Consider the following 189417-nt stretch of genomic DNA (forward strand, 5'->3'; position numbering starts at 1 on the left):
GTTTGCCATTTTGCAACTGAATCCCAACTGCTCCCTGTCGTTGGGAAAAGGTACAGGAACCAGAAGACTTGACCCGATCTTGCCCTTTGGGATAAACATCACAGCGGGCATTTACGGTGTCTGCTTTGGCGATAGCAGTAATACTAAGAGAAGCGATCGCCAAGCCTACAGATAGGAATGAATAGGTATACTTCATAAGGAAGAAATTTCTCAGCTAAAAAAAATACGCTATCGCATTTTAATGCGATAGCGTATTTTTTTGAAAAACTTTTTTCTTTTTCTTCTGAGGCAATAGCGGCTCAAGAATTTTCCATTCTGCCTGCGTCGGTGGACTGCTATATGCCATAGTGACCAGATTCAGAGGGTTATAGGTACCTTATTAAAGATATCAAAGGGGTTCTATAAACCTGATCGCAGCAGTAGTTACGGTCGATATTCTCCTAACAATAGCCCAAACCATTGATTGGTATCTATCCATACTTGCACTGAATCAATGCCCTTAGATTCAAGCTGCGATCGCAGGGTTGGCAGATCAAACTTGCGCGAAATTTCACTGCGGATGGTTTCTCCGGCTGCCATTTCAACCGTCAGATTTAAGGCTCTCAGATCAATCGTTTGGGCTTTGAGGCTGCGGAGATGCATTTCGATTTGGTGTAACTCGGTGTTGTAAAAAGCGAAATGTTCAAACTGAGTTACGTCAAAATTGCCGTTGAAGCGCTGGTTGAGATGATGCAACAGGTTGAGGTTAAAAGCCGCCGTAACGCCCTGACTATCGTTGTATGCCGCTTCTAGTTGGGCTGTAGATTTGTGGAGATCAACGCCGAGCAGAAAATAACCGCCCGATCGCAGCGCCAATCTCACCTGATCAAAAAAACGATCGCACTCTTCTGGGCTGAGGTTGCCCAAACTGCTGCCCAAAAAGCAAATCATTCGTTGGGGCAAATAGGCATCGGATAGGGTTTGAAGCGCCTGCTCATAGGTGCCCACTAAGGCATGAATTTTGAGTTGATCATAGGTTTGCAGTAAGCTCTGGGCGCTGCTTTCCAAAATTCCCGCGCTCACATCAATCGGGCGATAGCATAGGGGATGATCTTGCGCTTGATACGCCTCCAGTAATATCCGGGTTTTCGTGGAACTGCCGCTGCCCAATTCCACCAGTTCACAGGCTCCGGTGTGCTGCGCGATCGCCCCGGCATACTGCTGCAAAATCGCCGTTTCAGTACGGGTAAGATAATACTCTGGCAGATCACAAATTTGCTCAAATAGTTGAGAGCCGCGATCGTCATAAAAATATTTTGGCGGGAGTGTTTTGGGCGATCGGCTTAACCCCTGTACCACATCCGCGCCACCGTCTTCTACAGTAGGACTGTTTGACTCTGCCAAATAGTCAATCTTTAACCGAGTTGCCCACTCAGGAGGAATCTTTTCAGCAACAGATTGAAACGACATATCACCACCAGTTTGAAAAATTGACATGTAACCTCCACAACCGCCAATAGAAAAAACGGCGATGCCACTGTTCGCCATTTTGCCATTAACGGCTACCACCGTATGAAAGGCAACTGAGCAAAGGATGAGAAAAGAGAAAGTACGGGGTACGAAGTATAGGAAAAGAGGGGTAGTTTTGAGTTTTGCAATCGCCCTTCATCATTTCATGCATTTTGCACTCTCAACTCCGTACTCCCAACTCCGCACTCTCAACTCCGTACTCCCAACTCCGTACTCCGCACTCTCAACTCCGCACTCCTAACTCCTCCTTTGGTGCTTCCCAGTAGCTCAATATCACCGCGTTGGAGACGTTGCCAATCACATTAATCACGGTTTTGAAGCCATCGGTGAGGCGATCGACTCCAGCGACGATCGCGACTCCTTCTAGCGGTAAGCCTGCGGCGGCTAGTACCGTAGTCATGGTGATGATGGCGGCACCGGGCACACCGGGAGTGCTGAAGGAAACTAGAAACGAACTGAGGGCGATCGCCAACAGCATCTCTGCGGTGATGGGAATGTGATAAATCTGGGCGATGAATAATGCGTTGAAACTCTGCAAAATGGCGGCACCATCTCGTTTTAAAGCCGTACCAAGGGGAATGGCAAAACTAGCAATATCAGGGCGTAATCCGTAAGTCTCCTGGACATTTTGGAGGGCGATCGGCAGGGCGGCATTGGAACTGGCAGTGCCAAAGGCAAGGGAGAGTGCGGGAAACAGACTTTGCAACAGATGCAGGGGTTTTGCCTTGAGGATTGTCAATGCCAGCACATAAACTCCAGCCATGAGAAAAGTGGTGAGCAACAAACCCAACACGTAAACCAGCAGTTTGGCAATCACTGCCAATCCCTGAGTGGCAATGATGGAACTGATCAACGCAAACACGCCGATGGGTGCGGTGTAAAGAATGATCGATAGAATCTTTTCACTGATAGCGTAAACGCTTTCTACTACCGCTAAAAAACTGGCTGCTTTTTCTCCCGCCTGCTGAATCCCTACACCAATCAGGGCTGCCGAAAAAATGGTTTGCAGTAAATTTCCAGTGCTGAGCGCTTCCACTGGATTGACAGGCACCAGGCTAATCAACCAATCCAGCAGCGATGGACTTTCCACTTGAATTGTTGCCGCTGGTAAGGCTAATCCTGTGATTCCAAAGCCAGGTTGCAAGAGGCTGCATGTGACCATACCCAAAGCAACTGAGATCGCGCTAGTGATGGCATAGCTGGTCATTAGTTTGAGCGTATATCGCCCCACTTGGCTGGCATCTTGAATCCGGGTTAACCCCAAAATCAGGGAGGAAAAAACAATGGGGATGACCACAAACTGAATTAAGCGCAGAAATATTCGCCCAATCGGGTCTAAGACATAGCGGTCAATCCCTGGCACACTGGCTGGGACAAACTGATTTAGCCCAATTCCAAACAAAATTCCCACGCCCAAGGCGATTAAAATCAGCGTGGATAAGCTAATGGAGCGATTTTTGGGCGATCGCGGATCGAGAGTGGTTTCCATACGCCTCGCAAATAGTCATGTGCGAGGGTATTATCTCAGACTTGATCCAATCTATTTGCCACTTATGCCACCAAGCCCGATCGCAGTGCCCGAACAGCGGCTTGGGTGCGATCCTCTGCACAGAGCTTGCTCAAAATATTGCGGACATGGGTTTTGACGGTGCCCACGGTAATGTAAAGCTTGTCGGCGATCGCGGCATTGCTGCACCCCGACACAATCAATTGCAAAATTTCCAACTCGCGCTCGGTCAGGGGATAGCTTTCTAACACCTGTTCCATTTCTGAATCGACCGCACCGATCGCAACGGTTTTCGTTTGACCATTGCCATGACCATTAGATGGCGTTTGGCGAACTTGATGTAGCACCACATTGGCGATCGCGGGGTCAATCCACGAACAGCCAGAATGGGTTGCCCGTAGCGCTTCCACCAGCTTATCAATGCTGACATCCTTCATGCAATAGGAATCTGCACCCGCCGCAAATGCAGCCAACACCGCATCTTCGCTGTCATGCATCGTCAAAATCAAAATTTTCGTTTTGTCGTTGTGATTTGCAGCTTGAAATTGCCGGAACTTTTGAGTTAACTCAATTCCATCCATATCAGGCAAGCCAATATCGACGATCGCCACATCAGGCTCAGTACTTTCCAACACTCTCAGCCCTTGAGAAGCATTAGCAGCTTCGCCCACAATCCGAATGCCTTCCTGCTGCTTTAATGCTGTCCGCAATCCAATCCGGGTCAGATCATGGTCTTCGATTAGTACAACATTAAGTTCGCTCATTGCTCATTACCTTCCCGAGTGATAAAAGGTTTAAACCTTGATCATGTTTGTCCCTACTATCTAAATAGAGTTTTTAACTTCAAATCACATCCACCAATAGACATAGAGCCTCTCTCTAAAGGTAAATACCCGTGCGATCGCGGTTTGCAATGTTGACTTCACAACTGCCCACTCAACACCTGTGCTGCGGTTAACTGAAGAGCGGGAAAGGTGAGAGAATGCAAGCGGTCGCCATCCGTAAATATTACTTCTTCATACAACCCTTCTACCAACGTCAACACTGTCACCCGGTTCTGTTCTGGGTCTACAATCCAATACTCTGGAATCTTCCGAGCCGCATACTCAGAGCGCTTATGGCGATAATCCCGGTTTTCATTGCTTGATCCGGGAGAAACCACTTCAACGACTAATTGAGGAGACGGCATATCGAATAGAATGATGCTGCGGGAGGCACCTGCCAGAGCCGCCGCCGCTTCCTCGGTTAAGACCATGACATCCGGGACTCGTGTAGTGGCGCGGGAACCACTGACCACAATTTCTGTGCCACGCCGTAATAAAGAGGCAGGAACCACTTGCAAAAAAGCAGCGATTAGGATGATTGCAATAGCATTGTTTATGTCGCTTTCAGAGGGCATTTCAACCAGTTCTCCGTTAACCAATTCATAGCGCGTATCGGTGCCATCGTCATAGGTGAGATACTCCGCTAGGGTCATGCGTTGTTGAGTGTTGGAAACCATTGGGTCAGCAAACTCCACCGTGGAACATCGCTCTAGCCTAACATCGCTGTTGCATCGGCTGGAACTGAAGCAGCGATCGCGGATTGCCTGCCTCACAAGCCATAAATAATTCAGTCTCGCTACCTCATACCAATTCTCTATAGGGCTACATGGAATAAAGCTTCTAAAATGAAGTCATAGCTGGTCAATGACGCAACCCGCTCAGCGGTGAGTATTTTGAATTCGTAATCCAGGCGATCGCGCAATTGAGCGAGAGTAGCAAAATTTTCGCCCTTTACCTGCTGCTTGAGGAATTGCCAGAGACGCTCAATTGGGTTCAGTTCTGGACTAGATGGCGCAGTCGCTTGCCGCTTGCAAGCAGGTTCTGCAACGCTAGTAAGGCGAGTAAGATGTTTTTTTAGACAAATCCACCAACGCTTGATCCTGCTTCAGACTTTGAGGGTGAGGCACTTTTAATTTAGTGTTCAGCCGATACCGAACGGTTTTATAGACAGTCTTGTACTTCACGCGCTTCCCACGCGTCCTCATTTCCTCCACGCCCCTCCACTACGGTACTTTTGGCGGCTTATTTATCTGGAAAATTTAGCAAACGTCAGCTACGAAAAAGTTGACCGGATCTATCAACCCGGCTTAACCTTTCGAGTCGGCGTGTCAGCAAATTTTTGAGCCGAGTTTTTGAGCCTAAACGCCAATACTTCTGCCATCGGTTTTGAGTAGCTCTGCGATCGCTTGTCTTTCCATCGGTGGCTGAGAGGGTAATTCTTGACGGCGATCAGTAATGAGCCAGTCTAAGGATGCTGCTTGCACGTCAATCGTGGCTCCCGTTTTATCCACACAATAGCGCCCATACACCAACTTATCTACCAGCCGCACCCCTGCACCCAGACGAGAATAATCAAAAATTACGCTATTTTCTACGATCGCACCACTACAAATCCAGCAGTTTGAACCAATCATGGTTGGACCAATAATTGTCGCGCCGTCTTCAATCTGGGTCATGCCACCGATATAAACCGGGCCTTGAATATTAACCTTGTCTAAATTGACCGCAACGTTCAGTCCTGCATACACTCCAGGCGCAATTTCACGTCCAGGAATTTGCACATTTTTCACCTGCCCCGACAACACCGCCCGAATGGCTTGCCAGTAGTCAGGCACCTTACCAATATCGACCCATTCAAAATCCATGGGAATCGCGTAGAACGGCGCATCTACCTCTACCAATTTTGGAAACAACTGACCGCCAATATCAAACTCTACGTCAGAGGGAATGTAATCTAACACTTCGGGTTCAAAAATATAAATCCCTGTGTTGATATTGGTGCTGAGCGCGTCTTCAACATTTGGCTTTTCCTGAAACGCTTTGATTTTGCCATTCTCATCGGTCACCACTACGCCATAGCTAGACACCTCTTCGAGGGGGACGGTTTTGGTAATAATAGTGGCGATCGAGCCTTTTTCTTTATGCCATTTCACAGCGGCAGTCAGGTCTAGGTCAATCAGGGCATCGCCGCACAGCACTACAAATGTGTCGTCAAAGAAAGGAGAAAAATCCTGAATGCGGCGCATCCCTCCAGCGGAGCCAATTGCTTTTCCCTGCAACTCGCCATTTTGATCAATATAGCCTTCAAATGAGTAAGCAATTTGTACGCCAAACCGCTGCCCATCCCGAAAGTATCCTTCAATTTCATGGGCTAAATGACTAACATTCACCATGATCTGGTCAAACCCATGCTGCCGTAGTAGCTCTAACAAAAACTCCATCACTGGTTTTTGCAAGATCGGAATCATAGGCTTGGGAATCGTGTAAGTGATCGGACGAACCCGTGTGCCCTTGCCCGCCGCCAAAATCATGGCTTTCATAGTACTCCTCTCAATCCTCAGCCCTTAAATTTTAACCGTCTAGCTCCCTAAACGCTTCATGAAGAAGCATGTCAGAACGTGAGATGCCCTAGTTTCCACCTAAGCTAACCCATCTATAGGCAGGATGTCAGCATTAAAGCTCAGTGGACGGACTTTTAGGTCTTGATAAAACTCTTCCTGGGAAAGTTCTACTTTGGATTGGGCAGACAGCAACAGCAATGCCCAAAAAATACCCACGCGATCGCGCCTGGGTGGATGCTGAGTATCAGACCGATGGTTATCAGCGGGTTGCGCCTGTGCCCAGAGGTCTAACAGTAGTTCAAAATCGAGCCAGTCTTGGGAGGCGAGAGTCGTCGCGTGTTCCTCAAAAAATTGCTCTAGCGTTGCCGCCATTTCAGACAGGTTTTCTTGGTGAGCAAGCTGGGCGATCGCCCGCACTGCTTGAGATCGAGACTGAACGGCTGGGCGTTGAAATCGCTTGCGAGGCGATGGATCGTCTAAGGCTTGGGCGATCGTGCGTAACTGCTCAATTAAATCATTTAGGGTGACCCGACGGCGCTGGGGTGGTTGGGCAACGGCACGGCGGCGGATCTGGCGTTCCAAATGAGGCGGTAATCCACTGCTAGCATCTTCCAGCATCACAGCATCGTCGGGGCAATGCTCTTCCGCGATCGCAGGCTCGGCTTGAATCAGATTATCGGCTTTGAGCAACACGAGCATAGACGCATACAAAAAAGCCTGCCCAGACGACGACAGACTTTTTTCGTAAGGTTCTTGCCCACTCACAACCGCAGGCAGTTGGTTGAGAAAGCGATCGATCACCTCAATCACGTTCACATCCCAAGGGTCAATTTCCCCTTGTTCTGCCATATCGATCAACAGGGCGATCGCGTCTTCTGCTAAAGAAACGGTCATGAATTCTAACGACCTATCGAAGAGAGATTCGCACAAACCAAAGGGCAGCTAACAAAATGAAGCCAAGTAGCACTAAAGGCACCCACAAGCTCCATAAATTTAACGGAGTAATCAAATCAACAGCCGACATGGTTGAATCCTAGCCTATGAAAGCGCGATCGCACGGGTTGTACCTAACTGACTAACTCAGCTTCAGTGGTTCGATCAGGCTGAGCCGCTGGCAATAGGCGCTGCTGCTCGATTTCGGCTTTGTAATGCTCCACATCTTTTTCTAAGGCTTGAATCCGGTCTTCCCGAACGCGGATATCTTTACCCACTTCAACCATGCGTTGTAGCCGAGTCCACACACTAAACACCCATGCCAGCACTGCCCCAATCCCCATTGCCAAAATCAACTCAATCGACAAAGGTGCCTGAAACTGAATATCTTTAACGATGTGAATCGGCACAAGCTCAGTATTTTCGATGCCAAATAGAACCAATGCCAGACAAATCACAAAAATGATGACAAAGTTAACCTGTTTCATATCCCTTCAATGTTCAAATTCATTCAATCCTGCTGATAAAAGTTTTACCAGACACAGGCAACAAATGGTTGAGAGTAATCAATTCTTTAAAGGCGAATGGCGAATCCAACCTCCTTTCTAAAACCTGACCCCTGAAACCCGCCCCCTGAAACCTATTCCCTACCACCTTCCTTCTCTTGCCACGACAGTGACGACTGTTCATGAATGGCATCTAGAGTTCCTTTGATGGTGCCCGCGATCGGGACAGCCACGACAATTCCTAGAAACCCTGCAATTTGCAGCCCGATCAGCAGGGCGATAAAAATCCATATAGGATTGAGTCCCGTAAAGTCGCCCATGAGTTTTGGGGCGAGAATATTATCTCGAACCTGTTGAAAGATGGTTGCAGCGATCGCCACCTGCACCATTAGCCAAGGGTTTTGCAGCAACAGCAACACTAACACCAGCCCAATTCCCAATGCCGGACCGACCAGAGGAATAATTTCAGAAATCCCAATTAACACCACGAACAACAACGCAAACGGCACTTGCAAAGCAAGAAAAATGGGCAGCAGCGCCACCATCATGAACACCGCTAGCAAAATTTGACTAATAAAAAAGTTATGAAAGTTATTCTGTAGCGAGTTGCCGATCGCCACTCCATATTGTTGAGGTAACCGATTAATTGCGCCTCGCCAAAGACGATTGCCATCCAACAGCATATAGAACGCTAAAACCAGTAGAAAAGTGCTGCTAAGCGCCCAGTTTAAGGTTCCTAATGCCAACCCAACTGCCTGCTGCGCTAAGGGATTCAACTGGCTTTGAATTTGGTCATTAATTCGTTGGCTAAATCCTTGTAAATCTAACGGTAGACTGCGTTCTTTTGCCATCATATCCAGCGCCTGCAAGTTTTTGGCACTCGCTTCTAGCCAATCTGGAATCCGATTGAAAAGCTGGGTTGTTTGGTCTACGATCACAGGTAACAGAGTCACGCCGGCAATGACTAAAATCGTGACTGTTAGAAATAAAACAATCGTGACTGCTTGGCTGCGTGACAGATGAAGTTTTTGAAACAATCGCACGGGATAATTGAGCAAAAATGCCAGGATGGCTGAAGCAACCAAGAGCGTAATTAGCCCTTCAAAGTAGCGAAATACTTGGCTAATTAGCCAAATATTTAAGGCTGCAATAGGACCGCTCAAACCCAAAATGAGAAGGCGTTGCAGGTCAGGAAAACGTCGCATTAGAGCGCTGAGTGAAAGGGCAGAATCAGTCTAAGGAGAGGGCTGCTGAGCAGACGGATGAAGGATTTCGGATGTTTGGGGATATTTGAGAAATCTACCAAGCAGCACGAAAAGTAGGATAGCAATACTGCCTAAGCCAATCGAGTTAGGCATCCAAAAGAGGGTGTCTATCACATTTTCTTCGCCGGGAATCAATGTCCAAGTGAGTTTTTTTCCACCCTTGAGCGATCGCGGGTTCAGAGTGCCGGGATTGGCATGGCTGCGAGATCCCCAGGGTGTATCGAGCTTGAACTCAAGATTAATCAAAGATGCGGGGCTAACCAGTACGTCACCCGTTGTCGAACGAACACCCAGCGATCGCAAATCAATCTCATACCGCAGTCGATTACGCTCTACTAACAGAAAATTACTGTGTTGAATGGCTAAATGCCCTGTTACAAGGGGAATGCTGCTATCGGCTGTGACCCGCGTAGATTGCCCCAAACTGCTATAAAACTGATTAAATTTTTTCTCTAGATCAACGCTACTGATAAAGGGAATTGCCACTGAAAGCCCATCAGTATTACGTTGTAGTTCGCCGCCTAGCTTACGCGTCGTTTGCTCAATGGCTTCAAGCCATCGCTGCTGCTCTTGACTGTTGAGGCTTTGCAGCCGTTCGCTGAGTTGGATATGCTGCACAAACTCCCCTTGGTTGGGGCTGCGATAGTGAATGGTGGTGTCGTAGTCGATACAGCCAGACAGAGAAATAGACAGGAGCAATAAGCAGCAGCTAGTCCGAATAAAGTTTAACCATTTTTTTATTTGCACGGGTCTATCTCCTGTTGCTGATTGATGCAGTGCGATCTCCCAGTTTGGCGGATCTTAATCCTGAACCTACAAAGTTGAATGCTTAGGCAATCCATCCCATCCATACAACACTGCCTAGTATGATTAAAACGGCGATCAGCGCCACCCAAACAAATTGGTTATCTTTTGTATTGACCTGTTCGCTATCTATCGGCTCAACAATAAATGTAGGTTTAGGTTTAGATGCTAGCGGTTTCGCTGAAGTTTTTACTGTACCTTTAGTTCTAGAATCGCGGGTTTCGCGTTCCGACAATCCCGTTAAATCTGGAATTTGAGTCAGCCATTCCGGGCGGGATTTTAGCTTGGGCGCTTCCAAAATGTAAAGAACTCGTTTGGCTTCCTTGCGGGTTTTGAGATCGGCATGATGGGTTATTTTTCTGCAAAGGGCGATCGCGTCACTCATTTGCCCTTTCGCTTGATAGGCAGTCACTAGCCACATCTGTACCTCACCGCCCAAAATGGAATTGGGATTTACCAAAGCTAACATTCGCTCAAAACCTGCTGCTGCCTCCCGATAATTTCCTCGGTCAAAGGCGCTCTGGGCGGCTTGAAAAATCTGCCCAGCATCAGGGGTGTCTGAATCTGCTGTCATAGCAATTTACAAGTAGATTTTTTAGGAAGAGTCCCTTCATTTTACTGAGACGGTTTACTTGCGAACAGTAGATTTTTAGGGGGTGACGCTTGCCATTAACGTGACTTCCCACACCAGCCTCGGTTGGACATTTCGCCGCAAATAAGTTCGAGCTTTTTCTAAGTGTTGCAGGGGTAATAAAGTCGTTGCTTGCATTCCGTTGGTGATTGGTTGCCACCAAATCTGTTGTAAGTAATCAATGAGCCACAGTTGCGCTTCCGGTTCTAGGGTTTGGGCAATCTGACGGGCAAGGCTGAGGGCTTCGCGATGGGAGCGAATCGGTTGATGAAAGCTCCTCAACAAATCGTCGGGAAGTTCTTGCAGCTTTTGCCAATGGGCGATCGCGGCTCCTGGGCTACCTTGTGCCAACTGCAAAATTTCAGGCTGCTGCAAAATTTCCGCTTGATTGGTTCGTTGCAGCACTTGCAGCATATCGTCCGATGCGAGGCGAAAAAACGGAATCTTTTGACAGCGAGAGATTAAGGTGGGCAACAAAGATTCTGTTCCCGGCGCAATCAGAATCAAAGTGGCTTGTCCTGGCTCTTCCAGGGTTTTTAATAAGGCATTGGCAGGGGCTTCTGACATAGTTTCTGCCTGCTCAATTACGACGATTGATCGCTCAGATTCCAGGGGCGATCGCGCTAAAAAGCGGGCGATTCCTCGGATTTGCTCTAGTCGAATCAGCGGCGCTGTTTTGCGCTTCAATCCGGCGGCTTCTGCTTCCGCTGGTGAAAACAGCTTTCCCTGATGCGTATAAGTTGGCTCTACCCACAGCAAATCGGGATGATTGCGCTGCTGAATCCGACTATGGAGAATCGCTTTCTGCTCCGAAGATTTGGCTTGACTAAACACCAACTCAATAAAACACTCCGCCGCCAACCCCCGTCCCACTCCAGCCGAACCAGCAAACAGGTAGGCTGGGGCAATTCGTTGCCGTGCCACTGCCTGAGTCAGGAGTTGTATCGCTTGAGGTTGTCCAATCAGGGGAGAAAAGAAAGACATAGGGAATGTGAGGTTTCGGGTTTCTCAGGTTTCGGGTTTCAGGCTTCAGGCTTCAGGTTTCGGGTTTCAAGTTTCGGGTTTCAAGTTTCGGGTGAAAGGCGAGAAGTCCGGAGTTTTGAGTCCAGAGTAGGGATGAGACTGACCCCTGACCCCTGTTCCCTATTCCCTTTCTCCATACCATTCAGTTAAGCGATCGCTTAAGATCGCTTGAATTTCTTGAGAAACGGCGGCTTCGGGTTGGGTGGCGTTAATTCTAACGACCCGGTGGGGATGGGCTTGGGCGAGAGCCGTGAAGCCTTGCTGGACGCGCTGGTGAAAGTTAAGATCCGCTTGTTCAATGCGATCAGCTTTGCCCCGTTCGCGGGTTCGGGCGAGTCCGGTTTTTACGTCAAGATCAAGCCAGAGGGTGAGGTCGCTTTGTAGCCCGTTGGTGGCAATGTGATTTAGCTGCTCGATCAGGGTTGGGTCTAAACCGCGTCCATAGCCTTGATAAGCAATGGTGGAGTCTGTATAGCGATCGCACAAAATCAAGCTTTTTTGGGCAAGGTGTGGGCGCAAAAATCCTTCCACATGCTGGGCGCGATCGGCAGCATAGAGCAATAGCTCTGCTCGATCCTGGATCGGTTCCTGGGTTGACTCTAGCAGGAGTTGCCGCAATCCTTTGCCTAAATCGGTGCCGCCCGGTTCACGGGTGATGACTAACTGCTGCACCCATCCGTTTGATTGGAGAAAGGTAAGCCAACCGCTTTCGATCAACCACTGGTGCGATCGCTGCAACTGGGTCGTTTTACCACCGCCCTCCACTCCCTCAAATACAATGAATCGACCCAGCATAGCTTTTCTAATAGATTTAATTCAATTGAAGAAAGTTCGCTTAAACAAACTCAGCCTATCTACCATTTCGTTAGCGCTGAATGAACGCTATTATGTCAGGGTCTAATTGTTGAAAGTCCAGAAATACATGGCTCGCTATACTGGAATATTCAAAATCTTGACTCCGGTCAGTGTCTTTCAACCATTAATGAAAGATACGCTAGAATCTTGTCGCTTTAACGTTATCTATCAGACTGGCGATTATCTCATGGCGCGCGAGATTCCAGGTAATGTTACATTTCATCAGCTAGTCACCATAGAAGTGCTGGTTGACAAAACGGTGATCACCGATCGCGAAATTCACATGAATATTGTGGTGAAAAATGAAGAGCTACCTCTTCAACTCGATAATCATTGCCAGCAAGTCTTTAGCCGAATTACTCAAGCAATCTCAGACGCAAACCACTGGCAGATCATTGAAGCCGTTGCAGGCTAATAATGAAGTGTCCTACCGCTAGTCATCTTCTGGATCACCTACCATGTTTGGGCTGATTAAAGTAATATCCCATTCATCCGGCGGCACAGTGACCACAACATCACGTTGCAGCGAATAGTAAATAGCCCGAACCTGGGGACCAAATACCACTTCATCTTCGTTCTTCAAGTCTTGAGCCTGTAATTTACGCCCATTAATCAGCAACCCATTTGCACTCACTTTGCCCTTGGCGTTGCCATCCACAATCCGGTAATAGAAACTGTCGTCTTCGCTGGGTAGCTGCACTAACGTTGCATGACGACGAGAAACAAACTGAGAAACCAGTCGAATATCACACTTAGGATCTCGACCAATGGAATAAAGTGGCGCAGTCAAGATAAACTCGCGCCGACCTTTGTCATCTTCAATAATCAAGAGATGATTTTGATTGGGTTCAGAAGGCATTGATGCTCGGAGCGCCACAACATTCTCTTCAAGAAACAGCAAAATTAATAAAATGAACTGTTGAAAATTTTAGCTCGAAACAGCATGAAAGCTAACAACTACACTGCTCTGGCTTAGGTAAATGAAACATTCCAGATACTTGACTACAGATGGTTAACCTAGCCTACAGTCTGCCACACTTGAAACGTTTTTATAGTGGATTAAAGTAGCAATGCTGGCATGCTTGATCCCTTCAATGGGGTGCTGGCTGGCTTCTTTGACATGGGGAACGGTGAGGATGCAGACTAAGTCGGAGGCGATCGCGTCCCTTTTCCCTCTTTCCTGGGTGTTGCCTATGGCACTCTTCAGATATCGCGCTATGAGGTAGTATTCTCTAAGCTGAAAACCGCTATTGTCAGCGCCTCGTCTCAAGGCAGACGATCGCATAACCACTCGGATTGTAAGGAGGATTTCCTATGTACATTGAGGACATTATTGCCAGTGAAGTTTTGGACTCGCGAGGTAATCCTACGGTTGAAGCGCGGGTGATATTAGAAGATGGCACGGAAGGATCGGCGATCGTTCCTTCGGGTGCTTCGACGGGGGAAAAGGAAGCGGTAGAACTGCGGGATGGCGATCCGAAGCGTTACGGCGGCAAGGGTGTATTGCAGGCAGTGGACAATATCAACGAAAAAATCACGCCGGAGTTGGTGGGCATGGAAGCCACTGCTCAACGCGAAATTGACATGCTGATGATTGAAATTGACGGCACCCCCAATAAGGCGGATCTCGGCGCAAACGCAATTTTGGCGGTTTCGATGGCGGTGGCAAAGGCGGCGGCAACCTATATGGGAATGCCGCTCTATCGCTATTTGGGTGGGGTAAATGCGTCGCTGCTGCCAGTGCCTTGCATGAACGTGATTAACGGCGGTGCCCATGCAGACAACACGGTTGATTTTCAAGAGTTTATGATTGCACCGCACAACGCACCCAGTTTTGCGGAGTCGATTCGGATGGGCATCGAAACCTTCCACGCCCTGCGGTCGATTTTGAAGGCGAAGGGTTACAGTACTGCGGTCGGCGATGAAGGTGGGTTTGCACCAGATTTGAAGTCAAATGAAGAAGCCATGGAGGTGATTGTGGAGGCGATCGCCAAAGCAGGCTACACACCGGGCGAAGATATTTCGATTTGCCTTGATCCGGCAACCAGCGAAATGTGGAAAGAGGGCAAATATCAATTCTTTAAATCCACCCAAGAGGCGAAAACTTCAGAAGAAATGGTGGCGCTGTGGGCATCTTGGGCAAAACAGTACCCGATCGTGTCCTTAGAAGACGGCATGGGCGAAAACGACTGGGATGGCTGGAGCCTATTGACCAAAGAAATTGGCAGCACCGTGCAACTGGTGGGCGATGACCTGTTCTGCACCAACGCTAAGATTCTGGCGGAGGGCATTCAGGCAGGAATTGCCAACTCGGTGTTGATTAAGGTGAACCAGATTGGCACCTTAACCGAAACGCTAGACACGATTGAGTTAGCTCAAAAGAATAACTATAGCTACATGGTTTCCCATCGATCGGGCGAGTCGGAAGACACGACGATCGCAGATATTGCAGTTGCCACAGGAGCCGGACAAATTAAAACCGGGTCGGGCTGTCGCGGTGAGCGGGTTTCCAAATTTAACCAACTGCTGAGAATTGAACGGCAGCTTGGAAAAGCGGCGCGGTTTGCGGGCAAGTCGGCTTTTGCTTAAATTTGTGAGACTCTGCAAAAAGACTGGGTAACCTGAAGGAATGCGATCGCCCCAACAGTCCCGTAGATTGTCTGCGATCGCGTTCCCATTATTTGGCAAGAATATCTTGAAACAAATCATTAGTGCTGTTGTAGTGAGTATGGGTTTAACAGCAGTTGGCTTTTGGGGAGCAACCAATGTAGGCAACCAATCTTTGCTGCAATTTGCGAGAGCAACGCCCACAGCGCCTACCTTATTGAGTCAGCTAAACAGCAAGCTAGATTTATCTCTATTGGCAAAGGCAACTGCCGCATTTGTTCAGGGCGATCGCTATCGGACAGAATCAGAAATTCGAGTCAAAGCAACATCCGGCGGCACCGATATCACCAGCCTTGCCAAAGTGACAACCCTGGTACAAGCACCCAACCAGTTTCGCGCTGAAATCACCTTCCCATCAGACCCCGGAACAGAGGTGAAAAGCATCGTTATCTCCGATGGCAAGCAGGTGTGGATGTATCGCTCCGATTTAAAGCAATATGCCGTCATCCCTTATGAAAAATTTGATGACTTAGACGGCTATTACTGGATTGGCATGTCTTCCTATTGGTTTCTCTCAGTGCCAGCTGAGGTTCGCCAACCAATCGCTGAAGGTGCTTTAGCCGATCCGCAAGTGTTAAAAGAATTAGGCATTAACGATACATTGCCCCTAAAAGGAAACCGCCAAACCCTAGATGGGCGATCGCTTTACAGCTATGAATATACCGATGAAGGAGGGTTCACCATGGCAGCCCTCATCGAACCCTCCACCGCAGAACTGAAGCAAATCCGCCTCACTGGAAAGTCGGAAGGCTTTAACATAGACATCGCCGAACGCATTCTCACGCGCACTGCCAACCCCGCGATCTCGGATTCCACCTTCAAATTTATGCCCCCCCTTGGAGCTAAACTCGTAAAATCAGTCGAGATCGGACCCCTATAAGGCTTCAAAAGATAACTCCGCTCCTATCTCCTAAGCTGATAGGTGTCTAAATTGTATAAATAAGGGGCTTAAGCCCTCTGTCTACAGAGCTTCTCAGCTTTTGGAGGTCGCACTTAAATGACAATTGCTTATGCCCGCCTGAGAAACTGCCACAATAAAAGAAATCGACTAAAGAAATCCACTGAGGAACATCATGCGACTACTTCACACCATGCTGCGGGTTGGCGATTTAGAGAAATCTCTCAACTTTTATTGCACCTTTTTAGGCATGAAACTATTGCGCCAAAAAGATTATCCCGGCGGCGAGTTTACATTGGCATTTGTCGGCTACGGTGATGAAGCCGACCACACTGTTTTAGAACTGACCTACAACTGGGGCAAAGCTCAGTACACCTTGGGCGATGCCTATGGACACATTGCGATCGGGGTGGATGATATTTACGCAACCTGTGACCAAATTCGCACTCAAGGCGGCAACATTACTCGCGAACCCGGACCGATGAAACATGGTTCAACGGTGATTGCGTTTGTGGAAGATCCGGACGGATATAAGGTGGAGTTAATTCAACTGAAAACAGCGGATGCAGCCACAGCCGACAAAAAAACTGAAATCGCCTCTGTTTAAAAGATTTGAGAGTTTTAAGATACGTATTGCTTCATCAGGACTTACGCAAGGAGAAGATAAGGCAAAATCTAAAATCATCAATTAAGTCGTTGAGATGTCATAAAATTGCAAGATTTTCAAAACATTCAAATTCCAAAAGCAGTTCAGAATATTCTGACAAAAACCAAAGAAATAAACTTTCAAATGGTTTCTGAACTGCGAGTGGGTTCGTTGCTAAAAACTTTAGCCACCAGTAAACCTGCTGGGAGTTTTCTAGAGTTAGGCACTGGAACTGGAGTTTCAACTGCTTGGTTGTTAAGCGGGATGAATTCAGACGCTACCCTTGTTTCAGTTGAAAATGATTGTGCGTTGATGGCGATCGCCCAGGAATATCTGAGTCAAGATCCACGAGTAAGTTTTTGCCTAGAGGACGCAGCCAGTTTCCTAAAAAATCTCATCACAACAGATCAACAATTTGATCTAATTTTTGCCGACACTTGGGCTGGCAAATATACTCATTTAGAGGAAACCTTACACGTCCTAAAATCCGGCGGTCTTTACATCATTGACGATATGCTTCCTCAGCCAAACTGGCCAGACAGACACGAATTGAAAGTCGCGGCTTTGATTGCAGATCTAGAAAGCCGCAGCGATTTAAATATGACCAAGCTGAGTTGGGGTAGTGGTGTTGTTATTGCCACAAAATTGTAAAAGCAGCCCGTCATAGCAAGTGCATTGTAACGGGCTGCCAATAGATTTATTGTGAACGCTAGAAGAGTTTAACCCCCTGCGATCGCGGGAATAATACTGACTTCATCGCCGTCGCTGAGCGCCGTGTTAATGCCATCCAAAAAGCGAATATCTTCGCTGTTGACATAGAAATTGACAAAGCGGCGTAGTTCACCTTGCTCGTCACATATCCGCCCTTTGATTCCAGGACAGGTTGTTTCTAAAGATTCGAGCAGTTCGGCAATAGTTGCCCCGCTACAGTCAACGGTGGGTTTGTCGTGAGTCAGTTTTTGCAGCGGAGTGGGAATGAGAACTTTAATAGACATGAGAACTTAATCAAGTAATGGATGTGGAAATAGAAAACTAAACCGAAACCTGCTGCCACTCTAGACGACCGAGGGTTTGGGCACGTTCAAGCGCTCGTTCAAAGCTGTCGAGCTTTGGTTCAATCGTCAGCGGTTCACCAATGTAACCCTGGATGGCTTCTTGGGTTTTTAGCCCGTTTCCGGTGATGTAGACCACGGTGGTTTCATCGGGGTCAATTTTGCCTGCTGCTACTAGCTTTTGCAAAACGGCGATCGTCGTGCCGCCTGCGGTTTCGGTAAAAATACCTTCAGTTTCTGCTAATAGCTTGATGCCATCAATAATTTCAGCATCAGTGACTGATTCGATGTTGCCGTTCGTTTTTCGGGCAAGGTCGATCGCATACACCCCATCCGCCGGATTGCCAATCGCCAAAGATTTTGCGATTGTGCTGGGCTTGACTGGGGTGATAAAGTCGCGCTCTTCCCGGAATGCTTGGGCAATGGGAGAACAGCCTTCCGCTTGGGCACCACTAAAGCGGACGGGCTTGTCTTCTACTAAACCCACTTCAACAAATTCGCGGAAACCCTTATAAATCTTGGTAAACAGCGAACCGGATGCTAGCGGCGCGACGATGTGATCGGGTAACTGCCAGCCTAGTTGTTCTGCCACTTCATAACCCAAAGTTTTGGAACCTTCGGAATAGTAAGGACGCAGGTTAATGTTGACAAAACCCCAGCCGTGAGTGTTTGCTACTTCAGAACAGAGGCGGTTCACTTGGTCATAGTTGCCCTTAACTGCCATCACTGTGGGGTTATAGATCAGGGTGCCCATCACTTTACCCGCTTCCAAGTCAGCCGGAATGAACACACAGCAATCTAACCCAGCATGAGCCGCGATCGCGGCAGTGGAGTTCGCCAAATTGCCCGTACTGGCGCAAGAAACCGTCGTAAATCCCAATTCTTGAGCGCGAGTCAACGCCACAGAAACCACCCGATCCTTAAAGCTCAAGGTGGGCATATTGACCGCATCATTTTTGATATACAGATTTTTCAGTCCTAGGCGGCGTGCTAACCGTTTCGCCTGCACCAAAGGAGTCATGCCCGTGCCCACATCAATCGGGGTATCGGTTTCTACAGGCAAAAAAGGACGGTAGCGCCAGATGGAATTGGGACCAGCGGCGATCGTTTCACGAGTGACGGTGCGGCGAAGCTGGTCATAATCGTAGGCAACTTCCAACGGACCAAAGCAATATTCACAGACATGCATTGCCTTCAGTTCATACTCAGCATCGCATTCCTTACATTTCAAAGCGCGAAAGGTAGCGGAAGATTGGGGTTGGACTGAGTTTGGAACGGGGTTTGGACGAGTAGCTGCCTGAGTCATGGGTGGAATGCCTGCTGTGTAAGTGGTGTGTGGGATATTAAACGATTTTTGCAAAATTATTTCTTAATTGATTTGGATATTAACACTCACGATAAAACAGGTCAAACATACCCGACTAAATTTATCGGGATTGGTAAAAATGGTTCTGTTCCCTTACTGTCGCGCTAAGCTCTAAACAAGTAGACAAAGGACTCATCGATATGCGATCGCCAGAACAGCCACTCCAGCAGCGACGAAAACTTGGGAAGGTAGTAACAGTGGGATTTTCACTGTTCTTGGTGCCGCTGGTTTTATTGCTGTTAACCACGATGCTGCCAGCCCAAGCCGCTACACCAAAACACTACACTGAGCTAACCTTTCCGCCGCTACCAGCCTTGAAGGTGCCTCCCTATGAGCGGTTTCAGCTTGCGAACGGCATGGTGGTCTACTTGATGGAGGATCATGAGCTACCCCTGGTGGGTGGCACGGCGATTATTCGCACGGGCGATCGCTTGGAGCCTGCCGATAAGGTGGGCTTGGCGGGTCTAATGGCAACCGTGATGCGAACCGGGGGCACGGCGACTCAATCAGGCGACGACCTCAACCGCTTTTTGGAACGTCGGGCTGCTTCCGTGGAGACGGGCATGGGCGATTCGTCGGGCAGCGCCGGGTTTAGCGGCTTGACCGAAGATTTAGAAACCGTGTTTGGACTGTTTGCGGAGGTGGTTCGCAATCCTACTTTTTCCGAAAGCAAGCTAAACCTGGCGAAAACTCAACAGCGGGGCGCGATCGCTCGACGAAATGATGATCCTGGCAGCATTACAGGACGAGAGTTTGACAAGTTGCTTTATGGCAGCACCAGTCCCTATGCTCGCACCGTGGAATACGCCACATTAGATGGCATCACTCGTGAGGATTTAGTCCGCTTCCATCAACAATATTTTTCGCCCAAAAACACAATGCTAGGAATTGTGGGCGACTTCAACCCCGCCAAAATGCGATCGCTGATCGAAGCAAAATTTGGTGACTGGAAACCAATTGCGGTAGAAAAATCCACGATTCCCTCAGCATCTCAGGCAAACCAGGGCGGCATATTTTTGGTAGATCAACCCCAACTGACTCAAAGCAGTGTGCAAATTGGACATTTAGGCGGACAGTTAAACAGCCCCGATTATGCGGCGCTCTCGGTGATGAATGGCGTGATGAATGGCTTTGGCGGACGGTTGTTTAACCAAGTGCGATCGCGTCAGGGTTTGGCATACACCGTCTATGCATCGTGGCGACCCAACTACGATTATCCTGGAACCTTTGTAGCCGGAGGACAAACCCGCTCCGATGCTACAGTGCCATTCATTCAGAGCATCCTTGCAGAGATCGACAAAATTCGTACCCAACCGATTACAACCACCGAACTTGCCTACGCTAAAGATACCGTCCTTAACTCATTTATCTTTAACTTCCAAGATCCTGGGCAAACCCTGTCTCGCCTGCTGCGGTATGAATATTTTGGCTACCCCAAAGATTTTATTTTTCAATATCGTCAAGGGGTTGAAGCCACCACTATCGCAGACGTGCAGCGAGTCGCCCAGACTTATCTCAAACCCGAAAAGCTAGTCACTTTAGTCGTCGGAAATTCTGCCCAAATTCAGCCGCCCCTGTCGAGTTTGAGCGCCGATACCAAAGTCAATGCGATCGACGTTACAATTCCGCCACCCAAAAAAGGATAGGTGTAGGGTGCATTTCGACTTCGCTCAATGCGCGGTGAGTGCAACCGAAACGCATCAATCAATAGAACTCCCAAAGCCAGGATTATTCAATGGTTCAATCAAACTCGTCTGCCCACACCGCTCCAATCGACCATGACCATCTTATTGATCCAGTTTTATGGAATGACTGGCATGCGGTAGCAAAAGCAGACCAGTTGGCACCTGAAACCTGTTGCAGTATCCGATTGCTAAACACAGATTTAGTTCTGTGGCGCGGGCAGGATCAACAAATCTTTGCCTGGAGCGATCGCTGCCCCCATCGCAGCGTCAAACTTTCTAACGGTTCAGTCGTCGGCAATACGCTCGTGTGTCCCTACCATGGGATGGTGTATGACAAAACGGGACGCTGTATAAAGGTGCCTGCCCATCCGAATTATGTGCCGCCGAAACAAGCGTATATTCCCACGTTTCACGTTCAAGAGCGCTATGGATTGATATTTGCTTGTTTGGGAGACCCTGCCCACGACATCCCGCTGTTTCCAGAATGGCAGGCTCCCGGCTATCTCAACTTTTTGTCAGGACCTCATTTTTGTCAAACGGGTGGATATCGGGCGATCGAAAACTTCTTGGATGTGGCGCACTTTCCCTTTATCCATTCCAGCATTTTAGGCGATCCAGCCCTCACTGTTCTGGATGATTATCAAGTCTCAACGGATGATCGCGGCGTGCATTTACACAACGTCCGAGTTTGGCAACCCGATCCCCTCGGCACCGGACAAGGAGCCTATGTCCTTTACAACTACTCTGTTTTACGTCCCTTAACCGCCTATTTTCGCAAAGATACCCCCACTGGCGAATTCCTGACGATTTTCTACTGCGTTACTCCTGTCAGCGAGGAAGAGTGCATTGGTTGGATGTGGGTCGGCGCAAATTTTATTGATGCCAGTCAAGAAGCGTCCGCGATCGCCTTTCAAGATAGAGTGTTTGCCCAAGACCTTGGCAATCTAGAATCACATAACCCCAAACGCTTGCCGCTGAACTCCCAAACCGAGTTTCATGTCCCCTGCGATCGCGGCTCCCTTGCCTACCGCAAGTGGCTCAAACAACTCGGCATCACCTACGGCGTAATTCTCTAATCAGCTATGGCGCTTAACCCAGCGATTCAACTTTTGGCTATTTCATCTAGCGCAATCTGATGATTTTATGGTCACTTTCTGCGATCTCTGCAAGTATACAACGCCCTCAATCGACTTATTAGGACGAATAGCTGTTTAGGATGCGATGTCATTGATGAGTTGCTCAAACAATAGAGTGGTTGGGAAACAGATTATAGTTCAGTTGAAATTCTGACTTCCTTGGTTTCTAAAGTAGTTTTCATGCTGCCATCAAGTAGAAATTCCATAATCCAGCCGCTCACCATTAAACGCCCTATTTTGCCTGATTCCCCAACAAGTCTAGTGATGCTTTCGCTGATTCTGCCTTACTTGCCTAGTAGTTTAACAATGCCAATGCCACCAAAATAAAGCGCCGTAATTGCCCCACCTAATAAGCTTTGCGTTAAGGGGTCAGTGGAAGGAGTTAGCACGGCACCCACCACCGCTGCGCCAACTAGCACAAACCGCCACCCTGACAGCATTTGTTGGGAAGAGACAATGCCCAGCAAGCCCAACAAGGCTTGAATGATCGGCACCTGAAACGCCAATCCCGTACTAAACAGCAGCAGCAGCACAAATTCAAAATATTTTTCGATCGACCAGCTTTGTTCCACCACATCTGCGCCGTAGGTGATGAAAAAGTTGAGTGCAGCGGGAATTAGGGCAACATAGGCAAACGCCAATCCTGCGACAAACAAAATGCTGGAGCCAAACACGATTGGAGCCAACAGCCTGCGCTCTTTGCGAGTTAGACCAGGCACAACAAACGCCACAATTTGATATAAAATCACCGGACTTGCCACCAGAATGCCGCAGTAGCCCGCCACTTTGATTGAAACGAAGAAATATTCCCCTGGAGCAAGCTGAAGAAATTTCACGCCCTGTGCTGGAATTTCGAGCAGTTGCACAATCGGTTTAACCCCAGCAAAGCAGGCGATCGCGCCAACTCCCACTGCAATCAACGCATAAAAGATCCGCTGCCGCAGTTCTTCTAAATGATCAAACAAAGACATCTCTTTTTCGTCGGGCAGGTCTTCTTCTAAATCTTCTTGTAGATCTGCCGAGTCATAAGCAAGGTTAGCCGAATGAGTGATTTCAGAAATTGCATCATCCTGGGCTAAATCCTGATCAATAGTTTCTAGGTCTGAAGGCGCTGTCATGGGCTGAAAACACTTATGCAAAAAGCTGTTCATTTATTGTATCCATCAGAGCCATCAATCTCGACCGAGAGACGGTAGGTTTAAAGATGCTATTGTGTGTAAAAATTTTGGGAGAGAAAACAAAATGGATCGGCTTAAAAGTCAAGCGAACAAACTGTGGCAGCTTATTTTTAATCCATCGACCGCAGCAACCTATCAGCAAACCCTGGGCATTACCTGGGCAATTCTTAGAGAAACAGGATTGTTGCTTTGGTTGTTTGTGTGCCTAGTTTTTGTGTTGGGAGATTGGTTCTGGCAAACCTCTTATACAATCGGTCAAAAAACTCGCACTTGGGTAGATGATATGCAAACGATCGCCCAAGAACCCACGTCAGAAACGAGCGGCAGTGATGTGTTGGGTAAAACAGGACAGTCTTTGTTATCGGCAGGGCGATCGAGTTTATCCGCCGCTTTATCCGCCGCTAAAGGGCAACTAGGGATTGAATCCACTGAAACTTCAGCCTCTACCCCCACAGGGTTACTGTCGCCATCCTCTGAAGAAATCGCCTCCAAAACCACCGCCTCAACTTCGCTGACAATGCCTGAAACACCTTCTACTGATACTCTGAAGGTTTAAGCAGCTATGAAATAACTGGGCATATTTATTGGTAACGCTTGAGATAATGGGCAACTTTTCAGGAAACTGTCACAGCTTGGCAACCCAGTCACCATGAAAGAACCGCAGCCTCTGTCCATTGCAAATATTGCTCCAGACGATTGGAACTCCACGCCAAAGCCGGTAAAACAGTTGGTGGAAGCATTGCTGGCACAGGTGAAACTGGGTGAAGTTTTGTTAGCGGATCAAAGCCGTCTTACACAATTTCTAGATGCAACCCCGATTGGCATTGCGGTGCATGATTCCACGGGTCAGTTAGCCTATGTGAATCATGTGGGGCAAGAGTTGTTAGGCATCGATCGCCGTTCTGAACCGCAAACAAATCTACTGCCGGAAATTTTTCAGGTGTATCGGACTTCCAGCCAAGAGCTTTATCCCATTGAAGAACTGCCCAGCAATCTAGCACTCACTGGAAAAACAGTGCAAGTGGACGATATGGAAATTCATCGGGCGGAGCAAGTGGTGCCCATGGAGGTATGGGCAACGCCGATTTTTGACGATCGCGGACAGGTTGAATACGCGATCGCCGCCTTTCAAGATATTACAGAGCGGGTTCGCAGCGAAGCGGAACGACACCGAATCGATCAGGCGTTAGCCGCCAGTGAACACTGCTATCGCCAAGTGGTGCAAACCCAAAGCGACTTTATTTTGCGATCGCTGCCCGACACCACCATCACCTTTGCCAACGATGCCATGTGTCGCGCCTTGGGGCAATCCTTGGAACAGGTCATCGGGCAAAAATGGTCTGATTTTGCCTTCGGTGAAGATTTGCCGATTATCCTTCAGCAGATTGCTGCCCTCACGCCTAATCATTCCAGTTTTTTTGCAGAAAATCGCGATCGCCGTGCTGATGATCAGGTGGGCTGGACGCAATGGCTCAACCAGGGAATTTTTAATCAGCACGGGCACCTCGTTGAGTTGCAGTCGGTAGGGCGAGATATTACTGCACTCAAGCACACCGAAGCCGCCTTACGAGAAAGCGAAGCAGAACTGAAACTGATTACAGAAGCAATCCCGGCGGCGATTATTCGGGTGGATAAAGATCGGCGATATCGGTTCGTCAACAGCACTTATGAAGCGTGGCTGAACCTGAAACGAGAGGATATCTTGGGCAGGCATGTTCAGGAAGTGATTGGGGAACGCGCCTATGAAGCTATTTGTTCCGATTTAGATCGTGTGTTAAGGGGGAAAATCGTCAAGGGGGAAGCTAAAGTTCAGCAATGGAGTGGAGTGATAAGGGAAATTACTTACACGCTAGTTCCCGATCGCGATCAATTAGCTCAGGTACAAGGATACTATGCCTTGATCACAGACATTACCGATCGCAGACGAACCGAAGTAGCCCTCCGAGAAAGCGAGGAGCGCTTCCGCATATTTATGGATCACAGTCCAGTCGCCGCCTGGATCACTGATCCGAACGGCAGGATGGAATACACTAGCCAAACCTATAGCCGCATGTTTCAGGTTCCTAGCGATTTGATCGGCAAGACTGTGTTTGACTTATACCCATCAGCGATCGCCCAAATCTATTTAGACAACATTCAAACGGTTGCTCACAGTGGGCAGGTGATTGAAGCGATAGAGCCTGGGATTCGAGCGGATGGCAGTCCGGGTGAATTTTTAATTTATAAGTTTCGCTTACCCCAGGCAGAGGGTCGCAGGCTTGTGGGGGGAGTTGCCCTCGATGTGACCGAGCGCAAACAGGCACAAATTGCCTTAGAGAAAAGCGAACAGCGATTTCGCAACTTGTTCGAGTCCATCCCTAAAATTGCGATTCAGGGGTACAACCGCCAGCGCCAAGTCATTTACTGGAATGATGCCAGCGAACAACTCTATGGCTATAGCAAAACAGAAGCCCTCGGTCGGCAGCTAGAGGATCTAATTATTCCCCCAGAAATGCGCTCAGTAGTAATTACGGCGGTTCAAAATTGGCTGACGAAAAACCAGCCCATCCCAGCAAGTGAATTGAGTTTAAGGCATCAAGATGGCTCTAGAGTTGAGGTCTATTCCAGTCACACGATGCTGACGAATCCTGACGGCGAGCCAGAAATGTATTGTGTCGATATCGACTTGAGCGATCGCAATCAAGCCGAGGCAGCGCTGCGAGAGAGCGAAACCACCAACCGCGCCATCATCAGCGCCTTTCCTGACCTGCTGCTCCGGGTTAATCGCGACGGCACCTGTCACGAATTTATTCCACCGACCGATGTCCCATCCCGCACCTTTTTGCCCATCCAGCATCATCTCGTCGAAGTCTTGCCCCCAGACATTCTCCAGCACTTCATACAGCGGATGGCGGATGCCCTAGCCACCGGGGGGTTACAGGTTTGGGAACATCAAATTCTCAAATACGATCGCCTCTGTGACGAAGAGGTTCGTCTTGTACCCTGTGGCATTGATGAATGCTTGGTGGTGGTGCGAGACATTACCGATCGCAAACGGGCAGAAGCATTGCTATACCAAAGCGAACAAGCGCTGCGGCAACGGGTGGATCAAGAGCAGACACTCCGGCGCGTCTTGCAGGCAATTCGTAAATCTCTCAAGCTGGACTTGATCTTTAGGACGGCAACGGCAGAAGTTGCCGAACTGGTGCAAGCGGATCGCACCGCAGTCGTGCAATATTTGCCAGAGCATCAGTGCTGGAAGCATGTTTCTGAATATCGGAAAAGTTTAGATATCCCCAATACTTTGGGGACAGAAATTCCGGATCAAGACAACCCACTCGCCGAGCAACTGAAACAATTCAAAGTGGTTCGGATTGACAATTCAGAGGTGATTGAGGATGAGATTAATCAAGAATTTGCCCAGATCTTACCCGGCTCTTGGCTCCTAGTGCCCTTGATTGTAGATCAAAAACTGTGGGGCAGTTTTAGTATGATTCGATTTCAATCCACGACTCCTTGGACGGAGGAAGAAGCAAATCTGGTGCAAACCATTGCCGACCAATTGGCGATCGCCATCCAGCAAGCCCAGGCATTTGAGCGCGCTCAAACCGAAATCGCCGAACGACAGCAAGCGGAGGCAGACCTTAGATCCGCCCTCTCCGAAAAAGAAGTGCTGCTGAAAGAAATTCACCATCGGGTCAAAAACAACCTCCAGATTGTGTCTGGATTGCTGCAACTGCAAGCCCAAAGCCTGCAAGACTCTCCGGCTATTCACGCCCTGAGAGAAAGCCAAAATCGGGTTGAGTCCATGTCGTTGATCCACAAAAAGCTATATATTGCATCAGATCTTGAACAAATTGATGCGGCTGACTATATTCAAAGCTTAGCCACAAGCTTGCTGACCACTTACAAGGTTTCGCCGGGGGCGATCGCGCTGCAAGTGGATGTGGAACCCGTAATTTTAAGCCTTGATCAAGGGATTCCCTGTGGATTGATTATTAACGAGCTAGTCTCCAATGCCCTCAAATATGCGTTCCCAACCAACCAACCCGGAGAAATTCGGATTCAGCTACGGCAGATTGACCATGAGCTTGAGTTAACCATTCAAGATAATGGAGTCGGATTGCCAGATCATTTAGATCTAAACCATATCCCATCCCTAGGGCTTTCTCTGGTCTATGCCTTGTCAACGGAGCAATTAGAAGGCACCCTTACCGTTGACCGCAGCCGAAGGACAACGTTCACGATAAAATTCCCGTCTGCATCCTGAAAAGTCTGCACCACGAAAGTAGAGGTTCAATGGCTAATACGGCTAATACGAAGATTTTGGTGGTTGAAGACGAGGTAATCGTTGCAAAAACGATCATCAGTCAACTAAACCAGTTGGGATACATCGTCACCGATACGGCTTCATCGGGTGCCATGGCGATCGCCAAAGTTGCGGAAACTCAGCCCGATTTGATCCTGATGGATATTGTCTTAAAAGGCTCTATGGACGGGATTTCAACCGCCACTCATATCCGAGAACAACTGGATATTCCCATCATTTACTTGACTGCTTATGCCGACGACAGCACTCTACACCGGGCAAAGGCAACCCATCCCTTTGGCTATATCGTGAAACCCTTTACTGCCGATGATTTGCGCGTTGCCGTTGAGATTGGTCTGTTCAAACATCAAGTTGCCCGCGAACTTCAGGAAAATCGCGATCAACTAGCAACGCTGCTCCGCTCCATGAGTGATGGCGTAATTGCCACTGATGCCGAGGGCATGATCACATTTATGAACCCTGCGGCGGAGGCATTAACAGGCTGGCACCAAACCGAAGCTTTGGGGCAAGCCGTGACGACTGTATTTCAGCTAATGGATGAAGTAACTGAAACGCCGATCGAGAACCCGATCGCCAAAGTACTGAAATCACAGCAAGTGGAATATCTAAACAACTTCACCGCATTAGTGACCAAAACTGGAACCCAGATTCCCATTGGCGATAGCGCCTCGCCGCTCAAGCGACTCTCTGGCGAAATCCTGGGAGCCGTGGTGGTGTTTTGGAATATGAGCGATCGCCGCCAAACGGAATTGCTATCCCAAGCCTTGGCAAAAGAGAAAGAACTCAATCAGCTAAAATCTCAGTTTGTCTCTACTGTTTCCCATGAATTTCGCAACCCCCTCGCCATTATTCGCACTGCCACGGAACTATTGGAAAAAAGGCAGAATCTCACAGAAACGCAAAAAAAAGCGTATCTGCAACGAATAAAAACTGCGGTTCGCTCCATGAACCAATTGATGGAAGACGTTTTGTTCATGGGGCAAGCCGAAGCGGATCGGCTAGTATACCAACCTGTGTTGCTTCGCCTAGAGCAGTTCTGCCAAGATCTAGCAGACGAATTTTCGATGTTTGAGGGGCGATCTCATTCTATTGAGTTCATCTGTCAAGGAGACAGTCAAAATACTTGGATGGATGAGAAACTCCTACGCTACATTTTGACGAACCTGTTATCCAATGCGATTAAATATTCTCCGCCGAATACCACCGTACAACTGGCGCTCACGATTGATTCTGGCGAGCGGCAGGCGACGTTTTTGGTGCAAGACTACGGCATTGGAATTCCAGACGCTGATCAAGCCCGACTGTTTGAGTCCTTTTTTCGGGCTGAAAATGTTAGGTCGCTTCAAGGAACGGGGTTGGGGTTGGCGATCGTCAAACGCTGTGTAGATGCCCATTCAGGGCACATTAGTTTGATTAGCAAAGTGGGAATAGGTACCACCGTCCGCGTTACCTTACCCCTCGACTTGACTGCCGAAGCCTAGTATCAACCCTTCTAGCAAAGAACGCACTTTATGACCGCCGCTCCTGATCTGATTAGCCAGACTCGCTGCTTCAATGGCACTTTAGGATTTTACAAACACTTTTCCTCTAGCTGCCGCAGTGAAATGAAGTTTTCGGTATATCAACCGCCCCAAGCGATCGCGCATCCAGTGCCCGTGTTGTATTACCTATCCGGCTTAACCTGCACGGAAGAAAACGTTATGGCAAAGTCGGGAGTACAGCAATATGCAGCAGAGCATGGACTATTGCTCGTGGCTCCTGATACAAGTCCCCGCAATACAGGCATTCCGGGCGAAACCGATGACTGGGATTTTGGCGCGGGTGCCGGATTTTATGTCGATGCGACGGCTGCACCTTGGAGCCAGTACTACCAAATGTATTCTTATGTGGTGAATGAGCTACCTGCGCTGATTGCTGACCACTTTCCAGTCCAGCGCGATCGCCAAGGAATTTTTGGGCATTCCATGGGAGGGCATGGGGCGTTAGTCTGCGCCTTGAGGAATCGCGATCGCTACCGTTCCGTCTCTGCCTTTGCCCCGATCTGCGCGCCGATGCGGTGCCCTTGGGGACAAAAAGCCTTCACGAACTACTTGGGCACTGATGAAGCCCAATGGCGTGCCTACGACGCAAGCGAACTGGTGTTAACAGCTAGCTTTCCCGGTTCTATTTTGATTGACCAGGGCGACGCAGATAAATTTCTCGATCATCAACTGATGCCCAATGTATTTGAGCAAGCCTGCAAAACGGCTGGGCAATCTCTCATCTTGCGCCATCAACCCGGCTACGATCATAGCTATTACTTCATTGCGACTTTCATTGCCGACCACGTTCGCCATCATGCGATCGCACTATATGCCTAGTCGCCCTCCACGATTCACCGTTGACATCCTCACTGTCCTCAAGGTGCGGCGATTCCAAGAATCATTCAATTTAGGCGAAGAAGAGCCACCTTCAAAAACCCTCTCCAAAGTTGGGAGAGGGTTTTAGGGTGAGGGCGAATGATTTATGCAGGAGGTCTGTTATTTGACGCACTATCGACTGATTCCGCAGCGCCAACAGTAGCTAAGCTGTTTTCTAAGTTAAGTATGAAATTCAAGCGTCTTGCTTAGGAACAAACTGCAAAGATACTCCATTCATGCAATACCGTAAGCCAGTGGGAGCGGGACCATCGTTAAAAACATGCCCTAAATGCCCACCACATCGACTGCAATGAACTTCTGTCCGAGTCATAAACAACGCGCGATCAACGGTGGTCGCGATCGCGTCATCCAAGGGCGCAAAGAAACTAGGCCAGCCCGTGCCGCTGTTGAATTTTGTATCTCCTGTAAACAGGGGAAGACCGCACGCGGCACAGGCATATGTACCCGGTTCATAGACTTTGTCGAGTGGGCTGGTGCCCGCCCTTTCTGTGCCATGCTTCCGCAATACCTGAAATTGTTCTGGGGTCAGCGCACTGCGCCATTCATCTTCGGTTTTTGTTACTTCAAAGTCTAATTTTTGTGACATTGCTGTTAAGAGTAGATAAATTGGGCAAAAACAGGATCAACAGAAGCTTTGCTTGAAATGCCCTAACTGGAAATTTATTGCAGGCAAAAATCGATCTGTTGTACTTTAATTGTAAAGAATGTAATCGGCTGTATTCAATCTTGCAGACTTTTTTGCAGTTCGGGTTGCCAATACTCATACAATGACTGCCAGCACGTCCAGGAATTTCAAGCAGTATGGCTCATCCTAATCCAGATTCTCATCTCAAAACAATCAGGGTTTTCATTTGTGGATCGGCTCTCCGAGGGCAGCCCGACCATGCAGGAATGCAGTCTTCTACATTTATTTGTGAGACTAAAACTCAACCGATCTATCGAATGCATTCAGCAGAAAATGGATGGCATCCCGCGATTTATTTAGCGGCAGAAAATGGGGTGGCAATTCTGGGTGAGGTCTACGAAATGACGCTAGTTGATTTTGAGCATCTATGCGCTAATGAACCGCCCCATATGACTCCCGCAGAGGTGCTATTGGAGCAAGGAAAAACTGCGATCGCGTTCTTTTATCCTCAAGAACTGGTTGAAAAATATCACTGGCTGGATATCTCTGATTATGGCGATTGGGCAACTTATAAAGCCGCCGTTAATCCACTCGTTAATCCACTGTAAGTAGGGCTTAAACCCAAGGTTATTTTGGGCAGTTTGGCGGTAATAAACCTCACATTGTGTACTCCATTGACCAGACTTATTCCCAAAATAATTTTAGATACTGATCCCGGCGGTGATGATATTTTTGCGTTGCTGTGGCTGCTGAGTTTGGTAAAGCAGGAACTCGCTGAATTGGTTGCTGTGACCACGGCGGCAGGCAATGTTTCCGCTGAGTATACGTTTGCGGCTGCCAGTAAGATTTTGAAGTTGGGCGGATTGGATCAGATTAAAGTGGGTCGGGCGATCGCGGTGCCTTATGCCACGCCGGATGCAGCCCATATTCACGGCAAAGATGGCATGGGCAATCTGTCTCATACGTTGCCAGAAAGTGATCGCCCGTTTGAGGCGGCACCTTACTCGGATCAAGTATTGATCGATGCTTTAACGGCTAATCCAGGAGAAATTAGCATTTTAGCGATCGCGCCCTTCACGAACCTAGCAGCGGCAGAAGCCCGACATCCCGGCATTCTGCGACAGGCAAAAGAAATTGTGTTAATGGGAGGAGCATTTGGCTGTGCGGGTAACATTACCGCTCAAGCAGAATTTAATGTTGCCTATCATCCAGAAGCCGCTCAAGGGGTGCTAAGTAGCCGCAATGATATCGTGATGGTGCCCTTGGATGTCACGCGATCGCTGATCTTTACCGAAGCCATGGCGCACGCCATTAAGCAGGCAAATCCAAACAGCGCGATCGCCCAATTCATCAACGTTTTGTGTGATTTCATGATTTCCACCGCCCTTGCCTATCGAGAAACCCAAGGGGTTCGCGGGTTTCTCATTCACGATGCTGCAACAGTGGGCTATCTCTTCTACCCTGAAACCTTCCGCTGGCAACGGGCAACCGTGCAGATTGAAACCCAGGGTTTGTGGACTCGTGGACAGACCGTGATCGACCAGCGGCATGGGGCAAAAGCCGCCGCAAATGCCTGGATTGCAACTCAAGTAGAGGCTCCCAACTTTTTCGCTAGTCTAATTGAGGATTTAAAGCGCCTATAGCAATGATGACATTGCTGAGCGTAAGTATGATTTGCCCTCATCCCCAACCTTTCTCCCCAAGGAGAAAGGAGCTAGAATTATTGTCCCCCCTCCCAAGCAGGGCTAGTTCATCAGTGGTAGAAAAATGATAATGGGTGATGCTCTTTCACCCCTAGCTAGCCATGAGCCTGATTGATGCTCTCAAACAAGTACGAGACTATCGAACCCAACCCCAGTATCCATTGTGGGTGATTTTGTTGCTGGTACTGATGGCAACGATGAGCGGGTGTGTGGGGTATCGAGCGATCGCGTGCTTTGTGGAGCGCCATCAAACCCAATTGTTAGGGGTACTCGAAGTGCCCTATGAGCGGTTACCCTGCTACTCGACGATTCGCCGCGCTTTGGTGCGAGTGGACTTTGAGGCGTTAACCGAGGTTTTCAATCAATGGGCACAGGAAACGGTTGAGCTGGAAGAGCAAGCCGCTTGTGCCGTTGACGGCAAGAGCATCCGAGTCAGTCTGAGAGATTACGACCAGGCGTATCAAGATTTTGTCAGTGTGGTGTCGGTGGTCAGCACTCGACTGGGACTGGTCGTTGGGGTGCAATCCATGCACAACAAAACGAGTAGTGAAATTGTAACGGTACAAACCTTGTTGGAGCACCTTCAGTTGCAAGGGGTGTGTTTTAGTTTTGATGCCCTGCACGCCAAAAAAAAAACAGTTCAGCAAATTATAGCCAGTCAGAACCACTACTTAATTGCCATCAAAGGGAATCAACCCAAATTATTAGCCCAAATCCAGCAGCAGTTTGAACACTCGTCTCCCCTCAGTTGTCACGTGGACTCAGAGCGGACGCGCAATCGCTCAACCCAACGCCGTGTGTGTGTATTGGAGCCAAGTGCCACCATTGACCCAAGTTGGGTCGCTCTTAAACGAGTGATTCGGGTCGAACGCACCGGACTAAGAGCAGGCATACCCGTTTCACAGACGGTGTTTTATATCAGTTCGCTGGCAACCGATGCCGCCGAGTTTGCCCGTCGTATCCGGCAGCATTGGCACATTGAGAATCGCCTCCACTGGTGTAAAGATGTGGTCTTTCAAGAAGATACGACTCCACTGTGTGAGGGTCACGCTTTGATTAATATGGCAATTGTGCGAACCTTTGCCCTTAATCTCTTCCGGCAGCATGGGTTTGACTCTTTGACTCAGGCGATTCGACAGGTTGCTCATGATATCCCTCGCCTATTTTCCTTCTGCCAATGAATCAGCCCTGCCCCTCCCAAGGCAGGGCTAGTTCATCAGTGGTAGAAAAATGATAATGGGTGATGCTCTTTCACCCCTAGCTAGCCATGAGCCTGATTGATGCTCTCAAACAAGTACGAGACTATCGAACCCAACCCCAGTATCCATTGTGGGTGATTTTGTTGCTGGTACTGATGGCAACGATGAGCGGGTGTGTGGGGTATCGAGCGATCGCGTGCTTTGTGGAGCGCCATCAAACCCAATTGTTAGGGGTACTCGAAGTGCCCTATGAGCGGTTACCCTGCTACTCGACGATTCGCCGCGCTTTGGTGCGAGTGGACTTTGAGGCGTTAACCGAGGTTTTCAATCAATGGGCACAGGAAACGGTTGAGCTGGAAGAGCAAGCCGCTTGTGCCGTTGACGGCAAGAGCATCCGAGTCAGTCTGAGAGATTACGACCAGGCGTATCAAGATTTTGTCAGTGTGGTGTCGGTGGTCAGCACTCGACTGGGACTGGTCGTTGGGGTGCAATCCATGCACAACAAAACGAGTAGTGAAATTGTAACGGTACAAACCTTGTTGGAGCACCTTCAGTTGCAAGGGGTGTGTTTTAGTTTTGATGCCCTGCACGCCAAAAAAAAAACAGTTCAGCAAATTATAGCCAGTCAGAACCACTACTTAATTGCCATCAAAGGGAATCAACCCAAATTATTAGCCCAAATCCAGCAGCAGTTTGAACACTCGTCTCCCCTCAGTTGTCACGTGGACTCAGAGCGGACGCGCAATCGCTCAACCCAACGCCGTGTGTGTGTATTGGAGCCAAGTGCCACCATTGACCCAAGTTGGGTCGCTCTTAAACGAGTGATTCGGGTCGAACGCACCGGACTAAGAGCAGGCATACCCGTTTCACAGACGGTGTTTTATATCAGTTCGCTGGCAACCGATGCCGCCGAGTTTGCCCGTCGTATCCGGCAGCATTGGCACATTGAGAATCGCCTCCACTGGTGTAAAGATGTGGTCTTTCAAGAAGATACGACTCCACTGTGTGAGGGTCACGCTTTGATTAATATGGCAATTGTGCGAACCTTTGCCCTTAATCTCTTCCGGCAGCATGGGTTTGACTCTTTGACTCAGGCGATTCGACAGGTTGCTCATGATATCCCTCGCCTATTTTCCTTCTGCCAATGAATCAGCCCTGCCCCTCCCAAGGGACTGGGGCTAGGGCTAGGAGGGGGCTTGCTTCCCACAGGGTGGGCTGATTTGAATTGCACATGTAGGTTAAATCAATGCAGGAAGCGCGATTAATCAATGTCCTCTTGGTGGAGGATGACGAAGTAGACATAATGAACGTTAAACGGGCATTTAAGAAAAACAACATCTCAAACCCGCTCTACATTGCGACCAATGGCATTGAAGCACTTGCCATGTTGCGCGGCAGCAGCCCAAATCAACTGGACGCGTTTCCAGAACACCGTCGCTTAATATTGCTAGACCTCAATATGCCAAAGATGGGCGGCATTGAGTTTTTACACGCGCTCCGCACTGATCCTATCTTGCAAAAAACACCTGTCGTTGTGCTGACCACTTCTAACCGCGACCAAGATCGGATTGAAGCCTACACCTTTAATATTGCTGGATATCTGCTCAAACCAGTCACATTCAGCGCGTTTGCCGACCTGATGACAGCCCTAAACAACTATTGGATGCTCTGTGAAATGCCGTAAAAGCTCCTCTTCTTTATCTTTTAAGAGACTAACTGAGGTTTAGATGCTTGTTCTCTTAAGAGTTCTGGTGTCACTGAAACCAGTTTTCCCTGTTGCAAAGTCCAACAATGATCGGCAATTTCAAGCAGATCTCCTACATCATGAGATACTACCAGCAAACCCCAGTGGTTTTTCAGTTTTGCTAACAGGCTTACCAGTTGTCGCCGCATAGACCAATCGAGTCCGGCTGTAGGTTCGTCTAATAGCAGCAGATTAGGCTGGCGAATCAGTTGCACTGCCAAGGCTAGCCGCCGCTGCTGTCCGCCGCTGAGGGCATGGGGTTTTTCGCTGAGCGACAACTGTTCTAATCCCACTTCGGCTAACGCCTGTTGAATGCGATCGCTGGTTATTTCGGGATGCCCCAACCGCAGTTCTTCTAAAATGGTGCCCCCACAAAAATGACGCTCTGGAAACTGGAACACCAGACCGCTCAATTGTTGTAAATGCAACGAGGTAAGCTCTTGATCGCGCCAATGAATACTGCCCTGGGTTTTTTCTGCCAATCCTGACAAAATCTCCAATAGCGTACTTTTGCCAGAGCCGCTTGGACCGACAATCAGCGTAAGCTGCTGCGACGGAACCTGCAAATTAATTTGATTTAAAATTGGTACAGCGGTCGCGGGGGGATGATAGGAAAGATTTCTAAGGTTCAACATTCACGACAATCCATCAGGGTAAGAAAATTAATCAAAAGACTTAACCAGGAACCTAGCTTTAATGAAACCGTCTAGCAAAGCTAGCATAACGAATGCATTCTCATTATGCCCAACTCTGTTGCGCTACCAGAGAGTGGCACTAAAGCTAGGATAGAACCCGATCACTGAGAACTAAATTATGACTGACCGCTTGACTGCTCCCCAATACTCCGCAAAATTGTCTCTCAAAACCATTGCTCAGGTTGCGAGTACTACAATGCTCGCGATCGGGTTGTTGACAAGTTCCGCCATTGCTAAAGATCCCTTCCGCAGTACTAATCTCAGACCCATCAGCGATAAAACCGAAGCGGCGTTTGAGGCATTTTTTAAACAGGGCGATTACAAAACTGCCGCCACTTATCTAAGCCAAACCGAATCTACGGAGCCGCTGGCACTGTCGATGAAAGCGACCTTAGCCTATAACGATATTTTGGTAGGTCGAGATAACAAAGAGAAGCAAGCTGCCCTGTTGGAGCAGTTTCGCAGCTATGGCACCCAAACGCGCACGGCTGCCGAAAAGTTATTGGTCACTGATCCGCTGCGCGGCAATATGTATCTGGCAGTGAGCCACTTTTTTGATGGCGTATACGCTTTCACAAAAGACGGCACGATTAAAGGCACGCCTCAAGTTTTAAAGGAATTGCAGCAGGTGATCAAGTATTTGGATGCAGCAGAGAAGATCGCCCCCAATGACCCAGAACTGAATATGCTGCGGGGCTATATGGATATTTATACCGGTATTTATTTGCCGTTTGGTAGCTCTGAGAAAGGGGTAGAGCGGTTGCAAAAATATGCGAATCCTCGCTACTTGGCAGAACGCGGTTTGGCAATGGGCTATCTAGAAATGAAGCAATACGATAAAGCGCTGGCTGCCGTCGATCGCGCGATCGCCCTCACGCCCACTAATCCAGAGATTCAATATCTCAAAGCCAGAATTTTGGTGAAACAAGGAAAGGATCAAGAAAGCCTCGCTTATTTTGATAAAGCGTTAAGCAAAAAAGATCAGTTACTTGTGGGCTTAGTTCGTGAGATGGAGCGGGCACAGCGTAAGACCAAGGAGCGATTGGCTGGAGGAAAGTAAGGGAAGGTTTCGGGTTTCAGGTTTCGGGTTTCAGGAAATAGGAAGTTTTGATTTTCTTTTCTGACCTCCGACCCCTGACCCCTAACCCCCACTTCCTCTATGCTGAAGGAGGAACGTTTGGGAGCGATCGCTATGCGGATACAGTTTCGTGAATTTAATCCATTCAGCGTATGGGTTTGGCTAGAGTTCAGCACGGTTCCATCGGAGATGGAGAAGCAATATGTTGAGGAAGTTTTGAATTCCTGGTTTTTTATTGGCAAACTGGGCGGCTTTAATGCTGAAAATATGCAAGTGCAAGAAGTTGGGCTAGAAATTGGCTACATGGATTACGACGAAGACATCGCAGAAACGAGTCTGTCGGCGTTGATGCACAATATGGGCGATGTGGAATATGAAGGCGGTTGGGCGCGCTGCTGGTTTGATCTGGGCACCAGTGACGCGATCGCTTTGGATATTTTGATCAACTCACTCCGCCAATTCAGCAAGGATTTTGTCACGATTGAGCAGGTGATTATTGGGGGCGAAAACGAGGATTGGCAAACGGGGGACAGCCACCGATCGGATCTGATGTTTGAAAGTCAATATAACTAGGTAAGCGGCGAGAGGTGAGAGGCTAGAGGCAATGGGGAATTCGGCGATTCGGGCGGTGGCGTTGGGGTTGATTTTTCAGGGCGATCGCGTATTTGTGTATGAAGGGTATGACCCGTTCAAGCAAAGCACGTTTCATCGAGCCTTGGGCGGGGGGATTGAGTTTGGCGAAACTAGTCTAGAAGCGCTTCAGCGGGAGTTTCAAGAGGAAATTCAGGCAGAGTTAACCAATATTCAATACCTCGGTTGCACCGAAAATATTTTTGCGTATGGTGGCACTCCCTGTCATGAAATCGTTCAGCTTTATCGTGCCGATTTTGTGGCTCCAAGATTTTACCAACTGGAAGAACTGGTGTTTGCGGATGGTTCAGCAGAGAACATTACCGCCCGATGGATTGAGCGCGATCGCTTTCTATCGGGCGAACTTCGGCTTGTGCCTGAAGACTGCTTGAACTATCTGTAGCCTTACAAAAGGGTTATTGCACCGCCCATAGTTCCGTTCCATTAGTCGCATCGCTAGCGGCAAAGAACAGTTTGTCGTTCACCACTGTTAATCCCGTTGGAGTAGAGGAGAAACTGCCGCTCACTGCGATGGTTCCCGCAGAGGTGCCATCGGTGCGGAAGACCTTGGTGCCGGTGCCATCATTTGCCGTAAAGTACAGCGATCCGTTGAAGTTGGTCAACGATGCCACCGTATCATTGCCAGCAGCATTAATGTTTCTCACCACCGTTGCTGTTGAAACCCCATCGCTTGACCATAGTTGCACATCGGGGCTTCCCGCCGACCCCGCATCCACGGTAAAGAACAACTTAGAGCCGATCGCCACCAGATTGTTAGGCGTTTGGCTCGCGGAAGGGAGCGTGGATACCAATGTTACTGTACCACCAGCATTACTTTGCCACAGTTTGAATGCCGCTACCTCTTGCGTAAAGAAGTAGAGCGTTCCATTCACATTCACCAGATTATAGGGAGCGGAACTAGTGCTACCAGGACTGAGGTCTGCAATTCGGGCAGTATTTGTGCTTGTACCATCGCTCCGCCATAGCTCTCTGCCACTGCTGTCAATGGCGGTAAAGAACACCGTATTCCCGACTGCGGTCAAGCGTTGAATTTGGGCACCAGAGCCAAGATCCCTCACCAGCACTGTGTTACCGTTGGTTCCATCTGTCTTCCAAAGTTGGGTTGCACTATTAGTTGTGAAGTACAGCGTATTCCCCACAACCGTTAAGTTTCCTGGAACGGTGTAGCTAGGTGACGCGACCAACTTCACTGGGTTACCGCTGCCATCAATCTGGAAGATGGCGATCCCAGAACTATCAGTCGCTTGGAAGAAGAGAGTACCGTTAAAATTCACTAGCCCCGTGGGATTAGAGCTTGATACCCCTGACCGTAGATCGCTGACTAAGGTGGCAGAGGTGCCTGCTAGGTCTGTCTTCCACAATTCCCGACCCGTGGTGCTGTTGGTTGCTGTGAAGTAGACTGTGTTGCCGACCACCGTCAAGTCATTAGGAGCGGAGGCAGCACCGGCAGGGTTAATATTAGCCACCAGTAGGGTTGCCGATGAACTGCCATCACTCTTCCACAGTTCGGTGCCTGTGTTGCCATCATCGGCAGTGAAGTACAGCAGATCGCCAACGGCTGTCAATCTGGCAGGGTCAGAACTCGCTGCAAGCGGGTTAATGTTTGCCACCAGTGCCGCGCCGGATGACACGTTGATTGAAATAGTGCCGCTGCCTGTTTGTGCGCCACCTGTGCCTGTAAATCCACCATCATTGACTACTAAACCGATTTGAGCCGCCCCGGTAAAGTTGTTTGTGGGGGTGAATTTGAGATTGGTAAGCGCGGTGTTGATTGCCGCGATCGCCCCCGTAAACGTCATTGTGGTATCGGCTGTGCCGTCGCCCGTGGTAAAGGTCAACCCAGAAAGCCCTCCTAGTGTCAGGGTGCCGTTAGTGGCAGTTAAGGTCGCGGTCACTAGGTTAGAACCTGCGTCCACATCGCTAATGCTTAGCCCCGATGGAATCAAAAGGTCAGTATTGCGGAACGCCAGTTGGCTACCCGGTAGAGTGATGATGGGAGCAGCATTCGCCCCGCCGACCGTGATCACTACTGTTGCTGGAGCAGAAAGGTTAATTCCATCCGTCGCCCGATAGGTAAAGGTATCTGAGCCAACTAAGCCAGCGATCGGAATATATCTAAAAGAGCCATCGGCATTTAAGATGACGCTCCCGTTAGTGGGGGCAGTGGCTAGCGTCGCCCGAATCACATCTCCATCGGCATCAGAATCATTTGCCAATACTCCCGTCGCCGCCGTTACGTTTAAGGTGCCATTGGTGGAGACGACATAGCCAGAATCATTTTGGACTATGGGCGGCGTGCTGGTGGCATTGATGTTGATTGTGACGATCGCGGTTGAACTGTTGCCGCCGCTGGTGGCGCGATAGGTAAAGGTGTCGGTTCCCGTTGCGCCAGCGTTGGGTGTGTAGGCAAAGGAGCCATCGGGATTGAGACTGAGGACACCTTGAGTGGGGTTACTGACTACAGCCACGGTGGAATTGGGGGCGAGATCATTTGCCAGCACTCCTAAGGTTGTCGGAACATTGATCACGTTATTGCGGTTAACGCTGTATGTATCATTAACGGCGGTTAATGGAGAAACGTTAATCGTGACGGTAACGGGAGCCGAGTTAAAGACTCCATCTGTGGCTTGATAGGTAAAGAAATCGGTTCCGCTGGTGAAGCCTGCATCTGGAACATAGACAAAAGAACCATCCGCATTGAACCTGTCTAAGGTTCCTCGAGTCGGTTGGGCAAGGGGTTGGGCTGAAATTGGATCTTCAGAATCCGTGTCGTTGACCAGCAGTCCGGGAGCGGTGACGGTTAGGGTTTGTCCTGCGATCGCGGTGTAGGTATCGGGTAACGCGGTCGGCGGTGTATTGAGTCTCACGGAAATCGACACGGTTGCCGTTGAACTAGCAATTCCGTCGAATGCCCGATAGGTAAAGACATCGGCTCCCTGATAGCCCGTGTTTGAGGTGTAGATAAAAGTGCCATTGGGATTGAGAGTGAGCACCCCATTTCCAGGAGCAGAAACCACGCTGGCAGTCAGCAGATCGTCTTCCCCATCGCTGTCATTCGCTAAAACACTTTGAAGGATCAAGGATTGATTGAGTGCAACCCCGCTCACAGCCTGATAGTTATCATTTTGAACCACTGGTGGTGTATTAGGTGAAACCGATAGAGAAACCGTCGCTAAGCCCGATGTTGCCAAGCCGTCGCTGGCACGATAAGTAAAGCGATCAAGTCCTTGATAGTTAGGATTTGGACGGTAGACAAATGATCCGTCAGAGTTCAGCGTGACCGTTCCATTTTGCGGTCCTGTTGCTACTGTTGCCGTCAATGCGGATGGGGAAGTTTCTGCATCGGTATCGTTGCTCAACACGCCTGTAAACGCATCCACTGAGAGCGTTCCGTTAGTAGAGGCTCGATATAAGTCGTTCGTTGCGATCGGCGGTGTGTTGGTTTGTAAGCTGAGGGTGACTGTGGTTGGAGTCGATGTTGCGAAGCCATCAGTTGCTTGATAGACAAAGGTATCAACGCCCGAACTGCCCACAGTAGAAGCGTAAATAAAGGAGCCATCAGCATTGAGGCTCAGCGTTCCTTTGCTGGGATTGACTACCACACTCGCAGTCAGTGGGGAACCATCCGCATCGGTGTCATTTTGCAATACTCCATCAATGGGCGCGACTGTTAAGGAACCCCCAATGACGGCGGTATAAGTATCTGAAGCAGCGATAGGGATGGCATTAACCTGAATGCTCACGGTGGCGGTGTTGGAGTTTAGCTGTCCATCCGTGGCTAGGTAAGTAAAGCGATCGCTGCCAAAAAAGCCTGGGTTCGGCGTGTAATTAAATGATCCATTCGGGTTAAGCGTCAGAGAGCCGCTGAGCGGGTTGCCGACAATGCTGGCGGTGAGAGTATTTCCTTCTAGATCGGTGTCATTGCTCAGGATGCCTCCTACCGGGGTAATGGTGAGTGGGCTACCTGCATTGACGGTGTATGTGTCGTTCAGGGCAACCGGAGCGCTATTCCCAGCCGTGACGCTGAAGCTGGCGATCGCTACGCTGGAGACTGCCCCTAAACTATCGATCGCGGCATAGGTAAAGGTATCTAAGCCGCTGAAGTTGAGCGTGGGCTGATAGCTAAACGTGCCATCGGGGCGCAGGGTAAAGGACAGGGCATTCGTCGGCGTTGTCACCACGCTGGCGGTCAGCGGAGTGTTACCATCGGTGTCCGTATCATTGGCTAATACACTGCCTGTGGTTAGTAAAGTATTGGCTGCACCGATGAATAAATCTGGAGCGGCGACGGGGGGCGCATTCGACGAGACAGAAATGGTTGCGATCGCGGTATTCGACACCGAGACTCCATCGCTAGCCACATAGGTAAAGCTGACATTCCCAGAGAATCCCGTTTGGGGAACGTAGGTGAAAGAGCCATTGGGATTGAGGTTGAAAGTGCCGCTGCTGGGAGCCGTAACCAAACTTGCGGTTAAGGGGCTGCCTTCTATATCTGTATCGTTAGATAGAACGCCGAGTGCTGTAATGTTTAAGCTTCCACCCGGAGCAATGTTATAGGCATCATTATTTGCGAGGGGCGCATCGTTGACAGGAGTAATGCTGATGGTGGCGATCGCGACGCTAGACACTGCTCCTAAACTATCGATCGCCGCGTAGGTAAAGGTGTCTAGCCCAGTGATGTTGAGCTTGGGCTGATAGCTAAACGTGCCATCGGGGCGCAGAGTAAAGGAAAGGGCATTGGTCGGAGCCGCAATCACGCTAGCAGTCAGTGGAATATTGCCGTCGGTGTCGGTGTCATTGGTCAAGACATTGCCCGTGGTCAGCAGGGTATCTTCTGCCATGGTGAAAGTGTCGGGATTGGCGATCGGTACTGCATTCACACCTGCGGTAACAAATAGGTTGACGGTGGCGGTGGAACTCAAGCTGCCATCATTTGCGACGTAGGTAAAGCGATCGCTACCCGAAAATCCAGTATTAGGTTGATAGGTAAAGGAGCCATTGGCGCTGAGGCTGAGCGTACCATTTTGGACTCCCGATACCAGCACCGCCGTCAAGTTAGCGCTATCGATATCGCTATCATTGGCTAACACGCCCGGTGCCGTTTGGCTAAGCGATGCTGTGGTGTTAACGCTGTAGACATCATTCACCGCGACTGGGGCATCATTCACGGGGGTGACGCTGAAACTGGCGATCGCCACGCTGGATACCGCGCCTAACCGATCGATCGCTGCGTAGGTAAAGGTATCCAAGCCACTGAAGTTGGGAGTCGGCTGATAGCTAAACGTGCCATCGGGTCGGAGGGTAAAGGACAGGGCATTGGTCGGAGCCACAATCACGCTGGCAGTCAGCGGAATGTTGCCATCAATGTCAGAGTCATTGGTTAAGACGCTGCCTGTGGTCAGCAGGGTATCTTCTGGGGTGGTGAACAGATCGGCTTGGGCGATCGGGGCGTTATTGTTCCCGACCGACAAGGTGACCGTTGCTAAGTTAGACGCTAAACTGCCGTCGCTGGCGCGATAAGTGAAGACATCGGTTCCGGCAAAGTTACCTGTGGGTTGGTAAATGAAGGAGCCGTCGCCACTCAAGCTAACGGTGCCATTGGTGGGCGCAGTCACTAGGGTTGCGGTAAGGGGGCTACCTTCCACATCGCTATCATTTCGCAGAACGCCGTTGGTTGAGGAAACGGTCAGCGTGCCGCCTGCACTAGTGGTGTACACTCCATCATTTGCCGCAATGGGCGCATCATTGACGGGGGTAATCGTTAGGGCAACGATCGCCGTATTAGAAACCCCACTCAGCGGGTCGATCGCCACATAGGTAAAGCTGTCGGCACCATTGAAATTCGGCTTGGGTGTATAGCTGAAACTGCCATCTGGATTGAAGCTAAAGCTTCCGGCATTGGTAGGGGCATTAATCAACTGCGCTGTTAGGGAAGCAGTCGGATTATCTATATCGGTATCGTTCGCTAGCACATTTCCGCTAGTAGGCTGATCTTCAGGTGTCGTAAAGCTGTCGTTGACCGCCACCGGCAAGTCATTCACCGACGTGACATTGATGACCACGATCGCGGTGTTAGACGTGCCGCCCAACACATCTCTTGCCACATAGCTAAAGGTGTCGGAGCCGTTAAAGTTAGCAGCGGGGGTGTAGGTAAAGGTGCCGTTGGGATTGAAGCTAAACGAGCCAGCATTCGAGGGTGGACTGACCAATTGAGCCGTTAAGGGCAGGGTGAAATCTGGGTCGCTGTCATTGGCAAGGACGCTGGTGCCCAGCAAGGTTCCCCGTTCCGCAACCGTGAAACTATCGGCACGGGCGATCGGCAGTAGATTCACCGCATTGCCCACATTCACCAGCAGCGTTTTAGTATCTGATAACGGAATGCCAACGCCCGTATTGCCGTTGTCGTTGACGCTGAGCGTGATGCTATCGAAGCCATTGGTAAACCCTACATAGCTGCGATAGGTTACCTGGCTCAAGGCATCGTTGATCGCGGCGATGGAGCCGGTGAAGGTAATTCGGTTATTTTGGCTACCTGTCCCCTGGGTAAACTGCAAGCCAGACAGCGATCGCAGCGATAACACGCCATTTCCTGCAAATAGTGTCACGGAGAGATTGCCACCGCCGGCATCAGGGTCGTTAACGCTAAAGCCAGAGAGGGTTAAGTTGATGCCAGAGTCAACGGCTGGATTACCTGTAGGCAAAGTAATCACAGGCGCATTATTGATTCCCAGCACGTTCACTGCAATGGATTTGGAGTCGCTCAGGGGAATTCCTGCTCCGGTGTTGCCCCCATCACTCACACTGACGGCGATCGTGTCAGCCCCGCCAAAGTTTGCGTTCGGGCGATAGGTCAAGCTGCCCAATGCCGCATTCACCGCTGCCTGGGTGCCTTGGAAGATCAGCGTATTATCCTGGGTGCCGTCGCCCGTAGTAAAAGTTAGCCCAGTCAAAGATTCCAGCGACAACAGCCCACTCACCGCAGACACCGCCACGGTCAGATTCCCATTACTCACATCAACGTCATTAATGCTGATGCCCGAAATCCGCAGATCCGTTCCTTCATTAACGCTCTGGCTAGATGGCACCGTAATCACCGGGGCATCATTGGTTGGATTGATAGTGAGATTGATTAGTTTTGAGGCAGACAAGGGAATTCCGTTGCCAGTGAAGCCATTGTCGCTAACATTCATCGTCAGCAGATCGGAGCCGTTGTAGTTGCGATCGCTCAAGTAAGTTAGCCCAGCCAGAGCGGTATTGATCGCGCCCTGAGAGCCGCTAAACACCAGATTTTTGTTGAGCGTTCCCGTTCCGGTTGTAATGGTCAGTCCAGCGGTAGAACCCAGCGTTAGGGCACCATACACCACCGATAAGCTCACCGTTAGCGGATTCACTCCCGCATCGCTATCGACAACGCTAATGCCGTTAATCGGTGAAGTGACATCTTCGCTTAAGGTTTGCAATGCAGGAGCCGTAATCACCGGAGCATCATTCACCCCTGCCACCGTTAGCGTAACGTTCCTGGAGTCAGTTTTCACGCCGCCTAAGCCGAAGTTGCCGCCGTCGTTAACTGTAATATTGACGACATCCGTTCCTTCAAATGCGCTCGTGCTGCGATAAATTAAGGATTCCAACACGAAATTTGCCACATCCTGCCGTCCTCGGAAGGAAAGAGTCGCATCTTGAGTGCCGTCGCCCGTGAGAAAGGTTACGCCCGTGGTGCGCCCCAAACTCAACACGCCATTGCCAGCAGAGAGAGAAACCGTAACATCGTTATCACCTAAATCTGCATCCGTTAGGCGAACCCCTGTAATGAGGGTATTCATGTTTTGATCTACCACGAGAGTACTGGGTGCAGTTAGCACAGGCGCATCGTTCACGGCTAGTACAGAAATGCTGAAAGTAGTCGCCGCCGAGGTCGCGCCTAGTCCATCCGTAACCGTAAATTGGAAGCGATCGCTCGTGGTTTCGCCGCCATTGTGAGTGTAGGTTAACTGACCATTGGTGATATCAAGCTGGCTGAAGGTTTGCCCGGTCTGAAGAGTGGCAGTACCTAACTTCAAAATTCCGTTAGTAGGAGTGCTGCCGAGGGTATACGCTACTGGAACCGGACCATCTGGATCGGTGACTAATAGGAGAGTGGGCGTGATTGCCGCACTGGTGCCTTCGCTCAATGTTAGGGCGATGTTGGTGGAAACCGCTGGGGCATCATTGACGGGCAACACAGAAATACTGAAGGTATTGGCACCCGGGAGGAGAATTGCGCCATCGGTGACCGTAAAAGTGAAGCGATCGAAGGGCGATTCGCTGCCGTTATGCTGATAGCGAACCAGTCCATTAAAAACATCACTTTGGGTAAAGGTGCTGGTTGCCGTTTCCGCTAGCAGCAGCGTGCCATTTGTTGGCAAATTTGTAATGGAATACTGCAAGCTGGTTGGTGGACTATCCACATCTGAAATCAACAACAGACTAGGACTGAGTACCGTACTATCCCCTTCAGACAGGGTTAAGCCTCTATTTGAGACGAGAATTGGCGCATCATTGACCGGATTTACTTGAATGCTAAAGGTTTGGGTGCTAATGCTGCCGCCTGTGCCATCGGAAACCGTGAAGCTAAAGCGATCGCTCGTGGTTTCACTGCCATTGTGGACATATCGCACTTGGCTAGGGTCATCCAAATTAACCTGCGTAAACGTCGTTCCAGCGGTGGCGGTTACGCCATTAATCAATAGGTTGCCATTTATAGTGGCATTGCCCACCGTGTAAACCAGTTGGCTATTTGGAGTATCGCTATCTGTCACCCGCAGCAACGAACTTAGGATAATCGCAGAGCTTTCTTCATTGAGCGTTAAAGGATTATTGCTAACTAAAACCGGAGCGCTCGAAATATTCACTGACAGGGTATAGCTGCTGTCTGCTTGCCCCAATGCCGGGAAGACGCGAGCATAGTAGGTGCCTGCGGACAATGAACTAATAATCGACTCTGGGCTAAGCCCGCTTTGAGCAGAGCTACCTAAAATCGTGCCGCTGCTGTCGAACAGTTGCAGATCGACATTACCAGTGAGATTGGTCAATGCTAGATTGACCTGAGTCATACTGGTGATATCAAAGCGGTAGTAGTCATCGGAGTCTAGCCCACCGACGCGATCGCGATAGATTGCCGATTGCCCCAAACCTGTTCCCAAATTGAACGCAGTTGCCGGGGTATTTCCAGCAACATCAATCGGCGTTGGCTCCCTATAGGTACTGTATGGAAGCGGCACCCAGTTGACATCATTCACCGGAAGCACTCCTGCCGACGAAGCAAAGGTAGTGCCGTTCATAAACCAAATTTGGTTATTGCCCCCCGCCCCGTAGAAACGCCAAAGAATATCTGCGTTACCATCATTGTTAAAGTCTGATACCCCTGCAATCCGCCACGGATTGGCTAAACTCGCACTCAGCGGGGCTTCTGATAAAAACGCGGTTTGGTTAAAAAACCAAACCTCTGCGGCGGTAGTTGAGTTATTCTGCCAGAGAATATCTACTGAGCCATCCCGATTAAAATCGCCCACTCCACGCGGTGTCCAGCCCAACTGTTGCTGTTGCGGAATCGCAAGAGTGCCAACTGAACTGACCCCTTGCATGAGCCACACATCAAGTTTGGCAGTGGTAGGATTCCACCATAGAATGTCGGTCTGGCTGTCATTATTAAAATCACCTGTGCCCACCAATTGCCATTCCGATGATTTGGAAGGCAGCAAAAAATTATCGCTACCACTACTGAGCGTATTGTTTTTTAATAACCACAGTCGAGTTAGCCCTCCTGTGCGCCAGAGCAAATCTGCTTGTCCATCTCCGTTGAAATCACCTGTTGCGCGAATCGTCCAAGGTAGCGTATTGATTGACAGACTTCCAGAAGCGGGTCGATTACTCAGCAAGGCTCCATTGCTATCTATATCCCAAAGACGAATGGCACCCGTTTGACGATTCGACCAGATTAGATCAATCTCGGCGGGGGCGGTTTTGGTGGCAACATTAAGGGTGTAGTTAGCAGTAGGAGTATTAATTCCAGGAGCAACTTGAATATAGTAAACGCCAGGATTTAGGGTGGTATTGATTGACTCAGAAAACCTGCCTTGATTGTTTGATAGTTGCCCCACGCCATTGATGCTGACCAGATTGCCTGTACGATCTAGTAATGCAACGTTTGCATCAGCATCTAGTCCAGTGAGGGAAAGATTGAAGCTGCTCCGATTCGCTAAGGTAAAACGGTAGAAATCGTTGGCGGCAGGTGTGACGAGATCTGAGAAACTTTGGGCATTGGAAAGGAGCTTCAGCGATGTGGCTGTGGCTAAAGAGTTTCCTGCGGTATCTGGCATGGCGAATAACCCCGTACTGGCATAGCTATTCTGCCCTAACTGTGTTTTTTTGATAACAAAGTTGCAGCAGATTTACATAAATCATCGGTAGAAACTTTGTAAAGTTTCTACCGATTCAGTTAAAGTTTGCATCAAGAAAACCCTCAAATTCTTTATTGAAGGAGCTTGAGAAGGTTCAGCGATCGCGATTTGTACAGAATTTCACACCCGTTCTAAATATTGGCTATCTAATAAAAAGGCTCCATTTGTGAAGCGCACGCTCCAGTAGTTACCAGGGCGGCGATCCAGAATAGTTCCTTCTTCACCAATCCCAATCAGGTCGGAGGAGCGCAGGGTTGGCATTGGATCAGCCGTTTTCACATAAGGTGGAGCGCTGATAAGACGCACGCGATCGCCCACTGAAAAGCCGCCCACTGAGAATTTAGACATTATCACTGAACCTCTTATATAAATAAGCTGAATTGCGTCAGCAAGTTTGACCAGCAGAGTTGCCAGTATGGACTGAAGATTTCGCTGTAGCGCCAAAAATTGGCGTAGGGTCTAAACCAGTAATTTGATAGAACTGGGCTGAAGTCACACACGCGATCGCTTTCACTTCACCCGTTTCGTTAAGGACAATGCAATGCTCCCATTCTTTTAACAAACTACTTACCGCTGTCAAAAACTCTTGCCCACGTAATAAAGGCACCTTTAGCCAATAGGTCACCAACGTTTCGACTAGCGCTAATTCTACCAAAGGCGTTGGATAAGTCGCGAGGAGAGTTTCTAACCCGGCTTGAAAAGACTCAGCATCTCCATCTAAGTGATAGCTAGTCACAATGTGCTGAACTCGTTGCCGCTTAATTTTTTCTTGAAGTTCCATTAAAACCTCGTTGATTACGCGATTCGTGAAACGTTAGCGAAGCTCTCCACGGGACTCCCTACAGAAATCACGACGGTTCATTTCAAAGTCAATCAACCAGAACTCACATGGCCGAGTGATGGATTGTCCTTCAAGTACGACATCTCTCTATTCGCGCTTGCCTGCTTTGCCTCTGTTTTCTGAGCAACTCCACAACTTGCCACAACAGACAGGCTTGTTCAGTCAACACTACCCCAAAATGAGAAATAATCTACCCAATTTTGTCTTCTATTTGCGTCGATAGTGTGTTCCTACTCGTGCTATATTTATAAAGCTGTCGGGGCGTAGCGCAGCTTGGTAGCGCACTACTTTGGGGTAGTAGGGGTCGTGAGTTCGAATCTCGCCGCTCCGATAGGTCAAAAAATAAGGTTGAAGCCGCTTGTAATGGGCGGCTTTGCCTCTTTAAAAGGCACATAGAAAAATTAAGTTATTCTCAATAGCAATCCGCTCAAAGGGACATAAACACGATTGGATGAGTGCAGATTGTGAGCCGCTGCGACCGATTTGGAATCAATATGAGCCCAAAAATTTAAAAAGAACTGTATGCGATGTGCGACTAAGTTCTTGCAAGAAAATCTCACCGTTCACTGGGTCGCCGATGGCATCCCCATTCTTCTATGCTGCTGGGATTTAGCTCACTTGAAATAAAAACCTACAAGACCGTTAACCCGTTGGAGCGAATCGCTTGCGAAGCGACTCTGCTCGTCGCTTTGCGGTGGAATTGTCAGGTTCCAAAACAAGAACCTGTTCATAGGCTTCAAGGGCTTGAGCCATCAACTGTTTACGCTCATAGGCATGACCCAGGTTATTTAGGGCAGTGACGTAATCAGGATTTGCTTTAAGCGAGTCTTTGTACTGTCGAATTGCTAAATCGTATTGCTCTTGAGAAAAGTAGGCAAACCCAAGGGCGTTATAAATCAGGGCCGTCTCTTCAATAGAAATATCGTCTTCTTTTAACGCTTTTTTAAACTGGACGATCGCCTGAGCATAAATTCGCTTTGTCAAATAAATACTACCCAGTTCAAAATACTCTTGGGCTGTTCCTTTCTCTTTCGTCAGTTTGCTTTGCAACCGTTCTAAGGAGCTTTCAACCTTACGAGTCTGCAAAATTTGGCGAAGGACTGCCCATCCTGCGGCTACCAAAATTACTAGCAGCAGTCCAATATAGAGAATAGGAAGATCGGTATTCATATTAAATTCTTAGGTTCATCAAGCAAGAAGCTAGGAGTCTTATCCACTATTCAAAAATATCTTAAAATTAGAGAGCAGGATAAGGAAAAATTGTTATCAGATCGGTAAGCCCCAATACTTCGCCCGTTCTTCAAGCCAGCCGCTGTTTCGCAGACGAGTTAAGATTTGATCGATTTGTTCCTTTAGCTCTGTGTATTGCTGCCCTTTAGGCAAAACGATCGCAAGCAATTCCGGGGATAGAGCAGGTAGAATCACTCGATATTCAGGAAACTCCTGTGACCAACCGCTGAGAACGCTAACATCGGCTGCAAACGCGATCGCATCATTCCGATCTAGCATTACTTTGGCAGCCTTATAAGACTCGACTCCTATTAAATTTATCCCAGGGAACCGACTCCGAAGCGCTGAAATCGCGCTAGAACCATTTATGACCGCAACCGTTTTTTCGATCAAATCACTGGTTTTTTGAACTGTGGGTGACTTGGTAATAATTGCCGTGCCATCGGTGTAGTAAGGCAAGCTAAAGCTAAGAATGCGTAAGCGAGATGGGGTTAGGGTGGCGTGAGCGATCGCAATATCAACCTCTCCATTCATCACCAAGGAAAATCTCTCTTGATTGGTGACAGGTTTTAGTGCTACAGCATTGGATCTCCCCAGCAATTCTTCGGCTAAACGCTGAGCTAAATCAATCTCGAATCCTTGGAGTTGCCCATTGACATTGCGAAAACCCAAAGGTCGCACCGTTTCTTTAACTCCAACGACCAAACGCCCCCGCTTTTTGATTGCTGACAACTCAGCAGCGATCGCGGGCAGGGGCGAAAAGGCTGGAAAGCTAATGGCATATAGACTTAGAACAAGGCTCACCAAAATTGGCAGGTTGATGAAGCGACCAGCAAAACACAACCTGTTAAGCTGCCTTCTTTGCAGCAAATTGACTAGCAATTTCCATTACCTTGGTAAAACCAGCCGGATCAAGAATTGCCATCTGTGACAGCATCTTGCGATTGATCTGCACATCTGCCTTTTTCAAGTTGCCAATAAACTGGCTGTAGCTCATGCCGTGGAGACGAGCCGCTGCATTAATACGGGTAATCCACAAACGACGAAAATCACGCTTGCGCTTGCGGCGATCTCGATAGGCATTCCGTAGTGCCTTCATTACCTGCTGATTGGCAATCCGAAACAGCTTGGAATGAGATCCCCGGAACCCCTTCGCCATCTTCAAAATCTTTTTGCGGCGCTTTCGTGCTACATTACCGCGCTTTACCCGTGCCATAGTGATCTATCCTTATAAACCGTCTTCTGATTTAGTTGATTTCTTTACAAAAACTTGAGTTGAGAGATCGAGTAACTGCCTATTTGGGCAATCCTGCCTGAAACTCACATTCAACTCAGGCTATGAGCTTCTTAGCTTTACAGATAGGGAAGCATCAAATGCACATTGTCTGTATCCCGTTCATTAACAACAGCCATTCCCGCAAGGCGGCGGCGGCGCGAAGGACTTTTATGCTCTAACAAATGCTTCCTAGAGGATCGACGATGGACAATCTTGCCAGATCCAGTGACTTTAAATCGCTTCGCAGCAGCTTTGCGGGTCTTTAGCTTAGGCATGGGGTCTACTTTGGAAAAAAATCAACACAGCTTACTATACTACTACTTGTTTTTCATAAAGAGCAAGCCTAAAGCGTAGAGTTCTTTTAACAAATCATGCACACCTTCAGAACATTAGGCTACACTAAGGGGTGCAACTGCGAGTCCTTCGCAGAACTTCTAGATTCTAGAAAGTGGTGCATCTTGGAGGTGGGTTTAAGCCCACTTTTTTTGTTTTTATTACTTTTTTGCTTTTATTTCAGTGTTCATGACTCATCCACTAATCCCACACATTCTTGAACTCGCTACTCCTGTGGCAAAGGCGCTTAACTTAGAAATCGTTGGAGCTATTTTTCGGACGAATCAAAGCCCTCCAGTTCTACGAGTTGATATTCGCAACCCAACAGATGACACAGGGTTAGATGACTGTGAACGTATGAGTCGAGCATTAGAAGAAGTATTGGATGAATCTGACATTGTTCCTGATGCCTATGCGCTAGAAGTATCCAGCCCTGGGATTTCTCGGTTGCTCAGTACCGATCGCGAATTTATTTCGTTTAAAGGTTTTACGGTCACCGTTAGTGTGTCTGAGCCTTATGCTGGGCACAAAGAATGGGTGGGAAAGTTGGTTCGGCGAGATCAAGAAGCGGTTCACCTGAGCCAAAAAGGACGAGCGATCGCAATTCCCTGCCATCTCATTACAAAAGTCCAGCTTGTTGAACCTGCCTAATTTTTTATTTTCATTTATTTTCCTTTTGTTTCCTCACTTCACTGCCATCACCACGGAGATTTTGTTATGTCAATGGTCGCCTTACCCGGACTACGAGAAATGATTGAAGGCATCAGCCGAGAACGGAATTTGCCAAAAGTTGCCGTTCAAGCTGCTTTGCGAGAAGCGTTGCTCAAAGGGTATGAGCGCTACCGTCGAACTCAGCGGTTAGATGGCAGCAATTTTGATGAAGAGTATTTTGTCAACTTCGAGGTGGAGTTAGACATTGAAGAAGAAGGGTTTCGGGTTTTAGCTGCAAAAACAATTGTGGAAGAAGTAGAAAATCCCGATCACCAAATTGCTTTACAAGAAGTGCTTGAAGTAGCGGCTGAAGCTCAACCTGGCGATACGGTGGTGTTAGATGTGACACCAGAACAGAGCGACTTTGGACGAATGGCGGCGATTCAAACCAAGCAAGTTCTTGCCCAAAAACTGCGGGATCAACAGCGAAAGCTAGTGCAAGAAGAGTTTCAAGACTTAGAAGATACCGTCTTGCAGGCGCGAGTCCTACGGTTTGAACGGCAGTCTGTGATTATGGCAGTGTTGAGTGGCTTTGGGCAAGTTGAAGTGGAAGCTGAGTTGCCGAAGCGTGAACAGTTGCCAAATGATAATTATCGCGCAAATGCCACGTTTAAGGTCTATCTGAAGCGAGTGTCGGAGGGTTCTCATCGGGGGCCACAGTTAATGGTTTCGCGATCAGATGCTGGGCTGGTTGTCTATCTCTTTGCCAATGAAGTGCCGGAAATTGAGGACGAAATTGTCCGCATTGTTGCCGTGGCGCGCGAGGCAAATCCTCCTTCCCGCTCTGTGGGTCCTCGTACTAAGATTGCGGTTGATACCCTAGAACGAGACGTAGATCCGGTAGGGGCTTGCATCGGTGCTAGAGGATCTCGCATTCAGGTTGTGGTAAATGAACTGCGAGGCGAAAAAATTGATGTGATTCGCTGGTCGCCTGATCCGTCTACTTATATTGCCAATGCCCTGAGTCCAGCAAGAGTGGATGAGGTTCGGCTGATGGATCCAGAGGGACGGCAAACTCATGTTTTAGTTGCAGAGGATCAGCTTAGTTTGGCGATCGGGAAAGAAGGTCAGAATGTCCGCCTGGCAGCCCGCTTAACAGGATGGAAAATTGATATTAAAGATTCTGCTAAATACGATTATGAAACAGAAGACCAGAAAATATCTGAGGTGCTGAATAGTCGCGCCCCTGTCCAATATGAAGAAGAGTATGAAGATCAAGACGACGAGGAACTCTATGAAAAAGATGAGGAGACTGATGCTCACTCTAGCGACGTTGTAGAACAAAATGATCAACCAGAGGCAGAAGCAACTATGACTCTGACAGAGGAGACTTTAAATCAGTCAGTCTAAGCAGCTTTAGCGGATATGAGGAGATGAAGCCCAACTATCGTCGATGTATCGCCTGTCGAAAAGTCGCTCTTAAAGCAGATTTTTGGCGAGTGGTTAGAGTGTATCCTTCACAGGTAGTGCAGTTAGATGAAGGAATGGGTCGCTCTGCTTATTTATGTCCGCAAATCGAATGCCTCAAAACAGCACGCAAAAAAAATCGATTAGGAAGAGCGCTGAAAGTAGCAGTATCTGATTCTTTATATCAAGAGTTGGACGAGCGGCTTGTTGAACATAAAACAAAGATTTAATGAGGCGATCGCCATCGAGAAATTGGCACAGGTCATACGGCAAAGGGAAAGCTTGCCAGATTAGCAGGTTGCGTACAATGGTAATCTCGTCTAGATTATGGGCTTCTCAAGTAGTAAAAACCGCTGATGTAGGCTAGCGTGGCGGCATTAAAATTTTTGTTCGCTTTCAAGCAAGGAGGAATTTATCAAGGCTTTGGTAAGCTAGCGAGATGGAAAATTATGAGAGAGTTAGGATACATTACAGCGATCGCATGAGGCTAGGGAAGAGAGAGTTGAGAATATGACAAAATCTTGCCCAACCTGAAGTTATCCCCGCTTCTCAAGATTTGTGCAAAATTAGAGTAGGGATGATGACAAAGTTGAAAACAACTTTAGAATTGCCAAGCAGGGTTATTTTTGAGCAATCTTGTTTTCTCTAGTTGAACTAGGGACGTTAGAAGACTTAGAATTAAAGAGGGTTACGGTTTGGATTGAATGTCGTTTTAGTTGGAACGGTGACAACTATGTGAGAACTGGATAGGTACGAAGAGGAGATTGGATGAATAGCGGAAAAGTCAGAATTTACGAGATTTCACGGGAATTAAATTTGGATAACAAAGATATATTGGCGATCTGTGAGCAATTAAGCATTTCGGTTAAAAGTCATAGCAGCACAATTACAGATTCGGAAGCTGAAAGAATTCGTGCGTCGGCTGAGAAATACACTGCTACTCATTCATCCTCTGTTAAACCAGTGACACGACCATCAAATAACTCATCGGCAGCAGAACCTAAACAACGAGTCTCTGTGCCCGTCCAAAAGAAACAGCAGATTGTGGCAATTAAGTCTGTCACGCGATCGCCCAATGTTGAACCTCTAACTCCCCCTGTATATACTCCTCCGTCGCAAGAAGTAGGATCATCAGCACCGACTCAAGTATCGCCAAGACCGATTGCACCTCGGCTAGAGAGATCAAGTAATTCCAGTGAAACCTTGATCAAGCCAGTGCCTGAAACATTGACTAAACCATCGGCAAAGGTTGAGACATCAGCAAAAGTCGAGGCTTCTAATATCTTGAATGCTGAAGTTAAGACCTCAGCCCCTCAATCGATCGCTTTATCTCCTACGCCTCCGACTGCTACACCGGAAGGGGATGCTACTACATTGGTGTCGCCTCCACCGCGCCCTGAACCCGTCACGCCTCCGGCTTCTAGAAGCAGCCTAGTTCCAAATACATCCAGCCGCCCAATTCTGAAGCGAGTCCGTACTGAAGAGCCGGCAGCAGGAAGCACAGCAGCGGATAAATCGACCCGACCACCCAGTGGCGTAACCCGGTCAGTTGCTCCTCCTGCAAAGCCTGCCGCACCCAATGCCAAGCCAACGATGCCCGCTCGGCAACCTGCCGGAAGAGCGGTAGAGGGCAAACCTGTTCCGCGTCCTCAGCAACAAACGATTGTGGAACTGCGGCGACCTAAACCCGTTCGTCCTGATGTAGATTCCACTGCCACAGAAGGCAGAATGCCGGGAGCGATGGATGATTTAGTCCGCCCTGAACTACGGGTGAATCGTCCCACTAGATCTCCTGCAATGGGTGATGCACCAGGAGGCGTTGATGCCTTGTTGCAGCCGAAGCCAGCATTGCCACGAACTGTCAAAAGAGGGAAGGATTGGCAGGATGGTGAGGATGAAGAATCACAGCTAAAATCCCCTAAAGTTGGCACCAAAGCGAAACGGAGAGTTCAGCCTGACCTAGATGCAGAAGAGGAAGATCTTGATGCGCTTCTCGAAGGAGAAGACGGTGAAGATGGAGAGGGTAGCAACGTGAGTTTGTCTCTAGTTCGTCCTGCTAAACCGAAGGGTATGCGTCAGACTCCAACTAGACCTCCCATTGCAATCACTCAAAAACCTAAAAAAGGTGGCTCTGGCTCTCGCGATCGCCGCGATCGTCGTGAAGAAGTGAAGGTCGAAAAGCCAACCAGCATCACGCTATTGGGTAGCTTGACGGTTCAGGAACTCGCCGCCAAAATGGAAACTCCTGAAACCGATATTATCAGAGCCTTGTTTATGAAAGGCATCATGGCAACCGTAACCCAGACGCTAGATGTGGAAACTGCCACTATGGTTGCGCTGGAGCTAGGTGTGGAAGCGGAAGTAGGGGTGCGCCAAGCTGCTGCTACTAAAGTGATCGAAATGTTAGATGCTGGTGACTTAGAAAGCCTTCAGCGTCGTCCCCCTGTGGTCACAATCATGGGTCATGTGGATCATGGAAAAACATCTTTGCTAGACTCGATTCGCAAAACGAAAGTGGCTCAAGGCGAAGCAGGGGGTATCACTCAACACATCGGTGCTTATCACGTTGATGTTGAACACAATGGCGAAATGCAAAAAGTTGTTTTTCTCGACACACCGGGTCACGAAGCTTTTACTGCAATGCGCGCGCGGGGAGCAAGAGTTACAGATGTCGCAATTCTAGTCGTTGCGGCAGATGATGGAGTCCAACCCCAAACAATTGAGGCAATTAGCCACGCGAAAGCTGCTGAAGTGCCCATTGTGGTTGCCATCAATAAGATTGATAAGGAAGGCGCTCAACCCGATCGCGTTAAACAAGAACTGACAGAATATGGGTTGGTTCCAGAAGAATGGGGTGGCGAAACCATCATGGTGCCAGTGAGTGCCCTGAATGGTGACAACCTAGATACCTTACTGGAAATGATCCTGCTAGTTACTGAAATCGAGGAACTGTCTGCCAATCCTGATCGCGTTGCCAAAGGAACCGTGATCGAAGCGCATCTGGACAAAGCAAAAGGTCCGGTTGCCACGCTCTTGGTGCAAAACGGCACCCTGCGAGTGGGCGATGTGCTGGTTGCTGGATCTGCTTTTGGGAAAGTGCGGGCAATGGTAGACGATCGCGGCCAGCGTGTGAAAGTTGCGGGTCCTTCATTTGCCGTAGAAGTGCTAGGGTTGGCAGATGTGCCTGCGGCGGGAGATGAGTTTGATGTATTTGCTGACGAGAAAGAAGCTCGTGCAGTCTCTTCCGACCGAAGCGACGAGCAGCGCCAGTCTCGTTTATTAGCAGCGATGTCTTCTCGTCGAGTCAGCTTAAATACACTTTCGGCTCGTGCCCAAGAGGGAGAGCTAAAAGAACTCAATTTGGTGCTGAAAGCAGACGTACAGGGATCGGTGGAAGCCATTCTTAGTTCGCTCAAGCAGTTGCCTCAAAATGAGGTGCAAGTTCGAGTTCTATATGCTGCGCCCGGTGAAATCTCTGAGACCGATATTGACCTAGCGGCAGCTAGTTCTGCGGTGATCATCGGCTTCAACACAACGCTGGCAACAGGGGCACGACAAGCCGCCGATCGCCTTGGGGTGGATGTCCGGGATTACAACATCATCTATAACCTGTTGGATGATATCCAAGGGGCAATGGAAGGGTTGCTTGATCCCGAACTTGTGGAAGAACCTTTAGGTCAAGTGGAAGTCCGGGCAGTCTTCCCCGTTGGACGAGGACAGGTGGCAGGCTGCTATGTTCAATCTGGCAAGATCGTGCGGAACTGCAAAGTTCGGATTCGCCGTAACAACAACGTTGTCTTTGAGGGCAACCTCGATTCGCTGAAGCGGATGAAAGAAGACGTGAAGGAAGTGAACACTGCATTTGAATGCGGGATTGGAATTGATAACTTCAATTCTTGGGAAGTAGGCGACATCATTGAAGCCTACCGTATGATCTCAAAACGCCGCACACTCGCTAAGTAAGCTCCTTTCTGATAGTTCGCAAAGAAGCCAGGAATTTCAAGCTTTTAAACTTTGATTCCTGGCTTTTTTGGTTTTTCTTATTCTCTACCCTGGCGATTTCCCTTGACAGCACCTCTTTCAGTTCCAAACAAACCGATTTTAGTTTTAGTAGATGGACACTCCCTTGCTTTTCGCTCCTATTACGCTCACGCCAAGGGACGAGAGGGAGGGCTGCGAACCAAAAGTGGCATTCCAACTAGCGTATCCTATGGCTTTTTGAAAGCGCTATTGGAGGTGATGGAAACGGAAAAGCCGCAATATGTGGCGATCGCTTTTGATGTGGCAGACAAAACCTTTCGTCATGATCAAGACGAAACCTACAAAGCTGGTAGACCCGATGCACCTGAAGACTTTTTACCCGATCTAAAAAACCTACAAGAATTGCTGGCTGCTCTCAAACTGCCGGTGCTAACGGCTCCTGGATATGAAGCTGATGACATCATCGGCACCCTGACCCGGCGGGCAACGGCGGCAGGAATGCGGGTAAAAATTTTGAGCGGCGATCGCGATCTGTTTCAATTGGTTAACCCTGAAGACAGCACCACCGTACTTTATATGAGTACCAGCTACGGCAAAGGCATTCCCTCGCTCAAAGAATTTGGCTCTGAAGAGGTGAAATCAAAGCTGGGGATCGCACCAGAACAGGTGGTGGATTTCAAAGCCCTCTGTGGCGATTCTTCCGATAACATTCCTGGTGTGCGCGGCATTGGTGAAAAAACGGCAGCCAAACTTCTAAAAGAATATAATTCGCTTCACGGTGTTTATGCCGCGATCGAGCAGATCCAAGGAGCCACTCGCAAAAAGCTAGAAGAGGGACGCAATGATGCTTTGCATTCTCAATACTTGGCTCAGATTCATCTAGATGTACCCATTGATATTGAGCTAGAGGCGTGTCAACTGCAAGCATTCGATGACAATGCCGTTTTACCCCTGCTAGAAAAGTTAGAGTTTCGGACTTTTCTGAGCAAACTTCAAAAGCTACATCGCCAGTTTGGTGGCGAAACTGAGGAAGTGTCGAAAACAGAGTCAGACGTAAATGCAGGTGAGATCGCACCTGAACCACCCCCGCCTTCAGATACGAGTGGCGATCTCTGGTTTTTTAGTGCTGAAGAAACTGATGCAGCCCTGCCCATCGCCTCCATCACCCTGCAACCCAGAATTATTGACACATCCGAAAAGCTGTCTGAACTGCTGGAAATCTTGGCAGTTCGCAATCAGCCCGATTTGCTGACCAGTTGGGATACTGAAACCACTGCCCTGGAACCCCGCGATTCTGACCTCGTAGGAATTGGCATAGGTTGGGGCGAAGAAATTACGGATGTGGCATACATTCCCCTGAACCACGCGATCGGCACGAATTTAGATAAGACATTGGTGTTAGAAGCGCTGCGTCCGATTTTGGAAAGCCCCGATTATCCCAAAGCCCTGCAAAACGCCAAATTCGATCGCCTCGCTTTCCGACAACAGGGCATTCATCTCGCAGGTGTGACGTTTGACACCATGCTGGCAAGTTACGTGATCAATCCAGAGCAAAAGCATAACCTGGCTGATTTAACCCTGACCCATCTAGGGCTGACGACCACTAGCTACACCACCCTGGTTCCCAAAGGCAAAACCATTGCCGAGATCAGCATCCCAGTGGTTGCCCAATATTGTGGCATGGATGCCCACACGGTTTTTCGACTGGTGCCCATTTTGCGATCGCTCTTGGCGAAAAGCCCCGCACTCCATCAGCTATTCGCAGAAGTAGAGGTGCCTGTGGAACCTGTGCTAGCCGAAATGGAATGGCTGGGAGTTCGTATCAATCAAGAATATCTGCATGAATTTTCTAAACAGTTAGAGCAAGATCTGGCAAGAATCGAGCTTCGGGCTTATGAAGCCGCAGGCAGCCAGTTTAATTTGGGGTCGCCCAAGCAACTGAGTGAACTACTATTCGACACGCTCCAACTCGATCGCCGCAAATCGCGCAAAACCAAAACCGGGTATTCCACCGATGCCGCCACCCTCGAAAAGTTGTTGGATGACCATCCGGTGATCGAAGCGATCGTCGAACATCGCACTTTGTCCAAGCTGAAATCGACTTATGTGGATGCCTTACCTGCGATCGCTCGCAAGGATACTCAGCGAGTTCACACTAATTTTAACCAGGCAATTACCGCCACTGGTCGTCTGTCTTCCTCAGAACCTAATCTACAAAACATCCCAATTCGCACTGCTTTTAGCCGCCTGATTCGCCAAGCGTTTATCCCGGAACCGGGCTGGCTAATGGTGGCTGCTGACTATTCCCAAATTGAACTCCGGATCTTGGCACACCTCAGCCAAGAACCCGTGCTGCTGGAAACCTATCAAAACAAACAAGATGTCCATACCTTGACCGCTCAGCTTTTATTTGAAAAAGCAGACATCACTTCAGAAGAACGGCGACTAGGCAAAATCATCAACTTTGGCGTGATTTATGGCATGGGTGCCCAGCGGTTTGCACGAGAAGCAAAAGTCGATCGCAGAACTGCCCAAGAGTTTATTGATCGCTTTAACTCGCGCTACTCGAATGTGTTCAAGTATCTCCAGCGAATGCAGCAAGAAGCGATCGCCAATGGCTATGTGGAAACCATTCTCGGTCGTCGCCGCTACTTCAACTTCAGCAGCGAGAGTTTGCGGAGTTTGCGGGGCAGTGATCCCAACGCGATCGACCTCAGCACACTCAAACTGCGTGATCAGTACGACGCTCAAATGCTCCGCGCCGCCGCCAACGCGCCCATCCAAGGTTCCAGCGCTGACATCATCAAAATCGCCATGATCCGGCTACATGAACTATTGAAAGACCACGACGCAAACCTGCTGCTGCAAGTCCACGACGAACTCATTTTTGAGATGCGCCCGGAAGAGTGGGAATCGCTCCAGCCGAAAATCCAATCGATGATGGAATCTGCTGTCACCCTCTCCGTTCCTCTCGCCGTCGAAATCCACGCAGGCGATAACTGGATGGATGCGAAGTAAATGGGAGACTTTCCCCTTCAAGTTTATTACTTTGTTTGAACGCAATATTTAATTTTCAGCATAGAGATAAGAGGAGATCATGGCTGAACACAACTTGAATATAAACTCCAATCAGTCCGATTCTACTTCCACAGCGCCATCTCTATTGGTTGAGCTTGTGCGTGAAATTGAGCAAACTCCAGAAGAACATTGGTCGAGCCTGCTGCACACTATGAGGCTTTTTCGGCAACGCATCCAGTTGTCCAATACATCACCTGAAACCGCTTGGACGAATGCTTTAAATTCAGCCAAAACTCCTGATCTGAAGCGGCAGCAGGCACTCAGCGAATTGCTCAATTCTTGGATGGAGGAGCAAACTGGTCAAGAGCAACAGGAAGCCTGGGAGTTTCTTCAACAGTCGCTTGATGAAGATCGCTTATCTAATCGCCCATTCTTTCCATGAGCCGCCTCGTTTTTCTAGATTCTGCTCCGTTGGGTATGGTGTCTAATCCCAAAAATACGCCTGTATGTGAGGAGTGCAAAGCTTGGTTAGAATCCTTAGAACCGAGAGGTTACATTGCCATCATTCCTGAGATTGCCGACTATGAAGTGCGGCGTGAATTGCTTCGTGCTGGCATGGCAAATAGCATCCGACGATTAGATCAACTAAAGTCGATCCTTCCATATTTGCCTATCACAACGTCGGTGATGTTGAAGGCGGCTGAGTTATGGGCTGAAGCTCGGCGAAATGGCTATCCCACTGCTGATCCTAAAGCTTTAGATGGAGATGTGATTCTAGCGGCTCAAGCGATTCTTGCTGTCGAAGGTACAAATGGCACGAATGAAGTACTGATCGCCACAACTAACGTTACTCATTTAGCTCGGTTTACAGATGCTCGTGACTGGCGATCTATCTAATCCCAAAACGTGTGAAACTTCATAACCCAATAATCTAATTTATTGTTCAATAAGCTGACTATCTGATGATCTAAGGTGTAATTTTAGTGATTAAATTAGCGTTGGAGAAGCATCAGCCCTTTGTTTGAGGGCATCAAATAGCTGAGCTACTTGGTTTAAGTTTTTGTTGCCAGGGCTAACTTCAACACCGCTAGAGAGATCAATTCCATGAGGATGCAAGCAGGCTAGTGCTTCTAGAATATTGTCTGGAGTTAAACCGCCTGCCAAAAACCAGGGAATAGTCGGACAAAATTGTTGTAATGCTGACCAATCCAACGTTTTACCAGTGCCTCCGGCAAGAGTTGGATGGTAAGCATCTAAAAGTAGGGCATCTACAGAATTTTGATAAAGGTGTATGGTTTCTAGGGCGATCGCAGATTGAATGCGGAGGGCTTTAATCAATTCAATGCCTGGAAGCTGCTGGCGAAGGCGATCGCATAGTTCTGGAGTTTCGTCTCCATGAAGCTGCACTCCATTTAAGTGCCCAAGCGCAACGGTTTGACAAATCAGATCTAGATCAGCATTGACGAATACTCCAATGCGATCGCAGCAGGGTTTGCCAGTTTCCAAATTAATCGGCAGGTTTGCCACAATGGCTGCGATCTGGGCAATGGTCACATAGCGGGGAGACGTTGGAGCGCAAATGAAGCCTAAAGCCGTAGCACCCAATTGGGCGATCGCGCGTCCCTGTTCTGTTTGTGTAATACCGCAAATTTTGACTCGTAAATTCATGAATACATCTCAGTACGCGCAATTCAAAAACAGATCTAAGTTTTCAACACTTTTTTCGCATCAAAATATAAATTGATTCATTAATTGATTTAAACAAACAAACCTACTTCGTAGTTTGCGATCCCATAGATTCCTATAATTTTTCTAATTTCAAGGTTGTACTTCGCTAATTATTTTTGGAGGTAAAAGATGTTTTATATGCCACTATTAGCAGTTGCTCACGCACGGGCAACCGATTGGTCAATCGGGGTTGGCATTACAATGATACTGTGCAATTTGTTTGCGATCGCGATCGGACGATATGCCATCAGTCGCAGAGGCGTAGGTCCTAAACTGCCCATCCAATTTCCCGATCCATTTGGGGGTGAATTTGGACTGCCTGAACTTTTGGCAACAACTAGCTTTGGTCACGTTTTGGGGGCAGGTGCGATTTTAGGCTTAACGAACGCCGGAGTGTTGTAGCGCTCAAATTTAGATTCACTATTTGTACTAAAAAGCCCCATCTTACGAGATGAGGCTTTTTTAAGCTTTAAAGGTTTTTGATTTGATCAATGTTGTGGCTCAATTTTTTGCAAGATCTTGAGTGCTAGGGGCGCAGTCTGCTGAGCTAGGGCTATAAATTGGATCAGCGGCTCTGCCGCCAGTTGGGTTGGCAGCTTCACACAAAACGGTTTCTATCGTTGGGTTGCCGTTGCTTTGAACTAGAGCCGTCATGCCAACATAGGCGTGCAGTTTACCAGTTGTTGAGTCTGCGTAATGAATCGCATAAAGACTACTGTCGCTGCCCACTTTAATTTCATATTTATAGTTGCGGCTATCCCGTATCCCAATGCCTAGAGCGATCGGGTTTGTGGCAAATTGAGAATATTCGAGCGCATAAGCTTGTTGGGCACGGTTGAGCGTTCCAATATACGTTTTAGCTTCTGCCTGTTTCGCGCTATTTGCCCGACTTAAGAAAGTCGGAAGGGCGATCGCTGCGAGAACACCCGTGATTGTAATAACAACCAGTAACTCGATCAATGTAAACCCAACGCTGTTTTGACTGATGCACCGTAACAGCTTGCTGGTTTTTCTGGTCAACACAACCGATTCTCCTGTAAATCCACGGTACTGAAGTGAAATCAGATTTCAGTTGAAAAACTGATACTTCTTTTTACGGGAAGTTTTAGGGAAAACAGGACGTTTAACGTGAAATCACCGTAAGATTACAAGCTAGAACCGTGATGGAATCATGAACTTTCTATATAGATACTTGCCAAGGCGGGTATGTGTAAGCTCTTTAAAGGAGTTAAGTTCTAGCTATCCTGACGATTAATACATCCAGACTTTTGAGTATGTTTGCAAACCTTTTGCCAGAGTGTTTCACGAGTGCCCGGTGCGCCAACCGAAAATAATACGCGATCGCCGCCGACCAGCTTGATAATCTTGACTCCACACACCGTACATACCTGCATATTCGCTTCAGCCATCGACTTAAATGAATAAAGAGTGAGAGTATTTTCTCATCTGTTTTTCTAAAGATCTACTTTTTGCCATTCATCTTGAGCAACCCTATGACCTCTACTACACTGGCTGCGAATCGCACTTATGACATTATTTGCTTTGGCGATGAAGTGCCTGGAGTGTTGGCATTAGTGGCAGCATCCAGAGAATATCAGCGGCGTATAGGCAAGAAGCCCCGCACCTTACTAATGTTTAAGGGCAATTCTCAAGAGGGCATTGGCGGACATTTAGTCCGGGGGCGGCTTGCCTATCTCGATCGCAGCCGGGTGCCGTTAGATGTACGCCAATCGCTGAAGCTCGACACCTTTGGCGATCCGTCGGCGTTGTATAAAGAGTTTTTGCAGCGATCGGGAGTAACGCAAATTGCGCTTGATCCGGCTAAAGCGGATGCGGCGCTGCGTGCCATGCTGCGAGAAGCGGATGTGGATGTGATTAGTCGCTTGGAAATTAAAGCAGTCCTCAGAAATGGCACCCGAATTGCCGGTATCCAGCTAACCAAGGGCGAAACTTACCTAGCACGGCAGTTTATTGATGCAACGGTGAATGCAGAACTCGCTCAATTTGCTGGTGTGAAAAAGCTGCGTGGATTTGAAACATTTGGATTGCCCGAATCGGAGTTACCCGTAACGCTGGTCTTTGAAACAGAGGGACTGACGATCTCCCGCCTGAAAGAAGTGGAATCGATGCTGATCAAGCGGTTTTATAACCTAAACGATCGCACAGGACAGCAGCAACTGGCGATCGCGGCAGGAGGCAACGCCAAACTAGCAGAGCAGTTTCGCAAAAATCTGGTAGATGCATCGGGCAACTTTAAATCCATGTATGTGGGGCAAGATCACATCGATATGCGTTGCTCGGCTCTGTCTCTGGCATATCACGCCTTTCGAGGCAAACCTTTGTCCCTTAAAGGCAGCGGTTTTACGCTTGATCCGGGGAACATTGCTATTTTGCCTGGAGGTAGGTTGTCGTGGAATGCGCTCATGTTCTTCACCACAGGTTCCCAAGCAGAAGCATTGGCACGAGCAGGAGCCAAACCCACCGCGCTGATGGTCGAAGAAATGCGCCAGTTGGCAGGCTGGTTTAGAAGTTGGGGAACTCCAATCGTGCGATCGGCGACAGAACTCTATATTCGTCATGCCGGAAATATTGCCGATAGTGTTGATCGGCTGAGTGGAGCCGATATGTTGTTGGGTGGTGTGCCTGCGAGTACAGCATTAGCAACCTTTGGCTATCATTTGGATGTGCGCGGCGGCATCGATGGGCTAGGAGCCAAGGCGATCGCACAAGGCATTAGCAACATTAGCTTTCACACGTCGCCATTGTTTAATGTCGGGATTCATCATGCGCTAGTGCAAACAGTGCCAAATCTAGCCGTTGTTAGTCCGGCTTCGGGATTTGATGGCTATGCTTGTTCTGCGGGGCGGATTATTGAGTTTAATGTGGCGGTGGCTCAAGGTGTGGGCATTGCAGCCGCGATCGCCGTACTCAATAACCGAACTCTCGCCAGCATCACGAATGCAGAGGTGCGCCAGGTGCTGGAGCAGACTAAGCAGTTGCCTCGCATTTATGGCAGAGCCGAGCCAGATGAAGCCATCCGCCTATCTGAGTTTGAGGTAGCGCTGGGTAATACTGGAGCGATCGCGTCATTGACTTAACTCAATCTCAATCAGCACCGCTTTCATATTTTTTCAATTCTTCTGGAATCGGCTGAAATGCTTTTGATTGAATAGATGTCAATTAGCCAACGGGTAATGAATGCCCAGGCGATCGCCAACATCCAGCCTGCCACAATATCACTAGGATAGTGAACGCCCAGATACAATCGTGACCAACTTACCCCCAAGACAAACCCACTGCCGATCGTCAAAATCCACCAACGCCAGCGAGTTTTCCAGCTTAAAATCACCAGAATCATCACCAATGTTGCGCTCGACATGGCATGACCACTAGGAAACGCAAATCCAGCCGTCACCGAATAGTCCGTTTCCCACAGGTGTGGACGCGATCGATGCAGCCCCAATTTGAAGATGCGGTTGAGCAAAATACTGCCAGAAGCGGTGATCAATAAATAGGTGAAAGCCTGCCATTGCTGAGTCATCAATAACGCCACTGCAACGACGATCGCGGCGGGAAACACGCCCCAATATACCCCTAGCTCAGTTAACACGGTTGCAGGTGCATCAAGTCGAGGTTGCACAGTGCTGTGAATTGCCAGCAAAATTGGCTCATCCCAGGCAATGCCGCCCGGTGCAGGGCTAACTGCGATCGCGATCAGGGTGAAAACGAGTAAAGGAACCGCCATTCCAAAAATAGCAGTTAGCCACGGTCTATCTAAGCGGAGTAGGAGAGTTTTCAACTGACTGAAATTAGGATCACTTAAATATAAACCGTAAAATCTTTCACGGGATAACTTAGCACAGCCGCCCACCCAACAGCACCCCCAGCACGAACTTAACCCAGATGGGAATTACTAAACTCCATCAAGGGTTCCCAGACGTAGAGGTTCTAAAGCCGTGAAGCTCAACAAATCGCTGTCTGAACCAGATCGGTGCCTACCAGTTCACGGGCATCCAGTTGGAAAACAGCCACTAGCAACAAGGCTAAACATCCATCTAGAAGCACACTGGTCATAATTTATGTCTATCCTCTATCTGCTTTAGACAAAATCACCAAGGCTTTGTCGATATCCCGAACTTTGATGCCACGCAGAGCAATCAGGAGCGCTCGCAGCAAAGCGACCTCATCATCGGAGAGTATAATCACAATTTGAATTCCATAAAGAGCAAACCCAGACTTTATTAGGAGTTCTGGGCGTTTTCAATTTGAATTAATCACACACTAAATGCACTTTTGCGTAAATGTGCATATAAGCGTACTTCGAGAACAGCGCTAAGCCCTATGCGATGATTGAGCCTTTGGTTAGGTGTCTAGAGGCTTGAGCGTGGCTAAGAAAAAGGAATTTCGAGGTTACATTACCCAAGATTTAGATAGGCTGGTGCGCGCTTTAGCTGCTATCAAAAATGGCGATCGGGATTGGTCAATTTCCGATGTCCTGCAAGATGCATTGGTCTTTTAACGCATGGAGAGAAAGAAAAATGCTTCCTGAAATTATAGCGAACTATGCCATCACTGATGACCTGCTCAAGGCGATTGGGCATCTAAGAGGATAGGCGAGTGCAACTGAGCGATGCGGAAGTGATTACGACCGCACTAGTGGCAGCCCGGTTCTTCGGGGGGAATCATCAGAATGCTCAGAACTATCTCAAAGAACATGAGTTGATGCTCAAGATGTTGAGTAAGTCGCGGTTCAATCGCCGCTTGCATCGGTTATTTTTGCCCTTGCTAGACCTATTCGACTGTCTGGGCATGGTGCTCAAACCGGTCAATGCCCATTACGAACAGCTTTCGCGAGTTCGACTCATTCACCGGGGTGCGCTTCACGCTGATCTCCCAACTTCACATAACTGGCAACGTAGGTTACTAGAGGATTTTTGTCTGCCTTAGATGACGATTTGCGATCGCGCCTCGGAGCAAAGTTTGATATAGTGCATACCAAGGTTCTTCAAGAGATTGATCCAGCGGGTTTAACTGACTTCCTGATAGCCATTTTGCACCGTTAATTAAACTGCTCTATTGAGAACGCTTATTTAAAGCTATGTTGCGGCTGAGAAAACCCTATCTTCATTGGCTAGAATCCTTTCTATGTAAAGGTTTGATGAATGCCTTGCAGTGTTTGAGCGACGAAAATACTCCTGTGAGATCAGCAAAATTGTTGCACTTTCAAAACCCTAAAGTATAATCACAGCAGTAGTTCTAAGGATTTTGAGATATGAATAAAGGTGAACTCGTTGACAAAATTGCTGAAAAAGCAAGTGTCACCAAAAAAGATGCTGATATCGTGCTTTCGGCAATGTTGGATGTCATTCTAGATACCGTTGCTAGCGGCGATAAGGTCACGTTAGTTGGTTTTGGCACCTTTGAAGCCCGCGATCGCCAAGCACGGGAAGGGCGCAACCCTTCTACAGGCGAACCGATCAAAATTCCGGCAACCAAAGTTCCAGCATTTAGCGCTGGAAAATCATTCAAAGATAAAGTCGTCGGCAAAGCAGAGTAACCGACTTAGGCGAAAACAGGGCATTTTTGAGTAAGCTGCTTGAGTCACTGTCTGACCTTGACATCTTGGAATCAAAACACCAACTCAATCTATGAAAGACCTGGTTTTGATTGGTGGGGGACATGCTCACGCGATCGCCCTACGGTTACTTGGCATTACCCCTCTGTCAGGAGTCAGGCTCACCCTAATTTCCGAGAACTTGGAAACGGCTTATTCTGGAATGCTACCGGGACATGTGGCAGGATTTTACAGCCGTGAGGATTGCCATATTGATCTGGGCAAACTGGCTGAGTTTGCTAAAGCACAGTTTTTTGTAGATCAGGCGATCGCGTTGGATTTACAGTCCAATCAGGTTTTGTGTCACGATCGCCTGCCGATCAACTTTGATGTGCTGTCGATCGATATTGGCAGCACGCCTCATCTTCCCGTTGGGCTGGTTGGGATGGATCGAGTGATTCCTGCTAAACCAGTCCAGCATTTTTTGGGGCAATGGCGATCGCTGCTCCATGCCGTTTCTCAGCAGCGCGATCGCCCGTTGCATCTAGGCATTGTGGGCGGCGGTGCCGGTGGAGTGGAACTAGCGCTGAATATGCAGCGGCGCTTGCAAGATTTACTGAGATTATCGGATCAACCGTCAAGCAACATTCTTCTACATCTGCTGCACCGGGGTTCTCAGTTGTTGCCAGAATATCCCCAATGGGTCGGCGATCGCATTCGTCAAATTTTTGATCAACGCGGCATCCAGCTTCATTTAAATGAAACGGCTCAAAGTGTTCAGTTGCCCCGTGTTCGCTGTAGTTCAGGCTTAGAGCTTGAGTGCGATTATCTTTTTTGGGTGACTCAGGCTACTGCCCCAAAGTGGCTGGGTGCATCGGGTCTGGCGGTTGATGATGCAGGCTTTCTACAGGTTGACGACACTCTGCGATCGCTATCTCACTCTCATATTTTTGCAGTCGGCGACATTGCCACAATGGTCAACCATCCTCGACCCAAAGCTGGAGTTTTTGCGGTACGTCAAGGAAAGCCGCTAGTTGACAATCTGCACCGTTTGTTTCTAGGGGAAGCCCTGAAACCGTTTTATCCCCAAAAACGCTACCTCAGTTTGATTGGTACTGCGGATGGTCGGGCGATCGCGTCGTGGGGCAAACTAGCAGGACAATCGAGACTATTTTGGCAGTGGAAAGACCACCTCGATCGCCAATTTATGCAGCGTTTCAAAGACCTGCGATCGTGAAAATTTTGGCTCTAGAGCATAAAAAAGTCTGGCGGATAGATCAACCAGACTTCTATTGACTGTATGACTTTTGAGTAGATCGAATAATCTGACTTTAGTTGACAAAGCCACGGAAAATTGAATCAACAACAGAAAAGTTTTGTAGCAAGAAATAGGCTAAAAAGGCTGCTGCCATTGCACCAATGAAGAATCCACCTGTCAGTTGGCTCCAGCCATCAGCCGATTGCAGCTTATCGGATGAAGTGTCATCGTCGGCATCGAACGTTACCAATCCATAGACTGCTAAGCAAGCGGTGGCGATCAGAATCAGAGCGCCTCCCGAAATCAGACCCCCCAAAGCTGCAACGTCAGAGTCGCGCAACGGTCCAAATACAACCCAAGGTCCAATAATAAAATAGCCATGTGCTAAACCGATTTCAAGACCCCGCAGCAGTGGAGATAACCCTTTGCGATAGGCTGGCAGGTTACCAATAAAGGCTCTGGTAAAATCGGAATCACTGATCGGAGTAGACAAATGTCCGACAAAGGGATCGCCTTTGTAAGGTTTGATCAGGTTTTCCATTCTGAATTTCCTTAATTATAAAAAGCAAGTGCAAAAGAATTGAGTTCATTCTACGCTCGTAAGGGGACGCGCTGAAACAACCACGGGGTAACCGTTAGAAAAGTTAATGAAGCTTCTGGGAAGCATCGATTTGCTGGCGCAACTCTTCCGTGAGAGTGGAAATTTGAGACTGAGCGATCGCGCTTTGGTTTCCAGTAGCCAGCCACTTCAACTGCACCGTTTGATTGGCAGCTTCTTCATCGCCCACAATCAAACACGCGGCAGCACCACTGCGATCTGCGCGCTTAAACTGTTTGCCGAAGGCGCTTCCACTCAAATCTAGTTCTACCGTAAAGCCATCCTGTCGGAGCTTTTGCGCCAAAACCACCGCTTGCGCTTCGGCTTGAGTTCCTCTAGAAACTAGATAAAAATCAACGTTGGCAGCAGGCAAACTGTGAAGCTGTTGCAACAAGATAACCAGCCGTTCCATGCCGATCGCCCAGCCGACCGCCGGAGTATCGGCTCCCCCTAGCTCAGTCACTAAGCCATCGTAGCGTCCGCCGCCGCCCACCGTCGCCTGAGCGCCCAAATCAGCCGATTGAATTTCAAACACGGTATGGGTGTAATAGTCTAAACCGCGTACCAAGCGAGTGTTGATCTGAAACGGGATGCCTAAATCGGTGAGTAAGGTCTGAATTTGCTCAAAGCGCTGACTTGAATCAGGATTGAGGTGGTCTAAAACGCTGGGAGCCTCGATCAAAATAGCTTGGGTACGCTCATCTTTACTATCCAAAATCCGCAGGGGATTGCGAGTTAAGCGATCTTGCGAGTCGGCATCCAGGTCGTCTTTGTAAGGGGTGAGGTAAGCGACCAAGGCTTCCCGATATTGGAGGCGATCGCGGGCATTTCCAATCGAGTTGAGGTTTAGCACCAGGTTTTTCAACCCCAATGCCTGCAAAATATCGGCAAAAATAGCAATCACTTCCACATCTGCGCGCGGAGAAGGACTGCCCAACACTTCCACTCCAATTTGGTGAAACTGCCGCTGTCGTCCAGCTTGAGGGCGTTCGTAGCGGAACATGGAGCCACAGTACCAAAGCCGCTGCACTCCGCCCTGAGCGCTGAGGCTATGTTCAATGAACGATCGCACGACTCCCGCAGTGCCTTCTGGGCGCAGGGTGATTGAGCGATCGCCCCGATCTTTGAAGGTATACATTTCCTTCCCCACTACGTCGGTTGCTTCCCCAATACCGCGCTCAAACAGGTTAGTTTGCTCAAAAATTGGGGTGCGAATTTCTTGGTAAGCGGCTCTGCCCAAGATCTCCCGTGCGGCGGCTTCGATCTGCTGCCAATAGCGGACTTCTTCGGGCAAAATGTCGCGTGTGCCGCGTGTGGCTTGAATGGAACCCATAATTGATTATTGGTAGTCTAGTAATATTTAAAGTCCCTCTCCCAGAACGGGAGAGGGATTTAGGGTGAGAGCAGTGTTAAGTTGAAGAAGACTCAGGAGTTGAATCAACCATTGCAACGGTTTCCCAAGCACCATAGCGATCGCTGTAGTATGCCAAAATTTGACTAACTCGTTGTGCTGCCGCTGCATCATCAGGCTGGTCAATCGATAAACTATCAATTTGGCTCAAGCTGTAGTCAAACTGCTGAGAGGTCTGCAAAACTAACTGAGTTTGCACGCCTGCCACCTGCTCTAGATGAGCCGCAACTTCTCGATATACAGCCAGGGGCATTTGAGCTAATCGGATACGGTGTTTCAAAACCATTGGTCTTCAGGCTAAAAGCGAAAAATAAGGGGTGTAAGGGCAATGAAAGCAACCCTTATGAAAAAAACGGGCTGGGCGATCGCTCAAACGATTAGTTCATTATGGCTCCCAGCACCATTTCCATTCTCTAAATTTGAATTGTTTAAAGTTGGCAACGTGCAGCAGTTAACATTATCCAGGCATACCTTGCCCCATTGCAACGCCCAACGAACTAAAGCCACTCGGTTATCCGTTTTAGTTTTGGTCAGAATATTACTGATGTGGTTATCTACGGTGCGCTTACTAATTTCCAGTTTTTCGGCAATCTCCTGGTTTGTTAAGCCAGCGGCTACCCATTCAATCACTTGCAGTTCCCGTTCCGACAAAGAACTCTGCACCTGAGATTCGCCACTCGCCATGTCTATAGGTGCCTGTGTATATGTACTTATGACTTTTATTGTAGGGTCTTCTTTGCCAAAAACAACTGCTTAAATGGCTTTATTTTGGGGCAAAAGAGAACCCCTTGCGAGTGGGTCTAGCATCTGCCGCCTGCACTTCAAATCGCACCTGATCGGTCTGCTGACCTTGTTTTACCTGGAGCGTCCAAGTTCCCGCTTGGGGCTTCCAAAAGAACGAGCTAGAGGAAGACGCAGCCAACGACTGTCCATTGAGTCGCCAGTCCATCGCTGTCCTAGAAGCACCTGCCAGCTTAAACTCCAAGCGTTGGGCACTATCATTTTTGCCAATTGCAAAGACATCGCCACTGCGAGGAGAGACAATTCGTAATCCCATAGCAGTTGAACTAGACGCATTTTTGGGTTGCCGTGCTAGCCATTCGTTATATTCCGCTGGCAGCTTGAACTGCGGTTTGCCCTGAACCATGGGAAAAAAGCGATCGCCCTCCTGTTCATACGCCGCCACATCTTCAGCAAATAAATATTCTTGCACCACCGCTGGACAAGCGGGAGTGGGACGCGCCCCCGACACTGCACAAATCGGGCGTTGTACCAATCCAGTCGGTGCTTGGAATGGTTTGGGTTCTTGCTGTTCGTGTAGGTGCAGCATAATCCGGTTCCACAAGGGAGCCGCTCCCATCACGCCTGACACCTTTTGCATCGGCGCACTGTCAAAATTCCCCACCCAGACTGCGACGGTGTATTTTGTGGTGAAGCCGACCGTCCAGGTATCCCGATAATCAGACGAGGTGCCCGTTTTCACTGCTGCCGGAAAAGGCAACGCCAGCAAGGAATCTACGCCAAATGCACGGGCGCGCGCTTGGCGATCGCTCAGCATATCCGTAACCAATAGCCAAGTGGAAGGGGAGGGGAGTAAGTTTGGGGTCGATGGATAGAACTCCATACTTCGTACTCTCAACTCCATACCCTTCCCCTGCCTTGCCAGGGTTAAATACGCCTGCGCCAACTCCCATAAGCTAACTTCCCCACCGCCGAGGGTGAGTCCTAAGCCATAGTGTTCGGGAGTTTGGGTGAGATGATTAAAGCCAAGCTGGTGTAGGCGATCGAGAAAAGCACCCACACCCACTTTTTCCAGCGTTTTGACGGCTGGCACGTTGAGAGAATTTGCCAACGCCAGCCGCACTCGCACCGGACCTTGGAAGGTTTCGCTATAGTCAGTCGGGCTATACAACCTAGCTCCAGGAATGGCATAGCGCGTGGGCACATCTGCCAGGATTGTGTTGGGCTGCATCGTGCGATTTTCCAGGGCAAGCTGATAGAGAAATGGTTTGAGGGTAGAACCGGGCTGGCGTAATGCCTGTACGCCATCGTTTTGCCCCAGTTGCGATCGCGCAAAATAATCCGGCGACCCCACATATGCCAACACGTCACCCGTCTGGTTATCGAGTACCAACACGGCGGCATGGTGAACGTTGTGCGGCGTAAGGCTGCGAATCACTTGAAGCGTTTGAGCTTCGACAAACTGCTGTAAGGGGCGATCAAGGGTCGTGCGAACTTGGGCGGGATGATTGGCGGGAAGCTGATCGGCTAACCAAAACAAAAAGTGAGGGGCTGCCACAATCCCCTGCTGTCGAGACTGGAGGGCAGTGGCTTCGGTATAGACGCGATCGCTTTGGGCACGGGTAATATAGCCATCTTGCACCATACGATTTAGCACATAAGATTGGCGCTTTTTTAAGGACAGCAAGTGATCATAGGGATTGAGCCGATTGGGATCGTTGGGAATCGCGGCGAGCAGACTCGCCTGAGCCAAGGTCAAATCACTAGCTGGAACGCCAAAATAGATGCGAGATGCCGCTTCCACGCCGTAAATATTGCTACCCATAGGCAGACGGTTGAGATATGCCTGCAAAATCTCAGCTTTGCTCATGCCTGCGGTCAGTCGCCAGGATGTCCAGATTTCTTGCAGCTTTGCTTGGGCGGTGCGGGGGGAACCATCCAGCATTCGCGCCAGTTGCATTGTAATCGTAGAAGCACCGCTGACGATCTGCTTTGCCTGAAGCGCTTCTAGTAGCGATCGCGCGATCGCCCGTTGATCCAGTGCGCCATGTTGATAAAACCGCTGATCTTCGGCAGCCACGATAGCCTGAAGAAATTGCGGCGACACCTGAGCGAGAGACACCGACACCGTATGTTCTTGATCACGAGTCAATATTGTTCCGAGCGGTAGCCCATTGCGATCGGTGAATTCTGCTGCCTGCTGGGTTTGCACCAAGTCACTAGCTCGAATGGGCGCGAAATAGGGCAGCGATCGCACCGTTAACACCGCAATGCCAATTCCCAGCACCACTTTCAAAGGTTTAGCAAAGCGCTCTGCAATGCTCCATTGCTGCGGGTTCAAATTCGCTGTGAATTGATGCCAATTGTGCGACATAGTTTTCTGCTGCTCTACCTTTCAACAGACTACATCGGTCATCACAGAAACTCCGGGGCAAATGGAATCAAGAGTGGCTGCACGAATATACGGAGGCTCATATTGATTGCTGCTCCAATGAGTGCATCCCACTTTTATAGCCCTCACCCTCAATCCCTCTTCTAGAGCAGGTCTATTAAATGATGGCTCTGCGATCGTCCCAAATTCCGCCCAACTCCAAACCCAATTCGTAGGGTAGAACGTTCACTAGCACTCGATTTTTATAAGGATCAGAAAGTTACCTTGAATCATCAAAAAGCGACAGATGATTATCACCTGTCGCTTGAAATGAGTTGATCTAGGCTACGCTGCGCCTTATGCCATGGAGTAAGTGTGAGTCGCTTCCTCTTTAAGTAAAGCTGCCTTATCGGTTTGCTCCCAGGGAAGATCCAGATCCGTCCGTCCCAAATGACCGTATGCTGCGATGTCTTGGTAAAAGCGACCGCCGCGCTCAGCAGGCAACTTACATAGGTTGAAGGTTTGAATGATGCCAGCAGGACGAAGCTCAAAGTGTTTTTGTACCAGTTCTAGCAGGCGATCGTCGTCAATTTTGCCTGTGCCAAAGGTGTCGATCATGATACTGACCGGACGCGCAACTCCGATCGCATAGCTCAGTTGAACTTCGCACTTATCCGCTAAACCAGCCGCCACGATATTCTTTGCCACATGTCGGCATGCATAAGCTGCACTGCGATCAACCTTTGTGGGATCTTTGCCAGAGAATGCACCCCCACCATGGCGAGAATAGCCCCCGTAAGTATCGACAATAATTTTGCGCCCAGTCAAACCTGCATCTCCTTGAGGTCCCCCGATCACAAATTTGCCCGTGGGATTCACCAAAAAGCGAGTCTTGTCATCTGGCTTAACCGCAATATCTGCGAATACAGGTTGAACAACGGACTCCCACAAATCGGCTTTGATTTTTGTCTGAATTTTTTCATTATCGGTAATGCTGCCAATTTCTGAGGCATGTTGAGTCGAAACCAAAATGGTGTCAATCCCAACAGGGCGATTATCCTCATAAGCAACAGTCACCTGAGTTTTACCATCAGGACGCAGGTAGGGAAGCTGTCCTGTTTTACGAACGGCTGCCAATTTTCGAGAAATACGATGTGCCAAGGAAATCGGCATAGGCATTAATTCAGGCGTTTCGTTGCAAGCAAACCCAAACATAATGCCCTGATCGCCAGCGCCAATGCTATCCAGTTCATCATTGGATAACTCGCGGGCTTCCTGAGCCGTATTGACCCCTTGAGCAATATCAGCCGATTGGTCGTCTAACGCGACTAAAACCGAACAGCTACTGGCGCAGAAGCCATTATCAACACCGTTATAGCCAATTTCAGCAATTTTCTGGCGCGTGATATCAATGTAATTAACCTTTGCCTTGGAGGTGATTTCACCTGTAATCAAGACTAAGCCAGTATTAACCACAACTTCCGCAGCAACTCTGCTCGTTGGGTCTTGGGCTAACAAGGCATCTAGAATAGTGTCTGAAATTTGGTCGCAAATCTTGTCAGGATGACCTTCAGTAACAGATTCCGACGTAAAAAGGTAACGACGAGCCAAGGACAACTCCTCTCTTCACACTAGAGTTAATAAACAAAGCTTAGTCTTAAAAAAGTTGACAAACAATTTACTTAGTCAATCAGGCTTTATACCTAATTCATCTGCAAAAATACACAATGATAAGACTTCAGCGGATCATAGCATTTGTGGGTACTCAGATGAAGTGAAGGTTAAAAGTCGGGGGAAAACTAAACGATTTGAGACTGAGTCCCTTGCTCAAAGATGGCTAGGTGTAACAATTTGAATGGTTGCGAAGGATTCCACTAGAGTAGTTGCCTGTTTAAGAGAGGCTGGATTAATGGGTTCCCACACCACGCCAATACAACCAGCCGCGTTTGCGGCACATGCCATTTCCATGTCAGCCGCAGAATCTCCAATGACGATCGCGCGTTCAGGCAATACACCCAAGGCTGCACAAGCTCGTCGAAGTAATTCTGGATTCGGTTTGCTTAATCCAGTATCGGTTCCCATAGCAAGCTGAACAAGAGTATTTAGCTCGTATTTATCCACAAAATCTTGCACGTTCGCAGTGGTATCTGAAGATAAGATACCAATTTTAAGATTTGCCTGGGCGATCGCCCCCATCAATTCCTTCACTCCTGGATAAAGCGGAGTGCTGTCTGCTTTCCGGTCAAAAACTCGGTCTGCTTCTGTGAAAGCAGAGCGAACCGTACTGAGCGCTTCCATCCAATCTCGCCCTGTTTCAGCCACATAGGCAGCAGCAGCAATTTCATTTTCTAAACGAGTTCCTACCGCCATTAAGCCAGCAGGATTCAGGCGATCGCTCTCTACACCAAACGCCATCAGCAGCGGCTCTTGAACTCCAGGAATCTGGGCATCAATCAGTCGAGCGCGCTTTTGAGCCAGATTTCGTAAAAAAACCTGAGAATTCGCCAACGTGCCATCTTTATCAAAAATAATGGCTTCAATATTCTCAAAGCACACTGTTCCGCATTGAATTAGGGTCATAAAGTTCTCGTTAGGCAACACTGCAAAAAAAAAGAAGAGGAAGTTCCCTCTTCTTAAAAAAACGAATTAGATCTAGTCGTTAAACGCCTTTGAGACTACTCTTCAACGGCAGCAGATGCTTCCTCAAGCTCGACCGCCACGACAGGAGCGGCTTCCTCAATGGCTGGGGGAATCTCCGCTTCTTCCATCGCAGTAGGAATGTCTTCCTCAATGGCTGGAGGAATCTCCGCTTCTTCCATCGCAATAGGAATGTCTTCCTCCGCATCTTGAGGAACCTCTTCAGTCAAAGTTCCCTGTTGTTTTGCCAGAATCTGCTCACGATATTTCACCGCCATTTCCTCGGCTTTGTCATAAACCACCTGAGGATTTTTGACCATATCGCCGGGTTCTGGCTCAAGCTGTTTAGTAGAGAGAGAAATCCGACCGCGATCAGCATCCAGATCAATAATCATGACCTTTAGCTCATCATTTACGTTGAAAACGCTGTGAGGCGTATCAATGTGGTCGTGGGAGATCTCTGAAATATGCAGCAACCCACTAACTCCACCAATATCAATAAACGCACCATAAGGCTTGATGCCGCGCACAGTTCCAATCACCACTTCGCCCACTTCGAGCTTGTTCATCTTACGCTCAACCAGCGCACGACGATGGCTCAACACTAAGCGATTACGCTCCTCATCTACTTCCAAAAACTTCAGAGGCAACTCTTCACCAACGAGTTCCTCCTTCGGTTTGCGAGTACTAATATGAGAGCCAGGAATAAAGCCCCGCAATCCTTCAATTCTGACTAAGGCACCCCCTCTATTGGTTGCAAAAACCAGAGAGCGAACCGTAGCATCTTCTGTCTGAAGTTGACGAACTCGTTCCCACGCCCGCATATATTCGATGCGACGGATAGAAAGCGTTAACTGCCCATCTTCGTTTTCGTCGGCAAGAATGTAAAACTCGCGAGTTTCATTGGATTGCAGCACCTCTTCAGGAGTATCAATTCGATTAATTGACATCTCTTGAATGGGGATGTAAGCAGCTGTCTTCGCACCAATGTCAATCAGAGCGCCTCGTGGCTCTAGACTAAACACTGTCCCTGCGACTACATCGCCTGGGTTGAAGTGATAATCATAATCGTCGAGTTTTGAAGCGAAATCTTCGTAAGTAAAGCCAATGTCTAGCGTTAATGTGTCCTGATTGACCATGCGAATCGTTTCCTGGTAGTTATCTCCGTGTAAAGGTTGCCTCCTTGATGGGTAAGCACGCCATAACGGGCTACCACATCTGGAAATCTTCTATTCACAGGGTAGAAGATTTAAACGTTCAGATCGATTTAGGCTCGGAAGAACTATCATACCTTAACCAACCGCCCTACGCACACTGCCGAAAAAATAGATTTAGAGAAAAATTTTAAGGCAAGGCTTTTTACGTTGCAGAAACAGTATGCACAGAGTTGTCGTCTGGTTCAGTTAGCTCTATGGAGGTAGGCTGTGGACTCTCTATCGATCGCATTATTTGCAAGCGAGGATTAGTGCTTTGTAGGTGAGCCAGAGTCTCTACAAAGTCACGAATGCCTTGAAATTTTCCATAAACTGATGCAAATCGAATGTAGGCAACTTCACTCAGAGCTTTCAAATTATCTAGAACAAGTTCGCCAATTTCGCTGCTAGGAACTTCTCGGATGACGCGCTGCTGCAAGTCGGATTCAATTTCATCGACGATATTTTCCATCTGCGGAGCAGAAACCCCTGTTTTTTCGCAAGCACGAACAATTCCTTTTAAAAGTTTATAGCGATCGAAGGACTGGCGATCGCCATTGCGTTTAATCACCGTAACGGGAACAAACTCAATCCGTTCATAGGTCGTAAATCTACGAGAACATTTCAAACATTCGCGCCGTCGCCGAACACTTTGACCTGACTCTGCGGAACGCGATTCAAGAACACGATTGTCGCCGTGCTGACAGAAAGGGCATCGCATGGTGATAAAGCACTCCAAGCGAAATGAACAGCCGTAGAGTTTTTTGATAAGAAAGCCTTAAAAATACTTTGCGAAGTACCTTTGTCATCTAGCTTTAATTAGATTAAAAACTCTTACACTTCAGTTAGGCTGATGCACTAACTAAAGACGATTATGCCCGATTTACCTTAATTGCATTAATGTTTTTCTGGCATTTATTTTAGGAAAGTCAATGAACTAGTGAGTGCCGCGTTACAAACTGCTTTGAGAAGGGCACTCTAAAAAAATATGGTTCATTCTAGGGTCTCTGTATGGGTTACGTTTCGTAATCTTGATAGGGTTTGATACAGTAACCGGATGGCTGGAAGCTGTACCAACTTGATTTAGTTTAAGCTGGTAGATGCCATAGTGGTGTACAAGATTAAGACGATAGGGGTGTAATCTCGGTGCTGAAACAGTTGGAGAGTAAAGTATCTAGCGTTTTGCTTTGGAAGACTTCCTGTTGAGTGCATTCCACTTTTGTAGCCCTCACCCTAAATCTCTCTCCCAAAACGAGAGAGAGGCTTTGAATCTAATGCCCCTTCTCCCCGTGGAGAAGGGGCTAAGGGATGGGGGCAAACTTGCAAAACTAGGATGCATCCTTCCTGTTTGACCAAAGGATTTTTAATCCAACTGCCCTTGTAGCAGGAGAGCGGTTCATGAAAGCCCAGCCGAATAACAAACCAAAAATTCTGGTGGTGGACGATGAACCAGATAATTTAGACCTGCTTTATCGTACGTTTTACCGAGAATTTAAAGTGCTGCGGGCAGAAAACGGTCTAGCTGCATTAGAAATTTTGTCTAATGAGGGCGATGTCGCTGTGATCATTTCCGATCAGCGAATGCCCCATATGAGTGGGACTGAGTTTCTCAGCTTGACGGCGACCCAGTACCCAGACATCATCCGAATTATTTTGACCGGGTATACCGATGTCGAAGATCTGGTGGAGGCGATTAATTCTGGCAAGGTGTTTAAGTATGTGACGAAGCCTTGGAATGACGAGGAACTGAAGGTGTTGGTGCGGCAGGCAGTAGACACCCATACAGTGCTAAAAACTCGCACGCGGGAGTTACGGCGATCGCTCCGACAAGAATCCTTACTCAATGCTGTCACTAGTACTATTCGCAGTGCCCTAAGCTATCGGCAAATTTTGCAAACCATTGGTCAAACCGTGGGGCATATTTTCGAGACGAGCTACTGTTTAGTGTCTCCTTTTCAAGATGGGCGCTTCGATGAGGACAATTTTGTCTATGTCAGTGCTTACGAAGAGCAGGGAACTGATCCTAAGGCTTTAAATCCCCAGATCGGTGCAATTGAACCGGTTGCCAATGCGCGATCGACTCCATTACGAGATGCTCTTTTTCAGACTATTTGGGTAACTCAAGACATTCAAATTATTCAAAATGCTGAAACGGACGATCTCCTGCGGGCAGACACGCCCCAAACTCACGAAATGCGACAGGCTTACCACCAAGTCAACATCCAATCCAGCTTGATTGTGCCGTTGTGCTATCAACAAGACTTAATTGCAATTTTGGCGCTGCATCAATGTGGTCACCCGCGCCTTTGGCAAGAGGACGAGGTGCAGCTTGTAACCATGGTGGCGGATCAAGCAGCCTTGGCACTGGCACAAGCCCGTGCTTATGAACAACTGCAAGCCCTCGCAAAACGAGAAGCGCTAATTAACACCATTACGACTGCTATTCGGTCTAGTCTTGATCCGCAAGATATTTTTGCGGCGATTACACAACAACTTGGGCAGGTGTTGCGTGCAGATGGCTGTGCATTGTCGCTGTGGACAGAAACAGACGAGTATGTGCAGTGTGTTGGCTTGCATGATGCGGCTTATCCAGGACATTCCCTTTCTCAAAAAGAAACGCTCGAGAATGATCCGGCACCTACTGAGGCGATGAATTTAGCGTTTCAGTCTTTGCCTAATCATCTATTAGAGGTGGAGGAAGATAGCCGCCCGTTGCCTAAGTCGATGGTGCCCATCGATCGCAACCCGGTATTAAGGCAATTGATGCTCACAAAGCAGCCTGTTGTGTTGAACGATTTGGAACTATCTCCTGAAATGCAAGTGGAGGAACAAACCTTTCGTAACCCAACGCGGGCGCTGTTGGTGGTGCCGCTGTTATCGGATGGCAAAATTATTGGCAGCATTTCCCTGCGCCAAAATCATCGCCCTCGACGCTGGAGTTTGTCTGAAATCGAATTAACGCAGGCAGTGGCAGCCCAAGCCGCGATCGCGGTGCAGCAAGCGCGATTATATCAAAAAACTCGCCAGCAAGCAGAACAACTTTTGGCACTCGATCGCCAAAAAACTGAGTTTTTCCAAAATATTTCCCATGAATTTCGTACCCCTTTAACGCTGACGATTGGTCCGCTAGAAGGGGCGGTTGCCAAAGAAAAAGGGCTTTCCTATGACCAATCCGTGATTGCGTTGCGCAACTCTCGGCGGTTGCTGCGGTTGGTCAACCAGCTTTTAGATTTACAGCGATTGGATGCGAAACGGATGCAGCCCAGTTTCCGCCCTGCCGACTTGGTGGAATTTGTTAGCCAAACGGTGGATTCTTTTCGCGCCTATTGCGATCGTAAAGATATTCGTCTGATCACCCATCTGCAATCTTGCCCAGAGGTTTATCTAGACCTAGAAAAATTTGACAAGGTGCTGTACAACCTGTTGTCCAACGCCATGAAATTTACCCCTGCGGGTGGCTCGATTACGGTGCTGCTTAAGCCGGCGGGGGATCACTGCTCACTTCAAGTAATCGACACGGGAATTGGCATTCGCCCCGACCAAATCCCTCACCTATTTGAGCGGTTTCGGCAGGCAGAAGGCTCTGCTAACCGCAGCCATGAAGGCAGTGGCTTAGGCTTGGCGTTAGTCAAAGAATTGGTTGAACTCCACGGGGGACAAATTTCGGTGGACTCGACCTATGGCGAAGGCACCACCTTTACCGTCTGGATTCAAACTGGAGTGGCTCATCTACCGCCTCAGCAAGTCATTGACGTGCAAGCAGAGTTACAACCCAATCGCGCGGCGGTCGAGTTAGCAGACATTGAAGGAACTCAAGATTCTGACGCAGCCTCTATTTTCAGCCTAGAGGGTCTGCCACTTTCGGTCATTCAAGGCGCTGCAACTGGCTCTACTGGAATGAATCCTGAAGATGGGCGAGTATTGGTAGTAGACGATAACCCTGATGTGCGGACTTATGTCTCTAGCATTTTGCGAGAAAAGGGGTATCAGGTGCAAACCGCCCGCAATGGAGCAGAAGGCTATAAAACGGCTCAAGCCTACGTCCCACACTTGATCGTGACCGACTTAATGATGCCCCATGTGTCTGGCTTAGACTTGATCCGGATGATTCGTTTGGATAACGTTCTTAAAGGGGTTCCCGTGATTCTTCTGACCGCCAAGGTGGATGAGAACACGCGGATTGAAGGCACGGAACAGGGGGCTGATGCCTACTTATCCAAGCCGTTTAACGATCGCGAGTTGTTGGCAGAAGTCCGAAATCTACTGGCGCTCAAGGCAAACGAGCGGCGCGTGGCGGAACTCAACCAATATCTGACCGAATCGGTGCTGAAGCGTTTTTTACCTGCATCTATGGTTGATCGCGCAGCCCAAGGCGAACTGGTATTAGATCTGCGCCCTGAGCCGCGTTTGGTCACGGTATTATTTAGCGATATTGTCGGGTTTACCCAACTTTCAAATACGCTGAGATCGCGCCGAGTCGCCGAATTGTTGAATGAATATCTAGCAGAAATGACCCATGTAATCTTCAACAATGGCGGCACGATCGACAAGTTCATGGGCGATGCCATTCTTGTCTTGTTTGGCGCACCCGAAGAACTGTCGCCTAATGAACAGGTGCGTCGGGCGATCGCGGCGGCTCGTGAGATGCGGCGATCGCTGCAAACTTTGAATAAACGGTGGCAAGAGCAGGGAATTAATCAAGTGCAGTTCCGGTGCGGCATTCATCAAGGAACAGCGGTTGTGGGCATGTTTGGCTCTTCGGAGCGATCAGATTACACGGCAATTGGTCCTAGCATCAACATTGCTTCCCGGATTCAAGAAGTTGCCGATCCAGACTGTATTCTCGTCTCTGCGGCGGTTGCAGACTATTTAGAAGAAGATGAAATCGTTAAATTTAGCCCGTTAGAGCTAAAAGGGGTCGATGAGACCGTCCTTACCTTTGTGGTTACCCCGGAACCTAGAGCCAGCAAAAACGAAGCGAGTAGAGACGAACTATGAGTCATTTAAATGTTGGGTTGCAGGATCGATGAAGCGTCTGCCTGCCATACCTCCCTTTATTCTGCTAAACCCATTGTTGCGGGGATGGCTGCTGGAAGATATTGGTCGGGGCGATCGCTCGACGGCTTCCCTATTTGAAGGCGATCCCCCACTAGGGCAAGCTGAATGGATTGTCAAAGAAACAGGCATCATTGCCGGATTGCCTATTGCCAAACGGGTGTTTCAACTGCTCGACGACCAAATTTCCTTTGACCTGATCGCCCAGGAAGGGGGAAGCTATGAACGTGGTCAAGCGATCGCTAAAATATCTGGGGCAATGGATGCGTTGCTGACTGGGGAGCGGGTCGCGTTAAACCTTGTTATGCGCCTGAGTGGGATCGCCACAATGACTCGTCAGTATGTGAATCAGATTGCTGATTTGCCGACGCAGTTAGTCGATACGCGCAAAACTACGCCAGGGCTACGGCTATTGGAAAAATACGCCACGCAGGTTGGCGGAGCCGTGAACCATCGCCTGGGCTTAGATGATGGAGTCATGCTGAAAGATAACCACATTGCAGCGGTCGGCGGAATTGCCACCGCGATCGCCCGTATTCGGGATCAAGTTCCCTACCCGCTGATGATTGAAGTGGAAACTGAAAAACTAGAGCAGGTTCAGGAAGCGATCGAGCATGGCGCGGATATCATCATGTTGGACAATATGCCTCTAGATCAAATGCATCAGGCAGTGGTACTGATCCGTCAAGCCAGTTCCCGTATCAAAATTGAAGCCTCTGGAAACATCACCCTAGAAACGATTCGCGCTGTGGCACAAACCGGAGTGGACTATATTTCTAGCAGTGCCCCGATTACTCGTTCCACCTGGTTAGATATCAGCATGAAAATGCAAAGCTGACCCTGGAAACTCTGAATCTGCGATCGCCAAAACAAGGCAAAATAGATTTTCTGCTAGCTTTTTTTGTGATGATAAAAGCAGTGCAATTCATCGCGCAACCCATTGCTGCTCGAAATTAGGACGTTGATAGTTTTATGATTTCTACGATCGCCGAATTGAAAAAACGCTTAGAGCAGGCACTCAGCATCGCTTTCGGCACAGATTATGCCACTGTTGATCCAATTTTGGAACCTGCGAGCAATCCCAAGTTTGGCGATTATCAAGCGAATGTGGCGATGGCTCTGGCAAAACCATTAAAGCAAGCACCACGGGCGATCGCCGAACAAATCGTCCAGCATTTAAATGTCAGTGATCTTTGTGAACAGCCCACTGTTGCGGGTCCCGGTTTTATTAATTTACGGTTGAAAACAGACTATTTAGAAACCCAGTTAAGCGCGATGTTGGCGGATGATCGCTTGGGTGTAGCGCGAGTAAGCAAACCACAGCGGGTGATTGTCGATTTTTCTAGCCCCAATATTGCCAAGGAAATGCATGTGGGACACTTGCGATCGACCATTATTGGAGATGCGATCGCAAGTGTCTTAGAATTTCAGGGTCATGATGTCCTTAGACTCAATCACGTCGGCGATTGGGGTACTCAATTTGGCATGTTGATCACCTATTTGCGGGAAGTTGCACCCGAAGCCTTAATCACCGCCGATGCCGTTGATCTCGGTGATTTAGTCGCCTTCTACAAAAAAGCTAAACAGCGATTTGACGAAGATGAAGCCTTCCGCGACACCGCTCGGCAAGAAGTGGTGCGGCTACAATCGGGCGCGGAAGACACCCTGAAAGCATGGCGATTACTCTGCGATCAGTCTCGCCGAGAATTTCAAATCATCTACGACTTGCTCGATGTCGCCGTGACGGAGCGGGGGGAGTCATTTTATAACGCGCTGTTGCCAGATGTGGCGGCGGATCTAGACAAACTCGGTTTGCTTGTTACCGATCAAGGCGCAAAATGTGTGTTTCTGGAAGGCTTTTCCAATAAGGAAGGGGAACCTCTGCCGCTGATTGTCCAGAAGTCGGATGGCGGATATAACTACGCCACTACCGACTTAGCTGCCATTCGCTATCGGATTCAGCAGGATCAGGCAGAGCGCATTCTATATTTGACCGATATTGGACAATCCAACCATTTTGCCCAAGTGTTTCAGGTGGCGCGACGAGCCGGCTGGCTACCCGATACGGTCAAGGTGGAGCATGTGCCATTTGGATTGGTGCTGGGAGAAGATGGCAAAAAACTAAAGACGCGATCGGGTGAAACAGTAAGGCTACGAGAATTGCTCGATGAAGCCGTCAACCGCGCTCGAATCGATCTAGAAACTCGGATTCAGGCGGAAGAGCGGCAAGAAACGGAGGAATTTGTTGTCCACGTTTCCCAAGTGGTGGGGATTGGGGCAGTGAAATATGCTGATTTAAGCCAAAACCGCACCGGCAATTATATTTTCAATTTTGACAAAATGCTGGCGCTCAACGGCAACACGGCTCCCTATATGCTCTATGCCTATGTCCGCATTCAAGGCATTACTCGCAAAGGACAGATTGATTTTGAGAAGCTAGGCAGCGATCGCAAGGTTCAGCTACAGGATGACACCGAGTTTGCTTTGGCAAAGCATCTGCTCCAGCTTGATGAAATTATTGCTCAAGTGGGTCACGAGCTATTTCCCAATCGGCTATGCCAATATTTGTTTGAACTGAGCCAAAAATTTAATCAGTTTTACGATCGCTGCCCCGTTTTGCAAGCCGAAGAACCGCTCCGCACTTCCCGCCTAGCTCTCTGTAATCTCACCGCCAATACCCTAAAACTAGGACTTTCGCTATTAGGCATCCCTGTTTTAGAAAGAATGTAGCCCCAAAAAACTAAAGAGATAAAGTTCCAATAAGAACTCAATCTCTTTAGAAAGTTAAAACCTTCTGAAAGTCAGATGGGCGATTTATTTGCCAATCCGGGGAGGCTCCCGAAAGGCGATCGCAAAGAACAATACCCCAATCGCTAAAGTCAAAACCAGAATATACGCAACCGCTTCCATAATCTAATCCCTTAACAACATCTTTCTTACACTCTATATGAGAAAAGGGAATGGTGACTTAGCTCCGTAAATCCACCACTCCCCCTCAGTAGACTAATTTGTCTAGATAGCCTCTTTCCGACGAGTGGATTTATCACCCAACTTCTGATAGAAGCCCCACTCAACTTGTTCTTCAGATAGTTCTGGGTCAATCCCAGCAAACACATCTCGGAACAGAGTCCGGGTGCCATGCCAGATATGACCAAAGAAGAACAGTAGTGCAAAAACCGCATGACCAAAGGTAAACCACCCTCTGGGACTAGTGCGGAATACACCGTCTGAGTTTAAAGTTTCGCGATTGAAGTCAAACGATTCGCCCAACTGAGCCGCACGAGCATATTTCTTAACCTCTGTAGGTTCAGAGAAAGTTTGCCCATTCAACTGCCCGCCGTAAAAATCAACTTTGACACCGGCTTGCTCAAAACTGTATCGCGACTCTGCCCGACGGAATGGAATATCGGCTCGTACAACCCCATCCTTGTCAGTCAAAACAATGGGGAAGTTTTCAAAGAAATTCGGCAGACGACGAACATTGAGTTCGCGTCCTTCTCGATCCGTGAATACTCCATGTCCTAACCAACTTTGGGCAATACCATCGCCCTTATCCATCGCCCCTGTTCTAAACAGACCGCCCTTCGCTGGACTGTTACCTACATAGTCATAGAATGCTAACTTCTCAGGGATAGCTGACCACGCCTCTTGCAGGCTTGCACCCTCTGCTAAATCTGCTTGGACGCGTTTCTCAATCTCTTGTCTGAAGTATCCCCCATCCCATTGATAACGGGTTGGTCCAAACAGTTCGATCGGAGTCGCTGCGTTGCCATACCACATGGTGCCAGCAACAATAAAAGCTGCAAAGAAGACAGCAGCAATACTGCTAGACAACACCGTTTCAATGTTCCCCATCCGTAGAGCCTTATAGAGACGCTCAGGAGGACGAACACTCAAATGGAACAATCCAGCAATTACCCCCACAACACCCGCAGCAATATGGTGAGCAACGATGCCACCTGGATTAAACGGGTTGAAACCCGATGGACCCCATTCAGGAGCAACGGGCTGAACGCTGCCAGTCAAACCATAAGCATCTGAAACCCACATTCCAGGACCAAACAGCCCTGTTAGATGAAAGGCTCCAAACCCAAAGCAAAGCAGTCCGGACAGCAATAGGTGAATCCCAAACATTTTGGGTAAATCTAGAGCGGGTTCGCCTGTTCTAGGATCTCTGAAAAGCTCCAAATCCCAATAAACCCAATGCCAGCAGGCTGCTAGAAACAGCAATCCTGAAAGAACAATATGGGCAGCCGCTACGCCTTCAAACGACCAGAAGCCTGGGTCAACGCCAGACTCGCCAGTAATACTCCAACCGCCCCAAGAACCTGTGACGCCCAAACGAGTCATAAAGGGAAGGACAAACATTCCTTGCCGCCACATTGGGTTTAGCACAGGATCACTGGGGTCAAAAATAGCAAGTTCATAAAGCGCCATCGAACCTGCCCACCCTGCTACTAAGGCAGTATGCATTAGGTGAGCAGCAATCAACCGTCCTGGATCATTGATTAGGACGGTATGTACACGGTACCAGGGTAGCCCCATTGATTACGCCTCTCCTTAGTAGTTAGATCAATTCTGCTTGATGTCTCTTTTTGCATTTTATTAAAGTGCTGTCTCCTTGGTAAATCTATTTAAGACAGTCTTTAATCAAAAAAAACATCCTTCAGGTGCTGCACTTGGCAGTTTATCCAATACACAGCCCTAGAAGGGCGTTTGTAAAATGAAAAGGTATAACGAAGTGTAAACTAGTATTTAAGGCTATTGCAAGCAACCTAACGCTTCGTAACGGTACTCAAAGCGTTTTGTTTGAAAAGTTCTAATTTTTTTAGCATAGATTAATTTTTCGACATACATGTCTATGTTTTATATTGAGTTTTGGCTTTGCAACCGTTTTCCAATTAAGGCTATCAAAGCTACTACAGTTAGGTGAACTGATGACTATCAAGTTTGTCAAAGAAAATCAAGAAATCGTGGCGGCAGATGGCGCAAACTTAAGATTTAGAGCGCTTGAGAATGGCATTGATCTGTATACCTTTACTGGCAAGATGATGAACTGCGGTGGGTATGGGCAATGTGGCACTTGCATTGTAGAAATTTTAGAAGGGATGGAAAATCTTTCGCCTAGAACAGATGTGGAGAGTAAAAAGCTTCGTAAAAAGCCAGAAAGCTATCGTCTTGCTTGCCAAACGACCGTTCATGGGTCGGTGGCAGTCAAGACTAAGCCTTAGTTCTAGCGTCACTGTAATCAAAATGGCTTTGTTATCTTTTAGGCTCAGTGTGATTGACTCGGTGTGATTGTATTTACCATTGGTTAATCATGACCATGGGCAATGGTATTCTGGTAACAATCGGCGATCGCGAATTATAGGGAGGGTTAAGCGTATGCAGGTCAACGACCTTGGGTTCATAGCAACGATCTTGTTTGTTCTGGTTCCTACTGTTTTCCTACTGATTTTGTATATTCAAACAACTAGTAGTGAGGGCAAGTAGTGAGGGCAAGCAGTGAGGGCAAGCAGTGAGGGCAAGCAGTGAGGGCAAGTAAAGGGCAAGCAGTGAGGGCAAGTAAAGGGCTATAGACCCAGCAGCTTTTTGTTAGTCCGACTGTTCTTATCTACCCTATGGTTTTCCGCCCTGAAATGCTGATTTTGGCTGAAATGCTGTAGTTTTTAGTTGGTTTCAGTTTTTAGCTAAATGGCTCAATCCATTCGGAAGAGGAAGGTTTTGAGGAGTCCAAATTTATATTTGTTGCCTCTTCTTCTAAATCCATTCTCTCCATGATTGATTGCAGTCTCATACGGTAGATATAAGGCCAGCCTCCTTTGCTTTCTATGTCCCTCAGCAGCTTGTATAGAGATTGTCGATTGTCAGGAAGAGATTGCTGAAATAAGCCATCGCGGATTTCTTGGTGGACTTGCTCCAACAATCTTAAGATTGCTAAAAGGGAAAGGCTGTCGCCCTGATTCTCTTGAGCGATCGCCCAAGTTATGTGTCTAATAGATTGAAGACTTTCTTCAAGATTGATTTTAGGGATTTCCTGACTGCTCATAAGGTGAACTCGTAAGTGGCTTTGTGATTAATTATTTTCCCCTAGATGAACCAAAAGATTCATGACTGTTGATGGAGTCTCTAGGCATCTCAATTTGAGCCGAAGCTGACTGAGTTATAGCTACAAAAGTGTATTACTTTGTCCCATACAATTTTTAGTGAGTATGGGCTGGCTAGATTGGAAACAGGTTAACTTGTTTAGTGACCCAAGCTGCTGATAAATCAGACTTTTTCTCTAGCTTTTTGAGATAAAAACGTTTTTCTCAAAGTTTCTGGCTTATTTACTTGTTCAATGAACAGATTGTTTTCAAGAAAAACCAGAGATAATTCCACGGATTAAATTAACGTTATTGAGGTTATTTATGAGGTACCGCACACTGATTGTTGCCCTGTTGGCAATTTGTCTTAGTGTTTTGACTGCTTGTACAGATAGCCCTGCTTCAAGCAAAGAATCGCTAACTTATGATGAGATTAGAGGAACCGGTCTGGCAAACTCTTGTCCTCAACTCAGCGAAACTAGCCGGGGTTCGATTCCTTTAGAAACCAATAAGTCTTATTCTTTGACCAGCTTGTGTCTACAGCCCACTACTTTCTTTGTCAAAGAAGAAAGTGTTAACAAGCGTCAGTCTGCTGAGTTTGTTGCTACTAAGTTAATGACTCGGTACACGTCATCAATTGACTCTGTGCAAGGCAAACTGAAGATTAATTCAGATGGCAGTGTTACCTTTATCGAAGAAGATGGAATTGACTTTCAAGCTGTTACAGTACAGCTTCCTGGAGGTGAACGAGTTCCTTTCTTGTTTACCATTAAAGAACTTGTTGCAACCACTCAACCAGGACTGTCAGCAATTAGCGCATCTACCGATTTTGAGGGTGAGTTCAAAGTGCCATCTTACCGAACTGCTAACTTTTTAGATCCAAAAGGTCGGGGTTTGACCTCTGGGTATGATAATGCGGTAGCTCTGCCGGCTCAGGCAGATAGTGAAGAACTTGCGAAGGAAAATGTGAAGCGTTTTCAGCTTGATAAAGGCAAGATTTCGCTCCAAATCACTAAGGTCGATAGTTCAACCGGTGAAGTTGCTGGTAATTTTGAAAGTATTCAACCCTCTGAGACAGATATGGGTTCTCATGCTGCCAAAGATGTCAAAATCCGTGGATTATTTTATGCACGGGTTGAATCTACTACCTGATCTGGTTAGTTTTCGAGAGACTAGCTGAATGCTCTAAATTGCTAAATGACGCGAGTTCTTGCAATTCAAAGCTTAAAGTCAGGGAGGACTATCCCTCCCTGACTTTAAGCTTTCTTTCATACTCCATAATTTTACAGAAATCAAAAACTATTAGCTTCAGATGCCTTCCGCTAACTCTCATATACTCATTTCGTAAAGTAGCTTCTTAATGAATCTTTTCTAGGTTTTAGATAACTTAGAAAGATAGGCTTCCGTAAAAATGCTATTGCCAGAAAGCTGTTTTAACAAATAAGTTAGACATATGCAAGTATAGAACCGTTTTAAGTAGTGCTTTGAGCTTGAATCTCTATTCATTGCCTAAAAGCCACTGACTAAAAACTTTAAAGTGTGTGGAAGCGTTTATGGTTAGCAGTTTAGGCTGTTATCTATATAATATGGCTCTACTCTACAAGTGAATTGGTTAAGTGTACTGATCAATAGTTCTAAGTTTAATGCTCTACCACTGAAACTCGTCATGCCTACGATCGCCAATTATGAACTAAAGAGTGAAAGTTTACAGCTTTTACGAGATTATCAAAAGGTTCCTTCCCCTCAACTTAGAAATCGTTTAGTAGAAATCAATTTTGGGCTAGTTAGAAGAGAAGCTCATCATTGGATCAACCAATGCACTGAGAGCTACGAAGACTTGCTACAAGTAGGTAGTATTGGTTTGATTCGAGCGATCGAACGGTTTGATATTTCTAAAGGTCACGCCTTTAGCTCTTTTGCTATTCCATACATTAGAGGTGAAATTCAGCATTATCTACGCGATAAAAGTCCCTCTGTTCGGATTCCACGTCGCTGGCAAGCACTTCAAAGGCAAGCAATTTGGATTTCACGAGAGTTGCAGGTCACGTTGAATCGTCAGCCTAATGATTTTGAAATTGCTGAAGCATTGAAAATTTCTACATCAGAATGGCAAGAAATCAAGTTGGCGTGTCAAAATCGCTCTGTGCTTAGCTTGGATGCGCCCATCGGCGATGAGGAAAACGGTAATGCTTCTTTAGGAGAGCTTGTTCCAGATACTCAGTATCGTAGTTTTCAACTTGCTCAAGAAGATCAGATCCGGTTGCAACAGTCACTAGCACATTTAGAAAAGCGAACCCGCCAAATTTTGGAATTTGTTTTCCTCCATGATTTAACCCAGAAAGAAACCGCAGAGCGTTTAGGAATCAGCGCTGTGACAGTATCCCGTAGGGTCAAGAAAGGATTAGAACTCTTACAGCGTTTAATGAATGGAGCAGAAGAATAGCTTTATTAGCTTCAGCGATCGCTAAAGCGTTTTTTCGTTAAAAGTAATACAGCTATTTCTTCAGTACAAGCTTTGAAGAGATAGCTGTATTTGATTTTGTTTACTGCTTTGGCTATCTCAGTGAAGTGAATGTTGCATTGGGAAAAACCATCGTGCGACTGTTATTGATTGCTGACCTAACATAGAAATCTTATGGCAAACTGTGAGATCGCTGCGGTACTGCTTACAGAGAACGATGTTCTTCAGGTACAATAGGCGGCTTACAATCGGTTTATCTCAATTCTGCCTTGCCCAAAATCAAAGATATATATCAACAGCGCTATGGTTATAAAGACGAGTATTTGAATGGCTCAGGCGGGGTTTGAACCTGCGACCTTGGGCTTATGAGTCCCCTGCTCTACCACTGAGCTACTGAGCCTTAAATTAGACACTTTACTAAAGTAGTATAACTGAAATCAATACCAAAATAATGATTGAATCCAGCCAGTAATTTTAAGAGTAAAAGGGAGAAGAATCTCCCTTTTACTCTGCTGCTAGCTCAATCAAACTAGCCGCGAGGCAAATACGCCATAGGATTGACAGCACCTTTTCCTGAGGGGTGTATCTCAAAGTGAAGGTGAGGACCGGTACTGTAGCCAGTACTTCCCATTTCTGAAATCTGCTGTCCTTGGGTAACTTGCTGACCCGTTTGAACTAAGACCCGGTTGTTATGGGCATACAGCGTTAAACTGCCATCTGGATGTTGGACTTCTACAAGATAGCCATAGCCACCTGAATTCCAGCCAGCAGTGACAACTACACCATCTGCGGCTGCCAAAATGGGTGTCCCAACAGGACCTGCAATATCAATGCCTCTGTGCATCCGTCCCCAACGCCAGCCAAAGCCAGACGTTAAAACTCCTTTTGTGGGCCAAACAAAACCATCTAAGCGTTCACTGGCTCCAGGCAAATAGGACTCGCTAGTTCCCAAGGAAGGCAATTCAGGGGATACCGCTTTACCGATCTGAGACTGCAATAGTGGATCGTAGCTTTCAGAGCCAAGCGGTGCAACCGCCATGATTTGCGTCCGACTTTGAACTGGCATCGTTTGCTGAGGTAACGAGTTGGTTTGAGTAGAGGAATCCACCTTGATTCGACTACGCATTTCTCTCAACTGAGTTCTTAAAGTAGCAGTTCTATCAGAGCGAAACTCTGGATTAACTCGATCGCTCAAGCCAGAAGTATAGTTGCTCCTTGATGCACTTGCAGCAACTACAACTTTGGATTCTATGAGTGCAGGTGTTTGGGGGCGAAGTGTTTGGGTTTGGTAGCGTTGTCGGAGTTGATCGATCTCCTGCCTGAGATTTTCAACATGGTTGTAACGCACTAACTTAGACTCAGGTTCGCTTGTTGGCTCAAGCTGACTCTTGCCAGAAAAAGACGTTGCAGCAACTGACGCTCTGGCGGAAGACGCTGGCACGAAAGTTGCAGCCGAGCTTGGTAGGGCAGTAGTAGATGAAGCACTTGCCATAGTTGATGCAACTGGAACCGACGCAATCGAACCCTGATATTCCGAGCGCTCAACAGAACTCTGAGAAGGGGGAATAATTAGCGTCTGATTGACAAAAATATAGTTTGGGTTGGCAATTCGATTTGCCTCCGCTAGCTGCTTCACAGAGATATTATGAATGCGAGCGATCGCGGCAAGCGTATCTCCAGAAGCAATCTGATAGGAAGAAGCTTTACTATCTTGAACAGCAGGCGTTGGAAGCTGAGTGTTCACAGGAGAGCGAAACGCCACTGACTGCCGACTATCTGACGATCCTAATTGGCTTGGTGTGGGTACTTGCTCAGAGCTACCAGCAACACGAGTAATGGGCAGCGTGGATACTGTTTGAACCTGCGGCTCTACCTTGGAGTCTGGTTGTGCTGATTGAGGAATAGCTTGATATTTCTTAGAACTGAGTGCAGACAAACCACTCTGCAAACTCTTGGTTTTTTGCTTAAGGTTTTCAAGCGCCTTATGCTGCTTATCTTCTAAGTCCTTACTGTTTGCCAAATCAGCTTGAGATTCAGGTGTTGGAGCCTGAACAGAGATAGGACCGTAGTAACTGGGCGAAGTAGCTGAATCTGAAGTACCAGATACTTGCGCCAGCCGACCATCGGTTGGAACAATCAGAACCTGACCCACCCGAAGAACTGCATCGACAGAGAGACCGTTTGCCAGTGCAACTAACTTGGCATTGGTTTCGTAGAACTTAGCAACATCCCAAAGAGTCTGACCTTCCTGAACCGTATGAGTGGCTTTGCGATCGCCTCTGGAGATGGATGATTCAGTCGTCTCAGAACCGGGTGGAAGCGCAGCCGCTTCTAAAGAATCTGAAGATGCCGAAGTTACAGGTTCATTTTGAAGAGGCTCTGCTGCAACAGCGCTATCTCCTTGGCGAGAAATTGGCAGACCATAAGCCCCCATTGAAATTGCCAGACCAATCATTGCTGCCGAAGTCCGAACTCGGCGATTAGTTTCTGGGATAGCCTGCTTTGCTTGAGCCATTGTTTCTTCGTGCTCGTTCATACAGGAAGGACCAGGCTTAACCTTCTGCGGAAATGTTCGTCTCAAAAAACGACCTCCTAAACTTCCAGCGCTTAACTGTCTTTGAGCCATTAATCCACCCTGTGCTAACAACTTAAATCACACCTAAGAGCGATCCAGATCACACATGGCAAATACACTTAGGCAAGATTACCCTGCTTTTTGAATTTAGACAAGTTCATCCTCACATTAAAAATTTAAAGTAAAGATTAAACCCACACGGGCAGGGAACTTTGGAACGCTAACAACACCAGAAAAAGATTTAAGCTGACGCGTTTAAAGCAATCCATACATTCGAGATCCACAGAAATCTGTAGAAACCTCATACCCAATCAACCCAACAATCAAAAAAGCAGGCGCAAAAAAACAAGAATGTACCTTGTGGAAACGACTCAAATATCCAAATAACCAACACTCCTCACCAATCCACAGCAAAGTTGATCGTGCTCTAGATCGCTTTGCCTCTTAAGACACTGAACTGTACCATAGACGCAAGCAACACATTTTATTGCGTCCAAATCCTAAATTTGAGCATAGGCAATCAAAAAGCTTGCTGCCTTTACCTTTTAGGAATTGGAAAGGACATTGAAGCACCAATTGCTCACTTCGGCGAAAGTATTAAGGAACTATAGAAATTTCTTATTGTTTCGTAGTAAATCCGTAGCATGAAAGACTGATCTTGAAATTCTCCAATCGCCTTTTTATTTAAGCTAGCTCAGAAATTTTTCAAGATACTTGCAACCTGGGCGTTTAGGGTTTGGGCAAATTCATCTGAATCAGCTCTCTAGCCATAATTCTGGGGAAATGAAGTGACCAGAGCCTCTCAGATCGAGGGAGTTTAGTGGCAAGTGCGCTAGTTCTAGTGTTTAAGCCTCCAAATCAAATCTTAATTTCTAGACTTTACGTCACGCCCTTATGCAAGGCAGTCTTCAACTAATTGTCGTTGTTGCAACCATGCTTTCTATGAGAAGAAGGGATTTCGTATGGTTACGGAGCTTAAGACCAGTTGCACATGGCGCTCTATTCATACATAGATGCACATATATAGATGGAGTGCTGAATAGATATAAATTGTTTGAGTTGTTCTCAGCGATATAAAGTTAATGCCGTAACAGCGATATTCTGCCGTACAGATCACGATGAATGATGAACTGCAATAATAGTGTGCCACTATTGCATCAATCCCAACTGCCGCCGTGCTTCAAACAAGCCAATAGCAACGCTTACAGAGAGATTTAGGCTACGGACTTGGGGCTGAGCCATGGGAATATAAACAGCTTCTGTGCAAGTTTGCAGTAGGTCTCTGGGTAGCCCCGCAGTTTCACTACCAAAGAGTAACCAGTCAGATGGTAGAAATTCAAACTCAATATAACTGCATCGTCCTGAGGTGCTAAAACCAATCCATCGACTATTTGGCTGCCGAGAAAACTTTTCAAAGTCTTCAATTGAGGAATGGTAGGTCAAGTTTACGTAGGGCCAATAGTCTAAGCCTGCGCGTTTAAGGTAGCGATCGCTAATTTCAAAGCCCAGCGGTCCAACCAAATGTAGCTCTGTGTCTGTTGCTGCGCAGGTTCTAGCGATATTGCCAGTATTGGGTGGAATTTGGGGATGAACTAAAACAACCTGAACCATTGGCTAAATTACCTTTTTTAATACACTATCGGCTAGCGCTTAACTTTTTCTTATCTTATATAGACTTTGATAGCTTTTCTTAATACTTGCTTGAGACGCTGAATAAATTGAAAATTTTGCAATCAATGTTCATCTGATGACTTATACCTTTTTCAGATTAAATTAATTTGACTCGGCTTCAGTCCTCGAAGAGTTTCGATTTTGGATTTAAAGTGCTAAAGGTGGGGTAATTCAAAAGCATTCAACTAAGTCATTTTTTCGCTAAATCAAAAGTGTCTGTATTTTACTTATCGATTTCATAGGTTTTTTATCTATATATATGTAGCAAAATCTGAAGGGTTTAACTGTGAAAGGACAGGGATGAAAATAGCTGGAAGCAGAGATTTCGACGAGATGATTAATCAGCGATCGCTGAAAGCAGGGTAGGGTTAGAAAATATAGGGCTTGAGATGGGTTAATGCCAGTAACAACGCAGCAAATTGGACAGTGGAAACAGCAAGGACGGGCAATCGTGGCGCTGACCGCATGGGATTTTGCCTTAGCAACGGTCTTGGATGAAGCTGGAGTCGATCTGATTTTGATTGGCGACTCCTTGGCAATGGTGGCTTTGGGATACAACACGACTCTGCCGATCACCCTAGATGAGATGGTGCATCATGCGAAAGCAGTGCGGCGTGGGGTACAGAGAGCTTTACTGGTGTGCGATCTGCCTTTTATGACCTATCAAGAAAGTGTGCAGCAGGCATTACACTCTGCGGGTCGGCTGTTAAAAGAGACTGGAGTGCAAGCGGTGAAGCTGGAAGGCGGAAACCCGATCGCGATTGAAACAGTGGCGCGACTGGTGCAAGTCGGTATTCCCGTGATGGGGCATGTGGGGCTGACTCCGCAATCGGTGCATCGACTGGGCTATCGACAGCAAGGAACCTCACAATCCGCAGGAGAAGAAATTTTGGCAGAGGCGATCGCCCTAGAACAGGCGGGAGCTTTTGCGATTGTCTTAGAACATATTCCCAGTGAGCTTGCCCAACAAATTACCCAAAAGCTTGCTATTCCCACCATTGGGATTGGCGCGGGGCACCATTGCGATGGACAGGTGTTAGTCACTGCTGATTTGTTGGGACTCTCAACTCGTCAGCCCCCGTTTGCAAAAGCCTATGTCAATTTACGAGAAACGATTACGGGCGCAGTTCAAGCGTTTGCCCAAGAAGTCAGCGATCGCGCCTTTCCAGAAGAATAATCGCTCTATAGTTTCTCTGCTAGCGGCTTGCAAAAGTTGCTAGCACCCACTTTAATCACATAAATTGCGACGGGCGTTGCCAGCTTAATCGGCAAATCAGTATTTGTGGTTAAGGCTGCCAAAACATCGCCACTGAGTCCATCTTCAAAAGGTTCTTTCAGCTCGGGTTGGCAAATGATATGCCGCCACCGTTTGGCGAGTCCATCAATCCAGCGATCGGAGGTATCGGGTTGCTGACCGCATTGAATAGCAAGGGCAATCGCGGCATCGTCTAAATCGCCTTCACAATCTTCCAAAACATCCAATGCAATTAACGCGTCAGGATACTCTGAGAGATCGGTCCGAAAGTAATTGATTTCCTCAAGCGTCACAATCATAGATATACAGGCAATGGGATAAGTCAGACCATATATTAGCGTATGTCTTTTTAGCGCGTAGAGTAATTTCCCAGCCTACTCCAAAATAGGTAGCTGCATCACTGCGCGATAGTGGGATTCTACCTGTTGCACGGTGGGAGATTTGCGGTTGACTGACCATTGACTGCGGTCAAATAATTGCGATCGCAACTCATCCAAGTTGATCTGCGTCGGTTTCCCGGCTGCAATCACGCGATCGCCCTTTACCCAAACGCTGTCTACGACCTGAGTCGGGCGACCCAACACCAGCAGCCCAATCGGATCAGTGCGAGGCAACAATGACAAATTCATCAGGTCATACAGTACCAGGTCTGCCTGTTGACCGACTTCTAGGGATCCGATTTCACTTGCCATACCTAGCCCAGTCGCGCCTCCTAAGGATGCGATCTCTACGGCTTGGCGTGGTGTAATCCAGTGGGTGTAGTTTAAATCGGTGACGTTGTGCAAAATCGTGCCAATTTTAATCGCCTCTAACACATCTTGCGAATCATTGCTGGCAGCACCATCACAGCCAAAAGCAACATTAATACCCGCTTGACGATATTTTAAGATTGGCGCAATCCCACTGCCTAACCGCAAATTGCTTAAGGGATTGTGAACAACGGTAGAACGAGTGGCTCCCAGAATATCAATGTCGTGTTCATCCAGCCAAACACAGTGGGCGAGAGAGGTTTGAGGACTGAGAAAGTCCAGTTGTTTCAAATGTTCAACGGCACTACAGCCATATTTTTCGTGCGCCAAGAGTTTCTGCGCTTTGGTTTCGAGCAGATGGGCGTGCCGACAAAGATTGTGGCGATCGCTCAACTCCACACAGCCCTCAAACAGCGCATCGGAACACAACTGAGCGCCTGTGGGTGCAGCCATAATCGAAATCCCTTCGGTCGGACGATGAAATTGGGCGATCGCCTCCTGCAAAAACTCTAACGTTGCCGCTGTCGATCTCAAATAGTTTGAGTGCTTTGGTTTTGTGCCACCACAGGGAATCCCCGATTCCAACACTTCATCCTGAATTAGCGGACCGACAAAAGCGCGAATGCCTACTTCTCTATAGGCTCGAACTGCCGCTGCCACCGTTTCCAACTCTTGACCCGGAATCAGCACCAGGTGATCCACAACGGTCGTTCCCCCGGTGAGCAAGGTTTCAACAGCAGTTCCCAGAGCGCTCAGGTAAATTTGTTCTGGATCAAGCGGCGTAAAGTCATATAGTTCCGCCAGCCAAAGCTCCAGAGGGTAAGGCGGAATTATGCCGCGCTGCCACATTTCGGAAGAGTGCGTGTGAGCATTGACGAAACCGGGAAGCAACAGCTTATTACGACCGTCGATCGCGGTTCCTACCACAGCTAAGTTGGGGGCGATCGCAGCAATTTGCCCATCCACAATCTGGACGGTCACCTCTTCATAGCCCTGATCCACCGGAATTAAAACCTGCTCAATAGTAAAACTCACCCGCAGTAGCCTTATACAATTTTTTCCTTTCTATTGTTGCAGGTCAGGTTTTTTCCAGAAAGCCCCAGGTGGATGAATTCAAAAGTTTTGAGTTCGGAGTTCAGAGTTTTGAGTTCGGAGTTCGGAGTTCGGAGTTCGGAGTTCGGAGTTCGGAGTTTTGAGTTTTGAGTTCGGAGTTTTGAGTTCGGAGTTCGGAGTTCGGAGTTGGGAGTTCGGAGTTCGGAGTTGGGAGTTCTAAGTTTTGATCCCCTCTTCCCTTTTCCCTCTTCTCTGACACCCGATACCTGACACCCGACACCTTTATTTCATCTACGTTCTACAGCATCTTTTCTAGAAATTGCTTAGCGCGATCGCATTGGGGATTGCTAAAAAACGTATCGGGTTCGGCATCTTCTGCCAAGCAGCCTTCGTTCAAAAACCAAATGCGATCGGCGACTTCGTGAGCAAACCCCATTTCGTGGGTGACGATCGCCATCGTCATTCCGGTTTTCGCCAAGCCTTTCATTACTTCTAATACTTCTTGCACCATTTCAGGATCAAGCGCCGAGGTCGGTTCATCAAACAAAATCACGTCGGGTTGCATTGCCAGGGCACGGGCGATCGCCACTCGCTGCTTTTGTCCACCCGATAGTTTAGACGGATACACGTCTGCCTTTTCCTCTAGCCCCACTTTCTCCAACAGATCCATGCCCAGTTTTCTAGCTGCATCAGAGGATAGTTTAGAGATTTTGGTCGGGGCATAGGTGACGTTTTTTAGCACCGTCATGTGGGGAAACAGATGAAAATGCTGAAACACCATGCCCAAATGTTGCCGCACCTTGGAAATATTAGTCTTGGGTGCGGTGATATCTTCGCCCTTAAAGTAAATATGCCCCTTCGTGGGCGTTTCCAGCAGGTTCATACAGCGAAGCAGCGTTGATTTACCACAGCCAGAAGGACCAATCACCGCCACCACTTCACCCTTGCGAATTTCGGTGGAAATGCCTTTAAGGACTTCCAGGTTGCCAAACGACTTGTACAGCCCCTCTGTTTTAACAATGGTTTCACTCATGATTTAATTCCTGATCTAAATGGTTAAGAGGATGTCTATGGCGACTATGGCGCAGCTTTCGCTCGGATTACTGCGTTACTCGCTACGTCTTAAGCGCGTCTCTAGCACACTGGCAGAGTAGGTTAGCCCCATCACCAAAATGTAGTAGATCAAGCCAGCAAACAGCAGCGGCTCGAAGTAAATGTATTTGTTGGCACCCACAATTTGCGCGGCTCGCAGAATTTCAACGACTCCGATTGTGGAAACTAGCGAGGAATCTTTCAGCAAACTAATCGTTTCATTCACCAGCGCAGGCAGAATATTTTTCAACGCTTGGGGCATAATCACATCCCACATCATCATCCAGTAAGGAACGCCTAAGGATAGCGATGCTTCTGCCTGCCCTTTATCTACCGCCTGAATGCCTGCGCGGATGGTTTCAGACATGTAAGCCCCAGAGTTAAGGGTGAACGTTAGCACCCCTGCCTGATAGGGCGAGATGTTGTAGCCCGTTAACTGGGGCGTGGCGAAGTAAACCAACGACAACTGCAAGAGTAGTGGGGTTCCTCGAAAAATGGTGGTGTAGGCAAATGAAAACCACTGGAGCAGTTTTATCCCCGAAATTTTGCAAAGGGAGAGTACAGATCCCCAAATTAAGCCTAGGAAAACAGACGAAAGGGTGAAAGCGAGGGTGACCGGAATACCTGCCAGAATAAAGGGAATATCGGGGGCAATCCGGCTGAAATCGAGATCAAATCCCCGGCTAGAGGCGGGCGCATCGGCGGGTGACGGCGCAGGGACTTGGGCGATCGCCCCCTGACTCCCATCGCTAAATAAAGGCGCGATCGCTGCGATAGACGGCTCTTGAGCATCTTGAGCGATAGAAGGTAGCGGTTGTGCGACGAAACTCCCTGCCAGGACAATCACCAGGAACGTTTGCAGCGCGACGATCGCCCAGCGCGATCGAACAGGCATTGAAGCAGTCAATCTCAAGACACGAGTCCTCACGGTAGGTTAGCTGAAGCACGATATAAAACACTTTCACGATTAGGGTGACTTGGTTGGTACGGGAGACATTGCGCCAGAAGGGGCTACAGCGGGCGATGCGGCGGGTGCGGATGGGGCACTTTTCGCGAACCACTTAGCCGAGAGAGTTTTGATTTCGCCACTGGCGATCATTTTTTCCAGCACTTTGTTGAAATCTGTGACCAAAGGCGACCCTTGGGGAAAGGCGATCGCAGAACCAGAAGGACCTTCCGGCGGAATCACGGTAAATGCCAAATCAGGGCTGGAATCAGTAAAGCCTTTAGCAACCGTATCTTCGACGATCGCGGCATCAATCCGCTTAGATTTAATCTCTTGAATCAGATCGGGCACCTTGTTAAGCTGCTTCACCTTCATCCCCGGCACCTTGGCGGCAATTTTCTTCGCGTCGCCTTCTTGAATAGAGCCTAACTGCACACCCACAGTTTTGCCTTCCAGATCCTTAGTCGTCGTCAGGTTGCTGGCTTTAGGCGCGATGATGGTGTTCTTCGCCTCGAAATAGATGATGGAAAAATCAACGTTCTTTTTGCGTTCGGGCGTAGGGGTCATGCCTGCCATGACAAAATCAGCCCGTTTTGCTTGCAGAGCGGGTATCAAGCCGTTGAAGTCCGACTCGTTAATCTTTAGTTCAAACCCCAGTTCATCGGCAACTTTGTTGGCAATATCGATATCAAAGCCGACAATTTTACGATCTCCACTGGCGGTGTCGTAGAACTGGTAAGGCGGGTAGTCGGGCGATGTCACCATGATCAGCACCTTTTTGCCGCTGCTGGAGGTCGTGTTTTGCCCTGGTTGGGGTGGTTCGCAGCTTGTCAAGGCACTGACGGCAACGGTTGTTGTAAATAGAAGGGTTAGCAGCGATCGGCGTTTCATTAAACTTAATGTCCTTATCAATGGGGCGTTGGGTTAAATAGACTATCAATACAGTAGGCAAATTTCACGCGATCGCCTCAGATTGCAGATCCACTGGCACAATTCTTAGCGGACTTACTTTAGGTAGATTTGAGACCAGGGGCGATCGCGCCTTAAAACATTAGAACGCAAAGGTGGTGCGGATCACCCCCACCACCGCATCAGGATTGCGGCTATTGTGGTCAGGAGCCGTCAGCCAAATGACACCGGGCGTAATCGAGATATTATCCGTCAATTGGTAGCGATAGAACGCTTCAAGGTGATAGCCCACATCCCGATCTTCCCGCTGTCCATTAGGCAATCCGATCGCGCTGGCAAATACCCCATTGCTGGTGCCCGTTAGCCGGGGCTGCATCCCAAACACAATCCCCCCCAAGTTGCCTTTTTTACCCAAATCGGGAAAGGCAAAATTGACCGCAAAGTTCCAGATACTGGCATCACCCTTAGTGCCACTGCCGAGTGCCCGTGCTTGGGTCAGACCGACCCACCCACCCAGTTCAAACCAGTCTGTGATGCGGTAGGTTGTCTCAATACTATAGCCATTGCCCACCACAGGACCCGCTCCGATCACTTTTGCCGCATTGCTGCCAGCCAGGGTATCGACCCCAAACTCTGGCGAGTAGGAGTTGATATAGAAAAAGCCCAGTTTGAAGGTGCCGGAGTAGAAAATCAGATGGGCAAAGGCGCTGTAACCCGCATTAAACAAGCCAAACTGAGGGTTGTTGGGGCTTCCTTCACCCTGGTAGCCAAAGTCAAGCTGGAAGTTGGGGCTAATGGCATAGTTAATGGCAGCCCCCGCTTGGTTGCCGATTGGAAACCAAACTGGATTGATCTGGGCGAAGTTGGACGTTGATCCGGTTGCCTGGTCATTGAAGGGCGTAATCGGATCAGTCACAATCGACGGATCGATCGAATTTGCATCGAGAAACACAGTCAATTTTTCGCCCACCGGAAACCGATATTGAAGCCGATTCAGGGTCACTTCGCTGTTAGAGTCGGTGCTGGTGGCAAGGAAGCGAGTTTCATCTGACAGGTTGCCGCTGATATCAAACTTGCGTAGGTTGGTGGATTGCAACCGAGTTCGCAGGCGATCTTTGCCGGTAAAGCTGGTGTCAAAATCGAGGCGCAGACGATAAGCAAAGTTGGTGTTGTTGCTTCGACCCGCATCTTCGCCAAACGCATCTGCCACATAGGTGAGGAGTTCGGTATGAACCTTGGTCGTCGTCGAGAACTGCTGTTTTTCCAGAGTCGCCGTCCGAATATCGAGGGCATCCACACGCCCCCGCAGAGCAGCGAGTTCAGCCGCAAACTCCTCTTGCAATTTTTGCAAGACCAGCAGATCTTCTTTTTTGACAAAATCAGCGGTGGCAGCGGCGATCAATTCTTGAATCTTATCTAGGCAAGCGTTTAGTCCTGCTGCAAATTCATAGCGAGTCAGAGCACGGTTGCCGCGAAAGGTTTTGTCGGGATAGCCGACAATGCAGCCATAGCGCTCAACTAGCGATTGTAGTGCCTGGAATGCCCAATCCGTAGGGCGAACATCCGTTAGCTGAGAAACAGAGGTCACCTGTTCTATGTCTGCACTGGATTCCTCCTCCTGCACTGGGTCGCGGCTCTCTGCGATCGCGAGCATTGCAACTAGCAACTCACTACCCAAAAGCGCCACGGTTGCGCCCAGGATACTCAAAAAAAGTTTGGTTATCATCACATCTCACTCACACCACAGGTAAAAATTTACTTGCAAAAAGCACTCACTCTAAATGGAATGGCGATCGCAGTTCCTATGATTAAAGAGCTTGGAACCCTGGAGATCTGTTGATTTGATCACTTTTGTTTCTTAACTCTCTTCAAAATATGGCTATTGAGGATCAAAAGTTGCTCTGCCGCGATCGCTTTTCTGCCTTTAGATGGATTTTCTTAAAGCTGGCGAACATTGCCCTGTATGCTAATAAAAATTCTTTTGACTAATTGGTTAGATGTTTCCCATTAGCGACGATAATCCCGGCAAAACGACCCCCTACGTCACCTATGCCCTCATCGCATTAAACGTACTGGTGTTTCTGTACGAACTCACGTTGTCTCAACCTCAGCTAGAACGCTTTTTTTATCAGGCAGCGGTGATTCCGGCTCAGCTTACCGCCAGTTTTGAGGGCGCTCCTGGGGCACGGGCAGAGCTTCCTGAACTGACGACCCTGATTAGCTCGCAGTTTCTTCACGGCGGCTGGCTACACCTGTTTGGCAACATGCTATTTCTCTGGATTTTTGGCAATAACGTGGAAGATGAACTAGGGCATACTCGTTTTCTGGTGTTTTACTTGACCTGCGGCGTGTTGGCAAGCTTGACCCAATGGTTTTTTGCGCCGATGTCGCCATTGCCATCGTTGGGAGCTAGTGGCGCGATCGCGGGAGTTATGGGCGCTTACATTGTCCGCTTTCCCCTCGTGCAAATCCTTACCATCGTGTCCGTCTTCCCGCTGCGAGTGCCTGCTTTTGTTTTTTTGGGCGTTTGGTTTTTGCAACAGGCACTCTATAGCTTTGCCAGTTTAGAAGTTCGCACCAACATCGGTATGGAAAGCGGCGGGATTGCTTACTGGGCGCACGCTGGCGGTTTTGTGTTTGGGGCATTGATAGCACTATTATTTGGGATGCGCCGTGATTCAAGCGTCATTGCTGAATAAAGCGCTAATTACAGAAATGATCCAGTAGGGCACAATGGAAAAGCTTTTTAATTCCTGACTTCATGCCTGCTCCTCTAGATGCCCGACAACATTCTCCAGCAACACTGCGTAATCAAGAGCCAATTTTGGCAGTGTTGCAAGCGGTTTTACCACCTACGGGTACAGTGCTAGAAATTTCCAGCGGCACGGGAGAGCATGCGGTGTTTTTTGCCCCACGGCTGCAACCGCTTTACTGGCTACCGTCTGACCCAAACCCGATCGCCCGTGCCAGCATTGCTGCATGGCAAGAAGAACTGCCGTCAGACAACCTGCATCCACCCATCTTTTTAGATGTGCGCGATCGCGTTTGGACAGTGGAGCAGGATGAAATAAAAAGGGCTGAGCCGATTCGGGCGATCGTCAACATCAACATGATTCATATTTCGCCCTGGGCGGCGTGTTTAGGATTGATGGCGGGTGCAGAGCGAATTTTGCCCCCAGGCGGCGTTTTATATTTGTATGGTCCCTTCAAGCAGAACGGTGATCACATTGCCCCTAGCAATGCTCAATTTGATCAGAGTCTACGACTGCAAAATCCTGAATGGGGCGTGCGGGATTTGGAAGAGGTGATTGCCGTGGCTGAGGCGCAAAGCCTGACGCTACTAAAAACTATTCCTATGCCTGCAAATAATTTGTCTGTGGTCTTTCAACGGCTTTGAGAGTGTGGAGTTGAGATCAGCGATCGCGTTCCTTTACCAAATCACAGGAAGGTAAATGCCAGGAGCTATCAGGCGCTGCGATTGATCGACTTGCCACCAACTGAACGCTACCATCTTTGTCCATCATCAGACTATCCGCCTCAATCAAGAGTGGTGGGGTGAAAGAGTGTTGCGGTGAGGACGTTTCGAGGCTTGAAGGCTGAGGACTATCCGTGCTCGCTTCGACCCAAGTTGCAGTGCCTTCCCCACTCTGCAATGGGTCGAATGGATTCTCTGGCAAACCACCCCGCCCCGTCACCGTGAACGAACTCCGCCGAAACGCACTCCCCGCCGCGCATTTTTGATCAATCCGGTTAGAGGGATCGACTAAGCCCCCTGGCAATTGCTGCAACCCGCGACTCGGATCAATGCCGAGCGTGTTAATCGCCACAACTCCGCTCACGCCAAAAGTAGAACTGGCAGTAATATCGCTAAACTCTGTTAGCCTTGGACGAAACTGCAATCCATAAATTCCCTGGGTAGTAATGTTAACCCGACCCCCGCTACCCGTAAACGCATTCGCCGTAATATCACTGTTCTCGCCCTTCACCCCCACAATAAATCCGCTCGGTGCATTGATGGTGATGTTGCCGCCATTGCCACCAAATTGTTCACTTCCTGCTGTGGTCGAAATTTGGCTGCCCCGCCTCATCAGCAGAAGATCGCGGACATTAAGAGTAATGTTGCCCCCATCACCTGTAGCAGATTGGGCGTTGATTTGAGCTTGGTTATCAAGACGAAGAATGGGGGTATTGATTTCAATATTGCCAGAGGCACCATTACCTGTAGAACGGACATAGATACCACTGTTTTGAGTAACTGGAGCAACTGTTCTACCAAATTGAGCAAAACGAATAGCAAACGTTGGATCACGGTCTGACAAAGTGATTTGCTCGGTTGCATTGATATTGATGATCCCTGCGCGTCCGTTACCTTCAGTTGTGCTGAGCAATTGTCCACCACGTTGAAGTTCAACTGCGCGAACGTTAAGTAGAATATTTCCCCCGGCTCCGTCAGAGCGGGTTTGGGCATTGAGAACAGCACCATCAGAAACAACTAGATGATTTGCATTGATCGTGATGTTGCCACCTTCAAAATCAGAAAATGTATTGGTAAACACACCACTGGAATATCCACTTCTGCTGTCCGTTCCGGTAATCTTAATCGAGTCACTTACTGCGATTTGAATTTTACCTGCATTGCCTTTTCCAAAAGTTGCAGCGGCAAACTGTCCACCATTTGTGAATACGAGTGAGTTTGCTTGAACATCAATTGCGCCACCATTACCTTCTCCACTGCTCTCTACATTGGTAAAGATACCGCTTCTAAAGCTATTGCTTCCACCATCTACGGCAATTGATTGGGCACGAACCGAAGCATTTCCACCATTTCCTTTCCCGAAAGTTGCAGCGGCAAACTGTCCACCATTTGTGAATATGAGTGAGTTGGTTTGGACATCAATTGTGCCACCATTACCTTCTCCACCATTCTCTACATTGGTGAAGATACCGCTTCTAAAGCTATTACTTTCACCATCTGCGGTAATTGATTGGGCACGAATCGAAATACTTGCGCCATTGCCTTTTCCAAAAGCTGCGGCGGCAAACTGTCCACCATTCGTGAATGTGAGTGAGTTGGCTTGAACATCAATCGCGCCACCATTACCTTCTCCACTGCTCTCTACATTGGTAAAGATGCCACTCCTGAAGTTGTTACTTCCACCATCTGCGGCAATTGATTGGGCACGAACCGCAACATCTCCGCCGTTGCCTTTCCCAAAAGTGGCAGCGCCAAACTGTCCACCATTCGTGAATACGAGTGAGTTGGCTTGAACATCAATCGCGCCACCATTGCCTATTGAATTGCGTCCGACATTGTTAAGAACCAAGCTATTCTGGTCAAGAAGAATTTCACCAACTGCATTGAGAGTTATATTGCCTGATTGACTGGTTAAACTGCCTGTTCCCTGGGCAATTCCTGAGTTTAGAAGACTCTGATTTAACAGTTGGATATTCTGACCATTCACAGCAATTGTGCCACCTTGACCTGCTTCAACCCGTACTTGAGACCTATTAGTCAGACGTACATTTGCCCTGATCACATCTGTTGGAACGCTGAGGCTCAACCTATTCCCATTCACATTTAGTCCAATGCTGCCTCCTGCACCGATTCCACTTAACTCCACCCGTCGCCCCGGCGCAAGAACGATTGAGTCATCCAGCGTGACATCGCCACCTACGAGAGCAAAGTCACTGAATCTGTCCGTATTGCCTGCCGAGAGAAACGTCCCCTGCATCTGGATATTTCCCGGTGTCTGTCCAAGCTGCAAGCCAATCGGCACACTCACCGTCAACAATGGGGCTACAGTCTGATCACGGGTGTTAAACACTGTTCCATCTTGAAACAGCATCCGCTCTGCTGTGCTTGCCAGGAAAGATCCACCCACAAAGATCAGAGCATTAGGACCAAACACGATCCCATTCGGGTTAAGCAAGAAGAAATTAGCGGGGTTGCTGGTGGCAATCGTGCCGTTGATATTGGAGATAAAAGGTTTCCCTACACCTGTAACTCGCACAATCACATTTTGAATGGCGGGATTGGTGATGAATGGAGCAAATTCCCCATTCGGCAAGGAAAACTGTAGAAAGCTATGGAACAGGTTGCTGCCGCGCAATGAGCCGTTGATGATTACGCAAGTGCCACCTGCCCCACCGCAAGCACCGATCGCTTGAGTCCCCAAAGTTGCATCGGGCACAATTTGCGCTTGCACGGGGAGGGAAAAGAGGATAGCGAAAACAGCAGCGCTGGCATGGGCGAAGCGGTGCGACAGGCTCAGCGGCATGATCAATAACCAGAGTGGTAGAGTTGCGGTTATTCTACCAGCGATCGCTAGGAGCCACTGTATTGTTTCTGTGAAAAGAAAGAGTCTTCTTCACATCCAGTTTTTTACGTTGCCAACTCATTCGCTTTCTTGGCAAGATCCACATCTTTTTGAGTGATGCCGCCAGCATCGTGAGTAGTCAGGTCAATGGTGACGCGATTGTAGACATTCAACCATTCGGGATGATGTCCCATGGATTCGGCAACCAGCGCCAGACTCGACATGAATCCAAAGGCTTCCACAAACGACGGAAACTGATATTGACGGTGCAGTTTACCATTTTCAATGTTCCAACCCTCTAGCTGACCTAATGCCGCATCGAGTTGATTGGAGGAAAGAACAGCACTCATGGCAGGGATATCCTGAGCTAGTTTGTTAGAAGTAGACACGGGTGCTGCGATCGCAGACGTTTCATTAACAAAGCCCACCGCACTCATTGGAATTGCAGAAAACGCAAACTGACCCAGCGCCGCAATTCCAACAAATAAAAGTAAAGCAAGCTGCTTCAGACAATGGCGCAATAGAGTCCGACAAAAAACTCGGTAATCCATGGAAAGACAGTCAAGAAATGATCTAGATGAGAACTAAAGCGATCGCCAGATGAGTGAGAAATTCAATCTCCTTGGCAGCGTTTAGCGATCAGTCATTCCTGCTGCAACTACTTGGATTTGAGATTTTCGATCGCCGTTTCCACAGAACCTTGAAGCGATAAAAATTGCTCCAATCGAACAAGCTTCACGGTCTGCGTGACACGAGGATTGGTGACGAGTTGTAGGGTGCCGCCAGCAGTTTGAACCTTTTTTGTTAGCTGGACTAACGCACCCAACCCAGAACTATCAATAAAATCAATTTTGGATAGATCTAAAATGAAGTGCTTGGGTCCTTCTTCCACACATTGAGTAAAAACAGAACGGAATTTTGGCTCAGAGAAAGCATCCAAAAGACCTGTAAGGCGAAATAGTTGATAATCGTCCTTGACATCGCGTGTGCCTCGCAAGCTTACAGTCAAGGTTAGTGGCTCAGCAATAAAACCCTCCTAGTGGTTATAGCCCTTAATAGAACGCCTCAGTATATACTGTCGTAGCCAGATTTGCTACCGCAGATTATGCTGAAGTTCACGACATTTTAGCACTCCATATTATCCAGCAAAGTAGAGATTTTTTTCAAAGTACAAATTTTTGAAGAATCAAACACCATGAAAGCAGTACTGCTGGAAAAAACAGGCGGAGTCAATGTTTTAGAGGTGAGTCATCTTGTTGATCCCATGCTTGGAGAAGGTGATGTGCAGGTTGATATTCGCTATGCCGGAGTCAACTATGCCGATATTCTGTCTCGCCAAGGGTTATATAACTGGTCAAATCCACTGCCTTACGTTTTGGGGCTAGAAAGCAGCGGGGTTGTGGCGGCGGTTGGGGCACAGGTGAAGAAATTACGAGTGGGCGATCGCGTGGTGGTGGCTGCTAAAGGTGGCAACTATGCCGAAAAAATTGTGCAGCCCGCGGATTCGCTCCTGCCTGCTCCCGATGCCCTGGATTTTCCAGAACTCGCTTGTTTATGTGGCAATTGGTTCACCGCTTGGGTGGCGCTGTTTGAATTAGCCAGAGTTCGCTCTGGGGAAGTTGCCCTGATTCATTCTGGCGCAGGCGGCGTGGGCACAGCGGCAATTCAGCTTGCGGTGGCTGGGGGGATGCAAGTCTACGCCACCACCAGCACCCCCGCCAAAATGGACTATGTGCGATCGCTAGGAGCCATGCCGCTCAGCTATGCCGATTTTGATCGCGCGATCGCCCAAGCTGGCAAAGCCGACTTCATCTTAGAAAGCGTCGGTGGAGAGGTTTATCGTCGCAGCCTCGCCAGTTTAGCGCCTTTGGGCAAGCTGGTTACGATTGGAGCCTCTAGCATTCGCGTCGATCGCTGGAACCCTGTTTCGTGGTATCGCGCCTGGAAAGCACTGCCCCATATTCGCCTGGTTGATCTAAAGTCTCAAGGCTTCATGACCCTGCATGTTGGCTTTTTGCTGGAAGATCACCGGGAGGCGATCGCCCCCATTTGGCAGCGCATGACTGACTACATGACCGAAAACCAATTAAAGCCAGTCGTGCATCCTGAGTGCATTTTTCCCATGTCTCAAGTTAGAGAAGCCCACCTGTTGATCGAGCAACGTAAAAACATTGGGAAAGTCTTGCTCGATCCATCGCGGTAGTGGCGCTAGTCAATCTCCACAGGATGACTCATTCGCTGGCTGGCTTAATAGCGCTGGCTTAATAGCGATCGACAAGATCATCATCATCCTTACTTTTTGAAAGGGTCATATTCTGCCAAAAGCTTTTCTAGCTTTGCCTCATCGACCCGCGAGAGTAACTGCTTCGACTCATGGACATCCCGGATGGTTTTTGAGAGACTAATCGTAGACCCTACGGAAAAGAGTAAACCCATACCGAGGTAGCCTTTTATCCAGCCATCTCCCGGCATATACGAAATGCCCAGGGTGGTTGCCGTAATCGAGAGGGTGAATGATGCCCATGCCTGAAAGATCCAGGCGGGACTGTGAGCTTGAGACGCATTAAGCTTTGCCATGGGAGTGTTTTAAATAAAGGGTTAGAGTGAATGATTTAGGCGGAAAGTTGGGAGAAAGTATCGAATGGAGAAGCTCCCAGCAGGGATTCTAGGAGGATGGGGCTAAGCTGTTGATCCCAACTATGCAGGCGCACCATGACGCGCATCAGGGTAAAGGTGAGTTCAACCCCATGGGCGAGTTGCTCTATGCCCAACAGATCGTCGCTGTGGGTTCGTTCGTCTTGGTGATGCTTGAGTAACTTGAACAAGTTGTGCGTTGAGCCTTTTGCTTTGAGGTAAAACGGCTCGGCAAATGCCCAGCGGCTAAAGCCCCAGAATTTTGCCAGGTGGTTCACTTCGTCTTGTAGGGGTTGGGCGATCGCCTGCTGCAAGTCGCCCGTAGAATGCGCCATCAGCCAGAGATAGACAGCGGCGGCACTCCATTCCGTCGTAATTCGGCTGAGAACGTGATGATATACCGCATTCCACGGATCGCCGTTGGGCTGATAACCCGCAACGGAGTTTGGCTTGGGCTGAAGTTTTTCGCCCGTCAACTGCTGATAGATCTTGCGAAAGGTGGGGGCATGTTGCCGCTCTTCTTTTTCCCATACGCCCATGGTTTTGATGGAGCTATCGGCACCACAGTCGCCGCCCATAAAGAATGCCATCTGGGGATGTACCGCTTCTAGATAATCCCAACTTTCTTGAGAGTACTCGCGAATCGGGGCTTCAATTTCTGTGGCACCCGCGACGATCATGGCAAACAGGGCTGGATCAACGCCAATCACCTGATCCGCGCTAATCCCTTTCCAGTGGATCGGTTCCCACGGGCGAGTATGCGGCATCGTGAACTGAGTGGGGAGATCAGACAAGCGATCGCTGAGAATAGCGATCGAGAGGTAGCGATCAATCAGCCGATTCACCCGCGCTCTTATTTGCAAGTAGCTAGGATTTGTGGGGCAGTAACCCGCGAGATCAGAGGTGGCGGAGACAACCTTAGCGTAACGAGCAGGCAATAAGACAGTCATGATGAAGTTCCTGTTAATCAAGGGGGGATTGAACCTTGGAGCCGCTGGGGTGGCGTTCCATACTTCTCAGAATGCCTGAATCTTCTGACGCTGTTGGCTTATACTCTGGCTAAAAAGTTGGCGTAGTTTTTGACTAGGAACTTTCACGCATTGCACTCTAAAAACTGACCCGCCAGAGTCAAGTTTGATCAAAACTGGATGCATCCTGATTAAAGTAGAGATATCTAAATGGAAGGCTATGGAAGGAGCGCTTAAAGCGTCGGCACAAGGGTTAGACCTGATTGACCAGGCACGCAAACGCAAAGGGTGGAATCGCCAATCTGTGAGTTGGAGCGATGCTGCACTGACTAGCGTGGCGTGTTTGAAACAGTTTTGGCGTGGCGAACGGATTCAACCCGATACCTTCATTCGCATTTGTGCTGCTGTGGGAATCAGTGATTGGCAAGCGATCGCAGATTCTCCGATCGCCTCCGACTTATCTTCCACCTCTCTTCCTTGCCTTGACTGGGGCGAAGCTCCCGAAATTTCCTTCTTTTGCGGACGAGCGGATGAACTGGCAACCCTAGAACAGTGGATTGAGGGCGATCGCTGCAAACTGGTCGCCATCCTGGGTATGGGCGGCATCGGCAAAACCACTCTAACCGCCATGCTCATCGAACGAGCGATCGCGAATGGTGGGCATTCTAGTCAACCCGATATCTCTTCCTCTAGCCCCTTCCATAGTCTAATTTGGCGATCGCTGCGGAATGCGCCAACCCTAGAAATGCTGCTGGCTGACTTGATTCCGTTCATCTCCCAACAACCCCACAGTGTCCTACCCGAAACGCTTGATCAGCAGGTGTCTTTGCTGCTGCGCTATCTGCGCGATCGCCGCTGTTTAATCATCCTCGACAATGCCGAATCGATTCTCACGTCGTCTTCCCTGCCCGCTCCTACTTCCCCGCCTGCCTCTACAAACCTTGGCACCTACCGTTCTGGTTACGAGGCATATGGTGAACTGCTGCGTCGCATTGGAGAAGAACGCCATCAAAGTTGTTTGTTGTTGACCAGTCGAGAGCCGCCGCGAGAAGTGGTGCTGTTGACGGGTGAAAAAGTGCGGAGTTTGCATCTATCTGGGCTATCGAATCCAGATGGGCAAGCTGTTTTAGCCAGAATCGGATTAGACTCTGCATCGGGCATGGAATCAGCGGCGATCGTCGAGCATTACGGCGGCAACCCACTAGCGTTAAAAATCGTGGCGGCGGGCATTCGTGGCTTGATGGAAAGTGATGTAAGTCGCTTTTTAGACTTGATGCATCAGGGAAGTTTTTGCTTTTCCGATATTCAAGATTTGCTAGAACGCCATTTCAATCGTCTGTCTCACCTGGAGCAAGAAGTGCTGTATTGGCTGGCGATCGCCCGTGAACCCATTTCCCTCACCACCTTACATACCGATCTGCTCTCGCCCGAATCTCGCATTCAGCTTCCCCAAACCCTGATCTCTCTCAAGCAGCGCAGCCTGATCGAATCTGCAAAGCTCCCTCTCTCGCTTAACGACACGGGCTATACGCTCCAGCCGGTTGTGATGGAACACACTAACAGTCGCCTGATTGCAGAACTCTGTGGCGAGGTGATCAATCAACATCTCGATTTGTTTCGCAATCATGCCCTGCTCAAAGCGCAAGCAAAAGATTACATTCGAGCAGCCCAAACTCGTTTCTTGCTCGATCCATTGGTGCAGCGGCTTCAAGCACTGTGTAGCACCGTTGATTTGCCCACTCAGCTTGCCCAACTGCTGCCTCTTTTTCAGGGCAAACCACCCCTGCAAACGGGCTACCTTGGCGGTAATGTGCTGAACCTGTTGCGCCATCTTCGAGCAGATTTAAGCGGCTATGATTTTTCTCGGTTGACCATTTGGCAAGCAGATTTGCGGGGAGCAACGCTGAACCAGGTCAATTTTAGCCATGCAGACCTGACCGCTTCTACGTTTACTGAAACCTTTGGCAGTGTGATTGCCTTGGCGTTCAGCGCTGATGGGCAAACTCTGGTGACCAGTGACGATCGCGGCTGGGTCTACCTTTGGCGTGTGGCGGATAGCACTCAACTACTGTCATTTCAGGCACACAGCGAATGGATTTTTGGGTTGGCATTTAGTCCCGATGGCAAAATGCTGGTCACGGGTAGCCTCGATCGCACGCTCAAACGATGGGATAGCCAAACCGGGCACTGTTTACAGACTATTCAAGTGCATATCGGCGGTATTTCAGCCGTCGCGTTTTCCACCGATGGCACCCGTTGGGCAAGCAGCAGCAGCGACCAGACGATTAACCTATTCTCGGAGTCGGGAGAACATCTGCAAACCCTCACCGGGCACCGCGATATTGTGCGAACCATTGCTTTTGCGACCGAAGGCGATCGCCGGGTGTTGGCAAGCGGCAGTTTTGACCAGACGATTCGCATTTGGGATGTGGAAACTGGAACTTGCCTCAAAATCTTGCCCAATGACTGCGCGGTTCTGTCGTTAATCTGGCTACCAAAAATGAGTGGGCTAGAGGGCGATCGAGCTGACTCTTTTCGGCTAGCAGCCGGGGGCAACGATGGCGTGATCAAACTGTGGGATTGGCAAGCGGCTACCTGGTTCAGCTTAGAGGGGCACACAGACGGCATCTGGAGTCTGGCAGTGAGTCCTGATGGGCACACCCTCACCAGCGGCAGCGGCGATCGCACCCTCAAATGTTGGGATGTGCAAACCGGGCACCTGCTGCGTACCCTGCGCGGTCATGACAATCGCATCTGGTCGGTTGCCATCAGCCCCAATGGACATCAAATTGCCAGCGGCAGTGAAGATAAAACGCTGAAGTTATGGGATAGCCAGACTGGGCACTGTCTGCGTACTCTGCATGGATATCACAACACCACGTTTCCGATCGCAATTTTCCCCAATTCAACCCGTCCGCCGACGTTGCTCACCTTCAGCGAAGATCATCAGGTGCGCTTTTGGGATGTGCAAACCGGGCATTGTCAAAAGATCTTGCATCTGCCGCCCCAGGATATTTTTCATGCCGCCCTCAGCCCCGATGCTCAAATTCTTGCCAGCAGTGGGTTAGACCACACAATTCGCTTATACGACCTGCACCAGGGTACCCGTTTACATCGGCTGCAAGGGCACACCGCCTGGATTCGATTTGTGGCGTTTCACCCCACCCAACCTTGGATTGCTAGTGCCAGCGGCGATCGCACTTTGCGCCTGTGGCATACTCACACGGGAGCGTGTTTGCAAGTTCTAGAAGGACACCAAAACCCGGTACAGTCCCTTGCGTTTAGCCCCAATGGTCGCCTCCTTGCCAGTGCCAGTTGGGATACCACCCTGCGCCTTTGGGATCTGGCGACAGGCAAGTGTTTACAGGTATTGGCAGGACATGCCAGTCGTCTGGGATTCTGTGCCTTTAGCCCCGATGGAACGTTGTTAGTCAGCGGTGGGCAAGACCAAACAATTCGCCTGTGGCAGGTGGAAACGGGGGATTGCCTGCAAGTCTGGGACGCGCACCGGGGCAGTATTGCGGCGATCTCCTTTCATCCTCAAGGGCATCGTTTCGCCAGTGCTAGCCTAGACAGCACCGTTAAACTGTGGGACATCAACGGCACCTGTTTACAGACTTGGACTGAGCAAATTGACTATAACAACGCGCTTTTGTTTAGCCCCGATGGCAGTTTGCTGAGCGTGGGAAGTCGCAATGGCACCTGCACCATTTTTGATCTGGAAACCGGCGATCGCCACCTAACCCTGCATATTCCTCGTCCCTACGAAGGCATGATGATTACCGAGACAATGGGCTTAACCGATGCCCAACGCCTAACTCTCAAAACACTGGGCGCGATCAATTAAATCGTTTTGTAATCGCTGGCATAGCTCTAAACAGTTATTCAGGACACATAGCAGAAGAAAAAATCAGATAACACCAATGATTGGTTACCGCTCAGTACCAATGTCTTACCAATATCTTTAGCAGATGCCTGTCTGGTGAGGATGGCAGAGCAATACGACAGTAGCTTGGTGTTCGCGCTCGATAGCGATGTTCAAATTTATCGCAAGCATTGAAATCAGATCATTCCAGTGCTAGTGCTATCCGTATGACCTTGATGCAGTCTGTTCTTAGAATTGCCTACTACCCATTAACCTAAATCAATGCCAAGGAAGCGATCGAGGAAGCGACTGCGCCAGATTGCCCGTAAAATCAGGCACCACTCAAACGCCACAAACGCTAGAAACAGGTAGCTCCATGGGCTAAGTGGTTCTAGCTCAAAGAAATGGCGAAAAGGTGGAACTGCCAAAATCAGGAAGTAGATGCAGAGCAACACGATCGCAACGATGGTATAGCGCCAATCGCCGCTCAAGGGTTCACCGCCGACCCAAAACTCGGTCGGTGGCTTGAGAAACGGAAGTAACAACAGTTCGCCCATGATCAAAATGGTGACCAAGGCACTGCGCGGCGTGGCGTAATCGACCTGCGCTAAGTCAAGATTGGGCTGTAAATCGAGAATGGCAACGACTAGATAGAACAGGTAGACCAATAGCGCGACTAAAGTCAGAGTCAGCGTGGCGGGTATGACGAAATGGAGAATTCCTCGCACCATGCTGCGGCGGGGAATCGCTCCGGCTTTTGCCCATACAGGAATAAACATGGAGGGGAAGCCAACCCCAATCAGTGCCACGATCGCACTTTGTTTGTTTTGCAATGGAAAGCTATCGGCGACGATCGCCGTGGCAAACACCAACAGCGTCACGCAAAAGGTTCTCACCAAAAACAGCTTCATCACATCTTGAATGCCATTGCGAATCCGCTGTCCCTCCAAAAAGGTGCGGGGCAACGCAGCAAAAGAATCTTTCAGCAAGACGATATCGGCAACGCTGCGGGTGGCTTTGCTGCCACTTTCCATGGCGATCGCCAAATTCGCCTGTTTCAGCGCCAGCACATCATTCACCCCATCACCAATCATGGCAACGTATTTTCCTCGGCGGCGCAATCCCCGAACCAAGTCTGCTTTTTGGTCTGGCGTGATCCGCCCAAACACGGTGCTTGTCAGTGCCGTTTGGATAAACTGCTCGGTGTCCATCAGCGCCAACTCTTGCCCTGAAACCACCTCAATGTCTTCTCCTAACCCGGCTTGCCTCGCTAAAGCCGCAACGGTGGTGGGGTTATCTCCCGAAATAATTTTGACCTCAATTCCAGCCTCGGCAAATCCATCCAAGGTGTGCTTGGCTTCCGGTCGCAGTTGATCGCTAAATCGCAAAATTCCGAGCGGCGTTAGATTCTGAGGGAGTTCTGGAGTCGAGTTTTCTTGGGGGATTAAGGCTTGTGGGCTGTAGGCAAACAGAACTACCCGCAATCCCTGTTCTATCCCTGCTTCGAGGTAGTCAAGACTATCAGGGTTTAAGCGATCTAGAGAGATGAGAAACTCTGGAGCACCGAGAATGTAGGTGCCGGGTGACAGGTGTCGGGCTTCGACGTGAGCGCTCAGCCGAACGGTGTCAGGTGTGGAGGGTGAACTATCGAAGGTGAGCGCACTCCATTTGCGGGCAGAGGAGAAGGGCACTTCCGCGATCGCGTCCATGACAATGCCGGGACAAGTGTTGGCGATCGCGTCATTGGTCTTGTTTCCTGCGGTGGTGCTGGCGGCGTAGATTCCTAAGAGCGATCGCAATTCCTCCTCGCCAATGCCCACTGGATAAATCTCTTGCAGTTCAATTTGGTTCGTGGTCAGGGTGCCCGTTTTATCCAGGCATAAAATATCGACATTGCTCAGCGATTCCACCGCGTTTGCCTGTTGGATCAACACATTCTCCCCAATCATCCGCACGGCACCCAGCCCGTATGCCAGAGTGATTGCCAGCAAAAGCCCCGCCGGAACCAGCCCTGCAATCACGGCAGATCGCTGCACCACGTCATTCAGCGAATAGGCGCGGCTTAAAAAACTAATGCCTACCAAAATCCACAGGAAACAGGCAATCAGCAAAAATACCCGAATCACAACATTGATTTCATGCTGTACCGGAGTCAGGACTTGGCGAAACGCCCGTGCCCCGGTCATCAGCTTGTGCGCCACCGTATCAGTGCCGACTTTTTCGGCTTGATAACAAGCGGTGCCGCTGACGCAAAAACTGCCCGAATAAACCGGAACTCCAACCATTTTGGGAATCGAATCAGACTCGCCTGTCAGCAGCGATTCATCCACCTCAATTCGCCCATCGCCGATGATGGCACCATCCACCACAATTTGGTCGCCGGGACGCAGCACCAGCACATCGCCCAGCACAATCTCACTCGGATCAACGTTTTGCTCTTTTCCTTCCCGGATGACGATCGCTTTTGGACGGTACAGCAGGGCGATTTCATCCAACTTGCGTTTTGCCCAAATTTCTTGCCCAATATTGACCAGTACGCCGCCAAAAATCACAACTACCACCAAAATGCCATCACCCACTCGCCCTAGCAAAAACATCACCAAGCTAATGGTAAAAAATGCCGCATTGATAAAGGTGAATAGGTTCTCGTTAAAAATTTGGCGATAGGGGCGGCTGCTGCTGCGAGGAATGTTGTTGCCCTTGCCATCCGCACGTCGAGCAATGACTTCGCGATCGCTCAACCCTTGCAATTCACCCGTCTGCTCAGTTTCCGTATCACTCATGAGTCAATTTGCTTAGCCACATTTTACTTAGCTAGATTTCAACAGTAGTGCGATCTTAACCGGGATAGCCCCCTTCCGCTTTCCATTCGCATAACTTCAAAAAAGTGAAGTAGGATGAGGCAAAAAGAACAACCGCAGCAAGGTTTAGCTATGGATGACTCTGCATTTACATTATTTATTGGGTTTGGTGCTCTGTGGACAGTGATGGGCATCGCTGCTGTGATCGCTTTGCTCAAAGCCGATGGGCAAAAAATTCGCTTTGGTAAATGGGGCTTGGTGGTGGCAGTTCCGATCATTTTGCCGCTATTGGCTGCTTTCGCCTTTGCGATCGCTCAACGAAACGCATAATTCACCTCACTCAAGATACTCCACTGCCAGCCGATCCAATCCCTCAAGAATCAAGTCTGATTGCTGGACTTGCAACTGCTCAAAGCAGCGATCGCGGAAATCTGGCTGGGATTGCCAATACTTTAGCGCTCGTTGTAGCGGCGCAATCACTGGATAAGCGTTTTCTGCTTTCGCTAGGGCGATGGGTGAAAAGGGAGACTGAACCCGCAGCATTGCCAAATCAATCAGGTCACGGGCAAAAGTTGAAGTATCTGCCCAGCGATCGCTATTTGCCAGGAGTTTCTCCGCGATCGCATCAACGCGACTCAAGCAGGCAACCGGACACCAATCAAGCTGCTGTGGTGATTCAAAGGTAATTCGTCCTTCTGCCACAATTTCAAACCGAATCAGATAAGCTTCCGTCTGAATTGGAAACCGAATCCCATATTGATCGGCTCTGATGTCGCGGGGAAACTGAAAGCCTACTCGCTCATCAAACAGCGCATTGTAGCCTGAGCCAAAAATTGCCCGCCGCAGTTGGGTATACCCTTGACCAAACGGACAGAGAAAGTCAATATCCTGGCTCTGACGATATTCCCCAAACTCTAAAACCAGTTGCGTTCCCCCACCAAAATAAGCATGACAGTCTCTCAGCAGATTTGCATTAAGAGCCTGAAGAATCCGAAGAATCTGCTGATGGATAGGCTGACTAAACATCGTGAATGATGACTGAATGAAACTGAGTTGCCAGTTCACGAATAAAGTTCAGTTCTTCTAAAGTAGGCGGTTCCAAAATATCCCGATACCGCCAACCCCGCTCATAGACATTGAGCATTTCCTCTGGAGTCAGAACCGCGATCGCTCCCCTCGATTGCCAAAGCAGCGATCGCAGGAATGGCAGGGATGTTAATACTGGAACCCTCATACTTTTTTGGATTAAAGATTTTTTTGCATTGAAGATTTTAATGATTTAGCAGCTACCGACGACTTTTCCAGTATCCCGGCTCCCGGCTGCAATGCATCACTGCCAGAATGAGAATATAGTCTTGTTCAATAGTGTAGAGAATTCCATAAGGAAACTTCCGTGCCATGCATCGTCGAACGTCATCATCAACCGCAACAAAATGAGTAGGGGATTCTCTAATCCGATAAACCGCATCCTCGATTGCATTAATAAATGCTTGTGCAACCTCAACCCGCTGCTCTGTATAGTATTGAACAGCCTCAGCGTATTCAGTCAGAGCTTCAGGGTGAAATGTAACCCTCATGGCTCAAGCAGTCGCCTAACCTGAGCCAACGCTTCTTCTCCCGGAATTGGTTGCACAGAACCCTCTCGAACCTCGTCTCTACGCCTTTTTGCTTCAGTCATCCAAACTGCCTGAATATTAGAATCGGCATCAAATTCTAAGCTTTCCACCAATTTGTCTGCAAGGAGTGCCCTGGATGCGCTAGGTAAAGACAATAGTTCCTCTGTCAGTTGATCGATCGATCGCATAGATCCTCGCAGAATACTAGACTCTGAGCGCATTGTAACAAAGAGCATGTGAGCAAAATCTCATGCCCAAATTTAAGGTTGACACACTCCACTAAACGGGATTGATTGCGTCTCGCTCAATGATGCCGCCGCCTAGCAAGATTTCGCCGTCATACCAGACAGCCGCTTGTCCGGGCGTAATGCTACCTTGAGGTTCATCAAACACCACCCGCACCCGATCGCCCTCCAAAGGAATCACAGTCGCCGGAACCGCAGGCGATCGATAGCGAATTTGCACCTCTGCCCGAATCGGTGACTCTGGCTGGGCGATCGAAACCCAATTGAGCCGCTGCACCGTGCATTCGGAGGCTAAAACAGTGGTGCGATCGCCCACAATCACCCGATTTTGCACCGCATCCAGCGCCACCACATAGAGGGGTTCACTGTGAGCAATTCCCAGTCCTTTTCGTTGCCCAATCGTGTAGTGATGCACGCCTTCGTGATGCCCCAGCACCGTACCGACTTGATCAACAATTTCGCCTTTGTGGGGCGTGATGTATTTATCCAAAAACGCCTGCATTGAGCCATTCGCTTCCACCAAGCACAAATCCTGACTTTCAGGCTTGTCGGCAGTCTTCAACCCAAATTCGACAGCAATTCGGCGGGTTTCAGTTTTAGGATATTCGCCTAAGGGAAAAATAACGTTTCCTAAAACATCTTGCTCCAAGTCATAGAGAAAATAGGACTGATCTTTAGAGCGATCGATCGCCCGCAGCAATTGGTAGCGACCTGTTTCCTGATCCTGTCGAATACGGGCATAGTGACCTGTGGCAATGCGATCGCAGCCTAACTCAGCGCGAGAATATTGCAACATCGGCATAAACTTCACTGCCTTATTGCACTGGGAACAGGGCAGCGGAGTAATGCCATCGCCATATCCTGCCACCAAATAATTCACGATATATTTTTCAAACGCTTCTCGGCTATCCACAATGTGGTGAGGAATGTTTAGCTGCTCACACAATTGGGCAGCGTCCACCATGCCTTCCGAGCAACACTGTCCTTTTCCTTTCATTAGCCACAGAGTCAGCCCAATCACTTCATACCCCTGCTGATGAAGCATTGCCGCCGCTGTTGAGCTATCAACCCCACCCGAAAGCCCGACTACAACTTTATTCATCGTTCATGGACTAAAAACATTAAAATCGCTGCACTCTTAAGCTAACATTCCTGACCAACACCAGATATGGATATTGTGGATAAATTGAGAGCGGCTGTTAGGTTACAAATGAATGATGGGGCGTTTTTAAGAACCAATGAAATTCTTGAAGTGCAAGGCGATCGCCGCTGGGAACTTGACCTAGAGGTATCTGAAGATTATGGCGATCGCCCCAGAAATTTGTAAGAAGCTATCTAGGAGGTAACAAATTAAAAACTAGATTGGGAGTATGTTTCTCTACATACTCCCAATTTTTGTTTAAGCTTTTTATTTCTAACCTATCTCAATCGTCAACACAACTAAGCACCCGTTGAATCGAAGCCCATGGGAGAGACAATATCGCGGAAAAAAGCAATTTGCTTTTCAAAACCCAAGTCTTGAACTTGAGTTAACAACTGATCCGCTGCACCAGAAAGTTGATAGTCAGATGGCATTGGAATAATTTGATTGCTGTCCATTCCTTGAGCCAGCAAATACCAAAATAGTAATTTTGTGGTGTCGCTTAGGGCCGCATATTCTCGCGTAATTACAGTATCTTTGCTCGTAATCAAATCTCGTTGAAGCTGTAATTGCTCATCAAAAGATAACTCTTTTACTTGCGTAAACAATCCCTCAGCAATTTCGGGTGAAGCCTTGCTTGCGCCCGGAGCAGCAGGAGTCACAGTATCTCCCATTTTCTTGTATATAAAATAAAACAGCGCCAACTGCTGATCTACGTCTAATGCTTGAAAAGCTGTTACTTGCTCAGGGGCGACGTTTGAAGTAACGGAAGTCATAGAAAACCCTCTTGTTTGTGTTCCAGTAAGCCTCCTCAGGTTACGAGGGATGAGTCAGGCTTTAACCCAACGCAGGGTAGAGATCACCACTCTTTCTAAGGATAGAGAAGATGACACAACAAATTAGCGGCTCTGCATCAGTGCCACCAGTTGTGTGACCACTCGCTGGCAGAAGCAGGACTTTGCCCCAGGACTGCTGAAACTACGGGTGATCATTGCAGCAAGACAATATGACGGTTACTATCCAACTTGAGCCAGTTTTCATCTTTCAGTTTGCCAAGCAGTCGAGTGACCGTAACGCGAGTGGTGCCGATCGCGCTTGCCAAATGCTGATGGGTCAATCGCACGCTCAAGCGACTTCCTTCCGCACAAGGAGATCCAATTTCCATCTGCAACAATAGCAAAAGTTGACGCAGCCGATCTTCCACCCGACGGCACCCCGCCATAGCTAACATTGCCTCGGCTTGACGCAATCGGCGGCTAAGATGCAAGAAGATTTCGCTGGTTAAATCCGGTGATTGCTGCACTTCGCTCAGGGTCATACCCATCAAATCTACATCAGACATGGCGATAGCCTGATAGGGATAAATCAACGAAAAGGGGAGTCCAAACGGCATAGACGAACACGCCAGCCCCAGGAGTGCCTCATCGCCATTGGGATAAAGCGTACTCAACTGAACCACGCCGCGACACACCACCCAAATATATTGAGGATTCATTGGGATCGTTTGCCCAGCGCGAAATGCTTGCAAATGTCGCCCTTGATAAACTCCTTCCAAAAATTGACGCAAGTCCCGCTGAGGCGTTTTGGAAGTAGAGAGTTGAAGCATAAACAACATCCTATTCGTGTGGCGATGTCGCCTAGACTACAACCCTCATGTCAAGAGAAGTTAATTGATAGGTTGGCTTTTGGTTAAGCTTTTGTTTGCATACAGTCAACTGTAAACGCGCCCATCGGGCAGGATGGCTCCCGTTAAAACAGCACCTGTCAGTTTAACCATGATGCGATCGCCCGCCCTGACCTTGGCACCCCGCAAATCTGCCCCGGTCAAATCGGCTCCGCTTAAATCGGCTCCAATTAAGTTGGCATCTTTTAGATTTGCCTGTCTCAAATTAGCTTGCAGTAAATTTGCCCGAAATAAATTGGCTTGCTGTAAATTTGCCCCGCTCAAGTTAACGCCATGCAGAAAGGCATCACTCAAATTGGCATTACTCAAATTGGCATTGCTTAAGTTCCGCTGAGATAAATCTCGTTCTGCGAGATCTGCGCCACTAAAATTGGTGCCGCTCATATCAGGATGGGGCGATCGCCAAACTGGAGCCTCATAAATAGGGCGGGGGGGCGGTTCGGGTTTGGGTGCAGCCGGAGGCTTTGTTACAGGAGTCTGCATTGAAGCGGACTGAGATACCTGGGCAGAGTTTGCCTGATACCGCGCTTGATACTGTGCATAATCAGACAAGTTAAAGGTTGAAGAGGAACGAGACGGCTCCGGCGGCTTTGGGATTCGCGTTGATTGATTTGCAGTTTGCCCAGAGGATGCAGTTTTTCCAGAAGCGGTAGATTGACCAGAAGCGGTAGATTGACCTGAAGATGCTGAATAGCGCGGTTTTTCTTTGGCGTGAGAGGTAGACTCTTGATACTGCTGATGGGGGCGAGGATAGGGCTGATAATAATGTCGTCGAGATTGGGAACGAGGCTCTGGTTCTGAACGAGTCGCTTTAGTCGATTGAGTTGTCCCGTTAGAATTCGCTTGCGCATTGGCGCGATCGCGCAGGCGATCGCGGGCATGATTAAGCTCCTTCATCTTTTCCTCTGCTTGTTTGACTAAGTGAGGATTGCCCGTGGGAACGCGATCAGGATGCCAAATTAGAACCAAGTCTTTATACGCCTGGTTCACTTCTTGCAGGGAAGAGCCCGACTTAAGCCCCAAAATTCTGTAGCACTTCTCTAGATCGCTCATTGACATCAAAGTACCATCATTCCTAAATGGGTTTTTGGAGGTAAGAAATAGGTCGCTACCGAACTAGGCTGAAGATAGATTTTAATCTACATTTAAGGTTAATCGCCCGACAGTGAATCTAGCGTTAATTCATTCTATAGACTGAAGCAGTCTGGGGCGAGAGGAGAATTTATATTTTATGTTCTACGCTCTAATCTTGATGTAGCCTTTCGCCCCAAGTCTTGACCTACCCCGCTGTCCGTGCTAATAGCACCGGGCAATTAGCATAGACTCGCACATAGTCGGAGAGGGAAGTTCCGAGCAGGCGATCGAGATCAGGTAAGCCTTTGGCGATCGAAGGGCGGCGATCGGGTGAGCCTAACACAAGCAAATCGGCATGAGTCTCTTCAGCAATGCTGCAAATCAGTTCGCCGGGTTTCCCCATAGCCGAGATGCATTGATAGGCTACACCCATTTTTTTGGCTTCTGCGATCGCTCCAGCCAACACCGGATCTTTCTCCGCTTCAGCACCCGTTTTCTGCTCTGATTTTGCGCTCATGCTGGCATCCACATGCACCAGCGTAATCTGACTTCCTTTGATATCGCGCAGCAAAAATAGTGCCAACTTCAAGCCACTCTTGGATGCCTCAGATTTATCGATCGCCACCATCACCCGCTTAATTTTCTTAACGTACAGATCATCCTTGACCAATAGCATGGGGCGAGACGATAGCTGAAACACATATTGACTGACTGAGTTTTCCAAAATGGACATAATGCGCTTAAGTCCGCGTGATCCCATGATGATCAAGTCTGCGTCAATTTCTTCTGCCACTTTGCACACGACATCTTTTGGGTCGCCCTGTTTTAACATCGCATTCACATGATTAGGGTCAAGCTTCAGCGTTTGGATCGCGCTTGCCAAAACCTTACCGCCCTCCTCCCATTTTTCGGTCATCGCCTCGGTAGTCGTTTGGGCAGGAACCACATGCAGCACCGTCACTCTGGCTCGCTGAATTGAAGGGATATCCATCAGCGCTTTTAGCATTTCTTCGGAATTTCCGGTGCCGGAATTGGCTAGTAAAATTTTTTCTATCATTGATTTATCTCGCGTCTCAAAATGTTAGGTGTGCTGGAGTTGATTTATATCGCTACAAAAGATAGAGATTTCTGGGCAATCCGCTCGGTGAGCAATAAAGTCTATTTCTATTAATAGCCTTATCCCTGGACACGCTCAATCAACTGTATTTTGAATCCACAATTTTTCACAAATCTGTACTAACCTAGTGAGGCGAAATGCTCTTTAATTGCTAAATAGCCTCTCATCAAAGTAGCTATTCTTAACGATTATGAATTCATCCGATACTCATCAACTTCCACCCACGGGCGTGCTTCAAAGTGATTTACAAGCTACTACGCCCACTTGGTTTAACTATGCTGTCATTGCCCATCCGCACCATACAGACTATGGCGGGATTGTCTGGCATGGTGCTTATATCTCTTGGATGGAGGAAGCTCGGATTGAATGCCTGCGATCAATCGGGATTGAATTTGCCGATCTAGTGGCGTTGGGCTGTGACTTACCCGTTGTTGAACTTGCTTTGCGCTATCATCAGCCGGTGCAAATGGGTATGGCGGCGATCGTCAAAACTCGGATGACAGAAATGTCGGGGGTGCGAATTAATTGGGATTATCAGGTTGAATCGACTGATGGGCAAACCCTGTTTGTATCCGCCAGAGTTACGTTAGTCGCGATTGATCGCGATAAGGGCAAGATCCTCCGTCAATTACCCCCCGCTGTCAAAGATGCCTTGGTTAAACTGTCAGCTAGCTAAGCAGGACTTTAACTCTGCCTGATTTTGGCTGATTAGGACTGTAAGAATAGACAGGAATTCTATTCAATTGGATACAGTGAACGAGTGTTAGAGACTTTTTTCCACACCTATATTGTTTAACCTGATCCTTCTGGAGTCGATTCAATCCGCGATCGCACCCAGTTTTGCCAAAAAACCGCATGTTTAATGCCACTGAATTATTAATCGAAGATTTTGTGAGAAAGCTAAAGGAAGGCTATCGCCGTACCTATGGCGGACTCAAGTCAGACTACGAAGATATTATTGGCTGGGTTGGCTCCATGGCAATGGAAAATATCGCCAACAGCGACGCGCTTTACCACAATGTCGAGCATTCAATTCTCGTGGCGCTGGTTGGACAAGAAATTCTGCGTGGTAAACACATTCGCGAAGGCGGTGTTTCCTGTGACGATTGGCTGCATTATGTGATTGCGCTGGTTTGTCATGATATTGGCTACGTCAAAGGAGTCTGCCGACAGGATCGAAATGGGTTGTATGCCACTGGCAAAGAGGGTGGCATGGTTCCCCTGGCGATCGGGTCTTCTGATGCCGCCCTCACGCCTTACCATGTAGACCGGGCAAAACTCTTTATTGATGAACGCTTTGGAGGGCATAAGCTGATTGATGCCGAAATTATCAAGCACAATATTGAACTGACTCGCTTTCCCGTCCCCAGTGCTGAGGATCACCAAGACACCACGAACTTTCCAGGGTTGATTCGGGCATCTGATTTGATCGGACAACTGAGCGATCCCCGCTACCTGAAAAAAATTGGGGCATTGTTCTATGAGTTTGAGGAAACCGGGGTCAATAAAGCATTGGGGTATCGTCATCCTGGGGATTTGCGCCGGGATTATCCCAAATTTTACTGGCACAGTGTTCATCCTTATATTCAGGATGCGTTACAGTACCTTTCTTTGACTCAGCAAGGAAAGCAGATTGTTGCCAATCTCTATTCCAATGTGTTTGTGGTAGAACATGAGGACTTGGAACACTTGTAACCCTGAGCTTTGTTGGCACTCCAAGTCACGGTGCTAGTTTAGTATGCTAATTTGAATGGGCAAAATCTTGGCTTCTCTCCTATGAATTGGTGGCGACGGCTAAAAAACAATACCTTGGCACGACTAGGGGCAATAGTATTGGTCACTTTTTATCTGGCGGTGATTGCGGCTGAGTTTGTTGCGCCCTACGATCCCTATACGTCTCAACCCGATGGGGCTTTGTTGCCACCCACCCAAGTTTATTGGAATGAGCCAGGAGTGACGGGTCCCCATGTCTATCCCACCACTCAAGGACCGATCGATTTGCAGACAGGCGATCGCAAACTAATTGTTGATCGCAGCAAACCGTCTCCCATTCGCTTCTTTGTGCAGGGGGAACCCTATCGCCTATTTCAAATTAAGCTGCCGCTGCCCACGCAATTTTCACTCACCAATCCTAAGTTTGATGAAGTGGAAGTGTTTTCAGGCATTCCTGGCAATCTGCATCTGTTTGGCACTGAAGGGGCGGGTAAGTGGAATCTGTTAGGCACCGATGAGCAAGCCCGTGATCAATTCAGCCGATTGGTGTATGGCGGACGAATTAGCCTCAGCATTGGGCTGGTGGGAATTGCGATTTCTTTTCCTCTAGGAATGTTGGTCGGTGGCATTTCCGGCTACTTTGGCGGCTGGACAGATATCATTCTGATGCGCCTAGTAGAAGTGCTAATGACGATTCCTAGCATCTATTTATTGATTGCCTTAGCCGCCGTGCTGCCTACGGGACTCAGTAGCGCTCAGCGGTTTTTGCTGATTATTTTGATTACGTCTTTTATTCGCTGGGCAGGACTGGCGCGGGTGATTCGGGGTGAGGTGCTGTCGCTGAAAGAGCGCGAATTTGTGCAGGCGGCGCGGGCAATGGGTGGGCGATCGCTTTACATCATCGTGCGCCACATTTTGCCCCAAACTGCCACCTACATCATTATTGCTGCTACCCTTTCCATTCCCGATTTCATCGTGGCAGAATCAGTCCTCAGTCTGATCGGTCTCGGCATTCAGCAGCCCGATCCATCTTGGGGAAATATGCTTTCCCTCGCTACGAATGCGTCTGTTTTAGTATTGCAACCCTGGCTGATTTGGTCGCCTGCCCTGCTGATTATCTTGACCGTGCTGGCATTTAATTTGCTGGGTGATGGGTTGCGGGATGCCCTCGATCCGCGCAGCCTGGAGCGATAAAACGCAATGTACGCCTTTTCCTTGTCCTAGTCGTTCCATAGACTGCTTGACGGAAGAAAGAGCTTCTTGGCGATCGCATTGTAAAAAGAAGGTGCGATCGCAGATGAATTTGGCAAAGATAGGTTTGAATTCCAACTCGTTATCTGGTTCATGCGGTATCACGAATCTGAAGCGACTAAAATGGTAAGACATCATCCATATCAAGGGCACTGCATGACGGCTACTCTGCTCAAGTCTCTGACTTCACCGCTCAACGCACCGACCATTCATCGTTTAGCCAACGGGCTAACCATTATTGCGGAACAGATGCCCACAGAAGCCGTTAGCCTGAATATTTGGCTTAATGTCGGCTCTGCGGTGGAGTCCGACGAGATCAATGGGATGGCTCATTTCTTAGAACACATGATATTCAAAGGCACAGCGAAACTGCAAAGTGGTGAGTTTGAGCGGCTAATTGAACAGCGGGGGGCGGTGACCAATGCTGCCACTAGCCAGGATTACACCCATTACTACATCACCACGGCTCCCAAAGACTTTGCTGAATTGGCACCTTTGCAAGTGGATGTGGTGATGAATGCGGCGATTCCTGATGGGGGTTTTGAGCGAGAACGGCAGGTGGTGTTGGAAGAAATTCGGCGATCGCAAGACAATCCCCGTCGCCGCACCTTTCACCATGCCACTGAGCTTACGTTCGATCGCCTGCCCTACCGTCGCCATGTGTTGGGATCTGCCGAAGTCGTAGAAAATTTGACTCCTCAGCAAATGCGCGATTTTCACGGGAGTTGGTATCAGCCCCAATCGATTACGGCTTGCGTTGTGGGGAACCTGCCTGTTGAAGAACTCATTCAAATTGTGGAAGATAGCTTTCACCAAGCCGCAAAAAAGCAAGTAAACCCTTGTCTTCCAATGCGCCAATCCCTAGCGCCTGAGACTCCGTTTACCGAAATTGTTCGCCGGGATGTCACAGACGACAGCTTGCAACAAGCTCGATTGATTATGATCTGGCGAGTCCCTGGATTGAACGATCTTTCAGAAACCTATGCGCTGGATGTGGTGGCATCGGTGCTGAGTCGGGGGCGCACCTCGCGGCTAGTGCGAGATCTGCGCGAAGACCGGGGCTTAGTCTCGAATATTTCGGCAAGTAATATGAGCTATCTGCATCAGGGCGCATTTTATATTTCGGCTCAGTTGCCGCCCGAAAATTTGGCTGTCGTGGAAGCGGCGATCGCCCAGCATCTCCAAACCCTCCAAACCGATCTAATTACTGAATTTGAAATTGCCAAAATTCGCACACGCACAACCAATAGCTTTGTGTTTGGCAACGAAACTCCCAGCGATCGCTCTGGGCTGTATGGCTACTATCACACCCTACTGGGCGATCTTGATCCTGCAATTTATTATCCTGACTACATTCAGGCGATCGATGCGGAAGCCGTGCAAGCTGCCGTTCGGCGCTATCTCTCGCCCCATGCCTATGGGATTGTCACCATTCGCCCCAAAGAAGAATAGGTTACTTAGCAAAAAAGGTTGTTACTAGCACTCACTATTTGACGTTTGCTATCTACTAGGGTTCATTCACTTGAATTGCTGTTACCCTAGCAACAAACTCAACTTAAGGACTTTTTCGGATGACAATCCAGTTTAGTATTCCTTCTAGAATCATCCTAGCTGTCTGGGCGATCGCCCCTGTTTTTACCATGCCTGCGATCGCTCAACAGACGAATCCCACGCCCAAAATCATTACGACTGCGGTGTATCAGTGCAATGACGCAAAAGGCTTCTCGGCAAAGTATTTTGACAATCAAACAGTCCAGGCAACTTTTGGCAGCAAAGTCATTGTGATACCTCAAGTGGAATCGGCTTCTGGTGCACAATACAGTAATGGCAGCGTGACTATTTTGACGAAGGGAGATGAGGCAACGGTAGAGGTGGGCGGTACGCCACAATTCACAAATTGTGTTGCCGTTGGCGGACTGATTCAAGGCCTGTGGTAACCATTTCTTGAAATTCATGTGGGATGCGATCTCAATTCATCTAAGCCAGAGTACTGGTCAGCCCTTTCAGCTAGAAACTCGCCGCTCGGTCAGTGGAGGCTGCATCAATTCTGGCTACGCAATTTCCGGTAGTCAGCAAACTTACTTTGTCAAGGTGAATCAAGCATCTCAACTTGCTATGTTTGAAGCAGAAGCGGCAGGACTCGATGAAATGCTGACCAGTCAAACCATTCGAGTCCCTCAGCCCATTTGCTGGGGAACCACAGCCGGGTCTGCCTATCTGGTTTTGGAATGGCTGGAATTAAGCCACAACAGCGGCTCTGGTTGGGAAGCAATGGGGCACAAGTTGGCGGCACTGCACCAAACCACTAGCCGCAAAGGGTTTGGTTGGCAGAGGCACAATACGATTGGATCGACAGTTCAAATTAATGACTGGACGATGAACTGGACAAACTTTTGGACAGAACATCGGCTGGGTTATCAATTCAAATTAGCGGCTCAGCGAGGCGGCATTTTCCCATATCAAGCCCACCTGCTTAATGCAATCCCTAAGTTATTGGCAGGGCACGATCCACAGCCATCTTTAGTACATGGCGATTTGTGGTCAGGCAATGCCGCAGTCACCCAAGCAGGTGAACCTGTGATATTTGATCCGGCAACTTACTATGGCGATCGCGAAGTAGATATTGCCATGACCGAACTGTTTGGCGGCTTCCCGCCTGACTTCTATCGCGGCTACAAAGATGCATTTCCGCTGGATTCTGGCTACTCCCAGCGCAAGATCCTCTATAACCTGTATCACATCCTCAACCACTTCAACCTATTTGGCGGTAGCTATGCCGCTCAAGCAAATCGGATGATTGAGCAAATCCTGAGTTCTACTTGATCAGCAGCATTCAGATTTCTTTGTCCCGAACTCTCAGCTTTAAATGCTCACAGATCAAGTTGATCACTTTCACATAAGCATCCGCCGCTGCCCGAATAAAGTTGCCGCTACAGGCGCTACTTTCAAAGTCCAAATCGCCACACTCCACACCCAGCACAATTTCTACTGGAGAATCGGCACCCGTTAAGGTGGAAGGTCTGCTCCAAAACCGGACTAGCTGTCGGATGGGCATGTCATACCATTCATCCACCGCATGGTCGATCGCCCGTTGAATTGCCTCAACCGGAGTTCTACCCACCGCAGTCACCGCAATTTCGTTGGCGCAGCCTTTCAAAAAAATAATTGCTTCACTTTCATCGTTGACGGTCATTTGGAAGCTTTCTATCCGCAGGGCTTGCGATCGCGGTAGCTGCATCGCTGACGGCTGCCGACCAATATTATCCAAATTCAACAAAAAGGCACTGACCGAAAACACGCCAATGGAATGCTCGACTTCATCTCCCGTGTCAGCGCAAACCGTTGGCAGAGCGATATAAAAATAGCCATCTGCCTGTGCCCGGTAAATATCCACTATCGATCGCGCAAACTGCTGAGGCTCCTGAGTCACAATCACATTCAGATTTTGATCGATCGCCGTTGCTAAGCGCAAAGCATCACAGAAATTGCCGATGTCTAATTCTCCTGATAACTCCCAAATGGATCGGTCAAATGGGCACGCTTTCACCTGATTTAACAATCCCCAATAAGCATCCTGGCAGACTTTATCTACTCCTGCCTCCCCGCTAAATAGCTCCCAAAAAGTTAGCGCCAATTGTTGATCAAAAAAGGCTGTGTACCATTGAACCGGGCGTAAGGCGAGCCGTCGCAATAAATTTGTATAGTACTCGCAGCGAGGGTCATGTCTGGCTAAAACATTTTGGAAAACGTTTGCAGTTACTAATGCAGTGCATATCGTTGGGGGCATACTTTTTTACCTTGCAGATGCGATTGAGTTGAGGCATAGACTCACACACACCAAGATTAAGTAAGGCGGAGAAGGGGGGGCTTTCTCGCCTCACTTGGTTCGCTCATTACTTTGTTTGCCGTTCACGCTCCTTGTCTGCACAGACCATCACTTGAGTAGATTGGATTTCTTCTACCAAGCTTTCTAATTTGGGAATGCTGGCACAACTGGTCATCACTTGTTTCATCAGCCCTTCCAACTCAGCCATCCGCTGTTTAATTTCACCATCACTGTCGCGGTTGGGGACTGGCTGAGAAACCATATAAGCAAGAGTAGGAGAAGTGACTGAGGCGACACTACTAATAATTTGCTGCACCTGTTTCAATTCTCGAATTTCATCTTCAAGCGCTGTAATTCGCTCATTACCGGGATCATCTGTGCTAGTTCGCAAACCTTGACGCAACAATCTGCAAACCAATTCGGTAACGGCAATCCCATCCATGCCTGCCCGTTCCCTTAACTCTTGCATCAAGGCTTCAGGCAGCCGAAAACTTACTAATTTTCTATCCATAGTCAGCTTCAATCTATGTCATTGCACTGCATTGAGTTGAGATTATTCTCACACACTTATCAATCGTATATCAGCCCAGGCAAACTAAATAGATCAAGATATACAATTCATGCACCAATCACTTTGATGAAGAAAGCATGGGCTACTCGATAGCCTATTTTTGAGCGCGATCGCAGGCATGAATATAGGCTTCAGGAGCATTGATAGACTTGAGGATCTCGCCTGGATTGCCTTGCAAAAAAACTTTTTCCTTAACTACCTAGAAATAATTAGTTTTTGTAGCTCTAAATACTTTCCATAAAAAATCTTTTGTATATATATTGTATGTACAAAAGATTTTAGCGTTGAAGATTTAAATCTTGTAACTGGTGAGGAGTCCTGCCCCCATATGGTCTATTTGAAAACCCTACAGGAGTTTCCTATGAAGTGCCCTCATCAAGGCTGCGCTGTGCCACCTTGCCAGATTGCGCCCCATCCCGATCGCCCAAATGTTGAATACTGCCGAGTGTGTGCCGAGTGGCGGTATGTCAGTGATATTGGCAGTGATGCTCCTAATGTGTTTTGGTCACTGGCGGCGATCGCAATTACCCTGACTCTCTTCATAAGTTTGACCAATGATTCACAAAGACCGAGCTACGAACGAAATTCTCCTCAGCCCGAACGGATTCGTTAAGTTGCCGAGAGGTAATCCAATCGTCTAGAGTAAAACCTACTTCTAAAAGGTGCCCCTACCCAGCATCACAGCAAGGTCTGCGTAATCAAGACCGCAAAATTCAGAGATGAATTTATATCCTTAAATTTGGGACGGTTGGCGAACGTTCAGCCAACCGTCAGGCGACTAAAAGCAACACACTCCTACAAAGTAGGTAAACATCAGGAGAAAGCGTTCGCATGAAATGCTCTAATCAATACGGTTGGCTGATGAGGTTTGCTAGTAAGGTATTCAAATATTTTCTGTTGGGGCTGTTTGGATTGCTCATTGCTTTCCTGTTTTCAGGAATTGTGGGATTTCTACCCCTAATTGCCTTCTTGCTGAACTTACTGGAACGCTTCTTCCTAAAATTTGCGGTTACAGTTCTCTGCATTGTCGGTGTGGCTGTGGTAATCGAATCGATTCGCTAACAAGTTTAAGGAGCGATATATTCAGCTTGCACAAACCACACCTTTTCATCGCTTGTTAGCCATTTACCACATCGCCGCCGTTAGGGTGCAGCATCTGCCCAGTCATGTAGGATGAGTCGCTGGATGCGAGAAACACGTAGCATGGCGCAACTTCTTCGGGCTGTCCGGCTCGTTGCATGGGCACCTGGGCACCAAATTTCTCTACTTTTTCTTCGGGAAACGTAGACGGAATCAGCGGAGTCCAAATTGGACCGGGTGCCACGCCGTTAACCCGAATCCCTTTTTCCACGAGTGAGGCAGAGAGCGATCGCGTAAACGCCACAATAGCCCCTTTGGTTGACGAATAGTCTAGCAAGCTTGAGTTCCCTTTATATGCCGTTACTGAGGCTGAGTTAATGATCGTGCTGCCTGCTTTTAAATACGGCAAAGCAGCTTTTGCCAGATAGAACATACTAAAGATGTTTGTCCGAAAAGTCTGCTCTAACTGCTCTGCGGTAATTTCTTCAATACTTTGCTTAGGATGTTGTTCTGCTGCATTGTTGACCAAAATATCTAGCTGCCCAAATTTTTGAATAGTTTGCTCTACAATTTTTTGACAAAATGGCTCACTGCCAATGTCTCCCGGAATGAGCAGACAACTTTGCCCTTCTGCTTCTACCAATCGGTTGGTTTCTTCTGCATCAGAGTGTTCGTCTAAATAGGATATTGCGACATTTGCTCCTTCTTTTGCAAAAAGAATCGCTATCGCCCGACCAATGCCACTATCACCGCCAGTCACTAACGCCACTTTGCCCTGAAGCTTATTAGCTGCTTGGTAGCTGGAGCCAGATGACTGGGGCTTTGGTTCCATCTCAGATTCCAAACCCGGTTGATAGTCTTGATGTTGACGTGGCTGTTGTTTAGAGGGTGCTTGAGTCATTTTTAACCTCCTTTATGGTTATGTCACTTTGGTGAGTGTTGATACTTGATAGGGACACTACAAACAATGCCCCTACTGTTAAACAGAATTATGAATTAGCAACTTAGTGACTAATTACATTTGGATTTGCAATTGCTTTTTAGCTTCCTTAAATTGGGAGCCTAACTGCTCTTGCTTTTCTTTGCTATAGTTTTTGCCAATTGCAGCAAACATCGTACTTTCTTCTTGGCGAGTGTGATCGCCAACCATTTCTTTCACTTGCTTCAAACTATCTTTGAAAGCGGGATCACTCACATCCATTGCCTTCATTTTTTCTAGAAGAGTTTTGAGTTCTGCCTGCTCATCGTATAGTTCTTGAGTGTTCTCGTCTCCATAAAAAGATCGAACAGCCGAATATACAACTTGCTCTTCTGCTTCAGAGTGAACCAAAAGATCCTTGTACAGTTGCCCAAAGTATTCTTGAATCTTTTGAGCATCATTAGATTTCTCAATTTGCATCATCAATGTATCCGCTTTGCGATGATCAGCAAAGATGATTTCTTGAATGTTTAAGTCAGAACTATTACTGTTTTGAGTAACTGCACTACCGACAACTCCAGAGAAAGCGGCGATCGCATCTTGTACCCGTGCCCACACACTTTGGTCAGGCTCTTGTCCAGTCAATTCACGAGTTCCCAGAACTTCCAAAACACCTTTAAGTTGCTCTTGATGGGCACGGCTTTCAAAGTTGAACGTGTTCAATGGAGTGATAGCCACTTCCACATCAGCACCCACTACTTGAGCCGCTTTATGAACTACTACTCCACCCATAAACTGGGCATGTTTTAACAATTCATGTTGCACTACTTTTTCGTAAAAACTCAGCGTTGAACCCTTCATTAACTCTTGAGTTTTTTGGACTAATTCTTGATTTTTTTCAGAGGGTTCTTCTTGAATTCCGTATTGAGTGATGACGGTTTCTACAATACCGATATTTTTTTCATCATCTGCCAGCATGTGTTGAAAACGATCGCGTATTTCTGAATCATCACAAACTTTGATAAGTTCCTTTTCGTTTTCGATGATCAGATTTTGAACTGCGCGGATATCTGCCAACTTCTCAGCGATCGCAGTTCGCTTTGCATCGTTTAAGGTTAAAACCATCTGAGTGTTCTCCTTAGAGTGAGAGAGTGAGAAAAAGTGAGGAATCCATATCAACATGGATACTCAACAGTGTGCATTGCACAAAAAAATGCTCCATCTGTCGTACGATGGAGCATTAAAAATTAAAAGATAGATGCTGACTAACGCGATCGTTTTATCTGGTTAACGGGAGTAAATTTTGTCAAAAACACCGCCATCGTTAAAAAATTTCGTTTGCACCGAATCCCAGCCGCCAAACTCCGAAACAGTGTAGAGCTTGCCTACCTTGGGAAATTTGCCACCGACTTGCTTCGCGACAGCAGCATTGACCGGACGAAACCCAACTGCGGCAAACTCGCGTTGAGCCTCTGGGGTGAACAAGAACTTGGCAAAGGCTTCAGACACTGCCCGAGTGCCACGCTTATCCACGTTTTTATCAACCACCGCGATCGGGTTGTCAATCGAAATATTCACCGAAGGAATGACATAAGGGGATTTGCTGCCCAATTGTTTTTGTTCCAGAAGTACTTCATTTTCGTAGTTAAGCAGTACATCACCCTGCCCTTTCTTAAAAAAGATGTCGCTTGCTTCTCGCGCATCTTTGGGCAATACGGGGGCATTTTTATAAACCCTGCTAACAAAATCTCGCGCCTTTGCATCGCTGCCGCCTGTTTCAGTCACCGATCCCCACAATCCTAGAAAATTCCATCGGGCACCGCCAGAAGTTTTAGGATTTGCGGTTACCACCTTTACACCTGCGTTATCTAAATCTTGCCAGGTTTTAATCTTTTTGGGATTGCCTGGACGGGTGACGATCGCCACCACCGATTTCGTCACGATGGAATTGTTTGGCAGTTCTTTTTCCCAACCTGCTCTAATTAAGCCACCCTTTTGCAGCTTTTGAGTATCTGCACCCAGTGCCAATGCTGTTACATCCGCTTCTAGCCCATCCAGAATCGCCCGTGTTTGAGATCCAGAACCGCCATAACTCGTTCTGATTACGACATCTTGACCCTTTTCTTTTTTCCATTTAGCCACAAACCTAGGAATAATTTTGTCGTAAGCGGCTTTGGTGACGGCATAGGAAACCAACAAGATTTCTTGTCTAGGTTTTTGGCTAATCAATTGAGATGGTTGGCTGCGAGCCGGAGCGTTTGCAGTAAAACTGGTGGAAAGGGCGGGAATCGCACTGCCCAGACCTAACCCACTGGCAAGCAACACGGCGGTGAACCGAACAGGATTGTGACGCAAAAACGGTGCTAATTTTGCAGCGACTGGAACATCTGATGGTTGCTGAGATGAATTGGGTGGGAAATTGGAGTGTTGCATAAACCTGGGAACCTTGTCGAGATATCGGATTATCAACAGTATCCATATCGGAATACTGTTGATTAATGAATAATTATGAGATTGACACATGAAATGAATAAGATCAATAGTTTTTTCAGGCAAATATCTAAATCTCTATCGAATTAGTGATGTTAAATGGATGAATAGTTGATAACGACGCAAGTCAGCCATGTTGGATGGAGATGGATGACTAAATCGTCAGCGTGTTGCAAATAACGGATGTGCTGCTTAACGGAACGGAGCGATGGAAGTATGATGAACACAGGTAATAGACTTACTGCGATAGCTCCATGAAGACGCAACAAGGCAACTTTCCAGTTAAATTATTTCCGCGCAATCAATCGCTATGAAGGGAGATAAACCATGCCGTTAGAACGACGATTGTCTCGCGATATGTTTGCAGTGGGGGAACTAGTGGCACTGCGTCAACCTTGTTTTACGATGGGACGCTTTTTTGAGCCGGGAAAATATTTGGTTGGTGAATTGCCAGACACCGCGTTTGAGATGGGGTTGGTGGATAAACTACCGCCAGTGCGAGGTAATAACGCAGAAGTTCAAGACGCTCCAAAGGCTGATCAATAACCAACAGTGAGCGATTCTTATAGCTGGATAGATGAGACGTTAAATGCGATTCATCGAGCGAATTGGTATCGATCGCCCAAGCCCCTCGCGGGTCGTGCGGGTGCAGTTATGCGGCTAGACGGGCAATCAGTGATCAACTTTGCCAGCAATGATTATCTAGGCTTGGCAGGAGATGAGCGATTGATCCAAGCGGCGATCGCGGCAACTAAAGAATATGGTACGGGCAGTACTGGATCACGATTGATTACGGGACATCGCCAACTGCATCGAGATTTAGAACAAGCGATCGCCCAGCTAAAACGAACCGAAGACGCGATCGTTTTTAGCTCTGGTTATTTAGCAAATTTGGGCGCGATCGCCGCCTTGGTCGGCAAACGCGATCTGATCTTGTCGGATCAATACAATCACTCCAGTCTGCGAAATGGTGCCGTTCTCAGCGGTGCAACCCTGCGAGATTATGCCCATTGCAACGTAGAAAATGTGCGGGAAATTTTGCAACAACAGCGCGATCGCCATCGTCGCTGCTTGATTCTCACGGATAGCATCTTTAGCATGGATGGCGACCTCTGCCCCTTGCCCCAATTGCTCGACCTAGCCGACGAATTTGACAGTATGCTGCTGGTCGATGAGGCTCATGCCACAGGCGTTCTCGGCGCGAATGGCTCCGGTAGCGTTGACCATTTTGGCTGCACTGGGCGACCCTTGATTCAAATGGGCACCCTCAGCAAAGCCCTTGGGAGTCTCGGCGGTTATGTCGCAGGTTCCGCATCCCTGATCGACTTTCTGCGAAACCGCGCCGCTAGCTGGATTTATACAACTGGTCTGTCTCCCGCTGACACGGGGGCAGCTTTAGCAGCAATTCGCATACTTGCCCATGATCACGATTCTCTCAAAACCCTGTGGCAAAATGTGAACTGGCTCAAACAAAACCTCAATCACCAGTTAAGCGTCCTGCTTCCCTCCCACTCCCCCATCATTTGCCTCCAAGTCGATCGCCCTTCTACGGTTCTTCAAATCAGCAACGCACTCCTCAAACAGGGTTTGTTTGTGCCTGCCATTCGCCCGCCAACCGTGCCCACTAGCCGCCTCCGCATTACTATCATGGCAACTCACAAGTTGACCCAGCTTGAACAATTGGTTGAATCACTGCATCAGCTTTTCTCTTAGCCAATGATATTGCTTGTAAACTTAAACATGGGTTGTTGATTTCATCATGTTATACTCACAGCACGAGGGCATGTAGCTCAGTGGATAGAGCATCAGGTTCCGGTCCTGAGGGTCGGGGGTTCGAGTCCCTCCATGCTCGTTGAGGTTTAGGCGGAGTGCAGATCGAAAAGTTGATCCGCGCTCCGCATTTACTATGGCAGGTCACTAATTTCTGCCAATCTGTCATGGCAGCGCCGAGGTGCTGACTGAGCGGTGTTGAGCCGTGAGCATTGCTTGAAGTGAGGGAGCTTGGACAACATAAGCATTAAATGTTGATGATGCCGTGCTTTTCACAAATGGAAACGGATTCTGTTTCGCAGTTCCTAAAAATACATCAATGTGATTGCCTTTGATGGCACTGCCCACATCACCAGCATAGAAATAACCATCATGCACTGCGCGATCGCCCGAAGGCAAAGTGACCGATATTCCTCGCGCTTCTGGAATATAAACCACCGAACCAATGGGAATTAAGCTTCGATCCACTGCGATCGTCCGGTAGGGAACGAGATTGCCACCCACGCCCTCTCCATATTGGGTATTGGAACGTTGAAAGCGTACCCGATTCGTAGCGCCAATATTCTTCAAAGTTGGGTAGTAAGTAGCGCAATTCACCTGGTCTATATCGCCCCGTCCGGCATAGTTATAAACACCCAAAAGGTTTTGACCGCTGCTCACCTGTACACTGCCTTCCAATGCCGCCGCGCACCAGTCTCGTTCCGACAATGACACCCCCAAGCTATTTCCTGTCGGGTCAAGTAATGGGTAGCCGTTGCTTTGGTTTTCTGCCTGATGCGTGGTGTAGTAGGTTGCCCACATCGATAAATTTTGTGAGCTAGTGAGTGAGTTGGGTTCTGGAAGATTAAAGGCGTTGAGAGTATTGCCTGCTGACGGAAACAATATGTTAGGGGAAGCACTCGCGATTAATGGATTAGGCGCGATCGGAGTGGTTGCAGTAGCCCCAGTGGAGATAATCTGCGCTTGTAGATTTTGCAGCTTTAATTGTTGTTGCAATGATTCGGCAGTGGCGCGATCGCGAAATAAACCCACCTGCATCATCGTCTGACCGTTGTAAGAAGTCCGAAAAGCGCTTGGAATAATCTGTTTTACTTGCGTCTGCCGTTCTGGAGTGACAGCATTCACAATCACTCGATAGCTTAAACTCCCAAAACTTGAACCATTCATTGGCACATAGGATTGAGGCGGAAACCCAGTAGAAGGCGCAGGGGGAACTGGATTAAAAGGAGAATTAGCAGGGTTCTCTGGCGCAACAGTGGGGACAACAAAATTTTGTGTGGGCGATGGAGCCACTGCACCAGAAGGACTTGAACTGGGTTGAGCGATCGGATTGGTAGGCGTTGGTAGCGGCTCAACTGGAAAAGGCGATGAAGGATTAGCAAACCCAGGCTCCGCTGGTGGCATGGGCAATGAAGGCGTAGCGGAAGTAGGCGCTACGGGTTGAATAGGGGCTACGGGTTGAATAGGCGGTGCGGAGATTGGATAGCTGCTCGGCTGAGGGTTAGGAGACACGGACTCGACTTTAGGGGGTTGGGCTGGCATCACAACTGGAGCAGGCATTGCAGGCATTGGCGCAGGCACCCCCGGCTGAAGTGGGGCTGTTTGTGGCAGCGGCAAGACTTGCTGAAGCGGCACTGATTTTTTGGCGACTTCACCTAAAGATTGGTCATTGATTAGATAGATATGTCCTACGTTTTTACCCTGAAACGATCGCCGTGCTAGCCGCCAACCCGGATCAAGATTAATTTTGGCAAATCCTTCAGTGATGCCATTGGTTCTGCCAATCTCAAAAAATCCAATCTCTTTGTCCACTAGGGAAAATCCAATCAAAACGAGGTCGTTGCTTTTCCGCACAATTCGTAGATTGTAGCGACCTGCCAGGTCTTGCCCAGCAACTCTCACAGAGTAGCTATTGCTATCGGTGCCCCGTCCGCAAATTCCAGTAAAGTCAAACTCTAGCAGCAGCGGTTCGACTAAGGTGGGGTTGCTTCCAGCTTCTTGCCAGCAGAGGCGACGATCGTTTAATTGCTCTAATATCAGCAGCCGATGATTGCCACCTTTTGTTCCAAGAGGCGCGGCAATCACAATCAGCCGATTCTGCTCATTAATTTCCGTGTGGTCAAATTGCGCTGCCAACACAGAACTTGGATGTCCGGTGCTTATCACCCCAATTACTGCCCCAATTAGCGCTCCCTGCCAGCCAAATATCCGTTTCATCATGTTTCAGCGTCCAAATTTCCTTGCAATGATAGTCTGACCCGGTGAATTTCATTCGCGTGGTTCTGCTGACGTGCAGAAGAAAGAAAAGTTGCTTAGCTATTTTAGGCGGCTGAGAAAGCTCCTAGTGCGTGAAGTTGGGGTTTAACGCCAGGGCGATCGCGGTCAATGCCCCCAATACTACGACTTCACCGTGTTGGACTGCCTCAATCACTTGCATCGGCGGCATTAATACAACTTCCATTTCTTCTAAATCGCCCGAATTGGGTTCCGCAACTTGGTAAGCGTTTTTAGCCACAAAAATATAGCCTTGGCTGCATCGATAGTTTGCACTGGTGACAAAAGGACAAACTAACTGCCAATCCTCGGCTTCATATCCAGTTTCTTCCAATAATTCTCGTTGAGCCGCTGCTAACGGGGTTTCCCCTGCTGCCAAACCACCCCCCGGCAAGGTCAGGCTAACGCGACCTGCCCCATGCTTATATTGCCGCAATAAAATCACTTCACCGGTGGGAAGCTGAACAAACACAATCACATAGTCTTGTAGCTGAAGGTGATAGTAGTCTGAAACCACTCGACCATCGGGCAGTTGAACTTCTTCCACCGAAAGCGTCAGCCAGGGTAGAGCCTCAAATATGATCTTTGTGCTGAGGGTTTTCCAGGGTTCAAGCGATCGCGGCGGCATAGGCTAAACAAATTTCAATCTCGCAGAGCATTTTAGTGTAGTTTCGAGCCAGATTATTAGATTGCGCCCTGGCAGCGTTTGTCAGAGTGTCTCTAGATGCAAAGGATGGGTGCGATCGCTTTATTCGTCGATCGCAACACCTACCAGCAACTTCCGCTCATCTTCGGGCAATGAAATCACTTCTACAGTATCGACCGCTGCGGCGATCTCGATTGCATTTAACGAAGACATCGCTCCCAGCGTTTCTTCCGGTGGGTGAGGTTTGTGCAGACGAATCCCTAGAAACACATCGTAGACAAACCCAAATAAATCTTTAGTGGTTTGTAAAATGCCCAAAGATTGGTGAGCGCCTTTTTCATCGAGCAATGGCTTGGATTGATAGTAGGCGCGTTCGTAGTAATACCAAGGAATCGATGGCCACAGGTGATGAATCAGGTGATAGTTTTGCCCCATGATTAGCCAGTTCATGATGGAGTTGGGGTAAACCCGCGCGTTCTTCCAGCGATTGCGCTCTTGAAAAGGGCGATGGGGCAAGTAGTCGAAGAATAAGCCTAGGGCTAAGCCAACGATCGCCAATGGGACAAACCAAAAGTTAAAAATGTAGCCAATAAAGTCATAGCGGCAGCCTAAGTAAATGACCACTGCAACGACAATTCGGGCAATTAACCATTCCAAAAGCTCATATTTTCGCCAAAGCCTGCGCTTGAAAAAATAAATCTCGTGGTACATGAAGCGAGCGTTAATTAGCCATAGCGGTCCAAACGTAGACACTACATGATCGGGATCATTTTCCGGATCGTTCACATTGGCGTGATGCTGCATGTGTACCCGCGTAAACACAGGAAAGGAAAAGCCCAGCATCAACGCGCTCCCATGTCCCAAAATGGCATTGACCACACGGTTCCGATGAGCAACATTATGGCAAGCATCATGAATCACCGTACCAACCATGTGTAAGGCAAGGACATTCATGACAAAACAACACCAGTCTGCCCAATGCCAACGAAAGAAACCTATGGTAGAAACTACCGCGATCGCGATCGCCACAAGGAACATGAGCAATGTGGGATTAAAATCGCCTGGTGCACCCATTAACTCCCTTGGTGCGGTCAGGGGCTTGATTGCCTCCGACATCTATCTCTTACTCCTTTTAGCCACATGGCGTAGTATACGCTACCTAGCGGTTCAAAATAAAGTTTTGTAAAAGCTACTCATAAAGAATAGTTAGGATTGTTGAATAAAAGTTCCTACTTTCGCCATTGAGCTATCCAATGTTACTTGAGCCTTGGGAACTTTTATTTGCTTGAGTCGTCTGCTTTTGTACTGTCTTGCTGAATAGCAATTTATCAAACCACTGAGCATTCATATTTTAAGTGTTCATATTTAGGGAATCCTACAATGCTGACTCAAACTTATAAAATCGCCGTCGCAGTTTTAGGAATAGGGGTGTTAATGGGCGGTGAAGCTGCAACCGCGATCGCGCTTCCCACAACCCTCAGTCAACTCCCCACAAGCACCTCAGACGATGTCATTGTAGAGACTGAGAATTCCCGTGGTAATCCCTCTACGGGCACTCCCACTAGAATTCCCACCGGGACGCCTACTAGCAACCCCAGCGGTGCCCTCAGTGGAACTCGCTTTAGCTGTCAGATTGTGAATGGGCAGTATACCGTGATGTATCAGCCTCAAAGCCAACCGGGACAGATGTACCCTTGGGCAGTGCCTAGCAACATGGGCGGCGGCTGGAACCCAACCAAGCGCTGTGGGGAAATTAGCCGACGATTGGAACAGTATCGTCCTGATGGGCTGATCGATATGCAAACGGCGATGGAAAATGGCTACAGCACCGTTTGTGTAACCACTCAGCGGGTTTCAGGCTGTCGGATTGTGTTGACGGTTCCCCCAGGGCAAGATGCGACGGTGATCCGCGATCGCGTGTTTCAAAACCTGACCGTTGCCGATAGCGGACAGCAAACCCAAGGCGTAAACACTTTTGTAAATGGTGGATCGGGTGGATCGGGCGGCTGGATTGGCGAAGCAGCACGAATGCTCAACATTAATATTCCGGGGCTAGGAAATTCTCAAGCTACTGCGACCTCCAACGCAATTAACCTGCGTCCTTTCCTCGATCGCGCGGATGGCGGCACAGGCACCTACTTGAGAAGATCTGCGGCAACCACTCCAGGAAGACGTTTGAACCCTAATCGATTTCGGTAACCATTTTCGGTAACTATCTAACTAATGTCGTGATTCGTCATTCTTTATCCACCACTTCCAGCACCGCTTTAGGACTCAACTGATCCTTAAACCAGATTAACCGAGCTGGGGTTTGGCTAAAGTTGACTCCGGCTTTTTCTAAGTTGAGCCGTTCCGAGATTGCCAGCACCAAATCATCTCGCCCGGATTGCTGCACTTGATAAAACTTTTTTTGCAGATATTCGGGTCGCCAGTAGCCAACGATTTCTAGCAGGAAGCTGCGCCCATCGGGATGAACTAACCGAAAATCGGGAATCATAACGCTGCCAGGAATCGGGATTAGATCCACTTCTCGCTCTAGCTGCCAATCGGTTTTCGTTTTCGCCCAGCGATCGACAAATCCCGCTTCTAGCATACTGTCGTAGGGTTTGCCGGGGGGATAGTGGGTGACCAAGCCACAGGCTGCATCCAGGCTGAAGCGTCCTTGGCGGGTTTTGCCAGAGTAAGCATCTTTTTGTTGGAGGGTGGCGGTCAGGTTCCACTTAGTTACATGCAGCAAAGCGGGAAGCATCATTGCTAGTTTCAACCCATAGCGAGTGCTGGGTTTAAATAAGCTGGTGGGACCATCAATGGTGAGGGTGAAGCCGTGGTCTGCGTCGCCTTCAATGTATGTCATCAGTCCAAATAATTTTAAGTAGCGAAACAGCAGTTTATATTCACCGGGATCATTGCGATGAGCATTCAGGGTGATGTGGCTGGCGCGATAAAAGATGCCCTGAGCTTGGGAGAGGTTATAGCGATGCAGCAAGGCTTCTGGGGTCGGAGGTTCAAAGCTGATCAGAATTTGGTTGTCAGATAAATCGGCATAGAGTCCCGCTTGAATTTGGCTGGTCAACACTTCATGCCCCAGTTCTTGAGTCAGGGCATCGGCAAGCTGTTGAAGGGTGGCGCTGGTGGCGATCGCGCTAGCCGGAGCTTGAGCCGCGATCTCAAATACTCGTTGTCGCAAGGTTGCAGGATCAAGTGGACTGACGGTTTCAAAGGTGCTGAAGGCATCGGCGCTGAGGAGGTGAGCCAATCCACGTTTAATCCGATAGTCCGTATCTTCGCCTTCGAGTTCTTGCAGTTGACGGTTCAGTTCACCCCTCGTGCCGCCTTTTGCCTCCTGAAACTGGTGGATCAAATCTGTTGCGATCGCCAAATTTGCCGCATTGATCGCCAGCCGCTTTGGCACCACCGTTTCGCCACTATAGCGATGAATTAATAAATCACTCGGCAACATAACAGGTCATTCCAATTCACCAAAATTCTCACCCGAACCAATTATGGTAATTTCTACTAAAACTGCTTACAATAGTTTCATGTCGCCGATTTTTCTCCATGCTCTATCCATTTCAAATGCGTTTGCCCCCAATCGCAGAGAGGCTGCAACACGGGAATAATACTTTTTCCGTAGGCTGTGAATGAGTATTCAACTCTCAGAGGGACGGCTGATTGAACCGTTCGACTGACGATTGTATCTTTCTCCAATTCTCGAAGCTGCTGTATCAACATTTTCTCACTGATTTCAGGAATGAGTCGTTTGAGTTCACTGAAGCGTTTTGCTCCATCTTTCAAATGCCACAGAATTAAAAGTTTCCATTTTCCCCCCAATACTTTGAGGGTTGCTTGTACGAAAATAGTGCCTTGGGGCGGTTCTACTGCCACTGATCTTTCCTCCTGATTCCCTTAGGAAACTTACAAAAAAGTAAGTACTTCCCAAAAAATAAGCGGAAGCCTATCCTACTGTAGACGTGTATTCACAAGGAATCCAAAATGCAACTTGAAGGCGCAATTGCCCTTGTCACCGGAGCAAATGGCGGTATCGGCAAGTATTATGTGGAGGCGCTACGAGCAGCAGGAGTCTCTCGGATCTATGCAGGTGCCAGAAACCCTAACTCTTTGGCTGATCTTACAGCCATTGACTCCCAGCGAATTATCCCGATCGCCCTGGATATTATCGATGAGCAGTCTGTGATTGCGGCAGCTAGCGAGTGCACAGATGTGAATTTGCTGATTAACAATGCTGGAATTGGATTGCTGAAAGGATTAATTTCTGCGGCGGATCTTTCGAGTGCGCGAGCAGAAATGGAGGTCAATTATTTTGGCACCTTGACCATGTGTCGGGCGTTTGCTCCCGTGTTGAAAGCCAATGGTGGCGGCGCGATCGTCAATATGTTGAGTATCCTAGGAAAAGTTAATTTTCCCATGAATGCGTCCTATAGTGCTTCCAAAGCCGCCGCCATTTTAATGACTCAGGGCGTTCGGGCAGAATTGGCAGCACAAGGCACGCTGGTTGTTGGGGTGATGCCTGCTACCGTAGACACGGAAGTGAGTAGAAACTTTCCCCCGCCTAAAGTTGCGCCAGAAGTGGTGGTGCGGGAAGCGTTGCAAGCCGCGATCGATGGAGTTGAGGATATTTATCCGGGCGAACAAGCCACGGAGATGGCAGCGCAGCTACTCAAAGATCCAAAAGCACTCGAAAAGATGATGGCAACGATGTTGCCCAACTAATCATCTTCAGCCAGAACCGACCATCATGAGGCGAAATCAAGGGAGAAACCTAGTATGAGTTCATTGCAGACTGCACTTAAGAAGCCAAGGCTCAACTCTGCTTTCCAACGGTTGATGTCAGTTCACTGGTGGATGGCGGGCTGTTATCTAGTTTTATTTGTTGTCGGCACGTCTATGGCACAGATGCCCAGAAATGACTTTCGAGACATCCTCTACGACTTTCATAAATCGATCGGGGTGCTGACGATGGCGCTTTTGACTTGGCGCATTCTGACCTTGCTCCAAGTAGTGCGGAAGAAGTATACAAAACGGCTGCCTAAGTTTTCTCCGCAATGGCTCAAGAATTTTGCACTGCATACGCTAATGTACATCTTTATGTGGGCAGTCCCGATTGCAGGGTTTCTCCTTTCTAATTCTTTTCGAGCCAATGGGGTTAAGTTTTTTGGACTCGTGCTACCCGATATTTTTCCGCAGAATGCGGAAATGGTTGAAGTCGGACGGGCACTTCATTTCTGGCTTTCCTACACATTCCTAGCAGTCATCGTGCTGCATTTAATCGTTCAGTGGAAAGTTGCTAAAGCCAACTGGCGAAGGTTTAAAGGATTCATCGAAGCAAGAATCAATATGCAAAGAAACTGAACTTCCCAGTATTTCTAACACTGGGAAGTGTGGCAAAATCCGGTATTTTATCGGTTCACTTGTCGAACACAATTTACTCCAGGAAATTATGATATCGGTTTTGGTAACTATTGCGATCGCCATTGCGGGTTATTTAACAAGTCAATCAAGGTCAATTAACCCCTTGAAAACCAAATGAAAAATAAGGGCGACAAATGAGAATTGGGATTGTCGGATCGGGAAATATGGGCGGCGGTTTGGGGAAACTCTGGGCTAAAGCTGGGCATCAGGTGATCTTTTCCTATTCCAGAGATGAGAACAAGCTTCGCCAACTGGCTGTATTAGCCGGACAAACGGCAAGTTTTGGCACCCCCGCAGAGGCAGTTGCCCACAGTGAAGTGGTCTTGCTGGCTGTAGGATTGCCTGCATTAGAAGAGGTGATTCACACGGTTGGTTCTTTGGATGGGAAAGTTATTATCACTTGCGTGAGTGGGTTACAACCGGACTTCACCGGACAAACGATTGGGCTAGCGACGGAACTAAAAAACTCTGTTGCGGAGAGAATCCAACAGCTTGCACCCCATGCCAAGGTGGTCGAAGCATTTAACATTACTTTTGCAGAAGTCATTGGTTCAGAATCCAGGCAATTTGGCAGCGATCGCCCCAGTGTTTTCTACTGCGGCGACGATTCAGACGCTAAAAAGATTGCGGCGGATTTAGTGGAAGACTGTGGTTATGAAGCAGTAGACGCAGGCTCATTGATCGTGGCTCGGTCTTTGGAGACACTAGCGACTGCCTGGGTGCAGTTTTCTGTTGCCAGCCAGTTGTTTCCGAATCTTGGACTGAAAGCACTGCGACGTTAAGCCCAGAAAAAACAATCCTCAATCCTTTCAATTACTGGAGTTGCCCGATGACTCAGGCTCAATTGCCCATTCCAACCCACTTTGATCCGCAGACTGTAAAAGATATTTGGCGAGTGCCCTATGGCGATCGCGCGGTTCAGGCGGCACAGTGGGCACGGCAGCACAGTCTTCAGCCTGCGGCAGCGGATAAAACACGGATCTGTCTACTGGCGATCGATGTGCAAAATACCTTTTGTATTCCCGATTTTGAGCTATTTGTCGGTGGACAGTCGGGCATGGGCGCAGTGGATGACAGCAGGCGACTGTGTGAGTTTATCTATCGCAATTTGGGCGTGATTACTCAAATCACACCGACGATGGATACTCACACGGCAATGCAGATTTTCCATCCGATTTTTTGGGTGAATGCAGCCGGGGGAAATCCAACTCCAGCCGCCACGATGATCACTTTTGAAGATGTGCAGCAGGGCCTTTGGCGAGTCAATCCCGCGATCGCGCCCAGCCTCGCCAAAGGTAACCTGGAAGCCTTGCAGAGCCATGCTCTGCACTACACTAAAAAGCTAACGGATGCAGGCAAATACCCCCTGACCGTGTGGCCCTATCATTCCATGCTGGGCGGCATTGGACACGCGATCGTCTCAGCCGTAGAAGAGGCGATGTTTTTTCACGCCATCGCCCGCAGTAGCCAAACCCAATTTGAACTGAAGGGCAGCCATCCGTTAACCGAAAATTACTCAGTCTTGCGTCCAGAAGTAATGGAGAACATGGAGGGCGGCATCTTGGCGCAGAAAAATACATCCCTGATTCAAACCCTGCTGGAGTTTGATGCGGTGATTGTGGCAGGTCAGGCGAAAAGTCACTGTGTTGCCTGGACGATCGCCGATTTACTGACAGAGATTCAAGTATTTGATCCTGCCTTAGCCAGCAAAGTGTATTTGCTGGAAGATTGCACCTCGCCCGTAGTGGTTCCCGGTGTGATTGACTTCACCGAGCAAGCGGATGCGGCTTACCAACGGTTTACCAAAGCCGGGATGCATTTGGTTCAATCTACCGACGCGATCGCAGATTGGGACGGCATTACACTTTAAGAGCCTTGTGCCTGCCTCGTAAAACTTTGAGCAACCCCAAGGAATTGACCTTACGCAAGGACAGCACGGTTGAGTAAGTTTTGTCCTTAGAAACCTCTTAACTGCTGCTTCCATGCCGTATCATTTGCACAGCGTATTAATTAATTTACGGTTCGCTACAAAGCTGCTATGTCTTCAACTATCGCCCTGATCGCTCACGACTCTAGAAAAGACGATATCGTCAGTTTTGCCACAACTTACGCTCCGGTGCTAGCGCGTTATCGTCTGATTGCCACGGGTGCTACGGGTCAGCGAATTCAAGCTGCAACTGGGTTGCCCATTGAAACCAAGCTGGCAGGCCCTTCAGGAGGGGACACACAGATTGCTTCAGAAATCTGTGATGGAAATGTGATGACAGTTATTTTTCTGGTCGATCCGCTGTATGCTCAGCCCCACGAGCCAGACATTCAAGCATTGCTGCGGGTTTGCAATGTGCATAATGTACCTCTTGCAACTAATCTCAGCACGGCTGAGGCAATTATCAGCCGGTTGGCAAAAAGCCAAGTTGCTCATCTGATTTACAATCCGGTTGCGGGTCAAGGAACGGGCGAGCAAGATTTAGATTTGATTCGGCAACTGCTGCAACCTCACATGAGCTTACATGTTCACCTGACTACGGCAGAAATAAATCCCGAAGAATTGGTTTGTGAGGCGATCGCTGCCAATGCCGATATAGTGATTGCATCTGGCGGCGATGGAACCGTTTCCGCTGTTGCTGGAGCCTTGATTGGCACTGGTATTTCGTTAGGCGTGATTCCTCGTGGTACTGCCAATGCGTTTGCGGCTGCCCTGGGTATTCCTCGTGTTTTACCCATTCGTGCCGCTTGCCAGGTGATTTTGGCAGGACAAACCCGCATGATCGATGCTGCTCGCTGTAATGGGTTGCCCATGATCTTGCTGGCGGGCGTAGGCTATGAAGCAGAGACCGTAGATTTAGCGAGCCGCGAATTAAAAAATCAGTGGGGCGCAATGGCCTATATGATGGCAGGCTGGCAAATGTTAGGGGTTCAAGAACCCTTTGATGCAGAAATTGAAGCGGAGGGAGAAACCTATCACGTTCAGGCATCTGCAATTACGGTGGCGAATGCTGCACCGCCGACCTCGGTTTTGGCACAAGGAGCCGGACAGGTGATCTATGATGATGGACTGCTAGACGTTACCATTGCTACTAGCGAAACAAAGATGCAAGCAGTCACCACGATGGTAAAAATGCTGGGGTCTGCATTGGTGGGAGCCGATGCTCAACAGCAAAATGTTCTCCATGGACGAGCTAAAGACATTAAAATCACGACGACCCCCCCGCAAAAAGTGGTTGTGGATGGAGAAGTCATTGGGACGACACCGATTCATTTGGAGTGTATTCCCAATGGATTAACTGTCTTAGCACCTAGCGGTGGCGGACTTTTAGGCTAGTAGTCAGAACGCGATCGCGGTTTTTTGCCCTGTGAACCCTATTTACTTTAAGATTTAGCCTCCTTCTAGAGATGCATTCAATAGCGCGCTTCCATCCAGCATAAAAGGCGCGACCGCTGGCATTTTTAGATCGCTGGAATTTTTAACAGTTTCGTCCCGTCAGATTCATCCCGTTTGAACTCACTTTTACCCCCATCCTGACTTTCCACTTGCTATGACCCTTTCCAAAGCTGAAATAAAACACCTATTTGAACGCCTCATCTTTGAAGAAATCGATCCTCATGATTGGGTAGAAGATGTCTGGGGTTTAAGCCCCTTATTGGGCGACAGTGCCGCTAAACTACTAGAAGCGTTTGAAGCGGTAATTGAATGTTGCCCTGACGAACCCTTAGAACATCTTGTTTTGACCCACTTGCCGCTGGATGAGTCTATCTAGCTAACATTTTTCTCTGTGCCATGAGTTTTTATATTTCTCCTCGCTTCATCGATAAGCTATCGGTTCACATCACAAAGAACTATTTGAATTTACCCAATGTGAAAGTGCCCTTGATTTTGGGTGTTCACGGGCGCAAAGGTGAAGGAAAATCCTTCCAGTGCGATTTGGTATTTGAGCGGATGGGCATCAGTGTGGTGCATATGTCTGCTGGAGAGTTGGAAAGCCCCGATGCGGGTGATCCTGCCCGTCTGGTTCGGTTGCGCTATCGAGAAGCCGCCGAGATGGTGAAAGTGCGGGGCAAAATGGCAGTGCTGATGATTAATGATATTGATGCTGGAGCCGGACGAGTTGATCAATATACTCAGTACACCGTGAATACTCAACTGGTGAACGGCACGTTGATGAATATTGCCGATAATCCGACGAACGTACAACTTCCCGGCAGCTATGATTCTGAACAGATTCAACGAATTCCGATCATTGTGACGGGGAATGATTTTGCCACCCTCTACGCTCCGTTGGTTCGAGATGGGCGGATGGATAAGTTTTTCTGGGAGCCAGACCGGGACGATCGCATTGGCATTGTCGGCGGCATTTTTCGGGCAGATCAACTGGCTAAACACGATATCGAAACCTTGGTGGATACCTTTCCGACTCAATCGATCGACTTTTTTGGTGCCGTGCGATCGCGCCTGTATGATGAGCAAATTCGCCAGTTAATCCACGATGTTGGGCTAGACCGGATTTCTCAGCGGGTAGTCAATAGTGCAGAGCGCCCACCGGAGTTTCACCAGCCCGATTTTAGCCTGCCTCACCTGATTGAAGTGGGCAATGAACTGGTGCAAGAGCAAAAGCGGGTTCAGGAAATGCGGTTGGCAGAAGAATATAACAAATCGCTTTACTTCAACCGGAAGCTAGGCAATACAGACAATAGTAGTGTGCCTAAGAGCGAAACCATTCACGATCGCGACTTCTTTCGCGCCTACGATCCCAACTCGAATAATGGCAACCCGCCCCCGCTGACTCCGCCAGCCGATCCCACTAGCTACGCTGGTCAATCATCCAGTACCATTCTTACCCCAGAGATGGTGTCTGCAATCAACCAAATCTTAGGACAAGGCTATCGGTTGGCGATCGAAACTGTGGATGAGCGCCGCTTTCGCACCGGTTCTTGGAACTGTTACGGCAGCTATGAAGGGGATGGGGCAAACGCAATCGCGGCTCTAGAAACCTGCCTTACGGAATCGCCTAACCAATACGTGCGACTCGTTGGCATTTCATCTCGCGATCGTCGGCGCATAGTAGAAACCATCATTTATCGCCCGACCCCAAAAACCGCTAGTGTTTAGCTAGTCGTTCTTGAAGAACCTGGATTAGGCGATCGCCTGAGAGGGAATCAGGGATGAGTCAAAAAGAAGCAAAATAGTTTAAGCAAATTGAAGCCGCAGCCAACCAGCAAGGCATTGATCCGGTCGCCGATTGTGCCCTGCAAAAAGTTGCGCCTCAAGCATAGTCTTGTTTGCTATGCCCAATCACAGGTTCAATCGCACTGCGGCGTTTGAGCGTGCGTTTGAGTGCGCCCGTCAATTTGCGAATCCCTGCAACGAACACCTCAACCCCAAAGGGATGATGAGTTGTCTCACGAAAGCCCTGGTCCACAAACGCTTGTTTGGGTTTGATCGCCGTGAGTTTCTGGATTTGAGCCAGTGCAAGTTTCAAGGTTGCTCCGCCATAGGGATTGCCATGAAATGCATCCATACCGACAATCCAATTGCTCGAACTGGTTATCAAACTAAATAAAATGGACAAGCGATCGTACATTTTCTACGTTCGTTACTTCTTATCTTTTACTCTGAACAGCTTGGGCGATCGCCTGACATTTCCTTAGTTCTCGCACCAGTCGCAGGGCTTGATGTTGATACAGGGGAACGGGCAAAACGGCAGGGAGTTGACTCATCACTTCACGGGCAAGGTGAATGCCGCAATCAGAAATACGAGCGATCGCGTTAGCTCCATCAAACACAGCATCGTTAGACAGGGCGCGATCGATGTGGACTGTCCAAGTGCGGGGCAGCAATTCGCCTCGCTCCACCCGTTGCAAACTGTCAATCGTTGCCATAACAATCAGGCGATCGCCGATTTCGGTCTTGGCATCATCCAAAGGCATCAGGCGCGCATCTTGGGCAAAGCGTTGATGCAGAATCGGCACCACCCCATAGCCGCAAGCAATGTCTGAGAGCAATCGTCCTTGGAGCGTATCGTCTTGGCTGATGGCATATTCTGTGACTAAAACGGTTTGCTGATTGATTCGCATGAGGCTGAGAATGTTCTCTCCAAAAGCCGCTGCAACATACGCTTCTGCTGCTAAATCGTAGGCGCACAAGACTTTTGCGTAAGGCAACAGGCGATCGACACTGGCGCTAAACCGAGGATCAAATGTGCGGATGACTACCGCGCAGTGTGGATTGATCCGATGAGCCATCAACCCGATTTCCAGGTTTGTCATTTCGTCATCCGTAGCGACTACCACGCTTTTTGCCGTTTCCAAGTTGACCTTGCTCAAACTGGTTGCCAAATCTCCCACCATCAAGGGCATCAGCGGCAATACGGTAGGTTCTAAAGGGGTGTTGCTGATGCCAACTAATGGCTGCTTAATTTGCTGCAAAAAAGTTGCGACCCGTCGCCCAATTCGCCCCAACCCAATTAGAACCACATGATTTTGTTCAGGGATGGCAGGGCGTTTTTTAGGTAGCTGAAACTTTGCAGATAGGAGCGTTTCAGTCAGGAGTGCATAGAGAACGGCGATCGAAGCGGTTCCTGCCAACATATAAGTCAAATTCATCAAGCCCATCCACGGGGGCGTTTCATCGTCTGGCTTGAGAGTCTTAAACACTGCATCGTCGGCTCCTAGTAACATGATCGCCGCCGTGTAGAAAGCTTGGGGAAAATTAACGCGTTGAGCCACTATTAAAATTAGCGTCCCTAGTAAGAGTAGCAACAGCAGCATCACACCCACTATTAAAGCAACCCGCTTGGTCTGCTGTTGAGCGCTAGAACTCCAGAGAGTTGTCACGGTCTGAGACAGTTTTTTTCTAGAAACTCGATCGCGCCATCGGTTCCAAAAGGGAAGTGCGCGTTCTCTTTTCTGAGGATTCTGGATGGTGTTTGGGTTACTTTGCAAACCAAAATTTGCCGAGCTATCGGCGATTTCTACATAGGCGATTTGGTCACCGGGTTGCACTGGGGTATCTGGGTTGAGTTGATGAAACTCTGTGGATGAGGATGTGCCGCTAGAACTGTAGCTGAGGACTCGCCGAGTTTGAGTATTCAGTTCATGTAACGGGCGATAGCTCCAGCGATGATCGCTGGCAATGGGCACTTTGATCACCCGCAACAGGCTTTCTTTTAAGGGAATGAAACCGCGAACTTCGCTATTGAGTGCCGCGATCGCAAATGCAGGAGCCGGAAGTTGAGTGGCTTCAAACGCGACAAAATTTCCTAGTTTTTCTGCCACCAGTTCATTCAAGTTTTCCTTGGCAGAACGCACGATAATTCGTACTTCTGGGTTCAATAACCGCACCTCAAAGGCTGCCTCGATGTTCACCCGCTCGTCACTGGTAACCAGCAACACTGCTCGACAATGTTTGACTCCTGCTTTTTCTAATAAATCCGCTTGGCGACAATCGCCAACCAACAAATCTTCCAGCAGATCTGGAAATTGATGAACTTCCCAATTTAAAGGCTGAGTCAAGGTGATCGCGCTTACGGGCACGCCAAACTCTTTTAGCACCGATACACAAAATTGCCCTAAACTGCCTAACCCGCACACCAAAAACAGCGAATATTGTGAGGGCTGAGGGGAGATGCGATCGACGGACATAAGAATACCAGAGCAGAGTTTGGCTGATTCCCTCCAATATGCCTAGGAAATGGATTGTCGTCCACCCCTTATCATCGTCAAAAAAATAGGGTGAGCATGTGCCCACCCCACAGATTTTAGAGATCTAGAGATTACTCAATTCCTTCAATCCGATCTTCAACTTGTTGATAAAGGTCACGGAGTTTATCGAGGTTTTCCTCGCTGGTTTCCCAGTAGCCGCGCCCATTTGCCTCTAGCAAGGTCGTCACCATTTTGCGGAACGAGTTGGGGTTGAGATCCATCAACCGTTTGCTCATTTCTTCGTCTTTGAAAAACGTGGTGTTGGTGTCTTCATAGACCCAGTTATCCACAGCATCGGCGGTGGCAGACCAGCCCATGGTGTTCACCAGACGCTTCGACAATTCCCGCACGCCTTCATAGCCGTGGGAAAGCATCCCCTCATACCACTTAGGATTGAGCAGTTTTGTCCGCGAGTCGAGGCGCACAGTTTCTGATAAGGTGCGGATTTGGGCGTTGGCGGTGGTGGTGTCTGCCATGTAAGCCGTCGGCTTTTTGCCGTCATCCCGCAGACCCGCAACGATTTTGGTCGGATCAGAATCGTAGTAGTGGGAGACATCGGTGAGGGAAATCTCCGAGGAATCCAGGTTTTGGAAGGTGACATCAGCAGTTTTGAGTGCCGCCTTAAATAGGTCTTCGCTTTGATCCATCATGCCGGGATTATCGGATGAGAACGCGAACCCTTTCCGCGCCAGGTACATGTTTTGCAGTTCCTGTTCGTTTTCCCAGGTGCCGTTTTCCACTGCCAAGTTGATGTTGCTGGAGTAGGAGCCGGAGGCATTGGAGAAGACGCGGGTTGCCGCTTGGCGCAGGTTGATGCCCATGTCCTCGGATTGCTTGAGGGCGTGTTTACGGACGAAGTTCATTTCCAGTGGCTCATCGGCTTCGGCTGCCATTTTGACGGCGCGATCGAGCAGTGCCATTTGGTTAATAAACAAATCACGGAAGACACCGGAGCAGTTGACAACGACATCGATCCGGGGGCGACCCAGTTCTTCCAACGACAATAGCTCTAGCTTGTTAATCCGTCCGAGGGAGTCGGGCATGGGTTTGACTCCAACCATCCAGAGGATTTGGGCAAGGGATTCGCCGTAGGTTTTGATGTTGTCGGTGCCCCAAAGAACGCAGGCGATCGTTTCAGGATAGTTGCCGCCGTTTTCTTGCCGTTGGCGCTCGAGTAGGCGATCGACCACCACTTTTGCCGATCGCACAGCCGCTGCCGTAGGAATGGACTGAGGATCAAGGGCGTGGATGTTTTTGCCAGTGGGTAGCACATCAGGATTACGAATCGGGTCACCACCGGGACCAGGGATAATGTATTGACCATCTAGCCCAACCAGCAGAGCGCCCAGTTCGTTGTCGGCAACGACTTGTTTGAGGCAAAACTGGAGATACTCGAACAGAGGTTTGAGGGGTTCAGAATCAACAGCGGTGTAGCCTGCGGTGTGCAAAGCTTCCACCCAGGGCGCTTTTTTGTTGTTAAACAGATTGCTAAACATCGAGAGTTTGGAGACGCGCCCTTCTTCATCGATTTGGGCGTGAACCATGGCGGCGACAGCACTCCGAACCGACATGTTGATGCTGTTTAGCAGTTCGACATCGCTGAGAACCCCGCGATCGCTATTGGCATAAATCTCATCAATGTTGCGTTCGACGCTATTGGCAATGATTCGTTGCAGACTGAGGATGCTATCTTCTTCGCGATCAAGGCTGGCGATGTTGACCAAGGTGGCGATCGCTTCTTCTGCCGTAGGCGGTTTGCCGATAACATGTAATCCGCAGGGTAGTAGGCGCGATTCAATCTCCATCAGTTTGATGTAGACCTTGCCCACGACGGTATCGCGCTCTTCAGCGGTCAAGTCCCGCGCATCTTTATCGGGCAAAGCCACATCCTTGTCTAAATTCACCACACGGCACTGATCCATGATGGTGTTTGTGATAGACTCGCCCCGCCCCGTATCTTTTAGGGTTTGGTAGGACGCGATCAGTTCACTCAGTTCCTTCAGCCCCTTATACAATCCCGCATTTTCAGCCGGAGGAGTCAGGTAGCTGATGGTTTCGGCATAGCTGCGGCGCTTGGCGATCGTGGCTTCCGAGGGATTATTTGCCGCGTAGTAGTAGAGGTTTGGAATGCTGCCAATCAGGCTATCAGGGAAACACTCATCGGACATGCCGATTTGTTTTCCGGGCATGAATTCCAACGAGCCGTGGGTGCCAAAGTGCAGTACTGCATCCGCTTTCCAGATTTTTTCTAGGTATGTGTAGTAGGCAGCAAACCCATGATGAGGACTGGCGGAACGGGAAAACAGCAGCCGCATTGGGTCGCCTTCATAGCCAAACGTCGGCTGTACACCAATGAAGACGTTGCCGAAGGATTTGCCGTAGATCAACAGGTTTTGCCCGTCGGTGTTGAGGTTGCCCGGAGCCGGTCCCCAAGAGGGAATTAGGCGTTCGTGATAGGGCGTGAGGGCTTCATATTCAGGCACCGACATTTTGTAGGCGATGTTGAGTTCGGGGCTGTTGAACTGAGCCTGAGCATTGTGCAACACTTCCAACATCAGTTTTTCTGCCGATTCGGGTAGCTCTTGTACGTCATAGCCGTTGTCCCGCAGGGATTCCAGTACTTTGTAGATAGAGCCGAACACGTCTAGATAAGCCGCTGTGCCGACGTTGCCCTTATCAGGCGGGAAGCTGAAGACGGTAATGGCAACGCGCTTATGGAGTTTGGGCTTGCGGCGCAGGTTTGCCCAATTCATAGCTCGTTGAGCGATCGCTTCCACTCGATCTTGCAGGGCGATCGCTTTGCCCGTGTTGCCATCCCGTCCAGAGAGAATAATTGGCTCAATCCCACCATCTAGTTCGGGCAGAGCGATTTGCAGCGCCACCTGAATGGGATGCAGCCCCAGTTCGCTATCTTGCCACTCTTCCGTGGTTTGGAAGACCAGCGGCAGCGCCACCATATAGGGACGATTCAGCTTAGTCAACGCTTCGATCGCTTTCGGATGATCTTGTCGTGCCGGACCGCCCACTAGCGCAAAGCCCGTCAGGGAAACAACCACATCGACCAGCGGCGTAGTTTTATGAATTGGATCGTAGAAAAATGCTTCTACAGGCTTGGAGAAATCGAGTCCGCCTGCAAACACGGGCAATACTCGTGCGCCCATCGCCTCTAGTTCAGACACCATCGAAACATAGTGGGCATCATCGCCAGTAACTAGATGCGTCCGTTGTAAAACCAGCCCAATCGTGGGCACAAGCGGATCGCGCATATCGGCGGGAATATCTGAACGGGAGGAAAACCAGTTGAGGTATTCCTTCACGTCTTCATACATCGTGGGTGCAAGGGGATGCCAGATGCCGAGATCGGGATAGGTCACTGGGTCTTGATATTGAAAAATGGGAGCCGCACTTCCGTTGATGCCGACTTCGCCCTTAAACACGTACTTGTCTGCCAGCATTAGCAGGAAGTTCTCCAGGTTTTCTTGAGAACCTCCCAACCAATATTGAAAGCTGAGCATAAAGTTACGCGCATCCTGCGCCTTATCCATGGGCAGATATTTCAGCACTTGAGGCAGGGTGCGAAGCAACTTCAGCATGGCATCTTGAAAGCCTGCGCCTGATTTTTCCTTGCGCTTTTTCATGAAGCTGGCGATCGCGCTTTTGGATTGCCCAATTTGCGCCAAGGAGAAACTTCCCATTTTATTGAGACGCATCACCTGAGGCATGGAGGGGAAGACGACCGAAACATCTAAGCGATCGCGGTAAGGTTCCACCGCTTCCACCACCTTATCTGCCAAATCTTCTAGAAAAATCAATGAGGCGATAAAAATATTGGCTTGAGAAACATCCCGCTTAAAATCGTCGAAATTTGTGGGATCACGAAGTTCCTCAATCAAGTAACCGCTAATTTCAACAGCAATACTCGGATGAGTCTGGTTAATAGAACGAACAGCGGCAGACAGAGCGCTTTGATATTGAGGCTCTAGCACGACATAAACCACCTTCACCAGACTTCTCCCACCGAGGGCTTCGGGTGCAACATGTCTGATGATGGGCTTGACGTGAGTAAACATGCGGTTAGGCTCCTTAAATCATGCGATTGCAAGCAGTCGTCACTAAAGGTCAATGCTAATTATCGAAAGGTTTTCGATTTTGTAACTGCCCAGAACCGAAATGAAAAGCGGGACATTAAACAAAAAAACGAAAACACAATGACAGCGAGAAATCAGACCTTACGTTTTACGTTGCACATCCCTGTTTGTATCAAAAAAGCTTAACTCGTGCGGGTTTGAGCGCTTAACTGACACAATTTGATAAAAAAACAGACATTTTTGTTTACGTTTGTTTACAAAATCCTGAGCAACTGCTCATTAAAGAGTTTGAAAAACTTCATAATTCTCCTTCTAAAAGCTACAAAAGAAAGGCTCAACGCGATGTGCGACTTTCTCAATCCCCCTCACCCTAAGTCCCTCTCCCGCCATGGGAGAGGGACTTTGACTTATTCTTGCGCCCCTTCTCCAGACTTGGGATAAGGGGCTGAGGGATATAGCTTATTTTTTCCCGCAGGGTGGGACGACTTTAGTTGCCTATGAGGTGGCAGGGCTAAATCCAGCCGCGCACCCAATAGATCACCATGCCCACATACTCTTTGATGACACGGGTAGTATTGCTCAGTTGCTCGGCTTCAGGGAGTAAACTTAGCGCCAAAGCTTGGGGACTCGCTTGCAGTGCTTCTAGCTCGCGATCGCTGACCAAAAAATCAGTCGGCGCAGGAATCGCATCAATCCCTAGCTTTTGGAAAATTCGCAGCGATCGCGGCATATGCACCGCCGAAGTGACGAGCAGAATTTTGCTAATTCCCTGAGCCTCCATAATCTGTTTCACATTGACCGCATTCTCACGAGTCGTCCGTGAAGTCGGCTCCTGGATCATTGCCGCATCGGGAACCCCCATTGTTTTCATGAGTTCCACCATATCTGCCGACTCCGGAGCATCGTTGTTTCCCTGCCAGTCCACTCGTCCTCCACTCAAAATCAGACGAGGCGCTTTGCCTTCTCGATAGAGTTTTGCCCCATATAACACGCGATCGCCTGCTTCATTCACCTCCACCCAGGGACGGGGCGCAAACGCTGGTCTTGTGGCTCCACCCAACACCACGATCGCATCTGCTTTGGGCAACTCCCTACTTGGCAAATATTGAAGTTCCAAGGATTTGAGCAACGAGATACTTACCCAGCCATTACTGCTGATCAGGATCAGCAGTAGGGCTAAACCAGCGGGGATCATTGCCAAACGCGCTCGTCGCCAAACCATTAGTCCTAACGCTAGCAGCAGCAGCAGACACGCTAGACCGAGAGGATACAAAAACAGCGGCAGTAGCTTAGAGAGAAATAAAAACATTGAAGGAATTTGGGAACCATAGAGTAATGAATCTAGCAACGATTGGGAGATCTCTTAAAAACCATCCGGATGCCGGAGTTTCCCCCTCGAAAGGTAACGATACTCTCTAGCTTTTCGTTTAAACATTAAAAACGCCCTGGGGGTGCCAGAGCGTCGGAACAGTAACCACTCTCTTCTACTTGATACTTTTTAGCTTCTCCTGTTTCCGCAAAAGTTTTAGAAAGGGTGTGACAGTTTGTTCACCGTTTTAACTGTGTGCTTTGAAATAGGAACGCTAACCCACTGTTTCAATGTTCTGAGGACGTGAAAGCTAGGTTAATTCACACCAAAAACTCTTGACTCAGATGCTATGAAACTACGATATTTGCTGTTGTTTGCTGCTTCGGCTTTGGTGGTTACGCCGATTCCAACGATTAGCGCTCCTGTGCAGATCGCCTATGAATCACGCGCGATCGCCGGGTCAGCGGATACCATCTACCAGCGGGTGAATCCGGCTGTGGTGACGGTGTTTGCAGGGCGAGAAATTGGCTCTGGCAGTGTGGTTAGCTCCGATGGATTAGTGATCACGAATAATCATGTGGTGAATGGGGCAGTGGGGAGCCAGGTATCTGCGAGAACATTCAATGGACAAAGTTATTCAGGACAGGTGATTGCCATCGATCGCCGTTCCGATTTAGCCCTGATTCAACTGCGAACTGGGTCGCAACTGCCCACGGTGCCCTTGGCGACCAGCACGCCCCAATCAGGGGAACCCGTGTTGGCGATTGGTAGCCCTTATGGTCGTCCGGGAGTGTTGACAACGGGCACGTTTAGCAGTGTCCGCAGTAATGGCGATCTGCAATCACGGGTGGTGTTGCAGCCCGGAAATTCGGGGGGACCGTTGCTGAATACATCGGGTGAAATGGTGGGCGTGAATAAGGCGATTTTGGAGTCGATACAGGGCAGCAATACAGGAATTAGCATTGCCACCAATGTGCAAACGGTTCGTTCGTTCATTGCCCAAAATAGTGCTGGAAGCGCTGGTATTGCTTCGGGAGCACCAATTTATAATCAAACGAATCAAACGCCGATCTATCAGCCACCCACGAATTCAGCAATCTCTCAATTTCCGGGGGGAATGGTGCTGCCGAAGCCGCAAGATCCGATTTGGCGATCGCGTCAGAATAGCCGCATCTATCAGTCGCAGACACCCAATAATCAGTTTGCCTCTCGTCCCAATGGTCAATATTCTGGCGGTGCTGTGGTGATTCCCACGCCGAATGATAATCGCTTCAATCCAGGCTATGAAAGCGCCCAAGTCCCAACTCCTCAGTATAATCCTGGTTTCAACTCAGATTCACCCTATCCATCGCCCGGAGTCGGAGTAGGCAGCAATTCAGCGACAGGCGCGCAGTTAGGCGTAATCGTAGATACCCGCACATTAGTCGTTCAAAGTGTGAATCGCGGTTCAGCAGCAGAAAATAGCGGCTTGCAAGTGGGCGATCGCTTGGTGGGAGTCAATGGCAACGCCCTCCGCAGTTTCGATGATCTCAGAGCCTTTATTACTAATGCCCCTGCTTCTGCCCAGTTCACCATTGATCGCAATGGTCAGGCAGCAACGGTGGGCGTTCAGTTTTAGTCTGGTTTTAGGAAAGCTAGATTATTGGGGCTGTGCCGCTATCGCCAATCTCACTCCTGGAATTTGGCGCAGTTGATCCATCACCGCCACCACCTGACCATGGCTCACCTGCTCATCAGCATTGATGATTACCTGGGCTGGCTGAGTTCCAACCATGGCTTTTAATCGGGGCTGAAGTTCAGACAGCGACACAGTTTGATTATTTAACTGAATCTGTCCTTCAGCATCCACCGTCACAGTGAAACGCCCAGAGTTTTGAGCTTGAGCCGTCGTTGCTTTAGGCAAATTGACAGGCACTCCCATCGATCGCGTCAAAAATAAAGACGACATCATAAAAAACGTAAGAATCGCAAAGATCACATCGATCATCGGCACGATGTTGATCTGAAATGGTAGATCGGGTTCATCCGGTAGACGCATAGGACGCAGGCACTCCTTGTTCGTAGTATCGACGGTAGAGCAATTCTAGCTGTCCGCCGTATTCTTGAATCAGGGCGATTTGCCGCAAATATAAGCCGCGAAAGGTGTTGGCAAACAGCAGAGTGAAGATGGCGACCATCAATCCTGCTGCCGTAGAAATTAACGCCTCACTAATGCCAGCGCTGACTCCAAGGGTGCTGCTGCCGCCCATTTCTCCTAACTTCAACGACGCAAAGGAGCGAATCAATCCCAGCACTGTTCCCAACAAGCCCAACAGCGGCGACAAACTGATGATGGTTTCAAACACCGTGTTAAACCGCTTCAGCAAAGGCATCTCTGCTTGAGCCGAGCTTTCTAAGGCTAAGCGAAACTCTTCAGGATTGGGGCGATCGAGTTCTAGCGCTGCCAAAAAAATTCGGGCGATCGGCAGATCCATATTTCTTTCTAATTTCAAAAATGCGTTGCGAGGATTATGGCTATAGATCGTCAGCACCTCTCGCGCCAACCGATCTTGGCGACGAGCAATCTTGACCCAAAATAGTACCCGTTCCAAAATCAGCGCTACTGCCACCAGGGAAAACCCTAGCAGCGGCACCATCACGACTCCACCCTTCGTCAACCATCCAAAGTCCATGCGCTACTCAAAATAGTGATCAACCGAATATTTAAAGCATCAAGGAATAATCCCAAATAGCTTATCAGGTGAATCGTCAAGCGGGATCACACTGTAGAAAGATCAGCGCGGAGAAAGTCGATAAATTGACGGGCAGTGCGACCCGATCGCCCATTGTGGCGAGTTGCCCACTGAAGCGCTTGAAACTCCAAATCTTCTGGGCTGAGGGAAATATTCGCTTGGGCAGCGAGATGATGGATGATCTGCAAATAGGTAGCTTGATCAGGCGGCTCGAAAGTGAGGGTTAACCCAAAGCGATCGCTAAACGAAAGCTTTTCTTGCACAGTGTCCCAGGCATGGATTTCATCACCATCTTTAGGACGGGGGCGATCGCCAAAAAACTCGCGAATCAAATGCCGCCGATTGGATGTGGCATAAACCACTACATTTTGCGATCGCGCCGTCAAATTTCCCTCCAGTACCACCTTTAATGCTTTGTAGTCGTCCTCGTCTTCTTCAAACGACAAATCATCGACAAACAGAATAAACTTTTGCGGCAACGAACGCAGTTGATCGGCGATCGCGGGTAAATCTCGCAACTCTGATTTCGCAACTTCCACCAAACGCAACCCATCTTGGCGATAGCGATTCAGCAACGCCTTTACCAACGACGATTTGCCCGACCCGCGACTGCCATACAGCAACACATGTAGCGCTGGATAGCCTTTGAGTAAAAACTCTGTATTTTTCAACAAGGCTTCTTGCTGCCCACCATAGCCCACCAGATCCTCCAGTTCGACTTGATCGGCATAGGCAATTCCCACCAGTTTGCCCTGATGCCAGCGCAATGCAGAAAACATTGCCACAAGTCCGGTGCCATGCTGCCGATAATGAGCGGCAAACACTTCTATACATTCTGCCCAGTTAGTCCGTTGTAGCTGAAGTTTGACGGATGTTAATGGTGAATCGTCTGTTGGCTCCCAGACGATCGCGGGGAGAGAAACCTGGGCGATCGCCTCCACCCAATTTCTCAGTTGAGTTTCTCCACAATTAGACAACTCTTGCAGTACTTGCAAATCGTGCCGAGCCGGCAAAACTAAAGCGGATGGTAACGCCTGAAAGTCTTTTTGCTGCGCCTGTCGGGTAAATGGGTTTTCATCCCGCAAAACGCAGGTAAGTAAAAGATCTTGCCAGGATTGCTCCGCCTCTAACAAACAACGAAACCAGCGCCCGTAAGCATGAAGACAATCCAAAACCTTTGCTCCAACCTTTGCCTGAGCATTGTGAATCGCTTGCAGCAATGCCAAAAAGGATTGCCCTGCTTCCTGCTCGACATCAAGCACCGATTGATACACCAACAAAGACGCTGCTTTTTGCAACAATTGAAACGCAGACAACTCAGGCGATCTCATTCCCACACCCAGTAAATAGTCTTTCCATCATCCTGCAAATTTTGCGCTCTTGAACCGATGAAAGTTCGCGGTGGTGTATGACGCTTTTTCTGCGGAACTGAGATCGGGCTACCAATAGCTAAACACTACTTACCAACGTGTCAATTTCTATCCTTCAAAAAACTTAATAGTTAGTGATCTATTTGCAAGACTGCAATGCTATCAACAGAAACAAGCTTTACAGTCCTGCGTTACAGGTCTTATAAGTATAAAAATTGTTGCTCTTTATTTATATACATGCTACAATAAGGGGTTAGATGCAAGACATTTTCCATACACAGTACTCTCGTAATAATCGAGAGTACTGTGTATGGAAGTGTATCCTAGAAAAGTTTTCTTTACGCCTCAGTTTCTAGAGTGGCTGAGTTCTCTGCGTAATGCTAAAGCTGCTGGAAAAATTAAGGCTAGACTTAAGCGTGTGGAAGAGTCAGGAAGCTTGGGAGATGGGAAATATCTTGACTCCGGAGTTAGTGAGTTCAAGCTTGGTGGTTGCGGTGGATATCGAATTTACTTTGGAGAACTAAAGGAAGGCATTCTAATTCTTAATGGAGGACACCACGATACCCAGAGCCGTGATATTGAGCAAGCAAAGAGAATTTTAGAAGATTATGAATAGTGCAAAAGTTTCACAAAAGATTAGCTTTCACGATTATTTGATTGACTCGCTTCAAAAGCCTGAGGAAGCGGCGGCTTACATTGAAGCCATTTTGGCAGAGGAAGACCCCGAACCGACTTTACTGAAAAGTGCTTTGCTAGATGTAGTAGAGGCATTTAGCAACACTACGCTGTCATCTGAACAGGCTGAATCGCAACGACAAAAGCTGGATGACATCCTAGCCCCATTGGGCAGTCAGGCGATTTATGGGTTAGCGGGTTGGTTGAGTGAAATGGGTTTACAGCTATCGGTCAGCGTTCAGAATCAAGACGATCAATAGAATTCAGGTTTGAGTTGAGCGATCGCTGCTTTCATAGGTTTTATCATTACAATCAGTGGTTTTTGTTGCGTTGCTACCGCGTAAACTTGGAACCCCGGTACTGAATTTCTCGTTTAACGGCATGATGCCGAGCAAACTTGGGAATGTCGCCCAGATGCCCCATCACAATTAAAGTATCGCCTTCCTCTAAAAGGGCTTCATGACCCGGATTGATAATGGTTGAACCGATTGCCTTCCGCAGTGCCACCACAATAAAGGTGCCTTTGCCCCGCGCTTGAACGCTTCCCACGGTGGAGCCGATCAAATTAGATTTGTGAGAAATTGCCAGTTCTTCCACTTGAACATCAATTTGAGCCAGCAGTTCATTGAGGGTATTGCGTCCATCATCTTCATCTAAAAAATCCATGGCGGCGGGATGAGTAATCATATTCGACATTCGGAGTGCCCCGATCGCCGCTGGAGAGACCACGCGATCGGCTCCTGCCTGCAATAACTTCTTTTCGGTAGAAAGATACTCGCCTCGTGCCAGGATAGTCAGATCGGGATTCAACCCGCGCGCGGTGAGCGTAATAAACACATTGATGGCATCATCGGGTAGAACCGTTGCCAAAAATTTTGCGCGCATAATCCCGGCTGCTTCTAAAATGTTTTCGTCGGCAGCGCTGCCCATTTGCACTAAAAAGCCCTTGCCTTCTGCCTGTGCCACCCGATGGTCGTCGTTATCAATCAAAACAAAAGACTGATGAGCCGCTTGCATTTGATTCGCTAAAATTCGCCCAATGCGACCATAGCCACAAATAATTACGTGGTCTGTTAGCAAATCAATTTCTCGCTTCATCCGTCTTACTCCCAATACTCGTTTGATTTCGCCTTCGGTAATCATTTGCAAAAAGCCGCCCAAAATATAGGCAACTGAGGTGCAGCCTGAAATAATCACCACCATTGTAAAAATTCGCAGACCAGGGGTCATGGGTCCGATTTCGCCGAACCCCACCCCAAAAATGGTGATTACCACCATGTAGATGGAGTCCAGCCAGTTCCATCCTGCTAGTCGATACCCTGCCACTGCAACAACCAGGGTGGCTCCAAAAAAGCCTCCGCCAACTACCATTCGCTTTAGAGAGCTTTGCATGCGATCGCTTAAATCAACCCGAAAAAATCAGCCGTACTACAAATAATGGGGTAACTATGTATTTCAAGCAGGTGTCTATGCTACAGATGTCTATTAGATGGGTAATCAAGTTTAGGAGACAGCAATGAAGCGAATTTTTAGTCTTGCCCTAGCTGGACTTGCCCTAACGATCGCCCTTATGGTTGAGGGGGAATGGCAAGATCATCCTCCAGCGATCGCACAAACGAACTCTCGTCTCGTCGTGTCTGCTGCTGCCAGCTTAACCGATGCCCTCAAAGAAATCGCCCAACTTTATAATCGAACTCAGCCAAACGTCACCTTGCGTTATAACTTTGCCAGTTCTGGCGCATTGCAACAGCAAATTGAAAATGGTGCGCCCGCAGATGTTTTTATTTCTGCGGCTGAGAAGCAAATGGATACCTTACAGCAGAAAAATTTGATTGACTCAGCCAGCCGCCGCAATTTGCTCACCAATCGGTTGGTTCTCGTGGTGCCGAATACCGCGTCAGGAATTACAAATCTTCAAAGCTTGAAGGATATTCGCGTTAAACGAATTGCGATCGGTGATCCACGCAGCGTTCCAGTTGGGCAATATAGCGAAGAAGCCTTGAAGAAACAAGGATTATGGAATTCATTGCAACCTAAGTTTGTGTTGGCAAACAATGTGCGTCAAGTGTTGCAATTTGTCGAATCGGGTAATGTGCAAGCAGGTTTGGTGTATGCCACGGATGCAAAAACATCCAGCAAAGTGAAAGTGGCTCAAGTAATTTCTGCCAATTTACATACGCCAATTGTTTACCCGATCGCCGTAGTTAAACGCAGCAAAAATCAAACATTAGCACGTAATTTTACTCAGTTTTTATCAACCAATAAAGCAAAAAAACTCTTCAAAAAATATGGATTCGGAACCCACTAAAAACTAATTTTTAATTGAATGATATCTGTTGATCTTTCCCCTCTTTGGATTTCCCTAAAAGTGTCAGCCGTGGCAACTCTGATCACTTTTTTCACCGGAACTGCGGCTGCCTATGGATTATTAGGTTATCGAGGAAGGTGGCGATCGCTGCTGGATGCTGTGTTTATTGCTCCCCTAGTGCTGCCACCGACGGTCGTTGGATTTGTCTTATTGCAGTTTTTTGGAAGCAATGGCTGGGCGGGTCAACTGCTGCGATCGCTCAACATAGAAATTATCTTCACCTGGTATGCCGGGGCGATCGCCGCCACTGTCGTCACCTTTCCACTGATGTACCGGACTGCCCTCGGAGCCTTTGAGCAAATCGATGGCAATCTACTCCACGCCGCTAGAACCTTGGGTGCTTCCGAACTGCGAATTTTTTGGCAAATCAGCCTACCACTGGCACTACCCGGAGTGTTGGCAGGAATAACTCTCACCTTTGCGCGAGGTTTAGGGGAGTTTGGCGCAACGTTGATGCTGGCAGGCAACATTCCTGGTGAAACAGAAACCATTCCCCTCGCAATCTACTCTGCCGTAGAAGCCGGGGCAACCGATCAAGCTTGGTTCTGGAGCCTGATCATTTTGTCCATTTCCCTCAGCGCCGTCGCTACCATTAACCTCCTCCTTCACCCCTCCACTCCTTCACCCCTCCACTCCTCCACTCCTTCACCCGACACCCGATACCCGATACCCGATACCCGATACCCGACACCCGACACCCGACACCTCCTAGTCGATATCCAAAAATATCTCCCACACTTCAGCCTCCACCTTACTTTTCACACCGATCGCTACCCTTTAGGAATTCTAGGCGCATCCGGTGCAGGCAAGAGTTTGCTGTTGCGGTGTATTGCAGGCATTGAAACGCCTGATCAAGGTCGTATTGTTCTCAACGGGCGCACCTTGTTTGACTCAAAACTTGGGATTAATATTTCTAGCCGCGATCGCCGAATTGGCGTGATTTTTCAGCACTATGCGCTGTTTCCACATTTAACGGTTGCCCAAAACGTGGCGTTTGGCTTGCCTCAAGCTAAGAAAGCCTTACGGCAGCGCATAGAGGCACAATTGCAATCGGTGGAACTGGCAGGACTGGGCGATCGCTACCCTCATCAGCTATCCGGCGGACAACAGCAACGCGTCGCCCTTGCCAGAGCGTTGATTTGCAACCCCGATGTCTTGCTGCTGGATGAGCCGTTCTCTGCACTGGATACCCACTTGCGCTTTCAAATGGAGCAAGAATTAATTGCCACTTTGAGTCCCTATGCTGGGACGACTTTGTTTGTCACCCATAACCTAGAAGAAGCCTATCGCGTTTGTAAGAATCTGCTGATCTTAGAGCAGGGCACCGCGATCGCCCATGCCGATAAACACACTATTTTTGAACATCCCAATCGGGTGAGTATCGCTAAACTGACCGGCTGCAAAAACCTTTCTCGCGCTACGGCGAGTGGAATTCAACAAATTGATGCGATCGACTGGAACTGCACCCTCCACATTGCAAATCCCCCGACTGCCCAGTTCACCCAAGTTGCCATCCGCGCCCATCATCTGCAATTTATAGAGAGTCCCAACCTGACATCTGATACCCGTCACCTGTCACCTGCCAACACTTTTCCCTGCTGGGTTGCAGCGACTAGCGAAACGCCTCACCGCATGACCGTATTCCTCAAACTCCAGTCGGCTCCACTCCATTCCAGTGATTACCATTTGCAAGCAGAAGTGTTTAAGGAAAAATGGGACAGCTTGAAAGATAACCCTTTTCCCTGGCACATTTGCCTCAATCCACAGCAATTGATGTTGTTAGAGGAGTAGATGGAAGGGGCGATCGCTATTCTTTTAGCCTATTGCGTTCAAGATACGAAACGCTATCAATCAATTAGGAGAAATGAGCGATCGCTGAAGGGAACCAGGATAGCGTTAGAGAAACACGCGATGCTGCAACGAGGGCATTTGACGACGCACCTGGTCTAAGCGAGACGGCTCAATCGCCGCGATCGCCACACCGGGTTGATCTCCCGCATCCGCCAGCACGGTACCCCAGGGGTCAATAATCATCGCGTGTCCGTGGGTTTGACGCATAGCATAATGCCGCCCCGTTTGGGCTGGTGCCAGCACATAGCAGGTATTTTCGATCGCCCGTGCTTGCAGCAACACTTGCCAGTGATCTTTGCCCGTGTAGGCAGTGAACGCCGCTGGAATAAATAAGACCTCCGCTCCCATTTGGGACAGGTGGCGATAAAGCTCTGGGAACCGCACATCGTAGCAAACAGAAAGCCCCAGATTGCCCCAGTCTTTGGAAGGATAAACTGGCGGCATGTGTAGCCCTGCTAACACCGTGACTGATTCTTGATAGGTGTTACCATCCGGCACATTCACATCAAACAAATGCACTTTTTCGTACCGGGCAAGCTCTTCTCCACTGGCACCCACCAACAGCGCAGTATTGTACACTTTGCCATTCCCCACCGGAACCGGAAACCCGCCGCCCAAAATGGTGACCTGAAAGCGCTGTGCCATTGTTTTGATAAACTTTTCGCTTTCTTGGGCGATCGCCTCCGCCTGCGCCATTTTGTCTTGCTCTTCTCCTAAAAATGAAAAGTTCTCTGGCAACCCAATCAGTTCCGCTCCTTGGCGCACTGCTAGGTCAATTAGTTCTTCTGCTTCCGCCAGATTCTTTTTCAAATCGGGCACACTGGTCATTTGAATGGCAGCCGCCAAATAAGATCTCATAAACTCCAACCCCATTGCATGGATGACTTTGAACGGTGCCTATATGAAACGTCAGACTTGCACTATCCAAAGATTACCCAGTCTTAACCCGTTTTCACCCCTTAGTTTAATCCCAGTTGAGTCCTTCCGATTGGCACTTGGAAAATTCCATAAGGGAACTTGGAAGCGCGCTCCCCTGCCCTACGCTTCTGACTTGTTGCTGATTCAGGCGATCGCCTTTGAGATGGAGCGCCAAATCAGTTTTTAACTTCTAAATACTGATTAAAGATTTCACACTGCTTAAAAGAAACTCTAATTTCTGCTCACTTTCTTTATCAACCAAAGAATCATCGACAATGCTAAGCAACTTTTTTTTCTCAAAAATCTTGACACCTTTATTTGTCTTGGTAAATGCCTCGTTTTGAGATAAAAGGATAGTAGCAATAATTAAGACACGCAGATGATTAAGAAGCTCCATAAGAAAGTCATTTGAGTTGTTCAATTCACTATTTAACTTCTTCAGTTTTTTCTCTAAATCAAGATCATCACCATGCACAAAAGTACTTCTAACTTCATAAGCGGTCTTTAAGTTACTTTTTACTGCAAGAGCTGAATAGCCAAGTAAGTTAAGGATTTTAGCTCCACGAACCCAAAAACGAAAGGAAATCTCTTGATTCTCAGCTAGAAGTAAAGATTCTAGACCAATAACAACATTTGTAATTTTCTCCTCCAAGCTATCATTAGCTAGCAGAGCTTCACAGTAATGTCTATATGCAATTGTTAAATGAGCCATATCTTTTTCTTGTCGTCCAGGATCGCAGAATCCCTTAGGCAAAATACATGATATGGTTCTGTAGAAATCGATAAACTTTGGCACCTCATCTTTTGCGAAATTGATTTTAGCTAAAACATTTATCTTTTGCCCGGAATAGGCTACGCTGTTGGCTTTCTGATCCCATAAAACTGCCTCTGAATACATCTCATAATAATTTCGTTGAACGCTAGATACTCCAAAGAGTCGAAATGTAGAAATAAGCTTTTCAAGTTCGTTCCTAGCTAAATTGAAGTCATTTTCATCGACTTCATCTATCTCTACATTAATAATTGCGGATGGAAGTATTCCTCTATTAAGCGGCTTTGGAATAGTACTTAAATATGGATAAATAGTGTGCTTTTTCTGTAAATCATTGACTCTAGTTTGTCTTATAGTGAATTGTGAGTTGTTTGAATTAAACTTGAGTTCTTCCTCAAACTGTACAATAATTCCATATACTTCAGCAATTATTCCAAATTTAAAAAACTTTTTCTCTAAATCTCCATAAAAAATTCTTACTATTGAATCAATATAATCTTCGGCTAAATCAGATTCTTTATTCAAATGGTCATTAGCTATTACCTCAATAAATCTATCTAACAAGTTAACCTCGGCGAAGAGATATTCCTGATTATCATCTTTAGTCTTAAGTACTTGAGCATATTCAAAAGTCGATTTAATTAGGTTTAAAATCTCTTGTGAAAGCACAAGTCTCTTTTCACTTGCGTATTTACTTTGTGATTTGCTGCAGGTTGAACCGTCAGCATTGTATTGGAAATCTAAAATTTCGTCGTAAAAATAAATAGTTTCCATCAACCTTAATGAAGGATGAGTAGCATTTTCCTTAACCAACTCTTTAGATTTCAACGCTAAAGATTTTAAATTTTCTATTAATATTTTCTGTTCTTTCATAGCTCAGTTAGGATGTAAGCTGTTTCTGCTTGCGGTTAACATATCGTTATTGTCTTCCTTAAGCTCAAATCTTTTTTGAACTTCTAATGCTGTAGTTAAACGAGTTGCATTAAGGTTAAGGCGTACTACAACTGCCGCATGGTTTTCCACGCTTTTTCATATTTCGCCGTTGCTGCTTTGGATAAGGGCTGCAAAAATTCGCTGGTTTCTACCACTTTAGGATCAGGGAATAGGGCGGGGGCGCGGTGCAGTTGGGTGGGCAAGTCAGCCAAGGACTTGCCAAACAACAGCGGGGATGCGCCCCAAGTGAGCAAGGAGATTTGCTGAGCGATCGCGGGTTGCAGGCAAAACGTCAGCCACTCTGCCACGGCGCGTGGGATGGTTGGGTTTGCTGCCGGACGCACCCATAGATCTGCCCACAGTGCCGTTCCAGAACTGGGCACGACGGCAACCACGTTGGGCGATCGCTGCCCACTTTGCAGCACATCTTCCGACCAACCCACTGCCACCCAGGTATCCTCCAGCAATAGCGGCTGGAGATAGTGGGTAGAGCTATATAGCTTTGCCTGTTGATTCAGCGATCGCAGTTCTGCTGCTAGAGTCGGCACTGTCGCGAGATCTTCAGTGTTGTAGGACTTGCCCAGCTTTTTCAGGGTTAGCCCAATCACCTCTCGCGGCTGATCTAATAAAGAAATCCGTCCTTTCAACTCCGGTCGCCATAGATCTGCCCAATTCGTTGGGGGTTGCAAACCCTGCTGCTTAAAAATATCTTGGCGATAGGCAATGACTGTCGTGCCAACCCGATAAGGTACTGCCCACACCTTGCCGTTCGCATCGGGTTTTCCCCCAGCATTGCGAGTGACCAGTGCTTTCCACTGAGGATTTTTAAATAGGGCTGACGACCCTTGCACCGTGGCGGTATCTAAAGGAGCCAACAAACCCTGAGAAATTGCCCCCGATAGCCAGTGGTCGCCTAAGGTCACTAAATCAACCGGGTTGGCGGTGGCAGATTGACCCACAAAGGGAATCCAACTGGGCAGCGCGAATTCATTGGATTTTTGCGGATTATTTGAGGATTGCGATCGCTGCCAGGTTTGTAACAGGGTAAAAAGCTCCTCCAGTTGCCTATCTGCGGTATATTCTAGCTTCACGCCCCCTGCCTGCTTGCGAAAGGCATTAAGCATTTGCGGTGGAATTGACCCCTGCAAGGCGCGAATTTGCAACAAAGACTCTTGCCCTGCTGCACAGCCTTCTAAGATCACGCCTAAGCTGCTAACTGCCGCGCCAATCAGTAGCGATCGCCGACTGATCGTGAATTGTGATTCCGTTATTGCCATGCTGTCTGTCTTTAAGCCTGCACACATATCCTTCTCACCATTCTGACATCATCATCACTGCGATCGAACCTAAATCGATCCGTATCCACCGTTCACGTTTTTTAATACTCAATTATTCGCTTGTCTGGTAAACGTTAAATGATTCAGGAATAACCAAGGGTCAATCAACATCATTACCTAAAATGCATGTAAGAACTATTCAGGTAAATTGGGTCAGACATGGACACTCTGCAAAAGCAGCTAAGCGTTTTAAGTAACAAAGTAGACGGACTATATCAACTGATTGAACAGTTGAGCGATCGCGTCAGCGAAGTGGTATCAGAATGTCAAAAAACAGATCAGGCAAATCATTCTGATTCTGAAATGCCTTTGGGACACCGCTCTTATCGGATTCAAAGTTATTTTGAATCAACTATGGAGCATAAAGATGTACTGATTGATCAGGATAGTTTGAGTGCATCTTTCCAAACTGAGCGTCAAGTTTCTCCCGAAATTCAGATTCAACGATTAACCGCTCAACTGACTGCGGCATATAGTCGAATGGCTGCCTTGGAAGATCAATTAGTCGCTAAACGAATTCACTAAGGTAATCACCCCTTTCTTTAGCAGTCAATTTTTCTCCACTTGAGTTTTCTCGCTTTCTTGTTGATACCTCGCTGCAATGGATTCAACGGCATCGAGTAAATCTGAATTTGACCATCCTTTGTATAAGTGAGCCGCGATCGCACATCCTCCTGCGCCCACGCCTTCTTTCACATAGCCTTGCTCATAAGCTTGCAGTTGGGCAAACCGAGAACTGGCAAAACTCAACTGCGTCGCCACCAAGGGTACTTCTGCCACTAACTTGGCTAAACCAACCGTATCCCCTGTGAGATCGTCGGCAACCCAGCGCGTGGTGCCCACCACAATGTTTTGAGGCTGCCACGGGATCGCTGAGTCCTGGGCGATCGCCCGTGCCAAGGCATACACCGCCAACATTTGGGTACCGCCTGCCAGTAATACGCCCCCCGCTCGACTCGCGGCGATCGCCATTCCTGCCACCACCGCCTGCATCGGATCGCCTACCGCTGCCAGAAGTGACCAGGGATCATGCGAATCAATACCCGCCAGCCCAGTTTTGACTAACTCCCATTTTTGGTCATGGTTACAGGTTGGATGGCTGCTATTGACTTTTCCAGTCGCAGCGATCCCCAATCCCGTCATCACTGCTAAGGCTGTGGTGGTGCCTCCCACGACGCATTCCGCCAAAATCACATAGCTGTCTGTTGCGGCGATCGCCAACTTTTCGCCCCACAGCAATCCCTGGACAAATAAATGCTTGACCGTTGCTTCTTTCATTGCTTGTCCTGTACTGAGGCAACGAGCCGGAACGCCCTGCAAATCGATCGCAGGCACGGCAGGCGGTTGAGGCAATCCAGCATTAAATAAATAAACAGGCAATTGCTGACCTTCAACCACTGCCCGCGAAATCAACACGGGTGAAGCGCCCATTTTTAATGGCGGCAGCGGATAGTGAGGTTTGGACTGCACTCCATTCACCAAAAATTCTGCATCGGCGATCGCAGTATAGCGGCGATCGTCTGGTGTTGCTCCTGCCGCCGAGATTCCGGGAATCAACCCCGTCTCTGTAAAGCCCAACACACACGCCAAAACTGGGCGTTTTCCTTGGTAACGGTCTAACCAAGCCTGCCCCTGCGATAGTTGGGTATAGACTCGAATCGTAGGTAGGTTATTAGCCTTCCCTTGTTGCGTGCTATTCATCTATCCATTGTTCGACATTCGTCCTTCGCTATTCGCCGTTCGCCACTTCTTCATACTCCATCATTACCTGCACCCATTTAGGCGGTCGAGGAATCGGGTTACGGAGGCGATCAAACAGAAACCAGCACACTAGATGAACCACAAACAGATAAACCAAGTTGTTCACAAATATCACCACCAGCATCAGGGCTTGAATTAAAGGCAAGCTGGGTTGAAATGCCAGATTGAGGCGAACGCAAAACCAGTCAATCAGATCAGTAATTTGAACGGTGGTGTATTGCCATAGGTCATCCCCAAGCAGCAGTGAAATCAGCCAAATGCGGAAGAAAAACCCGATCGCGCCCAAAAGAGCGCCAATACTAATCGAGACTGCCCAACTGGCTTTTCGTCGCCACAACAGCCCCAATAGCACGCCCATTAAACCAAAGGGCATGACATAGAGCAGACTGCGGGGCGGTCCCATTAATACGCTGAGCAGCAATCCAGAAACTAATGTTCCCATCCAGGCAGCACGATTGCCCCATCGTAAGTAAATCAGAGCGATCGGCACTGGGAAAAATAACCGCAGGATCGGTCCCATGGGAAAGTAAAAATTCACAAGCCAAACAAGGCTGGCGGCGCTGGCTAAAAACGCGGTTTCGACCAACATTAATGGACTAGATGACTGAAGCGCGCGCGGGGATGAATCCTCTAAAAATGCTGATTGATCCACTACAACCGCAGGGTTGGGAATTGTCAGTTCTTTTTCAACATCATCCCATGTTGCATCTGTCCCTTCAGAGGGCGTGGTCGGTAAATTGGCTGCTGACGAAGGGTTTCCCGGCTCAGGGCTTTTGGGAAATTCATTCATGCAAATCTCCTAACCCAGTACTGGAAACGACTGTTTAGCGGCTTCAGTTAGGCGATTTAACAAGCGCTGTAGACTGGATGGGTGCAAAATCGCCCAAGCATTGACCGCAAAGCAAACGGTTCCCAAGGTCAGCAGGACATAGGTTGGCACCATGACGACCCCAATGACAAACCAGGTCAGCACGTGGAGCACCATAATTCCAGCAAAGGCGATTGCCAGCCCTGAAACCTGCATAACTTGGGCTGTTGGGCGATGTAACCCAGTCAAAATTATTGTTAGCAACGTGGCGGTTAAATTCAATGGAACTAACGCGGCGCAGATAGCAATGCAGTGAGTATGGGAAAAGTGGAGCAAGCTGTTGAAATCAAGCATTCGGTGTTAACAGTTACGGCACATTAATGACACTTTACCCGCTCAGTTGTTCCTATCCTAATCGCTATAGACATAAACAGAGTTCTCATTGAGCTTCTTTAGTATGAATTGTTTTGAGCGTGAAAACGAACCTGTTGCAAGATATTAAGCAGATCAAACTGATTGGTACGGTAAACCTAATCAAGCAGGGGTAACAACCGCCATCCATGACTTAGAGGATTCGGAAGACCCTAAGGAGGTGGTAGTAGTTTCCATCTATCGCCCTTTTGAAGGGTGCAACACAATGAACCTAGTAAGAAGTTGGAACAGAAAAAAACTCAATTTCTGACTTCTTAATGTTCCCCTTGCGCCCGGAGTCCTTTGATGAAGACGGAAACCAGCTTGCAGTCAGCTTATAGCACTTTTATTGAGCAGGTTAAATCCTTGCAAATTCAACGGGTGACTATCAAACCCGATCGCATTGACTACACCCTAAAGCCAGAGTTTGGCGGTCAACAGTATCACACCCAACCCCTTGAGCCAACTGATGATTTGATCACTCTATTGCAAAGTCAGGGTGTAGAATTTGACATTCTTCCCAGCGGTTCTGCAACTGCCGCAAACATCATGGGCTTGATTCTTTCGGCTGGGGCGATCGCAGGGGCTTTTGCGTGGCTGTTGAAATTCAGCAACGCAGGCGGTGGTATGGGTCTGGGGATGGGGATGGGCAAAAGTAATCCCCGCAGCTATAGCCAAGGCAAAACAGGAATCAGCTTTGCGGATGTGGCAGGGGTGGATGAGGCAAAGCAAGAACTGCAAGAAGTCGTTGACTTCCTCTCGAACGGTGAGAAGTATCGCAAGATTGGGGCAAAAATTCCCAAAGGGGTGCTTCTGGTGGGACCTCCGGGCACGGGAAAAACTCTTTTAGCTAAAGCTGTTGCAGGTGAAGCGGGTGTGCCGTTCTTGAGCATGTCTGGTTCAGAGTTCGTGGAAATGTTTGTGGGCGTGGGCGCATCGCGGGTGCGTGATTTGTTCAGTCGGGCGAAGCGTCAAGCTCCTTGCATTATCTTTATTGATGAACTGGATGCGATCGGTAAGACGCGCAGTGGTGGTAACCCCAACGGCGGCAACGATGAACGGGAGCAAACCTTAAACCAATTGCTGACGGAAATGGATGGCTTTGATGGCAACGATGGCGTGATCGTAGTGGCTGCCACCAATCGCCCTGAAATCCTTGATCCAGCGCTGCGCCGTCCGGGTCGCTTCGATCGCCAAGTTTTAGTGGATCGCCCCGATAAAAGCGGCAGAGTCCAAATTTTGCAGGTTCATGCCCAGCCAGTGACTCTGGGTGAGGATGTGGATTTAGACGCGATCGCCACCCAAACTGCTGGTTTTACAGGCGCAGATCTTGCCAACTTGGTGAATGAAGCGGCGCTGATGGCAGCCCGTCATAATCGGCAGGCGGTGTTGATGGCAGACTTCAAAGAAGCGATTGAACGGGTGATTGCCGGGTTAGAGAAGCGATCGCGGGTACTCACGACTTTGGAGCGGCAAACTGTGGCCTATCACGAAGTGGGTCATGCGCTTGTGGGTGCCCTGATGCCCGGTAGTAGCAAGGTTTCCAAAATCTCGATTGTGCCGCGTGGCATGGGTGCGCTGGGCTATACGATGCAAATGCCAGAAGTCGATCGCTTCTTGCTGCTGGAAGATGAACTGCGGGGGCAGCTTGCGACTTTGCTGGGTGGGCGATCAGCGGAAGAGATCATCTTTGGCAAGGTTTCCACAGGAGCCAGCGATGACATTCAAAAAGCAACGGATTTAGCTGAAAAGGCGATTACCCAGTACGGCATGAGTGCCACTCTGGGACCGGTCGCTTTTGCCAAAAACTCCGCGCAATTTTTGGAAGGCACAAGCGATCGCCGATCAATAAGTTCCGAAGTTGCAGTAGAAATCGATCGCCAAGTCAAGCAAAGTATCGACAAAGCTCACGATATGGCGGTGGAAATTCTGCAACTCAATCGCGACTTGTTGGAGTCTGCAACTCAAGTTTTACTGGAAACAGAGGTGTTAGAAGACGGCAAGCTAGAGGCTATCTTGGCTCAGGTGCAGGCACCAGCCGGATTAAATGCCTGGTTGATGCAGAGTTAAGCTTGTGTTTTAAGCAAGAGGTTGGCGAGTGATTTGCAATGCCTAACCTCTTGCTTGACGTATCTAAACAGTAATTTACCCAAACAGGCTCAGGTTCAGCGATCGTACCAGTTGCTCAAGCAGCCATAACCCTGCAACAGAATTTCCAGTGTCATCCAAAGGGGGACTGTAGCAGGCGATCGCGCCGTGTTTGGGAATCACCGCTAATAACGCCCCACTTACCCCGGATTTTGTCGGCAACCCGACCCGCACCGCAAACTCTCCAGATGCTTCATACAGTCCACAGGTAAGCATCAACGCATTCACCGTGCGCTGATCCGGTGCGATTGATTGTTCGGATGCGGCTAGCAATAAGCCAAGTCGAGCTAAATCAACGACTGTACCGGATAAACAGCAAATATGGTTATAGGTATCTAGGGCGGTTTCAATTGAGTTTAGGTAGCCTGACTGCTTGAGTAAGTGGGCGATCGCCCGATTGGTTTCATTGCCCACCGATCGCACGGATGCCAGCATTGTTTCATCTAGCGTTAGTTGCGTTCCTGCTGAATGATTTAGCCATTGGCGCAACGTTTCACATCGAGAACTGCCCTCTTTTCCAAGCAGCAAATCGGCAAGGGCGATCGCGCCACTGTTAATCATTGGATTACGGGGAAAGCCGCCATCTTCAGTTAGCTGTGCCAACGAATGAAATACCTGATCCGATGGACGTTTACCAACATGGCGAAAAACAGTCTGTTGACCTAGTTGCTTTAACAAAAACAGCAGGGTAAACGGCTTGATCACGCTCATTAAGGCAAATTGATGCAGCGTATCACCCGCTGAAAAAAATTGCTCGTTGGGTGCTTGAACCTGTACCGCGATGCGATCTCGATTCACCTGCGCCAATTGAGGAATGTAGTCAGGAATGTGCCCTGTGTGTGCTATCGCTTTTGCCTCAGAGACCCAGCGATCTAATTGGGTCTGAGTCAGCCTCATCAATCCATTCATCCTTGCCCAAGCCGTTTGAGATAGAACTCGTTAAAGTACCCTAAGAACCCAGTAGTGGTCGTCCTTCAACCGCCATACGGAACCGCTCAACTTCATCGCTAAAGCCAATTGGCAAGACTGTTTCCACGTTTTCATGGGGGTTTGGAATAATCACCCAGGTTTCGACCGTGCCGCCTTGAACTTTGCTGGCAGCTTCTAAGCCTGCTTCCACCGCTCGTTTCACTTCCGACACATCGCCCCGAATATTCACTGTAAACCGCGCACTCCCGGCTCGGAGATAGCCCACTAATGTGATCCGTCCCGCTTTAACCATGGCATCGGCAGCGGCCAACACCGCTGGAAATCCCTTTGTTTCAATCGATCCAACCGCTTGTGGCATTCCAAATCTCCTACTGCAAATTCAAAAACGTGTAAAAACTTAAAATAAAACGGGTTAGCCACTGACCTATCTTTTGGGGTTCAGCACCCTCTTAGGTTTAGCTTGGCAGTGTCCATATCTTGGCAGTATCACATGCGGAACCGCTCAACTTGGTCAGTGAAATCAATCGGCAGCACCGACTCCACATTTTCAGGCGGGTTGGGAATAATGTAGTGAGACACTAGCTTGCCACCCGGTGGGGTAGTATCTGCCGCTGCAATACCCGCCTCCATTGCCCGATGCACTTCTGCTGTTTTCCCCCGTACAGCAACCAAAAATTCCGCCCGTTCTGCCAAACCAAAGTAGACCAATGTTACGCCCGCAGACTTCACCAGTGCATCCGCAGCGGCAAGCGCTGGAGGAAACCCATCCGTTTGAATCACGCCCACGGCAAGTGGCATTCAACGCTCCTGAATCTAGTTATCACACCGTTCATTCTACGCGTCTTCCTGCCAAGATCATGTACAAATAAATATTGTTGCGTTAGTGCCTGTCGATCGCTAAAGCAGTTTGACTGTAAAAAATTTGCTCGCGGGTCACGGTGAAGTTTGCGTCTACCCAAATCAGGGAGGCTTGCAACACGGTGCCGTTGAGTAAATAAACGAGAGAAAAATTGCGTTGACGGCTATTATCCGTCTGAATAATTCGGGGAACGGCGGCAGCGTTGAGGTAAACCGTGGCTTCTGGACTAACTAAGAGCGGTGTGCGGAGGGATTGTTTGGTATGGCGCAGGTGGTGATGCATGTGACCAAAGGCAACTAGGGGGATTGTTTTGCCCTGTTGCTGCACCTGATCGATCGCCGCTGCAAAATCGGGATCGCCATGGTCGCCGCCTATCGGTTGCCAATCTTTGCCACATGGATCATCCGGGCGATCGCCTAATCCCAACGGTCCACAATGTCCCAAAAAAATGATTGTATCGTGAGCGGCTTGGCTTGCTGCGGTCACGATCTGAGCAGTGGATTCAGCAAAATTATGGATGCCGTAGCGCTCTTCGTAAAATTCAGGGTTTTTCCAGTCGGAGCCACCCCAGCTAAAGGGACGCGCCCCAACCACGGTCAAGTTCAAATCAGAAAAATCTCGTTTGCCATAGCCGACATGCAGATCCCCCAACAAATCAAGCTGTTGCTGAACGCGGTCTTCCTTGGCGCGATCATAGGGACATTTTTGCTTGCCCCAGTGCGACGCACTGTACCAAGCATCATGATTTCCTAAAATCACCGCTTTAGGGATCTCCAATGCCGCGATCGCCCGAACCACTTCAACGGATTCATTGCCAAAGTCGCCCACAAACAAGGCTAAATCAATCCCAAGCTGTTGCAATGCTGATCCATCAGCCTCCTCCCACTGATCGTGAACATCGCCAATCACAGCAATTTTGATCAATGGAGGTTGCTTTCCATCCGTATTAGGCACTGGGGTTGCCTGTGTACGCAATTTCTGATTCATACTGCGCTATTTAATGGTTATCTCTACAGTTTCCCCTATTGTCTCTATGCGATCCAGAATGCCTTCTCAGTTTTGATTGCCGCCATACTCGTTAACCAATCTGATACGCTGTCTCAATAGGATTAAGATGACTTCTTGAGGTTTCTCAAACGCTTGCGATCGCCCCTGCCCACCCACTATGCAATTTTCTCTCTGGATTGATCATCTTTCTACTCAAGTGCGGAAGCTTCCAGTACAGCTTTGGATTGGAATGATCGTTTTGTTGCCTCTCGGAACTGGAGTACTTGGGGTTTGGCTTCTGAGCAAAATGGATGATGTGGAATGCCAAACCGTTTGGTTATCGCCCTTAGCAACAGAATCGACGCGGCTATATTGTGCGCAAGTGACTGCTGATCGCCGCTCCGCGACCGATTTAGCAGAAGCGATTAAACTGGTAGATTCGATTTCTCTTGACCACCCACTGCGGCAAGATGGCGATCGCTTGATTCAACAGTGGTCGAATCGACTGCTGGAACTGGGGGACACTGCGTTTCAAAACGGCAAGCTGGAGGATGCTATCACCATGCTTGAATCCGTTCCAAACAACACAACCTTGCACAATTCTGCCACTCAAAAAATAGAGCAGTGGCGAGAAACCTGGAAAGCCGCCGAGGACATTTTTCAAAAAGCCCAAGATGCGATCACATCTGATAATTTCTCGATCGCGTTTTCTGAAGCCAGAACTTTGTTGACTGTTAACAACGAATACTGGCGAACCACGAGATTTCAAGAGATTGTCAACCAAATTCAAACGACTAAAGAAAATAAAAGCGCCCAAGCCGCCGCTGATCGTAAAAAGAGAATCGCCAACGCCCCTTTTGAGAGAACCCGTCCTCTGACTACGGATGAATTAATGTCTCGCTGGCAAAAGGAGCAGGATCAAGAAGCCGTTATTCATCTGCAAAAAGCGCGATCGCTAGCTGCAACGGGTGAAGTGAATCGGCTCCGAGATGCGATCAGTGAAGCTCAAATGGTTCTATCAGGGAGTGTTCAATACACGGAAGCTCAGCAGCTAATTAAAGACTGGAGTAGCCAAATTGAAATCGTTGAAGACCGCCCCGCCCTCAATAGAGCTATTGCACTTGCCCGCAAAGGTGACATTGCCTCCCTCGAAGCCGCCATCACTGAAGCCAATAATATCTACTTTGGGCGCACTCTCTACCGCGAGGCTCAAGCCAACATTGATCAATGGTCGGCACAAGTGCGCCAACTGTACGATCTTCAATATTCTCAAGAACTACCGCCCAATAATAGCCCTCCCCCGCGAGATCCAAGTTTTTATCAAATTCCATCTACTCCTTGAGAATGGCGAGTGGCGATGAGGAGTATTGTTATAGCAGCCTTCTAGGCTAGCTTTCCCCTCCCCTTCTCGATCTCAATGCTAATTAAAAATCTTATTCCTTTGATTCTGCTGGTCTTCGTTCCTATCTCGATCGCGGCAGACTGGTTAGAGTGGGGTGAAACAGCCGTTTTTTTCACCTCTGCTTTTGCCATTATTCCCCTTTCTATTTGGCTCAGCACGGCAACTGAAAAAGTGGCAGTGGTGACAGGACCGACTCTCGGCGGATTAGTCAATGCTTTCTTCGGCAACGCCACAGAGTTGATCATTGCCCTAGTCGCCCTCAAGGAAGGACTGGTAGATATTGTTAAAGCCAGTATTACAGGCACTTTGCTTAGTGATTTGCTGCTGCTCATGGGGCTTGCCATGTTAACAGGCGGCATACGCTACAAAGAACAAACGTTCCAGCCAATTTTGACGCGAGTAAATGGGTCGTCGATGACCCTGGCAGTTGCCGCGATCGCCCTGCCCACCTTAGTAATCTACACCTCCAATGTGGTAGATGAAGTTGCCATTCGCAATCTTTCGCTGATTACTGCCACTGTTTTAATTATTGTGTATGGATTAACACTACTGTTTTCCTTGGGCACTCACAGCTTTTTATATGATGTAGGTGTTGCAGATGAAGAACTAATTGCGGAAGAAGCCTCTCCCACGGAACAGCGCTCAAAACTAATTGGCTGGATCTTTGTGCTGTTAGCCGCAACGATCGCCGTAGCGTTTGAATCAGAACTGTTTGTGGGCGTGGTAGATACCGAAACTGAGCGCTTAGGACTAACACCTTTGTTTACCGGAGTAATATTGCTGCCTTTAATCAGTGATGTAGCGGCATTTGTGACTGTCATCCGCATGGCAATGAAAAATAAAATGGATCTGACGGTCGCCACGGCAACAGGTGATAGTCTGCTGGTTGCCCTATTTGTCGCGCCAGTACTGGTGTTTGTCGGACAGTTTATTTTCAACCAGCCGATTGATCTTGATTTCAACCCGTTTCAAGTAGTTTCGCTGGCGATCGCGGTTGCCCTCACCAACGTTATTACCTCCGGCGGACGATCCAACTGGCTCGACGGCACTCTTCTCCTCGCCGCCTATATCATCCTCAGCTTCGCCTTCTACTATCATCCTGCTTAATTTCGGAAGAAACTATCAAAATAAAAGTAAAAGATAGCTATGAGCTTCACCCAAGGAATTGTTTGAATGAGGGGGTTGACAGGGGTAAGGTGGGGGAGTTATCTTAGTAAAGCGGTCGAAACGGGGAAGCGAAAGCGCCCCAAAGTAAAACTGCTAGAACCTAGACATAGTAATAGTTTGAAAGCCATAAGGAATTATAAACCTCGTCAAGATAATGACTTAATAGTGTAAAGCCTATTGAGTAATCGAGAGAGGATAAGAGATTTGTATAGATTCAGTCTATATAGGTTTCTTATTTAGAATGTAGAGAGCTACAGACATCCGAGCGACTTGAGAGAGTCGGAATAAAATGGAGAGTTTGATCCTGGCTCAGGATGAACGCTGGCGGTATGCTTAACACATGCAAGTCGAACGAAAGTCTTCGGACTTTAGTGGCGGACGGGTGAGTAACGCGTGAGAATCTGCCTATAGGTTGGGGACAACAGATGGAAACGTCTGCTAATACCGAATATGCCGAGAGGTAAAAGCTTTAGTGCCTGTAGATGAGCTCGCGTCCGATTAGCTAGTTGGTGAGGTAAGAGCTTACCAAGGCGACGATCGGTAGCTGGTCTGAGAGGATGATCAGCCACACTGGGACTGAGACACGGCCCAGACTCCTACGGGAGGCAGCAGTGGGGAATTTTCCGCAATGGGCGAAAGCCTGACGGAGCAATACCGCGTGCGGGACGAAGGCTTTTGGGTCGTAAACCGCTTTTGTTAGGGAAGAACACAATGACGGTACCTAACGAATCAGCATCGGCTAACTCCGTGCCAGCAGCCGCGGTAATACGGGGGATGCAAGCGTTATCCGGAATTATTGGGCGTAAAGCGTCCGCAGGTGGTTTATCAAGTCTGCTGTTAAATGGTGGGGCTTAACCCCATAAAGGCAGTGGAAACTGAGAGACTAGAGTACGGTAGGGGTAGCGGGAATTCCCAGTGTAGCGGTGAAATGCGTAGATATTGGGAAGAACACCAGCGGCGAAGGCGCGCTACTGGGCCGAAACTGACACTCATGGACGAAAGCTAGGGGAGCGAAAGGGATTAGATACCCCTGTAGTCCTAGCTGTAAACGATGACAACTAGGTGTTGCGCGTATCGACCCGTGCAGTGCCGTAGCTAACGCGTTAAGTTGTCCGCCTGGGGAGTACGCACGCAAGTGTGAAACTCAAAGGAATTGACGGGGGCCCGCACAAGCGGTGGAGTATGTGGTTTAATTCGATGCAACGCGAAGAACCTTACCAGGGCTTGACATGTCGCGAATCCCGGTGAAAGTCGGGAGTGCCTTCGGGAACGCGAACACAGGTGGTGCATGGCTGTCGTCAGCTCGTGTCGTGAGATGTTGGGTTAAGTCCCGCAACGAGCGCAACCCTCGTTTCTAGTTGCCATCATTAAGTTGGGCACTTTAGAGAGACTGCCGGTGACAAACCGGAGGAAGGTGGGGATGACGTCAAGTCAGCATGCCCCTTACGCCCTGGGCTACACACGTACTACAATGCTGTGGACAAAGAGTTGCAAGCCAGCGATGGCAAGCTAATCTCATAAACCATGGCTCAGTTCAGATTGCAGGCTGCAACTCGCCTGCATGAAGGAGGAATCGCTAGTAATCGCAGGTCAGCATACTGCGGTGAATACGTTCCCGGGCCTTGTACACACCGCCCGTCACACCATGGGAGTTGGCCACGCCCGAAGTCGTTACTCCAACCGTTCGCGGAGGGGAACGCCGAAGGCAGGGCTGATGACTGGGGTGAAGTCGTAACAAGGTAGCCGTACCGGAAGGTGTGGCTGGATCACCTCCTTTAAGGGAGACCTCCCGCTGTACAGTGCTTTATAGCGCACTGCACAGACGGTCAACCTAAGGTCGGTCGAGGAATAAGTCTAAGTGGCTTTCAAACTATCTAGGGAACAGAAATGGGCTATTAGCTCAGGTGGTTAGAGCGCACCCCTGATAAGGGTGAGGTCCCTGGTTCGAGTCCAGGATGGCCCACTTTTACTTGAGGGGGTTTAGCTCAGTTGGTAGAGCGCCTGCTTTGCAAGCAGGATGTCAACGGTTCGAGTCCGTTAACCTCCACTGAAGATTCGCGCTTTTCCAGCATCTTATTTCAGTTATTTTCAAAGAGCTGAGACAGACTGCTGGGCAAATGCTCAGTTAGAACCTTGAAAACTGCATAGTAACTTGTCAGGTAGAAATAATATATAGCTGATGGCTCTTAGTATTAATGCTAAGAGCGAAGAAGCTAAATATTGAGTCACAGACACCAATGTGATACTTTTCAATTTTTAGGAAATAGAAATTGATAGAAGTGGTCAAGCTAATAAGGGCTCATGGTGGATACCTAGGCACACAGAGGCGAAGAAGGACGCAGTTACCGGCGATACGCCCCGGGGAGTTGGAAGCAAGCATTGATCCGGGGGTTTCCGAATGGGGCAACCCTATATACTGCCACCTGAATCTATAGGGTGGAAAGAGCGAACGCAGCGAATTGAAACATCTTAGTAGCTGTAGGAAGAGAAAACAAACGTGATTCCCCTAGTAGCGGCGAGCGAAGCGGGAGAAGCCTAAACCAGTAGGCATGCTTACTGGGGTCGTGGGACAGCGATATGGACTCTAGCGGTTAGACGAAGCAGCTGAATACTGCACCAGAGGAGGTGAAAGTCCTGTAGTCGAAAACTTAAAGATACTAGCTGCATCCCGAGTAGCCTGGAGCACGTGAAATTCCGGGTGAATCAGCGAGGACCACCTCGTAAGGCTAAATACTCCTGTGTGACCGATAGTGAACCAGTACCGCGAGGGAACGGTGAAAAGAACCCCGGAAGGGGAGTGAAATAGAACATGAAACCGTGAGCCTACAAGCAATCGAAGCACGATTAAACGTGTGACGGTGTGCCTGTTGAAGAATGAGCCGGCGACTTATAGGCACTGGTAGGTTAAGGCGAGAATGCCGAAGCCAAAGCGAAAGCGAGTCTGAAAAGGGCGTTAATCAGTGTTTATAGACCCGAACCCGGGTGATCTAACCATGTCCAGGATGAAGCTTGGGTAACACCAAGTGGAGGTCCGAACCGACTGATGTTGAAAAATCAGCGGATGAGGTGTGGTTAGGGGTGAAATGCCAATCGAACCCGGAGCTAGCTGGTTCTCCCCGAAATGTGTTTAGGCGCAGCGGTAACGATTATAGCTGGGGGGTAAAGCACTGATTCGGTGCGGGCTGCGAGAGCGGTACCAAATCGAGTCAAACTCTGAATACCCAGTGGATACGTTGCTAGTGAGACGGTGGGGGATAAGCTTCATCGTCAAGAGGGAAACAGCCCAGACCACCAGCTAAGGTCCCCAAATCATCGTTAAGTGATAAAGGAGGTGGGAGTGCAAAGACAACCAGGAGGTTTGCCTAGAAGCAGCCAACCTTAAAAGAGTGCGTAATAGCTCACTGGTCAAGCGCTCCTGCGCCGAAAATGAACGGGGCTAAACGATGTACCGAAGCTGTGGGATATATCTTTGATGTATCGGTAGGGGAGCGTTCTGTTGTAGTTTGAAGCATCAGCGGAAGCAGGTGTGGACGAAGCAGAAGTGAGAATGTCGGCTTGAGTAGCGCAAACATTGGTGAGAATCCAATGCCCTGAAATCCCAAGGTTTCCTCCGGAAGGCTCGTCCGCGGAGGGTTAGTCGGGACCTAAGGCGAGGCCGAAAGGCGTAGTCGATGGACAACGGATTAATATTTCCGTACTTGATTTAGATTGTGAAGAGGGACGGAGAAGGCTAACGCAGCCGGATGTTGGTTACCGGTTCAAGCGTCCGAGGCGATGAGGAGCGGCGAAAACGTTCTGAGCGGAGGCGTGAGTACGAGAGGATACGTCCTCGAAGTGTGTGATGTCAAGCTTCCAAGAAAAGCTCTAAACACGTTAATCTAAATTGACCCGTACCCGAAACCGACACAGGTGGGATGGTTGAGAATACCCAAGGGCGCGAGATAACTCTCTCTAAGGAACTCGGCAAAATGGCCCCGTAACTTCGGGAGAAGGGGTACCACCGAGAGGTGGTCGCAGTGAAGAGGCCCAAGCGACTGTTTACCAAAAACACAGGTCTCCGCTAAGTCGCAAGACGATGTATGGGGGCTGACGCCTGCCCAGTGCCGGAAGGTTAAGGAAGTCGGTTAGCGCAAGCGAAGCTGGCGACTGAAGCCCCGGTGAACGGCGGCCGTAACTATAACGGTCCTAAGGTAGCGAAATTCCTTGTCGGGTAAGTTCCGACCCGCACGAAAGGCGTAACGATTTGGGCGCTGTCTCGGAGAGAGGCTCGGCGAAATAGGATTGTCTGTGAAGATACGGACTACCTGCACCTGGACAGAAAGACCCTATGAAGCTTTACTGTAACCTGGAATTGGGTTCGGGCTTTGCTTGCGCAGGATAGGTGGGAGACGTTGAAGCAGTTCTTGTGGGGATTGTGGAGTCAACGGTGAGATACCACTCTGGTGAGGCTAGAATTCTAACCCTCTGCCGTTATCCGGCGAGGGAACAGTTTCAGGCGGGCAGTTTGACTGGGGCGGTCGCCTCCTAAAAGGTAACGGAGGCGCGCAAAGGTTCTCTCAGGCTGGTTGGAAATCAGCCGTAGAGTGTAAAAGCATAAGAGAGCTTGACTGTGAGACCAACAAGTCGAACAGGGACGAAAGTCGGCTTTAGTGATCCGACGGCGCTGTGTGGAAAGGCCGTCGCTAAACGGATAAAAGTTACTCTAGGGATAACAGGCTGATCTCCCCCAAGAGTTCACATCGACGGGGAGGTTTGGCACCTCGATGTCGGCTCATCGCAACCTGGGGCGGTAGTACGTCCCAAGGGTTGGGCTGTTCGCCCATTAAAGCGGTACGTGAGCTGGGTTCAGAACGTCGTGAGACAGTTCGGTCCATATCCGGTGCAGGCGTAAGAGCATTGAGAGGATTCCTCCTTAGTACGAGAGGACCGGGAGGAACGCACCGCTGGTGTACCTGTTATCGTGCCAACGGTAAACGCAGGGTAGCTATGTGCGGAGCGGATAACCGCTGAAAGCATCTAAGTGGGAAGCCCACCTCAAGATGAGTGCTCTCATGGGGTAACCCAGTAAGGTCACGGGTAGAACACCCGTTGATAGGCTCTAGATGGAAGTGTAGTAATACATGTAGTCAAGGAGTACTAATAGACCGAGGGCTTGACCTCAATCGATTGGTGTTGACAAGTGCTATGCAGCCTTTAAGGTTTTAGTTTCTATACTATCTAGACCACTTACACTCTTTCCTGGTGTCTATGGCGTAGTGGAACCACTCTGACCCATCCCGAACTCAGTTGTGAAACGCTTCTGCGGCAAAGATAGTTGGACGGCAGCGTCCCGCAAAAATAGCTCGATGCCAGGTCAATATTACCTACGAAAAGAGGCTCTCATCCACTGCGATACGAGCCTCTTTCTGTTAT

Annotated in this window: 167 protein-coding genes, 5 tRNA genes, 3 rRNA genes and 1 pseudogene (1 of these 176 cut by a window edge); 80 read left to right on the forward strand and 96 right to left on the reverse strand. The window is 48.6% G+C overall.

The window, feature by feature from the left end:
- The 13 genes from AC1S5B_RS11245 to tmk form a co-directional block, all read right to left on the reverse strand.
- A protein-coding gene (locus AC1S5B_RS11245; protein ID WP_482035766.1) for a hypothetical protein crosses the window boundary here: on the reverse strand, window positions 1-196 show its 5' end (the start). It extends 461 nt beyond the left edge of the window; the window shows 196 of its 657 coding nt (coding positions 1-196); the start codon lies at window positions 194-196; its stop codon lies beyond the left edge, outside the window.
- Between the two features lie 227 nt (window positions 197-423).
- Window positions 424-1476, reverse strand: a complete 1053-nt coding sequence (egtD, locus tag AC1S5B_RS11250; protein ID WP_482035767.1) for an L-histidine N(alpha)-methyltransferase — start codon at window positions 1474-1476, stop codon at window positions 424-426.
- Between the two features lie 256 nt (window positions 1477-1732).
- Window positions 1733-2998, reverse strand: coding sequence for a dicarboxylate/amino acid:cation symporter (locus AC1S5B_RS11255; protein WP_482035768.1), 1266 nt, complete (start codon window positions 2996-2998; stop codon window positions 1733-1735).
- A gap of 62 nt (window positions 2999-3060) precedes the next feature.
- Window positions 3061-3780: a response regulator gene (locus tag AC1S5B_RS11260; protein ID WP_482035769.1), complete on the reverse strand. Its 720-nt coding sequence runs from the start codon at window positions 3778-3780 to the stop codon at window positions 3061-3063.
- Window positions 3781-3938: 158 nt separating this feature from the next.
- Window positions 3939-4613 (reverse strand): Uma2 family endonuclease, encoded by a 675-nt coding sequence (locus AC1S5B_RS11265; RefSeq protein WP_482035770.1) that lies wholly within the window; start codon window positions 4611-4613, stop codon window positions 3939-3941.
- A 585-nt stretch (window positions 4614-5198) separates the two neighbouring features.
- Entirely contained in the window at window positions 5199-6380 is a 1182-nt protein-coding gene (locus tag AC1S5B_RS11270; RefSeq protein ID WP_482035771.1) for a nucleotidyltransferase family protein, read from the reverse strand.
- Between the two features lie 99 nt (window positions 6381-6479).
- On the reverse strand, window positions 6480-7295 hold the full coding sequence (locus AC1S5B_RS11275; protein ID WP_482035772.1) for a segregation/condensation protein A: 816 nt from the start codon (window positions 7293-7295) through the stop codon (window positions 6480-6482).
- A gap of 173 nt (window positions 7296-7468) precedes the next feature.
- Window positions 7469-7822: a LapA family protein gene (locus AC1S5B_RS11280; RefSeq protein ID WP_482035773.1), complete on the reverse strand. Its 354-nt coding sequence runs from the start codon at window positions 7820-7822 to the stop codon at window positions 7469-7471.
- Between the two features lie 152 nt (window positions 7823-7974).
- Window positions 7975-9045 (reverse strand): AI-2E family transporter, encoded by a 1071-nt coding sequence (locus tag AC1S5B_RS11285; RefSeq protein ID WP_482035774.1) that lies wholly within the window; start codon window positions 9043-9045, stop codon window positions 7975-7977.
- Between the two features lie 30 nt (window positions 9046-9075).
- Window positions 9076-9852: a DUF3153 domain-containing protein gene (locus AC1S5B_RS11290; protein WP_482035775.1), complete on the reverse strand. Its 777-nt coding sequence runs from the start codon at window positions 9850-9852 to the stop codon at window positions 9076-9078.
- Window positions 9853-9934: 82 nt separating this feature from the next.
- Window positions 9935-10483 carry an outer membrane protein assembly factor BamD gene (bamD, locus tag AC1S5B_RS11295; protein ID WP_482035776.1) on the reverse strand — a complete coding sequence of 183 codons (549 nt, stop codon included), beginning with the start codon at window positions 10481-10483 and terminating at the stop codon, window positions 9935-9937.
- A 75-nt stretch (window positions 10484-10558) separates the two neighbouring features.
- Window positions 10559-11524, reverse strand: coding sequence for a DNA polymerase III subunit delta' (locus AC1S5B_RS11300; RefSeq protein WP_482035777.1), 966 nt, complete (start codon window positions 11522-11524; stop codon window positions 10559-10561).
- Between the two features lie 159 nt (window positions 11525-11683).
- The gene (tmk, locus tag AC1S5B_RS11305; protein ID WP_482035778.1) at window positions 11684-12358 is read right to left on the reverse strand and encodes a dTMP kinase; all 675 of its coding nucleotides are present in this window, start codon (window positions 12356-12358) and stop codon (window positions 11684-11686) included.
- A gap of 127 nt (window positions 12359-12485) precedes the next feature.
- Between tmk and AC1S5B_RS11310 the strand changes: the two genes are divergently transcribed.
- Window positions 12486-12833: a hypothetical protein gene (locus AC1S5B_RS11310; protein ID WP_482035779.1), complete on the forward strand. Its 348-nt coding sequence runs from the start codon at window positions 12486-12488 to the stop codon at window positions 12831-12833.
- Between the two features lie 18 nt (window positions 12834-12851).
- On the opposite strand, the gene AC1S5B_RS11315 is transcribed toward AC1S5B_RS11310, so the two are convergent.
- A complete protein-coding gene (locus tag AC1S5B_RS11315) occupies window positions 12852-13277 on the reverse strand; it encodes an FHA domain-containing protein (protein ID WP_482035780.1) in 426 nt (141 codons plus the stop codon).
- Between the two features lie 153 nt (window positions 13278-13430).
- A complete protein-coding gene (locus AC1S5B_RS11320) occupies window positions 13431-13703 on the reverse strand; it encodes a hypothetical protein (protein ID WP_482035781.1) in 273 nt (90 codons plus the stop codon).
- 29 nt (window positions 13704-13732) lie between these two features.
- Here AC1S5B_RS11320 and eno point away from each other — a divergent pair, with 29 nt between their 5' ends.
- From eno to AC1S5B_RS11340, 4 genes are all read left to right on the forward strand, one after another.
- Window positions 13733-15007: a phosphopyruvate hydratase gene (gene eno, locus AC1S5B_RS11325; RefSeq protein WP_482035782.1), complete on the forward strand. Its 1275-nt coding sequence runs from the start codon at window positions 13733-13735 to the stop codon at window positions 15005-15007.
- A gap of 40 nt (window positions 15008-15047) precedes the next feature.
- Window positions 15048-15965 carry a LolA family protein gene (locus tag AC1S5B_RS11330; protein ID WP_482035783.1) on the forward strand — a complete coding sequence of 306 codons (918 nt, stop codon included), beginning with the start codon at window positions 15048-15050 and terminating at the stop codon, window positions 15963-15965.
- 193 nt (window positions 15966-16158) lie between these two features.
- Window positions 16159-16590, forward strand: coding sequence for a lactoylglutathione lyase (gene gloA / locus AC1S5B_RS11335; protein ID WP_482035784.1), 432 nt, complete (start codon window positions 16159-16161; stop codon window positions 16588-16590).
- 183 nt (window positions 16591-16773) lie between these two features.
- Window positions 16774-17280, forward strand: coding sequence for an O-methyltransferase (locus AC1S5B_RS11340; protein WP_482035785.1), 507 nt, complete (start codon window positions 16774-16776; stop codon window positions 17278-17280).
- Between the two features lie 68 nt (window positions 17281-17348).
- Here AC1S5B_RS11340 and AC1S5B_RS11345 read toward each other — a convergent pair whose 3' ends face one another.
- Together AC1S5B_RS11345 and thrC are read right to left on the reverse strand one after the other, a co-directional pair.
- Window positions 17349-17624, reverse strand: coding sequence for a MoaD/ThiS family protein (locus AC1S5B_RS11345; RefSeq protein ID WP_482035786.1), 276 nt, complete (start codon window positions 17622-17624; stop codon window positions 17349-17351).
- 37 nt (window positions 17625-17661) lie between these two features.
- Window positions 17662-19041, reverse strand: a complete 1380-nt coding sequence (gene thrC, locus AC1S5B_RS11350; protein WP_482035787.1) for a threonine synthase — start codon at window positions 19039-19041, stop codon at window positions 17662-17664.
- Window positions 19042-19187: 146 nt separating this feature from the next.
- Between thrC and AC1S5B_RS11355 the strand changes: the two genes are divergently transcribed.
- Together AC1S5B_RS11355 and AC1S5B_RS11360 are read left to right on the forward strand one after the other, a co-directional pair.
- On the forward strand, window positions 19188-20693 hold the full coding sequence (locus AC1S5B_RS11355) for a M16 family metallopeptidase (protein WP_482035788.1): 1506 nt from the start codon (window positions 19188-19190) through the stop codon (window positions 20691-20693).
- Window positions 20694-20782: 89 nt separating this feature from the next.
- Window positions 20783-21808: a Rieske 2Fe-2S domain-containing protein gene (locus AC1S5B_RS11360; protein ID WP_482035789.1), complete on the forward strand. Its 1026-nt coding sequence runs from the start codon at window positions 20783-20785 to the stop codon at window positions 21806-21808.
- A 344-nt stretch (window positions 21809-22152) separates the two neighbouring features.
- Here the strand turns inward: AC1S5B_RS11360 and tatC are convergent, their stop codons facing one another.
- A complete protein-coding gene (gene tatC, locus AC1S5B_RS11365; protein ID WP_482035790.1) occupies window positions 22153-22986 on the reverse strand; it encodes a twin-arginine translocase subunit TatC in 834 nt (277 codons plus the stop codon).
- Window positions 22987-23110: 124 nt separating this feature from the next.
- Between tatC and AC1S5B_RS11370 the strand changes: the two genes are divergently transcribed.
- The 4 genes from AC1S5B_RS11370 (at window position 23111) to fghA (ending at window position 29715) form a co-directional block, all read left to right on the forward strand.
- Window positions 23111-23602, forward strand: a complete 492-nt coding sequence (locus AC1S5B_RS11370; protein WP_482035791.1) for a hypothetical protein — start codon at window positions 23111-23113, stop codon at window positions 23600-23602.
- Between the two features lie 93 nt (window positions 23603-23695).
- Window positions 23696-27295: a PAS domain S-box protein gene (locus tag AC1S5B_RS11375; protein ID WP_482035792.1), complete on the forward strand. Its 3600-nt coding sequence runs from the start codon at window positions 23696-23698 to the stop codon at window positions 27293-27295.
- A 29-nt stretch (window positions 27296-27324) separates the two neighbouring features.
- Entirely contained in the window at window positions 27325-28836 is a 1512-nt protein-coding gene (locus AC1S5B_RS11380; RefSeq protein ID WP_482035793.1) for a hybrid sensor histidine kinase/response regulator, read from the forward strand.
- 30 nt (window positions 28837-28866) lie between these two features.
- Window positions 28867-29715 (forward strand): S-formylglutathione hydrolase, encoded by an 849-nt coding sequence (gene fghA, locus AC1S5B_RS11385; protein ID WP_482035794.1) that lies wholly within the window; start codon window positions 28867-28869, stop codon window positions 29713-29715.
- Between the two features lie 232 nt (window positions 29716-29947).
- Here the strand turns inward: fghA and msrB are convergent, their stop codons facing one another.
- On the reverse strand, window positions 29948-30361 hold the full coding sequence (gene msrB, locus AC1S5B_RS11390; RefSeq protein ID WP_482035795.1) for a peptide-methionine (R)-S-oxide reductase MsrB: 414 nt from the start codon (window positions 30359-30361) through the stop codon (window positions 29948-29950).
- A 215-nt stretch (window positions 30362-30576) separates the two neighbouring features.
- Here msrB and AC1S5B_RS11395 point away from each other — a divergent pair, with 215 nt between their 5' ends.
- The 5 genes from AC1S5B_RS11395 (at window position 30577) to AC1S5B_RS11415 (ending at window position 34986) form a co-directional block, all read left to right on the forward strand.
- Window positions 30577-31008, forward strand: coding sequence for an allophanate hydrolase-related protein (locus AC1S5B_RS11395; protein ID WP_482035796.1), 432 nt, complete (start codon window positions 30577-30579; stop codon window positions 31006-31008).
- 66 nt (window positions 31009-31074) lie between these two features.
- The gene (locus AC1S5B_RS11400; RefSeq protein WP_482035797.1) at window positions 31075-32043 is read left to right on the forward strand and encodes a nucleoside hydrolase; all 969 of its coding nucleotides are present in this window, start codon (window positions 31075-31077) and stop codon (window positions 32041-32043) included.
- A 161-nt stretch (window positions 32044-32204) separates the two neighbouring features.
- Entirely contained in the window at window positions 32205-33284 is a 1080-nt protein-coding gene (locus AC1S5B_RS11405; protein ID WP_482033858.1) for an ISAs1 family transposase, read from the forward strand.
- Window positions 33285-33370: 86 nt separating this feature from the next.
- The gene (locus AC1S5B_RS11410; protein ID WP_482033858.1) at window positions 33371-34450 is read left to right on the forward strand and encodes an ISAs1 family transposase; all 1080 of its coding nucleotides are present in this window, start codon (window positions 33371-33373) and stop codon (window positions 34448-34450) included.
- A 98-nt stretch (window positions 34451-34548) separates the two neighbouring features.
- Complete coding sequence (locus tag AC1S5B_RS11415) at window positions 34549-34986, forward strand: response regulator (RefSeq protein ID WP_482035798.1); 438 nt, start codon at window positions 34549-34551, stop codon at window positions 34984-34986.
- 20 nt (window positions 34987-35006) lie between these two features.
- On the opposite strand, the gene AC1S5B_RS11420 is transcribed toward AC1S5B_RS11415, so the two are convergent.
- Window positions 35007-35681, reverse strand: coding sequence for an ABC transporter ATP-binding protein (locus tag AC1S5B_RS11420; protein WP_482035799.1), 675 nt, complete (start codon window positions 35679-35681; stop codon window positions 35007-35009).
- A gap of 178 nt (window positions 35682-35859) precedes the next feature.
- On the opposite strand from AC1S5B_RS11420, the gene AC1S5B_RS11425 reads away from it, so the two are divergent.
- From AC1S5B_RS11425 to AC1S5B_RS11435, 3 genes are all read left to right on the forward strand, one after another.
- Window positions 35860-36801, forward strand: a complete 942-nt coding sequence (locus AC1S5B_RS11425) for a Sll0314/Alr1548 family TPR repeat-containing protein (protein WP_482035800.1) — start codon at window positions 35860-35862, stop codon at window positions 36799-36801.
- A 99-nt stretch (window positions 36802-36900) separates the two neighbouring features.
- Complete coding sequence (locus tag AC1S5B_RS11430; protein ID WP_482035801.1) at window positions 36901-37392, forward strand: DUF3531 family protein; 492 nt, start codon at window positions 36901-36903, stop codon at window positions 37390-37392.
- A gap of 31 nt (window positions 37393-37423) precedes the next feature.
- On the forward strand, window positions 37424-37852 hold the full coding sequence (locus AC1S5B_RS11435; protein WP_482035802.1) for an NUDIX hydrolase: 429 nt from the start codon (window positions 37424-37426) through the stop codon (window positions 37850-37852).
- A gap of 13 nt (window positions 37853-37865) precedes the next feature.
- On the opposite strand, the gene AC1S5B_RS11440 is transcribed toward AC1S5B_RS11435, so the two are convergent.
- The 3 genes from AC1S5B_RS11440 to AC1S5B_RS11450 all read right to left on the reverse strand — a co-directional run bounded on the left by AC1S5B_RS11440 (window position 37866) and on the right by AC1S5B_RS11450 (window position 48690).
- Entirely contained in the window at window positions 37866-47828 is a 9963-nt protein-coding gene (locus tag AC1S5B_RS11440; protein WP_482035803.1) for a tandem-95 repeat protein, read from the reverse strand.
- 201 nt (window positions 47829-48029) lie between these two features.
- A complete protein-coding gene (gene sipA, locus AC1S5B_RS11445; protein WP_482035804.1) occupies window positions 48030-48257 on the reverse strand; it encodes a regulatory protein SipA in 228 nt (75 codons plus the stop codon).
- Window positions 48258-48294: 37 nt separating this feature from the next.
- Window positions 48295-48690 carry a hypothetical protein gene (locus AC1S5B_RS11450; RefSeq protein WP_482035805.1) on the reverse strand — a complete coding sequence of 132 codons (396 nt, stop codon included), beginning with the start codon at window positions 48688-48690 and terminating at the stop codon, window positions 48295-48297.
- A 317-nt stretch (window positions 48691-49007) separates the two neighbouring features.
- Here AC1S5B_RS11450 and AC1S5B_RS11455 point away from each other — a divergent pair.
- Window positions 49008-49081 (forward strand) — tRNA-Pro (locus AC1S5B_RS11455).
- A gap of 311 nt (window positions 49082-49392) precedes the next feature.
- Here the strand turns inward: AC1S5B_RS11455 and AC1S5B_RS11460 are convergent.
- From AC1S5B_RS11460 to rpmI, 4 genes are all read right to left on the reverse strand, one after another.
- Window positions 49393-49920, reverse strand: a complete 528-nt coding sequence (locus AC1S5B_RS11460; protein WP_482035806.1) for a tetratricopeptide repeat protein — start codon at window positions 49918-49920, stop codon at window positions 49393-49395.
- Window positions 49921-50016: 96 nt separating this feature from the next.
- Window positions 50017-50784, reverse strand: coding sequence for a transporter substrate-binding domain-containing protein (locus tag AC1S5B_RS11465; RefSeq protein WP_482035807.1), 768 nt, complete (start codon window positions 50782-50784; stop codon window positions 50017-50019).
- Between the two features lie 43 nt (window positions 50785-50827).
- Window positions 50828-51196, reverse strand: coding sequence for a 50S ribosomal protein L20 (gene rplT, locus AC1S5B_RS11470; RefSeq protein ID WP_482035808.1), 369 nt, complete (start codon window positions 51194-51196; stop codon window positions 50828-50830).
- 137 nt (window positions 51197-51333) lie between these two features.
- Entirely contained in the window at window positions 51334-51531 is a 198-nt protein-coding gene (gene rpmI / locus AC1S5B_RS11475) for a 50S ribosomal protein L35 (protein WP_482035809.1), read from the reverse strand.
- A 247-nt stretch (window positions 51532-51778) separates the two neighbouring features.
- Here rpmI and rimP point away from each other — a divergent pair, with 247 nt between their 5' ends.
- The 7 genes from rimP to AC1S5B_RS11510 all read left to right on the forward strand — a co-directional run bounded on the left by rimP (window position 51779) and on the right by AC1S5B_RS11510 (window position 61603).
- The gene (gene rimP, locus AC1S5B_RS11480) at window positions 51779-52240 is read left to right on the forward strand and encodes a ribosome maturation factor RimP (protein ID WP_482035810.1); all 462 of its coding nucleotides are present in this window, start codon (window positions 51779-51781) and stop codon (window positions 52238-52240) included.
- A gap of 66 nt (window positions 52241-52306) precedes the next feature.
- Window positions 52307-53650 (forward strand): transcription termination factor NusA, encoded by a 1344-nt coding sequence (gene nusA, locus AC1S5B_RS11485; protein ID WP_482035811.1) that lies wholly within the window; start codon window positions 52307-52309, stop codon window positions 53648-53650.
- Window positions 53651-53673: 23 nt separating this feature from the next.
- On the forward strand, window positions 53674-53937 hold the full coding sequence (locus AC1S5B_RS11490; RefSeq protein ID WP_482035812.1) for a YlxR family protein: 264 nt from the start codon (window positions 53674-53676) through the stop codon (window positions 53935-53937).
- A gap of 538 nt (window positions 53938-54475) precedes the next feature.
- Window positions 54476-57670, forward strand: a complete 3195-nt coding sequence (gene infB, locus AC1S5B_RS11495) for a translation initiation factor IF-2 (protein WP_482035813.1) — start codon at window positions 54476-54478, stop codon at window positions 57668-57670.
- Between the two features lie 102 nt (window positions 57671-57772).
- A complete protein-coding gene (gene polA, locus AC1S5B_RS11500) occupies window positions 57773-60706 on the forward strand; it encodes a DNA polymerase I (RefSeq protein WP_482035814.1) in 2934 nt (977 codons plus the stop codon).
- Between the two features lie 79 nt (window positions 60707-60785).
- On the forward strand, window positions 60786-61148 hold the full coding sequence (locus tag AC1S5B_RS11505; protein ID WP_482035815.1) for a hypothetical protein: 363 nt from the start codon (window positions 60786-60788) through the stop codon (window positions 61146-61148).
- Complete coding sequence (locus AC1S5B_RS11510) at window positions 61145-61603, forward strand: type II toxin-antitoxin system VapC family toxin (protein ID WP_482035816.1); 459 nt, start codon at window positions 61145-61147, stop codon at window positions 61601-61603. The genes AC1S5B_RS11505 and AC1S5B_RS11510 overlap by 4 nt, the downstream gene beginning before the upstream one ends.
- Window positions 61604-61693: 90 nt before the next feature.
- Here AC1S5B_RS11510 and AC1S5B_RS11515 read toward each other — a convergent pair whose 3' ends face one another.
- Window positions 61694-62374, reverse strand: a complete 681-nt coding sequence (locus AC1S5B_RS11515; RefSeq protein WP_482035817.1) for a phosphoribosylanthranilate isomerase — start codon at window positions 62372-62374, stop codon at window positions 61694-61696.
- Between the two features lie 189 nt (window positions 62375-62563).
- Here AC1S5B_RS11515 and psaK point away from each other — a divergent pair, with 189 nt between their 5' ends.
- Window positions 62564-62836: a photosystem I reaction center subunit PsaK gene (psaK, locus tag AC1S5B_RS11520; protein ID WP_482035818.1), complete on the forward strand. Its 273-nt coding sequence runs from the start codon at window positions 62564-62566 to the stop codon at window positions 62834-62836.
- A gap of 99 nt (window positions 62837-62935) precedes the next feature.
- Here psaK and AC1S5B_RS11525 read toward each other — a convergent pair whose 3' ends face one another.
- Together AC1S5B_RS11525 and nblD are read right to left on the reverse strand one after the other, a co-directional pair.
- Window positions 62936-63457: a type IV pilin-like G/H family protein gene (locus AC1S5B_RS11525; RefSeq protein ID WP_482035819.1), complete on the reverse strand. Its 522-nt coding sequence runs from the start codon at window positions 63455-63457 to the stop codon at window positions 62936-62938.
- 212 nt (window positions 63458-63669) lie between these two features.
- Window positions 63670-63843, reverse strand: a complete 174-nt coding sequence (nblD, locus tag AC1S5B_RS11530) for an NblD family protein (RefSeq protein ID WP_482035820.1) — start codon at window positions 63841-63843, stop codon at window positions 63670-63672.
- Window positions 63844-63927: 84 nt separating this feature from the next.
- Between nblD and AC1S5B_RS11535 the strand changes: the two genes are divergently transcribed.
- Entirely contained in the window at window positions 63928-65532 is a 1605-nt protein-coding gene (locus tag AC1S5B_RS11535) for an FAD-dependent oxidoreductase (protein WP_482035821.1), read from the forward strand.
- A gap of 23 nt (window positions 65533-65555) precedes the next feature.
- Here the strand turns inward: AC1S5B_RS11535 and AC1S5B_RS11540 are convergent, their stop codons facing one another.
- Window positions 65556-66179 carry a phosphatase PAP2 family protein gene (locus tag AC1S5B_RS11540; protein ID WP_482035822.1) on the reverse strand — a complete coding sequence of 208 codons (624 nt, stop codon included), beginning with the start codon at window positions 66177-66179 and terminating at the stop codon, window positions 65556-65558.
- 338 nt (window positions 66180-66517) lie between these two features.
- Entirely contained in the window at window positions 66518-66640 is a 123-nt protein-coding gene (locus AC1S5B_RS11545) for a hypothetical protein (protein ID WP_482035823.1), read from the reverse strand.
- Between the two features lie 178 nt (window positions 66641-66818).
- On the opposite strand from AC1S5B_RS11545, the gene AC1S5B_RS11550 reads away from it, so the two are divergent.
- From AC1S5B_RS11550 to AC1S5B_RS11565, 4 genes and pseudogenes are all read left to right on the forward strand, one after another.
- Entirely contained in the window at window positions 66819-66953 is a 135-nt protein-coding gene (locus AC1S5B_RS11550) for a hypothetical protein (RefSeq protein ID WP_482035824.1), read from the forward strand.
- A 19-nt stretch (window positions 66954-66972) separates the two neighbouring features.
- Window positions 66973-67276: pseudogene (locus AC1S5B_RS11555) on the forward strand (IS982 family transposase); the annotation flags it as partial.
- A gap of 430 nt (window positions 67277-67706) precedes the next feature.
- Window positions 67707-67991, forward strand: coding sequence for an HU family DNA-binding protein (locus tag AC1S5B_RS11560; protein ID WP_482035825.1), 285 nt, complete (start codon window positions 67707-67709; stop codon window positions 67989-67991).
- 91 nt (window positions 67992-68082) lie between these two features.
- Window positions 68083-69225, forward strand: a complete 1143-nt coding sequence (locus tag AC1S5B_RS11565) for an FAD-dependent oxidoreductase (RefSeq protein ID WP_482035826.1) — start codon at window positions 68083-68085, stop codon at window positions 69223-69225.
- A 94-nt stretch (window positions 69226-69319) separates the two neighbouring features.
- Here AC1S5B_RS11565 and AC1S5B_RS11570 read toward each other — a convergent pair whose 3' ends face one another.
- The 9 genes from AC1S5B_RS11570 to nrdR form a co-directional block, all read right to left on the reverse strand.
- Window positions 69320-69787 carry a photosystem I reaction center protein subunit XI gene (locus AC1S5B_RS11570; protein ID WP_482035827.1) on the reverse strand — a complete coding sequence of 156 codons (468 nt, stop codon included), beginning with the start codon at window positions 69785-69787 and terminating at the stop codon, window positions 69320-69322.
- Between the two features lie 103 nt (window positions 69788-69890).
- Window positions 69891-71177, reverse strand: coding sequence for a histidine--tRNA ligase (gene hisS / locus AC1S5B_RS11575; RefSeq protein ID WP_482035828.1), 1287 nt, complete (start codon window positions 71175-71177; stop codon window positions 69891-69893).
- A gap of 76 nt (window positions 71178-71253) precedes the next feature.
- Window positions 71254-71541, reverse strand: a complete 288-nt coding sequence (locus AC1S5B_RS11580) for a hypothetical protein (RefSeq protein WP_482035829.1) — start codon at window positions 71539-71541, stop codon at window positions 71254-71256.
- An 83-nt stretch (window positions 71542-71624) separates the two neighbouring features.
- Window positions 71625-71978, reverse strand: coding sequence for a photosynthetic electron transport-dependent transcriptional regulator PedR (gene pedR / locus AC1S5B_RS11585; RefSeq protein ID WP_482036618.1), 354 nt, complete (start codon window positions 71976-71978; stop codon window positions 71625-71627).
- Between the two features lie 40 nt (window positions 71979-72018).
- Window positions 72019-74370 (reverse strand): penicillin-binding protein 1C, encoded by a 2352-nt coding sequence (gene pbpC / locus AC1S5B_RS11590; RefSeq protein WP_482035830.1) that lies wholly within the window; start codon window positions 74368-74370, stop codon window positions 72019-72021.
- A gap of 354 nt (window positions 74371-74724) precedes the next feature.
- Complete coding sequence (metK, locus tag AC1S5B_RS11595; protein ID WP_482035831.1) at window positions 74725-75978, reverse strand: methionine adenosyltransferase; 1254 nt, start codon at window positions 75976-75978, stop codon at window positions 74725-74727.
- Between the two features lie 216 nt (window positions 75979-76194).
- Window positions 76195-76947, reverse strand: a complete 753-nt coding sequence (locus tag AC1S5B_RS11600; protein WP_482035832.1) for an HAD family hydrolase — start codon at window positions 76945-76947, stop codon at window positions 76195-76197.
- A 95-nt stretch (window positions 76948-77042) separates the two neighbouring features.
- Window positions 77043-78143: a 30S ribosomal protein S1 gene (locus tag AC1S5B_RS11605; RefSeq protein WP_482035833.1), complete on the reverse strand. Its 1101-nt coding sequence runs from the start codon at window positions 78141-78143 to the stop codon at window positions 77043-77045.
- Window positions 78144-78363: 220 nt separating this feature from the next.
- Window positions 78364-78918, reverse strand: a complete 555-nt coding sequence (gene nrdR / locus AC1S5B_RS11610; protein WP_482035834.1) for a transcriptional regulator NrdR — start codon at window positions 78916-78918, stop codon at window positions 78364-78366.
- A 677-nt stretch (window positions 78919-79595) separates the two neighbouring features.
- Between nrdR and AC1S5B_RS11615 the strand changes: the two genes are divergently transcribed.
- The 3 genes from AC1S5B_RS11615 to argS all read left to right on the forward strand — a co-directional run bounded on the left by AC1S5B_RS11615 (window position 79596) and on the right by argS (window position 85982).
- Window positions 79596-83195, forward strand: coding sequence for a response regulator (locus AC1S5B_RS11615; protein ID WP_482035835.1), 3600 nt, complete (start codon window positions 79596-79598; stop codon window positions 83193-83195).
- Between the two features lie 28 nt (window positions 83196-83223).
- Entirely contained in the window at window positions 83224-84090 is an 867-nt protein-coding gene (gene nadC, locus AC1S5B_RS11620) for a carboxylating nicotinate-nucleotide diphosphorylase (protein ID WP_482035836.1), read from the forward strand.
- Between the two features lie 134 nt (window positions 84091-84224).
- The gene (argS, locus tag AC1S5B_RS11625; RefSeq protein ID WP_482035837.1) at window positions 84225-85982 is read left to right on the forward strand and encodes an arginine--tRNA ligase; all 1758 of its coding nucleotides are present in this window, start codon (window positions 84225-84227) and stop codon (window positions 85980-85982) included.
- Window positions 85983-86066: 84 nt separating this feature from the next.
- Here the strand turns inward: argS and AC1S5B_RS11630 are convergent, their stop codons facing one another.
- Window positions 86067-86162, reverse strand: a complete 96-nt coding sequence (locus AC1S5B_RS11630; protein ID WP_171572162.1) for a photosystem II reaction center protein T — start codon at window positions 86160-86162, stop codon at window positions 86067-86069.
- A gap of 102 nt (window positions 86163-86264) precedes the next feature.
- Window positions 86265-87797 (reverse strand): photosystem II chlorophyll-binding protein CP47, encoded by a 1533-nt coding sequence (psbB, locus tag AC1S5B_RS11635; protein ID WP_482035838.1) that lies wholly within the window; start codon window positions 87795-87797, stop codon window positions 86265-86267.
- A 392-nt stretch (window positions 87798-88189) separates the two neighbouring features.
- Between psbB and AC1S5B_RS11640 the strand changes: the two genes are divergently transcribed.
- Window positions 88190-88483 carry a 2Fe-2S iron-sulfur cluster-binding protein gene (locus AC1S5B_RS11640; protein ID WP_482035839.1) on the forward strand — a complete coding sequence of 98 codons (294 nt, stop codon included), beginning with the start codon at window positions 88190-88192 and terminating at the stop codon, window positions 88481-88483.
- Window positions 88484-88637: 154 nt separating this feature from the next.
- Window positions 88638-88745: a photosystem II reaction center protein PsbM gene (gene psbM, locus AC1S5B_RS11645; protein ID WP_482035840.1), complete on the forward strand. Its 108-nt coding sequence runs from the start codon at window positions 88638-88640 to the stop codon at window positions 88743-88745.
- 193 nt (window positions 88746-88938) lie between these two features.
- Here the strand turns inward: psbM and AC1S5B_RS11650 are convergent, their stop codons facing one another.
- Window positions 88939-89301 carry a hypothetical protein gene (locus AC1S5B_RS11650; protein WP_482035841.1) on the reverse strand — a complete coding sequence of 121 codons (363 nt, stop codon included), beginning with the start codon at window positions 89299-89301 and terminating at the stop codon, window positions 88939-88941.
- A gap of 361 nt (window positions 89302-89662) precedes the next feature.
- On the opposite strand from AC1S5B_RS11650, the gene psbO reads away from it, so the two are divergent.
- Entirely contained in the window at window positions 89663-90490 is an 828-nt protein-coding gene (gene psbO, locus AC1S5B_RS11655) for a photosystem II manganese-stabilizing polypeptide (protein ID WP_482035842.1), read from the forward strand.
- 514 nt (window positions 90491-91004) lie between these two features.
- Window positions 91005-91781, forward strand: a complete 777-nt coding sequence (locus tag AC1S5B_RS11660) for an RNA polymerase sigma factor SigF (RefSeq protein ID WP_482035843.1) — start codon at window positions 91005-91007, stop codon at window positions 91779-91781.
- 346 nt (window positions 91782-92127) lie between these two features.
- Here the strand turns inward: AC1S5B_RS11660 and AC1S5B_RS11665 are convergent.
- The 3 genes from AC1S5B_RS11665 to AC1S5B_RS11675 form a co-directional block, all read right to left on the reverse strand.
- A tRNA-Met gene (locus AC1S5B_RS11665) sits at window positions 92128-92199 on the reverse strand.
- A 129-nt stretch (window positions 92200-92328) separates the two neighbouring features.
- The gene (locus tag AC1S5B_RS11670) at window positions 92329-94314 is read right to left on the reverse strand and encodes a peptidoglycan DD-metalloendopeptidase family protein (protein WP_482035844.1); all 1986 of its coding nucleotides are present in this window, start codon (window positions 94312-94314) and stop codon (window positions 92329-92331) included.
- A 1209-nt stretch (window positions 94315-95523) separates the two neighbouring features.
- Complete coding sequence (locus tag AC1S5B_RS11675) at window positions 95524-95985, reverse strand: tRNA (cytidine(34)-2'-O)-methyltransferase (protein WP_482035845.1); 462 nt, start codon at window positions 95983-95985, stop codon at window positions 95524-95526.
- A gap of 457 nt (window positions 95986-96442) precedes the next feature.
- Between AC1S5B_RS11675 and panB the strand changes: the two genes are divergently transcribed.
- Entirely contained in the window at window positions 96443-97222 is a 780-nt protein-coding gene (gene panB, locus AC1S5B_RS11680; protein WP_482035846.1) for a 3-methyl-2-oxobutanoate hydroxymethyltransferase, read from the forward strand.
- A 5-nt stretch (window positions 97223-97227) separates the two neighbouring features.
- On the opposite strand, the gene AC1S5B_RS11685 is transcribed toward panB, so the two are convergent.
- The 6 genes from AC1S5B_RS11685 to AC1S5B_RS11710 all read right to left on the reverse strand — a co-directional run bounded on the left by AC1S5B_RS11685 (window position 97228) and on the right by AC1S5B_RS11710 (window position 103775).
- Entirely contained in the window at window positions 97228-97599 is a 372-nt protein-coding gene (locus AC1S5B_RS11685; RefSeq protein WP_482035847.1) for a hypothetical protein, read from the reverse strand.
- A 75-nt stretch (window positions 97600-97674) separates the two neighbouring features.
- Complete coding sequence (locus tag AC1S5B_RS11690; RefSeq protein ID WP_482035848.1) at window positions 97675-99084, reverse strand: amidohydrolase; 1410 nt, start codon at window positions 99082-99084, stop codon at window positions 97675-97677.
- Between the two features lie 316 nt (window positions 99085-99400).
- Window positions 99401-100135 carry an amino acid ABC transporter ATP-binding protein gene (locus AC1S5B_RS11695; protein WP_482035849.1) on the reverse strand — a complete coding sequence of 245 codons (735 nt, stop codon included), beginning with the start codon at window positions 100133-100135 and terminating at the stop codon, window positions 99401-99403.
- A gap of 75 nt (window positions 100136-100210) precedes the next feature.
- Window positions 100211-101107, reverse strand: a complete 897-nt coding sequence (locus AC1S5B_RS11700; RefSeq protein WP_482035850.1) for an amino acid ABC transporter permease — start codon at window positions 101105-101107, stop codon at window positions 100211-100213.
- 54 nt (window positions 101108-101161) lie between these two features.
- Window positions 101162-102031, reverse strand: coding sequence for a transporter substrate-binding domain-containing protein (locus AC1S5B_RS11705; protein WP_482035851.1), 870 nt, complete (start codon window positions 102029-102031; stop codon window positions 101162-101164).
- A gap of 160 nt (window positions 102032-102191) precedes the next feature.
- The gene (locus tag AC1S5B_RS11710; protein ID WP_482035852.1) at window positions 102192-103775 is read right to left on the reverse strand and encodes an iron uptake porin; all 1584 of its coding nucleotides are present in this window, start codon (window positions 103773-103775) and stop codon (window positions 102192-102194) included.
- A 271-nt stretch (window positions 103776-104046) separates the two neighbouring features.
- Here AC1S5B_RS11710 and AC1S5B_RS11715 point away from each other — a divergent pair, with 271 nt between their 5' ends.
- On the forward strand, window positions 104047-104748 hold the full coding sequence (locus tag AC1S5B_RS11715; RefSeq protein ID WP_482035853.1) for a rhomboid family intramembrane serine protease: 702 nt from the start codon (window positions 104047-104049) through the stop codon (window positions 104746-104748).
- A 62-nt stretch (window positions 104749-104810) separates the two neighbouring features.
- Window positions 104811-105446 (forward strand): DUF938 domain-containing protein, encoded by a 636-nt coding sequence (locus AC1S5B_RS11720; protein ID WP_482035854.1) that lies wholly within the window; start codon window positions 104811-104813, stop codon window positions 105444-105446.
- 16 nt (window positions 105447-105462) lie between these two features.
- On the opposite strand, the gene AC1S5B_RS11725 is transcribed toward AC1S5B_RS11720, so the two are convergent.
- From AC1S5B_RS11725 to AC1S5B_RS11735, 3 genes are all read right to left on the reverse strand, one after another.
- Complete coding sequence (locus tag AC1S5B_RS11725; protein ID WP_482035855.1) at window positions 105463-108327, reverse strand: two-partner secretion domain-containing protein; 2865 nt, start codon at window positions 108325-108327, stop codon at window positions 105463-105465.
- A 104-nt stretch (window positions 108328-108431) separates the two neighbouring features.
- Window positions 108432-108917: a 4a-hydroxytetrahydrobiopterin dehydratase gene (locus AC1S5B_RS11730; protein WP_482035856.1), complete on the reverse strand. Its 486-nt coding sequence runs from the start codon at window positions 108915-108917 to the stop codon at window positions 108432-108434.
- A gap of 107 nt (window positions 108918-109024) precedes the next feature.
- The gene (locus AC1S5B_RS11735; RefSeq protein WP_482035857.1) at window positions 109025-109375 is read right to left on the reverse strand and encodes an STAS domain-containing protein; all 351 of its coding nucleotides are present in this window, start codon (window positions 109373-109375) and stop codon (window positions 109025-109027) included.
- Between the two features lie 186 nt (window positions 109376-109561).
- Between AC1S5B_RS11735 and AC1S5B_RS11740 the strand changes: the two genes are divergently transcribed.
- Window positions 109562-110569, forward strand: a complete 1008-nt coding sequence (locus AC1S5B_RS11740) for a quinone oxidoreductase family protein (RefSeq protein WP_482035858.1) — start codon at window positions 109562-109564, stop codon at window positions 110567-110569.
- A gap of 89 nt (window positions 110570-110658) precedes the next feature.
- Here AC1S5B_RS11740 and AC1S5B_RS11745 read toward each other — a convergent pair whose 3' ends face one another.
- Together AC1S5B_RS11745 and AC1S5B_RS11750 are read right to left on the reverse strand one after the other, a co-directional pair.
- Window positions 110659-110943 carry a YiaA/YiaB family inner membrane protein gene (locus tag AC1S5B_RS11745; RefSeq protein ID WP_482035859.1) on the reverse strand — a complete coding sequence of 95 codons (285 nt, stop codon included), beginning with the start codon at window positions 110941-110943 and terminating at the stop codon, window positions 110659-110661.
- A gap of 35 nt (window positions 110944-110978) precedes the next feature.
- Window positions 110979-111950, reverse strand: a complete 972-nt coding sequence (locus AC1S5B_RS11750; protein ID WP_482035860.1) for a ferritin-like domain-containing protein — start codon at window positions 111948-111950, stop codon at window positions 110979-110981.
- A 238-nt stretch (window positions 111951-112188) separates the two neighbouring features.
- Here AC1S5B_RS11750 and AC1S5B_RS11755 point away from each other — a divergent pair, with 238 nt between their 5' ends.
- A complete protein-coding gene (locus tag AC1S5B_RS11755) occupies window positions 112189-115815 on the forward strand; it encodes a WD40 repeat domain-containing protein (protein ID WP_482035861.1) in 3627 nt (1208 codons plus the stop codon).
- A 287-nt stretch (window positions 115816-116102) separates the two neighbouring features.
- Here the strand turns inward: AC1S5B_RS11755 and AC1S5B_RS11760 are convergent, their stop codons facing one another.
- Window positions 116103-118616 (reverse strand): HAD-IC family P-type ATPase, encoded by a 2514-nt coding sequence (locus AC1S5B_RS11760; RefSeq protein WP_482035862.1) that lies wholly within the window; start codon window positions 118614-118616, stop codon window positions 116103-116105.
- Between the two features lie 150 nt (window positions 118617-118766).
- Between AC1S5B_RS11760 and AC1S5B_RS11765 the strand changes: the two genes are divergently transcribed.
- Window positions 118767-118964, forward strand: coding sequence for a hypothetical protein (locus AC1S5B_RS11765; protein WP_482035863.1), 198 nt, complete (start codon window positions 118767-118769; stop codon window positions 118962-118964).
- A gap of 6 nt (window positions 118965-118970) precedes the next feature.
- Here the strand turns inward: AC1S5B_RS11765 and AC1S5B_RS11770 are convergent, their stop codons facing one another.
- The 5 genes from AC1S5B_RS11770 to mnmA all read right to left on the reverse strand — a co-directional run bounded on the left by AC1S5B_RS11770 (window position 118971) and on the right by mnmA (window position 121597).
- Window positions 118971-119660, reverse strand: coding sequence for a nucleotidyl transferase AbiEii/AbiGii toxin family protein (locus tag AC1S5B_RS11770; protein WP_482035864.1), 690 nt, complete (start codon window positions 119658-119660; stop codon window positions 118971-118973).
- On the reverse strand, window positions 119653-119868 hold the full coding sequence (locus AC1S5B_RS11775) for a hypothetical protein (protein WP_482035865.1): 216 nt from the start codon (window positions 119866-119868) through the stop codon (window positions 119653-119655). Before AC1S5B_RS11775 ends, AC1S5B_RS11770 begins: the two co-directional genes overlap by 8 nt.
- Window positions 119869-119920: 52 nt before the next feature.
- On the reverse strand, window positions 119921-120211 hold the full coding sequence (locus tag AC1S5B_RS11780) for a type II toxin-antitoxin system RelE/ParE family toxin (protein WP_482035866.1): 291 nt from the start codon (window positions 120209-120211) through the stop codon (window positions 119921-119923).
- A complete protein-coding gene (locus tag AC1S5B_RS11785) occupies window positions 120208-120438 on the reverse strand; it encodes an addiction module protein (RefSeq protein WP_482035867.1) in 231 nt (76 codons plus the stop codon). Before AC1S5B_RS11785 ends, AC1S5B_RS11780 begins: the two co-directional genes overlap by 4 nt.
- 91 nt (window positions 120439-120529) lie before the next feature.
- Window positions 120530-121597: a tRNA 2-thiouridine(34) synthase MnmA gene (gene mnmA, locus AC1S5B_RS11790; RefSeq protein WP_482035868.1), complete on the reverse strand. Its 1068-nt coding sequence runs from the start codon at window positions 121595-121597 to the stop codon at window positions 120530-120532.
- A 66-nt stretch (window positions 121598-121663) separates the two neighbouring features.
- On the opposite strand from mnmA, the gene AC1S5B_RS11795 reads away from it, so the two are divergent.
- Entirely contained in the window at window positions 121664-121822 is a 159-nt protein-coding gene (locus tag AC1S5B_RS11795) for a DUF6335 family protein (RefSeq protein ID WP_482035869.1), read from the forward strand.
- Between the two features lie 113 nt (window positions 121823-121935).
- On the opposite strand, the gene AC1S5B_RS11800 is transcribed toward AC1S5B_RS11795, so the two are convergent.
- The 4 genes from AC1S5B_RS11800 to AC1S5B_RS11815 form a co-directional block, all read right to left on the reverse strand.
- Window positions 121936-122412: an orange carotenoid protein N-terminal domain-containing protein gene (locus AC1S5B_RS11800; RefSeq protein ID WP_482035870.1), complete on the reverse strand. Its 477-nt coding sequence runs from the start codon at window positions 122410-122412 to the stop codon at window positions 121936-121938.
- 212 nt (window positions 122413-122624) lie between these two features.
- The gene (locus tag AC1S5B_RS11805; RefSeq protein WP_482035871.1) at window positions 122625-123242 is read right to left on the reverse strand and encodes a Crp/Fnr family transcriptional regulator; all 618 of its coding nucleotides are present in this window, start codon (window positions 123240-123242) and stop codon (window positions 122625-122627) included.
- A 105-nt stretch (window positions 123243-123347) separates the two neighbouring features.
- Complete coding sequence (locus tag AC1S5B_RS11810) at window positions 123348-124343, reverse strand: pentapeptide repeat-containing protein (RefSeq protein WP_482035872.1); 996 nt, start codon at window positions 124341-124343, stop codon at window positions 123348-123350.
- Window positions 124344-124599: 256 nt separating this feature from the next.
- Entirely contained in the window at window positions 124600-125451 is an 852-nt protein-coding gene (locus AC1S5B_RS11815; protein ID WP_482035873.1) for a universal stress protein, read from the reverse strand.
- 250 nt (window positions 125452-125701) lie between these two features.
- Here AC1S5B_RS11815 and AC1S5B_RS11820 point away from each other — a divergent pair, with 250 nt between their 5' ends.
- From AC1S5B_RS11820 to AC1S5B_RS11845, 6 genes are all read left to right on the forward strand, one after another.
- Window positions 125702-126187 carry an acyl-CoA thioesterase gene (locus tag AC1S5B_RS11820; protein ID WP_482035874.1) on the forward strand — a complete coding sequence of 162 codons (486 nt, stop codon included), beginning with the start codon at window positions 125702-125704 and terminating at the stop codon, window positions 126185-126187.
- A 179-nt stretch (window positions 126188-126366) separates the two neighbouring features.
- On the forward strand, window positions 126367-127206 hold the full coding sequence (locus AC1S5B_RS11825; RefSeq protein ID WP_482035875.1) for an Npun_R2479 family HD domain-containing metalloprotein: 840 nt from the start codon (window positions 126367-126369) through the stop codon (window positions 127204-127206).
- An 81-nt stretch (window positions 127207-127287) separates the two neighbouring features.
- Window positions 127288-128418, forward strand: coding sequence for an ABC transporter permease (locus tag AC1S5B_RS11830; RefSeq protein WP_482035876.1), 1131 nt, complete (start codon window positions 127288-127290; stop codon window positions 128416-128418).
- A gap of 213 nt (window positions 128419-128631) precedes the next feature.
- On the forward strand, window positions 128632-129927 hold the full coding sequence (locus tag AC1S5B_RS11835; protein ID WP_482035877.1) for a M16 family metallopeptidase: 1296 nt from the start codon (window positions 128632-128634) through the stop codon (window positions 129925-129927).
- A gap of 119 nt (window positions 129928-130046) precedes the next feature.
- On the forward strand, window positions 130047-130412 hold the full coding sequence (locus AC1S5B_RS11840) for an MliC family protein (RefSeq protein WP_482035878.1): 366 nt from the start codon (window positions 130047-130049) through the stop codon (window positions 130410-130412).
- A 16-nt stretch (window positions 130413-130428) separates the two neighbouring features.
- Window positions 130429-131298, forward strand: a complete 870-nt coding sequence (locus AC1S5B_RS11845) for a fructosamine kinase family protein (RefSeq protein ID WP_482036619.1) — start codon at window positions 130429-130431, stop codon at window positions 131296-131298.
- A 10-nt stretch (window positions 131299-131308) separates the two neighbouring features.
- On the opposite strand, the gene AC1S5B_RS11850 is transcribed toward AC1S5B_RS11845, so the two are convergent.
- Both AC1S5B_RS11850 and AC1S5B_RS11855 read right to left on the reverse strand, forming a co-directional pair.
- Window positions 131309-132262, reverse strand: coding sequence for an alpha-isopropylmalate synthase regulatory domain-containing protein (locus AC1S5B_RS11850; RefSeq protein WP_482035879.1), 954 nt, complete (start codon window positions 132260-132262; stop codon window positions 131309-131311).
- 106 nt (window positions 132263-132368) lie between these two features.
- The gene (locus AC1S5B_RS11855) at window positions 132369-132812 is read right to left on the reverse strand and encodes a hypothetical protein (RefSeq protein ID WP_482035880.1); all 444 of its coding nucleotides are present in this window, start codon (window positions 132810-132812) and stop codon (window positions 132369-132371) included.
- Between the two features lie 421 nt (window positions 132813-133233).
- Here AC1S5B_RS11855 and AC1S5B_RS11860 point away from each other — a divergent pair, with 421 nt between their 5' ends.
- Window positions 133234-133485, forward strand: a complete 252-nt coding sequence (locus AC1S5B_RS11860) for a hypothetical protein (RefSeq protein ID WP_482035881.1) — start codon at window positions 133234-133236, stop codon at window positions 133483-133485.
- A 218-nt stretch (window positions 133486-133703) separates the two neighbouring features.
- Window positions 133704-133934 carry a hypothetical protein gene (locus AC1S5B_RS11865; protein ID WP_482035882.1) on the forward strand — a complete coding sequence of 77 codons (231 nt, stop codon included), beginning with the start codon at window positions 133704-133706 and terminating at the stop codon, window positions 133932-133934.
- A 55-nt stretch (window positions 133935-133989) separates the two neighbouring features.
- Here the strand turns inward: AC1S5B_RS11865 and AC1S5B_RS11870 are convergent, their stop codons facing one another.
- From AC1S5B_RS11870 to AC1S5B_RS11880, 3 genes are all read right to left on the reverse strand, one after another.
- The gene (locus tag AC1S5B_RS11870) at window positions 133990-134853 is read right to left on the reverse strand and encodes an SDR family oxidoreductase (RefSeq protein WP_482035883.1); all 864 of its coding nucleotides are present in this window, start codon (window positions 134851-134853) and stop codon (window positions 133990-133992) included.
- 114 nt (window positions 134854-134967) lie between these two features.
- Window positions 134968-135996, reverse strand: coding sequence for a hemerythrin domain-containing protein (locus tag AC1S5B_RS11875; RefSeq protein ID WP_482035884.1), 1029 nt, complete (start codon window positions 135994-135996; stop codon window positions 134968-134970).
- A gap of 162 nt (window positions 135997-136158) precedes the next feature.
- The gene (locus AC1S5B_RS11880; RefSeq protein ID WP_482035885.1) at window positions 136159-137304 is read right to left on the reverse strand and encodes a sulfate ABC transporter substrate-binding protein; all 1146 of its coding nucleotides are present in this window, start codon (window positions 137302-137304) and stop codon (window positions 136159-136161) included.
- Between the two features lie 384 nt (window positions 137305-137688).
- Between AC1S5B_RS11880 and AC1S5B_RS11885 the strand changes: the two genes are divergently transcribed.
- From AC1S5B_RS11885 to AC1S5B_RS11895, 3 genes are all read left to right on the forward strand, one after another.
- Entirely contained in the window at window positions 137689-137907 is a 219-nt protein-coding gene (locus AC1S5B_RS11885) for a hypothetical protein (RefSeq protein ID WP_482035886.1), read from the forward strand.
- Window positions 137908-137913: 6 nt separating this feature from the next.
- Window positions 137914-139074: an 8-amino-7-oxononanoate synthase gene (bioF, locus tag AC1S5B_RS11890; protein ID WP_482035887.1), complete on the forward strand. Its 1161-nt coding sequence runs from the start codon at window positions 137914-137916 to the stop codon at window positions 139072-139074.
- Window positions 139075-139140: 66 nt separating this feature from the next.
- Window positions 139141-139213 (forward strand) — tRNA-Arg (locus tag AC1S5B_RS11895).
- An 83-nt stretch (window positions 139214-139296) separates the two neighbouring features.
- Here AC1S5B_RS11895 and AC1S5B_RS11900 read toward each other — a convergent pair.
- From AC1S5B_RS11900 to crtR, 3 genes are all read right to left on the reverse strand, one after another.
- On the reverse strand, window positions 139297-141351 hold the full coding sequence (locus tag AC1S5B_RS11900; RefSeq protein ID WP_482035888.1) for a DUF3747 domain-containing protein: 2055 nt from the start codon (window positions 141349-141351) through the stop codon (window positions 139297-139299).
- Between the two features lie 121 nt (window positions 141352-141472).
- Complete coding sequence (locus AC1S5B_RS11905; RefSeq protein WP_482035889.1) at window positions 141473-142033, reverse strand: NUDIX hydrolase; 561 nt, start codon at window positions 142031-142033, stop codon at window positions 141473-141475.
- A 120-nt stretch (window positions 142034-142153) separates the two neighbouring features.
- Entirely contained in the window at window positions 142154-143167 is a 1014-nt protein-coding gene (gene crtR / locus AC1S5B_RS11910) for a beta-carotene hydroxylase (protein WP_482035890.1), read from the reverse strand.
- Between the two features lie 264 nt (window positions 143168-143431).
- Here crtR and AC1S5B_RS11915 point away from each other — a divergent pair, with 264 nt between their 5' ends.
- The gene (locus AC1S5B_RS11915; protein ID WP_482035891.1) at window positions 143432-144250 is read left to right on the forward strand and encodes a COP23 domain-containing protein; all 819 of its coding nucleotides are present in this window, start codon (window positions 143432-143434) and stop codon (window positions 144248-144250) included.
- Window positions 144251-144287: 37 nt separating this feature from the next.
- Here the strand turns inward: AC1S5B_RS11915 and AC1S5B_RS11920 are convergent, their stop codons facing one another.
- Both AC1S5B_RS11920 and AC1S5B_RS11925 read right to left on the reverse strand, forming a co-directional pair.
- A complete protein-coding gene (locus AC1S5B_RS11920) occupies window positions 144288-145511 on the reverse strand; it encodes a DUF790 family protein (protein WP_482035892.1) in 1224 nt (407 codons plus the stop codon).
- A gap of 77 nt (window positions 145512-145588) precedes the next feature.
- Window positions 145589-145936 (reverse strand): winged helix-turn-helix transcriptional regulator, encoded by a 348-nt coding sequence (locus AC1S5B_RS11925; protein ID WP_482035893.1) that lies wholly within the window; start codon window positions 145934-145936, stop codon window positions 145589-145591.
- A gap of 108 nt (window positions 145937-146044) precedes the next feature.
- Here AC1S5B_RS11925 and AC1S5B_RS11930 point away from each other — a divergent pair, with 108 nt between their 5' ends.
- From AC1S5B_RS11930 to AC1S5B_RS11960, 7 genes are all read left to right on the forward strand, one after another.
- Window positions 146045-146782 carry an SDR family oxidoreductase gene (locus tag AC1S5B_RS11930; protein ID WP_482035894.1) on the forward strand — a complete coding sequence of 246 codons (738 nt, stop codon included), beginning with the start codon at window positions 146045-146047 and terminating at the stop codon, window positions 146780-146782.
- A 54-nt stretch (window positions 146783-146836) separates the two neighbouring features.
- Window positions 146837-147421, forward strand: a complete 585-nt coding sequence (locus AC1S5B_RS11935) for a cytochrome b (RefSeq protein ID WP_482035895.1) — start codon at window positions 146837-146839, stop codon at window positions 147419-147421.
- A 194-nt stretch (window positions 147422-147615) separates the two neighbouring features.
- Window positions 147616-148263 (forward strand): NADPH-dependent F420 reductase, encoded by a 648-nt coding sequence (locus AC1S5B_RS11940; protein WP_482035896.1) that lies wholly within the window; start codon window positions 147616-147618, stop codon window positions 148261-148263.
- A 47-nt stretch (window positions 148264-148310) separates the two neighbouring features.
- Window positions 148311-149351, forward strand: coding sequence for a cysteine hydrolase family protein (locus tag AC1S5B_RS11945; RefSeq protein WP_482035897.1), 1041 nt, complete (start codon window positions 148311-148313; stop codon window positions 149349-149351).
- A gap of 168 nt (window positions 149352-149519) precedes the next feature.
- Window positions 149520-150803 (forward strand): methylglyoxal synthase, encoded by a 1284-nt coding sequence (gene mgsA, locus AC1S5B_RS11950; RefSeq protein ID WP_482035898.1) that lies wholly within the window; start codon window positions 149520-149522, stop codon window positions 150801-150803.
- 214 nt (window positions 150804-151017) lie between these two features.
- Window positions 151018-151239: a hypothetical protein gene (locus tag AC1S5B_RS11955; protein ID WP_482035899.1), complete on the forward strand. Its 222-nt coding sequence runs from the start codon at window positions 151018-151020 to the stop codon at window positions 151237-151239.
- 20 nt (window positions 151240-151259) lie between these two features.
- Window positions 151260-152588, forward strand: a complete 1329-nt coding sequence (locus tag AC1S5B_RS11960; RefSeq protein WP_482035900.1) for an AAA family ATPase — start codon at window positions 151260-151262, stop codon at window positions 152586-152588.
- A 154-nt stretch (window positions 152589-152742) separates the two neighbouring features.
- Here the strand turns inward: AC1S5B_RS11960 and AC1S5B_RS11965 are convergent, their stop codons facing one another.
- The 4 genes from AC1S5B_RS11965 to AC1S5B_RS11980 all read right to left on the reverse strand — a co-directional run bounded on the left by AC1S5B_RS11965 (window position 152743) and on the right by AC1S5B_RS11980 (window position 160576).
- Entirely contained in the window at window positions 152743-152997 is a 255-nt protein-coding gene (locus AC1S5B_RS11965) for a hypothetical protein (protein ID WP_482035901.1), read from the reverse strand.
- Between the two features lie 82 nt (window positions 152998-153079).
- The gene (locus tag AC1S5B_RS11970; protein ID WP_482035902.1) at window positions 153080-155119 is read right to left on the reverse strand and encodes a potassium channel family protein; all 2040 of its coding nucleotides are present in this window, start codon (window positions 155117-155119) and stop codon (window positions 153080-153082) included.
- A gap of 131 nt (window positions 155120-155250) precedes the next feature.
- Window positions 155251-159249, reverse strand: coding sequence for a magnesium chelatase subunit H (locus AC1S5B_RS11975; RefSeq protein WP_482035903.1), 3999 nt, complete (start codon window positions 159247-159249; stop codon window positions 155251-155253).
- 529 nt (window positions 159250-159778) lie between these two features.
- A complete protein-coding gene (locus AC1S5B_RS11980) occupies window positions 159779-160576 on the reverse strand; it encodes a YdcF family protein (RefSeq protein WP_482035904.1) in 798 nt (265 codons plus the stop codon).
- A 349-nt stretch (window positions 160577-160925) separates the two neighbouring features.
- On the opposite strand from AC1S5B_RS11980, the gene AC1S5B_RS11985 reads away from it, so the two are divergent.
- Complete coding sequence (locus tag AC1S5B_RS11985; protein ID WP_482035905.1) at window positions 160926-162194, forward strand: S1C family serine protease; 1269 nt, start codon at window positions 160926-160928, stop codon at window positions 162192-162194.
- Between the two features lie 21 nt (window positions 162195-162215).
- Here the strand turns inward: AC1S5B_RS11985 and AC1S5B_RS11990 are convergent, their stop codons facing one another.
- From AC1S5B_RS11990 to AC1S5B_RS12000, 3 genes are all read right to left on the reverse strand, one after another.
- Window positions 162216-162614 (reverse strand): ExbD/TolR family protein, encoded by a 399-nt coding sequence (locus tag AC1S5B_RS11990; protein WP_482035906.1) that lies wholly within the window; start codon window positions 162612-162614, stop codon window positions 162216-162218.
- Complete coding sequence (locus tag AC1S5B_RS11995; protein WP_482035907.1) at window positions 162598-163248, reverse strand: MotA/TolQ/ExbB proton channel family protein; 651 nt, start codon at window positions 163246-163248, stop codon at window positions 162598-162600. Before AC1S5B_RS11995 ends, AC1S5B_RS11990 begins: the two co-directional genes overlap by 17 nt.
- A gap of 86 nt (window positions 163249-163334) precedes the next feature.
- Entirely contained in the window at window positions 163335-164639 is a 1305-nt protein-coding gene (locus AC1S5B_RS12000) for an ATP-binding protein (RefSeq protein ID WP_482035908.1), read from the reverse strand.
- Between the two features lie 349 nt (window positions 164640-164988).
- Here AC1S5B_RS12000 and AC1S5B_RS12005 point away from each other — a divergent pair, with 349 nt between their 5' ends.
- Both AC1S5B_RS12005 and AC1S5B_RS12010 read left to right on the forward strand, forming a co-directional pair.
- Window positions 164989-165294, forward strand: coding sequence for a type II toxin-antitoxin system RelE/ParE family toxin (locus AC1S5B_RS12005; protein ID WP_482035909.1), 306 nt, complete (start codon window positions 164989-164991; stop codon window positions 165292-165294).
- The gene (locus AC1S5B_RS12010; protein WP_482035910.1) at window positions 165287-165613 is read left to right on the forward strand and encodes a helix-turn-helix domain-containing transcriptional regulator; all 327 of its coding nucleotides are present in this window, start codon (window positions 165287-165289) and stop codon (window positions 165611-165613) included. Before AC1S5B_RS12005 ends, AC1S5B_RS12010 begins: the two co-directional genes overlap by 8 nt.
- Window positions 165614-165686: 73 nt before the next feature.
- On the opposite strand, the gene AC1S5B_RS12015 is transcribed toward AC1S5B_RS12010, so the two are convergent.
- On the reverse strand, window positions 165687-166724 hold the full coding sequence (locus AC1S5B_RS12015) for a potassium channel family protein (RefSeq protein ID WP_482035911.1): 1038 nt from the start codon (window positions 166722-166724) through the stop codon (window positions 165687-165689).
- A 145-nt stretch (window positions 166725-166869) separates the two neighbouring features.
- On the opposite strand from AC1S5B_RS12015, the gene modA reads away from it, so the two are divergent.
- Both modA and modB read left to right on the forward strand, forming a co-directional pair.
- A complete protein-coding gene (gene modA, locus AC1S5B_RS12020) occupies window positions 166870-167661 on the forward strand; it encodes a molybdate ABC transporter substrate-binding protein (RefSeq protein ID WP_482035912.1) in 792 nt (263 codons plus the stop codon).
- A gap of 18 nt (window positions 167662-167679) precedes the next feature.
- Window positions 167680-169512 (forward strand): molybdate ABC transporter permease subunit, encoded by a 1833-nt coding sequence (gene modB / locus AC1S5B_RS12025; protein WP_482035913.1) that lies wholly within the window; start codon window positions 167680-167682, stop codon window positions 169510-169512.
- A 105-nt stretch (window positions 169513-169617) separates the two neighbouring features.
- Here modB and AC1S5B_RS12030 read toward each other — a convergent pair whose 3' ends face one another.
- The 3 genes from AC1S5B_RS12030 to AC1S5B_RS12040 all read right to left on the reverse strand — a co-directional run bounded on the left by AC1S5B_RS12030 (window position 169618) and on the right by AC1S5B_RS12040 (window position 173472).
- A complete protein-coding gene (locus AC1S5B_RS12030) occupies window positions 169618-170430 on the reverse strand; it encodes a carbon-nitrogen hydrolase family protein (RefSeq protein WP_482035914.1) in 813 nt (270 codons plus the stop codon).
- 250 nt (window positions 170431-170680) lie between these two features.
- Window positions 170681-172135 (reverse strand): hypothetical protein, encoded by a 1455-nt coding sequence (locus AC1S5B_RS12035; protein WP_482035915.1) that lies wholly within the window; start codon window positions 172133-172135, stop codon window positions 170681-170683.
- Between the two features lie 125 nt (window positions 172136-172260).
- Entirely contained in the window at window positions 172261-173472 is a 1212-nt protein-coding gene (locus tag AC1S5B_RS12040) for an extracellular solute-binding protein (protein WP_482035916.1), read from the reverse strand.
- A 219-nt stretch (window positions 173473-173691) separates the two neighbouring features.
- On the opposite strand from AC1S5B_RS12040, the gene AC1S5B_RS12045 reads away from it, so the two are divergent.
- Window positions 173692-174057: a hypothetical protein gene (locus tag AC1S5B_RS12045; RefSeq protein WP_482035917.1), complete on the forward strand. Its 366-nt coding sequence runs from the start codon at window positions 173692-173694 to the stop codon at window positions 174055-174057.
- A gap of 24 nt (window positions 174058-174081) precedes the next feature.
- On the opposite strand, the gene cobT is transcribed toward AC1S5B_RS12045, so the two are convergent.
- The 3 genes from cobT to AC1S5B_RS12060 are packed head-to-tail and all read right to left on the reverse strand — an operon-like array spanning window position 174082 to window position 176455.
- Window positions 174082-175233 carry a nicotinate mononucleotide-dependent phosphoribosyltransferase CobT gene (cobT, locus tag AC1S5B_RS12050; protein ID WP_482035918.1) on the reverse strand — a complete coding sequence of 384 codons (1152 nt, stop codon included), beginning with the start codon at window positions 175231-175233 and terminating at the stop codon, window positions 174082-174084.
- Window positions 175234-175261: 28 nt separating this feature from the next.
- Complete coding sequence (locus AC1S5B_RS12055) at window positions 175262-176083, reverse strand: DUF2232 domain-containing protein (protein WP_482035919.1); 822 nt, start codon at window positions 176081-176083, stop codon at window positions 175262-175264.
- 9 nt (window positions 176084-176092) lie between these two features.
- The gene (locus AC1S5B_RS12060) at window positions 176093-176455 is read right to left on the reverse strand and encodes a hypothetical protein (protein WP_482035920.1); all 363 of its coding nucleotides are present in this window, start codon (window positions 176453-176455) and stop codon (window positions 176093-176095) included.
- Between the two features lie 363 nt (window positions 176456-176818).
- Between AC1S5B_RS12060 and ftsH the strand changes: the two genes are divergently transcribed.
- Complete coding sequence (ftsH, locus tag AC1S5B_RS12065) at window positions 176819-178582, forward strand: ATP-dependent zinc metalloprotease FtsH (protein ID WP_482035921.1); 1764 nt, start codon at window positions 176819-176821, stop codon at window positions 178580-178582.
- Between the two features lie 75 nt (window positions 178583-178657).
- Here ftsH and glsA read toward each other — a convergent pair whose 3' ends face one another.
- The 4 genes from glsA to AC1S5B_RS12085 form a co-directional block, all read right to left on the reverse strand.
- Window positions 178658-179557 (reverse strand): glutaminase A, encoded by a 900-nt coding sequence (gene glsA, locus AC1S5B_RS12070; protein WP_482035922.1) that lies wholly within the window; start codon window positions 179555-179557, stop codon window positions 178658-178660.
- Window positions 179558-179609: 52 nt separating this feature from the next.
- Window positions 179610-179948, reverse strand: a complete 339-nt coding sequence (locus AC1S5B_RS12075) for a carbon dioxide-concentrating mechanism protein CcmK (protein WP_458651848.1) — start codon at window positions 179946-179948, stop codon at window positions 179610-179612.
- 128 nt (window positions 179949-180076) lie between these two features.
- Entirely contained in the window at window positions 180077-180388 is a 312-nt protein-coding gene (locus AC1S5B_RS12080) for a BMC domain-containing protein (RefSeq protein WP_458651847.1), read from the reverse strand.
- A gap of 82 nt (window positions 180389-180470) precedes the next feature.
- Window positions 180471-181436 carry a TIGR04168 family protein gene (locus AC1S5B_RS12085; protein WP_482035923.1) on the reverse strand — a complete coding sequence of 322 codons (966 nt, stop codon included), beginning with the start codon at window positions 181434-181436 and terminating at the stop codon, window positions 180471-180473.
- Window positions 181437-181614: 178 nt separating this feature from the next.
- Between AC1S5B_RS12085 and AC1S5B_RS12090 the strand changes: the two genes are divergently transcribed.
- The 7 genes from AC1S5B_RS12090 (at window position 181615) to rrf (ending at window position 189359) form a co-directional block, all read left to right on the forward strand.
- The gene (locus AC1S5B_RS12090; protein ID WP_482035924.1) at window positions 181615-182778 is read left to right on the forward strand and encodes a hypothetical protein; all 1164 of its coding nucleotides are present in this window, start codon (window positions 181615-181617) and stop codon (window positions 182776-182778) included.
- A 75-nt stretch (window positions 182779-182853) separates the two neighbouring features.
- Complete coding sequence (cax, locus tag AC1S5B_RS12095) at window positions 182854-183945, forward strand: calcium/proton exchanger (protein WP_482035925.1); 1092 nt, start codon at window positions 182854-182856, stop codon at window positions 183943-183945.
- A 346-nt stretch (window positions 183946-184291) separates the two neighbouring features.
- Window positions 184292-185782 (forward strand): 16S ribosomal RNA (locus AC1S5B_RS12100).
- Between the two features lie 112 nt (window positions 185783-185894).
- Window positions 185895-185968: transfer RNA gene (locus tag AC1S5B_RS12105), tRNA-Ile, on the forward strand.
- An 11-nt stretch (window positions 185969-185979) separates the two neighbouring features.
- Window positions 185980-186052 (forward strand) — tRNA-Ala (locus AC1S5B_RS12110).
- Window positions 186053-186286: 234 nt separating this feature from the next.
- Window positions 186287-189165 (forward strand): 23S ribosomal RNA (locus AC1S5B_RS12115).
- A 77-nt stretch (window positions 189166-189242) separates the two neighbouring features.
- Window positions 189243-189359 (forward strand): 5S ribosomal RNA (gene rrf / locus AC1S5B_RS12120).
- Together the 16S, 23S and 5S rRNA genes with 2 tRNA genes alongside form the textbook arrangement of a ribosomal RNA operon.
- Window positions 189360-189417: the final 58 nt, after the last annotated feature.

Source organism: Leptolyngbya sp. CALU 1928, assembly GCF_056784215.1.

Excerpts from the sequence above, each read along its gene's own strand:
- egtD (WP_482035767.1), bottom strand. The coding sequence starts at position 1,476 with ATGTCAATTTTTCAAACTGGTGGTGATATGTCGTTTCAATCTGTTGCT.
- AC1S5B_RS11255 (WP_482035768.1), bottom strand. The coding sequence starts at position 2,998 with ATGGAAACCACTCTCGATCCGCGATCGCCCAAAAATCGCTCCATTAGC.
- AC1S5B_RS11260 (WP_482035769.1), bottom strand. The coding sequence starts at position 3,780 with ATGAGCGAACTTAATGTTGTACTAATCGAAGACCATGATCTGACCCGG.
- AC1S5B_RS11270 (WP_482035771.1), bottom strand. The coding sequence starts at position 6,380 with ATGAAAGCCATGATTTTGGCGGCGGGCAAGGGCACACGGGTTCGTCCG.
- AC1S5B_RS11275 (WP_482035772.1), bottom strand. The coding sequence starts at position 7,295 with ATGACCGTTTCTTTAGCAGAAGACGCGATCGCCCTGTTGATCGATATG.
- AC1S5B_RS11280 (WP_482035773.1), bottom strand. The coding sequence starts at position 7,822 with ATGAAACAGGTTAACTTTGTCATCATTTTTGTGATTTGTCTGGCATTG.
- AC1S5B_RS11285 (WP_482035774.1), bottom strand. The coding sequence starts at position 9,045 with ATGCGACGTTTTCCTGACCTGCAACGCCTTCTCATTTTGGGTTTGAGC.
- bamD (WP_482035776.1), bottom strand. The coding sequence starts at position 10,483 with ATGACAGCAGATTCAGACACCCCTGATGCTGGGCAGATTTTTCAAGCC.
- AC1S5B_RS11300 (WP_482035777.1), bottom strand. The coding sequence starts at position 11,524 with ATGTCTTTCTTTTCTCCCCTGATTGGACAACCTCAAGCGATACAACTC.
- tmk (WP_482035778.1), bottom strand. The coding sequence starts at position 12,358 with ATGCTGGGTCGATTCATTGTATTTGAGGGAGTGGAGGGCGGTGGTAAA.
- AC1S5B_RS11310 (WP_482035779.1), top strand. The coding sequence starts at position 12,486 with ATGGCTCGCTATACTGGAATATTCAAAATCTTGACTCCGGTCAGTGTC.
- AC1S5B_RS11315 (WP_482035780.1), bottom strand. The coding sequence starts at position 13,277 with ATGCCTTCTGAACCCAATCAAAATCATCTCTTGATTATTGAAGATGAC.
- AC1S5B_RS11320 (WP_482035781.1), bottom strand. The coding sequence starts at position 13,703 with ATGCGATCGTCTGCCTTGAGACGAGGCGCTGACAATAGCGGTTTTCAG.
- eno (WP_482035782.1), top strand. The coding sequence starts at position 13,733 with ATGTACATTGAGGACATTATTGCCAGTGAAGTTTTGGACTCGCGAGGT.
- AC1S5B_RS11330 (WP_482035783.1), top strand. The coding sequence starts at position 15,048 with ATGCGATCGCCCCAACAGTCCCGTAGATTGTCTGCGATCGCGTTCCCA.
- gloA (WP_482035784.1), top strand. The coding sequence starts at position 16,159 with ATGCGACTACTTCACACCATGCTGCGGGTTGGCGATTTAGAGAAATCT.
- AC1S5B_RS11340 (WP_482035785.1), top strand. The coding sequence starts at position 16,774 with ATGGTTTCTGAACTGCGAGTGGGTTCGTTGCTAAAAACTTTAGCCACC.
- AC1S5B_RS11345 (WP_482035786.1), bottom strand. The coding sequence starts at position 17,624 with ATGTCTATTAAAGTTCTCATTCCCACTCCGCTGCAAAAACTGACTCAC.
- AC1S5B_RS11355 (WP_482035788.1), top strand. The coding sequence starts at position 19,188 with ATGCGATCGCCAGAACAGCCACTCCAGCAGCGACGAAAACTTGGGAAG.
- AC1S5B_RS11360 (WP_482035789.1), top strand. The coding sequence starts at position 20,783 with ATGGTTCAATCAAACTCGTCTGCCCACACCGCTCCAATCGACCATGAC.
- tatC (WP_482035790.1), bottom strand. The coding sequence starts at position 22,986 with ATGACAGCGCCTTCAGACCTAGAAACTATTGATCAGGATTTAGCCCAG.
- AC1S5B_RS11370 (WP_482035791.1), top strand. The coding sequence starts at position 23,111 with ATGGATCGGCTTAAAAGTCAAGCGAACAAACTGTGGCAGCTTATTTTT.
- AC1S5B_RS11375 (WP_482035792.1), top strand. The coding sequence starts at position 23,696 with ATGAAAGAACCGCAGCCTCTGTCCATTGCAAATATTGCTCCAGACGAT.
- AC1S5B_RS11380 (WP_482035793.1), top strand. The coding sequence starts at position 27,325 with ATGGCTAATACGGCTAATACGAAGATTTTGGTGGTTGAAGACGAGGTA.
- fghA (WP_482035794.1), top strand. The coding sequence starts at position 28,867 with ATGACCGCCGCTCCTGATCTGATTAGCCAGACTCGCTGCTTCAATGGC.
- msrB (WP_482035795.1), bottom strand. The coding sequence starts at position 30,361 with ATGTCACAAAAATTAGACTTTGAAGTAACAAAAACCGAAGATGAATGG.
- AC1S5B_RS11395 (WP_482035796.1), top strand. The coding sequence starts at position 30,577 with ATGGCTCATCCTAATCCAGATTCTCATCTCAAAACAATCAGGGTTTTC.
- AC1S5B_RS11405 (WP_482033858.1), top strand. The coding sequence starts at position 32,205 with ATGAGCCTGATTGATGCTCTCAAACAAGTACGAGACTATCGAACCCAA.
- AC1S5B_RS11410 (WP_482033858.1), top strand. The coding sequence starts at position 33,371 with ATGAGCCTGATTGATGCTCTCAAACAAGTACGAGACTATCGAACCCAA.
- AC1S5B_RS11415 (WP_482035798.1), top strand. The coding sequence starts at position 34,549 with ATGCAGGAAGCGCGATTAATCAATGTCCTCTTGGTGGAGGATGACGAA.
- AC1S5B_RS11420 (WP_482035799.1), bottom strand. The coding sequence starts at position 35,681 with ATGTTGAACCTTAGAAATCTTTCCTATCATCCCCCCGCGACCGCTGTA.
- AC1S5B_RS11425 (WP_482035800.1), top strand. The coding sequence starts at position 35,860 with ATGACTGACCGCTTGACTGCTCCCCAATACTCCGCAAAATTGTCTCTC.
- AC1S5B_RS11430 (WP_482035801.1), top strand. The coding sequence starts at position 36,901 with ATGCTGAAGGAGGAACGTTTGGGAGCGATCGCTATGCGGATACAGTTT.
- AC1S5B_RS11435 (WP_482035802.1), top strand. The coding sequence starts at position 37,424 with ATGGGGAATTCGGCGATTCGGGCGGTGGCGTTGGGGTTGATTTTTCAG.
- AC1S5B_RS11440 (WP_482035803.1), bottom strand. The coding sequence starts at position 47,828 with ATGCCAGATACCGCAGGAAACTCTTTAGCCACAGCCACATCGCTGAAG.
- sipA (WP_482035804.1), bottom strand. The coding sequence starts at position 48,257 with ATGTCTAAATTCTCAGTGGGCGGCTTTTCAGTGGGCGATCGCGTGCGT.
- AC1S5B_RS11450 (WP_482035805.1), bottom strand. The coding sequence starts at position 48,690 with ATGGAACTTCAAGAAAAAATTAAGCGGCAACGAGTTCAGCACATTGTG.
- AC1S5B_RS11460 (WP_482035806.1), bottom strand. The coding sequence starts at position 49,920 with ATGAATACCGATCTTCCTATTCTCTATATTGGACTGCTGCTAGTAATT.
- rplT (WP_482035808.1), bottom strand. The coding sequence starts at position 51,196 with ATGGCACGGGTAAAGCGCGGTAATGTAGCACGAAAGCGCCGCAAAAAG.
- rpmI (WP_482035809.1), bottom strand. The coding sequence starts at position 51,531 with ATGCCTAAGCTAAAGACCCGCAAAGCTGCTGCGAAGCGATTTAAAGTC.
- rimP (WP_482035810.1), top strand. The coding sequence starts at position 51,779 with ATGACTCATCCACTAATCCCACACATTCTTGAACTCGCTACTCCTGTG.
- nusA (WP_482035811.1), top strand. The coding sequence starts at position 52,307 with ATGTCAATGGTCGCCTTACCCGGACTACGAGAAATGATTGAAGGCATC.
- AC1S5B_RS11490 (WP_482035812.1), top strand. The coding sequence starts at position 53,674 with ATGAAGCCCAACTATCGTCGATGTATCGCCTGTCGAAAAGTCGCTCTT.
- infB (WP_482035813.1), top strand. The coding sequence starts at position 54,476 with ATGAATAGCGGAAAAGTCAGAATTTACGAGATTTCACGGGAATTAAAT.
- AC1S5B_RS11505 (WP_482035815.1), top strand. The coding sequence starts at position 60,786 with ATGGCTGAACACAACTTGAATATAAACTCCAATCAGTCCGATTCTACT.
- AC1S5B_RS11510 (WP_482035816.1), top strand. The coding sequence starts at position 61,145 with ATGAGCCGCCTCGTTTTTCTAGATTCTGCTCCGTTGGGTATGGTGTCT.
- AC1S5B_RS11515 (WP_482035817.1), bottom strand. The coding sequence starts at position 62,374 with ATGAATTTACGAGTCAAAATTTGCGGTATTACACAAACAGAACAGGGA.
- psaK (WP_482035818.1), top strand. The coding sequence starts at position 62,564 with ATGTTTTATATGCCACTATTAGCAGTTGCTCACGCACGGGCAACCGAT.
- nblD (WP_482035820.1), bottom strand. The coding sequence starts at position 63,843 with ATGGCTGAAGCGAATATGCAGGTATGTACGGTGTGTGGAGTCAAGATT.
- AC1S5B_RS11535 (WP_482035821.1), top strand. The coding sequence starts at position 63,928 with ATGACCTCTACTACACTGGCTGCGAATCGCACTTATGACATTATTTGC.
- AC1S5B_RS11540 (WP_482035822.1), bottom strand. The coding sequence starts at position 66,179 with ATGGCGGTTCCTTTACTCGTTTTCACCCTGATCGCGATCGCAGTTAGC.
- AC1S5B_RS11560 (WP_482035825.1), top strand. The coding sequence starts at position 67,707 with ATGAATAAAGGTGAACTCGTTGACAAAATTGCTGAAAAAGCAAGTGTC.
- AC1S5B_RS11565 (WP_482035826.1), top strand. The coding sequence starts at position 68,083 with ATGAAAGACCTGGTTTTGATTGGTGGGGGACATGCTCACGCGATCGCC.
- AC1S5B_RS11570 (WP_482035827.1), bottom strand. The coding sequence starts at position 69,787 with ATGGAAAACCTGATCAAACCTTACAAAGGCGATCCCTTTGTCGGACAT.
- hisS (WP_482035828.1), bottom strand. The coding sequence starts at position 71,177 with ATGGGTTCCATTCAAGCCACACGCGGCACACGCGACATTTTGCCCGAA.
- AC1S5B_RS11580 (WP_482035829.1), bottom strand. The coding sequence starts at position 71,541 with ATGGTTTTGAAACACCGTATCCGATTAGCTCAAATGCCCCTGGCTGTA.
- pbpC (WP_482035830.1), bottom strand. The coding sequence starts at position 74,370 with ATGTCGCACAATTGGCATCAATTCACAGCGAATTTGAACCCGCAGCAA.
- AC1S5B_RS11600 (WP_482035832.1), bottom strand. The coding sequence starts at position 76,947 with ATGACCCTAATTCAATGCGGAACAGTGTGCTTTGAGAATATTGAAGCC.
- AC1S5B_RS11605 (WP_482035833.1), bottom strand. The coding sequence starts at position 78,143 with ATGGTCAATCAGGACACATTAACGCTAGACATTGGCTTTACTTACGAA.
- nrdR (WP_482035834.1), bottom strand. The coding sequence starts at position 78,918 with ATGCGATGCCCTTTCTGTCAGCACGGCGACAATCGTGTTCTTGAATCG.
- AC1S5B_RS11615 (WP_482035835.1), top strand. The coding sequence starts at position 79,596 with ATGAAAGCCCAGCCGAATAACAAACCAAAAATTCTGGTGGTGGACGAT.
- nadC (WP_482035836.1), top strand. The coding sequence starts at position 83,224 with ATGAAGCGTCTGCCTGCCATACCTCCCTTTATTCTGCTAAACCCATTG.
- argS (WP_482035837.1), top strand. The coding sequence starts at position 84,225 with ATGATTTCTACGATCGCCGAATTGAAAAAACGCTTAGAGCAGGCACTC.
- AC1S5B_RS11630 (WP_171572162.1), bottom strand. The coding sequence starts at position 86,162 with ATGGAAGCGGTTGCGTATATTCTGGTTTTGACTTTAGCGATTGGGGTA.
- psbB (WP_482035838.1), bottom strand. The coding sequence starts at position 87,797 with ATGGGGCTACCCTGGTACCGTGTACATACCGTCCTAATCAATGATCCA.
- AC1S5B_RS11640 (WP_482035839.1), top strand. The coding sequence starts at position 88,190 with ATGACTATCAAGTTTGTCAAAGAAAATCAAGAAATCGTGGCGGCAGAT.
- psbM (WP_482035840.1), top strand. The coding sequence starts at position 88,638 with ATGCAGGTCAACGACCTTGGGTTCATAGCAACGATCTTGTTTGTTCTG.
- AC1S5B_RS11650 (WP_482035841.1), bottom strand. The coding sequence starts at position 89,301 with ATGAGCAGTCAGGAAATCCCTAAAATCAATCTTGAAGAAAGTCTTCAA.
- psbO (WP_482035842.1), top strand. The coding sequence starts at position 89,663 with ATGAGGTACCGCACACTGATTGTTGCCCTGTTGGCAATTTGTCTTAGT.
- AC1S5B_RS11660 (WP_482035843.1), top strand. The coding sequence starts at position 91,005 with ATGCCTACGATCGCCAATTATGAACTAAAGAGTGAAAGTTTACAGCTT.
- AC1S5B_RS11670 (WP_482035844.1), bottom strand. The coding sequence starts at position 94,314 with ATGGCTCAAGCAAAGCAGGCTATCCCAGAAACTAATCGCCGAGTTCGG.
- AC1S5B_RS11675 (WP_482035845.1), bottom strand. The coding sequence starts at position 95,985 with ATGGTTCAGGTTGTTTTAGTTCATCCCCAAATTCCACCCAATACTGGC.
- panB (WP_482035846.1), top strand. The coding sequence starts at position 96,443 with ATGCCAGTAACAACGCAGCAAATTGGACAGTGGAAACAGCAAGGACGG.
- AC1S5B_RS11685 (WP_482035847.1), bottom strand. The coding sequence starts at position 97,599 with ATGATTGTGACGCTTGAGGAAATCAATTACTTTCGGACCGATCTCTCA.
- AC1S5B_RS11695 (WP_482035849.1), bottom strand. The coding sequence starts at position 100,135 with ATGAGTGAAACCATTGTTAAAACAGAGGGGCTGTACAAGTCGTTTGGC.
- AC1S5B_RS11705 (WP_482035851.1), bottom strand. The coding sequence starts at position 102,031 with ATGAAACGCCGATCGCTGCTAACCCTTCTATTTACAACAACCGTTGCC.
- AC1S5B_RS11710 (WP_482035852.1), bottom strand. The coding sequence starts at position 103,775 with ATGATAACCAAACTTTTTTTGAGTATCCTGGGCGCAACCGTGGCGCTT.
- AC1S5B_RS11715 (WP_482035853.1), top strand. The coding sequence starts at position 104,047 with ATGTTTCCCATTAGCGACGATAATCCCGGCAAAACGACCCCCTACGTC.
- AC1S5B_RS11720 (WP_482035854.1), top strand. The coding sequence starts at position 104,811 with ATGCCTGCTCCTCTAGATGCCCGACAACATTCTCCAGCAACACTGCGT.
- AC1S5B_RS11725 (WP_482035855.1), bottom strand. The coding sequence starts at position 108,327 with ATGCCGCTGAGCCTGTCGCACCGCTTCGCCCATGCCAGCGCTGCTGTT.
- AC1S5B_RS11730 (WP_482035856.1), bottom strand. The coding sequence starts at position 108,917 with ATGGATTACCGAGTTTTTTGTCGGACTCTATTGCGCCATTGTCTGAAG.
- AC1S5B_RS11740 (WP_482035858.1), top strand. The coding sequence starts at position 109,562 with ATGAAAGCAGTACTGCTGGAAAAAACAGGCGGAGTCAATGTTTTAGAG.
- AC1S5B_RS11745 (WP_482035859.1), bottom strand. The coding sequence starts at position 110,943 with ATGGCAAAGCTTAATGCGTCTCAAGCTCACAGTCCCGCCTGGATCTTT.
- AC1S5B_RS11750 (WP_482035860.1), bottom strand. The coding sequence starts at position 111,950 with ATGACTGTCTTATTGCCTGCTCGTTACGCTAAGGTTGTCTCCGCCACC.
- AC1S5B_RS11755 (WP_482035861.1), top strand. The coding sequence starts at position 112,189 with ATGGAAGGAGCGCTTAAAGCGTCGGCACAAGGGTTAGACCTGATTGAC.
- AC1S5B_RS11760 (WP_482035862.1), bottom strand. The coding sequence starts at position 118,616 with ATGAGTGATACGGAAACTGAGCAGACGGGTGAATTGCAAGGGTTGAGC.
- AC1S5B_RS11765 (WP_482035863.1), top strand. The coding sequence starts at position 118,767 with ATGGATGACTCTGCATTTACATTATTTATTGGGTTTGGTGCTCTGTGG.
- AC1S5B_RS11770 (WP_482035864.1), bottom strand. The coding sequence starts at position 119,660 with ATGTTTAGTCAGCCTATCCATCAGCAGATTCTTCGGATTCTTCAGGCT.
- AC1S5B_RS11775 (WP_482035865.1), bottom strand. The coding sequence starts at position 119,868 with ATGAGGGTTCCAGTATTAACATCCCTGCCATTCCTGCGATCGCTGCTT.
- AC1S5B_RS11780 (WP_482035866.1), bottom strand. The coding sequence starts at position 120,211 with ATGAGGGTTACATTTCACCCTGAAGCTCTGACTGAATACGCTGAGGCT.
- AC1S5B_RS11785 (WP_482035867.1), bottom strand. The coding sequence starts at position 120,438 with ATGCGATCGATCGATCAACTGACAGAGGAACTATTGTCTTTACCTAGC.
- mnmA (WP_482035868.1), bottom strand. The coding sequence starts at position 121,597 with ATGAATAAAGTTGTAGTCGGGCTTTCGGGTGGGGTTGATAGCTCAACA.
- AC1S5B_RS11795 (WP_482035869.1), top strand. The coding sequence starts at position 121,664 with ATGGATATTGTGGATAAATTGAGAGCGGCTGTTAGGTTACAAATGAAT.
- AC1S5B_RS11800 (WP_482035870.1), bottom strand. The coding sequence starts at position 122,412 with ATGACTTCCGTTACTTCAAACGTCGCCCCTGAGCAAGTAACAGCTTTT.
- AC1S5B_RS11805 (WP_482035871.1), bottom strand. The coding sequence starts at position 123,242 with ATGCTTCAACTCTCTACTTCCAAAACGCCTCAGCGGGACTTGCGTCAA.
- AC1S5B_RS11815 (WP_482035873.1), bottom strand. The coding sequence starts at position 125,451 with ATGATAGAAAAAATTTTACTAGCCAATTCCGGCACCGGAAATTCCGAA.
- AC1S5B_RS11820 (WP_482035874.1), top strand. The coding sequence starts at position 125,702 with ATGAATTCATCCGATACTCATCAACTTCCACCCACGGGCGTGCTTCAA.
- AC1S5B_RS11825 (WP_482035875.1), top strand. The coding sequence starts at position 126,367 with ATGTTTAATGCCACTGAATTATTAATCGAAGATTTTGTGAGAAAGCTA.
- AC1S5B_RS11830 (WP_482035876.1), top strand. The coding sequence starts at position 127,288 with ATGAATTGGTGGCGACGGCTAAAAAACAATACCTTGGCACGACTAGGG.
- AC1S5B_RS11835 (WP_482035877.1), top strand. The coding sequence starts at position 128,632 with ATGACGGCTACTCTGCTCAAGTCTCTGACTTCACCGCTCAACGCACCG.
- AC1S5B_RS11840 (WP_482035878.1), top strand. The coding sequence starts at position 130,047 with ATGACAATCCAGTTTAGTATTCCTTCTAGAATCATCCTAGCTGTCTGG.
- AC1S5B_RS11845 (WP_482036619.1), top strand. The coding sequence starts at position 130,429 with ATGTGGGATGCGATCTCAATTCATCTAAGCCAGAGTACTGGTCAGCCC.
- AC1S5B_RS11850 (WP_482035879.1), bottom strand. The coding sequence starts at position 132,262 with ATGCCCCCAACGATATGCACTGCATTAGTAACTGCAAACGTTTTCCAA.
- AC1S5B_RS11855 (WP_482035880.1), bottom strand. The coding sequence starts at position 132,812 with ATGGATAGAAAATTAGTAAGTTTTCGGCTGCCTGAAGCCTTGATGCAA.
- AC1S5B_RS11860 (WP_482035881.1), top strand. The coding sequence starts at position 133,234 with ATGAAGTGCCCTCATCAAGGCTGCGCTGTGCCACCTTGCCAGATTGCG.
- AC1S5B_RS11865 (WP_482035882.1), top strand. The coding sequence starts at position 133,704 with ATGAAATGCTCTAATCAATACGGTTGGCTGATGAGGTTTGCTAGTAAG.
- AC1S5B_RS11870 (WP_482035883.1), bottom strand. The coding sequence starts at position 134,853 with ATGACTCAAGCACCCTCTAAACAACAGCCACGTCAACATCAAGACTAT.
- AC1S5B_RS11875 (WP_482035884.1), bottom strand. The coding sequence starts at position 135,996 with ATGGTTTTAACCTTAAACGATGCAAAGCGAACTGCGATCGCTGAGAAG.
- AC1S5B_RS11880 (WP_482035885.1), bottom strand. The coding sequence starts at position 137,304 with ATGCAACACTCCAATTTCCCACCCAATTCATCTCAGCAACCATCAGAT.
- AC1S5B_RS11885 (WP_482035886.1), top strand. The coding sequence starts at position 137,689 with ATGCCGTTAGAACGACGATTGTCTCGCGATATGTTTGCAGTGGGGGAA.
- AC1S5B_RS11900 (WP_482035888.1), bottom strand. The coding sequence starts at position 141,351 with ATGATGAAACGGATATTTGGCTGGCAGGGAGCGCTAATTGGGGCAGTA.
- AC1S5B_RS11905 (WP_482035889.1), bottom strand. The coding sequence starts at position 142,033 with ATGCCGCCGCGATCGCTTGAACCCTGGAAAACCCTCAGCACAAAGATC.
- crtR (WP_482035890.1), bottom strand. The coding sequence starts at position 143,167 with ATGTCGGAGGCAATCAAGCCCCTGACCGCACCAAGGGAGTTAATGGGT.
- AC1S5B_RS11915 (WP_482035891.1), top strand. The coding sequence starts at position 143,432 with ATGCTGACTCAAACTTATAAAATCGCCGTCGCAGTTTTAGGAATAGGG.
- AC1S5B_RS11920 (WP_482035892.1), bottom strand. The coding sequence starts at position 145,511 with ATGTTGCCGAGTGATTTATTAATTCATCGCTATAGTGGCGAAACGGTG.
- AC1S5B_RS11930 (WP_482035894.1), top strand. The coding sequence starts at position 146,045 with ATGCAACTTGAAGGCGCAATTGCCCTTGTCACCGGAGCAAATGGCGGT.
- AC1S5B_RS11935 (WP_482035895.1), top strand. The coding sequence starts at position 146,837 with ATGAGTTCATTGCAGACTGCACTTAAGAAGCCAAGGCTCAACTCTGCT.
- AC1S5B_RS11940 (WP_482035896.1), top strand. The coding sequence starts at position 147,616 with ATGAGAATTGGGATTGTCGGATCGGGAAATATGGGCGGCGGTTTGGGG.
- AC1S5B_RS11945 (WP_482035897.1), top strand. The coding sequence starts at position 148,311 with ATGACTCAGGCTCAATTGCCCATTCCAACCCACTTTGATCCGCAGACT.
- mgsA (WP_482035898.1), top strand. The coding sequence starts at position 149,520 with ATGTCTTCAACTATCGCCCTGATCGCTCACGACTCTAGAAAAGACGAT.
- AC1S5B_RS11955 (WP_482035899.1), top strand. The coding sequence starts at position 151,018 with ATGACCCTTTCCAAAGCTGAAATAAAACACCTATTTGAACGCCTCATC.
- AC1S5B_RS11960 (WP_482035900.1), top strand. The coding sequence starts at position 151,260 with ATGAGTTTTTATATTTCTCCTCGCTTCATCGATAAGCTATCGGTTCAC.
- AC1S5B_RS11965 (WP_482035901.1), bottom strand. The coding sequence starts at position 152,997 with ATGGATGCATTTCATGGCAATCCCTATGGCGGAGCAACCTTGAAACTT.
- AC1S5B_RS11970 (WP_482035902.1), bottom strand. The coding sequence starts at position 155,119 with ATGTCCGTCGATCGCATCTCCCCTCAGCCCTCACAATATTCGCTGTTT.
- AC1S5B_RS11975 (WP_482035903.1), bottom strand. The coding sequence starts at position 159,249 with ATGTTTACTCACGTCAAGCCCATCATCAGACATGTTGCACCCGAAGCC.
- AC1S5B_RS11980 (WP_482035904.1), bottom strand. The coding sequence starts at position 160,576 with ATGTTTTTATTTCTCTCTAAGCTACTGCCGCTGTTTTTGTATCCTCTC.
- AC1S5B_RS11985 (WP_482035905.1), top strand. The coding sequence starts at position 160,926 with ATGAAACTACGATATTTGCTGTTGTTTGCTGCTTCGGCTTTGGTGGTT.
- AC1S5B_RS11990 (WP_482035906.1), bottom strand. The coding sequence starts at position 162,614 with ATGCGTCTACCGGATGAACCCGATCTACCATTTCAGATCAACATCGTG.
- AC1S5B_RS11995 (WP_482035907.1), bottom strand. The coding sequence starts at position 163,248 with ATGGACTTTGGATGGTTGACGAAGGGTGGAGTCGTGATGGTGCCGCTG.
- AC1S5B_RS12000 (WP_482035908.1), bottom strand. The coding sequence starts at position 164,639 with ATGAGATCGCCTGAGTTGTCTGCGTTTCAATTGTTGCAAAAAGCAGCG.
- AC1S5B_RS12005 (WP_482035909.1), top strand. The coding sequence starts at position 164,989 with ATGGAAGTGTATCCTAGAAAAGTTTTCTTTACGCCTCAGTTTCTAGAG.
- AC1S5B_RS12010 (WP_482035910.1), top strand. The coding sequence starts at position 165,287 with ATGAATAGTGCAAAAGTTTCACAAAAGATTAGCTTTCACGATTATTTG.
- AC1S5B_RS12015 (WP_482035911.1), bottom strand. The coding sequence starts at position 166,724 with ATGGTAGTTGGCGGAGGCTTTTTTGGAGCCACCCTGGTTGTTGCAGTG.
- modA (WP_482035912.1), top strand. The coding sequence starts at position 166,870 with ATGAAGCGAATTTTTAGTCTTGCCCTAGCTGGACTTGCCCTAACGATC.
- modB (WP_482035913.1), top strand. The coding sequence starts at position 167,680 with ATGATATCTGTTGATCTTTCCCCTCTTTGGATTTCCCTAAAAGTGTCA.
- AC1S5B_RS12030 (WP_482035914.1), bottom strand. The coding sequence starts at position 170,430 with ATGAGATCTTATTTGGCGGCTGCCATTCAAATGACCAGTGTGCCCGAT.
- AC1S5B_RS12035 (WP_482035915.1), bottom strand. The coding sequence starts at position 172,135 with ATGAAAGAACAGAAAATATTAATAGAAAATTTAAAATCTTTAGCGTTG.
- AC1S5B_RS12040 (WP_482035916.1), bottom strand. The coding sequence starts at position 173,472 with ATGGCAATAACGGAATCACAATTCACGATCAGTCGGCGATCGCTACTG.
- AC1S5B_RS12045 (WP_482035917.1), top strand. The coding sequence starts at position 173,692 with ATGGACACTCTGCAAAAGCAGCTAAGCGTTTTAAGTAACAAAGTAGAC.
- cobT (WP_482035918.1), bottom strand. The coding sequence starts at position 175,233 with ATGAATAGCACGCAACAAGGGAAGGCTAATAACCTACCTACGATTCGA.
- AC1S5B_RS12055 (WP_482035919.1), bottom strand. The coding sequence starts at position 176,083 with ATGAATGAATTTCCCAAAAGCCCTGAGCCGGGAAACCCTTCGTCAGCA.
- AC1S5B_RS12060 (WP_482035920.1), bottom strand. The coding sequence starts at position 176,455 with ATGCTTGATTTCAACAGCTTGCTCCACTTTTCCCATACTCACTGCATT.
- ftsH (WP_482035921.1), top strand. The coding sequence starts at position 176,819 with ATGAAGACGGAAACCAGCTTGCAGTCAGCTTATAGCACTTTTATTGAG.
- glsA (WP_482035922.1), bottom strand. The coding sequence starts at position 179,557 with ATGAGGCTGACTCAGACCCAATTAGATCGCTGGGTCTCTGAGGCAAAA.
- AC1S5B_RS12075 (WP_458651848.1), bottom strand. The coding sequence starts at position 179,948 with ATGCCACAAGCGGTTGGATCGATTGAAACAAAGGGATTTCCAGCGGTG.
- AC1S5B_RS12080 (WP_458651847.1), bottom strand. The coding sequence starts at position 180,388 with ATGCCACTTGCCGTGGGCGTGATTCAAACGGATGGGTTTCCTCCAGCG.
- AC1S5B_RS12085 (WP_482035923.1), bottom strand. The coding sequence starts at position 181,436 with ATGAATCAGAAATTGCGTACACAGGCAACCCCAGTGCCTAATACGGAT.
- AC1S5B_RS12090 (WP_482035924.1), top strand. The coding sequence starts at position 181,615 with ATGCAATTTTCTCTCTGGATTGATCATCTTTCTACTCAAGTGCGGAAG.
- cax (WP_482035925.1), top strand. The coding sequence starts at position 182,854 with ATGCTAATTAAAAATCTTATTCCTTTGATTCTGCTGGTCTTCGTTCCT.